Below are 230,686 nucleotides of genomic sequence, written 5' to 3' on the forward strand. Positions count from 1 at the left end.
TATGTGGTCGATAAATTGGAGAAGAAAGAACTTCTCAGTCGCAAGGCTTGTGCAGAAGACCGCAGAGTGACATTTGCGCATATTACCAAGCAGGGACGAGCTTTGCTTGATGACATCTTCCCAGATCATGCGAAAGAAATTCATGAGATGATCAGTGTCCTGAGCGAAGAAGAGAAAGATGTCTGCATTGATATGCTCAAACATGTAGGGCTGCGTGCAAAGCATTTATATGATCATCAAGACTAAATAAAAAGGAAGCCGCTGGCTTCCTTTTCAGCGTGCACGCAATCCCTCGCATTCGGCGTTAGTCCTGCGTTCCGGTACTCGTTCCTAGACTGCAAAGGTATTCTATCACGCTGAAAAGAAGACAAAGGGCTAAAATAGAGATCATTTTAGCCCTTTGTCAACAATCTGTAAAGAAGCCCCTGGCTTCTTTTTTTATTTCGCTTTTTTCTCAATCGGTAAAATGAGTACTTCTACACGCCGGTTTTTACTTCTGCCTTCTGCTGTATCGTTTGAGGCAATCGGTTTGAATTCGCCGTATCCTTTTGTACTAAAGTTCTCTTGGTTTAGATTGCTGTTTTCAAGAAGAATATTTAAAAAGTTCACAGCGCGAATGGCGCTTAAATACCAGTTTGATTCAAATTCTGAATTTCTGATTGGTACATTATCTGTATGTCCGCTAATGACAATGTCACGTGCGGGATTAATGACGAGCAGTTTTGAGATTTCTTTTGCTAACGGGACATCTTGAGGGCGAATAACTGCCCGCCCAGAATCAAAGAAGATGCTGTCTTCAATCGTAATGAGAAGTCCTTCATCCGTAAGCTTTGTTTCGAGCTTGGCACCAAGTTTTTTATTTGCAATGAATGAATCGACCTGCTTTTTGACCTTTGTGAGAACCGCTTGGTCCCTAGCCTTTGCTTTGGCTTCTTCATCTTTCTCTTCCTCGGCTGCTTTCTTGACCTGGTTGCTGTTTTCAGTTTCTTCCGTGCTTTGCATGCTGGATTGATCCATAACACCGGTACCGCCAGTAAAAACTACATTAAAAGACTTAGCCATCTGTTCATATTTTGCCGCATCAATTGAACTAGATGCAAAAAGCACAATGAAGAGGGCGAGAAGAAGCGTCAGAAGATCGGCATAAGGGATAAGCCAAGATTCATCTACATGGTCTTCATGATCATGGTTTTTACGTTTCCTAGCCATTTTGATTTTCTCCTTCTTCAATGACAAGATTTGCACGTTCTTTTGCTGGTAAGTACATAAGAAGTTTTTGTTCAATGACTTTTGGAGACTGACCTTCAAGAACAGACAGAATACCTTCGATCATAATCAGACGAAGCTTTACTTCTTCCTTTGATTTACGCTTCAGCTTGTTGGCAAATGGATGCCATAATACATACCCGGTAAAAATCCCAAGCAGTGTGGCGACGAAGGCAGCACTGATGGCATGTCCAAGTGCCTCAATATCTCCCATGTTGGCAAGTGCGGCAATAAGTCCTACAACGGCGCCAAGTACCCCTAGCGTCGGAGCGTATGTACCAGCTTGTGTAAAGATTAATGCACCTGACTGGTGTCTTTCAGACATGGCGTCAACTTCTTCTGTTAAGACGTCTCGAATAAATTCAGCACTTTGGCCGTCAACTGCCATGCTTAACCCGTTCTTTAGAAAATCATCATCGACTTCCTCAAGACTTGCTTCTAATGCCAAAAGACCTTCACGACGCGCAATTTGTGCCCAGTTTGAAAATAGAGGGATCATTTCTTGAATCGTTGGAAGCTGGCTGTCTTTGAAAATTTTGCCGAACAATTTTGGTGTTTTCTTAATTTCACTAGAAGGGAATGCGATGACAACAGCTGCAACGGTTCCAACAATGATGATTAATATAGCCGCCGGGTTGAGAAGAGCAGTTAGACTCACACCTTTCAAAACCATACCGACACCTAGTGCAATAAATGCTAAAATAATACCAATTAACGATGTTTTGTCCATTATCTCACCAAATCCTTTAACTATCTTTTTCTATAGTTAATATCGGTGTGTTCTAGAAGGGTTTTAGTCAGAATATAAAATTAAGACAGTTTCTGTGAAGAATTTTTGACGAAAGCGCTTTCTTAATATGTAAAAAGAAGATACTCCCTTTCATATAAAGGGAGTCTCCATTTAATCGTTTTGAGCTGGTTCATCTAAATGAAGCAGCTCTTTTAATTTTTCTTCATACATGATTTTGACAAGATCGTAACTCCAATTCATCATGTGATTCACCTCTTTTTCTTTTATCGTAAAGGAAAAGAGGCGGGGGAACGTCGGCGTTCAGATGGAACTTAGACGCCGCAACATGACGGAGGTGCATATCATCCTGAAGATGTAGTTATCCTTTTTTTACGACGATTTCGTCATGTTCAACATCCACAGTAAATCCAGAAAGCTGCTCCTCTTCAAGCAGGATCTCCGTCATTTGGTCTTCAACGTGCTCTTGGATGGTTCTTCGAAGTGGACGAGCACCAAATGCAGGGTGATATCCAAGCTCTGCGATTTTTTCTTTCGCTTCATTTGTGACATGGACTGTTAAATTTTGCTCTTTTAATTGCTCTGACAGCTCATTGAGCAGAAGATCAACAATCTTCACTAAATCATCTCTGTCTAATGATTCAAACTGAATGATGCTGTCAAAACGGTTCAAAAATTCTGGTTTGAAGTAGCTGCTCAGTGAATCAATGAGTGATTGTTCCTCAATCGCTTCTTCCTGATCAGATTGGAAGCCCACTTTGACTGTTTTATCTGCGGTGCCTGCGTTACTTGTCATGATGATGACTGTATCTTTAAAGCTGACCGTTCTGCCTTGGCTGTCTGTTAAGCGGCCATCTTCCATAATTTGCAGGAAGATGTGCTGTACATCTGGGTGTGCTTTTTCGATTTCATCCAGCAAAATGATGCTGTATGGTTTTCTGCGCACTTTTTCAGTCAGTTGGCCAGCTTCATCATGTCCAACGTAACCAGGAGGAGAACCGATGAGTTTGGACACAGAGTGTTTTTCCATGTACTCACTCATATCTAAACGAATGATCGCATCTCTTGAACCGAATAATTCTTCAGCTAACGTTTTAGACAATTCGGTTTTCCCGACACCTGTTGGTCCAACGAAAAGGAAGGAGCCTGTTGGTCTATGTTTCGATTTTAAACCAGCTCTGCTTCTTTTCACGGCTTTCGCCACTTTATCAACCGCATGCTCCTGTCCAATCACTCGTGCTTTTAGACGGACGTCAATTTCTTTCATTTTGGTTTGTTCGTCTGCTTGCAGTTTACCGACAGGAATGCCTGTTTTTTGTTCCACAATGGCCTGAATGTCCTCTGCTGTAACGATATGCTCTTTTTCAGTTGTTTTGTTTTGAAGTCTTGCTTCAATGGCTTCTTCTTCATCGCGAAGCTTCGCTGCTTTTTCATATTGTTCTTCTTTTAGCGCAGCTTGTTTTTCTGCGGCAATTTGCGCTAGTCGGTTTGTCAGTTCATCTTCACCTGCTGCATCAATGGAGAGGTTCGCTTTTGAACCAGCTTCGTCCATTAAATCAATGGCTTTATCCGGCAAATGACGGTCTTGAATATACCGCGAAGATAGTTGAACGCACGCTTTAATTGCTTCATCTGAATAGGTGACACCATGATAGGCCTCGTACTTATCTTGGATGCCTTTTAAGATGTCGATCGCTTCATCTTGTGTTGGCTCATCTACGATGACGGGCTGGAAGCGCCGTTCGAGTGCAGCATCTTTTTCAATTTGGCGATATTCTTTTAATGTCGTCGCACCTACTAGCTGCAGTTCGCCTCTTGCAAGGGCTGGTTTTAAAATGTTTCCAGCATCCATTGATCCTTCTGCAGATCCTGCGCCCACAAGAAGGTGGATTTCATCTACAAATAAGATGATATTTTTACGGCTTTGTAGTTCTTTGATTAACTGCTTCATTCTTTCCTCAAATTGACCGCGTACACCTGTGTTTGCGACAAGTGAGGAGACATCTAATAAATAGATTTGTTTGTTCTTTAATTTATTTGGCACATCGCCACTCGCAATTTTGAGCGCGAGTCCTTCTGCGATCGCTGTTTTCCCAACACCTGGTTCACCAATAAGAACAGGGTTATTTTTATTTCTTCTATTTAAAATCTCAATGACTCTTGCGACTTCTTCATCACGGCCAATGACTGGATCAATTAAACCAGCATTTGCTCCATCTGTTAAGTTACGGCCAAGCTCATCGAGTAAGCCTTTTTGCTTTGGCTGCTCCATGTTTGGGGCATGACCTGCTGCCTGAGAGAAGAATGAACTTCCTCCAAAAAGCTGAGGTCCCATTTTCATTTTTGACTGCTCCATCAAAGAGGTATAGCAGTCTTCACATAAAACCATTTGGCTCCGGGACGAATTTACTTGCATATTCAGGCGAATAGTTGCTTCATTTACTTGACAATGTTGACAACGCATTTGCCATGACCTCCTTAAAATAAAGTTTGACTTTATTTGACCAATGAATGTTAAAGAAAATGGTCTATTGTTTGACCATCTTTGACTATAGTATACTCTGACCTATTTTGACTTTCAACTGTTTTGCTCAAAGGGGAATAAAAATCCTTTTTTGCATTTAATCATGGTTTGTCCTTCTTTTCAAGGAACTTGTCTCATAGGATAAAAAAGGAACAATCGAAAGTGATGGGTGCGGAGGGGTCACATGAAACGTTCAAATGAATCCGCTTTTCAGCTTGCCTTTGTTTATGTAGGAACAGTGGTTGGAGCTGGGTTTGCGACAGGGAAAGAAATCGTAGAATTTTTTGTTCGTTTTGGCTGGATTGGACTATTCGGAATCCTGATTAGCGGTGTTATTTTTACTGGCCTTGGGGCAAAAATGATGCTGATTTCGAAACGAATCGAAGCAGAATCTTATCAAGATATGAACCGTTTTTTATTTGGCGCAGCTGCGAGTCGATATATTAATATTGTCATGTTTTTTATTTTACTTGGTGTCACCTCAGTCATGATTTCAGGCGCAGGGGCTATTTTTGAAGAACAGCTTGGTATATCGAAGGAGTATGGGATCTTTTTGACGATCATTCTGAGCGTCATTGTACTTTTTAAAGGTTCAAAAGGGCTATTTGGAGTCAACGTCCTTGTCGTTCCAATGCTGATTTTCTTTTCAATGATCGTGTTTCTTGATTCATTTGTGTTTAGCAGCAGTGAAAGTTATGTTCTTGCGCTGCAAATGGGTGAGGGCGAGTGGATATTATCAGCAGTGTCATATGGTGCCTTTAATTTAGCACTGTCACAGGCAGTGTTAGTACCCGTCGCAAATGAAATGACCTCTGAAGCAGTCATTAAAAAGGGAGCCGTGCTTGGGGGCGTCATGCTGACACTCATTTTGCTTGCTTGTTTCTTATCTCTTTCTTCATTAGATATGCTGGAGGCGTTTGATATTCCAATGGCCCAGGTGGTGTATCAAGTTGCAAACTCCATTCATCTCATTTATCTATTTGTCATCTTCGGTGAAGTTTTTACATCCGTCATAGGCAATTTATACGGGCTAGAGAGACAAGTGAGGGCATATATCCGAATGAACAGCATCTTTACGATATCCCTTATTCTCATATGCTGCTATGTGATTAGTAAAATTGGTTACGGTACACTGATTTCAACGGTTTATCCGGTTTTTGGCTATGTCAGCATCTTTTTTATCCTCTTTCTTTGTCTAAAAAAAGTGCCTGCACCGCTAGATAAGTAAAGAAAGGATAGCCTGTATGAAAAATATGTGGTACACTATCCTCTGTGAAAATTGAACAAAAATCCGTGAAGACGGGAGAGGTTCTAGCAAAACCCTCTATAAAAAACTAAGGACTTGCCGTATCCTTGGATGTGGCATTTTTTATTTTTTATGGCTGGGACACCTCATACACATGTAAAGGTGTCTTTTCTTTTGAGAAAAATAGGGGTTTTCAGGAGCCTTTCAGATGCAGTGCTGTACGGTTGTACCATCTGCAAAAGGAGGAGAACAGAAAATGAAATATGAAAAAGCAGTCGTTGTCTTTAGCGGGGGACAGGACAGTACGACCTGTTTATTATGGGCACTTCAACAATTTGAAGAGGTAGAAACAGTGACCTTTCATTATAATCAGCGTCATCAAGAAGAAATTGATGTCGCCAAAAGAATCGCTGACAAATTAGGTGTGAAGAATCATCTATTAGATATGTCACTTTTAAATCAACTGGCACCTAATGCTTTAACAAGAGATGACATTGACATTGAGGAAAAAGAAGGAGAGCTTCCTTCCACATTTGTACCAGGAAGAAACTTAGTGTTCTTATCCTTCGCCTCTATATTAGCGTATCAAATTGGAGCAAGACATATTATCACAGGTGTTTGTGAGACAGACTTTAGCGGCTATCCAGATTGCCGTGACGAGTTTGTGAAATCTTGCAACGTCACAGTGAATTTAGCAATGGAAAAACCATTTGTGATTCATACACCACTGATGTGGCTGAATAAAGCAGAAACATGGAAGCTGGCAGACGAGCTTAATGCGCTGGATTTTGTGAAAAATGAAACGCTCACTTGCTATAACGGCATCATCTCTGATGGCTGCGGGGAATGTCCTGCGTGTAAGCTGCGGAAAAATGGCTATGACACTTATATGGAAATGAAGGAGGCAAAATAAATGCTTTCTCAAATCTATCCACAAACCGATCATCCATTTTCATTTGAATTAAATAAAGACATGCATGTATCTGCTGCCCATTTCATCCCGCGGGAAGATGCGGGCGCATGCAGCCGTGTTCATGGTCATACGTACACCATCAATATCACGATTGCGGGAGACGAGCTAGATGAATCGGGTTTCCTTGTCAATTTCAGTACATTGAAGAAGCTCATTCATGGGCAGTACGATCACACGCTGCTCAATGATCATGAGGCATTCTCATCAAACGATCGATACGCGATGCCAACCACTGAGGTGGTGGCAAAGACCATACATGACAAAGTCGCAGCGTATTTATCAACTTTAGCGAACAAGCCGACATGTGTTCAGGTCTTTGTCAGAGAGACACCAACAAGCTATTGCATTTACCGTCCGAAACGAGTTGAGATCAATGGCTAAAGCGATTCCAGTATTAGAAATCTTTGGTCCAACCATTCAAGGAGAGGGAATGGTCATTGGACAAAAAACCATGTTTGTCAGAACGGCTGGCTGTGACTACTCGTGCAGCTGGTGTGATTCCTCTTTTACATGGGATGGCTCAGCGAAGCATGACATTCAGTGGCTTGAGGCAGAAGACATTGTCAAAGAATTAAAAAGAATAGGCGGACAGGCTTTTTCTCATGTCACCATTTCAGGGGGAAACCCGGCGCTTTTAAAACAAATGGAATCCCTCATTGATTTGCTGCATGAAGAAGGAATTGATACAGCGCTTGAAACACAAGGAACGATGTATCAGGAATGGTTTTTGAAAATTGATGATTTAACCATTTCTCCTAAGCCACCAAGCTCGAATATGAAAACAGATTTTACGAAACTAACACGTATCATAGATGAGCTGAAAAGCGGGAATAGATTGCAGCATGCTAGCTTGAAAGTCGTGATTTTTGACGATCGTGATCTGGCGTATGCGAAGGATGTTCATGCGAAATATCCTGAGCTTCCTTTTTATTTGCAGGTAGGAAATGATGACACAACGACAGGTGATGATGCGTACTTATTAACGCATTTATTAAAGAAATATGAAGCGCTTGTCGATCAAGTCGCGCAAGATCCAGACTTAAACCGCGTAAGAGTGCTGCCGCAGCTGCACACGTTATTGTGGGGAAATAAACGAGGCGTATAGAAAGGAAGAGATGACATGACGACAAGAAAACCAGAAGAATTAGAAGGTGTCACGTTACTAGGAAACCAAGGAACCAATTATTTGTTTGATTATGCACCACAAGTGCTTGAAACGTTTCCGAATAAACATACAAATAGAGATTACTTTGTGAAATTCAATTGCCCAGAATTTACATCACTTTGTCCACAAACAGGTCAGCCAGATTTTGCGACAGTTTATATCAGCTATATCCCAAATGAAATCATGGTCGAAAGTAAATCGTTAAAATTATATTTGTTCAGCTTCCGTAACCATGGTGACTTCCATGAGGACTGTATGAACATTATTATGAACGACCTGATTGAATTGATGGACCCAAGGTATATTGAAGTTTGGGGCAAATTTACGCCAAGAGGCGGTATTTCCATTGACCCGTATACGAACTACGGGAAACCTGGGACGAAATATGAGGAAATGGCAGAATACCGTATGATGAACCATGATATGTATCCGGAGACGATTGATAATCGGTAATTATTCCGCTGTGTGAAACGAATTGGTGTCACATTAAAGTAGAAAAAGTACACCTGAAAATACTCATGGGAATTGTATGAAAAAGTGTGACCTGAGGTGCAACCTGAACTGTGGCTTTTATGCAGTGAACAATTGATAGTACAGAGGCAGATGAAGGCGTACAATTTGTACGTCTTTTCTTTTTTATCCGAAAGAAAAAATGCCTATTATGAGATCATAGGCATTATTGTTTGGTTAAGTTTCTGAACCTTCTCTTTAACATTTGAAACAGCTCATTTTTGAATTTCATCAAAGCTCTCCTGAATATAGTCCATGACACTTCTGATTAGAACTTCACTTTAAAAGTTGACAATCTCATTTATTTCATGACTGTTCCTCATCTGTTAGGTGAGGCTATTGAAGTTGTTTAGCATTTACTTCAGCAGCTACATTTATCCTAACTTTAGTTGTTCTGGTTGTACAATTTCATATTCACCTTCTGCATACTCTTGCTCCGCATAATGGCTCCCCCATTGACAGAGCTCCTGCAAGATAGGTTTAAGAGATTTTCCAAGTTCAGTGGATGAATATTCAACCTTCGGCGGTACTTGATTATACATCTTTCTTGTCACAAGTCCACTGGCTTCAAGCTCTCTAAGAGTTTGAATCAGCATTTTCTGAGTTATATTTGGGATAATGCGCTTTAATTCACTCGTTCTCTTTGGTCCATTCATTAAAAAGTATAATACAAGTCCTTTCCATTTTCCGCCAATCACTTCCTTTGTCACTTCAAACCCACAGCTAAATTTTTTCATGTCTAAAGCTCTCCATTCCACATTTGTTACTTTTTAGTTACTATATCACAAAAAAGTGGGTACTTCCGATAATGTGCTTACTGAAGGATACTATTACTTGTAAGTTGTTCTTCAAGTACTTAAAGGTACTAGACATAAAATAATATGAATTCTAAAGGAGTGTTAAGTATGAGGAAATTTGAAGGTAAAGTAGCGCTTGTAACGGGTGGAACAAGTGGGATTGGTCTTGCTACAGTACAAAAATTTGTAAACGAAGGTGCATATGTTTATATCACGGGACGTAGACAAAACGAACTTGATAAAGCTGTTAACCAAATTGGCAAGAACGTAACCGGTGTTCAAGGTGATATTTCTAAGCTTGAAGACTTAGACAAACTATATGACATGATAAAGCAGGAAAAAGGTAAGTTGGACATTCTTTTTGCTAATGCAGGCATCGGCAACTTCCTTCCATTAGGTGAAATTACTGAAGAGCAGGTTGATAGAACGTTCGACATTAACGTGAAAGGAACCATTTTTACTGTTCAAAAAGCGCTATCACTATTCCCGGACAAAGTAGGTTCTATTATTGTAACGGGCTCTACTGCTGGATCAATTGGCAACCCAGCATTTAGTGTATATGGAGCATCTAAAGCAGCATTAAGAGCACTAGTTCGCAACTGGATTCTTGACCTAAAAGGTACTGAAATTCGTGTAAATGTAGTAAGTCCAGGAGTGATTCTTACACCTGCATACGATGAGCTTTTTGGTGATGCACTTGAAGGAGCGATGGAAAATGCCAGAAATACTGTTCCAGCTGGAAAAGTTGGGACACCTGAAGAAGTAGCAAACGCTGTATCTTTCCTTGCATCAGACGAAAGCAGTTACTTGACGGGTGTTGAATTGTTCGTAGATGGCGGGCTAGCACAGGTATAATTTCACTGCGAAGGGATTACAAATCGTCCTTAATGGGGATTTCCTTGAGTCGTATTAAAAAAGTCGTTTTCCTTATGTCCTGAGTAACCATAAATGCTGCAAACTAAGTTTGATGATGGATATGTAAAATGAGAAAAAAGGAAAAGACATGCCGGATGCATGTCTTTTTTTGCGAATCAACCATAAAAAAAGAGAAGAGTCATGTCACTCTTCTCATACGAATGGGAATAGAACTTGCTAGGACGGCTGGGGGCTACCAGCTCGTAAACATATTATACATGACAGAACATATGTTTGTAAAGAGGGATCATGCTTTTTTTGCTTATCTCATTTGATGTAAGATAAAATAGAGGCAATGAATGAGAAACGGAGGCGTTTGAGTTGGCAAACAAAGAAGAGCGGGCAGAGCAGCTGCTAATGGAACTAAAGGAAGAGCTTCAAATGCTTGAACATCAAAACAAAGAACGGTATAAATGGAGTGCCTCCACATTGCTTGGAGTGATTGCCCTCTTGATTGATAAAGGAGTGATCACACCCGAGGAAGTCGAGATGTACAAGACGAAGGCGGAAATGCAAACCTTTCATACGCAAAAAGACTGACCCCTCTTTAAGTGGTATCAGTCTTTTTCATATGTGATTGTTCAAATAGAGCAAAGTTGTCAAACGAGCCAAATTTGCTTTATATATACGTATGTACCGATCGTCTGAATTGAGGATTGCAAATTAATGTACGGAGTCTTTGATGATTTTATAGTTTTTATGATTAACGACTGTTAGTGAATCCAGTTCTAAATCTCTATAGTTGTCCATAATGGTGACATCCACAATGACAGAGTTTTCATTCACTTTTTCAACTACACCTGTTAAACCATTTCTAAATTCGATCACATTTCCAATTTTTGCAATCTTCAACCGATCCCTCTCCTTTAAAAACAGATTTCATTCCCTATTAAAAAGTATTTTGCAATATTTTCATACCAATGTAAAGGATAAAGACGTTTTTGTTTTGTTTTCGTTGTATGCTCTTCTAACGAATGGTATATTTAATAATTGATCATGGCTGAAAAGGAGCGGTTTTTTTGACTGAAGAACAAATCCTCACCATCCTCGAATCTTTACGGAATGGGACGGAAAAACAGGTGACCATCCAAAAAGATGACTTTTTAACGTTTCGTTCTGTTTTGGTGAATCAAGATGATTTTAAACATTTTCGCGGGATCGCCAAACATGGTGGAGATGTTATTTTTGAATATCTTACAGAAGCAAGAAGCTAAAGCTTTTTCTCATTGATGAGAGAAAGCTTTTTTATTTTCGTTCTTTTGTCACACTTCAAACCACTCTGATACATATGAAAAGAAAATGTAATAACCCATAATCAGGAGCATAAGGATGATGATAGGTGAAAAAGGGACCTTTTTAAGCGCTAACAATTCCATTTTATGTGCGCTCAACTAGGACATGCCATTTAATGACGGAATTTGGACAGGCATGTAAATCTTTGTGCGTGAAAATAGAATGAGCTCTTGTTAGAGTGGACAAGTATCTTACAGCCTACTTTTGATTAAAGGAGGAAAAAGGCGAATGATTAAAATTCATACAGCTCTTTTTGTCATCCTTATGCTCGTTGCAGCAATGAAGATGGACAATATACAAGAGCAGCAAGGCACATTAAGTCACGAACTTTCACAAGCAGCTGTTAAACATCAGCTTTCATATATAGATCAAGACCACGATCAAGTCATCCCAGCATTTTCTGAAGAAAAGCGTCAGCCAAAAGTGAAATTGCTAAGTACGTCAACAGAAGAAAAGTCTTCAAAACCGAAGCAAAAGAAAAAAGTAAAATCTGAAACGACGAATAAGGCAAGCGGCAAACAGTATTCTAATGAAGAAATGGATTTGCTTTCTCGATTGGTACATGCTGAAGCGAAAGGTGAATCTTACGAAGGGAAAAAAGCGGTGGCAAGCGTTGTTTTAAACAGGGTGGAGCATCGTTCTTTTCCTGACAGCGTTAAAGGTGTAATTTATCAGCGAAACGCCTTCCAGCCAGTATCAAATGGAAGCATTCATGATAAGGCAGATCAAGATTCCATTAAAGCGGTGAAGCAGGTAGTAAAAGAGCATGACAGAACAACAAAGGCTATCTATTTTTATAATCCAAAAACGGCAACAGATCATTGGATTCGTTCCCGCAAAATTGTAGAACGCATCGGACGTCACGTGTTTGCCGTATAAAGAAAAAGAGCGATCAATGAGATTGCTCTTTTTTTTGTCTTCAATTATTAAAATATTTTTTGGACTTGTCTCATAGAATGTGAAAAGAATTTGCTTTAGACAAGGGGAGGCTACATGAATCGATTTGTAAAAGGGGTCATTCTGCTATCTGTCGCAGCTTTTATTGCGGAGTGTATAGAGTTTTTAGTCAATATGATTTTAGCGAGAGAGCTTGGAGAACATGGAATGGGTTTATATATGAGTATCCTTCCAATCATCATGCTTGTCCTTGTGATCGCCAGTTTAGAGCTGCCAGTCTCCATTTCTAAATTCATTGCAGAATCACATGAGCGTCTCCACAAAAGCATGCTCCGTCATGCTTTTAAAATGACACTTGTGGTGACAAGTACAACAACAGCTATAGCAGCCATTGTACTGCCTTTCATTCCAGTGTTTCAGTCGTATCATCCGCTGATGAAGGGCCTAGTGCTGTCACTTATCCCGATTATTGCGTTTACCTCCATTGCCCGCGGCTATTTTATGGGAAAGCAGCAAATGGGCAGAATTGCTTTAGCCAATATGCTGAAGAAAACGATCCAGCTTATCTGCTTGTTTTTGTTTTTTCATTGGTATTCGTTTGATATTGAAACAGCAGTACTCATCGCCATTGGTGTCATTGTTGCGAGTGATCTTGTTGTCTTTATTTATTTATACTCCCAATACGTCATGGCAAGAAATGCTGTGAATGTCAGGTCTGTTGAATTAAGAGGAAGTGATGTGCGAAAGCGCCTATTAGCCGTTTCCATTCCGACAACGGGCATGCGCATCTTTCATGCGATTGCCAATGCGGTTGAACCATTTTTAATCAAAGGAGCGCTCGTGGCAGCAGGCATTTCTGGAACACTTGCTGTTGATCATTACGGCATGCTGGCTGGTGTCGCAATGTCGATCGGGTTTTTCCCGGCGTTTATCGCTCATTCCATCATGATTGTGATGATTCCGAGTGTCTCTGAAGCCTATGCTTTAGGTCAGTATGATCTTGTGAAAAAACGTGTTAGACAGGCGATTCTCATAACGTTTGGATATGGGGTGCCGGCAGTGATGGTGATGTATTATTTTGCTTACCCGCTCACACAGCTTTTTTTTGATTCACCGCAAGCTGCTGTCTATTTACAGCTGCTTTGGCCATACTTTTTATGCCATCTGTTTGTGATGCCTTTTCAAGCATGTTTAATCGGAATGGGGCTCATCAAAGATGTGTTCCTACATAATATATGGGTGCATGTCGTCTCTTTTTCTATGGTGTATTTCCTTGGTTCAATTGAAAGCTTGAATATGATGGGGGTTATTTTAGGGATGAACACAGGCATGCTGCTGTTGACTGCGCTGCATTATGCGACGATTTGTAAGGAGCTCGGCGTTTCAATGTTTCTTACATTGAAAAAAGCTTGAATGTCATCGTCATCGAGAGGGCAAGCTATAAGAAAACTGGGAAGGAAGATCCTGATGAATCGTAAACATCTACCCGCCAGTCTTCTGATGATGACCCTGCTTCTATTTCTCATGAGCGCAGCAGCAGAAGCAAAAGAGCCTGTGATGGCGCCAAGGATAGAGGCGCCGACATTAAATGGTGACATGCAGATGGTTCCCGAAAAAGGGAAAAAGACCATTTTGCATTTTTGGACAACATGGTGCCCGTCCTGCAAAATGGAGCTGCCCGAATTTGAACAGATTGTGAAAGAAAATCAGAGTGATGTTGACATATTGACCGTGAATTTACTAGGTGCTGAACAAAGTAAACATGCTGTTGCCCAATTTGTGAAAGACAGAAGGTTTACATTCCCGATCATCCTAGATGAACACGGAGAAATGATGAAGAAATATCAAATCATCACCATCCCAACGACCTTTTTGATTAACGAAAAAGGAGAAGTGGTGAAAAATCATGTAGGTCCACTGACGAAAAAACAAATCAAAGAGTGGACAAATTCGTAGAACAAATCCTTTATGTGAAAGAACCAATTCTGTTGGTTCTTTTTTGTGTTCGTTTGCTTTTCATCTGAATACACTGTGCTCAGAAGAAGACGGAACGATCTATATCAATAATGATAATTATTATCAAAAAGAAATTATAATAATTATTAATTGAAAATTGATCAGAACCTGTTATAATGAGTTACAGACCAATAAAAAGCTTGAAATAGCAGAAAATATAGATGGAAAAAGAAACGGGTAACGATTGATAATGTGAAAACGATTATCAATTAGAGAGGAGAAAACAATCATGAATGAGAATACAGCACTTTACCAAACGACAAATCAAAAGGAATCGAAATGGTCCTTACATAAATGGGCACAGCACGGAGAATTAATTGCAGCAGGTATCTCGGGGATTCTCATTTTAATTGGATGGATTCTAAAGGATCAGAGCATGTGGAGCATTCCTCTTTTCATCCTAGCATTTGTTATTGGAGGTTTTGCAAAGGCGAAGGAAGGAATTGAAGAAACGATTTCGTCGAAGACCTTGAATGTGGAACTTTTAATGATTTTCGCAGCAATAGGCTCAGCTCTAATCGGCTATTGGGCAGAAGGCGCTATCTTAATTTTTATTTTCTCACTGAGTGGTGCGCTTGAAACGTATACGTCAAATAAAAGCAAGAAAGATTTAACAGCATTAATGAGCATTGCACCAGATGAAGCAACTTTAATTGAAGAAGACGGTACGACCATTCAAATCGCCGCTTCATCATTAACACCAGGTGACCGGATTATGGTCAAAGCTGGGGAACGTATTGCAGCAGATGGTGTCATTTTAAGCGGGAGAACAAGTGTGGATGAATCTGCCCTCACAGGCGAATCTATTCCACAGGAAAAAGGGCAGGGGGAAGACGTATTTGCAGGAACAGTGAATTTAAATGGTTCCTTAACAGTGGAAGTCACGAAACATAATGAAGAAACGTTATTCCATAAAATTATTAAACTTGTTGAATCCGCTCAAGAAAGTGTTTCGCCAAGCCAGGCATTTATCGAAAAATTTGAGGGGGCCTATGTAAAAGGTGTGCTGATCACCGTTGCGGTATTAATGGTTCTGCCTCATTTTGTACTCGGCTGGAGTATGAGTGAAACCTTCTATCGGGCAATGGTGTTTATGGTCGTTGCTTCACCTTGTGCTCTTGTTGCATCCATTATGCCAGCCGCACTGTCACTGATCTCAAATGGCGCAAGAAATGGGATGCTTGTCAAAGGAAGCGTCTTTTTAGAAAAACTAGGCACAAGCAGTATGATTGCTTTTGATAAAACGGGGACGATTACAAGCGGGAAGCCAGCCGTAGAACAAGTTGTCATGACGGAAGGGCAGGATGAATCTGCTTTTTACCAGGCACTCTATCAAATTGAGAGTCAATCAAACCACCCATTAGCGAAAGCAATTTCTGATATGGCAAAAGAGCACCAAACAGAAAGAACAGTCCATGTCACCATTGAAGAAACCTCTGGATTTGGTGTGAAAGCACAATTAAATGGAGAAACGTGGCGGATTGGGAAGAAAGACTTTGCGGGTAAGGCGTCAATCGACCGCGAGATTGAAGAGACAGGTGATGACCTTTCAGCGCAAGGATACACAGTGGTCTACGTTCAAAAGGATGAAAAAGTTGTTGGCTGTCTTGGCCTTAAGGATCAAATCAGACCTGAAGCCAAAAAAATGATTCAAGAACTAAATGATTTAGGCATCCAGACCGTCATGCTGACAGGAGATCAGCAAAAAACGGCTGAAGCGATTGCGCAGGAAGCCGGCATCCAAACCGTAGTGGCTGAATGTCTTCCAGATGAAAAGGTACATGAGGTCAATCAATTAAAAAAACAAGGTAATTCAATCATCATGGTAGGAGACGGAATCAATGATGCACCAGCGCTTGCCACAGCAGATGTTGGGGTTGCGATGGGCGGAGGCACAGATGTTGCCTTAGAAACAGCGGATCTCATCTTAATGAAGAACAATTTAAATAACCTAACAAAGATGATCCGTCTTTCAAGAAAAATGAATCGAATCATTAAGCAAAACATTATTTTCTCATTAACGGTGATCTGTCTGTTAATTTGTGCGAATTTCTTACAAGTGCTTGATTTGCCTTTTGGCGTCATCGGGCATGAAGGAAGTACGATTTTGGTCATTTTAAATGGTCTGCGTCTGCTTCGTGCATCTTAAATCAATCATCAGGGCGCACTGGATTCATGCCAGTGCGCTTTTGTGCGAAATAAAGCAAAAACTGATACAATAGACCAGTAGTAAAACGTGTGAGGAGGATCATGATGAACCGAATGAAGAGCTTGTCTTCTTGGCTTAAGAAAGAAGACATTCAAGGTGCATTTATACATACAAAGGAAAATGTGTTTTATCTATCTGGATACTTCACAGAGCCGCATGAAAGAGTGATGGGGCTGTTTGTGTTCCAAGAGGCAGAACCATTTTTTATTTTGCCTAAAATGGAAGTTGAGCAGGCAAAAAATGCAGGATGGTCCGGCGATATTATTGGATATGAAGATCATGAGAATCCATTTGATTTCATTCAATCAGCGATAGAAAAACGCGGTATTCAAACGGCGCGTCTTGCGATTGAAAAAGAATCGATTCCACTTCAAAGAGCAGAACAGCTCCAAGCTGTTACCGGGGCAGAAACGTTCGTCCGGGCTGAAGATGCGCTCAATCAGCTCAGATTGATTAAAGATGAATCTGAAATTGCTACACTCAAAAAAGCGGCTCAATTGGCAGATGAAGGTGTAAAAATTGGGGTTAACGCCTTAAAAGAAGGAGTCACAGAAACAGAAGTGCTCGCTGTCATAGAATATGAACTAAAGAAAAAAGGCATTCAAGGTATGTCCTTTTCAACTATGGTTCTCTTTGGTGAAAAATCAGGCGAGCCTCATGGAAATCCGGGACAGGCAGCCTTAAAAAAAGGTGATTTTGTGTTATTTGACCTTGGCGTCATTGTCGATGGATATTGCTCAGATATCACAAGAACATTCATCTATCAGGAAGCTTCTGAAAAGCAAAAGGACATCTATCAAACCGTCTTAAATGCAGAAATGGCAGCACTTGAAATGAGTAAGCCCGGCGTGAGAATCGGTGATCTTGATTTAAAAGCCCGCGGGCTGATCACAGAAGCGGGATATGGTGAATATTTCCCTCATCGCCTTGGACATGGGTTAGGGGTTTCTGTTCATGAGTTTCCTTCTATGAGTCAGGCAAATGACGACCTTCTGCAAGAAGGTATGGTGTATACGATTGAACCAGGAATTTATGTCCCAGGAGTCGGCGGCGTAAGAATTGAAGATGATGTTCTCATTACGGCAGATGGTCCAGTCACCTTAACCAATTATCCGAAAGAGCTGACGATCATCAAGTAATGAAAAAAATCACGATGAACGTCCAGGTCTTGGAAGTGTCATCGTGATTTTTTATCACTCTTCTCGATCCTTATCAACAAAAAAATCATCAATTGATTGAAACGGTTTGATTTTATGTTCTTTTCCTAAAGGATGTAATGCAAAACGAGCAGAAAACAAAACAGTCATACATAATATAATCCATATGATGAAACCCATCTTGAATTCCCCTTTCCATCCAGTGATTTGTTCAGCTCACATACATCTTAAAGTATGAAACGCTTACCATATCAAGAGAAAGTAGGAGAAAAAATGGCAAACATAAGGGAGATTGCGAAAAGAGCGGGCGTATCTGTGACAACCGTATCACGTGTGTTGAATGAGCATCCTTATGTTAAAGAAGAAAAAAGAGAACGTGTTCTACAAGCGATGGAAGATCTCAAGTATACGAGAAACATTCAGGCGGTCCATTTAGCGAAGGGCTATTCGAATATGCTTGGCATTGTCCTTCCAAACATTGAACACTCTTATTTCAGCACACTCGTCACAGGTATTGCAGAGAAAGCACAGGCGCGCGGTATGCATTTTGCTTTATTTCAAACAGGATATGACCCATTAAAAGAAAAAGAAGCGTTAATGAGTTTAAAAGAGCGCCGTGTAGATGGTTTAATATTTTGTTCAAATGCGTTAAGTGATGGTCACATTTTAAAGTGGCAGGAATCAGGGCCGATTATATTTTGTCATCCTGCACCGCACGATCAATGCTCAACCGTGTCGATTGCGCATGATCAAGCATTTAAGGAAGGGCTGCATCATTTGGCGGCATGCGGCCATCAACGAATTGCGATCGTTCTCGCCAGAACAGAAGGAGCGAATAGCGAGTCGCGACTTCAGGCTTATCAAGACATGATGCAATCGCTCGGGCAGACCATTGATGAGGATTGGATCATCGAAGGGAAGTTATCTCTGCTTGATGGGAAGCAATTATTTGCAGAATGGCAGGAAATGAAAAATCGTCCTACAGCTTTATTCATTACAAATGACGAAGTCTCTGCCGGCTTTTTATTAGAGGCGCAGCGTCATGACATAAAAGTAGGAGAATCACCAGCCATACTCAGCTTTCAAAATAACCAATTGAGTGAGGCTTTGGGGATTTCCAGCATTCATATTCCCCTCAAACAAATGGGACAGGAAGCGTTTGACTTGTTTGACCGGGCATTAAAGGGAGAGAAATCAGAAAAAAGAATGCTGCCATTTCGCCTGATTGAGCGAACAACAACCGTTTTGAAAAACAATCGTTGACGCACGTTTCATCTGTTTTGTACGATAAGAGGGATTGAATAAGAAGGAGGTGGGGATGTTCATGGAATCCTTCACCGTTGATAAAGCGTTAAATAATAATGTCATCATCGCAAGACACCCTTCTTTGGGCGAAGTGGTTCTGATTGGGAAAGGGATCGGCTTCGGTAAAAAATCGGGGGATCTTCTCGATCAAGACGTGTTTGAAAAAATGTTTGTGTTAAAAAACACGAAGGAACAAACAGAATATAAACAGCTGCTTCATCATATTGATGAGAACATGATCGAGCTTGCCAATGACGTCATTTATCATATACGAGAAAAAATGGGACAACGATTGAATGAGCATATACATGTTGCACTGACCGACCATATTGCGTTTAGTTTTAAGCGGGTGCAGCAAGGCTATGATATCACGAACCCTTTTATGCTTGAGACGCAATCGCTTTACCCGAAAGAATACGAGGTTGCAAAGGAAGTCGTTGAACTGATTAACGAGCGGCCAGATGTCGAAACGAAGCTGCCAGAAGGAGAAATTGGCTTTATAGCGCTCCATATCCATTCAGCTTTGACGAATCGGCCATTATCTGAAGTGAACCGTCATTCGCAGCTCATTACACAAATGGTCCAAGTCATTGAAGATTCATTTCATATGAAAGTAGACAGAGAAAGTATTCATTATTTACGCTTATTACGCCATATTACGTTTTCAATTGAGCGTATTAAACGGGGAGAATCATTAGAGGAGCCAGAAAAATTGCTTCATCTATTGAAAAATGAATATCCTTTATGCTACAATACTGCTTGGAAAATGATCAAAATTTTGCAGCATGCATTGAAAAAGCCTGTACAGGATGCTGAGGCCGTCTACCTGACACTTCATCTGTACAGATTGACAAATAAAATTTCATAGTTTCCTTGAAACGTGTAACTGATTCGATCAGGCATGAGTGACTTAAGGTAAATACAGGATAAGATCCTGTTATTTGCGCAACCTTATATCACCATGCCTTTTTTTGCGTTTGAAAGTGAAATGTAAACGGTTAATTATGAAATGTACGTCAGGGAGCATCCCAAATGTATGTTGTAAGCGAAAACAAAAGGAGGTTCAACCAGTGTTTAAATCACTTTTTGGTGTGTTGCAAAAAATTGGACGAGCACTCATGCTTCCAGTTGCGATCCTTCCTGCTGCTGGTATTTTACTGGCACTTGGGAATGCGATGCAAAATCCGCAGCTGATTGATGTAGCTCAATTTTTAAGCAATGATACAATTCAGCTTGTTGCAAGTGTCATGGAGAATGCGGGGAACATCGTCTTCTCGAATCTTCCGCTATTATTTGCTGTAGGGGTTGCCATCGGTCTTGCCAATGGAGACGGAGTGGCAGGGATTGCCGCTATCATCGGTTACCTTGTCATGAACGTCACGATGAGTGCCGTATTAATGGCTAACGGATCTATTCCATCCGATTCACTCAAACTGGCCCAGTTCTTCAAGGAAAGCCATCCAGCATATATTAATATGCTCGGCATACCGACCTTGTCTACCGGCGTTTTTGGCGGGATTATCGTTGGGGTATTAGCAGCTTATATGTATAATAAATTTTACAAAATTGAGCTACCGCAATATCTTGGCTTCTTTGCTGGTAAGCGTTTTGTTCCAATCGTTACTTCGATTTCAGCACTTATTTTAGGGCTATTGATGCTAGTCATTTGGCCGCCAATCCAAGGTGCACTGAACTCATTTTCAACAGGACTGCTCGCAGCGAATGAGCCGCTGGCTGCCTTTGTATTCGGTGTCATTGAACGATCATTAATTCCGTTTGGTCTGCACCACATTTTCTACTCACCATTCTGGTATGAGTTCTTTAGCTACAAGAGCTTATCAGGAGAGCTTGTCCGTGGTGACCAGCGTATTTTCATGGCGCAAATCAAAGATGGTGTTCAGCTGACAGCTGGTACATTCATGACAGGGAAATATCCGTTCATGATGTTCGGTCTTCCAGCAGCAGCACTTGCGATTTACCATGAAGCAAAACCAAAGAATAAAAAGCTAGTAGCAGGAATTATGGGATCAGCGGCCCTTACTTCTTTCCTTACAGGGATCACTGAACCGCTTGAATTCTCATTCTTGTTTGTTGCACCAGTATTATTTGCGATTCACTGTGTATTCGCTGGATTATCCTTTATGATAATGGATATTCTAAACGTGAAAATCGGGATGACCTTCTCAGGAGGGTTAATCGACTTCTTCCTATTTGGTATCCTGCCAAATAGAACTGCTTGGTGGCTCGTCATTCCAGTAGGTCTCGTACTTGCTGTCATTTACTACTTCGGATTTAGATTTGCCATTCGCAAATTTAATCTGAAAACACCTGGCCGCGAGGATGAAGCAGCAGACGGAGCAAGTGAGGCGAAGTCTGAAAAAGGGAATGACTTGCCTTATGAAATCCTTGAAGCAATGGGTGATCAAGAAAACATTAAGCACCTGGATGCTTGTATCACGCGTTTACGTGTCACTGTGAATGATCAGAAGAAAGTGGATAAAGACCGTTTGAAAAAGCTTGGCGCTTCTGGTGTTCTCGAAGTAGGGAACAACATCCAGGCCATTTTCGGCCCGCGCTCTGATAACTTAAAAACACAAATGCAGGACATCATTGCAGGCCGCACGCCTCGTCCAGCGAAAGACCCTTCTGCAAAAGAAGAAGTCAGCCAGCAGGTCGAAGAAGTTATTGCAAAGCCGCTTCAAAATGAGCAAGGGGAAGAAATTTTTGCTTCACCAATTACAGGGGAGCTTCATCCAATTACAGATGTACCAGATCAAGTATTCTCAGGGAAAATGATGGGTGACGGTTTCGCCATCTTGCCAACAGATGGAACGGTTGTTTCACCGGTAAGAGGGAAGATCTTAAATGTGTTCCCGACGAAACACGCCATTGGCCTGCAGTCTGATGGTGGACTTGAAATTTTGATCCACTTCGGAATTGATACGGTCGGCCTCAAAGGAGAAGGATTTGAAGCATTTGTACAAGAGGGAGATCAAGTAGAAATCGGTCAAAAACTTTTAGAGGTTGATATTGATAAAATTAAGTCTGAAGTACCATCTTTGATGACTCCAATTGTATTTACCAACTTAAGTGAAGGACAATTTATTGACCTTCAAGCATCCGGTGAAATCAAGGCTGGACAAGAAAACATCATGAAAATTTCAAAATAATTTTCATAACTGCCGTTCTTGTTAGATGACAAGCTCGGCAGTATGATATAATATTGTGGATGTATTAATTGTATAAAAAGGAGATTGATAAAAATGGCTCAACAAACATTCAAAGTAACTGCAGATTCTGGAATTCACGCACGTCCTGCAACAGTTCTTGTACAAACTGCTAGTAAATATGATGCTGATATCAACTTAGAATATAATGGTAAAACAGTGAACCTGAAATCTATTATGGGCGTAATGTCTCTAGGAATTGCGAAAGGTGCTACAATCACAATCTCTGCTTCTGGTTCTGATGAAAACGATGCACTTGCTGCGCTTAAAGACACAATGAAAAGTGAAGGCCTAGGCGAGTAATGCAACAACTGAAAGGAATCGGTGCTTCAGCAGGCGTTGCGATTGCAAAAGCGTATCGTCTGGAAGAACCAGATTTAACAGTTCACCAAAAAGACATCAATGATCCAGAGACAGAAGTGAAGCGTTTTGAAGAAGCAATTCATGTTTCTAAACAAGAACTTGAAGCAATTAAAGAACATGCGCTAAAAGAGCTTGGCCAAGACAAAGCAGATATCTTTTCTGCCCACCTTCTTGTGTTAAGTGATCCTGAACTGCTAAACCCAGTAAAGGATAAAATCAAATCTGATAAAGTAAATGCTGAGTTTGCTTTAAAAGAAACAGCGACAATGTTTGTCACAATGTTCGAAGCAATGGACAATGAATACATGAAGGAACGTGCAGCGGATATTCGCGACGTAACGAAACGTGTGACTGGCCATTTGCTAGGCGTTGACATTCCAAACCCAAGCATGATTTCTGAAGAAGTCATCATCATTGCTGAAGATTTAACACCTTCTGATACTGCTCAGCTGAACAGACAATTTGTCAAAGGCTTTGCAACAGATATCGGCGGTCGTACTTCTCACTCAGCGATCATGGCAAGATCTATGGAGATTCCAGCAGTTGTTGGGACAAAAGAAGCAACAAAAACGGTGAAAAACGATGATCTGATCATTGTGGATGGTATTAGCGGCGACGTCATCATTCAGCCTTCTGAAGATGAAGTGAAAGCGTATCAAAAAAAGCATGAAGACTACTTAGCTCAAAAAGCGGAATGGGCGAAACTTGTTGACCAGCCAACGGTTACAAAAGACGGCGTTCACGTAGAGCTAGCTGCAAATATCGGAACACCTGAAGATGTAAAAGGTGTACTTGAAAATGGCGGCGAAGCAGTCGGATTGTACCGTACTGAATTTTTATACATGGGCAGAGACCAGCTTCCTACAGAAGAAGAGCAGTTCGATGCGTATAAAACAGTTTTAGAGAAGATGGAAGGGAAAGCAGTGGTTGTCCGCACACTAGATATTGGTGGCGATAAAGAACTTCCTTACTTGCAGCTTCCAAAAGAAATGAACCCGTTCCTTGGCTATAGAGCCATTCGCCTTTGCCTGGAAGAGCAGGAGATTTTCAGAACACAACTACGCGCCTTACTTCGTGCAAGTACATATGGAAACTTGAAAATCATGTTCCCTATGATCGCGACGTTATCAGAATTTAGAGAAGCAAAAGCCATTTTACTTGAAGAAAAAGAAGCATTGGTTGCCGCTGGTACAGACGTTTCTGATTCCATTGAAATCGGAATGATGGTAGAAATTCCATCAACAGCTGTCATCGCAGACCAATTTGCAAAAGAAGTAGATTTCTTCAGTATTGGAACGAATGATTTGATTCAATACACAATGGCTGCTGATCGAATGAACGAACGAGTGTCTTACCTTTATCAGCCTTACAACCCAGCGATTTTACGTCTTATTACGCTTGTGATCGAAGCAGCGCATAAAGAGGGTAAATGGGTCGGTATGTGCGGTGAGATGGCAGGAGATGAAATTGCAATCCCGCTTCTACTTGGATTAGGATTAGATGAATTCTCAATGAGTGCAACATCCATTCTTCCAGCTAGAACGCAGCTAAGCAAGCTTTCTAAAGAAGAAGCTGCATCATTTAAAGAGCATATTTTATCACTTAGCACAACAGAAGAAGTGGTTGATTTCGTCAAGAAGACGTTTCAACAGAACTAAGTGAATGAAAACCAGACAGGTGAGACTGTCTGGTTTTTTTGTCGAATTTTATCATATTGAGTCATATTGGGCAGTGAGAAGGGCACCCTATAATTAAAAAATGGAGGTGACCAGATTGCCTTTCTCAGACTACAAACCGGGTGATCAAGTATATGTGATTTATCGAAATCCACATGCTGCAAACGTAGCACAAATTAAAGAAGCAGAAATTGTTTCACATCCATACAACGAAGAAGAGCTTGCCCTCTTTTTACTTGAAACGTATCATCCACTAGCACCTGATGATGCTGTGTTTCCAACATATGAAGAAGCAGAAGCTCTTTATCAAGACTTGTTTGAATAAGGGAGATTTTAGAAAGGATAAAAGCCATCCTGTGCGGTTAAAGTAACGGTATGAAAACCTTAAAGGTAAGGATGTGCTTAATATGATCAAACCTTTCGTTCCCCAGCTTGTTTACATTGAACCCCGGGCGTTAGAGTACCCGTTAGGACGAGAGCTGAAGGAAAAGTTTGAGGGGATGGGAATCGAAATAAGAGAAACGACTTCACACAACCAGGTCAGAAATATTCCGGGAAAAAATGACTTGCAAAAGTATCGTAATGCGAAGTCAACGCTTGTCATTGGTGTGAGGAAGACATTGAAGTTTGACTCGTCTAAACCATCTGCAGAGTATGCGATCCCATTTGCAACAGGGTGTATGGGACATTGTCATTATTGCTATTTGCAAACAACAATGGGAAGTAAGCCGTACATTCGAACGTACGTCAATGTAGAAGAAATATTAGATCAGGCAGAGCAGTACATGAACGAGCGGGCGCCGGATATCACGAGATTTGAAGCATCATGTACTTCAGACATCGTAGGAATTGACCATTTGACACATACACTCAAACGAGCGATTGAATACTTTGGGCAGACCGACTTAGGAAAGCTTCGCTTTGTCACGAAGTTCCATCATGTTGATCATCTGTTAGATGCAAAGCATAATGGCCGGACAAGATTCCGTTTTAGTATCAATGCCGATTATGTCATTAAATACTTCGAGCCTGGAACGTCACCGCTAGATCAGCGGATTGAAGCGGCTGTTAAGGTCGCAAAGGCAGGCTATCCTCTTGGCTTTATTGTTGCTCCAATCTACATCCACGAAGGCTGGCAGGAAGGATATAAAGTTCTTTTTGAAAAGCTTGATGCAGCTCTTCCTGAAGATGTGAGAGACGATATCACCTTTGAGATGATACAGCATCGCTTTACAAAACCAGCAAAGCGTGTGATTCAAAAAAACTACCCAAAATCAAAATTAGAGTTGGACGAAGAAAAAAGAAGATACAAGTGGGGAAGATACGGTATAGGAAAATATATCTATCAAAAAGATGAGGAACAAGAACTAAGAAAGACTTTAGAGTCATATATAGATCAGTACTTTCCTTCTGCAAAAATTGAATATTTTACTTGAAACAAGCCTATACGGCTTGTTTTTTCTATTTAAATTTTCTTACAACTATTGAATGCGGTATCATTTTGCCGATATATAAATTAAGGTGTGAAAGTAGATGTAGGGGTGATGAGATGTTTAAGAAACTTCAAGTGAGAATAGCTGTTTTCATCTCAGTTATTTTAATTTTAACCGTCGTGGCCGTTCAAGTGGGTTCTAACATAGTATTAACACCACTTATTGAACGAGATGCAAAAACCACCACAGCAGCAACGGCAGAGAGCATGAGAGACATCATTGCACAAAAGCTTGATAATTACAGTGATACAATTAATAAACTGGCAACTAGTACACTTACTGAAGATTTTGCGCAAAAACAAACAAAACAAACATTAGTCTTCGAAAACGATGAACTAAAAGGCTTGCAGGAGCAGGATGAACTTATTTCACTTGCCTATATTGGAACAAGTGACGGCAAAATGTTCGCCTTCCCAGAGTCCGATTTTGGTGAAGGGTATGACCCATCTAAACGAGATTGGTTTATCCAATCAGCTGAAAAGCCTGACGAAGTCATTTGGACTGATCCATATATCGATAAAGCAACAAATGAAATGGTCGTCTCAGCCACAAAGGCGATTGTCAGAAACGGAAAGGTCGTTGGGGTCGCTGGACTTGATTTGAAATTATCCTCCATTCAATCTTATATAAAGGAACAAAAGATTCCTTATATGGGTACCGCTTTCTTAGTTGACGGCAAAGGAACCATTTTAGCACATCCAACAGAGCAAGGAAAAAACATATCAAAAGTAGCTTCTGTGAAAAAAGCGATCGACAATTCAGGTATTGATGACAGAAAAGAACTGACGGTCATATCTAAAATCAAAGAAGCTGATTGGACGATTGGTGTCAGCTTTGAGAAAAAGAAACTGCTTTGGATCACAGAACAAATGAATCAGACAAGCATCATTATTTCCGTCATTGCCATTATTCTTGCGATGATCCTCAGCTTCTTATTGGCAAGAAGCATTACAACGCCAATCAAGCGTCTAATAGAGCATGTGCGTAAGGTGTCAGAAGGCGATTTAACAAGTACGCTTGCAGTGAAATCCCAAGATGAAATTGGTTCCCTCACGAAAAGCATTAATCAAATGACCGAGGATATCAGGGAGTTAATTGAAAAAGTGAAAGGGGCTTCAGATCAAGTTGTGAAATCAGCGGATGAAGTGACCCACATTTCAAATGAGACTTTGCTGTCTAGCGAACAGATTGCAACGGCCATTCAAGAGGTGGCAACAGGAGCGACTAAGCAGGCATCAGATGCAGAAACGATTAATGAAAAATCAGAGTATTTGTATGAGAAAGTGCGCCATATGGGTGAGCTCGCTTCACAAATGCAAACCAACTCAAAATCATCTGAAGATGCAAGCTATAAAGGGCTTGACGCACTTGGTTTGCTCGTCCAAAAATCAACACAAGCGAGTGAAGAATCGAAAAAGGTTGAGCAAATGCTGCTAGACCTTGAGCATAAAACGAAAAATATTGAAAATGTCGTGACCGCCATCTCTGAAATCTCGGATCAAACGAATTTACTTGCACTGAATGCAAGCATTGAAGCAGCGAGAGCAGGAGAAAGTGGACGAGGATTTGCTGTAGTTGCAGAAGAAGTGAGAAAGCTTGCTGAACAATCTGCGCAGTCAACAAAACACATTAGTGAAACCGTCAAACTCATTCAAGATGAATCGAAGAAGGCGGCTGAAGCGATGACAACAGCAAGTAAAATGAATGAGGAACAAGGTGCCGCCATCAATGCAACAGGTGAGGCACTCAGCAGCATCACAATGGAAATGCAGGCACTTGTCGGTTCAATCGACAGTATTCATACACAGATTAATGAAATGACAGAAGAACAGCAGAAGATGAGTGACTCCATTCAAAGTATTGCTGCCATTTCAGAAGAATCTGCTGCCTCAGCTGAGGAAGTGCATGCGTCTACAGATGAACAAGTTCAAGTGTTAGAAAGAACGAAAACCTCAACTGAAATGCTGAACGAATCAAGCCAGGCACTGCGTCAGGCGGTTGACCGATTTAAGGTGTAATGAGCGGAAAGGAACCTTGTGATGTGAGCAAGGTTCTTTTTGTATGATAAAATAAACTAGAGGAGGTGTTGACATGGATGTCAATCTAACTGGAAAAAAAGCATTGGTAGCTGCAAGCAGTCAAGGTATCGGAAAAGCGATTGCCTTTGCTCTAGCAAAAGAGGGAGCAGATGTGATGCTCTCGGGAAGACATGAACAGAAGCTGAAAGAAACAGTCAACGAGCTGTCTCCGCTTGTCAAAGGACAGCTGACTTATCAAGTATGTGATGTATCTGACGCCGGGCAAATCAAGGCGCTTGTTCAAGCGGCGGCTGGTGATGAGAAGTGTCTAGACATTCTTGTGAACAATACAGGCGGGCCTAAAACAGGAACGCTCGACACCTTAACAGATGAAGATTGGATCGAATCATTTCAGCTTCATTTACTCAGCTATATTCGATTATTAAAAGAGGCATTGCCTTATTTGAAAAAACGCGGCGCACGTGTGTTAAATATTGCGTCAATGTCAGTGAAAGAACCGATCCCGGGCTTGATGTTGTCGAATACATTTAGACCGGCCATAGCCGGCTGGACAAAAACAGCCGCTCTGGAGTTTGCAAAGGATGGTATTTTGATCAATACGTTAGCACCGGGAAAAATTGAAACAGACCGTGTGAAACAGCTGGAAAAGCACCGCGCACAAAGAGAGAATCGAACGGTTGAAGAAATCAAAGCACAGGCTGAACGAGCGATCCCGCTTGGCCGTTACGGCCAGCCAGAGGAATTTGCAGCATATGCAGTGTTTCTTTTATCAGAAGCCAATACATATATGACAGGTCAAACACTGATCATTGATGGTGGATTGACAAAGTCTCTTTAAGGAGGAACAAGTGATGGCAAAAATCAAAACAGTTGGTTTTATAGGAATCGGTGTAATGGGTCGCAGTATGGCAGGACATTTAATGGATGCAGGCTATGAAGTGATCGTTTATACAAGAACGAAAGCAAAAGCAGACGAATTGATTCAAAAAGGCGCATCATGGAAGCCGGCAGTAAAGGAGATTGCAGAAAGTGCAGATGCCGTCATTACAATGGTGGGATATCCATCTGATGTAGAAGAGATCTATTTAGGTGAAGATGGGCTTGTGGCACATGCTGCGCCAGGTACATATCTCATTGATATGACAACATCGAAGCCTCAGCTTGCAAAAGAAATTGAGTTGAAAGCGAAGGAAAGAGGTATATTTACATTAGATGCACCTGTATCAGGCGGAGACATAGGAGCCCAAAATGGCACGCTGGCCATTATGATCGGCGGAGAAAGGTCAGCCTATGAAGCCTGTCTGCCGCTATTTGAGCAAATGGGTGAAAACATTCAATATCAAGGACCGGCAGGAAGCGGTCAGCATACAAAAATGTGTAACCAAATTGCCATTGCAGCGGGAATGGTCGGTGTCGCAGAGGCAATGGCTTATGCCGAAAAATCAGGGCTTGATCCAGAGCAGGTGCTCAAAAGCATCACAACAGGTGCAGCCGGCAGCTGGTCTTTGTCAAACCTTGCACCAAGAATGCTGAAAGGCGATTTCGAGCCAGGGTTTTATGTGAAGCATTTTATCAAAGATATGGGCATTGCACTTGAAGAAGCAGAACTGATGGGGGAAGAAATGCCAGGGCTCTCACTTGCGAAGTCCCTTTATGAAAAGCTGAGCGAACAGGGCGAAGAAAACAGCGGGACCCAGAGCATCTATAAATTATGGGTCAAATAGTTTGCAGCACTCTCAAAACAAACTAAAAACCTGTCCCAAATAGGGACAGGTTTTTTTGATATTATTTTCCGATGAATTGCTGCGTCCAGTAGTTGCCAGATTTCACATAACCAACACCGATATGTGTGTAGCTTTTGTTTAAAATGTTCGCTCTGTGGCCTTCACTGTTCATCCATGCTGTCACAACTTCTTGAGGAGATTTTTGACCTTGGGCAATGTTTTCACCTGCTGATTTGTAAGTGATACCGAATTGCTTCATTTGATCAAATGGAGATCCATAAGTTGGGCTTGTATGAGAGAAATAGTTTTTATCTTTCATATCTTGAGATTTTGCGCGAGCAGATTTGCTTAATTTAGAATCAACAGAAAGGGCCTTTAAGCCTTGTTTTGCACGCTCTTTATTTGTAAGTTCAACCACTTCTTTTTCAAATGCATTTAAGCTGCTGTCTGCTTTTGATGCGGTTGTGTCTTTTTGGTTAGCTTTTGTGTTGCTGTTGTTGTTTGTATTTTCTTTTGCTGGAGTGCTTGGTTTAGAAGCAGTTGGTTTTTTCACTGATTCTTGTTCTTGTTTTGCTTTGTTTACTTCTTTTACTACTTTTGTTCCTGTAACAGGTTGACCGCTTTTGATCAGTTTGTTTAATAGAGCTTCGATCTCTTTTTGATTCGACTTGCTTAGCTTGTTTACATCTGAAGAGATATGTAATTTTGCTGCTAGTGTATGAAGATCAATGGCTTGATGCTGTACATTTATTACTTGTTTCAGGTTAAGCTCCTTCGCATCAGCTGAATGTCCTCCAGTGAACGTGATGAGTGCAGCAGCTGTCAGCGCTGAAAAAAAGAATGATTTCTTCTTCATATTGTAACTCCTCCTAAAATCTTTGTTTTGTTTTCTCACAAAAAATCATACCATGGACTTTTTGTTATAAACGTACCAGCATCCTCCATTGACAATGCAAGTTTGTCATTTTTGTTAAAGTCATCGTAAGAGGCGCTTCATATCAAAGGATAGGGAATTCTTCCATTTAAAGAAAACGACATAAACATACCAATATTTTAAAGTGTTAGTATATTTTTTTGCAGATTAGGGATTGACAGCTTTTTTTCACTCGTTTCGCTGTAACAACTATTACAAAAGTGTTACAATAATGAGTGGTAATTGTAAAAGATTGAAAAGGATGAGAGGAGCTACATAAGTGGGAGAGAAACAGCATCAAGGTGCTGCCGAGCAAAAAAAAATCAAGCGCCGGAACGCCTGGAGAATTAATCTCTTTTTCTTCGCTGTATTTAGTTTATTTGCTGGACTTGTGATCAAGCTTGGTGTGCTGCAAATCGTCAATGGTGAAGATTATAAAAAGCAAGCCAACCGAACAGAGGTCAAAACAGCATCATACCCGTCTCCAAGAGGAAAAATGTATGACGCGAGAGGAAGAGTCGTCGTTGATAACGAAAGTGTACCTGCCATCGTTTATACATCAGAAAGCGGTGTGAAAGCGGAGGATAAGATTAAGGTAGCAAGAAAACTTGCGACTTATATAAAAATGGATACTGATTTTTTGAGAGAGCGTGACATTCGAGATTTTTGGCTGGCGAGCCATCCGAAAGAAGCGGATAAACTCATTTCAAAAGCGGAGAAAAAAGATATCGATGCAAAGGATGTCTATCCGCTTCAAGTAGAGCGTGTCCCAAAGAAAGAAGTCAAAGCGATCGAAAAGGATGCAGAGGAAAAAGCTGTTGCAGCGATCTACCGTAGATTTACAGGCGGATATGCCTTTGAGCCCCAAATCGTGAAGGCAATGAACCCAAACGAAGAGAAAAAAGGGGACGAAAAAGTGGCTTTACTCGATGAAACGAAAGAATCAAAACAAACTTCATCCGTAAGCCTGACATATGAAGAAATTTCACTTGTCTCAGAGCATCTTGATGAACTGCCTGGTGTGAACGTCATCAACGACTGGACAAGAAAATATCCGTATGAAAAGACCCTTTATAATGTACTTGGCGGTGTGACTACACCAGAGCAAGGAATCATTAAAGAGCGTGAAGATTACTATATGGCAAGAGGCTACTCGCGAAATGACCGGGTAGGGAAGAGCTATTTAGAATATCAATACGAGGATTTTCTAAACCCAGAGAAAGCGACCGTTCAATATACACAGGTTGGCGGGAAGCTGCTCGATGAAATCAAGCGGACAGAAGGACGAAGAGGACTTGATCTTGCGCTGACATTTGATATGGAGCTGCAAAAGGAAGTCGACAAAATCGTTGAATCAGAGCTTAGATCCGCCAGCGCGAGAAACTATATGATGGATCGTGCCTTTGTCGTCATGATGGACCCTCACACAGGGGATGTTCTCGCGATGTCAGGCAAGAAAATGGACGGCAGAGACGTCACAGATTATGCAATCGGAACATTTACGACCCAGTACGAAATGGGCTCTGTTGTCAAAGGAGCCACTGTCCTCTCTGGTTATCAAGACGGAATGTCACACAACCAAGCCTATATGGATACACCGCTCTACTTTGCAGGAAGTAATGGAAAACCGAAGCGGTCTTACAAAGATCTTGGATGGGTTAACGACATTCAAGCACTCCAAAAAAGTTCCAACGTCTACATGTTCCAAGTAGCGATGAGAATGGCGGGCATCACCTATCAAAAGGATGGTCCGTTACCTGCAAGGCCTGAGCACTTACAAAAAATGAGAAACTACTATGCGCAATTCGGTCTTGGCGTGAAAACGGGGATCGATCTGCCGCAGGAATCAAGCGGGATGCAGACGCATCCTAAGACGGTCGGCGGACTCTTGCTTGATGAAGCAATTGGTCAGTATGACACGTATACACCGCTTCAAGTGGCGCAATACATGTCAACGATCGCCAATGGAGGCAGCCGTATTCAGCCAAGAGTGGTGAAAAGTGTTCATCTTCCAACGAAGAAGGATGAAGTAGGCCCAGTCGTAAAAAAATATGAGCCGAAGGTGCTGAATACGATTAACAACTCGAAAGCAGATATTGACCGCGTAAAAACGGGACTGAAAATGGTCACATCAACAGGCGGAACTGCCGCTGGCCGATTTGGTCAGCATGATGTCGCGGGAAAAACAGGTACAGCGCAAACGTTCTACTATGGTGCCAACCGCAGCTGGTGGGGAAATTCAACGTACAACTTAACCTTTGGAGGATATTATCCTTCTTCTAATCCAAAGGTGGCGTTTAGTGTCGTGACACCTTATGTCTCAGATAAGGATCCTGTTATTAAAAACATCCCAAGTAAAATTGTGGATAAGTACGTTGAATTACAAAAGAAATATGAAAAACAATAAACCGCAGGGAGCACAGCAGCAGAAAGTGCTCCCTTTTTGCTGAAAATATGGACGTTTCCCTCGATGACAGAAGGAAAATACGGGTTTTCTAGCGAATCTTTTTTATACATCAATCTAAGGACAACCCTAAAAAATGAAAAGGAGGGTCGGACGACGATGGAACAACAAATGAAAGATTCGAATCAATTGTATTCGAACATCGATTTACATGCCGTTCTTTCTTCTAATGGCCGCTTTCTCTACATTTCTTCCAACTGTAAGCAGCTTTTGCTCTATGAACAAAAGGATTTACTAGGGTGTTTTTTGAAAGACTTTGTTCATACCGAAGATCAATTTCTCGTCGAAAGTTATTTTTACAATCAGCACATGCTAGAGGTTTGCCACTTTAGACTGCTAAGAAGTGATCTGACAGCTGTATGGATCGAAGCAAGCATTGATTTTGTTGCTTGTGATGGGTTAGACAACGAAGTAAGTAGAGAAATGATCCTGAAAATGAGGGTGCTGGATACTGAGCCCCAAAAAGCAGCATTTCAAACAACATCAAAAGTAGCAGAACAGTCGTTAGGCAGTCTGCCGGCTTTCCAAAATGTCGGTGAAGCTGAACAATTGATTGCCATGCTGCCAAACCCGTTATGTATTACGACTTTAGGGAAAATTGTGTATGCGAATGATGCGATGCTGCAATTAATGGGGGTAAGTGCAAGAGATGACATGATCGGCAAGTCCGCGTTTGATTTTATTGCTGAAGAGTACCATGACATTGTCAGAAGCCGAATAACAAGGCTGCAGCAAGGACTTCCAGTCGGAATGATTGAACAGATATGGAAGCGTCAAGATGGGAGCAGTATTCATATTGAGGTAAAGTCATCACCGACGATTTATCAAAATCAGCGGGCAGAGCTTTTACTGCTCGTGGACATCTCATCCCGTAAAAAATTTCAAACCGTTCTTCAAAAAAGCCGGGAGAGGTATCAGCTGCTCATTCAAAATTCCATTGATACGATTGCGGTCATCCATGATCACAAATGGGTGTTTATGAATGAATCTGGCATTAAATTATTTGAAGCAGAGCATTACGATAAATTAATAGGAAAGGATATCTTTCATCAAATTCATTCCTGTGATCAGCAAAAGGTCAAAAAGAGTTTATCACGTATTATTGAAAGAGCATCAGATTCTGAGATTGTCACAATGAGCTGTCATACGTTTAAACATAAGCTGATTTATACAGAAATGGTCTGTATCCCAACTACATTTTTTGGAGAAACAGCGGTTCAAATTATTTTAAGAGATATCTCCGAACGTAAGCAGACAGAAGAGCTCATGCTCCGCTCTGAAAAATTATCGATTGCAGGCCAATTGGCGGCTGGCATTGCACATGAAATCAGAAACCCATTGACCGCCATCAAAGGCTTTTTACAGCTCATTAAACCGAAAACAAAAGATCGCGATCAATACTTCGAGATTGTTTTCTCTGAGCTGAGCCGAATAGAAATTATCTTGAGTGAGCTGCTAATGCTGGCGAAACCGCAGCAAACGTCCTCAATGCAGACGCTGGATTTGAAAAAAATCATCAGCGAAGTCACAGCCTTGTTAGAAACACAAGCGAACTTAAATGGCATTTTAATGAACACAAGTGAGATAGAGGAAGGTCTCCTGATGAACGGGGATCAAAATCAGCTCAAGCAAGTGTTTATCAATTTAATCAAAAATGCCGTAGAATCCATGCCGGACGGAGGAAAGGTAGACATCACGGCCAAAGCAGAAAGTGAAGGAATACTTGTCACCATTCGTGATGAAGGGGTCGGCATTCCAGAAGCGGTAATGAAACGGATTGGAGAGCCCTTTTTAACCACAAAGGAAAAAGGAACTGGACTTGGCCTTATGGTCACATTTAATATTTTAGAAAATCATAATGGGACGATCCGTGTGGATAGTCAGCCTGAAAAGGGCACCGTATTTCACATCATGTTTCCTGCAAAATAAAAACAACGGCAAGAGAGCCGTTGTTTCAATCTAGCGAATGAATGGAACGTTTTTCAAGTACAAATTGTTCTAGCCGGTCAAGTCCTTCTTTCAGCGTTTCAAGTGAATAAGCATAAGACAGGCGCACATACCCTTCGCCGAGTGGAGAGAAAGCAGAGCCTGGGACGACCGCAAGTCTTGTACTTTCTAACAGCTCCATGCAAAAATCAAAGGAACTTATCCCAAACGATTCAATGGATGGAAAAATATAAAAAGCGCCAGAAGGTTTAATCACCGGAAGCCCCATAGAAATGAGCCGATCATATACATAATCGAGTCTTTTCTTATATTGCTCTCTCATGATCAGTGCATCATCCACACCATTTGTCACAGCTTCAAGTGCCGCCTTTTGTGAGACAGCCGAGGCACAAGACACGTTATATTGATGTACTTTTAATACATGTTTAGCAATTGGAGCTGAAGCAAATAAAAAGCCAATTCTCCATCCAGTCATGCTATGAGATTTAGACAGTCCATTGATGACAATGGTCTGTTCTTTTAAGAAAGAGGCAATTGAATGATGCGGCCGGTCAAATGTCAGCTCACTGTAAATTTCATCGGATAAAATAAAGATGTCTTTTCCTTCAAGGAGCTGGGCAATTTCTTTCAATTCTTCTTCTGAAAGCGTGACACCAGTCGGGTTTGAAGGGTAAGGAAGAACCACACACTTTGTCTTTTCCGTTAACGCATCCTCAATCAGCTTGGCATTCAATTTAAAGCCGGCATTCGTTGTGTCAATATGTACGGGCATGGCACCGCACATTCGAATGATCGGTTCATATCCGGGGTATACAGGTCCAGGTAAAATGACCTCATCGCCTTCTGTTAAAATGGTTCGAAACGCAGCATCGATTGCTTGACTTGCACCTGTCGTCACAATGATTTCTGACTCTGCATCATAATCAAGATTCACTTTCTTCTTGATATAATGCTGGATCGCTTGTCTTAGCTCTAGGAAACCAGCATTGTGAGTGTATGAGGTGTAATTCTCGTCAATGGCTGCTTTGGCAGCTGTTTTGACATGATGCGGCGTATAAAAATCGGGCTGGCCTATCGTCAATGAAACGACATCTTCATATGACGATACGAGATTTGAAAATGTTCGAATGCCTGAAATTTCAATATCCTTTACTCTTGGATTCAGCAAATGCTCCATTTCTCATCACCTTAAAAATTTATGTTTTTATCCTATTTTACCATTCACTGCATAAATGTCACCTGCGAAAGGCACTGGATATCGTTATATGTAGTCTATTCTCCTATCCATCACCGCATGAGTGATATATTAAAGAAAGAGCAACATTTATTATAGCGTAACCTCAAGAGAAAATACAGGCTGTGATGAAGATGATTAGAAAACGGCAAAACTGCGTAAACTGAAAGAACGTGAGAATCAGGGTCATGGGAATTGCTTTCATAGACATACGATCTCCTAAAGGAGGACGATAGATGGAACAATCAGCGAAGACATCGAAAATCGCGTTTCTATCCGTGCTGAGCAACACATTTGTTGTCATCTTAAAAATCATTGTGGGTCTATTAACCGGATCTGTCGCGGTTTTATCAGAAGCCATTCATTCGTTTCTCGATTTAATGGCATCGTTTATTGCATTTATTTCTGTTCGTATTTCAAGAAAGCCAGCAGATTCTAAACATCCTTATGGACATGGAAAAGTCGAAAATATTTCTGGAACGATTGAGACACTGCTGATTTTCGTTGCTGGCATTTGGATTATATACGAATGTGTTCACAAATTAATGCATCCAGAGCCAGTTAAGCTGCCTGTGCTTGGCATTGTGGTCATGCTGCTAGGCGCGCTCATCAATTTTGTTGTATCGAGGGTTGTGAACAAAGAGGCTGAGCGAGTACATTCAGTTGCCATGAAATCAAATGCACTGCATCTTTTAACGGATGTGTTTACGTCATTAGGGGTGGCATTTAGTTTATTGCTTGTGGCATTAACCGACTGGTATTTCCTAGATCCGATCATTGGAATGGTTCTGGCTCTCTTTATTATGCGTGAAGCGTTTAAACTCATGAAGGAAGCCTTCCCGCCGCTTGTTGATGCTCGGTTAACACCAGAGGAAGAACAATCAATCGAAGCGATCATTCAAGGATTTAGTCAAGAATTTATTGAATATCATGACTTTCGAACAAGGCGGTCTGGTGCCGAGGAATATATTGATTTTCATTTGATTGTAGATGGAAAGACAACGATTGAAGATGTGCACCAATTATGTGATCGAATTGAAGAGAAGATTCAGCTGGAATTTCCGCATGCACAAATCTTTATTCATGTGGAACCTGAAAGTGAAAGAAGCGCACAAACGTAAAAAAGGCGATCAACCTATTCTCAGGTTGTATCGCCTTTTTTTACGCTTCATCTATGAAATGAAATCAATATCCATAAGCAGTATCGTAGTCTTCATACCAAGAGATATAAGCTGTGTCATCATTTGACAAACCATGCTTCATATCTAAAAAATCAGCCTCGCAAATATCTTCAATTACAGTCATTTCGTTGTTCTTTAATAATACGACAGTTCCCATCATGAACACCTTTCTTTAAAAAATCCTTGACTATTGTACCATTTGAAGAATCATTGTCAACAGAAGAATGGAAACAAGACGAAAATATCACAAAATGTTAAAAAATCAGGAGGTAAAAGAACTAGAAGTGCCATGTTTTTCACAAATTTTCAGTATTTATTCACATAAATCGCTTAGATCAAACTGATCTAAAATGTATGTAAAAGTGTAAAGCTCCATTGATCTTGCTATATTCATAGGATATAATAACGAATGATTATAAGAAATTTATAGAAAACATACATAATAAAGGAGAAATAGGATGGAAACCAACATAACAGAACCACACATTCAAGAAAAGAAGCATCCTGAGCTAGCAGGTGTAGGCTATCGTTTTCTTGCACACCTTTTGGACGGTATCATTATCGGTGTACCAATTGCATTTATCATGTTTATTTTGGCGTCAGTCTTTTTTATCTCAAGCCCAGAGGCAGCAATGATGATGGATGACGACAGTTATTACTATTCTTCAACCGTCATAACGGATGAGGAGTGGGAAGCTATTATGGGACTGATCTTTTTCTATATAGGGGCAATCTTGATGGGTACCGTGGTGACATGGCTTTATTACGCCATCATGGAATCATCAAAATTGCAAGGAACACTTGGAAAGATGGCTCTCGGCATCAAAGTAACAAAAGTCACAGGCGAAAAGGTCACATTTGGCCGTGCAACTGGCCGCTTCTTTGCAAAAGGCTTTTTGTCTCCGATCTTATATATTGGCTATATCATTGCTTTCTTCACAGAAAAAAAACAAGCACTTCACGATTTGATTGCAAGTACCATTGTTGTGAAGAAATAATGAAAAAAGCACCTCTGCTATATGGTAAGAGGTGCTTTTTTTCATAGATCGCTTGTATGGAAGAGGGAAACAGCACATAAAATAGAATGATAGTGAAAAATGAGGCAGGGAAGGGAGACAATCGATTGAGAACAGGAAAAAAGACCGCACAGAAAAAAGGGGCAGGCTTTGGGCTGTTTTTGACAGCACCTGTGCTGGCCTGGGCGTTGTATGATTTTGCAAATACGATCTTTTCATCAAATATGATCACCATTTTCTTCCCATTTTACTTGCAGGAAACGATCGGAGACAGTGCGAGAATGGACCAGATCGCCAGCACCTTTATTTCTTATGCAAACGCACTAGCCAGCTTTTTTCTCGTCATTTTTACACCTTTATACGGAGTGCTGATTGATCGTACAGGGAAAAAGAAACGCTACATTACGGTGTTTACGTTCATATGTATTGCTTGTACGTTGATGATGGGGATTTTTGCTGGGATTGATTTCTCAAGTGAATGGTTTGGGCTGCCTGTTTCTTTATTAGTCGTGGTTACCTTATTTGTGATCGCAAAGTTTTTTTATCATTCTAGTCTGGTTTTCTATGACACCATTTTGCCCGATCTTGGGACAAAGGAAGAAATCCCGCTTATTTCAGGATTTGGTATCGCCGTTGGTTATTTAGGAACACTTGTCGGTCTCTCTGTTTATTTACTTGTCGGCAATGACCAGTTTCATGAAGCATTTATTCCGACAGCTCTTTTATTCCTTCTCTTTTTTCTACCCTTTCTCTTTTTTGTAAAAGATCCTCATCCGCTGCCTCAGCGAGAGAAAAAGGCGTCTTTTTTCAGCGGGTATAAAGAGATTATTCACACGTTTAAAGAGATGAAAAAGTACAAGCCAGCTTTTATCTTTATGATTGCTTTCTTTTTTATGAATGATGCTTTACAAACAGCGATTGCGATGATGGCTGTTTATGCCAAAATCATCATTGGCTTTACCGCTGGGCAATTTATTTTGCTCTATCTTGTGTCGACCATTTCAAGTATCATTGGCTCCTTTCTGTTTGGATATATCACAAAAGCGATAGGGGCAAAGCGATCGATTACAGTCGTGTATGTCATTTTAATTGTGGCGCTCATTCTGGCTGTGACAGCGGCAACCGAATGGGTCTTCTGGATAGCGGGCAGTTTATTCGGGATTTCACTTGGCGCAAGCTGGGGGGCATCACGAATCTTGATTATTGAACTGACACCGAAGGAAAAGCGAGGACAGTTTTTTGGCCTCTTTGCATTCTCAGGGAAGGTATCTTCCATTATCGGGCCGATCATTTATGGCTCAGTTACCCTGCTGTTTGCAGAGCACGGAAATCTCGCAAGCCGCCTTGCACTAGGGTCTTTGCTCATCCTTGCAGCGATAGGACTTGTGATTCATCAATTCGTTCGAGAGAAAGCGTAAAGAAACGTCAACTTTTTACCTATGCTGCCGATATAAAAAGTACAATCTTATATTGAAGAATAGAGGGATTTCCGTGGCTTTAAACAAACAAGAAATTTTACTTGACTCTGGTACCAATGAATTGGAAATTGTGAAGTTTGAAATTGGTGCAAATCAATTCGGCATTAACGTCATGAAAGTAAGAGAAATCATTCAGCCGGTTGAGGTGACGGTTGTACCGCACTCTCACCAAGATGTAGAAGGGATGATTAGTTTACGAGGCGAGATTTTACCAGTCATCAATCTATTTTCCTTTTTTAATGTCGAGTCAGATCAGTCAGAACAAGAGAAATATATTGTGACTGAATTCAACCAACGGAAATTTGTGTTCCATACAGGAACGGTATCACAAATTCACCGCGTCAGCTGGGAAGAGATTGAGAAGCCGACTGCACTCAATCAAGGGATGGACCGTCATTTAACGGGCATCATTAAGCTTGATGAAAAAATGATTTTCCTTCCAGATTACGAAAAAATCATTTATGATATTGAATCCGCTTCTGGTGTTGATACGTATCATATGTTTGACGGTGAGAAAGACGAGAGAAGAACAGGGAAGAAACTGTATGTCGTTGAAGATTCTCCGCTTCTCATGCGTTTATTAACAAATGAATTAACCGAAGCAGGCTATAAAAACATTGTGACCTTTGAAGATGGCAAACAGGCATATGATCATGTCATGGACCTTGTCAGCAAAGGAATCAGTGTCACAGAAGAAATTGATATGATTATTACGGATATTGAAATGCCTAAAATGGATGGCCACCGGCTAACAAAACTGCTGAAGGACAATCCTTTAACAAATTCCATTCCGATTCTTATTTTCTCTTCGTTAATCACTGAAGATTTGCGTCATAAAGGGGAAACGATCGGGGCAGATGATCAAATCAGTAAACCAGAAATTCATCAGCTGATTGAAAAAGTCGATCATTTTATTATCTAAACGAAAAAACCACTCGGTATGAGTGGTTTTTTTCTGTTTAAAAATAACTTTCCCCGAGACGTTTGAAGACGGGCTTTGTGTAATGTGATTTTTGTTTTGTGGCGGCAGGTTTTTCTTTTAAACCGACATACGTTTGAAGTATTTGCTTTGCTCGGTTTAATGACATATTCGCTTTCGGATTGCGATATGATTGATTTAAATTTCCTAAGTGTGGCAAAAATTCGAAGTCTTCTTTCGTTGGTGGCAGGTGAAAATAATAATCTCCAATTTCAATCAGCACGTCGGACTGTTGTTGACTATACTTGGGATTGTTAGAGAAATGTAGGCCCACTTTTCTTCCTTTACCTTCTTGCAATAGTTTTTGCAGCGCGCGTTTTTTCAAAAGATAAAGAAACTTGGGGTTTGGTGCGGTTTTAGCATGGCGGTTAACAGTATAAATGGCTTTTGCGATGTTTTCTGCTGTAGGTTCTATGTCTTTAGTATGAGCATAATCGTCCATTTTTTCTCTCCTTTGTCTTTCGTCTTCCTGTGCTTAGTATAAATTATACGTTTTTATTAGTAAATTGCAAATAGAGTTATTGTAAAAAGCGATGGGATTCTCATCGCTTGTATTTACAATTGCCATTCATAATGGGTCTAAATCACCTTCTACATTTTAGCAAACAAGCTATCTGCCATCAGTTTTCCTCTACCTGTTTTATCTGGAGAAGATCCAGCTGTTTTAATTTTTTATATGCTAAAGGTGTCGTATTTTTTATTCTTTTAAACAAATTGATAAAATAGCTTGTGCTGTTGAAGCCTACTTGGTAAGCGATTTCTGTGATAGTGAGATCCGTTTCTTGAAGCAGGATGAGGCTTTGCTGAATTCTATATTCATTTACATAATGCATAGGTGATTTCTTTAAAATGTCTTTGAAGGATCTGCAGCATTCTGAGCGGCTAAGCTGTCCTGCACGAGCAATATCTTGGAGAAGGATCTTTTCATGATAATGCTGATGAATCCAATTCAGCATGTGTTTCATCCGTTCATTTTTATCGTGTTTACGCGCATCATGTTTCATTTGGAAGCCATTTTGTAATAAGCTTTTCCAAATGGTGATGAGCTGAATATTGAGTTCAAGTTCATAATAGACTGGAGTTTCATCAATTAATTGTTGAATGGTTTGAATACATTGATAAATATGTTTAGGCCAGTGATCTTTTCGGTTGAGTAAAATATAAGGTGTCTGGCTCGCATGCATATAAGGATGGACAAAAGTGGTGAATAATTCATTCGCTGTGATGAAGTAGGGAGAGACATTTAAACAAACATAAGTACATGCCGTCCCATTCGCATCTTTTGCCATGTGCAGGCAGCCACTATTGATGAAAATGCCATCTCCTTGCTTTACATATAATGTCTCTTCATTGATATGAAATTCAGCCTCACCCTCTAAAGTAAAGACAAATTGAAACTCGTCATGCCAGTGAAGAGGAATATAGCCGCTTCTATGATGACGAATTTTCGTATGATAAAGAGCAATAGGCCATGTTGTCGTGGAATGCTCCGTTAATTCTTTCAGGTTGTAGTCAATCAGAAAATGATGGTTGTGCATAATTCTCCTCAATATTCTTTTATTTTTATGTTCAATTAATATATCAATATGTAACAAAGTGAACTACTATCAACTATATTATCATGATTTGTTAAGAATTGAGGAGAATGAAAATGAATAGGAGAAAGGGCATTTTACTTGTACTCATAGGCGCCATCTGCTGGGGTGTAGGAGGAACGATTTCACAAAAATTGTTTCAGCAATATGGGATTGATGTCAATTGGCTTGTGACGGTCCGGCTGCTCATCTCAGGGGGATTGCTTTTATTTGTTCATGTGATGACAAAAGAAAAAACACATCTGATGGGTGTGTGGCAAAAGAAGAGGACAGCGATGCAAATCCTTCTATTTGGACTAATGGGGATGCTGGCTGTTCAATATACTTATATGGCATCCATTCAACATGGAAATGCTGCTGTGGCAACGCTGCTTCAGTATACAGCCCCTGTTATGATTATCGTGTATTTGGTCATTCGCAGGCAATCAACCTTCACTAGAAGAGATCTAGTCACAGTGGTATTGGCTTTAGCAGGCATGTTTTTCTTATTGACGAATGGTTCTATTTCAACATTAACCGTTCCATTTGCGGCAGTGATGTGGGGAATATTATCGGCTGTGGCGCTCTCGTTTTATACGTTATATCCAATCAGCCTGTTAAAACAATTCGATTCTCTAGTGGTTGTCGGCTGGGCGATGCTGATAGGAGGAGGCGTCCTTAGCTTGATCCATCCTCCTTGGAAGGTTAATCTCACTCATTTACCTTTTGAAGCGTATGTCTATTTATTATTTGTGGTCATATTTGGAACGATGATCGCTTTTTGGTTTTACATAGAAAGTTTGCAATACTTATCACCAAAAGAGTCGAGCTTAATTGGAAGTGTTGAGCCCCTTGCAGCAGTCGTTACGACTGTTTTCTGGTTAAAAGAGCCATTCGGACTTTTCCAATGGATAGGGACAGCTTGTATTGTCTATATGATTTTATTCTTGGCATTGTATCAGCCGAAAAAATGAGAGGGATGGGTGTTGAACAATAGAAGGAATGATAAGAAGAATTGACTGAATGAAATATAAATAAAGTGAACTATTAGTTCATGATAACTACCTATTTATTAAAATGGGTAGTTTCTCAAATGATATTTTTTTATATGATGTAAGCAGATGAATTATTTTGTATGAATAGAATAAGCGCAATAAAAACAACCATTAAAGTCCGTTTCATTCGTCATTTGTTTGGCTTCGCCCATGGCGCTTTCCCCATTCATATGCATGCCAATCAATGTACGGCTTGCAGCATCACCTAAAAATGCACAATCTTCTGTATGTACAACAAACTGTCCTTGTTCATTCTTTGTATGAATAAAATAGTAACTTTTTAGCATTTCTTTCACCTCCAACCTGACTATCCTACTATAAAACGTTTAATGATGTAAAGGAATTTTATTGTGAAAAACAAGAAAAAATGGATCAACAAAACAAAACGAGAAGTGCTAAATGGATGGAGGGGGGTAGTAAAGCGAGGTATATGTGATTTATTTATGCATGCTCCAAACAGATTCTATGGGCAGAGGAAATGACATGAAGGACGTTTCAGCCATGCAAAAAGGACTTTCCTGAAAAGAAAGTCCTTTTTGCTATTTACTTATTGAACTCCCTGACCCTTTAGTTCACGCTGCACGTCTAAGTCGGCAGCTTCTCTGCTGAACTTTGGCAGTGTAATGAAGTAAAAAAGGAAGACGAGTAAAATAATAAAGCCCATTCCGTAATAAATATAAGAAACATTTGTGATGAGTTTTGGAAATAATACAGCTATCAGACCTAATGTCATCGATTGAGCAAACATAGTAAGCGGATCAACCCATCCTGACACACGGCCCATCAGGCGAGGGTGGACGATTCTAGGCAGCCAGCCGCCAATGACAATGTTGACTGGGCCAATGCATGTACCAATGACAAATGATGTGACATAAAACAACCATAATGTATGGGTAGAACCAAGGACAAAAATCAAAATACCTGCGACCAGAATTGGTATCGACATGAGATATTGCATCTTTACCTTTTTAGCGAGGACAGAGCCCATTAAGCTTCCAACGAGCAATCCTGCACCAATCGCAATTGTAAAGAAGGAGGTATGCAGCTCAAAATGGTCCGGTGAAAGTCCATATTTCATTGTAAACATCGGAAGAACGGCAAATGCGCCATTGACTAGACCGAAAACAAAAAAGCCAAAAATTAAAGAAGCCAATAATTTGTTTTTTAAAATATACAGAATGCCTTCTTTAAAATCTTTCAGAGACGTTTTGATGGTCATGCCTCTCCAGCCAGCTTGTCCATTTGGCTGACGCGCTTCAATTGGAATGTTACATGAACGAATCAGGATGCCTGAAATAATAAAGCTGACTAAATCAATTGTAATGGCACCGTGAAGTCCAATCGTTTTATACATGATGGCACCAATTCCAACGCCAAATACCATAAATAAACTAAACAGCATTTGATTTAAGCCAGCCGCTTTTGCATATTGATCTTTATTTAAAATGGCCTGAACGAGAGAAGCTTCAGCTGGATAGAAGAACTTCGTAATGGCACTTCGAATGAACAAGATCAAGAAAATAAGTGGCAGTGAATTAAAATAAATAACGATGAATAATACAATCGTCAGCCCAGCTCGTATCCAATCACAATTCTCTGCGACTTTTTTACGATCAAACCGGTCTGCGACCACACCGACCATAAAAAAGACAAAGACGGTAGGAAGAGAATACATAAGCTCAGCCAATGTGGCGTATGCGGGCTGATGACTAAAATGGTCGAGCAAATAAAAGGCAAACGCCATATTGCCTACTGTTGTCCCCATTTGCGAAGCAAGTGCTGCAAAAAAGAGACGAACAAAATTTCTGTTTTTAAAAATATCCATAAATACGCTCCTTAACCTGAAGATCCCACTTTATATCATATAAAATTTTAAGCATTCGTACAATTGATTTCTTCTACTGGCTAATGGTCACAGGTGTTCCGTTTGGAACGAGTGAAGCAAGCTCGATGACATTCTGATTATACATGCGAATGCATCCTCTAGAAACAGCTTTACCAATTGAAGACGGGTTATTCGTACCGTGAATGCCGTAATGAATTTTTGAGAGGCTCAGCCAATAAGCGCCAAAGGGACCTCCTGGGTTTGGCTGTCTGTTGACAATATAATAAGAACCTGTCGGTGTCATATTTAAAATTTTCCCTGTTGCAATCGGATACGAACGAATAAGCTGTGATCCAGAAAACAAAACGAGACGTTTCGTTGAAATCGAAACAAAAATGCGGTAAGGGATCGTATTAGGATCCGGCAAACCAGGAATGATAATGACCTCATTTTGTTCGGGCTCGCGAGCTTGAAGTGACGGATTTGCAGCTTTTAAGGCATCTGTTGTAGTTCGAAAATCAAGTGCTATAGAAGCAAGGGTTTCTCCACTTTTCACCGTGTATCGAAGCACCAAAGCACACTCCTTTTACTCAAATAAAAGAAGCCATGATGCCGTCACTTGACATACTATATGGACGGAATCAGGCCCAGTAAGGTTTCTCCTAACATTTGTCATGAAAAAGAACTTTGATTATACATATGCAGGAGAGGGCGGTTTGGCTTCTATTTATACGCGAGATGTCAAGGTAAAAAAGGTTAACTCGGGTTTGGCTAAAAACCGAAGCGGCAGCCGCGTTGTTCCAAGTCCACGGTTGACATAGATGCGGTGCTGATCGCTTCCGTATAAACCTTCTATATATGTACGGCCGTAAGGTGCTGTGAGAATCGGTCCATAGAAAGGCAGCTGCACTTGACCGCCATGCGTATGCCCGGAAAGCTGCAAGTTAATAGGTGTTGTTTTCAGCTCTAATGCGGCATCAGGCTCATGAACGAGCAGTAACGTAAATAAATCAGATGATACTTCCCGTTTGATCAAATCGTAATCAGGCACGCTCATCATGAGATCATCCAGTGAAGCAATCTGAATATGCGCATGATCTTTTTCTAATAGAAACACATCATTTTTACATAATGTAAATCCACAAGCCTCCATTGTATTCTCATAAAGCTCCACGCCAAATGGTCCGTAGTCATGATTTCCGTAGATGGCAAGCTTACCGAACGGAGCATGAAGCTTATTCAAATAAGCCTTCGCTTTTTCATGCTCTTCAGAGGATGCTTGAAAATCAACGAGATCACCTGTGAACACAATGAGATCTGGAGATGCAGCATTGATTTTCTGGACGATGGCTTCTAGATTCTTCGCAGCGAATGTATCACTCAAATGAACGTCACTAAATTGGGCTATTTTAAACTGGTCAAATGAAGCTGGAAGCTGAGCATCTTGAATGGTCAGTGACACGGTATCGATCATGCGCGGCTCAATGTACCTGGCATATCCATATCCACAACTTGTAGCCAAAAAACCGAGAATACTCGCACCAGCTGCTCCTTTTAAAAATTGTCTGCGGGAAAGCTGCTTCATATAAGACTCCTTTATAAATAAAATTAAGTATAGCATCATATTTGGATAATCTCCCATATGGTGCACCGAGGGTCAATCATGATATGATAGACAATAATGAATGAATAGTCATTCAAATGACACAGAGGGGGAGAACAAATGACGAAACAAACAGTGATTGTCACAGGGGGATCAAGCGGTATGGGGAAGGCGATGGCTGATCATTTGGCAGCTGAAGGCTGGAATGTCGTGATTACTGGTAGAACGGAAGAGACGCTGGAAAAGACGGCAAAAGAAATGAAGCAGAAGGGCGGATCTGTCGCTTATTTCCAAATGGATGTACGAAACCCAGAGGATGCTGACCAAATGGTCAAGTTTGCAGTGGATACATTTGGTGATGTCGATGCCCTCATTAACAACGCAGCAGGAAATTTTTTAGTGCCAGCAGAAAAACTGTCTCCTAACGGCTGGAAGGCTGTCATTGATATTGTGTTAAATGGTACATTTTTTTGCAGCCATGCAGTGGGGAATTACTGGATTCGTCAAAAGAAAAGGGGAAGTATGATTAACATGGTGGCCACCTATGCATGGGGTGCTGGTGTAGGCGTGGCGCATTCGGCGGCAGCAAAGGCCGGTGTGTTGTCTCTCACTCGAACGCTTGCTGTGGAATGGGGGAAGCAATATCGAATTCGCGTCAATGCGATCGCACCAGGTCCTATTGAGAGAACAGGCGGTGCAGATAAACTATGGGAATCTGAAGAGGCAGCGCAAAGAACATTAGATAGTGTTCCTCTTGGCAGACTGGGCACACCTGAGGAAATTGCAGCGCTTGCGAGCTTTTTATTGTCTGAGCATGCGTCTTATATAAATGGAGATTGTATCACGATGGATGGGGGACAATGGCTCAACCAATCACCATTTTGATTGACGATGTAAGACCTGCTTTTGATGTGGTATAATCACACAAAGAGAGAAGCAGGTGATGAAAATGGTCGATCCATTGGATATTTTAACGAATATTGAAGATGTTTTCCCGCACTACCAAGCAATATTCAGTGCGGAAGAGCAAAAAGTGATAGGCTATGAGATTCTAGGAAGAATGAAGCTTGAGTCAGAAACGGTCAGCCTAGGCTCCTTCTTTACGGATTCATCTATTCCTGACGAATATAAATTGGAAGTAGATCACAAAGTATTGACTCAAGCACTTGATCTCTTCACAACAGCAGATGACGATTTGCTCATTTTTATTAATCATGATGCCAATATCCTCATGCTGGATCATGGAGAAAGCTTTTTAGAACTTTTAAAGGAATATGAAGCAAGGGGCATTCAGCTTAACCGATTTGTTATTGAGTTTGCAGAGCATACGTTTAGCGGCGACATTGAACAGCTATACCATACGTTAACGTATTATCGTACATATGGGATTAAAATCGCCGTCTCAAATATAGGAAAAGAAAGCAGTAATCTGGACCGGATTGCCTTGCTTTCACCTGATTTATTAAAAATAGATTTACAGGCATTAAAGGCATCGGCTCCATCTCCTTCCTATGAATATGTTTTGTACAGCATTTCATTGCTTGCAAGAAAAATAGGAGCAGCCTTAATTTATGAGGATATTGAAGCGAATTTCCAGCTGCAGTATGCTTGGAGAAATGGCGGGAGATATTTTCAAGGGTTCTATCTTCATGAGCCTGCAGGAGAATTAATCGACCGAAGCCACCGAAAAGATCAGCTTAGAGAAGAATTTCAGCAATTTATTGCCCATGAGAAAAAGAAGCTGCAAGCGGTCTACGAACATTCTGAAACATTTTATAAACGAATTCATCAAGCTGTTACGACTTTAAAGAAAGCGTGCAGCACAAATGATGAGCTCATTCAAAAACTGGCACTTGAACTAACAGATTGCAGCTTCCGGATTTATATGTGTAATGAAGAAGGCTTTCAAATCACTGGAAATGTGTTCAAAAAAGAAGAAGAATGGCTGTTTCAGCCGGAGTATATCGAAAAAAACTGGAGCTGGCGTCCTTATTTCCTAGCAAATATTCTTCAAATGAGAATTAGCGGAAAAGGATTTTTCAGCGATATTTACAGTGATTTAGAAACCGGTGAGAGGATACGTACGTTTTCTTATCCTTTAGAGGGAGATATGTATTTGTTTATAGACCTTCCGTATGCTTATTTATATGAGCAAGATGGATTAATTTGAAGACGCGGCGTGAAGACAAACCCTCTCATTCGTTGAGTCCTGCGTGGCAGTGCTCACGAATGTAAAATTCGCTCCGGTACTCGTCCTTTCTAGACTTCAAAGGTTTTCTATCACGCTGAAATATAAACAAAAGGAATTTTAGCCTTTTGTCATCAATCTGAGCAGCCTTGCAGGCTGCTTTTTTTGATAGAAAAAAGAAATAAAAAATGGTTGACAATGAAACTGATAATCATTATCATTTAGTTATAGAGAGAAGCTACTCTCTGTTCCCCAACCCCTCTATCAGATCAAGATCCAAAAAACTTGGCGCTACCCCCGCCAAGTTTTTTTTTGTGCTTCAATCTTTCCCTTCATGCATAGGACAGCCCAAACCTTCCATACATCTTAAGTGATGATAGTTAGACGGTAGGAGGGAAACATCATGATCAAACGTGACATGCGGCTGCTCATTGATTTGCCAAGGCCAGATCACCCAGATGCAAATGGTGCCGCTGCTGTGCAAGAATTACTCGGCGGAAAATTCGGTGAAATGTCCACATTAAATAATTACATGTTTCAATCCTTTAACTTTAGAGGAAAACGAAAACTTAAACCGTTTTATGACCTCGTATCCAGTATTACGGCTGAAGAATTTGGTCATGTTGAGCTTGTAACCACAGCCATCAATCTCATGATTACAGGAACCACCCATGGCGGGGACCCAGATACGACGCCGATGAAGGCAGCTGTCGATAAACGAAATACACAGCATTTTATTCAAACAGCCCAAACAGGCTATCCGTTTGATTCAATGGCAAAACCTTGGACCGGAGAGAATGTGTTCTCAAGTGGCAACCTCATTCTTGACCTTCTCCATAATTTCTTTCTTGAATGCGGAGCACGTACGCACAAAATGCGCGTATATGAAATGACAGACCACCCTACAGCAAGAGAGATGATCGGTTATTTACTTGTGAGGGGCGGCGTGCATATTGTGGCATACGCTAAGGCACTTGAAGTCGCTACAGGAGTAGATTTAGGGAAGATGCTGCCAATCCCAAATCTCGACAACAAATACTTTGATTCAGCGAGGAAATTTGAAGACCAGAATGTTCATACAAAGCTGTACACATTTAGTGATACGGATTACAAGGATATCAATAAAATTTGGAAAGGCAGCCACCCGATTGATGGAAAGCCGCTGACAGTCATTGAGGGAACCCCGCAAGGTGCACCTGTGCCAGATTATAGAGAATTGCCAGAAGAGTTTGCTCCGGGGATTTCTAAAGAAGATTTTGATGAAATTGCGAAACGGCTGATGAGATCTGCTGGTTTATAAAATCATGGTGCATGAGATGAGAAAAAAGACTCAAACTAAAAAAACAGATTCTTTTTCTTTTTTTGAATTCAAGAGGAAAAATATCATCTGAGAACACTTTATGGTATGATGCTTTGTAGGACTTGTGTATAATCAATACGGGTTCATCTTGAGTTGTTTTTTTGAAAGGAGTCTTTTTTTAGAATGTCACAATTAATGGGTATCATTACAAGGCTGCAAAGTCTTCAAGAGACAGCAGAAGCTGCAAACGAGCCGGCACAGCGTTATTTCGAAGTGAACGGTGAGAAAATCTGTAGTGTTAAGTATTTCGAAAAGAATCAAACGTTTGAATTGACTGTTTTTCAACAAGGGGATAAGCCAAATACTTTCCCATTTGACAACATTGATATGATTTCGATTGAGATTTTTGAGCTTCTACAATCCTAAGCTGAATCGTATGAAATGTTTTTTCTGAGGATTCCTTCGTTTATTGCGGCAGCATACATGGATCATCATAGATGATATGTACAAATGGAAGATGATCAATCAGCGCATTTTTCGGATAAGAGACCATTAAAAAGGAGTTCCTTTCTGTGAGTGATTCTTTTTTCTACAATCTTTCTGAAGATCATTTAGCGTTTTCTGATGTCGTCATGAGAATGAAAGACTTTATTCGAAAAGACCCTAGATCCGCCTATGTGTTATCAATTGGTACGGACTCTCAGGTTAATCAAAATGTCACAACATTTATGACTGCAATTCATCTCCACCGGATTGGCAAAGGAGCTTGGGGCTGTCTCACACAACAAGTGATCGAGAGACCCGTGCAAAGCCTTAGAGAAAAAATTTCATTAGAGACAGCGTTTAGCCAAAAGGTATGTGCAGACATCCTTGAGGGGCCTTTAACAGAACTGATGGATTTGCTTCTTCCGTTTGCTGAGGAAGGGGCAGACCTTCGTTTTGAAGCCCATCTGGATATTGGCAAAAAAGGAAGTACAAAAGAGCTGATTCAGGAAATGACCGGAATGATCACAGCTATGGGAATTGAAGCGAAAATAAAACCCGACTCATATGCAGCATTTTGCTATGCCAATCGATACACAAAATAAATTCCGTCATTTTTCTCCAAACCTTGTCGAAACGTGCGGTTGACGATTCGATTCTAGTTCCTTATTCTAGCTGTATAGAGAGGAAGCAGACATTCAAAAGCCTGCTAATCAATATAAAAGCATATATGAAACAGGGGGCCTGATGTTGAATGAGCGTCATCGAAAATCGTTTTAATGAAGAAGAGAAAAAGCTATTATTAAACGTATTGCTGAATCAGGAATATGCTGTCGAATTACTAAGCAGTGAGATCAATGATATAGAATGTGGAACAAAAAATGTCGACGACAATACGTATAAGCAATTGATCACATTGTATGACAGAGTAAGGTTTGAGAATTAATATTGATTTAACATTCTATTAGATACTCGGGGGCTGAGTATCTTTTTTATGCAGAAAAAATCTTTCGACAAATTTCGTTTTAGTTTATGCTTAATGGTAAAGGGGAATGTATGATTGATGATTGAGAGAAAAGGGGTCGAAGAAACATGATAGAGATAGAACCGACTCAATTGCTTGAGTCAACAGTAGCCGAGCATATGATTGATGCAGATAAGGTGGCACATGTTCAAATTGGAAATAATCTTGAGCATGCCCTATTGGTTCTAACAAAAACAGGATATACAGCCATACCGGTATTAGACGCTTCTTATCATTTACACGGGTTAATCGGAACGAATATGATTATGGATAAAATCTTCGGTTTAGAACGTATCGAATTCGAGAAGCTCGACCAGTTGAAGGTTGAAGAGGTCATGCTGACGGATATTCCGAGACTTAAAACAACAGATCCTGTACTAAAAGGCGTTCACGCTGTGACGAATAATGGATTTGTTTGTGTAGAAAATGAGGAGCAGGTCTTTGAAGGCATTTTTACTCGACGAGTTGTATTAAAGCGCTTAAATGAGGTCATTCATTCCGCAAAAAAATGAGCTGCAGCCCAGCTTATTTTTTTTGCCTTCATAAGTTAAAATTTATATAATGAGCATATAAAATAAGAAAAACTTATAGAGAGAAAGGGGACACCCATGCAGCTTCAGGAGTTACATATGCTTGTTGTGCTAAGTGAAGAATTGAATATGAGAAAGGCTTCAGAGCGGCTCTTTGTCTCTCAGCCTGCATTATCTCAAAGATTGCAGACGATCGAAAAGGAATGGGGAACCAAAATCTTTTTTCGTTCACAAAAGGGACTGACTGTGACCTCGGCAGGCGAACAGATTATTCAATTTGCAAAAGAGGTGACGGTTGAACAGGATCGAGTGAGAGAGCGAATTGATGAACTTGAGGGTGATATTCACGGTACACTCAAGCTTGCGGTGGCGTCGATTATTGGACAGCACTGGCTGCCAAAGGTGTTAAAACGGTATGTTGAAAAATATCCAAATGCCAAAGTATCACTCGTTACTGGCTGGAGCAGTGAAATGCTCAAAAGCTTATATGAAGACCACGTGCACATAGGAATCATTCGCGGAAACCCTGATTGGAAGGGGACAAAGGAATACTTGATGACAGATCATTTATATTTAGTCGATTCCGTGATCAAGGACGTAGATGAATTAATCAAGACAGAGCGGCCATTTATCCAATTTAAAAGCGACAGCACGTATTATCAGGAAATCCAGCACTGGTGGCACCAAAAGTTTAAAGTGTCTCCAAAGCAGACGATTTTAGTAGACCAAATTGAAACATGTAAACAAATGGCCTACCACGGCATCGGCTACGCCATTTTGCCTTCTGTTACCTTATATGACCACGAAAAAAGTGTTTATAAAACACCGCTTGTTGATGTGAACGGAGAGCAAATCGGTCGTGACACATGGCTGCTAGGCTATGAAGCGTCTTTTCAGTTAAAACAGGTACAAGCTTTTGTTGGTGTGGTTAAAGAAATGCTTGAGAATGATGCCGTGTAAGTACCTTATTGGAAGAAAGAAGGTGCTTTTTTTAAGTCCTTCGACTTCATACACTATTTGAGGAGCAATTTCACCAAATGAGAAACAAACAGTTGATCAAAATCAACAAACCGAAATGGGGACATGATTTACGCGCGAGATGGCGTGAACGTTTTGCTCGTCATCTGTCAATCAAGGAACAAAAAGAGGCGGCAATAGATGACTTTCTATGGCATTTATGCAGCTCAGGAATGGTTACATGCCTTGAAAAAGATGAAGCGATAGACACATTTCTTAAACAACAAAAGTACAAATGTACTGTTTTTTATCAATTTGTGAACGAGGCGTATCTGTTCGAAAATGCCAGCTCACTTTCAATTAATGATTTACCATATCAATCTGATGATATGGATTATAACGATATGTATGTGATGGATTGGAATGAAAAATGGACATTTGTGATGACGCATGAAAAGGACTATGGTCCATATTTTATTCAAATAGATGAAACGAGCGAATGATCAGACCATGATCCTTTCGACATAAAAAACCCGCCTTCCAGTTGGAATGAGCGGGTTTTTTATTTAATTATGCTGATCTTGATCAATGTCTTTCCATAAAACATTTGACAATGAAAATCATTATCATTTAAAGTGTACATATAATAATTGAAAATGATTATCATTTAGATGAGGTGACCGATAGATGAAAGCACTAATTGCATTTGCGAGTATGTCTGGAAATACGGAAGATATGGCAGCGATCTTAAAGCAAACACTTGAAGGAAAAGGGATCGATACAGAGATGATGGAGTTTGATGATACGAATGCTGAAGACCTTTCCTCATACGATTACGTATTCATTGGTTCTTATACATGGGGTGATGGAGATTTGCCATATGAAGCAGAGGATTTTTATGAAGAGGTCTCTACGCTGGAACTTCGTCACATCAAAGCAGCTGTCTTTGGATCGGGTGATTACAGCTATCCGAAGTTTTGCGAGGCTGTCCATACATTCCATGACATGCTGAAATCAACGGGTGCATCTGTTTTTCCTGAAACATTAAAAATGGAGCTTGCACCGGATACAGATGAAGATGTGGCGTGCTGTCAGGAATTTGCTGCGAGCTTTTTAACGTGGGCTGCTTTATCTGAGAAACGAGTTGAAAATCATGTTTCATAAAGGAGCAACAGCCGTTGCAGCATCTAAAAGTGGTGGATACTTTGTTGCTGTAAAACGTGAAGGTATTTTTCACTATAGTGTGGAGAGCGGATGGCAGCAGCTGTTTAAGCTCAAGCATAAAATCCATGCGATCAGCTATATTGGCCCTTATTTATTCGGTGTTGGTGAAAATGGCACAGTAATTAGATCAGGAGATGAAGGCAACACATGGGCGTTATCTTCATTCCCAACAAATGCAGTCGTTTGGTCTATTACAGGACGCAAAGATGGGTTTGTGTGTGCGCATGGAAAACATAGTATCTATGTGTCAAATGATTTCGGAATTTCCTGGGAAATTATGAAGCCATTTGCTCATGTGAATCATCCGCCGGTCATTCGTTCTTTATGTGCTGCAGGTGACCATCTTTATATTGGAACACAGATTCATGAGGTTCACGGAGGAATATGGGTGTATGACTTGCAAAGAGAACATATTTTTCTTCTAAACAGAGAGGAGCACCGCATGACAGCTTCTATGCTGCTCTGTCATGAACATCTTCTTGTTTGTGCGTTAGGTTCAAAAAAAGGCAAAAAAGGATCTGTTCAAATTTTAGATTTACATACAAATATTCTGCATGATATTCAATCACAGGCCTTTGCTAGAGAAGAATCATTTTTGGATGTGTCAGAGGATAATGGCATTGTGTATGTGACCACCTCACAAGACGAACACGGATTTTCTAAAGTGTATCAGCTTGATATTGAGCAAAAAGAGCTCAAATGGTTTGATACGATCAAAGGACATGGTTTTCGTGTAGCCAATCAAAACGAAAACTTTTTCTGTGCGGGTTTATATGAAAGTAAGTTTGTCAGGCCATATGAGGAGCCTGCATTGATTCATTGATAAGGAGGAAGAAAAAGTGACAGAAAAAGTTTTATTGGTATATGCCACGATGTCTGGAAATACAGAAGCGATGGCAGATTTAATTGAAAAAGGTATAACGGAAGCAGGAGCCAGCGTAGACCGGCATGAAGCGATGGATATTGATGCCGAGCTGCTCAATGATTACTCGCACATTATGTTAGGTGCGTATACATGGGGAGATGGCGATCTTCCGGATGATTTTATTGATTTATATGAAGAAATGGAAGAGCTTGATTTAACGGGAAAAGCATTTGCAGTATTTGGTTCTGGCGATACATCTTACGAACATTTTTGCGGAGCTGTTGACCTAATCGAAGAAAAAGTGAAGGAGCTTGGCGGTGACATTGTCCTGCCCTCAGTTAAGATTGAGCTGAATCCAGAAGGGGAGGAAGAAGACGAATTAATATCTTTTGGCAGACAATTTGTTCAGCTTCACCAGCAAGAAGCGGGATAATCGGTCCCGCTTGTTTTATTTTCCATTGCGGAGATGACTCTTTCACTTGTCATTAAAACACTCCTTTGGTACAGTAATGAAGTATAAATTAAGAGGAGGACATACATACATGAAACAAATGGACGCTAATGAAATTATTTCATTTATTCAAAATAGTACAAAATCAACACCTGTCAAAGTCTATATAAAAGGTGACTTAGAAGGTATTGAGTTTGGTGAACATGCAAAAACATTCATCACAGGAAACACTGGAGTTGTTTTCGGTGAGTGGAGCGAAATTCAAGAAGCGCTAGCATCTAACAAAGATAAAATTGAAGATGTTGTCGTGGAAAATGACCGCCGCAACTCTGCAATTCCGATGTTAGATTTGAAAAACATTAAAGCCCGTATTGAGCCAGGGGCAATCATTCGTGACCAAGTTGAAATCGGTGATAATGCAGTCATTATGATGGGTGCTTCTATTAATATCGGTTCTGTGATCGGCGAAGGTACGATGATTGACATGAACGTGGTGCTTGGCGGCCGTGCGACAGTAGGTAAGAACTGTCATATCGGTGCTGGATCTGTTCTTGCAGGAGTTATTGAGCCGCCGTCTGCTAAACCAGTTGTTGTAGAAGATGACGTTGTCATCGGTGCGAACGCTGTTGTTCTAGAAGGCGTGACAATTGGTAAAGGTGCAGTAGTAGCTGCTGGTGCAATCGTTGTAAACGATGTAGAGCCTTACACAGTTGTAGCAGGTACACCTGCTAAGAAAATCAAAGACATTGATGAGAAAACAAAAGGTAAGACTGAAATCAAACAAGAACTGCGTCAGCTTTAATTCATATAATTCGCAGCTGAAGACAAAGACGTGGATGAGATATCCACGTCTTATTCGTATAGAAGAAAGGAAGTGAGTTCACTTGTTAAATCGTGAGCAATTAATATCCATTCGAAGAGATTTACACCAAATCCCTGAGCTTGGTTTCCAAGAATTTAAAACACAAGCGTATCTCATTCAGCACCTTAGTACCTATTCAAAAGATCGAGTTGAGATTGAAACGTGGCGAACTGGGCTTTTTGTGAAAGTGAAGGGAACAAATCCAACGCGCGTATTTGCTTATCGTGCAGACATGGACGGTCTGTCTATTCCTGAGGAAACAGGGTATCCATTTGAATCTGTGCATGAAGGAAAGATGCATGCATGTGGACATGACCTTCATATGACCATTGCACTTGGTATCATTGATCATTTCGTCCATGAACCGATCAAAGAAGACGTATTATTTATCTTCCAGCCGGCAGAAGAAGGTCCAGGCGGAGCTGAACCGATGCTTGCAAGTGATGTATTGAAAAAATGGACGCCAGACTTTATTACAGCGCTGCATATCGCACCTGAATATCCTGTTGGAACAATTGCTACGAAGCCTGGTTTGTTATTTGCCAATACGAGTGAGCTTGTGATTGAGCTTGAAGGAAAAGGCGGACATGCTGCATATCCTCATTTAGCCAATGATATGGTTGTTGCTGCAAGTGCACTTGTAGGTCAGCTGCAATCGGTTATTTCGCGTAATGTCGACCCCCTTGATAGTGCGGTCATTACAGTCGGTACAATTACCGGTGGAACGGCTCAAAATATTATTGCGCAGCATGCAAAGCTTGACGGTACCATTCGCACACTATCCCCAGAGTCTATGGACAAGGTGAGAAAGAGAATTGAAGCATTGGCAAAAGGCATTGAAATTGGCTACGAATGCAAGGCAACCGTTCGATATCCTTCATCTTATTACGAAGTGGACAATTCAAAGGATTTGACTGAGGAATTTATGTCATATGTAGCCGAAGAAGGGCTAGCAAATGTGATTGAATGCAGAGAAGCCATGACAGGAGAAGATTTTGGGTACATGCTGAAAAAGTATCCCGGCTTCATGTTTTGGTTAGGGGTCGATTCAGAATACGGCCTGCACCATGCAAAGCTCCAGCCTGATGAAAACGCGATTGAAACAGCTGTGAATGTCATGACGGCTTATTTTAAAAAGCAAGCTGGCGAATGAATAATCGAGCTGCCTCCTGTACACCTTATGAACAGGAGGTGTTCTTGATTATGACAAGAATTGGTGTAGAACAATCTTTATCCGATGTAGAAGAACTATTGAAGCAAAAAGGGTATGATGTCGTACGTATTCAAAATGAACAGCAAATGGATCAGTGTGACTGTTATGTCGTCACAGGACTAGATTCAAATGTTCTTGGCATTTCAGACACAACAACAAAGGCATCTGTTATTACAGCATCAGGTATGACGGCTGATGAAATTTGTCAAGAAGTAGAACAGCGTGTTCAATAAAACAAGAAAAAGAACCGGTAGATTATGATCCCGGTTCTTTTTGCTCTTTTTCTATATCGAGTACTTCTTTCATTTTTTTGCGCAAGATTCGTTCCACTCGCCATTGCTCCATTGTTTCAGTTTTCGCTATGATGCGCAGCACAAGGGAAGAGGAACCGAACGCCTCTACGCCGACAACTTGAGGACCTTCGATAATTTGCGGAGTTTCCTCCCGCACTTCATCACAGGCAGCTTGGAGGGCTGTGATCATCTGATCCACATTTTCATCCGGTGACAGCTCAATATCAACGAGTGCCTGCATCGTCCCTCTAGAATGATTGCTCACATTCAGTATGCTGCGATTTGGAATGAAATGAAGGGTGCCGTCAAAGCTTCGAAGCTGCGTGGTTCTTAGGCCAATTTGTTCGACAATCCCATCGAAGCCAGCGACCGTTATATATTCTCCTACATCAAATTGTTTTTCCAATAATATAAAGAATCCAGTCACAATATCACTCACTAACCCTTGAGCGCCAAAACCGATCGCAAGTCCCACAACGCCCGCACCTGCCAGCAAAGCGGTTGGGTTATAATGAAATAAGTCGAGGATCATCACAACTAGAATAAAAATCAATAAGTAGGCGAAAATATTTAACGTCAAACTTTGCAGTGTCTGAGCTCTTGATAAAGAGACTTCATGCTTTTCAGCGAATGTTGAATAGGCGCGCTTAATCATCTTGTTTCCTATGGCTCTGATGATAAAGTAAATGGCAAAAATGGCGACTAGTTTTAGCAAAATCATACTGCTATTGAGGATAATGGAAACCCAATCTACTTGTTGAAATGCTCTCATAATCTTCAAAACCTTTCTATGTATGCTCTAAAAGAGAAGCTAATCATTTGTTCCCTTATGCAAGTCATGTTAAACTTTTGATAAGTAGAGCAGGAATTGTGACAAATCGTTAATTAAATTTATTATTAATTAATATTGACTAAAAATCGCATAAGTATTATAATTGTAATTGTGAAGTTATTAACTAAATGAGAATTTTAAGTTTTGATTCTCATTTTATATACAGCTAAGAAGACTGTATAAAGATATTATTTTTTGGAGGGATTTACATATGGCAGAGCGTTTTGTAGGAAAACAAGCTCCACGTTTTGAAATGGAAGCAGTACTTGCTAACAAGGAATTTGGTAAAGTAAGTTTAGAGGAAAACATGAAGAATGACAAATGGACAGTTCTTTTCTTCTATCCAATGGATTTCACATTTGTTTGCCCAACTGAAATTACAGCAATGAGCGATCGTTATGACGAGTTCGAAGATTTAGATGCAGAAATCATTGGTGTATCTACTGATACAATCCACACGCATCTTGCTTGGATTAATACAGACCGTAAAGATAATGGTCTAGGTGAATTAAAATACCCGTTAGCTGCTGATACTAACCACACAGTATCTAGAGAATACGGCGTTTTAATCGAAGAAGAAGGAATTGCTCTTCGCGGTTTATTCATCATTAACCCAGAAGGCGAACTACAATACCAAACAGTATTCCACAACAATATCGGTCGTGATGTAGATGAGACATTACGTGTTCTTCAAGCATTACAAACTGGTGGACTTTGCCCAGCGAACTGGAAACCTGGTCAAAAAACACTTTAATTGATAACTGAAGAAACAGGAGGGTCTAACTGATGTTAGACCTTTTTGTTTCGACACATACAATGGATGGAGGCGCTTCATAATGAAATTACGTCAACCAATGCCAGAACTAACTGGTGCAAAAGAATGGTTAAATGGAGAAGTAACAAAAGAAGATTTGATTGGTGACAAACCAACATTGATTCATTTCTGGTCAGTCAGCTGTCATCTTTGTAAAGAGGCAATGCCTCAAGTCAATCAATTCCGTGATGAATACAAGGATCAACTAAACGTTGTGGCAGTTCATATGCCTCGTTCAGAGGATGACCTAGATCTAGAAAAAATCAAAGAAGTTGCGAAAGAGCATGAAATCACGCAGCCAATCTTTGTGGACAGTGATCATCACTTAACAGAAGCCTTTGAAAACGAATATGTACCGGCATATTATGTATTTGATAAAACAGGTGCTTTACGCCATTTCCAAGCCGGCGGAAGCGGAATGAAAATGCTTGAAAAACGTGTCAATCGAGTGCTTTCTGAGTCTGAAAAGGCTGCAGAATAAGCTTTTCCCCCATAAATGGGGGTTTTTTCATGGACAAAAATAAGAAGCATATGGCTTCGGATGAGTTTTTATGTAGGTGTTATTCCTAAGAAAAGAGAAAATGAGGGAGTTTATTAAAAAATATCCCTGAAACAAAAAGGTATAACGACCTATTTACATTTTTGTTTTGAAATGAAAATGTAAAGATTTTAACTTTTTACTATTCAGAACGTTTTTGCACAAAAGAAATTTCAGTTAGGTAAATAACTATATAAATCAAGTAGTATAAGCGTTTATTCAATTTTTTTACAATATTTTAAGATTTGTCAAAAGCCTATAGTGGCAATGAAATGGGTGCCGATTTTTCCTCTTTGGCAAAATTTTAGTTGAAAATACCTATCTGTTAGTAAACTGTAAAATGATAAAAAAATAGTTGATAAAATTAGTTTTCTAATCTAATATTTACTATAGAATATTTTTTATATGATGAGGGGGAAATCCATTGTTTAATGAGAGGGAAGCGTTACGTTTACGATTGGAACAATTAAACGAGGCAGAAGTAAAGGTCATCCGTGAATATCAAATTGAGCGAGATGCGATTTATGCAAAATTAAGAGAATTAGACCGTCAAGGAACAGGTCTAGTGTCAGATACAAAAAAAGAAGTACGTACAGAGAGAAAGACGGATTCACTGCCTGTATTAGCTGAGCTTGCTGCGCAAGAAATGAGAAGCTACCAGCAGCCGGCACAAACACAATCATCATCTTTAGGAACAGGACAGCTAAACGGTGCACCTGTAGGTATTCCTGAAGGATCGACAAGACGCAGAAGAGGCACAGCTCGTCCTGGCTCTAAGGCAGCGAAGCTTCGTGAAGCTGCGATTAAAACGTTAAAACGTCATAATGCAGCGATTAAAAGCTCAGAGCTTCAAAAAGAGATCGAAAAAGAGAGCGGTCTTGAAATCCCAAATATGACAACGTTTATGCAAAGCTTAATTAAAATGTACCCTGAAGTGAAGAAGCCTTATCGCGGACAGTATATTTTAGAAGGCGACATTCAAACAGAAGACGAATAAATAAAAAACTGCTGAGCGTAAAAGCCAGCAGTTTTTTATTTCGAGAATTACTTCTTTTGATCAACTGTATAGACAATTTTGCGTTCCTTGGGCAGGTGATCACGCTGTTTTTTGAAGCTGTCGATTTTGACTGTCATGACCTCTCCATTACGCTGCACTGCATCAACGTGTTCCTGAAGTGTTTGAACTTGTTCGTTGAGTTTCTTCAAGATCGGTTCGATTTCTTCTGTCGTTTGCAGGATCCGGTCTCGTGAGAATGGCTGTGCATTTGTTTTTTCTGACTGGTCAATATCAGCAAAATGAGATGCGATCCATTCTTCGCTTTCTGCTAACTGTTTTTGATAGCTTGTGAGCGTTTCGTAAAAAATCGCTTCTTTTGCTTTTTCTATTTGCAGCAATTTCTCTTGTGTTTCATAAAAACGCTCTTGAAGGTGTCTGACGCCTTCCTGTAATACATGAAACTCTGCATTTTTATCGCTCAATGTTTGCTGCAGCTTCTCAATCACTGCGGATAAAGTATTTCCTTTTTTCTCCTCTTTTGCAAGCTGTTTATCTTGATCCTCTATCCGCTCATTTAATTGTTGAGAGATTTCCTTATATTTGACAACTTTCAAATGCAGCCTGTGTTTTTCTTCGGTTTCTTTTCTTCTATGATAGGTTTCCTTTTGCAGCATCTCATGGAGAAGGACAATTTTATGTAATAATTCTGATTTGCTGTAGGAGAGTTCCTGTATTTTTGAGGCAGCATCGTGTTGATCATTGGTCATTTCATCCAATTGTTGTTTTAATTGCGTGAAATCCTTTTTCATCTCATGATATTCTTGAGTTAACTTCTTATTTTTAGAATACGTATATGAGGACTGTAAATCAGAGATCATTTGTTGATATTTGGCAGTTTCAGCTTTTAAGTATAAATTCTCTTGAGATAAATCATGGAATAGGGGAGAAGCATGGCGCCTGTTCATCGATAGACCCTCCTTATTCATGTTACCAATAAAGTATGCGAAAGGAGTGCGATTAGAACAACCATATCAAAGGAGGACTTAGAGGATGCACGTAGTGAATGTCATTTTAGCTGGAGGCGCTTCCAGACGCTTTGGAGAGCCAAAGGCAAGTCATATGTATCAAGGGAAACCATTATATGAGCATGTGAAAGAGCAGCTTTTAGAAGGGCAGACGGTTATCATCAGCCATCCGTCGCTTCTTCCTTTTTTCAAAGCAAGAGGTGAACAAAGTGTGTGGTTAGATGATGAAGAGGTGCGCGGATGCGGACCGCTTGCCGGCATATATACGGCGATGCAAAAGCAAGAGGCAGAATGGTATTTAGTAATGGCATGTGACATGCCTTTCATACGGAAGGAAACGGCGGAAGTATTATCGTCCTATTGCAGCGAGCACGCAGATGCCATTATCCCGCTTGTTCAGGGCAGATTACAGCCTTTGTCTGCGCTTTATCACCGCCGCTCTCTGCCGTTTATTCGCGCGTGTTTAAAAGAGAATCAATTTGCCGTCAAGGACTTGCTTCAAAAGCTTCAAGTGCGTATCGTTTCAGAGGAAGAACTGAACGTGACATCAAATGAATTTCGTAATATCAATAAAAGAAGCGATTTACCTGAAAACGGTATGATATGATACATAAAAAACGGTGAGGAGAGAACAGCATTGAATGACCGATATTCAAGACAAATCTTGTTCCCTCCGGTTGGGGAAAAAGGACAGCATGCGCTGGTTGAAAGTCATGTTCTGATCGTTGGAGCCGGTGCTCTTGGTACCGCCTCTGCGGAAGGGCTTGTTCGGTCTGGCATTGGTACGCTTACGATTGTCGATCGTGATTATGTGGAATTTTCAAATTTACAGCGGCAGCAGCTGTACACGGAACATGATGCAAACGCACATGTGCCAAAAGCAGCAGCGGCAAAAAAACGTCTCGAGCAGATCAATCATGAAGTGACGATACACGCCCTGATTGAAGATGCAGGGGCGGAGCTGTTAAGGCCGTTATTCCAGAGAGCAGATATCGTCATTGATGCAACAGATAATTTTGAGACAAGAATGGTGATGAATGATTTATCACTAGAAACGAAGACGCCGTGGATATATGGCGCTTGTGTGAGCAGTCAGGGGATGTATATGACCATATTGCCAGATAAAACGCCATGTTTATCATGTGTGTTCACGGCAATGCCTGTTGGCGGCTTGACGTGTGATACAGCGGGAATTATTTCACCTGCTGTTCAAATGGTTTCTGCTTATCAGCAAACAGAAGCACTCAAATATTTAACAGGGCATGAAGAGCAAATCGAGCGGAAATTTGTCACGTTTGATCTTTGGCAGTCTACATCATTTAAAATGGATTTATCTCGCACTAAAGAGAAGACCTGTCCAACTTGCGGCACGGCAAGAACCTATCCTTATTTACATGATCAGCGTAAAAAATCGACGGTCCTTTGCGGACGTGACACCGTTCAAATTGTATCGAAGGATTTAGCAAAACTATCATTTCAGTATATGAAAGAGCGGCTCTCATCTATATGTGAGGTGGAAGTAAACGACTTCTTAATCCATGTACGCTACGAAAACTACCGAATGGTCTGTTTCAAAGGGGGACGTGCATTAATCCATGGAACAAATGATGAAAAAGAAGCCAATTCATTACTAGCAAGACTGCTAGGGATATAGGAGTGATGTGTGATGGAAAGACGGCAGCCAATACCAGTAGAAGAGGCCATAAAGAAAGTCCACCAATACGAAAAACATGGAGAAATAGAATGGATCCCTTTAAAAGACAGCCTTGGACGGTTTATTGCAGAAGATATTTTGGCAGACCATGATGTTCCGGCATTTGATCGTTCTCCGTATGATGGCTTTGCGCTTCGGGCAGAAGACACAAAAGAAGCGTCAAGTGCGCATCCAGTTGAATTCGAGGTCATTGATCATATTGGTGCAGGAATGGTCTCAGCAAAAACCATCGGTCCCTTTCAGGCCATTCGTATTATGACAGGAGCAAAAATTCCAAATGGCGCAAATGTCGTCATCATGATTGAACTGACGAAGACTTTTGAAAAAGGCGGCAAATCATTCATGTCACTGAAAAGACCGCTGAAAAAGGGAGACAATATTTCTCGTCAAGGAGAAGAAGTACTTAAAGGAAACGTGATGGTCAAAAAAGGAACAGATGTCACTCCTGGCGTCACGGCTCTATTGGCGACATTCGGATATGCGGTAGTGCCAGTTGTCAAAAAACCGGTGATTGGCATTATCTCAACAGGCACAGAGCTTCTTCAAGTAAGTGATGCCATGGTGGACGGCAAAATTAGAAATAGTAATCTTAGTATGGTCTATGCGCAAGTACTTGAGGCCGGAGCTGAGCCGCTTGATTTAGGCGGAGTCTCCGATGATTTTGACAAAAGTTATCATGCAGTAAAAGCAGCCATGAGCAAGGTAGACATTCTGATCACAACAGGCGGTGTGTCAGTGGGCGATTTTGACTTTCTGCCTGCCATTTATGAAAAGCTGGGAGCCAAGGTCCTGTTTAATAAAGTAGCCATGAGACCTGGAAGTGTGACGACTGTGGCTGCAATGCCGAATGGCCAATTGCTGTTTGGGCTGTCCGGAAACCCTGCTGCCTGTTTTGTGGGCTTTGAATTATTTGTGAAACCGATCATTTATAAATGGTATAGGAAAGAAAATCCGTTTCCCGCTTTTGCTGAGGCGAAACTCACACATGATTTTCCAAAAGCCAATCCGTTCACTCGTTTTGTGAGGGCGGCCCTTCAATTCACTGGCAGTCAGATCAGTGTGACTCCAACAGGTCTTGATAAATCAAGTGCAGTGACCTCTATTGCAGAGGCTGACTGTTTCATCGTGCTGCCTGGGGGAACAAGAGGTTTTCAAGCAGGTGATCAAGTTGATGTTCTGCTGTTTCAGCACAAAGGCGGTGGGTCTCCATGCTGGATGACAAATTAAGCATATTACAGGTGGTCGGTTATCAAAATAGCGGCAAGACCACGTTGATCGAAAAGCTCTGTCAGCTGGCTGAATGTGAAGGGCTGAAGCTAGGCTGCTTTAAACACCATGGACATGGCGGGACACCAGATCGTCTTTTCAAAGAAAAGGATACTGATCGATATATTCAGGCAGGTGCATATGCCGCAGGTGTGGAAGGAGAAGGTGAATTTCACTTTTCGATGCAGGGCTTCACGTTAGAGCAGCTGCTCAACATGTGTCAGCATCTTCCGTTAGACGCTGTTCTTATAGAGGGGTACAAACAGGCGCCTTATCGCAAAATCGTTTGTGTCAAGAATGAAGAGGAGCTTAATGACCTTTCAACTCTTTCTAATATACAAGCAGCTATTTATTTTTCTCAAGAGGATCCATTAACCGAAAATTACCCGTTTCCTGTGTTTTCAGCTTTTGATAAGCGCGGGATGACATTTGCTTTTCACTTATTGAAGGGAGGCGGCACGTTTTGAGCGAACTTTTTAAAATAACAAAAACGCCGATTGAGGTAAACGAATTGATTCAGCATGTGACAAGACGAAAGGCAGGAGCGATTACAACGTTTATCGGGACGGTCAGAGAATGGACAAACGGCAAGAAAACATTGCGTTTAACCTACGAAGCATACATACCAATGGCTGAAAACATGCTAAGGCAAATTGGACAAGAAATGAAGAATCGGTGGCCTGACACTGAAGCTGCGATTGTGCACCGAATTGGAACACTTGAGATAACCGATATTGCTGTTGCGATCGCCGTTTCGTCTCCTCATAGGAAGGCTGCCTACGAAGCCAATGAATATGCTATTGAACGAATCAAGGAAATCGTTCCTATTTGGAAAAAAGAATATTGGGAAGATGGAGAGGCCTGGATAGGTGATCAGCTTGAAACGGTTTCATATCCAGAAGGTAAACCTAGCCATCTTCAACTTGCAGAGAAAGAAGGTGATCAGCATGATTAATGTGTTATTGTTCGCCGGCCTTGCTGAGAAGGCCGGTAAACAACAAATCATCATTCAAAAAGATCAAACAACGGTTGATGAGATTAAAATAGAATTACAGGAGGTATATGGTGTTGATGCTGCACAAAATGTAATGGTTGCAGTCAACGAGATATATACGAGGGGAAATGCTGAAGTGCGTAGCGGGGACACTGTTGCACTCATTCCTCCTGTAAGTGGTGGATAATAGATATTAGAGGATTTGGTTATGGCCACCCGGCTGTAACCAATTTTTTATGTGTGAAAAGTTTGTAGAGGTGCTTGGGTGTGATCTTCGTAAATAAAACATCCCCTTCTTGCTTTAGAAATGTGAGGATCGAGCTGCTGAATGAGATCATACAATTCGCTGATTCGTCTCACATTGAAATCTGTTTGAGCTTGAAGCTGTTCCTTTAATTCTTTTGTGCTCACAATGCTTCCCTTTTTCTCTTTAATAATATCTACACATCTTGCAGCGTAGTATATTTTGTCGTTAGAAGGTCTGCTTTCTTTCATATCAAGTAATTTGAGCTCATGATAAATCGATTCTCTTTCCTTTCGAAAGTATTGCCATGCTTCTTGTTCCTTTTCATACAGTAAAATCAATTGCATTTTCAATTTTTCTCTTAACATTCACTTGACTCCATTTCCACTATCATTTAACCTACCTCTATTTTACATTATATGAAAAAATAACTTTTGATCAAGTAAAATCCCTTTATTTTTAATTTTTTAATATGAAAGTATTGATACTAAAGACTTATTTGTTCTGTAAAAGAAACCAATCATAGTCCTATAAAGCCGGGATTTGCCGAAATTACTAGGATTATTTTAACAAAAAATTGTTGTGTCTATGTAAGACCATGCGAATCCAAAAGAAAAGGATATTTATTCCGAAAGACATATTGTTTACTTAATAAAATGTTTTTAAGTCAGTAAAAGCACGATTCTTGATATGAATATGGTCGGATCATGAGGTCATTTGAAGGGTTTCATTCGTGAAAATAGAATAATAGATAAAATTTTTTCTCAACGAAAATAAGAAAATTAAATGATCGATCACTTATTGGCAATCTTTTGATAAAATAGAAAGAAAAAGAGCGTCATTGTGCGTTTGCATACTTGCTTGACATAGAGAGGATGACATTTGATGAAAGAAAACATGCAAAAACCTACGATCATTGGAGTGAGCACAAGACCATCAGAGCACCTGAAAAGAGTATGGGAACATCCAGTTGTTTGGTGGCCTTTATCTTGTGTGCTTATTTTAACAGTCGTTGTGACTTATTTGTCTGAGCTCGTAAATAAGGGAATGTGGGCAGATTTAAGTTTGCCGGTACCTGTTGTTTATGTGGTGACGCTCATTGGTCTGGTATTTGGCATTGTCATCAATGCAGCTATATATAAGTTCATCGTATTTTTAGCGAAAGGTGATGCATCATTTCGGCAGTTGTTTTCAGCGGTCCTGTTCATTACGCCCGTTACGATCATTGGGACGATTATTTCTCATTTGGCAGTCATCCTTTTTCATGTTCCAAAAGACATCACGGTTACCTCGTTAAACGCGCTCATTCGAATTTCTGGTCCATGGCAGGCGGTGTTAGCCAATATCGATCTTTTTGTGATCTGGAATCTTGTTTTAACAGGCTTTTTATTCATTCGAGTTGGGCGTATATCACCGAGAATTTCTTGGGTGATTATAGGCGTTTTTTATATCTTATCGTTAATTTTTAAATATGTAGGAACTGCAATTAACATATCAGTAAGCTGGGGGTAGAAGGTTTTTATGAGAAAGAAAATCATCATCGGATCTATTTTAATTATTGTGATCGGACTATTTATTGGATTTAATATTGCGAAAAACCAAGCAAAGCCTGCTTCTACAGCAGCGATTAAAACAGTCAAACTCACGCCGAAAGAAATCACATCTACGGTGATGACACCCGGGACACTTTCGTTCTCTGAAGAGCAGTTCATCTATGAAGAAGAGGAAAAGGGGAAATTGAAGGGAATTGCTGTGAAAGAAGGGGAAAAGGTAAAGGCTGGAACGCCGCTTCTTACATATGAAAACAAGGAACTGGAGCTTGAGGAGCAGCAGCAAGCACTAGCCGTTGAGTCAAGTACATTAAAACTGGAACAATTGCAAAAAAGGCTGAGTGAATTAGATGAGAAAAAAGCAGACGGATCTGACGCTAATGCCAAAAGCGAGCGAGATCAGCTTCAATTAGAACTGAAAGCGGCTGAATTAGAACAAAAGCAAGCAGTGATCAGCCAAGAAAAAGTAAAGGCGCAAATAGAAGATTTAACCGTACATAGTAAAATTGATGGAACAGTCATTTCCATTGAGCAAGAGGCCGGAGCAGGGGGGCCGGAAGAAAGGCAGCCGATCATCCATATTGGTCATGAGAAAAAAATGATTGTACGGGGTTTGATCTCAGAGTATGATGCCATCAAAATCAAAAAGAAACAAAAAGTGAAGGTAACGTCTGATGTCATTCGCGGGAAGAGCTGGCAAGGAGTCGTGAAAAAAGTGGGCGCTGTTCCTGTCCAGACTGCAGCCGAAACAACTTCGAGCGATCAAACGGTTCAATTTCCTGTTGAAGTTGAAATAAAGGGAAAGAAACCTGAGGCGAAGCCTGGTTTTAAAATGATCATGGAAATTGAAACAGATAAGCGCCAAGCGCAAACGATTCCTGAAACAGCGGTAAAAAAAGAGACTGGTGGACAATACGTTTATGTTGTTCGAAAAAATGTACTGAAAAAAGTAAAAGTGGTCATAGGGGAAACGTCAGGTCATGATCTTGAAGTGACAAAAGGTGTCAAGGCAGAGGATCAAATCATTGCTCATCCAACAGATGATATGTATGACGGAATGGAAGTGGATGCTGAATGATTCAGCTTTCCAACGTAACAAAAAGCTATGAGGTCGCACACGAAACATTTGATGTATTAAGTGACATGAATCTTGTCATTGAAAAAGGCGAGTATATGTCCATTATGGGCCCGTCCGGCTCTGGTAAGTCAACATTAATGAATATTATTGGCTGTTTAGACCGCCCGACGACAGGACAATATCATTTTCAAGGTACAGAGCTGTCAGCAGCAAAGGATCAAGAGCTTGCGGTCATTCGAAATCAATCCATTGGATTTGTTTTTCAGCAATTTCACCTCCTGCCAAGGTTAAATGCGAGGCGCAATGTTGAACTGCCAATGATTTACGCTGGGATCAGCCAAAAGGAAAGAAAAGAACGTGCGGAATTGGCGCTTGAAAAGGTTGGTTTGGCAGATCGAATGAAACATATGCCAAGTGAGTTGTCAGGAGGACAAAAGCAAAGGGTGGCCATTGCACGAGCGATTGTCAATAAGCCTCAGCTTATTTTGGCAGATGAACCGACTGGTGCGCTCGACTCAAAAACAAGCATGTCAATTATGGAACAGTTTACACAGCTGAATGAGGAAGGGACAACGATTGTGCTTGTCACCCATGAAGAAGAAATAGCTGCGTACACAAACCGTACGGTCGTTGTGAGAGATGGACGGCTTGTTGAAGATAGATGGATACAAGGGGACGCTATGAATGAAACTCTTTGAAAATATCAAAATAGCGCTGAATTCGGTTTTAGCTCATAAATTACGTTCTATTTTAACGATGCTTGGGATTATTATTGGTGTTGGATCAGTCATTGCAGTCGTGGCGATCGGTCAAGGCGGTGAGCAAATGTTAAAAGGATCGATTTCAGGTCCAAACAATACCATTGATATGACATATACGCCTTCTGACGAAGAGTTAAATGCAAATCCAAATGCTTTATTTGAAGCCTCATTTACTGAGGAAGACATAAAAAGCATTAGGACAATCAATGGGGTGAAGCAGGTCGCCTCCTCGACTGCACAAGGAATGCAGCTGAGATTTCAAGATACGACAGCTGATGCGACAGTTAACGGCATAAATGAGGGGTATACGGATGTACATTCATTACAAATCGCAGAAGGACAGAATTTAAGAGATATTGACTTTAGAAGCGGCAGAAGAGCTGCCCTCATCTCGGATGGCTTACAAAAAGAACTATTCAATGGACAAAAGGCATTAGGTGAACTGATTTGGATGAACGGACAGCCAGTTGAAGTCATCGGTGTGTTAGCAAAACAGAAAGGGATGTTTTCATTTGATATGAATGAAATATATGTCCCATTTGCGATGCTCACCTCCACATTTGGTATGAATGAATATGATAAGTTGTCTATTCAAGTCGCACATGCGGATCAAATGAAGGAAGTAGGAAAGAGCGCGGCTGCCATACTAAATGAAAATCATCATACAGAAGATGCTTACGAAATGATCAATATGGAAGAAATAGCAGAAGGGATCGGTCAAATAACGTCCGTTATGACAACGATCATTGGCTCAATAGCCGGAATCTCTTTACTTGTCGGCGGCATCGGTGTAATGAATATTATGCTCGTTTCTGTGACAGAGAGGACAAGAGAAATCGGTATTCGAAAGGCGATGGGCGCAACAAGGGCGCAAATACTCGTTCAGTTTTTAATTGAGTCTGTCGTTTTAACACTCATCGGCGGGCTGATGGGAATTGCACTTGGTTTAGGCGGCGCTTCGCTAGTATCACTATTTGCCGGCTGGCCGTCTCTCGTATCTTGGCAAGTGGTTTGTGGAGGCGTACTGTTTAGTATGCTCATTGGTATTGTTTTTGGGTTAATTCCTGCGAATAAAGCAGCGAGACTAGACCCTATTGAATCGCTCAGGTATGAATAATTCGGAGAAGAAAAAAGCATACAAATGGTATACATTCGCCTTCATTCCACACCAAAAGCTTTTATGCAAATCGCATAAAAGCTTTTTTTAGTTCCATTGAATGAAATAAAAAATGATAGAAATGCTAATATCATGACTTTCATCATAATGTCACATATTTTTCAGTTTACAAATGGTACATATAAAGGTAAGATGACCATGGTGAAAGATTTTGATAGTTATTGAATGTATTTGATTGTTTTGTATTGATAATGTTGAAAAAAGCGATTACAATAAAGGTGCGCGCAAAATGAATACGTTTTCAAAAGGGGTGTTCTCATGTTAACACCGGAAAGACATCAACTCATTATCGACAGCTTAGAAGAAAATGATGTCATTAAAATACAGGACTTAACGATGATGACGGATGCGTCTGAATCTACAATTAGAAGAGATTTATCAGCCCTTGAAGAAAAAGGATTTCTTAAAAGGGTTCATGGAGGAGCAGCCAAGATTTCGAGTATTCGGCTTGAACCAGATGTATTTGAGAAATCTGCCAAAAACTTTCAAGAAAAGTCATTGGTAGCAGAGGCAGCGGCATCTCTTTTAAAACAGGGCGACTGTATTTATTTAGATGCAGGTACAACCACACAGCAAATGATTGAATATATCGATCCAGATCAAGATATTGTTGTGGTGACAAACGGTGTGATGCACATTGAAGCACTTATGAGAAAAGGCATTACTTTTTACTTGATAGGCGGATCAGTGAAACATCGAACAGGAGCCATGGTGGGAGCCGCAGCTTTGACAGCGATGGAAAATTATCGTTTTGACAAAAGCTTTGTTGGGACAAACGGCATTCATCCCGAGGCGGGTTTTACAACGCCTGATCCAGAGGAAGCACTCATGAAAAAAAGAGCCATGAAACAGGCGAAAAAAACCTATATCTTATCAGATGCCTCGAAGTTTGGCGAAATATCGTTTTCAGCCTTTGCTAGTTTACAGGAAGCCACCATTATCACAAACGACGCAAAAGAGGATTCATTCGATAATTACCATGAAAAAACGGTTATAAAGGTAGTGAAAACATGATTTATACAGTTACTTTAAACCCATCAGTTGATTACATCGTACACGTGGAGGATTTTGCAGTCGGCGGTTTAAATCGTTCAACCTATGATCAAAAATATCCAGGTGGTAAAGGAATCAATGTCTCAAGGCTATTAAAACGTCACGGTGTTGAATCAAAAGTACTTGGATTCATTGGTGGATTTACAGGCAAATATATTCAAGATTTTTTACAGAACGAACAATTACAAACAGCCTTTCACGAGGTGTCAGAAGATACAAGAATCAATGTGAAACTAAAAACAGGTGAAGAGACAGAAATCAACGGACTCGGCCCATCAATTACTGAAGCGCAATTTGAGTCGTTTCTATCTCAATTTTCTTCATTGACTGAAGGAGATGTCGTGGTTTTAGCTGGCAGTATTCCTTCTTCATTACCTCATAACACATATGAGCGTATTGCTGAAGTTTGCCGAGAGCAAGGTGTAAGAGTTGTTCTTGATATTTCTGGCGAAGCGTTAAAAAAAGCAGCAGACATGAAACCGTTCTTAATGAAGCCAAATCATCATGAACTGGGTGAAATGTTTGAGACGAGTATTTCATCAGCAGAAGAAGCAATTCCTTATGGGAAAAAGCTGTTAGAACAAGGTGCTGAACATGTCATCGTCTCCATGGCTGAAGATGGTGCCCTATTATTCAGTAAAGAAGGAATCTATCAATCCAATGTTCCAAAGGGAACGCTCGTTAATTCAGTTGGAGCAGGAGATTCAGTCGTTGCAGGGTTTTTAGCCGGCGTTTCAAAAGGCCTTTCAATTGAAGATTCATTTAAGCTTGGTGTTACTTCAGGAAGCGCTACAGCCTTTTCTGAGGAGCTTGGCACAAAAGAGCTTGTTGACACACTATTACCACAAGTAAAAGTCACACGCATTTAAAGGAGGAGTCATCATGAAAATTACAGAACTACTCACGAAGCATACCATTAAGCTTCAATTAGACAGCCAGCAGAAAGAAGCAGTCATTGAAGAGCTGGTCACTGTTTTAGATACAGCAGGCAAGTTAAATGATAAAGAGGGCTACAAAGAAGCTGTGATCAATCGTGAAAAACAGAGCTCTACTGGTATTGGCGAAGGAATTGCCATCCCGCACGCTAAAACAGCGAGTGTAAAAGAGCCTGCTATTGCATTTGGCCGCTCAACTGCTGGTGTAGATTATGAATCACTAGACGCACAGCCGAGTCATCTTGTCTTTATGATTGCCGCAACTGAAGGCGCAAACAACACGCACTTAGAGGCACTTTCTCGTTTATCCACACTTCTTATGCGTGAAGAAATTCGAAAGCAGCTCCTTGAAGCGGCGACTGAAGATGAAATCATTGAGATCATCAATACACATGATCAAGATGATGAAGAAGAAGAGGAAGTTCAAGAGGAGCCGGCTGCAGAAGGAAAACCTGCTAAAATTTTAGCGGTAACAGCCTGCCCGACAGGCATTGCCCATACATTTATGGCAGCAGATGCTTTGAAAGAAAAAGCAAAAGAAATGGGCGTTGACATTAAAGTTGAAACAAACGGCTCTGGCGGTATTAAACATGCCCTTACAGCAAAAGAAATTGAAGAAGCACCAGCCATCATTGTGGCAGCGGACAAGCAAGTAGAAATGGAACGCTTTAAAGGCAAGCATGTCATTGAAGTCCCTGTAACAGCTGGTATTCGCCGTCCACAGGAATTAATTGAAAAAGCAATCAATCAAGATGCGCCGATTTATAAAGGTTCAGGCGGCAGTTCTTCTAAAGAGGAAAATGAATCATCTGGCAAAGGAAGAAGCGGATTTTACAAGCACTTAATGAGTGGTGTAAGTAACATGCTTCCATTTGTTGTCGGAGGCGGTATCCTTGTTGCGATTTCATTCTTCTGGGGCATTAACTCAGCAGATCCTAAGGACCCTTCATTTAATTCATTTGCAGCTGTCTTAAAAGGAATTGGCGGCGATAATGCGCTTGCCTTAATCGTTGCGGTATTAGCTGGATTTATTGCCATGAGTATTGCAGATCGTCCAGGTTTTGCGCCAGGTATGGTCGGTGGTTTTATGGCGTCAGCAGCAGGTGCAGGGTTCTTAGGCGGATTGATTGCTGGTTTCCTAGCAGGTTACATTGTTGTGCTGCTCAAAAAAGTATTCACATTCGTACCGCAGACACTCGACGGGATTAAACCGGTTCTGCTGTATCCATTGTTCGGTATTTTCTTCACAGGCATTATCATGCATTATATTGTCAACACACCAGTGAAAATGGTGATGGACGGATTAACACATTGGCTTGAATCATTAGGTACGGGAAACCTTGTCTTAATGGGTATTATTTTAGCTGGTATGATGGCAATTGATATGGGAGGCCCAATTAACAAAGCGGCTTACACATTTGGTCTTGCGATGATTGCTGCTGGCAACTATGCACCGCATGCTGCGATTATGGCAGGCGGAATGGTTCCACCACTAGGTATTGCACTTGCAACAACGATCTTTAGAAATAAGTTCTCAAAACGTGACCGTGAAGCAGGGATTACATGTTACTTCATGGGAGCTGCCTTCATCACGGAAGGAGCGATCCCATTTGCGGCGGCAGATCCTCTTCGTGTGATTCCTTCAGCTGTTATTGGTGCAGCAGTTGCTGGCGGATTAACGGAATTCTTCAGAGTGACGCTTCCTGCACCGCATGGCGGACTATTTGTTTTCTGGGTAACAAATCATCCAGTTCTTTATATCATCAGCATCTTAATCGGTGCCGTTGTGACAGCGATTTTACTGGGTATTTTGAAAAAACCAGTCAGACAAGAAGCGTAATGCAGAAGAGAAGCATCGTGTAAAACGGTGCTTCTTTTTGTTTAATTATCAGTGAATTAGGAAAAAATATCTAATTAGATGGTTGTCTTGTGAATTTTTAAATGACATATGATAAAGTAAAGTTATTCAATTCACGTTTCAAGTCTTTTAGCAGAAAGTCTTAGGAGGAAGCAGTATTTTGAACGAAGAAAACAAACAAAACGAAAATGAAATTCAATCTGATGCGAAGCAAGCCAAAACAGAGAAGAAAAGTTCACTATTTGAATGGATCAAAGCCATTTTAATCGCACTTGCGCTCGTCTTGCTCATCCGTACGTTTATATTTGAACCGTATGTGGTGGAAGGAGAGTCAATGGAACCGACACTTCATGACGGGGAAAAGCTGTTTGTCAACAAAACCATTAACTATCTCGGTGGTGTGAAACGCGGTGACATCGTGATTATTAATGGAAAAGATGGTCAGAAGATTCATTATGTCAAACGGTTAATCGGCCTTCCAGGTGATACGATTGAAATGAAGGATGATACGCTTTACATTAATGGAAAAAAAGTAGATGAGCCTTATTTAAAAGAGAACAAGGCGCATGCGAAAGAGTATGAAGTGCATTTAACTGGAGATTTTGGTCCAGTAAAAGTACCGAAAAACGATTACTTTGTGATGGGGGACAACAGACTCAATTCCATGGACAGCCGAAATGGACTTGGCCTCATTGAAAAGGATCGGGTTGTCGGGACATCAGAATTTGTTTTCTTCCCATTTGGCGATATTCGACAGACAAAATAAAAGCACCTTCTCATGGGCAAGAGAAAGGTACTTGAACGAGCGACCCTTACAGAAGGGTCGTTTTTAATTTGGTGTGAGCACCGTCACAATGATCACAATCGCAAGAACAGAAGCGAACACAGATCCGGTAATGGCTAAAACGGATCGAAACAATCCGATCTTTTGGTTTTCTTTTCCCCGCTTTTGTAAAAAGCGTTTGGAAAAGATGTGAACCAGTGTGTAAATCAGGACAAGCCCAATATAAAGGCCAAAGTCCCTCGCATTAAAGCCTGTTGCAGATAAATAAATGCCCATAAAGAAAATCAATAAACAGTATTCCATCAGTGTGAGTAATCTCAAATCGCCCGAACTCCTTCAATCAATCATTCCCGTTTATTATATCATAATAGACAAAAAGCCTTCGTTCTTAGCGAGAGACGTTTCTATCAAACGTTATTCATGTTATACTTCATAATGATGAATGAGTGATGGAGGATTAATAAATGATTGCAGTAAATAATGTTAGTTTGCGCTTTGCTGATCGTAAACTATTTGAAGAAGTAAATATTAAATTCACTCCTGGCAACTGCTACGGATTAATTGGTGCCAATGGAGCTGGTAAATCAACGTTCCTAAAAATTCTTTCTGGCGAAATTGAGCCTCAAACGGGCGATGTTCATATGAGTCCTGGCGAGCGTTTAGCGATTTTAAAACAGAACCACTTTGAATACGAAGAGTTTGAAGTGCTGAAAGTCGTCATCATGGGTCACAAACGTCTATATGATGTGATGCAGGAGAAAGATGCGATCTATATGAAACCTGATTTCTCAGATGAAGACGGGATTCGTGCAGCAGAACTTGAAGGTGAATTTGCCGAATTAAACGGCTGGGAAGCTGAAAGTGAAGCAGCGATCCTATTAAAGGGTCTTGGCATTCCAGAAAGCCTTCAATCGAAGAAAATGTCTGAGCTTGGCGGTTCGGAAAAGGTAAAAGTACTTTTAGCTCAAGCTTTATTTGGCAAGCCTGACGTTCTTCTTCTCGATGAGCCGACGAACCACTTGGACTTACAAGCAATCCAGTGGCTCGAAGAGTTCCTCATTAACTTTGAAAATACCGTCATCGTCGTTTCGCATGATCGTCATTTCTTAAATAAAGTATGTACTCATATTGCGGATCTTGATTTCGGAAAAATCCAAGTATATGTCGGTAACTATGATTTTTGGTATGAGTCCAGCCAGTTAGCGCTGAAACTAAGCCAAGAAGCAAATAAGAAAAAAGAAGAACAAATTAAGCAGCTTCAAGAATTCGTTGCCAGGTTTAGTGCGAACGCTTCTAAATCGAAGCAAGCGACATCAAGAAAGAAATTGCTTGATAAAATTTCTTTAGATGACATTAAGCCGTCTTCACGTAAATATCCGTATGTTCATTTTGCACCAGAGCGCGAAATCGGAAATGATGTCCTTCAAGTAGAAGGTCTATCAAAAACAATTGACGGTGTAAAAGTACTGGATAATGTCAGCTTTATTATGAACCGCGAAGATAAAATTGCGTTCTTAAGCCGTAATGAGCTTGCTGTGTCCACATTATTTAAAATTCTTGCTGGTGAAATGGAGCCAGACAGCGGATCATTTAAATGGGGCGTCACAACGTCACAAGCCTTTTTCCCGAAAGACAATAGTGAATACTTTGAAGGAAACGATGTTGATCTCGTGGATTGGCTCCGTCAATATTCTCCGAATGATCAAAGCGAAAGCTTCCTGCGTGGTTTCTTGGGACGTATGCTTTTCTCTGGGGAAGAAGTGAAGAAAAAAGCAAGTGTCTTATCAGGAGGAGAAAAGGTTCGTTGTATGTTATCAAAAATGATGCTGTCTGGAGCGAATATATTGCTGCTGGATGAGCCAACGAACCACTTAGACCTAGAATCCATTACAGCGCTGAATAACGGTCTCATGAGCTTTAAAGGAGCCATGCTCTTCTCATCTCATGACCATCAGTTTGTTGAAACAGTCGCAAACCGGATTATCGAAGTGACGCCAAATGGCATCGTCGATAAACAAACAACATATGATGAGTTTTTATCAGATCAAGACATCCAAAAAAGACTTGAAGAGCTTTACGCATAACACAAAAAAGACATCCAAATGTGGATGTCTTTTTTTGATTAAATCGCCCAGTTTCCATTTCGGAAGATCGGTTCGCGTTTCCCGTCTTTTGTGATTCCGTCAATATTCATTTCCTTTGAACCAATCATAAAATCAACGTGTGTAATACTGCTGTTCACACCCGCAGCATCCAATTCCTCTCGTTTCATTTCTTTTCCGCCTTCGATATTAAACGCATATCCGCTGCCGATGGCAAGGTGATTTGATGCATTTTCATCGTAAAGTGTATTGTAATAAAGAATATTTGAGTTAGAAATTGGTGAATCATCTGGTACGAGGGCAACCTCACCTAGATAATGAGAGCCTTCATCTGTTTCAACGAGAGATTTTAAAATATCTTCGCCTTCTTTTGCTTTCACATCCACAATCCGGCCGTTTTCAAAGGTTAATGAAAACTCATCAATGATGTTTCCAGCATAGCTGAGCGGCTTTGTGCTTGAGACTGTCCCGTTTACACCGTCTTTTTTCGGTACGGTAAAGACTTCTTCTGTCGGCATGTTGGCCATGAACGAAACGCCGCGTTCACTTACGCTGCCAGCACCTACCCAAATATGCTGCTCTGGAAGCTCGATCGTTAAGTCTGTGCCAGGTGCTTCATAATGAAGCTTGTGGTAGTGGCGTTCATTGAGTATTTTGACCTTTTCGTTTAATGACGCATCGTGCTTTTTCCAAGCCTCAACTGGATCTGCTTGATCAGCGCGTGCGACTTTAAAGATTTGATCCCACAATAACGTGACAGCTTCTTCATCTGTATGGTCAGGGAAAATCTTTTTCGCCCATTCTTTTGATGCAGCACCTACGACTGTCCAAGCGACTTTGTCAGATTGAACGTATTGACGATATGTATGTAGTGCTGAACCAGCAGCTTTTTGCTGTGCAGCGATTTTTTTCGAATCAATGCCTCGCAAAAGGTCAGGGCTTTCTGACAGGATGGTAATAAAAGCGCCTCCGCGTTTTGCGATGGTTTCCATCATCTGTGCTTCCCATTCAGGGAATTGCTCAAATACATCTTGCGGTGCATGTTCATACTTTAAACGGGTGAGAACACCATCACTCCAGCGGATATGTACGTTTTTCGCCCCGCGCTCATACGCGTGTTTCGCTACAAGACGAACAAGATGTGCAGATTCAGTAAATGCGGATACAACGACTTCCTGTCCCTTTTGTACATTCACACCGACTTCAACGATGGTCTTCGCATATTGATCTAGTTGTTTTTCAAATGAACTCATAAAAACCCCTCCTTTAGTCATGTTCATCATATCAGATTTATGACCGAAAAGGAAAATGGGGAGCCCGTTTAAAGCCAAAATAAAAAAGCCGCTTTCGTGCGGCTTTTTTAGCGGTTCAGTTGTTTCACAGGCTGTGCATTAGAAGGCGGCATATGTGAAAACGACAGGCTCATTCCTCCTAAAATAATACCCGTTAAAATGACTGTGACAACGACCCGTTTACCTAAATCAAGCAACATGTTCTTCCTCCTTCACGTTTATCCATTTCTCACGATATGATCGAAATGACAAAAAAAGAAGTAGAACAAGAAGATTATTTTAAAGTTTTTTGCAATTTGTCGATCACTTCTAATGAACGACCTGTTCCAATTGCAACAGATTCAAGGGGATTGGCTGCAATATGGACTGGAACAACAATCTCTTGAGAAAGCCATTCTTGTATTCCATTTAAAAGAGCGCCTCCGCCAGTTAAAATGACGCCGCGGTCTACAATATCTCCGCTTAGCTCTGGAGGGCTGTCCTCTAATGTGGCACGGATCGCTTCTAAAATATGAAGAAGTGATTCACGCATGGCGCCTTGAATTTCATGAGAGACAAGTGTGATCGTTTTTGGCAGACCTGTCACAAGATCGCGCCCGCGCACTTCTAATGATTCAGGCTCATGCTCAATGAGACCATACCCAATTTCCATTTTCACCTGCTCGGCAGTCCGTTCACCGATTAATAGGTTATATTTCTTTCTGACAAACGTAATGATATCTTCATCCAGCTGATCGCCGCCAATTCGGATCGAATGACAAGAGACAACGCCGCCAAATGAAATGATTGCAACTTCTGTTGTTCCGCCGCCAATATCGACTACGACGTTCGCAACAGGCTCGTCTACCGGAAGATCAGCACCGATGGCAGCTGCAACAGGTTCTTCAATTAAATGCACATGTTTTGCTCCGCAGTTTTTCACAGCATCGCTGATGGCGCGGCGCTCAACTGCTGTTGAACCAGAAGGTGTACATACAACGACAGTTGGCTTTCTGAAGGTAAACCCGATATTTTTTCCTGCTTTTTTCATGATTTGTTTAAGTAAATCTGTTGTCATATCATAATCAGCGATGACACCGTCTTTCATCGGACGGATCGCAACAATTTTCCCAGGTGTTTTCCCGATCATTTCTTTTGCTTCTGATCCGACGGCAAGTACAGTCTTTGTTTCTGTATCAACTGCTACGACGGACGGTTCATTTAAAATAATTCCCTTATTTTTACTATAAACCAATATGTTAGCTGTTCCTAAATCAATTCCAATTTCGGCATTTTGAAACATGTTTTCACCCAATCTCTATTTTTGCTGTTTTAAATAATTTTACATTTAAAAGTTCAGAGGGTTGATGTCATTTGTGGGGGTTTGTGATCACCTTGAAATGAATCTGTAAAATTCAAGTATCATTTTGACAATCACAATAAATTTTCCCTTTGTTTTTTCTTTTATGAAAAAAATTTTTATAGAGGAGAAACCTTTTAAGAATCTCTTACGTCTACGATATATCAATTGGTGAAAAACAGATTGATCTTGAGCTAATGAAAGAAAGAGGGAACGAAATTGAAATCTATCGGAGTCGTAAGAAAAGTAGACGAACTAGGGCGTATTGTGATGCCAATCGAATTGAGAAGAGCACTTGATATCGCTATTAAAGACAGTATGGAATTTTTTATAGATGGAGATAAAATCGTCTTGAAAAAATATCAGCCAGAGGGCGTTTGTCTCATGACTGGTGAGATTACATCAGAGAACCATGAATATGGAAATGGTCAAATTACATTAAGCGCTGAAGGCGCAGAACTGCTGTTAAAAGAGCTGCAAGAAGCTCTTCAGAAGTAATCAAAATAGCCTGCTCTCTTCCTTTGTGCTGAGAACAGGCTATTTTTTCTTTAAAAAAGTTCCTTAAAAATGCCCCATCTCCCTCAAAAAATAAGTGGAAAATGGTACAATTGACAAAGAATCTCAGGGCGGCAGGTGGAATCATTTGAACAAAACATATCAAGTGCGGATTGTGTTATCTGTTCTTGCATTTATCTTAATCATAAGCTGGGATTTCTTTTATTATCTAGGCGGCTATCAAATTAATTGGCCGCTCGATCTAGCCTTTACAGTCGTTGTGTTAGCAGGGATCTGGATTGTCTCAGGATATGTAGACCGCTTGAATTTACTTGTGTCAGATCTAAATAAGAGAGAAAAAGAAGCACACGAACTGACAGAGCGGCTGAATCGAATTACAGATAACTTGCAAGAAATTGTCTTTGAAACAGATGAAAAAGGGCACATCATCTTCTTAAATCAAGCATGGAAACAAATGACCGGCTATGACATAGATGAATGTCTAGGTACGATGTACAATCAGTACTTTGATCAAGAAGAAAGAGTTATTCAGCATTTGTCATCTGTCATCAAAGAGCATAAAGATTCAGGGCGGATCGAGCTGCAGCTTCTTCATAAAGAGGGAAAGAAAGTATGGGGAGACGTTCATTATAAGCTCTACTTTGATGAGCAGCACCAGTTTACTGGAGGTATTGGAACAGTTGCAGATATTACAAAACAAAAGCTGGCAAAGCTTGAACTTGAAAGATCAAATCAACAAGTGCAAATGCAGGCGCAAAAGTTAGCCGTTGCAGGACAAATAGCCGCTGGAATCGCCCATGAAGTCAGAAATCCGCTGACCTCAGTAAACGGCTTTTTGCAGCTGATGAAAACACAATATCCTGAAAGAACCGATTATTTTGACATTATCTTTTCCGAAATTAAACGGATTGATTTTGTTTTAAGTGAGCTGCTTGTGCTGGCAAAGCCGCAGTCGGTCCATTTTCAAGAAGTTCAGCTTCATGGACTGTTAGAGCAGGTCATTACATTGCTGAAAACCAATGCAGTCCTTGCGAATATTGATCTCAAACAGCCATTTAAAAAGCAGGATGCCGGCGCTATATTAGCAGACGCTAATCAAATGAAGCAGCTGTTCATTAATTTAATCAAAAATGCCATTGAGGCAATGCCCGAAGGCGGCACCATATACATATCAACAGAAAAAGTGATGAACGAATGGAAAATTACCATTCAAGATGAAGGAAAAGGGATGTCTGAAGAGGATATTCAGAAAATATATGATCCTTTCTTCTCCACGAAAACAGAAGGGACGGGACTTGGCCTCACCATCTGTGCAGCGATTTTAAAAGATCATCACGGTAGGATGGATGTGGTCAGTGAGCTGGGAAAAGGTACAGCTTTTCATATCTACTTACCTGTGTGGCAAAAATGCAGACAGCAGAAAGGCGAGAGGACGTGATTTCATGAAGGTGAAAGCTTTATTTGTATATGGGACGCTTTTGCAGCATGAAGAGCACCACGAGGCGTATATGAAAGATAGCAGGTCATTAGCTAAATCAGCTTGGATCAGCGGCAGAATCTATGATACAGGTCAAGGATACCCTGCGTGCGTTCTAGAAGAGAAAAGCACAGTATATGGAGAATTGTACGAGGTAACCGCAAGCACGCTGAATAAGATAGATTTTCTTGAGGAAGGGTATGACAAGCAGGTGGTCGATGTCATGACAGACCAAGGGCTGGTGGCGGCTGTTACATACACTTTACCAAAGCAGAAGACATCATCTCTGAAGGAGATCGAGAGCGGCTGCTGGAAGGAATATAGACTGTGGCAGCAGAAGCCGGCATCCTTCTATTATTTTGCCTATGGCTCCTGTATGGATGATGCAAGATTTAAACTGGCAGAAGTTGATCATTATTTTAAACAAATCATCGGCGGCGGTGGTCTGAACGGCTTTACAACTAGATTTACGTTGGTGAGGCCTGATGGATCAAGAGCAGATATGGTAGAAGACGGCGGAGAAACAGAGGGCGTTTTATATGAGGTTCCTTTTGATGCCATTCGATATTTGTACAAACGAGAAGGCGTCTATGAGGGCACATATCGTCCAGCTTTTGTCGATGTCAAAATAGGTGATCAAATATATGCAGACTGTTTAACCTTTCTAGTTCTTCAAAAGAGCGATGAAATTGCTCCGCCAGGTCATTACCGCAGTGAAATTGAAAAAGGAGCAGATCTTTACTTAAGTGAAGCGTTCCGCAAAAAAATTCGCTCGCATATGGATTCGTTAATCAAACCGTAGTAAAATGCATGGTAAGTGAGATAAAAGGAGTCTGAACATGAAAAAGGAATATGCAGTCATTGGTCTTGGACGCTTTGGCGGGAGTATTTGCAAGGCGCTGAGCGAAGAAGGACTTGAAGTCATGGCCATGGATATGAATGAAGATCGAGTGAACGAATACGCGAAAATTGCCTCACATGCGGTGATTGGTGATTCGACGGACGAATCTGTTTTAAAAAATCTCGGCATTCGCAATTTTGATCATGTCATCGTTGCGATTGGTGAAAACATTCAGGCCAGTATTTTAACGACGATCATGCTGAAAGAGCTTGGCGTCAAAATGGTCACAGTAAAGGCGCAAAACGACTATCACGAAAAGGTACTAAATAAAATTGGGGCTGACCGCATCGTTCATCCAGAGCGGGACATGGGCAGACGAATTGCACATAAAATCATCTCCAATAACGTATTAGATTATCTTGAGCTGTCAGATGAGTACAGCCTCATTGAAATCGTTGCCAACAGCAGGCTTGCAGGGCATTCTCTTCTAGATCTCGATATTCGAGCGAGATATGGCATTAATATTGTGGCGATTAAGCGTGGAAAAGAAGTGATTGTTTCACCGCTCGCAGATGAAATGATTCAAAAAGAAGATATTCTGATTGTCATTGGGGCAGTAGCCGATATTGGACGCTTTGAAAAACGAGAAATGCAGAACGATTATTAAACACCCTGGGCGGGGTGTTTTTTTATATGATTGTGTACACATGAGGTGGACAGTGAAGAGGGAAGAAGACATTTAAAAGGGCTGTTTTGTTCTGCATAAACAGCTAAAGTCAATCATCATATTATTCATGCAATTATCACTATTCAGAAATAAAAATCAGTCTTTTTATCTGGATGATTTTCTCTAAATGTCATTGACTGGGCAAACAGATTCGTTTACGATAAGAAACATTATATTGTTTACTTGGAGGAGGCAGTGTCGTTGGATAAGGAGCTTTTCAGACATCAAATTGAGGTAGCTGCAAAGAGAAAAAAAGCAGCCCTAGTGATTAAACATGCGAAGGTTATGGACGTGTTTAACCAGGAATGGCTAAACGCTGATGTCGCTGTTGAAAATGGACAAATAGTAGGGATTGGAGAGTACGAGGGAGAACAGGAGCTGGATGCAGCAGGTCAAATGCTTGTACCCGGTTTTATTGATGGCCACGTTCATATCGAGTCCTCTATGGTGACCCCTGCTGAATTCTCCAAAGCTGTCGTCCCGCGCGGTGTGACAACTGTCGTAACAGACCCGCATGAAATTGCCAATGTGTCAGGGATCACAGGCATCCGTTTTATGCTGGAAGAAGCGAGAAAAGCTGCCTTAAATATTTATTTCATGCTGCCATCCTGCGTACCGGCAGTTAGTTTTGAGCGATCAGGTGCTGTTTTAAAAGCGAAAGATTTAAAGCCTTTGTATCAAGAGAAAGAGGTACTTGGTCTTGCCGAGGTGATGGATTACGTCGGTGTGGAGCAGGCTGAAGAAGATATGCTTCAAAAACTGCTTGATGCTCAAAATGAGAATAAATTGATTGATGGCCATTTAGCAGGCTTAACGGACCGATTAATAAACGTTTACCGCACAGCTAGTGTCCAAACAGATCACGAGGTAACAACAGCCGGCGAAGCCCTTGAACGTGTAAAACGAGGCATGTATGTCATGCTGAGAGAAGGCTCTGTTGCCAAAAACGTGAAAAACGTTTTACCAGCTGTGAATGAAAAGAATGCGAGACGTTTTTTCTTTTGTACCGATGATAAACATTTAGATGATTTAATGGCTGAAGGAAGTATTGATGAACAAGTACGTATGTCTATAAAAGAAGGGTTAGACCCATTTTTAGCGTATCAAATGGGAAGTTTAAACGCAGCGGAGTGCTTTGGCCTCAAAACAAAGGGAGCCATTGCGCCAGGCTTTGATGCTGATTTTATGCTTGTCTCTGATCTTCATCAAGTAGACATCACCAGCGTATTTATTGCAGGAGAATTGGTGGCGCAGCATGGAGAGTACAAGCCAAGTGTCGAAAAAATTGCACCAAGTCCAGCCTTATTACAATCTGTTCATGCTATAGACGTTCAAGAGCAGGATCTGTCTCTGCCTATCACAGCTCATCAAAAAATGAATGTCATCCGCATTATTCCAAATCAGCTAGAAACAAAATTAGAACGCATCTCTCCATCAGAAACGAACGGACAATTCACTAGTGATACAGAAAGAGATGTATTAAAAATGGTGCTTGTTGAACGCCATCAAGGCTTATCTGAAATGGGGATAGGGGTTGTCAGCGGCTTTGGATTAGAAAAGGGCGCAATTGCAACAACGGTTGCGCATGATTCTCACAATTTAATTGCGGTTGGCACAAATGATGCTGATATCGTGAAAGCCATTGACGCATTAAAAGAAGCAGGGGGCGGTTTGACGGTTGTCAAAGAGGGTCAGTCTCTTCATACGCTGCCATTACCGATCTCTGGTTTACTTTCAGATCAGCCGGCACATCTTGTAAATGAAAGCCTTCATGCACTCCATGAAGCGTTGAAAGAAACAGGCTTTACATTAGATTTTAATCCATTTTTGACGCTGTCCTTCTTGGCACTCCCAGTCATTCCTGATGTGAAAATGACGACAAAGGGTTTGTTTGATGTCAGAAGCTTTCAGCATCTCCCAATTCAATAAAAAATGAGAAACCGCATGTGTACCTTGTATATATGCGCTTTTTTCAATGAATAGTGCAAAAAAGAGACACAGCCAAGCGGCTTGTGTCTCTTTTTATGATTACACTTCCATAATAATCGGTAAGATCATTGGACGGCGTCTTGTTTTTTCATAAAGGAAAGGTGCAAGGGTGTCAGTAATTTCGTTCTTAATTTCAGACCACTGAGTTGTCTTACGTTCCATTACCTTTTCAAGATGCTTTGAAATTAAATCCTGTGCATCGTTGATCAGGTCTCCAGATTCTCTCATGTAGACAAAACCTCTTGAGATCAAATCAGGACCAGCAGAGATTTTGAATTCTTTCATGTCCATGCTCACGACGACAATGACAAGACCTTCTTCAGAAAGAATGCGGCGGTCTCTTAAAACGATGTTTCCGATATCGCCAATACCGCTTCCGTCGATATACACGTTGCCTGATGGAATTTTGCCAGCGACACTTGCTTCGTCACCTTTCAGTGCAAGAACTTCACCGTTATCCATGATAAAGCAGTTTTCCTCAGGGATGCCGCAATCATTCGCAAGCTTGATATGCGTTTTTTGCATGCGGTATTCACCGTGAATCGGCATAAAGAATTTTGGTTTAATTAAACGGAGCATGAGTTTTTGTTCTTCTTGTCCGCCGTGACCAGATGTATGAATATTATTAAGTGAGCCATGAATGACCTCAGCACCTGCACGATAAAGCTGGTTAATGGTGCGGCTTACACTAATATTGTTACCTGGAATCGGTGAAGATGAGAAGACAACAGTGTCTCCAGGGTTAATAGAAATCTGGCGGTGAGTACCGTTGGCAATACGAGAAAGAGCTGCCATCGGTTCACCCTGGCTTCCAGTACAAAGAATGGTCACTTTGTTTGCCGGAAGGCGGTTGATTTCATTATGTTCAATAAACGTGTTTTTTGGACATTTAATATAGCCAAGATCTTGACCAATATCAATGGCAGATTCCATACTGCGTCCAAATACAGCGACTTTTCTGCCGTTGGCAACAGCAGACTCAATCACTTGCTGAAGTCTGTGAATGTTGGAAGCAAACGTGGCAAAGATGATGCGTCCATCGACTTTTCTAAAGATGTCATCAATGCTTTCACCTACGCGTCTTTCAGACATCGTAAATTCTGGGATTTCACTGTTTGTACTATCAGATAAAAGACAAAGGACGCCTTCTTTTCCGATCTCAGCCATTTTGGTTAAATTGGCAGGCTCGCCAACAGGAGTAAAGTCAAACTTGAAATCACCTGTATGTACGATGTTACCAGGAGGTGTCTTGACGACAATTCCATAAGAATCTGGAATACTGTGTGTCGTTCTAAAGAAAGACACAGCTGTTTTTCTAAATTTAATGGTATCTTCTTCTTCAAAAATGTGAAGTTTTGTTTGTCTCAAGAGACCGTGCTCTTCCAATTTATTACGAAGTAGGCCGATTGCGAGTTTGCCGCCGTAAACTGGAATATTCACTTGCTTGAGAAGGTAAGGGATACCGCCGATGTGGTCTTCATGTCCGTGAGTGATGAAAAGACCTTTGATTTTATCTTCGTTTTTAACTAAGTACGTATAGTCAGGGATGACGTAGTCAATTCCAAGAAGCTCGTCTTCAGGAAACTTAATACCTGCATCAATTAAAATGATTTCATCTTGAAATTGAACGCCATACGTGTTTTTACCGATCTCGCCTAAACCGCCGAGCGCAAAAACTGCCGCCTGATCGTTTTTAACAAATTTCATTCCTCTCATAGCTCCAATACTTTAAAATTTTCACTTTCTCGTTCATAGTCTAAAAAAGCACCGTCTACAGGCTGAATGAATTCAATGTTGTAGTTATGTTTTTTCAACTTATCGCGTACGTCTCTTTCAGAAACCGCTTCAACGTATAGTGAATCTGTGTGTTCTCTTACAGGTACCTCAGTAGTACTTGCCTGAAAAAATACCTTATATATCATCCAAATCTCTCCTTAAATACCGTATGTTACACTCGCTTATTCTATTATATTAAAAAAACGCGCATAAGAAAAGTCTCTGAGAAAAAAGGATCTTCGGCAAATGTGCGGAAGATCCCTTTAAGCAATCGATTTTTTACGAAGCATGTCCTTCCATTGTCTTCGAATTTTCTTACGCAGACGACGAAGCATCACATGCCGCCTCCTTTCGGGTTGAAGTAAGCTTAACCAGCGTGTTTCGGTCTCTCTATATACTTGTATTATATGATGTTTCTATTGAATGTTACATGGTTATATGTGGGAAATAGGCGCTTTCAAAAGGAATTGGTTTCGAAAGCGGAAATCTTTCTGTATGATGAAAGGGAGTGTGTATACATAACGAAGAGCAGGAGGGCGAGATATGAATAAAAAAGTCATCTTCTTTGATATCGACGGTACTTTATATGACCATGATAAAAATATACCTGAGTCAACGAAGCGAGCGGTTCATTTATTAAAAGAAAAAGGTCATCATCTCTTCATTGCATCTGGGCGTTCTCCTTTTCTGATTCGGCCCATTTTAGAAGAATTAGGGCTTGACTCATTCATTGCTTATAACGGTCAGTATGTCATGTATGAGGGAGACGTTATTTACGGCAATCCGCTGAAGCAGGAGCTGATGGAGCGGATTTATGAGACAGCGGATCGTCATGATCATCCGCTTGTTTTTATGGGAGAAGAAACGATGAAGGCGTCTGTGCCGAATCATCCGTTTATCCATGAAGGAATCGGTACTTTAAAAACCGAGCATCCTGAGCACGATGTATCTTTCTTTAAAGAAAACGACATTTTTCAAATGCTGTTATTTTGTAAGGCAGAAGAGGAAGTGGAGTATAAGGCATTCCGCGAAGAAATTGACCTTGTCAGATGGCATGAGCTGTCAACAGACGTTCTGCCAAAAGGCGGATCAAAAGCTGAAGGAATCAAACGAGTCATCGAAAGACTTCCTTACGATCAAAAGGATACCATTGCCTTTGGAGACGGACTGAACGATAGAGAAATGATTTCGTTTGCTGGAACAGGCGTGGCGATGGGAAATGCTGTGAGTGAACTGAAGGCATTGGCTGATTTTGTGACAAAGCCAGTAGATGAGGACGGCATATTCCATGCAGTGACCCAGCTTGGCCTCATTGAAGAATAAAAAAGAAGACCCTTAGATCGCCGGGTCTTCTTTTTATGTCATGATCTGCCGATCGCAACAGAGTTTTCTGGCTCAGCGAATGGCTGATCCTTTTGAATATGATCATAAAACATAATGCCATTTAAATGGTCAATTTCGTGCTGAAAGACAATGGCAGGGAACCCTTTTAGACGGATATCAATGTCCTCTCCTTCAAGCGTAGTGGCCTTGACCCTGATTTTTTGATATCGAGGAACAAATCCAGGGATGGCTTCATCAACTGATAAGCAGCCTTCACCAGTCGCTAAATAAGCTCTTTTGACTGAATGACTGACAATACGCGGGTTGAACAGAGCATAGCTGTATTCTTCTCCGTCTTCATCCTCACAGTGAACAGCGATCATTCGTTTACTAATATTGATTTGCGGAGCTGCCAATCCAACGCCGGGTCTTAGTCCGTATTTTTCAGCAATGTCAGCATCCTGACTGTTTTTGACGAATTCGATCATGTCAGCTAATTGCTGTTTTTCCTCTTCTGTCGGCGGGAGCTCGACCGCTTCAGCTGTTTGTCTTAAGACGGGATGTCCGTCCCTTACGATATCATCCATGGTAATCACAAAACTTCACTCCTATTTCCTTTGTATGTAAAGTATATAAAATGATACACAACATATGCAATGAAATAAAGAAGACCGGTCCTATGAGACCGGTCAGAGGCTTAAACAGCCTTAGCAGCAGCCACCGCCGCCTAAGAATGCTGCGCCAACGATAATTAATAGGATGAAAAGCACAACGATTAAAGCGAATGTACGTCCGCCGCCGTATCCGCATCCGTATCCACCGCCATAGCTTGGGTAACAACAGCCGCCGCCATATCCACCACCGAATCCATACCCGTAACCGCCGTATCCACCATACATACTTCCATGACTATAATTAGACATACTTTTGACCTCCTTTGGAAATACACTTGGCCTCTCATAAGTGAAGGCGAAGCGTGTAATATAAACTATGTATGAATGCACTATTTGTATAGTCATGCGCCTATTGCTTGAAAAAAATCTTCTCCGCCTCATTTGACTGACCTCTTTCCTTGTCACAAACGTCTATAAAAATTATAGTGGTATGTGGAGATGTAAAGGGGGACCTTGTCATGAGACAGATGAAAAGAAGCATGAAAGCAGGTGCTGCTTTAGCGGGGATATGTACCCTTTTGCTGACAGGGTGCGGAGGTCAAAGTCCGTTCAATGATATGCAGGACGCAATGACGAAAATGAGTGAAAAAGAAGCATCCTTCGAAAAAGAGCAAGGTACACTGCAAAGCTATGAAGAAAAAGAGCAGAAGCTGTATAAAAAAATGATCCAAACAACAAAGGACCATACAAAAACAGTGGCAAGCCTTTCTGATCAGGCGTTAGCATCGGCAGCGAAACGAGAAGAACATTTAAAAACAGAAAAAGACAGTATGGATGAATCGAAAAAAGAATTGAAAACGGTAAAGGAATCTGCCGCACGATTGCAAGATGCGGAGTTAAAAGAGAAAGCAGATCAAACGGTCAAATCGATCGAGAAACGATATGCGTCATATGATCAGCTTTACAAGGAGTATCAAAAGGCGCTGAAACAAGACCAGCATTTGTATCAATCTTTGAAGAAAAAGGATCTCGGATATGACGAACTGAAGTCAAAGCTGAAGACCGTGAATCGTTCATATAGCAAAGTCAGAAAAGAAAGTAAGAAGTTCAATCGATATACAGATCAATTGAATGATCATAAAAAGGCTTTGTATAATGCAGCAGATCAAGAGTCGAAAAAGAGCTGAAAAACAGCTCTTTTTTTATTTTTCGACAAAAACAAACATTTTCTATTGTAGTACAGTAGTACACTCTATACTAGTACAGATTAGGTTGTTTGTTAAACAGATTGATACAGTTCACCATAAAAAGTAAAGCGAATACATTTATTTAAATAAAGCCGTTAAATCAATTGACGGACTATTTTTCTTGTTGTAAACTATTCCTTGTTAACAGAAGTTGTATTAGTTTTTTGTGAACTATCGTTAATACAGTTAGAAGGACTCAAAAACGAGTGGTCAACCAATGTTTCGACAACGATCTTAGTGGCTATTATATACAGGAGTCATATGAGTATTTTGGGTTATCCTATATCTGTATGTATAAATGGATTCACGACAAATGGACTGTTAAAAGAAAGGAAGAGGTGACTTTAGAATGGCTGCAAAAACAAAAAAAGCAATTGTTGATAGCAAAAAGCAATTTGATGCCATCAAAAAGCAGTTTGAAACGTTTCAAATTTTAAACGAAAAAGGCGAAGTCGTAAACGAAGCGGCAATGCCGGATCTTTCAGATGACCAATTAAAAGAATTAATGCGCCGTATGGTGTTTACACGAGTATTAGATCAACGTTCAATTTCATTGAACCGTCAAGGACGTCTTGGCTTCTACGCGCCAACAGCTGGACAAGAGGCTTCTCAGCTTGCAACTCACTTTGCACTTGAGAAAGAAGATTTCATTCTTCCAGGATATCGTGACGTACCACAATTAATCTGGCATGGTCTTCCGCTAACAAAAGCATTCTTGTTCTCTCGCGGACACTTTGTTGGTAACCAAATGCCTGAAGATGTGAATGCACTTTCACCGCAAATCATTATCGGTGCTCAAATCATTCAAGCTGCTGGTGTAGCTCTTGGTTTGAAAAAGCGCGGTAAAAAAGCTGTTGCAATCACTTACACTGGTGACGGTGGAGCTTCACAAGGTGATTTCTACGAAGGTATTAACTTTGCAGGGGCTTACAAAGCGCCAGCGATTTTTGTTGTCCAAAACAACAGATATGCGATCTCTACACCTGTTGAAAAGCAGTCTGCTGCACAAACAATTGCGCAAAAAGCAGCTGCAGCTGGTATCGTAGGCGTACAAGTTGACGGTATGGATGCATTAGCTGTTTATGCAGCAACTGCTGAAGCTCGTGAGCGCGCTGTAAATGGTGAAGGTCCAACATTAATCGAAACTCTTACATTCCGTTACGGCCCACATACAATGGCTGGTGACGATCCAACAAGATATCGTACAAAAGAAGATGAAAACGAGTGGGAGCAAAAAGATCCATTGGTACGCTACCGCAAATTCTTGGAAAACAAAGGCCTATGGTCTGAAGAAGAAGAGAATAAAGTGATTGAAGATGCAAAAGAACAAATCAAACAAGCGATCAAAGAAGCTGACGAACAGCCTAAGCAAAAAGTCACTGACTTGATTGAAAACATGTACGATGTAAAACCATTCAACTTAGTTGAACAGCTTGAAATTTACAAACAGAAGGAGTCGAAGTAAGCCATGGCGCAAATGACAATGATTCAAGCGATCACTGATGCGTTACGCACAGAACTGAAAAATGACGAAAACGTTCTCGTTTTCGGAGAAGACGTTGGTAAAAACGGCGGCGTATTCCGTGCGACTGAAGGATTGCAAAAAGAGTTTGGTGAGGATCGTGTATTCGATACTCCACTTGCTGAATCTGGTATTGGCGGTCTTGCTATTGGCCTTGGACTACAAGAATTCCGCCCGGTAATGGAAATTCAATTCTTCGGATTCGTTTACGAAGTATTAGATTCTGTTTCTGGACAAATGGCTCGTATGCGTTACCGTTCTGGCGGACGCTGGCATTCTCCAGTGACAATCCGTTCTCCATTCGGCGGGGGAGTTCACACACCTGAGCTTCACGCTGACAGCTTAGAAGGTCTTATCGCACAACAGCCTGGTATCAAGGTTGTTATTCCTTCAACACCTTACGATGCAAAAGGACTTTTAATTTCTGCAATTCGTGACAACGATCCTGTAGTGTTCCTTGAGCATATGAAACTTTATCGTTCTTTCCGTCAGGAAGTTCCTGAAGAAGAGTACACAATTGAAATCGGTAAAGCTGACGTGAAACGTGAAGGTTCTGACCTTTCAATCATCACTTACGGTGCAATGGTTCACGAATCACTAAAAGCTGCTGAAGAGCTAGAAAAAGAAGGCGTTTCTGCTGAAGTGATCGACCTTCGCACAGTAAGCCCGCTTGATATTGAAACAATCATCGCTTCTGTTGAAAAAACAGGCCGTGCGATCGTTGTTCAAGAAGCACAAAAACAAGCTGGTATTGCTGCAAACGTAGTAGCTGAAATCAATGACAGAGCGATCCTTAGCTTGGAAGCACCAGTACTTCGTGTAGCTGCACCTGATACTGTATTTGCTTTCTCTCAAGCTGAGAGCGTATGGCTTCCAAACCATAAAGATGTACTTGAAACAGCGAAGAAAGTTCTTGAATTTTAATTAAATGACAGAGGGGAAAAGAATTTATTTCTCTTCCCCTTTATCAATTACATGACCGTGTAAATATACACAACAAGGGTTCAACAAAATCTAGGAGGCGAAAAACAGTGGCATTTGAATTTAAACTTCCGGACATCGGAGAAGGTATCCACGAAGGTGAGATCGTTAAGTGGTTTGTTAAACCAAACGACGAAATCAATGAAGATGACGTTTTAGCAGAGGTACAAAATGATAAAGCAGTTGTAGAAATTCCTTCACCTGTTAAAGGAAAAGTATTAGAATTAAAAGTTGAAGAGGGAACAGTTGCAACTGTAGGACAAACAATCATTACGTTTGATGCACCTGGTTACGAAAATCTTCAATTTAAAGGCAGCGAAGAAGAAGGCGAAGCAAAAACTGAAGCTCAAGTACAAGGTACTGCTGAAGCTGGTAACGAGCCAGAGAAGAAAGAAGTAGCACAAGAAGAAGCGGCAGCAGCAACTGGTGCAGGCGCACAAGAGCAAGTAGACGCTGATCCAAACAAACGCGTAATCGCTATGCCATCTGTACGTAAATATGCTCGCGAAAAAGGCGTTGAAATTTACAAAGTTGCAGGTTCTGGTAAAAACGGCCGTGTGTTAAAAGAAGATATCGACAGCTTCGTTAATGGTGGTTCTGCAGCTCAAGAGGCAGCACCTCAAGCAGCTGAAAGTGCGAAAGAAGAAGCAGCTCCAAAAGCGGCAGCAGCTCCAGTTCTTGAAGGAGAATTCCCAGAAACTCGCGAGAAAATGAGCGGAATCCGCAAAGCAATCGCAAAAGCAATGGTGAACTCTAAGCATACAGCTCCTCACGTAACATTAATGGATGAAGTTGATGTAACAAACCTTGTTGCACATCGTAAACAATTCAAACAAGTTGCAGCTGATCAAGGAATCAAGTTAACTTACTTGCCTTACGTTGTAAAAGCTCTAACTTCTGCTTTGAAAAAGTACCCAGTACTTAACACTTCTATCGATGATAAAACAGATGAAGTTGTTCAAAAGCATTACTACAACATCGGAATTGCAGCTGACACTGAAAAAGGCTTGCTAGTTCCAGTTGTAAAAAATGCAGATCGCAAAGCGATTTTCGAAGTTTCTAACGAAATCAATGAGCTTGCAACAAAAGCACGTGATGGTAAATTGGCTCCAGCTGAAATGAAAGGTGCATCTTGCACAATCACAAACATCGGTTCTGCTGGTGGACAATGGTTTACTCCAGTCATCAACCACCCAGAAGTAGCGATCCTTGGTATTGGCCGTATCGCTGAAAAAGCGGTTGTTCGTGATGGCGAAATCGTTGCAGCTCCAGTCTTAGCTCTTTCCCTAAGCTTTGACCACCGTATGATTGACGGAGCTACTGCGCAAAATGCCCTTAACCACATCAAGCGTTTATTGAATGATCCACAATTAATTTTAATGGAGGCGTAATGTCATGGTAGTAGGAGATTTCCCAATCGAAACAGATACTCTTGTCATCGGTGCAGGTCCTGGTGGATATGTAGCTGCTATTCGTGCTGCACAGCTTGGACAAAAAGTAACAATCGTTGAAAAAGGAACACTTGGCGGTGTATGTCTAAACGTTGGCTGTATCCCTTCAAAAGCATTAATCAATGCTGGCCATCGTTTTGAAAATGCTAAGCATTCTGAAGACATGGGTATCAAAGCTGAAAACGTAACAGTTGATTTCACAAAAGTTCAAGAGTGGAAAGCTTCTGTTGTTAATAAGTTAACAGGTGGAGTTCAAGGTCTTCTTAAAGGAAATAAAGTAGACATCGTCAAAGGTGAAGCTTATTTCGTAGACAGCAACTCTGTACGTGTAATGGATGATAATTCAGCACAGACTTACACGTTCAAAAATGCAATTCTTGCAACTGGATCTCGTCCAATTGAATTGCCTACTTTTAAATACACAGACCGCGTGATCAACTCAACTGGTGCTTTAGCGCTTAAAGAAGTACCTAAAAAGTTAGTTGTCATCGGTGGTGGATACATCGGTACTGAGCTTGGTACTGCTTATGCAAACTTTGGAACAGAAGTTGTGATCCTTGAAGGTGGAGACGAAATCCTTCCAGGTTTCGAAAAGCAAATGAGCTCATTGGTTAAACGTAACCTGAAGAAAAAAGGAAACGTTGAAATCCATACAAACGCTCTTGCAAAAGGCGTTGAAGAAAAATCTGATGGTGTCACTGTTACGTTCGAAGTAAAAGGCGAAGAAAAAACAGTTGATGCTGATTACGTACTTGTGACTGTTGGTCGTCGTCCAAACACTGATGAGCTTGGTCTTGAGCAAGTTGGTGTTGAATTGACTGACCGCGGAGTTGTCAAAACAGACAAACAATGCCGTACAAGCGTATCTAACATCTATGCAATTGGTGACATCGTTGATGGACCACCACTTGCTCACAAAGCTTCTTACGAAGGTAAAATTGCAGCTGAAGCAATCGCTGGAGAGCCAGCTGAAATTGATTACCTTGGTATTCCTGCTGTTGTATTCTCTGAGCCAGAACTTGCAACTGTTGGATACACTGAAGCAGAAGCAAAAGCAGAAGGAATCGAAATCGTTGCAGCGAAATTCCCATTCGCAGCGAACGGACGTGCACTTTCTCTTGATGCAACTGATGGCTTCATGAAAATGATCACTCGTAAAGAGGATGGTCTAGTTATCGGTGCTCAAATCGCAGGTGTTGGCGCTTCTGATATGATTTCAGAGCTTAGCCTTGCAATCGAAGCTGGAGTGACTGCTGAAGATATCGCTATGACAATTCACGCTCACCCAACATTAGGTGAAATTACAATGGAAACGGCTGAAGTAGCAATCGGAAGCCCAATCCACATCGTAAAATAATGAAACCTATGAAACCCTCTCCTTGATGGAGAGGGTTTTTTTGGCGCCCTGAACACCATATGAAAAACCCCTCATGAGGTGAGGGGTTTTTTCATATGGATATATATAAGTGCAAGGTAAATATCATTAGTTTGTATTGACGCGGTCTAAAGCATGACATAAAGGCGATAAGATCTCTTGTTTACTGCGGACATTTCCTTCCACCTTCACGATCACTTTTTCATCATTGACAAGTAAAATAGCCGGTAATTCGTCCACTTCATTTTTCCAGCCTTTACGATCTTCTTTTACAATCATTTTTGACATTTCCTTAGGGTATTCATTTTTTAAATCGAGGACTGCATCATAATATGGGCTTTCTTTATCAAGGTTTTCTGCATCAGTAAAAAAGAGAATTCTCGGTTTTTGAATATGACGGACTTGGTCGGTCTGATTCGGTATGATATACGCAAATGAGCATGAACTAAGTACAAAGAGCATGGGGAATATAATGAGAAGTGTCCTCATAAAATTCAATCTATTCACCTCAAAATCATTTGGGGTTGTCCCAACATTTTTAGGAGCTTGTTCCCTGTTAGTCACTCTAGTGTATCATGTCCCTTTTGACAATTTTCGATTGTTACTCAATTGTTACAGAATTGATATGAAGCAAAATACAATTGAAACGTTCCCTCAATATGATAAGAAAAAAGCACATATTTATAAAAAATGATTAAATGTGTCATACAATTAACCGTTGACAACTTAAATGTGACATCATATTATAGAAATAAGAAATAGATCAAACGCTTTCAAACTATGAATGAAGAAAAGGGGAATGTACGTGGGTACAATTATTTGTCAAGATTGCAATGAAACCATTGATCAATTTGAAAATGAAAAAGTGACAACGCTATACGGAACATGCGGTCACTGTCATTGCTGTGATGAAGCCTCTGAATAAATAAAAAAGCATGCAGCTCCATTTGGGGCTGCATGTTTCTTTTTTATAAAATTGGTTTTTGTTCCTTAATCACACGGATCATTTCAAGCGTTGAATCTTCAGGTCCTTGGACAGGGAGACCAATTTCAATATTTTTAAAGATATACGATATATTTTCTTCTGTGATAATTTCACCTGGTATAAAAATCGGAATACCTGGCGGATACACCATCACAAACTCTGCGATAATGCGGCCGACTGCTTCCTTAAATGGAACGACTTCCGTTGTAGCGTAAAAGGCGTCACGCGGCGTCATAGCAAGCGATGGGATCTCAGGCAGCAGCACTTCCGTTACTGCTTGTTTGCCGCTCTCACGAGTAGAGGCTGCGGCAATTTCCTGCATCGCCGTCACGAGCGTATCAATTGTCTCATCTGAATCGCCAGGGGTAACGATACATAAAATGTTGTAAAGGTCAGAGAGCTCTACTTCAATTCGATAGCTTTCTCTCAGCCATTTTTCGACATCATGTCCGTTTAACCCAAGGTCTTTAATGGAGATAATTAATTTCGTTGGGTCATAATCGTAAGTGGAAGCTGAACCGAGTACTTCCTTGCCAATGCAGGTAATGCCTTCAATTTGATTCAAGCGGTCTCTCGCTGATTCAGCTAAACGAATGGCTTCTTGAGCTAGTGCCTTTCCTTCAGTGGCTAATCGTTTTCGAGCGACATCAAGTGACGCTAAGAGCAAATAAGAAGTGGACGTTGTCGTCAGCATACTCAAAATCGATTGCACTCGGTCTTTTGAAACAAGCCCTTCCTTCATATTTAAAATAGAGCTCTGCGTAAGAGAGCCGCCGAGTTTATGGACACTTGTTGCTGCCATGTCGGCACCTGCCTGCATCGCAGAGAGGGGAAGCTCATCGTGAAAATGTATATGCACACCGTGTGCTTCATCGACAAGGACAGGCACATCAAATGAATGGGCAATGTCTACGATTGATTTTAAGTCAGCTGAAATACCAAAATACGTTGGATTAATGACAAGCAAACCTTTCGCATCTGGATGCTCAGTGAGCGCCTTTTTGGCTGATTCAGGTGTAATACCGTGAGAGATGCCAAGTTCTTTGTCTATTTCTGGGTGAATAAAAACAGGAACTGCGCCAGAAAATACAATCGCGGACATAATTGATTTATGGACATTACGCGGAACGATAATTTTATCTCCAGGCCCGCATACCGTCATCACCATTGTCATGATAGCGCCGCTTGTGCCTTGAATGGAGAAAAACGTATGATCAGCACCGAAGGCTTCAGCAGCAAGCTCCTGTGCTTCTTTTATCATCCCTCGAGGAGAATGTAAATCATCGAGAGGTTCTATATTAATGAGGTCAATGCTTAATGCATTGTCGCCAATGAATGCTCTAAATTCAGGATCCATTCCGGCTCCTTTTTTATGGCCTGGAATGTGAAATTGGACTGGATTGGTTGCTGCGTGTTTTTTTAGTCCAGTATATAAGGGTGTATCATGTTGTGACAATTGCTTTCCCACCTTCATCGAAATACCTGCTATTATTGTGCCAATTACAGCAGATTTCATTGCATAAAACAAAAGAATTATATTATGAACTGATCGGAATGTAAAGCATAAAATCAATCGGTTTCTGATCAAACAGATGCTATAATAAAAGTTCAAATGAGAAATGAGTGTTAAAGTGAGGGACAAGTAAATGGAATATCAATATCCAATGGATGTCGACTGGACGACAGAGGAAAAAATTGCAGTCATTTCATTTTTTCAGGCTGTTGAAAAAGCCTATGAAAAAGGAATTGCGAAGCAGGAGTTATTAGATGCTTATAAACGATTTAAAGAGGTTGTGCCATCAAAAGCAGAGGAAAAAACGCATTGTGCGGCGTTTGAAAAGGGAAGCGGGTATTCCCCTTATCGTGCAGTGAAAACCGCAAGAGAGGCAGAAGAGACTGCTATTATACGTATGTAAAAAACGAGCCTATAAAGGCTCGTTTCAGCGTGCAGACAAACCCTCGCATTCGGTGTCAGGCCTGCGTGCCGGTGCTCACGAATGTCAAATTCGCTCCGCGCCGGTACTCGTCCTTCCTAGACTTCTAAGGTTTTCTATCACGCTGAAAAAGAAGACAAAGGGCTAAAATCAAAATCATTTTAGCCCTTTGTCAACAATTTGAATCGAGCCTATAAGGGCTCGTTTTTTTATACAGATTCTTTCTGTGTGAAGCGGTATAGATACGTCAGCGTGCGGAAAGCATTTTCGATTTTCGATAGGAATTCTTCATTATTCATTTGAACGACTTCCTCTCTAGGCAGCTGAATACCGCACAGAAGCTCGGCTTTCTTCACTGTTTGAACACGTTCAAACAGTGTTTTCAGCTGTTCGGAATCTAGTTCGCTGTGACGCATGACATCTGGTTTCATATGATCTTTAGACCAAACAAAATCTTGCGGTATTTTCTGCTGGATGGTGTCTAGCTCTTTTTCAAATAGCTGGCCGTACTCACCCTTAACTGGAGATTCATAAATGAGCGCAAACCAGACAAAGACATGTGTTTTCCAAAGCCCAATTTGAAAATGAGGGAGCTTTTTATATCCGCGCTTACTGTTTGCAAAAGCAACCCATGTATCATTTGGCGGGTTGACAGATCTTCTAGCATGCTTTGCGACGTGTACAAACATTTCGTCTCCTGTAATAGAAGAAAGAAGTGGTGCAAAATGTTCGCCAAGTGCCTCAAGCTTTGGACGGACTCTTTCTTTTAATACAGTCATTCGTTCATCTAAACCATCAACTGTGAATGTTTCAAAATCTTCATCTCTAAAACGCATTTCACTCATGTTATGCCTCCTGTATCTTTTCGCTGATCATATTTTATCATAGCTTGGGTCAAGCTCAAAAAAAGATGCACCGGCAGATAAAAGGGCGTGGTGCAGCGTTTAAAACCTTTCAATTTGTGGTACATCATTAATAGGTAAAGACACAATTTTCAGAATGTCGTTGCGGTTATGCGATCGCTTCATACGATATAAGCAAGAACCATTTCTCTTATCGATTGAATTTTTATCAATGAAAACTGACAAGGAATGAATCATTCTCTGGAAGGGGCGTTGACCAATGAAGCAAATCGTGAAGCAGGGCTATAGACAGGAGAAGAAAAATCGCATCGCTGTGTGGAGATTAGAGGTTGATTATGAGCTTTCTACGCTTCATGAAGCCATCGAACAAAAAGATGACATCCAAATCGAACGCAGCAAACGAAAGCTTGAGCGCCTAAGAAAAGAATGGGAGCAGCTTCAAGGGTAAAACAGCGTGAGGTAAAAACGAACCAATTCATCGGTTCGTTTTTGTATGAAGCTGCTTTTTTCTTGCTTTTACGTACATAATATCAGTATGCTATTACAAATAGGTCCTACATAGAAAAGAGGTTTACAATCTGATGACAAACTGGGTGGAAATTGACCGTCTTGCAAAGCTCTGGGTAAAAGAAGCAGGAAGCCGTATTAAAGCGTCCATGCAGGAAGGTCTATCAATTGAAACAAAATCAAATCCAAATGATCTAGTCACGAATATCGATAAAGAAACAGAACGTTTTTTTATTGAAAAAATACAGTCGACATTTTCAGATCATCACATTTTAGGAGAAGAGGGACAAGGGGAAGAGGTGACCTCACTCGATGGAATTGTGTGGATCATTGATCCGATCGATGGCACAATGAACTTTGTCCATCAAAAACGCAACTTTGCCATTTCAATCGGGATATTTGAAAATGGTGTGGGGAAAATCGGTCTTATTTATGACGTCATTCATGACGAGCTCTACCATGCCATTAAAGGAGAAGGAGCCTATATGAACGATATCCTGCTCCCTCCATTAAAAGATGTGGAGATTGAAAAAGCCATTGTGGGTATTAATCCGACATGGGCGATTGAAAGCCCTTATTTTGACGCCAAACCATTTGCCCGTCTTGTGCGTGACGTGAGAGGGACACGAACGATTGGATCAGCTGCCCTTGAGCTTGCTTATATTGCAAGCGGCAGAAGTGACGCATATGTCACCTTAAGGCTTGCGCCGTGGGATTATGCAGCGGGCTGCGTACTGCTTGATGAAGTAGGGGCCGTTTACTCAAATATTCACGGAGAACGTCTTACGTTCCTAGACAAAAACAGTATAGTGGCTGGAAATCGATCCATTTGTGAAAAAATCTTGCATGATTACATAAAAGGAAGCGGAAATAAAAAATAAACGACATCACTTCATGAGAATGAAGTGATTTTTTGTTTTTCCTGAAACTTTTTGGTAAGGCAGATGTCTATACGAATGAGGCCTTAATTTCATGTAAAGGATTGTGTTTCAATGTTTGATTTGTTTAGTGATTTATCGCTCCATTTTGAAAGGTATTTTATTTTAAATGAGTACAGTATCCACATCATTCAATGGTGTGTACTTGGACTATTTTTCCTGTTCGTAACACTCCCCATATGGAAAGAAAAGAGGAGTAGTTATGTATTTTATGCTGGAATCGTATTAAGAGTTGTTCTGCTTGGCGGGATGACAGTTGAAATGATCCACCAAGTTCTGTCTAGACAGTATACGATCGAAACATTTGAAGTGCTGACAGATTTTATGCAATTTCTCATTTATGGGTATGTCTTGCTTGCATCACTGTACTATGTGATTACTCTTCCTTATTTAAAAAATAAAGGTATGTTCTTTGTTTTTGATTTATCTGTATTACTTCTGCCTTTATGTCAAACAGTGTTTATTGTGTTTGCTGAAAGCAAAAAGTTCTTTCTTAGCGGTGATACGGGGCTAGTATGGAGAGATATGATCACCATTTTGGTTATGGTTTGCTTTGCCGCTTTGCTGCTGCACCTTTTCTTTCGCTTGTTTTGGCACTGGAAGTGGAAGGAATTGCTGTTGTTCTATGGCCTAATTTTCGCAGCCTTGCTTTATATATTTTATCCTTCTATTTCGAAGTATGAACTTCAATCTACATTTAAATCGATTGTCATTTTAGCGGCAGCAGCAGGAAGCTTTTTGACGATTTATTTGTTATCTGCTTTACTACGGGACAAGCTGAGATTAAGGCAGTGGGGCGCTGGTTGTATAGCTGTCTTTTTTCTGCTGTTACTCAACCCGGTTGTCAATATTCCTCATACCATGTTCCAATTTACCAAAACGGAACTGGTAGATACTTTTTCAGAAGAATATCGCCCTTTATCAGCAGTGAGTGCAAAAGCATTCGCTTCAAAATTTGTACCAGAGGATCAATCGCTTTATTTAAATGCTAGTCATCAGCCTATCCCTTATCATTACGTGTTTGCAGATGATCAGTATGAAGTGAATATTTCTGCGTTTACAGGTGAATTAAGCGGATATTCTTATCGAGGTCGTGTAGAGGGAAAGGAGATGACCGATAAAGAATATAGGAAAAAAACCATTGAATTTTTCGAAAGAAGCGGGCGGTCAATCGATCTACAGCGCATTCAATTAGCTGTAAAAAAAGAGGACGGTGAGACGAATGTTCTTCTTCTGCCAAAAATGTCTCAGAATGAACGTGACAGCTTTGCGTTTGCCACTTGGAAAAAAGGGACCCTTCGACAAGCGCAATACGAAAACGCCATCTTTCAATTAAAGGATATAGACGGCATCCGTTTAACAGAAACTGAGATAAAAAACAGGGTCAACAGTATTTATCAAAATTTAAATCTAAAGCCGCCAGTATATCAAATCACAGGCATTGATGATTTTTATTATGATTGGCAGCATGAAGTGAGGGTCACAACAAAAGATCAATCGGAGTTTCTGTTTAATGGCTCAACAAAAGAAGTTATCAGCTTTAAGCTGTCAAAAGCGATTCTTCAACAGAAAAAAGGGAACGTCAGCGATGAAGATTTGTTAAAAATCATAGGGAAAACGCCAAAAGACGTAAGGAAAGAAACAGGTACTAGTGAAAGCAAACAATATACGTTTAACCGTTCCTCTCATGTCGCCAATCTGTTTAAAGGGGATGATGGAATTGAGTTGAGAGTGCAAGTTGCTTCTTCTATCCCGCACGCAGTATCTAATCAAAATCGTGAGGACGTCTATCAGCAAGTACTTAAAAGGTATAAACCATATACGATCTATAAAAAACAAATAAAACCTGTGAAGATGATCGACAAAGAAGGGAACATCGACATTTCATGGCTTGTCATCATACAAACCTTCGGATCAAATGAGCATAAAATCTATGAAGTGAATGGACGAACAAAAGAGGTGCATCGTTTTGACAGATAAAGAAAAACAAGCCATCTTTCAAGACTTATATGAACTGTATCAAGAAGGGGATCTGGGAGCCGAGGCAGCCAGCTGGATGAAGGCACACGAGCAGCAATTTCAGCATGTAGACACGGGTAAAAAGCAGTCTTCATCGCCGATGAAAGGTCAGAATGACTATGACGAGTTAAAACGTATGAAAGGGTTTATTTACTCGTTATATTTCTTTTTTATCGTTTTATCGATTTGGATGACTGTGTGGTTTTATTTTTGATGTCCAGACCAGCAGACCAAATTGAAAAAATCTATGAAGAATATTTTCAGGAAATCACTAAATATTTATATCGCCGGACGGGAAATATGGAAACGGCCAAGGACCTTGCACAGGACGTATTTATGAAGGCACTGCATGGGTTGTCCTCCTTTAAGGGACATTCAAGTATGAAAACATGGCTTTATACCATTGCGTATCACACATTTGTGAATGATTATCGCCGAAAAATAAGATGGACTTTTACGAACGTAGAGGAAATAGATTTCTTAGAGCAGCAGTCGTTCACGACACCAGAAGATCACATTGAAAAACAAGCTGATATAGAAAGGCTGTGGCATCATATTTATCAGCTGAAGGATTCCTACCGGGAGGTCCTTATTTTAAGAGATATTCAAGAATTGTCATATGAAGAAGTAGCTGAAATTTTGAATTGGAGTTTATCTAAAGTCAAAACAACCCTTCATCGAGCCAGATTAGAGCTGAAGCGAAAGCTACATTGTGAGGAGTTCAATAAATGAGCTGTTATTTGATTGAAGAATTGTTACCACTTTATATAGAGGGGGACACAAGTGCAGAAACAAATAAAATTGTTGCAGAGCACTTACAATCCTGCGAGAGCTGCCAACACCTTTATCACGAAATGAAAGAGCCAATAACCTTTATACAAACCCCTGATCTCATGCCATATATAGATGAAAAGGAAGAAAGAAGAAAATTCGAAAAGCGCTACTATGGCAAGCTGTTATATCGAGCAAGTATCGCGTTTTGTATGGGATATGTCGTGATGATCATTCTTTATTGGCTGAAATAAAAAACCCCCATCTGGATAAACCAGGTGGGGGTTTTTCTAGCTTAGCTTAATTTTTCTTTCGCAATTTGAACTGCATCATAGAACGTTTTCAATTGCTCTTGAGGAATTTTCTTAAGCATTTGGTTGAAAACAAGTAATTCAGTAGAGCTGAATCCAAGACCTTTTGCGATTTTTGAATCAATCACAACGTTTCCTTTTTTGTCTAGAACAAGGGCATCACCAGCAAGATCAGCAATTCTGATCACTGATTTGAAAAGCTTTTCGAATTTAGCCGCTTCTTCTTTTGTAAGACCAAGTTCAACAGCTTTTGCTGCATCAAAAACCAATTTCCCTTTTTCGTTTTTAGTGATGCTTTCACTGAAAACGATTGTAAGAACAGCTGCGCGATCTAAGAATTTCTCAGCAGTCGCCGCTTCTTCTTCAGTTAGTCCGAGCTCAACAGCTTTTTTCACATCAAATGTGTAGTTGTTGTCTTCCTCAACAAATGAATTGATGAGAATGTTGATGACACGCTCGTTTTTCTCCAATAATTCTTTAATGATTTGCTGCTGTTCAAAAGGAATTCCTTTGAAAGTTGCAGCGCTTGCTTGCCCAGGAGCTACTGTTGTGAAAGTAAGAATGATAGCTAAAGCGAAAAATACAACAGAGCTGAGCGATTTGCTCAAAAACTTCTTCATGCTTCTTTTCTCTCCCTTTTCTGTTAAATTTTGTTGCAAGAAAAGCATACCATGAGAAACTTTGTGGAAGAATAGGAAAATTGTAACTTTATGTTTGATTTTGGAGAACTATAAAAGTTCTTGTCGATAAATAGAGGGGTTCAGATTGCTTACTTTTGTCAATTCTTCAAGATACGTTCCGTCTGAAAAATGGAGCTTTCATAGGTGATTTGTCTTGTTTTTACTCAAAATAAAAAGCCTTCTACATATAGAATGTAAAAGGCTTTTAACTAATTTTATGATTGCACGTTTAATTTTCTTTTTAATGTAAATCCTGTACCCATGAAAATCATGGCGAACACGATACTTAAACATATGCCCAGTATGTTTTTTTCTGCAAGAGATACCCCAATAAACGCCATACTGACAACTGCAAGTAATGCACATAATAATAGAAGCCATTTGATTTGTTTCATTTGTCTTCATCCCTTTTTTTAGAGTTAATATAAGTTTACAGAAAAACGATCGGCATTTAAAGGGGATTGTGATATAATATGAAAGTTATCTAATTATTTTAGGAGATGAAAATGTGAAACTTCGAAAAGACCTTCGCAACATCGCAATTATTGCCCACGTTGACCATGGTAAAACGACGCTTGTTGACCAATTGCTCCATCAAGCTGGTACTTTCCGTGCGAATGAAAATATCGCTGAGAGAGCCATGGATTCAAATGATTTAGAGCGAGAGCGCGGTATTACGATTTTAGCTAAAAATACTGCGATCCATTATAAAGATACACGCATTAATATTTTAGATACACCAGGACACGCCGATTTCGGTGGTGAAGTTGAGCGTATCATGAAAATGGTAGATGGTGTACTCCTCGTTGTGGATGCTTATGAAGGCTGTATGCCTCAAACACGCTTTGTGCTGAAAAAAGCACTTGAGCAAAACTTAACACCAATCGTTGTCGTCAATAAAATTGACCGCGACTTTGCTCGTCCGGCTGAAGTAGTCGATGAAGTAATCGACTTGTTTATTGAATTGGATGCAACAGAAGAACAGCTTGAATTCCCAGTTGTCTATGCATCAGCAATCAATGGTACAGCAAGTAATGATGCGAGCAAGCAAGATGAAAACATGGAATCTTTGTTTGAAGCCATTGTGAACCATATTCCTTGCCCAGTTGATAACCATGAAGAGCCGCTTCAATTCCAAGTGGCACTACTTGATTACAATGATTATGTTGGCAGAATTGGAATTGGCCGTGTATTCAGAGGAACAATGCAAGTAGGACAGCAGGTAGCCTTGATGAAAGTCGACGGCACTGTGAAACAATTCCGTGTAACAAAGATCTTTGGTTTCCAAGGGTTAAAACGAGTGGAAATCAACGAAGCGAAAGCGGGAGATCTTGTCGCTGTATCTGGAATGGAAGACATCAACGTAGGTGAAACGGTTTGTCCGGTAGAACACCAAGAAGCACTTCCAATCCTTCGTATTGATGAGCCGACACTTCAAATGACGTTTGTTGTAAACAACAGCCCATTTGCAGGCCGTGAAGGAAAATACGTGACATCACGTAAAATCGAAGAGCGTTTAGAGCAGCAGCTTCAAACAGATGTCAGTCTTCGTGTAGATCCAACTGATTCACCTGATGCTTGGGTTGTTTCTGGACGCGGAGAGCTTCACTTATCCATTCTCATTGAGAATATGAGACGTGAAGGTTTTGAATTACAAGTATCGAAGCCAGAAGTTATTGTAAAAGAAGTTGATGGTGTTCGATGTGAGCCTGTAGAGCGCGTTCAAATTGATGTACCAGAAGAGCATACTGGCTCTGTTATGGAATCAATGGGTGCAAGAAAAGGTGAAATGATTGACATGATCAATAATGGTAACGGTCAAGTTCGCCTGATCTTTACAGTGCCATCACGTGGTTTAATTGGATATACAACTGAATTTCTTTCATTAACTCGTGGTTTTGGTATTTTGAACCATACGTTTGACAGCTACCAGCCAATGCAGTCTGGTCAAGTCGGCGGACGCCGTCAAGGTGTACTTGTTTCAATGGAAACAGGTAAAGCGACTGCTTACGGAATCCAAGGCGTGGAAGAGCGCGGTGTGATCTTTGTTGAGCCGGGTACTGAAGTATACCAAGGCATGATCGTTGGGGAGCATAACCGTGAGAACGACCTTGTTGTAAACGTAAGCCGTATGAAACAACAAACAAACGTACGTTCAGCGACGAAAGATCAAACGGTTAGCATGAAAAAACCTCGTATTATGTCACTTGAGGAATCTCTTGAGTACTTGAATGAAGACGAATACTGTGAGGTTACACCTGAATCAATTCGTCTTAGAAAGAAAATTTTAGACAAAAACGAACGTGAGAAAGCAGCGAAGAAGAAAAAGCTAGCAGGATTATCTTAATTCCATGAAGAATTAAAAAGATAGAACCCTGAAAGATAAGGGGAGGGAATCTTTTTGAATGATCAGGAAGTAAGTGAAAATTTATCCTTTTTCGCGATGCTGTTTCGTGTCGATGAAAATCCGCAAACAGGGATGTGGCTCCTATATGGCACCATCCTTGTTTTAGCGATTATTGTTTTTAAGCTCGGCTTTGCAAGACGTTTACCGATTTTAAAAGCGCTCGTAATTTATTTGTTTTTGATTTTTGGCTGCACGTTTCTCACATTTCTAGGAATCTTCCTGCCGGTAGCGGAAGGACTGGTTGTGGCAGCTGCCATTTTGATTATTTATAAAATACGGTTGCATCGTGCGAAAAAAGAAGGAACAGTCAGTACGTAAAAAAAGACCTGAACATGTGTCAGGTCTTTTTTTATGTCTTTTGTTCTTTCTTTCCTTTTTTCTTCTTTTTCTCTTTCGTCGCAGGATCCTGATAAAGAGAGAATCTGCCAGTTTTGATGCGAGCTTCAGTCTTTATTTTAATGCGTTCTTGGCAGTCATCGCACATATATGTATGAATGGGCCGGTTTCTTAACCGTTTAGCAACAAGTGTATCATCATCAATGGTTTCAAGCTTTTCACATAATGAGCACTTCACTCTCATCATTTTCACCTCACTTTATTGCATTTATTATAGCATGTTTTCCAGCTACTTAAAATCAGCGTAGAAAAAGGCTTATATCACAGGAGATATAAGCCGTTCTCATTAGTTCTTCTGATTCATATGATGGTTTGATTGGTCGTTTTGATTTTTTTCTAACTGCTTTTGATCCTGTTCTTTGAGCTGATTATTCGGATCATTTGTCGGATCCTTTTCGTTACGGTCGATCTCATTTCTCGGCATCTCTGGCATCACGCGGCCGACAATGGCAGCCAGTTCATCCATAATACCGCTTACAGGACGGCCTGCTTGGATTTCTTTGCCCATTTCTTTTAAACGGCTGACTGTATCCGGATCAGCAACCACAACAGCATTTGCACCTTCCGGGTCATTTCTCAGCGCTTTTGCAACTGAATATTTAATGGTTTCTACTTTGCTTCTATCTAAATCATTTTTTACATCAATACCTACAACAGCATAACGGCCGATGACGATTGCCGTTGCATCATTGACATCTGCTACGTGCTCTGTCACATTGACAAGATGCTCCGCAACATCTGTAGATGGGCGGGCTTGATTTGTCTTTTTCTTCGATGAGTCTGACACCCGTACTAAGTGCTGGCGTCCATCTTGCTTGTCCAGCGCCTCTGGCTTTTCCTGCTGCTGGCAAGCGCCTAACAGAATGATCGTTTGAATCATGAATAATGTCAAAAATAGTCGCATTTATATTCCCTCCTTCACAAACTGCATGATTTATTTTATTGTTGAATTAACCTTCTAACTTTATTCATGAAAACATATATTTTAACAATCGTTTTGGGAAAGACAAGGATGAATGAAACCCCGATCAGGAGGCGAAGGACCTGAGTAAAATTTATGTATTAGACACAAATGTGTTATTACAGGATCCGAATTCAATCTTTTCATTTGAAGACAACGAGGTCGTCATTCCGGCCGTTGTGTTAGAAGAAGTAGACTCGAAAAAGAGATACATGGACGAGGTTGGGCAAAACGCCCGGCGCGTCTCACGTTTAATCGACGGTTTGAGATCGAAAGGGAAACTGCATGAAAAAATTACGCTAGAGTCAAAAGGGACGCTGCGCATCGAGCTGAATCACCGCTCTTTCCATGAACTTCAAGAAATTTTTATTGAAAAAACGAACGATAATCGGATTTTGGCTGTCGCGAAAAATTTGAGCTTAGAGGAAGAAACAAAGCCTCACGGCCGGCCTGTCATTTTGGTCAGTAAGGATGTCTTAGTCAGGGTAAAGGCAGATGCTATAGGTCTCCAAGCAGAGGACTTCTTAAGTGACCGTGTGCTGCAAAACGAAGACATTGATAACGGCTATCATGAGCTCTATATTCCGACGGAGCAATTGAATACATTTTATAAGCAAAGTCAATTGCCGATAAAAGAAGTCACAAGTGCACCATTAAACCCTCATCAATTTGTCATTATGAAGGGGAATGAAGGCGGCTCTGCTTTAGGAATGCTTGATCAAAAGGCAGAGCACGTGAAACGGCTTATTTATGATCAAGAGCATGTTTGGGGAATCCGTCCGAAAAATGTTCAGCAGACGATGGCCCTAGAGCTGCTATTGCGCCGTGATATTCCGCTCGTGACATTGATCGGAAAAGCGGGTACTGGTAAAACACTCCTTGCACTGGCTGCTGGATTAATGCAGACAGAGGATCTCGGCATGTTTAAAAAATTGATCGTAGCCCGTTCAATTGTTCCTGTCGGCAAGGACTTAGGCTACTTGCCAGGTGAAAAGGAAGAGAAACTCAGACCATGGATGCAGCCGATCTATGACAACCTAGAATTTTTATTTAATACAAAAAAACCTGGTGAACTTGATGCGATTTTGGCGGGAATTGGTTCTATTCAAGTGGAAGCTTTAACGTATATCCGCGGAAGAAGTATCCCTGATCAATTTATTATCATTGATGAGGCACAGAATTTAACGAAACACGAGGTAAAAACATTATTAACGCGCGTCGGAGAGGGAAGTAAAATTGTGCTGATGGGGGACCCGGAGCAGATTGATCATCCTTATTTAGACAGCTTAAATAATGGGCTTACGTATGTCATTGAGCGGTTCAAAGGACAGCAAATATCTGGACATGTCAAGCTTGTCAAAGGAGAAAGGTCTGGACTTGCACAGCTTGCAGCTGATTTGCTGTAGTCCAGACCCTCTGTCTTATGTAATGATGAGCTCTTTGACACCTTTTATCGGCTGAGTGAAGTTGGACTGATCCGCGAAATAAACGTGGATTGGTCCTTCTTCAGTCATAGGCTTCCCATTTTGGCTGAAGTGTGCAATGCTTTCCATTGCCTGAGAAAGCGGAACAGCAATTGTCTCTGTTTCTGTGACAAATTCACATGTGTCTGCATGTTCAAGCGGTTCTGCATTTTTCAGCATATCACCCAGCTTCATTCCGAAGCTGCCTGTGATGAGTCTTTCCTTTTCGTACTTCTTCTCTGTTTTTAAAGTGGGTGGAAGTGTTTGTCCTTCTCTGATTACCCGCTCTTGGTCAAGCTCCTGATCCAGCTGACTTTCTTCATTTGCTGTCCTTTTTTCAAAAAATGAATCCATTAAAAATTTGCGGTCATCAAAAATCCATACACTTGGATCAATGGTGATCTTGTACTTTACGTTCCCCTTAATTTGAATGATGCTCATGTTCAAGACAACCCCTTTCCACCATAAATTATAGAAGTTTTCGCCTGCTTTGTCACTTTCATAAACATGCTTCCTCTTGTACACACTAATCTTACATGAAAGATAGGGAGGATATTGGGCATGGCATGTCGCGACAATGAAGAGCTTCAGCGATTTGTAGAAGAAGCAAAAAAAGTGGCCAAAGATGGCAAAGTAGCATCCTATATTCCCGCTCTCGCCAAAGCGGAGCAGACGGATTTATCTGTGGCTGTGTACCATGTGAGTAATACTTGTCACTCGGCAGGAGATGTAGATAAACGCTTTACCCTGCAAAGTATTTCTAAAGTATTAGCCCTTGCGCTCGTACTCTCAGAAGAAGGGCCAAAAAAAGTCTTTCAATTTGTTGGACAAGAGCCTACAGGTGACCCGTTTAATTCAATGATTAAGCTGGAAACAGCAAGTCCGAATAAGCCGCTGAATCCAATGATTAATGCAGGAGCGCTTGCAGTCACAAGTTTAATAAGAGGAGCGACTCCGCAAGATCAGCTGAACCGCCTTCTTGGCTTTATTAGGGAGCTCGCAAATGACAAAAGCATTACATACTGCAAGGAAACAGCCGCATCTGAATTTGAGACATCGATGATTAACCGGGCTATGTGCTATTATATGAAGCAATATCATATTATTAGAGGGAACGTAGAAGAGGTCATGGACGTGTATACGAAACAATGTGCCATCATGATGAACAGCTTAGATTTGGCGAAAATTGCTTGTGTTTTTTCATTAGATGGCAGACATCCAGAGACGGGGCAGCAAATTCTTTCAAAAGATGTCGCTAGAATTTGTAAAACCTTTATGGTGACGTGCGGCATGTATAATGCAAGCGGGGAATTTGCCATTAATATCGGCATACCTGCTAAAAGCGGTGTTTCAGGCGGGATTATGGGAGCGGCACCATATGATTTTGGGATCGGAATTTTCGGTCCTGCCCTGGATGAAAAAGGGAATAGTATTGCTGGGATTAAGCTGCTTGAGCTTATGAGTGAAAAATATGAGATGAGTATCTTTTAATGAGAAATGTCTTCTTTTTATTTTCACAAAGCGAACTGTACAAATCTGCTTGCAATTTTGGGCGTTTCGCTTTATGATAAATAGAAGAATTAGGTACTCGCCTGGGGAACGGAGGGATACTTTTGGCGTCAGAAATTTTAGTCGATCATCGGCAAAAAGCACTGGCTTTATTAAAATTGGATGCAGATAAAATTTTAAAATTGATCCAAGTGCAAATGGACAACTTAACGATGCCGCAATGTCCTCTTTATGAAGAGGTTTTAGATACTCAAATGTTCGGATTATCGAGAGAGATTGATTTTGCTGTCCGGCTTGGATTAGTTGATCAACATGAAGGCAAGAAACTACTCGATAAACTTGAGAGAGAGCTTTCCGCACTTCATGATGCGTTCACAAAAAAATAACGATTGAAAACTCAAACTTCCACAACATAAGTTTGAGTTTTTTTGTCCCCTATTTTCTTTTGATGGATTGACGGCAAACGGACTTGATTCTTTCATGAATGACGAACAATATAAAAGAGGTAAAACGGGATCAAACGGAGAAAATGTAGTAGAATAAGAACAGCTAAGAAGATATCAAGCAGTAGAAACAGACGTTAGGAAGAGGATTATATGTTAAAGAGAATGCTAAAATCGTATGACTACTCATTATTGTTCGCCATTATCTTAATCAGCGCATTTGGTTTGGTTATGGTGTATAGCTCAAGTATGATTACATCTGTTATCAGATACGATGCCGCGCCAGATAACTTTTTTAAGAAACAGCTCTTATTTATGATTGTTGGAGCAGTCATCTTGATCTTTACAGCATTAGTTCCATATCAGCTGTTTTCAAATAAGAAATTCCAGATTGGTATGCTGCTGATTTCAGTTTTTTCCCTCATCTATGTGTACTTTGGCGGTCATATTGCAGGGAACGCAAGAAGCTGGATCAAATTAGGCCCTTTTAGTCTTCAGCCAGCTGAATTTGTAAAGATTGTCGTCATCATCTATCTTGCTGCGGTGTATGCCAAAAAGCAGCATTATATTGATCATATTTTAAGAGGTGTCACGCCTCCAATCGTGATTGTCTCTATCCTGTGCGGATTTATCATTTTGCAGCCAGACTATGGGACAGCCTTTATCATTGGCATGATTGCCCTTGCGATGATTTTATGCTCAGGCTTTAGCGGCAAAACGCTTGCGAAGCTGCTGGCGCTATTTAGTGCAGTAATGGTCGTCGTGACCCCGTTTATTATTCTTTTTTGGGATAAAATTTTCACGCAAAATCGTCTCGGACGTTTTGAGAGTTTCCAAGATCCATTTAAAGATGCAGGGGCTACTGGGCATCAATTGATTAATTCATATTATGCGATTGGATCAGGCGGCTTTTTTGGACTCGGTCTAGGAGAAAGCGTTCAAAAGTACGGGTATCTTCCAGAACCGCACACAGACTTTATCATGGCAATTATCTCAGAAGAGCTTGGCTTTTTCGGCGTGTTTTTTGTTCTCGCTCTTCTTGGTTTCATCGTCGTGAAAGGTTTTTATATTGCGAGAAAGTGTGAAGATCCGTTTGGAAGTTTGCTTGCAATAGGAATTTCCTCCATGATTGCGATCCAAACTTGTATCAATTTAGGCGGTGTTTCAGGTCTTATTCCAATTACTGGGGTGACACTTCCGTTTATCAGCTACGGGGGATCGTCTATCATTTTACTTAGCATCTGTATGGGAATGCTGCTGAATATCAGCATGTTTACTGAATATAAAGAGCGTTACAAAAAGAAAAAATCAATGAGCAAACCAGCGGTTGAAAAAAATGGATTGCAGAAAACTTTGAATCTTTAGAAAACAAAAGTGTACAGTTTTCATTTCTTCCTTTATTATAGAGTACATATAAAATTTTAAGGGATATGGAGGAGTGAGAATGTCACAGAGAACAATTCAAAAGGTTCTAGTTGCAAACAGAGGGGAAATCGCTATCAGAGTCTTCAGGGCCTGTACGGAGCTCAATTTACGTACAGTGGCCATTTATTCCAAAGAAGACTCGGGCTCTTATCATCGCTATAAAGCTGATGAAGCATATCTAGTTGGAGAAGGGAAGAAACCGATTGATGCCTACCTCGATATCGAGGGGATCATCGAAATTGCAAAACGAAATGACGTGGATGCGATTCATCCAGGCTACGGATTTTTATCCGAAAATATTCATTTTGCAAGACGATGCGAAGAGGAAGGCATTCAATTTATCGGTCCAACTTCTCAGCATTTAGATATGTTTGGAGATAAAGTAAAGGCGAGAGATGAAGCGAAAAAAGCTGGTATTCCAGTCATTCCAGGAAGTGACGGACCAGTTGATTCGGTCGAAGAAGTCGAAAAATTCGGTGAAGAATACGGTTACCCGTTTATTATTAAAGCTTCACTAGGCGGCGGCGGCCGGGGTATGCGGATTGTCAGATCAAAAGAAGAGCTGAAGGAAGCCTATGACCGTGCGAAGTCAGAGGCCAAAGCTGCTTTTGGAAATGACGAAGTATACGTTGAAAAGCTGATTGAAAATCCAAAACATATTGAAGTGCAGGTGATTGGAGACAATCACGGCAATATCATTCATTTATATGAGCGTGACTGCTCTGTTCAAAGGCGGCATCAAAAGGTCATTGAAGTGGCGCCAAGTGTGTCTCTAACAGATCAATTGCGTGAAGATATTTGCGAAGCGGCTGTCCAGCTGGCCCAGAATGTATCGTACATTAATGCAGGGACTGTAGAATTCCTAGTTGCAAATGGAGAGTTTTACTTTATTGAAGTCAATCCAAGGGTACAGGTAGAACACACGATCACAGAAATGATCACAGGTGTCGATATCGTTCAAACCCAAATTCTTGTTGCAAAGGGGCATAACCTTCACAGCAAAGAAGTTGGTATTCCAAAGCAAGAAGATATCTTTACACACGGCTTTGCCATTCAATCAAGGGTCACAACAGAAGATCCTTTAAATGACTTTATGCCAGACACAGGAAAAATTATGGCCTACCGCTCAGGTGGGGGATTTGGTGTACGTCTTGATACAGGGAACAGCTTCCAAGGTGCGGTCATTACACCTTATTACGACTCACTATTGGTCAAGCTGTCTACATGGGCGCTCACGTTTGATCAAGCGGCTGCTAAAATGGTTCGAAATTTACAAGAATTCAGGATTCGCGGAATTAAAACTAACATCCCATTTCTTGAAAATGTGGCTAAGCATGAGAAGTTCCTAAAAGGGGAATACGATACATCGTTTATCGACTCAACGCCAGAGCTATTTAATTTCCCTAAGCAAAAAGACCGCGGAACGAAGATGTTGACTTATATTGGTAACGTTACCATTAATGGGTTCCCAGGTATTGCGGAGAAAAAGAAGCCTCATTTTGACAAGCCAGACGTACCGAAGCTTCCTCTCAATCAAGAGATTCCGTCTGGGACAAAACAATTGTTAGATACGCATGGACCTGAGGGGCTTGCCAACTGGGTGAAAGAACAAAATAACGTCCTTTTAACTGACACAACCTTTAGAGATGCGCATCAGTCTCTGCTTGCGACACGCTTCAGAACACATGATTTAAAGAAAGTTGCCCAGCCGACAGCAGGTTTATGGCCAGAGCTGTTTAGTATGGAAATGTGGGGCGGGGCTACATTTGATGTTGCGTACCGTTTCTTAAAAGAAGATCCTTGGGAACGATTGAAAGAGCTTCGTCAAGAAGTGCCAAACACGCTGTTCCAAATGCTATTAAGATCATCAAACGCTGTCGGATATACAAACTATCCAGATAATGTGATCAAAGCATTTGTAAAAGAATCAGCCGAGGCAGGCATTGATGTGTTCCGTATTTTCGACAGCTTAAACTGGGTCAAAGGCATGACGCTTGCTATTGATTCTGTTCGGGAATCAGGCAAAGTGGCAGAGGCGGCGATTTGTTATACGGGGGATATTCTTGATCCATCTCGTCCAAAATATGATCTTGGGTACTATGTATCTCTTGCAAAAGAGCTTGAATCTGCCGGCGCACATATTTTAGGTATTAAAGATATGGCGGGGCTATTAAAACCGCAGGCAGCCTACGAGCTAGTCTCTGCTTTAAAAGATGAGCTTACGATCCCAATCCATCTTCATACGCATGACACGAGTGGAAATGGACTGTTCACCTATGCAAGAGCGATTGATGCAGGTGTTGATATTGTGGATGTTGCCGTCAGCTCTATGGCAGGACTCACATCGCAGCCAAGTGCAAGCTCACTTTATTATGCTTTAGATGGACATGAAAGAAAGCCAGACATGAATGTCCAATCTGTCGAACGCCTTTCTCAATACTGGGATTCCGTCAGAAAATACTATCATGAATTTGAAAGCGGCATGAATTCGCCTCATACAGAAATTTATGAGCATGAAATGCCTGGCGGTCAATATAGTAACTTGCAGCAGCAGGCGAAAGGTGTCGGTCTTGGCGAGCGCTGGAATGAAGTAAAGGAAATGTACAGACGTGTGAATGACATGTTTGGTGATATTGTAAAGGTGACACCATCCTCTAAAGTAGTTGGAGATATGGCACTTTATATGGTGCAAAATGATCTAACAGAAGAAGATGTTTATGAAAAAGGCGCAACACTAGACTTCCCGGATTCTGTTGTGGAATTATTTAAAGGCTATTTAGGCCAGCCGCATGGCGGATTCCCAGAAAAGCTACAAAAGCTGATTTTAAAAGGGGAAGAGCCTCTTACTGTCAGACCTGGTGAGAAGCTGAAGCCAGTGGACTTTGAAGACATTAAGAAGCAGTTCAAAGAATCTCATGACCTGACGTTAACAGAGCAAGACGCAATTGCGTATGCCTTATATCCGAAAGTCTTTTCTGAATTTGTCCAAACAGCAGAAAGCTATGGTGACATCTCTGTTCTTGATACACCAACGTTCTTCTACGGGATGAGACTCGGAGAAGAGATTGAGGTAGAAATCGAAAAAGGAAAAACCCTGATTGTCAAACTCGTATCAATTGGTGAACCGAATCCAGATGCCACAAGAGTTCTTTACTTTGAGTTAAATGGCCAGCCGCGTGAAGTGGTGATTAAGGATGAAAGCATCAAATCCTCCGTTCAAGAAAAAATGAAGGCGGACCGTTCAAATCCAAATCACATCGCCGCATCGATGCCAGGCACTGTCATCAAAGTACTCGTCGAAAAAGGGCAGAAAATTTCACAAGGTGAGCATTTGATGATCAATGAAGCCATGAAAATGGAAACGACTGTACAAGCTCCATTTTCTGCGGTCGTAGATGAAATACATGTGACAAATGGAGAACCGATTCAAACCGGTGATCTTTTAATTGTATTAAAGCCTGAATAAGAAGCGAGACACATCCACCGTGATGTGTCTTTTTTTTGAGCGCATTAAAATGTGCAGCAGCAAGTGAGAGTGATTACACTATAGAGTGAGGTGAAGAAGGTTGGACAACATTGTTGTGATTTGGTTTCGCCGGGATATGCGATTAGATGATCATATCGCCTTATCAAAAGCGATCACATATGCAAAAAAACACGAGTGCAAATTATTTGCTCTTTATCATCTAGATCCATTTTTTACTGAAATGGACCTCGATTTAAACAACGAACATTTTTTTCAAAACTTGGCGCATTTCGTCAAGGAAGCAAGAGAATCTCAAATGTATATTCACCTTATCTATGGAGATGTCTTGCGTGCCTTTCAGCAAGTTATCGATGTGTATGACATCAAAGCTGTCTTTTTTAATGAAGATCAAGTGGGAATCGGTCAAAAGCGTGACCATCAAGTAACCGCTTTTTTAGAAAAGAAGGGCATTCATGTATCAAAATGGCAAGATACACACCTTCACGGGGCGCAAGATATTTTAAAAGCGGATGGCACTCATTATCAAGTGTTTACTCCATACTATCAATCATGGCGAAAGCAAGAGAAGCAGCCTGTGATAAAAGTTGACAAATCTTTTCTCAGCAGCGCTCATACGATCTGTGATGAGCCACTTTCGCTCAAAGGAAATGACAAACTGCGCAGCATAATCATGAGATGCTCAAGAAAATTTGATCAAATCGGCTCACACAAAGCGATGAACACGCTGCATGACTTTATCGAAAAAAGACTAACACGTTACCATGAAAAACGAGATACGCCATCTGTTTTTGGAACGAGCAAGCTGTCACGTTTCTTAAAAACAGGGACCATCTCAATTCGAACGATCTTTCATGCGGTTCATGAGGAGGAGCGATTTGAAGACGAGGGCAGAGAAACCTTTATCAAAGAGCTGGCGTGGCGAGATTTTTACCATATGATTTATGCTCATTATCCAGAGATGAAAGAAAAAGAAATCAATTCAGCGTTTCAAGGGATGAAATGGAATGAAGATGAGACGCTGTTTGAAGCATGGTGTAAAGGTGAAACAGGCTTTCCTCTCGTTGATGCAGGGATGAGACAATTAAATGAGGAAGGCTGGATGCATAATCGTTTAAGAATGGTCACCGCCTCATTTTTAACAAAGGATTATTTGATTGATTGGAGAAAGGGAGAAGCGTATTTTGCAAAAAAGCTTGTGGATTATGATGAGGCTTCGAATATCGGAGGATTTCAGTGGGCAGCTTCTGTTGGGACAGATGCCGTGCCGTACTTCCGTATTTTTAACCCAACGACCCAGTCGAAGCGGTTTGATCCAAGCGGGGAATATATTAGAAAATATGTACCAGAGCTAGAGCATGTTGATGAAAAATGGATTCATGAACCAAGTAAAATGCCGACTGATGAACAACTGAAATCGAGCTGTGTACTAGGGGATACATACCCGCTGCCAACAGTTGATCACCAGGAAAGACGCAAAAAAGCCATCTTGCTATTCGAAGAAGCAAAACAACAATAAAAAATCCCCCTCTCCACATGAAAGGGGGATACAATTCTTATCTAAATGGCTCTTTGCTTTCATATTTAAACCGGGCAATGAGTAAGCAGAAGTAGCATAGTACCCCAAACAAACAAGAAATAAAGAATGAATGAGCCAGCGCGTAACCAAGTGCAAGCTGAGAATAAACAGACATCACACCTGAAATGGCTTGAAGTGTAATCAGAATGGCTGAGATAATCCACCCATAATAAAGCTGCTTCTGTTCTTTATAATGTTTCATGGCATGGAACATTGCGACAAATATCCAGACGAATAAAAGAAGTGCTGCTGCTCGGTGAGACATTTGAACCCACTGATTAAAATACGTTGGAAGCGCACCGTCTTTTGAACAAAACGGGAAGACAGAACAAGCAAGGCTTGACTTTGTATGTCTCACATAAGCGCCCGTATATACCACGATATACGTATACGTGATCAACCCATAAATATGGAACTGCATTTTTTTGCCGATATGAAGCGGCTTCACAAGCTTTGTTTCAGATCTGGTTGCTTCAAAGACAAGAAGTGCAAGCAGTAATACTGAAGCAAATGAAATGAGTGAAATACCGAAGTGCAGTGCCATTACAAGTGCGTTAGAACCAAATACGACGGCAAGAGCTCCTAACAGCGCTTGAAGCATTAAGAATATAATGGACATGATGACCAAAAATTTGGTTTCACGGAATACTGGACTAATTTTTTTCCAGCATAAGACCGCCAGTGCCAGAACAAGAATGGTGGAAACCCCTGTTGACATGCGGTGACTCCATTCGATGATGGAAGCGGGGTTCATTTCAGGAAAGAAACGACCGTGGCAAAGGGGCCACTGTCTACCGCAGCCAAGACCCGAACCGGTTTTCGTCACAAGCGCACCGCCAATCAGTACGATCAGCATCACAAACGTTGTGATCACGCTCAATAGCCTTAAAGCAAATTTCATCAAATTATTTCACCTTCTCTAAAAAACTTCTGATGTAAATGAAAACCTCACATGCTCTCAAGTTTAAGCCAAATGCGTGTTCTGTTGCAATTCATAATGACCAAAGTTCACAAAAAAATGATATGTTAGTTCACAAAGTTTACAGATTTAGAGTGCTTGATCTTTCTTTGACAGTCTGATAGAAATAGAGGAGAGAATATTTCATTTTGCACCGCCTTCTGAAACACACATATATCCTAATAAATTCACGAAAAGTTCACAAATAACTTCAAGTTTGTCGTTTATTATTTAATAGGATGTTTTTTTACAGCTGTTTATCTTGTATGATAGAGTTGTAATGATTTTACGTGTCATTCGTTCGTTTGAAGGTTTGGGCAAGGGAGGTTATACACATTGGCAAATTCCAAAACAGCTGCGGAAGCAGCTATTCATGGACAAATAGAAGAAACAACAGCGTGGAAAGATTTTCTTGCTCTGATTAAAATGGGCATCGTCAATTCCAATTTCATTACGACATTTACTGGAATGTGGCTTGCTTTTTATTTTACAGATATGAGTTTTCTTGGAAATCTTGATATTGTGCTGTTAACAATGATTGGTTCTTCTCTTATTATTGCCGGTTCATGCGCAATTAATAATGCGTTTGACCGTGATATTGATATATTAATGGAAAGAACAAAAACAAGACCGACGGTTACAGGTAAAATTCAGCCGGGGCAAGCGTATGCATTTGGCATTCTGCTTGTTGTATTAGGACTCATTATGCTTCTGATGACAACCATTACATCAGCAGTGATTGGATTTATTGGAGTCTTTACTTATGCGGTTCTTTACACCATGTGGTCTAAACGCCATTACACCATCAATACAGTTATCGGAAGTGTATCTGGCGCGGTTCCGCCATTAATCGGCTGGACAGCTGTCACAGGTACAATTGACACAACGGCTTGGGTTTTGTTTATGATTATGTTCATTTGGCAAATCCCGCACTTCCTGTCACTTGCGATTAAGAAAACGGAAGATTACCGTAAGGCGGGCATTCCAATGCTGCCAGTTGTTTACGGCTTTGAAGTCACAAAACGCCAGATCATCATTTGGACAGCATGTCTTCTTCCGCTTCCATTTTTCTTAGGTGGATTAGGATGGCCGATTGTCGCACTTGGTACATTGCTTAATATTGGATGGCTTGTTATTGGCCTTATGGGCTTTAAAATGAAAGACATCATGAAGTGGTCAACGCTCATGTTCGTTTATTCATTAAACTACTTAACCATCTTTTTCGTAGCGATGATTATTATTACACTATTCTAGAGTGAAATACACTTTGATCACATCAAAACAATGGCTATATCTTATAACACAACATTTTCTAACAACTATGAAAGCCGCCTGATATTCAGTTCTATTTAGGCGGCTTTCTGTTTATACATAGATGGTATTTTGAGTAAAAACATCATTTTTTTATGAAAAGAGGAAATGTAAGTGCTTTTATAAGAGGCGGGGGTTATGCATGGGTGAGAAGTGATTTTATAAATAAGAGGTAAAAAGCGAAAGGCAAAGGAGATCAAGCAAAAGGGGTTGGGACAAATTATGATAAGAAAATGGCGTGTTTATTCACTGTTTCTCTTACTGACGCTCGTTTTGGCGGGCTGTGGTGAACCATACTTATCAACACTCAAGCCTGTTGGGGAAGTAGCAGATAAACAGTTTTTCCTAACGGTACTGAGTACACTCATTATGGTTCTTGTCGTCATTGTTGTATCGATCATTTTCTTTTACGTCATCATTAAATTCAAACGTTCTAAAGTGGGAGAAGATACGATTCCAAAGCAGGTGGAAGGGAACCGCAACCTGGAAATCACATGGACAGCGATTCCGATTCTTCTACTCATTATTCTCGTTGTACCTGTTGTGGCATACACGCTTGAACTAGGGGATACAAGCGCTATGGATAAGAAAAAACGAGATCCTGAAAAGACACTTGTTGTCAATGTAAGAGCCAGCTTATATTGGTGGGAATTTGAATACCCTGATTATGGGATTGTCACAAGTCAGGAATTGATCGTACCAACAGATCAGAAGGTATATTTTAAGCTGAAAGCGTCCGATGTCAAACACTCATTCTGGGTTCCATCGGCTGGCGGTAAAATTGATACAAACACAGATAATGAAAACAAATTTTATTTAACCTTTGACTCGAAACGAACGAAAGATGCAGGGGAATATTTCTACGGGAAATGTGCGGAGCTGTGCGGGCCGTCACATGCTTTAATGGACTTTAAAGTTAAAACGCTTTCTCAAGATGAGTTTTTAGGATGGACGAAAAAAATGGCTGATTACAAGAAGCCTGAATCCACAAAGGATCTCGCTTTAGAGGGTGAAAAGCTATTTAAAGAGAAAAATTGCTTAAGCTGTCACGCAGTAGAGCCTGGTGACGAACGGCCGGAAGCAGCAAGAACTGCACCAAACCTTGCGACCTTCGGAGAGCGGACGAAAGTAGCTGGAATTAAAGACATGAACAAAGAAAATGTGAAAGCATGGCTGAAAGATCCAGAAAGCTTTAAACCAGGTAATAAGATGACAGGAACGTACCCTAAATTAAATGACTCAGAAGCAGATGCACTTTACGAGTATTTAAAAGGTCTTAAAATCGAGTAACAACTAGAGCAAATATTCAAGAGGGTATGTGATCGATGTGAAGTTTTTGTTAAGAGCTCCCGAATATGTCTCTACAACCGAGAAGTCGTCATCTGTCAGACATAGTCTGCTTAAAGGATCGTGAAGAAAGACATCTATATGAAAAGGGGCAAATGGGAGATAAGAGGGGGATTTCATGGTGAGTACAATAGCTAAAAAGCGGGGGTTTGGCGCTGTCTTATGGGATTACTTGACAACGGTTGACCACAAAAAAATTGCCATATTATATTTAGTGGCAGGGGGATTTTTCTTTTTGGTTGGCGGCCTAGAAGCGATGTTTATCCGTATTCAGCTAGCCATCCCTGAAAATGATTTTGTCAGTGCAGGGGTTTACAATGAAATCATGACGATGCATGGAACGACAATGATTTTCCTTGCAGCTATGCCGCTGTTATTTGCATTAATGAATGCGGTAGTACCAATTCAAATTGGTGCACGTGACGTAGCATTTCCGTTTGTGAATTCACTTGGTTTTTGGTTATTCTTTTTCGGAGGAATTTTCTTAAACCTTGGATGGTTTATGGGCGGAGCACCTGATGCAGGCTGGACTGCATACGCTTCGCTCACGCTGAATTCAGAAGGTCATGGAATGGATTTCTACATTTTAGGTTTACAGATCGCGGGTATTGGTACGCTGATCGCAGGAATTAACTTTCTTGCAACGATTATTAATATGAGAGCGCCTGGTATGACGTATATGAGAATGCCGCTCTTTACTTGGACGACATTTGTCGCCTCCGCACTTATTTTATTCGCATTCCCTCCGCTGACAGCAGGGCTTGCGATGCTGATGCTTGATAGAATGTTTGACACGAGCTTTTTCAATCCAGAGCTTGGAGGAAATACAATCATCTGGGAGCATTTGTTCTGGATTTTCGGACACCCGGAAGTATATATCTTGATCCTGCCGGCATTCGGAATCTTCTCTGAGATCATTCCGGTGTTTGCAAGAAAAAGATTGTTTGGTTACTCGTCCATGGTGTTCGCTACTGTATTGATTGGTTTCCTTGGATTCATGGTGTGGGCGCATCACATGTTCACTACGGGGCTTGGACCTATCGCCAATGCGATCTTTGCTGTAGCGACCATGGCAATTGCGGTGCCAACAGGAATTAAAGTATTCAACTGGCTGCTCACGATATGGGGCGGTAATGTGAAGTTTACAACGCCGATGCTTTATTCTGTTGCCTTTATTCCGTCGTTCTTACTTGGCGGGGTAACTGGGGTCATGCTTGCGGCAGCTGCAGCGGATTATCAGTTCCATGATACGTATTTTGTTGTGGCGCATTTCCATTACGTCATTATCGGCGGAGTTGTATTCGGTATTCTAGCAGGTGTGCATTACTGGTGGCCGAAGATGTTTGGAAAAATACTGAATGAGAAGCTTGGGAAAATTGGCTTTGTGCTGTTTTTCATCGGTTTCCATTTAACTTTCTTTATCCAGCATTTTCTCGGTCTATGGGGCATGCCGCGCCGGGTCTTTACATTCCTGCCAGGTCAGGGTCTCGAGCTTGGGAACTTAGTCAGTACGATTGGGGCACTGTTTATGTTTGTAGCTGTTGTGATCATGCTGATTAACATCATCTGGACAACAGCCAAAGGGGAGCGTGTATCGAGCGATCCTTGGGGAGATGGAAGAACACTTGAATGGGCAGTGTCTTCGCCTCCGCCAGAATACAACTTTAAACAGCTTCCGCTTGTCAGAGGACTAGATCCATTATGGATTGAAAAAATGGATGGTAAAAAAGGAATGACAGCATCTGAACCGCTCGATGATATTCACATGCCGAATAACTCCATCTTGCCTGTCATTATCTCATTCGGTCTATTTGTGTCAGCGTTTGGTTTCATGTATCGTCAAGAGCACAGCTGGGGGCTTCCGGTGATCTTCATTGGTCTTGGTATTACGTTTGCGACCATGCTCGTTAGGTCTCTGAAAGATGATCATGGATACCATATTCACAAAGAAGATTTGACCGACGACGATGATAAAGGGGTGAAAGCATAATGGAACCACAAAAAATGACGGCGGAAACCTTTCCAGCTTCTCCTGAGAAGGCCACGTTAGAAGGGAAGAATAAGTTTGTCGGGTTCTGGCTGTTTCTTGGAGGAGAAACCGTTCTGTTTGCATCGCTTTTCGCCACTTATTTGGCGCTGAAAAACTCAAATGCAGGCGGAGCAAAAACAACTGATATGTTTGACCTCACACTTGTCTTTATTGCCACAATGCTTCTATTAACGAGCAGTTTAACGAGTGTGTATGCCATGTATCATATGAAAAACTTTGCCTTTAAAAAGATGCAGCTTTGGCTTGGTATCACGGTCCTTTTAGGTGCTGGATTTTTAGGGGTTGAGATTTATGAGTTTTATCACTATGTGCATGCGTATGAATTTACGATTACCAGCTCTGCTCTTGGTTCTTCCTTCTATACACTTGTAGGAACTCACGGAGCTCACGTTGCCTTCGGACTTTGCTGGATTACCGCTCTTATGATTCGAAATATGAGACGCGGACTTGATTTATACAATGCGCCGAAATATTATGTGGCAAGTCTCTATTGGCACTTCATTGATGTTGTGTGGGTCTTCATCTTTACCGTTGTATATTTAATGGGAATGGTGGGATAAGAATGGGAAATAAAAACACAAATCAGTCCAAAGTCGATCTTGTATATCGTAAAAAGAAAAATGCCGAGGAAATGAAGCATCAGCTCATTTCCTTCGGCTTGATGATTGGATTAACATTTGTTGCGTTTTTAACGATCGCCTCAGAAGACGTTGGAAATTGGTTCGCAGTACCATTTATTTTACTGCTTGCAGGCATTCAGGTAGCTTTTCAGCTTTATTATTTTATGCACATGAACCAAAAAGGGCATGAAACACCCGCCTTGTTTCTATACTCAGGTGTGTTTGTTGCGTTTATTACCGTATTAGCCTTTTTGACCATTATATGGTGGTAAACCCGCTTTGCCCTTGAAGGAGGCGCAGCAATGGAGAACTTAGAAATATTCGGATTTCGGGCATTATGGAGCCCTTATTATTTGACTTGTATTGTGATAGCAGCTGCTCTTTATCTGCTTCTTGTGACAAAGGGAAAGCACCGTGCGACGGTGAAAGAGAAGACGTTATTTCTGACGGGGCTTGTTCTGTTATATGCTGTGAAAGGGAGCCCAATTGATTTAATGGGGCATATTATGTTTAGTGCACATATGGCGCAAATGGCGGTGCTATACTTAGTCATCCCGCCTCTCCTTATTACAGGATTGCCTCCAGCCATATGGGAGCGGATCATTCAAACACCAGGTATTCAAGCTGTTTTCCGTTTGTTTTCCAAACCTTTAATTGCACTGCTTGGATTTAACGGATTGTTTTCGCTGTATCACATTCCGCTTGTGTTTGATTTTGTGAAAACAGATCCGTTTTACCACGCATTGATGACGGTGGTTATTTTTATCGCTGCCTTTTTCATGTGGTGGCCGCTTGTCCATAAAGTCCAAAGTCAGCCGCAGATCACAGGCATTTTGAAGCTTGGATATATCATGGCAGACGGGATATTGATGACTCCGGCCTGTGCACTCATCATGTTTAGTGAAGCACCGATCTATGCAACCTATTCTGATGCCGGCGCATGGATACAAGCACTGCATTTATGTGTGCCAAGTGATATGCTTGCAGGCCTTGCTCTCACTGGCCCTGATATGTTCCACACCTTGCCGCTGCTAGAGGATCAGCAGCTAGGTGCGATTTTGATGAAAATTATTCAGGAGATTGTGTACGGCTCTATTCTTGCTGTTGTCTTCTTTGACTGGGCAAGAAAAGAAAGAGCGAAAGATGCCGTACCAGATGCGCTTATTCCGAAATATGAATAAAAAAAGCACAGCCAGATGGCTGTGCTTTCATCGTATGAGGAAAAGGGCTAAAAAATCATTTTAGCCCTTTGTTTTATGCTTCAGCCGTCATGGCTTCTAGTTTTTCCTTCAGCTGTGCAAGTGTTTTTTTGCTTGATTGAATGAGAGACTTAGGGAATTCTTCGCCTTCGCCGTATTCAACGCCATGTGGATAATAGTGTTTTCCAAGTAACGGTGTTAGAAGCTGAATGTGTGCCTTTTTGGAACCGACATCTCCTTCAGTAGCGTAGCCGGAAATCCGTAAATAAAAGGTTCCCTCTACCATGCTGTACTTTCTGTCGTATGTCACACGCTCATAATCCCATTGATCGGCTCGTACAAATCCTTCACTTTCCATAATGAAATCTAATTTATTTAAGTCAGCTGATACCTTTTCAATCCCCGTACCTTCAAACTTCACCCAAAACCCCTCCTTATAAAATTTCCCTTTACTGACAATCATAGTATGAAAGCGTTAAACTTTCAACTGTGAAAGGTATGTTCTTTTATAAGCTGGTTACAGTAATAAAGAAAATAACGGATGGAGGAATCAACGTGAAAACGAAAAAAATCAAAGATATTATGACCAAAAAAGTAGTGACATGTAATCAAGATGACAATACGTATGAAGCAGCAGTCAAAATGAGAGATGCTGATATTGGTGCCATTCCAGTGGTTGACGGAGATCAGCTCGTAGGAATAGTGACAGACCGTGACCTTGTGCTTAGAGGCATTGCAGAAAAAAAGCCAAACTCACAGGAAGTAGGCTCGCTGATGACAAAGGAAGTATTAACAGCTGAAGAAGATGCAACACTTGAAGAAATTGTCCGGCTCATGTCAGAGCATCAGCTCCGCCGCATTCCCGTTGTGAAAAACGGCGCATTAACAGGGATTGTCGCTCTTGGAGATTTATCAGTCGAAGATTTATCAAATGATCGCGCGGGAGAGGCACTGACAGAAATCTCTCAACAGGATCAAGATCATGGACAAGGATTTCTTCATTAAGAGGGGCATATTTTAAATTCGTGTTAAATAGGCTGTATTGTCGTTGATAAATGGAGCAAGTTTTGTTTAAATGACAGTAGAAGGTACTTTTTGTACCTTGCCAATTTAACGGAGGTGTTTATTTGAAAACTGTGCTCAAAACACTCCTCATCCTCCTGATTATATCTGGAACGTACGTTCTGTTTATTCAATATGGATCTTCACCAGAAAAAGAAAACAGCAATGAACCGAAGGTGTCTAATGAAGAAACATCTAGCGATAAGCCGATCAACATCCCCAAAAAAGGGCTCATGTCCTTTATGGGGAAATCTTCAAACGAAGTGCTTAAACAGCTGGGAGAACCAGATCGAATTGATCCTTCCGCATATGATTATGACTGGTGGATTTACAACCAATCGAAGAAGCACTATATTCAAGTAGGGGTAAAGGATAGTAAAGTGGTGACCTTGTTTGCAACAGGAGACGGTCTGAATGTAGAACCGTTTAAAATCGGTCAAGCCACAAGTGAAGTATTTAAGAAAACACAAATTGCACCTTACATTCATGTGGAGGATGAACAAAATTCATACCGCTTTGAATTCTCAGAAGATGATATGAATACAAGACCTACTGTGAAAGTGGGAGATGATGTGTATGTTCAGCTTTACATGGATAAGTTTGAAAGCACCCTTTCAAGTATCAGGGCCTTCAACGCAGATACATTTGTGAAACAAAAGCCGTATGAGGTGGTCTACCGAGGTCAATTGGTAGAACCTGAGGCGATATCAGGCGAAAAGTGGAAAGATATCGAAGCTTCCAGTCAAAAACAAATTTTTGATATGACCAATATTATCCGCCATAAGTACAACCTGCCGATCTTAAAGTGGGATGATGAAACCTCTGAAGTGGCATTCATGCATAGTGAGGACATGAAAGAGAATCATTATTTCTCCCATGAATCTAAAAAATACGGTACGCTGAAAGACCGGTTAGAAAGAGGCGAGGTGGGCTTTCAGCTCGCAGGTGAAAACATTGCCTATAACTATGTCGATGGACCTGCAGCGGTAGAGGGCTGGCTCAATAGTGAAGGTCACAGGAAGGCGTTATTAAATAAAGATTACACGCATCTTGGCGTAGGGGTGAAAGAAAAATATTACACCCAAAATTTCATCAAGAAAACTTCTTAAACGAAAGCAGCTGCATGGTCGCAGCTGTTTTTTTGATGGTTAAAAAGAGGCTCACCAAAACAGATGCTGGTGTATATAGTATAGTAGGCATTTGTATGGGGGGTGAGGATATGACAAACAAGCATAAACAAACATCCATTGATGAATTTAAACAATTCGTCAGACGCCATCCGAAGTTAATTCAAGAAGTGCAAACGCAAGAAAAAAGCTGGCAAAGTGTATACGAGAATTGGGTCATGTTTGGTGAGGAAGATGAGATGTGGTCACCTTACCGGCAATCGAAATCAGAAGATGCGAAAGAAGAAAAAGCCTCTAAGCCAAGTGAAGCAGGAAAAGCAGATTTTATGTCTAAAATGGTTTCTGCTGTGAAAAAAATGGACGCTGATCAAATGAATGAACAGATTAACAAAATGAGCCAGTCTATTTCCTCTTTACAAAGCTTGCTCGGCCAATTTTCATCCAATGGTTCAAAGAAAGGTTCATCTGGAGGCAGTCAGCACCCATTCTCCTTCAGGAAAGATTAAGTGAAAGGGGATGCTTCTGGTGCGAAAAGAAGTACAGGAATTTGTCATGGCCGAAGAGGAGCGAATCAAATTCATAAGGCAGCGTCCTATCTGGTACAGACAGCTGACGCGACATCCTGAAAATCTAACGTCCTTTGAATTAGATAAAATGAACTTTTACGAAAAAACCATTCCTCATCGTGTGAGTCAGTTGAGCAATAGCGTCCAAATGGCTGAAATGATGATTCAAATGTTCCAAGCAATGCGCAATCAAAATGGAGCCGGTTGAGGCTTTTTTTGAGTTGATTAAGATGTCTATTTCCTGAGCATCCTATAAAAGTAGATGAAAGGAGAATCAGATGATGAAATGGATGCTGTCAATAGGCGCATTGCTTTTTCTTGTCACCGGGTGTCAAAGTCAACATGGAGAAAAGCAAGTGATTAAGCAAGACCCAGCAGTACCAGTCATGCAGCAAGCCCAAAGCGAAATGAAGCAGCAAGGCTTTTTGAAATACAAAGTGCAAGGGTCGTCTGTCTATATAGAAAGTACACTTCAAGATTTTCATCTTCAGCCAGAGCGTCTGAAAAAGAACGAGAAGGCGGGATATTTTACAGTGTATGTAGACGGGAAACGTGCAGGGAATGAGTATACCGCGGCATTTGTGGTCAAGCATCTTTCAAAAGGAAAGCATAAAATGACTGTTATGCTGAATTCCCGTCATCCAGAATATAAACAGAAAAGAGAAACATGGGATGTATTTGTCACGTAAAAGCATTTTCTGATCCATAGGTTTCGTGGTAAACTATGAATTGGAGGTGCAACATTTATGTATGCGACAATCGAATCTGTGGAGCTCCAAGAGGAAGCAAATCAATTAGCTGCCATGATTCTTCAGTCGGAGGAGGCTGAACATTACCGCAACTGCTTTAAGCGTCTCCAGCAAGACGAAGAAGCCCAACAAATTATTGCCCATTTTACAAAAGTAAAAGAGCAGTATGAGGATGTGCAGCGGTTCGGCAAATATCATCCGGACTATAGAACGATCTCAAAGGAAATGCGTGAGGTCAAAAGAAAGCTAGATCTTCACGATACAGTGGTTGATTTCAAAAAAGCAGAAACAGCGATTCAATCCATCTTAGATGAGATTAGTATTGAAATCGGTCAAGCTGTATCAGCATATATTAAAGTTCCAACAGGGAACCCATATTTTGATGGTCTATCATCATGCGGCGGTGGCTGTGGATCAGGTGGCAGCTGCGGCTGTAAAGTATCTTGACGAGACTTGAATGTCTCGTCTTTTACATAATGAATGAAAAGAATTGAAAAGCGGCAGGTGAAAAGATGGAAACCAAACGTCAAGGGATGGTCGTCTGGCTGCATTCGTTAAAGCAGTCAAAAGCGCTAAGAAAATTCGGGAATGTTCACTATATTTCAAGGAAAATGAAATATGCTGTGATCTATTGTGATATGGATGATCTTGAGCGCCATATGGCTAAACTCAGCTCGTTACCATTTGTGAAACGTGTTGAGCCTTCATATAAACCTTTTATTAAATTAGAGTACGAATCCAAATTGGACAAAGCAAAAGAGTATGATTATAAGGTGGGCTTTTAAAGACACAAAAAAATCCCCGCGGCATCACCCGCGGGGTCCTTCTATTCTTAATGATACATTAAGGAGAAGGCAAAGGGAGAGGAGAAACCGGAGGAAGAACTTATGGGGAAACGTAAGTCTTCTCCGCGGTTGGCAACAGCACCACATCAGATGCTGTTATAAGTAGTATGACCCCGGATTTCTTGATCTATACATAGAAAATGAATGAATATCCGCGCATTGTTCCTTGAGGAGTGATGTGGTAAGATAATGTTGAATTTTTTGTCATAAACAATGACGAATAGAAGCAAGCAGAAAAAGTGGTGGAAAAATGAGAGTCATCTCTGGAACGAGAAAAGGCCGCACACTTAAAGCGGTTCCAGGTCAATCAACAAGACCGACGACAGATAAAGTAAAAGAATCAATATTTAATATGATCGGCCCGTATTTTGATGGTGGATGGGCTCTTGATTTATTTGCAGGAAGCGGTGGTTTAGGGATTGAAGCGCTTTCTAGAGGATTCGATCATTGCATATTTGTTGATCGAGATATAAAGGCGATTCAGACGATTAAAGGAAACCTGAATCAATTGTCGCTAATGGATCAAAGTGAAGTGTTTCGAAATGAAGCAAAGCGTGCACTCGCAGCTGTTGTGAAACGAGAGGAATCCTTTCAAGCCATTTTCCTTGATCCGCCCTATAAAGATCAACAGCTAAAAGCACTTCTTGAAATGATTGACGAGCACGCCTTGTTAACAGATGACGGCGTGATCGTGTGTGAGCATGATAAAGATGTGAAGCTGCCAGAAGAAGCAGGACAGCTTCAAATCACAAGACAGGAACTGTACGGATTGACTGGTATTACGATCTATAGAAAGCGGGGAAATTAGCATGGGGAACATAGCCGTTTGTCCGGGCAGCTTCGATCCAGTCACATTGGGGCATTTGGATATCATCAAAAGAGGTGCAAAGATTTTTGATGAAGTGTATGTATGTGTACTAAATAATTCATCTAAAAAACCGTTATTTACTGTTGAAGAACGGTGTGAGCTTATTCGCCAAGCAACGAAGGAGCTGCCAAATATCAAAGTTGAATCGTTTCACGGCCTGCTTGTTGATTACGCGAAGCAAAAAGAAGCCAAAGTCATTTTACGCGGACTAAGAGCTGTGACGGACTTTGAGTATGAGATGCAAGGCACCTCAATGAACAAAGTGTTAGACGATGAAATTGAAACGTTTTTTATGATGACCAACAATCAATATTCCTTCTTAAGCTCCAGTATTGTCAAAGAAGTAGCGAAATATCATGGGGCAGTCAAAGATCTTGTACCAAAAGAGGTAGAAGCAGCGCTGAAGGAAAAATTTAATGGATGAGTGCACCCAGCACTCATCCATTTTTTAATTTCCGATAGTATAGCGCGATATACACAATCAAGCTGCAAAGTGTGATCAAAGGACCAGCTGTCACAAGCTGATTCCAAAGCACGCTGCTGAACATGACGACCTGCTGGCCTGCATCAAAGGCACCCGCTGGGAGAGCCATGTCTGATCGAGAGACATAAAGAGGCTTGAATAATAAAAAGGCAAAAACAGCTGCATAAATCCCGTGAAGCAAGCGGGCAAAGAAAAACGGTTTAAAGCGGATATCGGTTGCCGCTAAAATGCCGGCGACTTGGGCTTGAACAGAGAACCCGCTGAATCCTAAAATAAAGCTGACGACAATGGTTTTAGCGAGAAGGGTGACTTCCTGTGACCCCGTCATCTGGCTTCCTAATGTGATTTCAAATAAACCGGCAATCATGGCAAGGTCTAATTCTGGCGGAAGATGCAGCGTTTGCAGCATATATCCGAGCCCTATAGATAAAAGGTCTGTCACATGGACAACTGACAGCATTTTGCTAAACACAGAAAATAAGATGATAAAGCCGCCAATCATAAAGAGTGTTTGGACTGATGACATGACTGCATCACTTAACATTTGGCCGAGCGGTCTTTTCTCTGCGAGTCTTGCTGTATGAAGAGCATTGAATGCCTCTTTAAACGGGGGGAATAAAAACTTCTTACGGCTTCTTAGGTGTGCATCATGGCGCGCTTTATATCCCCGCATCGTCACACCAACAGCGAGATTCCCTAAATAATGAGCGCTGGCCAATACAATGCCTAAAGCTGGATGATGAAAAAAACCAACAGCCACCGCACCGAAAATAAACAATGGATTCGATGAATTTGTAAAGGAAACGAGACGCTCTGCTTCGATCCGCGTCAGCTGCCTTTCCTGCCTCAGTCTTGTCGTTAATTTCGCACCAGAAGGAAACCCTGAAGCCATTCCCATAGCCAGTACAAATCCGCCTACACCCGGCACCCGGAAGATGGGGCGCATAAATGGCTCTAATAATACCCCGACAAATCTGACAATCCCGAAACTAATTAATAGCTCGGACAAAATAAAAAAAGGAAGCAATGATGGAAATACAACCTCCCACCACATTGCAAGTCCATTTTTCGATGCTTGCAAAGAGGCTTGTGGGTGTGTAATCACAGTGGCTGTTAAGAAAATAAAAAAAGCAGCGATGAACAGAGTGTTCCATTTTTTCATGGAGATTTCGCCCCTTGCCGTTATGATCTATTGGCGAGCTCGTGATTATAGAAAAAGAAACTAGCCGAGCCTGTCTTCTATTACTATACGAGCAGTAGGGGCATGTTTAGACCTATAGATTCGTATATATGCATAGAAAGAGGAGGGTGGATTTTCATGAAGCGACCGATCATCGGGCTTGCACTAGGCTCCGGGGGTGCGAGGGGAATGGCGCATATCGGGGTTTTGTCTAGTCTTGAGAAGCAAGGGATACAGGTAGATATGATCGCTGGAAGCAGTATTGGCGCACTTGTTGGGAGCTTTTATGCGGCAGGACAAGACGTAGAAAAAATGAAAAAACTTGCACTTGTCTTCAGAAGAAAGTATTATGCTGACTATACACTGCCAAAAATCGGTCTTTTAAAAGGAAATCGTATTTTGCAGCTGATTCACACGTTTACATATGGGAAAACATTCGAAGAATTAAGAATGCCCCTTGCGGTGGTTGCCTGTGACCTCGAGACAGGGGAAAAGGTTGTGTTTAAAGAAGGGTCTGTCTCACAAGCAGTCAGAGCAAGCATTAGCATTCCAGGCGTGTTTGTTCCTCACGAAATGGGCGGCAGACAGCTAGTGGATGGAGCGGTTGTTGACCGCATTCCTGTGTCCGTTTTAAAAGAAATGGGCGCAGACCTTATTATCGCCTCTGATGTATCAAGGGTGAAAAAAACAGAAAAGGCGACGAGATTATCGGATGTGATTATGCAAAGTTTGGACATCCTTCAAAATGAATTGGTCCGTCATCAAACCATTCATGCAGATCTCATGATCCGGCCGAGGCTTGAAACATTTAGCTCTAGTTCGTTCACACAGGTTCAGGAGATGATTGAAGCTGGTGAGTTCGCCGCAGATCAACTAGCAGGTAAACTGAAAGATGTCATTGATAAATGGGAGTGTTAATCGAATGAAAAAATTGAATATTCGCTGGCTCAGCTTTTTTATCGTTGTTCTTGTCTTATTTGGCTTAACTTTTGTTAAACTGCCATATTACGTGACAAAGCCGGGTGATGCAACAGAGATTGCCCCTCACATTCAAGTGGATGGTGGATACGGCGAGAAGGGCAGCTTCTCTCTTATGACGATAAAAGTAGGTCCAGCCAATCCGTATACGTATTTGCTTGCGAAAATGAATAAATATGACGAAATCGTCCCAGAAGAAAATATTAAAGCGGACGGAGAGTCGGATGAAGATTATATGAAAAGACAGCTTCAGCTGATGAAAAGCTCTCAAGAAAATGCCATGATTGCAGCGTATACAAAAGCAGGCAAAAAAGTAGATTATACGTTTAATGGGGTATATGCGAGCTACGTCATGAAAGGCATGCCTGCTTACGGCAAAATTGAAGTGGGCGACCGGATTAAAAGCGTTGATGGCAAGACGTATGATTCTGCTGATAAAATGGTGTCGTATATCAGCCGTCAAAAAGCTGGTACATCTGTCCGTTTTGTCCTTGAACGCAACGGCAAGGATATCACGCAGAAAGTGAAGTTGAAGCCTTTTAAAGAAGAGCCGAATCGAGTCGGAATTGGCGTATCTTTATTTACAGACCGAGATGTGAAAGTGTCGCCATCTATTAAGGTGGATATTGAAAATATCGGCGGCCCGTCGGCAGGTTTAATGATGTCACTTGAAATTTATAATCAGCTGACAAAAGAAGACGAAACACATGGCTATGCGATTGCAGGGACTGGAACGATAGACGCTGATGGTACGGTCGGGCCAATTGGCGGAATTGATCAAAAGGTTGTTGCAGCAGATAAAGCAGGAAAAGATATCTTCTTTGCACCAAACGATAAAGGTGATCCAAATTCAGACTACAAAAATGCAGTGAAAACAGCGAAAGATATTAAAAGTAATATGAAAATCGTTCCTGTGGACACAATGCAGGACGCACTGAACTATTTAAACAAGTTAAAAGAGAAATCATCTTAAGTGAAAAAAGAGCAGCCTTAGGCTGCTCTCAGCGTGTAGACAAACCCTCGCATTCGGTGTCAGGTCTCTGCGCCGGTACTCACGAATGTCAAATTCGCTCCGTTCCGGTGCTCGCCCTTCCTAGACTTCAAAGGTTTTCTATCACGCTGAAAAGAAGACAAAGGGATAAAATAAAGATCATTTTAGCCCTTTGTCAACAATCAGAGAGCAGCCTTCATCAAAGGCTGCTCTTTTTATCGAGATTGGAAGAGACCAGTCTCTTCATCATAGCGGATCGGTGAGGTTTTAAATTCTGCTTCTGTTAACTTTGTTTGCATTGGTTCGCTGATGGGAAGGCTGAAGACGCGGGAAGCGCGAATGTCAAGATCAAGGGCAGGGTGTGAAAAGGAAGACAGCTTGCTGACAAGCGGTACGTCCAATTCTTTTTTGACAAGTGATAAGTATTGCTGTCCTTTCTTTGACATACCAAGTAAACGAATGTATGGCGTGTGTTTCTTCTTTAGCAGCTCATGCATAACAGTTTTCTTCACCCTCATTAAAAGGTGTGTATTCATCCGCTGCAGCCTTGTCCACGTATATCGTTTTGTTTTCACAAGTGATAGATATTCCTCGTAGGTGGACGCATGTGTGATCGCCTTTTGCATGCGGTGTTCGATGCCTTCTTCAATTTCATAGATGCCTTCTAATTCTGCTGTATCCATGGTGTGAAACATATGTTTTAAGAAGCTGAAATAGTCTTCTTGCGTATGTAAAAGACCATAAGAAGAATAATAGTCATGCAATTGCTTAAGCGAAGCTTCCGGGAGATAAGAGGCGACAGTTTCAAATGACCCGTTCTCTTTTAAGGCTTTTCGGATGCTTGTCGCGCTTGCAATTTTCTGATGTTTAGGAAGCTCTTGATCATGATAACCGGATGCAATTCTTTGAGAGGTAAAGGGCTCTATGTGAGGAGATCTCTCTAAGATGGCTTTGACATAGTGGAAGCCTAAAATGTTATTGGGCTTAGACAGATCCAGTAAGTGTTTAGGATCAATGATCTTTTGAAACGCAGCGGCAGAGGCTGCCGGATAACTAAGCCCTTCTTTGACCTTTGCTTTTGTGAAAAGGTCAATTTCTTCTTTTTTTTCATGCCAAGCGTGCGCTGTTCGCTCAAATGCTTTAATGTCCCCATCCTCGCTTCCGAAAAAAAGGGAGCGGCATTTTAAAGCGTCTAAAATGGACACAGCGCCATTTGCAAAGGTTTCTGCCTTTTGCACTGCATAGATGTATGGAAGCTCACATACGATGTCTACACCGTTTTGCAATGCCATTTTTGTACGTGCCCATTTGGAGACGATAGCAGGTTCTCCGCGCTGGAGGAAAGATCCGCTCATGACGGCAATGGCTACATCTGAGGAGGTATGTGTTTTCGCCTGGCGAACATGATAGGCATGCCCATAATGAAATGGATTGTACTCGACAACGACTCCTGTTGCTTTCAATAGATGTTCCGCCTTTCTTGCTATGGTTAAATGGTCTATGCTACAGTAGCATAAGGGAAAAATGAAGCCCATTTTTTTCAGTGTAGGCATTCCGTGAACTGATGTCAAACAACGCTCTGACATCACAAAGGACTGTAAAGAAAAAATATTGACAAATAGCATGATGAAAGCTATAATCATGTTTGTTGCTCTTAGAGGTGATACAATTGAAATGGACAGTTTATCAGTTACATCAAAAAGCTAAAAACAGCTTCGATTTTCATGAGACGGTTGACTTAAATGAACTTACTAGCCTTCATTCAGATATACGTCGCATTTCACCAGTAGAGGTGAAAGGGACTGGAGTGATCGAATCAAAGCAAGTCGCATTTGATTTAACCATCACAGGTGAAATGACATTGCCTTGTTCAAGAACGCTTGTTGATGTAAATTATCCATTTGCGATTTCAACGAAAGAACTATTTGTACTTCATAAGACAGACGATATAGAAGATGAAGACGTATCTGTTGTAGAAGACGATATCATCGACTTAACGCCTATAGTCAAGGAAGAAATTCTTCTTGAAGTGCCGATGCAAATCTTTTGCGACCAAACAGACGTAAAAGGTGCTGCACCACAGGAAGGGAATGACTGGGCGGTCATTTCGGAAGATGCACATCAAAACCGAATTGATCCGCGTCTGGAAGGCTTGAAGAAGCTCTTAGAAGAAAATAATGAATCTTAACTCTTTAAGGAGGTGGGAATAATGGCTGTACCTTTTAGAAGAACTTCTAAAATGAAAAAAAGATTGCGTCGTACGCATTTCAAACTACAAGTACCTGGTATGGTAGCTTGCCCAGAATGCGGTGAAATGAAAATTTCTCATCGTGTCTGCAAATCTTGCGGAACATACAAAGGCAAAGACGTAAAAAGCAACTAATGCTTGATAAAAAAGCGTAAGGGAATCTTCCCTTGCGTTTTTTTATTTGTCTATTTTTTAGGTTTCTCTCCTGCAAATAGTCTATCTACTCTAGTAAGCGCATATGATGTGGTATTCAGATTCAGGGGGGATGATCAATTGACGATTACAAGGCAGGACGCATGGACGCAAGATGAAGATTTACTTTTAGCAGAAGTCGTCTTAAGACACATTCGAGATGGAGGAACGCAGCTTTCCGCATTTGAAGAAGTCGGAAAAGCGTTGTCAAGAACGGCTGCAGCATGTGGATTCAGGTGGAATTCATACGTCAGAAAACAATATCAGGCAGGCATTGAGCTGGCGAAAAAACAGCGGAAAGAACTGCGTAAAAAGATTGGGATTCATTCCTCGGGTTTACCACAAAATACGTTAACGATAGAAGAAAAGGCAACTTCAGTTCAGGCTGAATTGACCTTGCGAGAAGTGATTCAGTTCTTAGAGCAGCTTGAAAAAGAACCTGCTGGCTCTGCAGATTTACGCGAAGAACTAGCGGACACGCAGCATCAACTGAAGTCGCTCACGGAAGAGAATGAACACTTGAAGCGGCAATTAAAAATGACAGAAGAAGATTACCGGGCACTCATTGGGATTGTTGAAAGAGTCAAACAGAATATCAACTTAAAAGAATATGCTAAATAAGAAAGCGCCCCTCACAGAGAAAGGAGGGGCGTTTTGCCATCAGTATTAAGCAGATTCACCTGTATTTTTTTGAATATGGGCAGGTTCCCAGATGAGTGGATTTTCACCTTTATCGCGTTCCATATCATATTTGACCGCTTCAAAGCCCATTTTATCCCAAAAACCGGCGGATTTGACGCGTGGATTGGTCCGGATTGGCAATCCGAAAGATTTGGCAAAATCAACAAGTGCCTCGCCATACCCTTTACGCTGATACCCAGGAAGCACTTCCAGCTTCCACAGCTCTAAATAATCATGATTGTGGTCAAAGTACGTTGTCGTCGAGCCGTCCACTTGATAAAGGCTCATACGTGCGACCAGCTTATCTCCAAAATAAATCCCGTAAAATGGAGAGTTGCTGTCATTTTCAATCATATTACTTTCAAGGTCTTCAAGCATGGATAGTTCTTGTATGCCATATTCCTTAAATTGTTTAAATTCCTCTAAAGTTTTGTAATTGATTAGAAGTCGTTTTACTTGTGTCATATGATCTTCCCCCTTACACACATAATGTCGACAGTGATGTCATTGAAGGCGTTTTCATCCCATCCGCCTTAAAAAGTTTTTACACTTATTATTATAGTTTTTAAATTAAAAAAATTCAATCGCGGCGCGCTATCTGCTTTTTGCATCGCGGCTTGAAACTGTTAAAATGGTTGATATGATGAAGTAAACAGAAAAAGGGAAGTGCGGCAGTTGAACATTGGAATCATTGGCGGCGGTGCGATTGGTCTGCTTTGTGCCAGTTATTTATCACAGCATCATGACATCACTGTTTTGACAAGAAGAAAAGAACAAGCAGAGGAGATTCGAACATCAGGAATTAAGCGAACGGTAAAAGGAGAGACATTCCGGGCGTCTGCGGAGGCAAGGGCAGGGATTACAGGAGTATTTGATCTGCTGATTGTGACAGTGAAATATCACCATCTGCAAGAGGTGCTTGATGAACTATCAACATTACCTCGTCAGCGAATCTTATTTTTACAAAATGGCATGGCCCACTTATTAGATTTAGAAAACTGGGACACGTCGCATTCGATATATATAGGTGTCGTAGAGCACGGCGCCATGAAGGTATCAGACCATGCAGTGAACCATACAGGGATCGGTGTCATCAAGTGGGGAGCTTTTCATCCTGAGGATACAGCTGATGTGAGAAATGCTTTGTATGAAACGCCGGCCCATTTTCAGATGATTTATACGGATGAATGGAAAAGAGTGCTGGAAGAAAAACTGCTAGTTAATGTTTGCATTAACCCGCTTACGGCTTTATTGCATGTGAAAAATGGAGAATTGATCGCAAATCCTGCATATGAATACATGATGAAATGTGCATTTGAAGAAGCATTGTCCATTCTAGGTCTGGCTGAAGAAGAGCGTCTCTGGTCACACGTCGTTTCAATTTGTAAAAAAACGGCCGCCAATCAATCGTCAATGCTTCAAGATATCGTCAAAGGCCGTGAAACCGAAAGAAAAGCCATCGTTGGCTATCTTTTAAAAAAGGCTCAAGCTCAAGAGATAATGACGCCACATCTTACTTTCTTTAATCGAAGCTTGGAAGTATTGGAAAAAAAGCAAACAAAATCTTTTGAGTGAGCTCATTTACATGCTATACTTTTTTCGGGAAACTAACTATTTATTGAAGAAAGGAAGTTCTAAACATGCAATTGACTGAACTTTCCATCCGAAGTCAGAATTTATTCATACGTGATTATATAGAAGAAAAAAAAGAGATGACTGCTTTTTTTGATTATGATATACATTCTGAAGACACATGGAAAAAAAGATACGACGATCTCATGGAAATGAGCTTCCCGCGCGAGGCTTTAGCGGATTATATGAGCGCATACCACGCAAAGTTTGAATCGGCAGCGATGCGTCAGAACATTGAAAAGATCCGTGACAAGCGGAGTGTCATGGTGGTTGGAGGGCAGCAGGCAGGCCTACTTTCAGGACCGCTTTATACCATACATAAAATCATATCCATTATTCAGTTCGCAAAAGAAAAAGAATCAGCGCTTGGCGTTCCTGTGATTCCAGTCTTTTGGGTAGCAGGTGAGGATCATGACGTAGATGAAATTAATTTTGTCTACACATCCGGCGAAAAAGGTCCAGTCAAGCAAAAGCTGCCATTACATAACGTCAAAAAAACTGCGGCCAAAAGAACACCTCTGCATCAAGAAAAAACAGAAAAATGGCTCCGCGATGTGTTTTCAACGTATGAAGAATCTGCGTATACTAATGACTTGCTTGATCAGCTTCTTCGATGTTTACGCAAATCACAAACGTTTACTGATTTCTTTGAATGGATTGTATGCGACCTTTTTGAAGAAGATGGACTGCTTCTATTTAATTCAGGAGACTTAGGCGTCAAACCACTTGAGCGTACGTTATTCAAGCACATTGTCGAGACAAATGATGCAGTCACAGCTCGTTTGAATGAAACGCAGGCTGCCATGAAACGAGCGGGATATCAGCCGATCATTGAAGCTGGTGACAATCAGGCGAACCTGTTTTACGAATATGATGAAGAGCGCTTCCTTATTGAAAAAGAAAACGGCCAGTTTTCTATATCAGAAGTGGGGCTTACGTGGACAAAAGAAGAGCTTTTGCAGGAAATTGAGGAGCACCCAGAACGGTTCAGCAACAATGTGGTGACGCGTCCCTTAATGCAGGAAACCCTTCTCCCAACACTTGTTTTTATGGCAGGACACGGTGAAGTCAACTATTGGGGAGAGCTGAAAGGAATTTTTGAGCATTTTAAATTAAAGATGGCACCTGTTCTTCCAAGACTGCACGTGACCATCCTCGAAAGACACATCGACAAGAAGCTGCCTGTCAGAGAGCTCACGGTAGAAGAAGTACTCACAAGTGGAGTAAAAGAAAAGAAAGAGGCTCACTTTGAGCAAAGCCTCCCAGACAGCTTTGTTCAAGCCGTGGATCAGGCGAAACGTGAATTAGCGAATGTTCATGGCGTATTGAGGCAAGAAGCACTGAAGGTTGAACCAAACTTCGAGCAGCTGCTAGATAAAAATGCCAAATTTATCGAAGATCAGCTTCAATTTGTTTATCAAAAGGTGGCGCAGCGTGTGGAAGAGAAGGAAGGATATATCCTTCGAGATTTTGAACGGATTGAAAACAGCTTAAAACCATTAGATGCCCCGCAAGAAAGAATTTGGAATATCATGTACTTTTTAAACAAATATGGTCCAGAATTCTTCAAAACGTTCAAAAATCTGCCATTTTCATTTCAAAACAAGCAGCAAATTGTCAAACTTTGAAATAAAGTTTTAATGAACCCTGACTAGTTCAGGGTTTTTTTTTATGTAGAAACAGTGTAAAATAAGTTTTGTGGAGAGAAGTGGTGGATAGTGGAGAGTAAGGGTGAGAAAGTGGGGCTCTGATTATCATGTTCATGGGTGAATACCAACATACGATTGATACAAAAGGGCGCATGATCATCCCTGCTAAATTTAGAGACGGTCTCGGAGAACAGTTTGTGCTGACGAGAGGGCTTGATCAATGTTTATTTGGCTACCCTATGAGTGAGTGGAAACTAATTGAAGAGAAACTCAAAGCACTGCCGCTAACGAAAAAAGATGCACGTGCGTTTACCCGGTTCTTCTTCTCCGGCGCAGTTGAATGTGATCTGGACAAGCAGGGGCGCATTAACATCGCATCAAACCTACTCCAATATGCAAAACTCGAAAAAGAATGTGTGGTCATCGGCGTTTCAAATCGAATTGAGTTGTGGAGTAAGTCGATCTGGGAACAATATACAGAAGAGCAAGAAGATTCTTTTGCTGAAATTGCTGAAAACATGATTGGGTTTGATATATAATAATCCCTTGTGCAGCAAGCTTTCTACACATTCATTTCTATTTGAAAAAGGTGGGACCATAACATCATGTTTCAACATGAGACAGTATTATTAAAAGAAACAGTTGACGGTTTAAACGTCAAAGAAGACGGTACATATGTAGACTGCACGCTGGGCGGAGCAGGTCATAGCTCATATTTACTATCTCAACTATCAGAAAAAGGTACATTGATTGGATTTGACCAAGACGATGCTGCACTGGATCATGCACGAGAGAAGCTCGCAGATTCAAAAGCGAACATTCTTTTCATAAAGAGCAACTTCCGATATTTAAAAGAACGTCTGAATGAACAAGGCATTACAAGCGTAGACGGTGTGATTTTTGACCTTGGGGTTTCATCTCCTCAGCTCGACACACCAGAGAGAGGCTTTAGTTATCACCATGATGCACCTCTTGACATGCGAATGGATCAAACAGCCGCATTGTCGGCAAAACAAGTGGTGAATGAATGGCCATTTGAAGATCTAGTTCGGATTTTCTACAAATATGGGGAAGAAAAATTCAGCAAGCAAATCGCACGCAAAATTGAAGAAGCTAGAAAAAAAGCAACAATTGAAACAACAGGTGAGCTTGTCGACATTATCAAAGAAGGAATTCCCGCACCTGCAAGACGAACTGGCGGACATCCAGCAAAAAGAGTGTTTCAAGCGATCCGAATTGCAGTAAATGATGAATTGAAAGTTTTTGAAGAAGCACTAGAACAAGCAATAGAGTTACTCAATCCGAAGGGGAGAATTTCTGTCATTACATTCCATTCACTTGAAGACCGGATTTGTAAAAGTACATTTAAAGAAATGTCTTCTCTTCCAGAACTTCCGCACGGACTACCAGTGATTCCAGAAGGACTTGAACCAAAGCTGAAGCTGATCACGAGAAAACCAATCATTGCATCAGAACAAGAGCTGGAACATAACAACCGTGCCCGTTCAGCGAAGCTCCGAATTGCAGAAAAAAAGTAAAACGACACCATAGATGATGATAAAAAGGAGGTTTCTTATGAGTAATTTGGCTTACCAAAGAGAAGTAAAACAATATCAAACAGAGCAGCAAGGCCAATCGGTTGTTATTAAAAGAAGAGTTTCTATCACACTTGGTGAAAAAATCTTACTTGTCATGTTTGTCATGGCTCTTATGTGTAGCTCCATTCTCATCATTTCTAAGGCCTTTGCTGTCTATCACGCCAATATCGAAGTCCAGAAATTAGAGCAGCAAGTATCTTTAGAATCGAAGAAGATCACTGAGCTTCAAAAAGAAAAAGACTTGCTGAGTGAACCAGAGAGAGTCATTGATACTGCGAAAAAAGCAGGCTTAAGAATTTCGAAAGATGTTAAGAAGGTCGATTAAGATGGCGATGCCTAAAAAGAATAAAATGATGAACAGAGGCGCGGCAATTGCGAGTATTTGCTTCGCCCTGTTTTTCTTTATCATCCTTGCACGTTTTATCTATATTCAGATTACAGGAACGGTCGATGGCCAAGTGTTAGCCGCAAAGGCAAATGAACAATATCAATCGAAGAAAACACTTGAAGCGAAAAGAGGGTCTATTTTAGACCGAAATGGGAATGTGATTGCCGAGGATACATCTGTCTATAAGCTCATTGCAATCATGAGCAAGAAAATGACGGTCGATCCAAAGCACCCGATGCATGTCGTCGACAAAGAAAAGACAGCAAAAGAGCTGTCAAAAGTCATTGATATGAGCGAAAGCGAAATTTTAAAGCGTCTGAATACTAAAGGTGCGTTCCAAGTGGAGTTTGGTAAAGCTGGGAAAGACATCAGTTTTTCAACAAAGGAAAAAATTGAAAAGCTAAAGCTTCCAGGGATCGCATTTGAAAAAGACACGAAGCGATATTATCCAAACGGCATGTTTGCGTCGAATCTGATCGGTTATGCAAGATTAGATGAGGCAACGAAGGACATGTCAGGCGCGATGGGACTTGAGAAGGCGCTGAACAAATTTTTAAAAGAAAAAGACGGCTATGTGACATATAACAGTGACAGAAGCGGATGGGCTCTTCCAAATAGTAAAGAAGACATTGTCGCTCCGAAGGATGGAAAAAATGTCACGCTGACCATCGATCAAAAAATCCAAGCGTTCCTTGAAGAAAGTATGACGCAGGTTGCCAAAAAATATAAACCGAAGAAAATCATTGCCACAGTCGTTGACCCAAAAACGGGAAAGGTGCTCGCGATGGGACAGCGGCCAAGCTTTAATTTAAATGAATTAGACATTACGAATTATAACAATGATGTCATTTCATATGCGTTTGAACCAGGTTCAACGATGAAAATCTTTACACTTGCTGCGGCAATCCAAGAAGGGGTCTACCAAGGCAATGATAAATATCAATCTGGTACTTATAAAGTAGGAGGCGGCCTTGTAAGAGACCACAACAATGGAAACGGCTGGGGAAAAATTGACTTTCATGAAGGGGTTCTCCGTTCGTCTAACGTAGCTTTTGCAAAGCTGGCAAAAGAAAAATTAGGCTTCACGCGCTACGAACAATATTTGCAGAAGTTCCATTTCTATGACAAAACAGGTATTGACTTACCGAACGAAGCGTCTAGTAAAATCAATTACAGATACGAATATGACAAAGCATCGACGGCTTACGGTCAAGCGTCTGCCATTACACCGATTCAACAAATCGAAGCAGCGACAGCAATAGCAAACGGCGGAACGATGATGAAGCCATATGTCATTGATCATATTACAGACCCGAACACAAACAAAACGATTTTACAGCACGAACCAACAGTAGCTGGAAAACCAATTTCCTCTGATACAGCAAAGCAAGTCCGTGACATTTTAGGTGAGGTGGTTTCCTCGAAGATTGGAACAGGCCAGCCTTACCAAATCAAAGGATTTGACGTTGCTGGGAAAACAGGAACAGGACAAATTGGCGGTGCCGGCGGTTATCTCAAAGGAAGAAACGATTACGTCTTTTCATTTATGGGAATGGCGCCAAAAGATGATCCGAAGCTGCTCGTTTATGTCGCTGTACAGCAGCCGCAGCTGTCTGATACAGAAACTGGCTCTGCCCCAGTTGCACAAATCTTTAACCCAGTGATGAAAAATAGTCTGCTATATTTAAATATTGCACCAACAAAAACAGACGATAAAAAATCAGGCGAACAAAAAGTGAAGCAAGAAACAATGCCTTCATTCTTAGATTTAGAAGTGAAGCAGGCGGAAACAGAAGCCAAAAACAAAAACTTAACGCCTGTTGTTATCGGCGACGGCCTCTCCATTAAACGACAGTGGCCAAGTGCAGGCTCTGAATTCTCTGAAAGCCAGAAAGTTTTCTTGAAAACAGCAGGAAAAACGATAAAAATGCCTGATATGACAGGCTGGTCGAGACGGGAAGTCCTTCAATATGCATCCATTTCCGGTGTGCATATCGAAACAAAAGGACAAGGATATGCTGTCAAACAAAGTGTGAAAAATGGAGCGGAGATTTCAGATAAAGTCGTCACTGTGACATTTAAAAGCCCGAATTAACTGCAAAACCTAGCAAACGACTTGCTAGGTTTTTTCTTTTGCCGAGCGGGATAGACGAGACGTTCTACATAAGGACGGGCCTGCATATGATGGAAACAAGCCATATGTATGTAAGGAGTGAACCGGGCGTGCGAGTATCAAGTGTAACAGTGAGAAAACGATTGCTTTTCGTGCTGCTGTTTGGGGTGATCATTTTTTTCATCATAGATACTAGATTAGGATATGTACAGTTTATTATGGGCGAGAAGCTCACAAGCTTAGCAAAAGATTCATGGAGCCGGAATCTCCCGTTCGAACCAGAAAGGGGAGATATTTTGGACCGAAATGGGGTAGAGCTTGCGACGAACAAAAGTGCCCCATCTATATTGGTCGTCCCGCGGCAAATTAAAGATCCCGCAGAAACAAGCAAAAAACTGGCGGCAGTACTGAATATGTCTGAAGAGAAAGCGTACAAGCACGTCACAAAGAAAACATCCATCGAACGAATTTCTCCAGAAGGCAGAAAAGTATCTCATGAAAAAGCAAAAGAAGTCAGAGAGCTTGATTTAGATGGCGTTTATGTTGCGGAAGACAGCATCAGACACTATCCGTTTGGCAGTTTTCTTTCTCATGTGCTGGGCTTCGCTGGAATTGATAATCAAGGGTTACTTGGACTGGAAGCCTATTATGATGATGACCTAAAAGGTGAAAAAGGCTCTGTCAAGTTCTATTCCGATGCAAAAGGGCAGAAAATGCCAGATGAAGCAGATGATTATACACCGCCTAAAGATGGTCTTGATATGAAGTTAACTGTCGATGCGAAGGTGCAAACCATTATAGAACGGGAATTAGACAATGCGCAGGCAAAATATAACCCAGATGGGATGATTGCAATTGCGATGAACCCGAAGAACGGTGAAGTGCTTGGGATGTCGAGCAGACCGGATTTTGATCCAGCGGATTATCAATCAGTTGACTCGAAAGTGTTTAACCGAAATCTACCGGTGTGGAGCACATATGAGCCAGGTTCGACGTTTAAAATTATTACGCTTGCAGCAGCACTAGAAGAGAAAAAAGTCAATTTAAAACGCGATCATTTTTTTGACAGCGGTTCTGTGACAGTTGATGGTGCAAGACTTAGGTGCTGGAAAAAAGGCGGCCACGGATCACAGTCATTTTTAGAAGTGGTTCAAAACTCCTGTAACCCCGGTTTTGTTGAACTAGGCGATCGTCTAGGAAAGGATAAATTATTTTCCTATATTAAAAATTTCGGATTTGGCCAAAAAACAGGAATCGATCTTCAAGGGGAAGGGCGAGGCATTTTGTTCCCGCTGGACCGAGTTGGCCCTGTAGAGCAGGCGACAACTGCCTTTGGTCAAGGTGTATCTGTTACGCCGATACAGCAAGTAGCTGCCGTAGCAGCTGCGGTAAATGGCGGAACACTTTACACGCCTTACATTGCAAAAGAATGGATAGATCCAATCACAAAAGAGGTAGTGAAAAAGCAATCACCGATTGCCAAAAAGAAAGTGATTTCAGCAGAAACATCAAAAGAAATCAGATATGCGCTTGAAAGTGTAGTCGCTCAAGGAACTGGCCGAAATGCATTTGTTGAAGGATATCGAGTTGGCGGAAAAACAGGGACAGCACAGAAGGTAAAAGACGGCAAGTACATGGAAAATAACCACATTGTGTCATTTATCGGGTTTGCGCCTGCTGATGATCCAAGTATCGTTGTATATGTGGCGGTAGATAACCCGAAAGGCACTATTCAATTTGGCGGGACAGTTGCTGCACCAATTGTGGGTCATATTATGCGGGACAGCCTGCCTGAGATGGGTGTGAAAAAAAGAAAAGGACAAATTGAAAAGAAGTACCAGTGGCTGGACACAAAAACCATTGAAGTACCGAATCTTGTAGGGGGATCTGTTTCAGACCTTGAATCCTTACTGATTAACCTTAAGATCGATGCTTCTGGAACTGGCAGTAAAGTGGTGAAGCAATCGCCTGCTGCCGGGACAAAAGTCAAAGAAGGCTCCACCATCAGATTATACTTAAACGATGAATAATAAAGAATGAACAGAGGGTAGCCGCACTCATTCGGCTGCCTCTTTTTGTTGAAAGAGAAGGTCTGTTTGTAAAAAAGAGCCCAAAGTGTGTTTTTTCCAAGAGAAACTTAAGGAATACGCTGGATGTATCCCTTTTTTTACGATAAAATATAGACTGTGTGTTTTTTTCACAAGACATGCACGTGAACGAATTTGAGAGGTTTGATATGAAATGAAATTACAAGAACTCCTTACATATTTTAAAAGTGAAAACAACGAACTAATAAACGAAAATCCTGATATCACTTCCATTGAAATGGATTCAAGAGAGGTGAAAAAAGGAAGCCTTTTTGTCTGTATAAAAGGCTATACAGTAGATGGACACGATTATGCTGAAAAAGCGGTGAAAAGCGGGGCTGCAGCGATTGTAGCAGAACACCCTCTTAACATATCAGATGTACCAGTCATTATTGTAAAACACTCTCAAAGAGCTCTTGCAAGAATAGCTGATGCGTTTTACGAGCAGCCAACTCATAAGCTGAATCTCATCGGGATCACAGGAACAAACGGAAAAACTTCGACAACACACATGATTGAACAAATGATGAGAAAAGCCGAAAAGAAAACTGGCTTAATCGGTACGATGTATATGAAGGTGAATGATGACATTCTCGATGTGAAAAACACCACACCTGAAAGTGTCACACTTCAGAAAACTTTTAAACAGATGCTTGACCAAGATGTAGACACAGCCATTATGGAAGTATCATCACATGCACTGCATCTTGGCAGGGTACATGGATGTGATTATGATATTGCTGTTTTCACAAACCTTTCTCAGGACCATCTTGATTACCACAACACAATGGAAGAATATAAACATGCGAAAAGCTTGCTATTCTCACAGCTTGGCAGTGCCTTTCATCACGACAAGCCGAAGCATGCGATTTTAAATGCAGATGATGACGCTTCGAGTTATTATGAAAAAGTGACAGCTGCTGAAGTCATGACATATGGCTTAGAGCAAAAAGCAGATGTAATGGCAAAGAATATTCAAATCAAACCGAAGGGGACTCAATTTGATTTGATCACTCCAATTGGCACAAAAAATGTGACAGTTGCCCTCATCGGTAAGTTTAATGTGTACAACATTCTAGCAGCTGTATCAGTAGGGATCGTATCTGGCTTAACATTTGAAACGATTGTAAGTGCTATTGAAGAGCTGGAGGGAGTCAAAGGCCGATTTGAACTTGTGAACTGTGATCAAGATTTCCCTGTTATCGTCGATTACGCCCATACACCTGACAGCTTAGAAAATGTCCTGACAACGTGTAGAGAATTAACAGAGGGCAAAATTTTCTGTGTGATAGGCTGCGGCGGCGACCGTGATAAAACAAAGCGTCCTCAAATGGCCCAAATCGCTGTGAAGTATGCAGATGAACCTGTATTTACTTCAGACAACCCAAGAAGCGAAGATCCTTCAGCTATTTTAAAGGATATGGAAAATGGGGTGCCAGACGCATATTATCATAGTTTTGTGAATCGCAAACAAGCCATCTTTTTTGCAATTGCCAATGCGAAAAAAGGCGATACAGTCTTAATAGCGGGTAAAGGTCATGAGACATATCAAATCGTCGGCGATCAAGTTTACGATTTTGATGATGCAAAGGTTGCTATGGACGCTATTTTAGATCTAAACAAATCTTAAAATGATGAAAAGAGTGTAATGAAATGAAGCATTTTGTACAAAAACAACATACGAAGAACGCGAATGAATACCTTAATAATGAATGTGATTTTCTGATGGAAAACGGCTTTGGAAATTCGGAAGGAGTAAAGAACGATGCTTGAACAGGTGATATTGTTTACAATCATAATGGGATTTTTAATCAGTGTTCTTTTATCCCCGATTTTTATTCCGTTTTTAAGAAGGCTTAAATTTGGTCAAAGTATTAGAGAAGAAGGACCACAGTCTCACCAAAAGAAATCAGGTACTCCGACAATGGGCGGAATTATGATTATCTTTTCTATTACCATTACAACGATTGTGATGATCAACAAATTTTCTGAGATTAGTCCAGAAATGTTTTTATTGTTATTTGTTACGCTTGGCTACGGTCTATTAGGATTTTTAGATGATTATATTAAAGTAGCGATGAAACGAAACCTAGGTTTAACATCGAAACAGAAATTAATTGGTCAAATTGTGATCGCAGTGATTTTTTATGCAGTCTTCCATTATTATCAGTTTGCAACGACGATTCGCATTCCAGGAACAGATGTGAGCTTCGATTTAGGATGGGCTTACTTTATCCTTGTCGTTTTCATGCTTGTCGGAGGTTCTAATGCCGTGAACTTAACGGATGGACTGGATGGTCTATTATCTGGAACCGCGGCTATTGCCTTTGGAGCCTTTGCTATATTGGCTTGGAATCAATCACAGTACGATGTAGCGATCTTTTCAGTAGCTGTTGCTGGAGCCGTTCTTGGGTTTCTTGTGTTTAACGCGCATCCTGCAAAAGTATTTATGGGTGATACAGGGTCGCTTGCTTTAGGCGGAGCGATTGTAGCAATTGCGATTTTAACAAAGCTTGAAATTTTACTTGTCATTATTGGAGGAGTATTTGTTGTCGAAACGTTATCCGTTATTCTTCAAGTGATCTCCTTTAAAACAACTGGAAAAAGAATCTTTAAGATGAGTCCGCTTCACCACCACTATGAGTTAGTTGGCTGGTCTGAGTGGAGAGTAGTTGTCACCTTCTGGACAGCTGGTTTATTACTTGCTGTTTTAGGAATTTACATCGAGGTGTGGTTATAATTGAATAAGATGCAAATGTTAAAAAACGAACATGTACTAGTATTAGGTCTTGCAAAAAGCGGATATGCGGCAGCTTCAATTCTTCATGAGCATGGAGTAAATGTCATAGTAAATGACCAAAAGCCGTTTGAAGAAAATGAACCTGCTCAGCTTCTTTCTGAAAAGGGGATTGATGTCGTTTGCGGCAGCCATCCTCTTCGTATGTTCGATGATAAAGAAATTACGATTTTAATTAAAAATCCAGGAATTCCATATGAAAATGTGATGGTTCAAGAAGCGCTTCGCCGACGAATTCCAGTTTGGACGGAAATAGAATTAGCTTATCATTTAACCTCAGCTCCTTTTATTGGGATTACTGGTTCAAATGGAAAAACCACTACCACGACTTTGATTTATGAAATGTTGAAACAAGACAGTCAAAAAACTTTAGTAGCAGGTAATATTGGCACAGTTGCCAGCGAAGTCGCTGCAAAGGCAGCTGGCGATGAGTGGATCGTAACTGAACTCTCTTCTTTTCAGTTAATGGGAACAGTTGATTTCAGACCTAAAATCAGCTTAATATTAAATATTTTTGATGCACATTTAGACTATCACCACACTCGTGATGAATATGAAAATGCAAAGCAGAAAGTATACGCACATCAACTTGAAGATGACATAGCTGTTATTAACCTCGATGATCCATCAGTCGTAAAACTGGCTGAAGCTTCAAAAGCAAAAAAAGTGTTTTTCTCAGTGAAAGAGCAAGTAGAACATGGTGCGTATATTAAAAATGGTGCGATCTACTACATGAATGAACATATCATCGATTTAAAGGATGTTGTTCTTCCTGGTGAGCATAACCAAGAAAATATTTTGGCAGCTATTTGTGTCGTAAAAAATGCAGGCTGTTCAAATGAAGCAATCGCACACGTTCTCACGACATTTAGTGGAGTGAAGCATCGTCTGCAGTTTGTAGATACAATTCAAAGCAGAAAATTCTATAACGATAGTAAAGCCACCAATATACTGGCAACAAGTAAAGCATTGTCAGCTTTTAATCAGCCGACCATTTTACTAGCTGGCGGGCTTGATCGCGGCAATGAATTTGATGAATTGAAAACTTTTATGAAAAATGTAAAAGGAATTATCACATTTGGTGAGACGGCACCTAAGTTTGTGAAGCTTGGTGAAGAACTGGGAATACATCACGTAAAACATGTCGATAATGTTGAACAAGCAGTACCTGCGGCGTTTAACATTTCTGAAGAAGAAGACGTGATTTTATTATCTCCGGCTTGTGCAAGCTGGGATCAACATAAAACATTTGAAGAACGTGGAGACATGTTTGTAAACGCCGTGCATATGCTTAAATAAGGGCTTGTCTCTCGTATGACTGACAGCCCAAATGAAATTATGCTTGGGGTGTCGGTCTCTTGACGAATAAGAAAACTTCTCCGGACTTTTTGCTTGTTGTCATTACGTTACTTTTATTGACGATTGGTTTAATTATGGTGTACAGCGCTAGTGCTGTGTGGGCATCGTATAAATTTGATGATTCGTTTTATTTTGCAAAAAGACAGCTTTTGTTTGCCGGAATCGGAGTTATCGCGATGTTTTTCATTATGCGAGTCGATTATTGGACGTGGCGGACTTGGTCAAAGATATTGATTGCTGTTTGTTTTCTCCTTTTGCTGCTTGTACTTATTCCTGGTATCGGTATGGAGAGAAATGGATCAAGAAGCTGGATCGGTGTCGGTGCGTTTAGTATTCAGCCCTCTGAATTTATGAAGCTTGCGATGATTGCGTTTCTTGCAAAATTCTTATCTGAAAAACAAAAAAATATCACATCCTTTCGTAAAGGTTTCGCACCAGCATTAGGCATTGTATTTTCTGCATTTGCCATCATCATGCTGCAGCCAGATTTGGGAACAGGGACGGTAATGGTTGGAACCTGTATTATTATGATATTTGTTTCAGGTGCGAGAATTGCTCACTTTATATTTCTCGGTCTTCTAGGGCTCAGCGGATTTGCTGCACTAGTCTTATCAGCGCCCTACCGCATAAAACGAATTACATCGTACTTAAATCCTTGGGAAGATCCACTAGGCAGTGGGTTTCAAATTATTCAATCCTTATACGCTGTTGGTCCAGGCGGTCTGTTCGGAATGGGTCTCGGTCAAAGTAGACAAAAATTCTTTTATTTACCTGAGCCTCAAACAGACTTCATCTTTGCAATATTGTCTGAAGAGCTTGGCTTTATAGGAGGATCACTCATTTTGCTGCTCTTTAGTGTTCTATTATGGAGAGGCATACGAATAGCACTTGGAGCCCCAGACTTATATGGAAGTTTCCTAGCAGTTGGTATTATTTCAATGGTTGCCATTCAAGTGATGATTAATATCGCAGTTGTTACTGGACTTATCCCTGTGACAGGTATCACGCTCCCATTCCTAAGTTATGGCGGCTCATCACTGACATTAATGCTGATGGCAATTGGCGTACTCTTGAATGTAAGCAGGTACGCTAGATATTAGTGCTGCTAGTTCATGAAACCATGATGACATTTATTTTGCAAAAGTACAAAAAAATGATTTGAAGAGTAGAAATGACAGATTTTGTATTGGAAACATGTTTTTTGACTCTTCTTTACAGGTTTTAACGGAGCCCTGTTGTTTAAAACAGGGTTTATACTTTGTTCAGAGCAGAAAAAAATTGAGGGGAAATGGTATAATGCGTATAGTAATCAGTGGAGGCGGAACAGGCGGACATATTTATCCAGCCTTAGCTTTTATTAAAGAAGTGAAAAGACTGCATCCTGATGTAGAATTTTTATATATTGGTACTGAAAATGGACTTGAAAAGAAAATTGTAGAAAGAGAAAATATCCCTTTCAAGTCCATAGAAATTTCAGGTTTTAAAAGAAAGCTTTCCTTTGATAACGTAAAAACGGTGATGAGATTTCTAAAAGGCGTTCAAAAAAGCAAATCTTACTTAAAGGAATTTAAGCCAGATGCGGTCATTGGAACAGGTGGTTATGTGTGCGGCCCTGTCGTTTATGCAGCTTCTAAGCTGAAAATCCCGACCATTATTCACGAACAGAACAGCCTGCCTGGTATCACAAATAAGTTTCTAGCAAGATATGTTGATAAGGTAGCCATCTGCTTTGAAGAAGCAAAGGCACATTTTCCTTCTGAAAAGGTTGTATTTACGGGAAACCCTAGAGCCTCTGAAGTCGTCTCTATAAAAGAGGGGAAATCTCTGAAGGAGTTTGGGCTGGATGAAACGAAAAAAACGGTTCTTATTTTTGGCGGGAGCCGGGGGGCTGCGCCGATTAATAGAGCAGTTATTGACATGCAAGATGCATTAAAGGCTAAGAACTATCAGCTTTTATATATCACGGGTGAGGTTCATTATGAAAAAGTGCTGAACGAACTAAAGGAAAAAGGTGCAGCACCTAATATGATCACAAAGCCTTTCTTGCATCAAATGCCAGAATACTTGAAATCGATTGATGTGATTGTTGCAAGAGCCGGTGCCACAACGATTGCTGAAGTGACAGCCCTTGGAATTCCAACTATTTTTATTCCAAGCCCATACGTGACGGCAAATCACCAGGAAATCAATGCAAGATCACTAGAAAAGCATGACGCTGCAATCGTTTTAAGAGAATCAGAGCTTTCTGGAGAAAGCCTCCTTCATGCCATTGATGAAATTGCTGGTAATGAAGAAAAATTAAACGAAATGAGCCGTTTAACAAAAGAACTTGGAGTACCAGATGCGGCTGGACGTTTATATAATGTATTAAAAGAAATTACGACTACATGATGGAATGATATTAGGTAAGGCGGAGGGTAATATGGAGAACTTGAAGAATGAATTATTAGAAGCGCAAGTCGGTAAAGTGCTTGAAAATGAGCCGCTTGCAAATCATACGACAATGAAAATAGGCGGGCCGGCAGATCTATTGATCGTTCCTAAAGATATCGATTCAGTTAAAACGATCATGGATCAGATAAAAAAACACCACGCGGACTGGACGGTTATTGGAAGAGGGTCAAATTTACTCGTACTTGATAAAGGAATACGTGGCGTCGTCCTGAAGTTAGGCGCTGGACTTGATCACTTAACTGTAAATGATGAAGAAATTACAGTTGGCGGCGGCTACTCTGTTGTAAGGCTTGCAACGTCTCTTAGTAAGCAGGGTCTTTCAGGGCTGGAATTTGCAGCTGGTATCCCAGGGTCTATTGGCGGCGCTGTTTATATGAACGCAGGTGCGCACGGATCTGATATCAGTAAGATTCTTGTGAAAGCGAGAATCTTATTTGAAGATGGAAGCATCGAGTGGCTAACAAATGAGCAGATGAACTTTAGCTATAGAACGTCTGTCCTTCAAAAGGAACGACCAGGCATTGTTCTCGAGGCCGTGTTTAAGCTCAAACAGGATGATCGCGAGAAAATCACAAAGAAAATGCAGCAAAATAAAGACTATCGCAAGGAAACACAGCCTTATAATCGACCATGTGCCGGAAGTATTTTTCGAAATCCGCTGCCTGAATATGCAGGACAGCTTGTAGAAAAAGCGAATTTAAAAGGGTACCAAATTGGCGGAGCAAGAATCTCTGATATGCATGGCAACTTTATTGTGAACGCTGGCGGGGCTACTGCTCAAGACGTGCTGGACTTAATCCAGTACATTCAAAAGAAAATTAAAGATGACTACAATGTAGATATGCATACAGAAGTAGAAATTATCGGTGAAGCAAATTAAAAGCAAGTTTTATGAATGATGGCATCACAGGAAAACAAACGGCATGAAAGAATGCCGTTTGTTTTCTCATCAAAAGATGACCCAAAGGTGTGGACAAGCAGCTTTGAATGGGGTGAAGAATATATATGCGGCCTGATCATGAAAATGAAAAGATCGTCAATATAGAAGAACGAATTCCTAAAATTAAAGAACAAAGGAAGCAGAAAGCGAATCGGAGACTAATCTCTTTTATTCTACTGTTTTTTATCATGGTTTTAATCATTATTTATTTGCAGACACCAATCAGTAAAATTTCTTCTTTAACTATCACGGGTAATGAGCATGTCCCTACAAAACAGCTTGTGAAACTTTCCCAGATTAAAGAAGGCGAAACAGAGTTTTGGAATTTAAATAAAGATTTAACAGCAGATCATATTAAGCAAAACAAACTGATTAAAAGTGTCAGTATCAAAAAACATTTTCCAAATAAGGTTAGTATTGCTGTCAAGGAATATGCCAATATTGCGTATCTTCAAAAGGGAAATTTATACTATGAGCTTCTTGAAAATGGGACAGCATTACCAGAAGAAGTCACACCAAGTCATGCAGGACCTATTTTTGTTGATTGGGACAATAAAGAGAAGCTGAAGCAAACGGTTAGATCTTTAAATCAGCTGCCAGCCTCTATTCAGGAACTCATCTCAGAAATATATTATGTGCCAACAAGCTCAAACCAGTGGCTCGTTAAATTTTATATGAATGACGGGAACACCGTGATTGCATCAATTAAAACATTCGCTGATAAAATGAAAACCTATCCTGCCATTGTAAAAGAACTTTCGCCATCTGAAAAAGGCACAATCCATATGGAAGTCGCGACGTATTTTGAAGCGTTTAAATCTAAGAAAAAGGAAGATGAACGTTGAGAGGCAAAACAGTTATATTCTCAATTGTCATGCTTGTTCTTGGTTTTCTGATTTCTTTTTCATACCAATATACTAAGCAGCATCAGGCAGATGTCATTCGAACAGAGCAATGGAAAAAAGAATACTCCTTGAAAAGTCAGCTGACAAAGCAAGAAAAGGCGAATCAGAAACTTGAAAAAGAATTATATAGTCTTCAATCACAGGTTCAAGCCACTGAGTCCAATTTGAAAAATGAAAAAGAGCAGTATTTTAATGTATTGGAAGATGTTGAGAAATACAGGATGTTTACAGGAGAGATCGGTGTAAAAGGAAAAGGGGTACAAGTATCCCTTGAAGATGCATCTTATATCCCGAGTGGACAAAATGTCAATAATTACATTGTTCATGAGAGCCACATTTTTCATGTGATAAACGAACTGTTTATATCAGGGGCCTCTGCCGTATCTATTAATGGACAGAGAATTACACACCAATCATACATACATTGTAATGGCCCAGTTGTCACAGTTGACGGTGTTCAGCATCCAGCGCCATTTGTTATTTCTGCTATTGGTGATCCGGCTGTGTTAATACCTGCATTAAATATTGCAGGAGGAGTGGTCGATCAGCTGACAAGTGATCACATTTCGATGACGATTGAAAAAAAGGATATTCGTATGAATCCTCTTTTAAAACACAAAGATTAAAAGTGAAAAGGTGAGTGGTGTTGAGGAAAAAGAAGCCTTTACTTAGTTTGACAGCCTTAATGGTGATATTCGGCATCATGGTCTCCATCCAATTTAATTCATTGCAAAAGCCCAAAGTTCGTGATACTCGCGATGTGTGGGAGCTAAGAGAGGATTTATCTGCATCTAAAAGTAAAGAATTGGATTTACTGAAAGAAATTGATAAATACGATGAAATGCTGAAAAAGTATGGTCGTCAAGGAGATCAATCAAAAGAAGCTCAACTAACTAAAACATTAAAAGATTTAAAAGAAAAGGCTGGTTTTACAGAAGTGACAGGGGAGGGAATTGAAGTTGACATCTCTCAGCTCTTCTCCAAGGATCTGACCGGGGAAGAAGTGAAAAATATCCCCCCTGATCTTCTGAAAAAGCTAATCAACGAAGCCAATATGTATGGAGCAAAACATATTTCTATTAATGACCACCGTGTGATTAATACAAGTGTGATTCGAGATATTAATGGTACGACGAAAATGGATGGCTACAGCTTAGATGGTGATGAAGTGACCATCAAGATGATCAGCGACCAGGCCGACAAATTATACAGCCGTTTAAATGTATCAGATATTGGTGATTTGTTTGCTCAGGAAAATTTCGGCTTAAGTATTAGCCAGCCGAAGCAGCAAATTCAATTAAAAGCATATGACGGTGCAATTCAGTTAAACGAGTTGAAGCCTCTTGACGATGTAAAGGAGGGAAAATCTTAATGTGGCTTCCTGTACTTGGCTTAATCATAGGAGTTGCGATCGGTTTCTTAACAAATTTTACGATACCGAATGAGTATTCTAATTATCTTTCCCTCGCTGTACTTGCTGCGCTTGATACATTGATTGGTGGAATCAGGGCACATCTGCAAGGGGCATACGATGAACTAGTGTTTGTATCAGGCTTTTTCTTTAATATTATACTTGCAATAAGTTTAGCTTTTCTGGGCGTCCATCTTGGTGTAGACTTGTATTTAGTCGGAATGTTTGCTTTCGGCGTTAGATTGTTTCAAAATATAGCAGTTATTCGCAGAATTCTACTAACAAAATGGACAATTTCTAGAGAAAAAAAGAAAAAAAGTGAGTCATAAAAAAGGATATACATATGATGTAACGAATATTTTCAGTAATCCTAATAAGAAATGTTGATTTTTTAAGTTTTGTTACACACTTGTAAAAACACATTCATTGTATTGTTGTTCAGCAAATAATAGAATAGAAAGTATTGATATGTGAGGAGGTGCCATAGAATGAACAACAATGAAATTTACGTCAGCCTTGACATCGGTACATCCAATATAAAAGTCATCGTCGGAGAAATGGCGGATGATTCGCTTAACATTATAGGTGTTGGAAATGTCCCTTCAGAAGGGTTAAAAAAAGGATCGATTGTTGATATAGATGAGACAGTTCATTCTATTAGACAAGCATTTGAACAGGCTGAGAGAATGGTAGGTTTTCCTTTACAAAAGGCGATTGTCGGAATTAACGGAAACCACATTCATATTCAGAATACGAGCGGCGTGGTCGCAGTATCTAGTGAAAACAAAGAAATACATGCTGAAGATGTGAGACGTGTCTTAGATGCTGCACAGGTAGTATCTATTCCTCAAGAACATCTCGTCGTAGACGTCATCCCGAGACAATTTATCGTCGACGGAAGAGATGAGATCACTGATCCGAAAAAAATGCTTGGTGTTCGGCTAGAGGTGGATGGATCGTTAATTACAGGTTCTAAAACGATTCTACATAACTGGCTCCGATGTGTAGAAAGAGCTGGAATTGAAATTATGGATATTTGCTTGCAGCCGCTCGCATCGGGCTCAGCAGCATTATCGAAAGATGAAAAAAATCTAGGGGTAGCTCTCGTCGATATTGGCGGCGGATCTACAACGATTTCCGTATTTGAAAACGGGCATCTCTATTCTACTCACAGTATCCCTTTGGGCGGAGAGAACATTACAAAAGATTTGTCTATAGGACTTAGAACTTCTACTGAAGAAGCTGAACGAATCAAAAAACAATTTGGACATGCGTTTTATGATGAGGCATCGTCTGAAGAAACATTTGAAGTTTCTGTCATCGGTACCGATCAGAAACAGACGTATACACAGCTTGAGGCGGCTAATATCATCGAGGCTCGGCTGGAAGAAATCTTGCTCTTTGTGGCAGAGGAATTAAGAAATATGGGTGTCCATGATTTGCCTGGCGGATTCGTTCTAACAGGTGGACAGGCAGCTATACCAGGTATCCTTTCTCTTGCACAAACGGTCTTGCAAAACAATGTTAGAATTGCAAGTCCGAATTATATTGGGGTGAGAGAACCTCAGTATATGACAGGAGTGGGTCTGATCCACTTTGCTTATCGCAATGCAAAGATTCAGGGCAGACAAGTTGGATTCCAAATGCCGGATGAGGCGTTTCATGAAGTAGGCGCATCCATGGAGCCGGTTTCTTCTGCACCACAAGTGAAAGAAGCGCAGCCAAGACCGAAAGTAAAACAAAAAGCACAAGAAGAGACAAATAAAAAACCGGGCAAAATGAAAAAACTATTTAATATGTTCTGGGAATAGAATTAGATTTTCGACGGATTAGGAGGATTCAGCATGTTGGAGTTTGAAACAAATATAGACGGCCTAGCATCAATTAAAGTAATCGGAGTAGGTGGAGGCGGAAATAACGCTGTCAACCGAATGATCGAAAATGACGTACAAGGTGTCGATTTCATTGCAGTCAACACAGATGCACAGGCGTTAAATCTATCAAAAGCAGAAACGAAAATGCAAATCGGTGCTAAGCTGACAAGAGGGCTTGGAGCAGGTGCGAATCCTGAAGTCGGTAAAAAAGCTGCTGAGGAAAGCAAAGAACAGATTGAAGAAGTATTAAAAGGCGCAGACATGGTCTTTGTTACTGCTGGTATGGGCGGTGGAACTGGTACGGGTGCTGCACCTGTCATTGCAAAAATCGCAAAAGATTCTGGTGCATTGACAGTTGGAGTCGTGACTCGTCCTTTCACATTTGAAGGAAGAAAGCGTCAGCTTCAAGCCGTCGAAGGAATTGCTTCTATGAAAGAAGCAGTTGACACATTAATCGTCATTCCAAACGATCGCTTGCTTGAAATTGTTGATAAAAACACGCCAATGCTTGAAGCATTCCGTGCAGCAGATAACGTGCTACGACAAGGTGTTCAAGGGATCTCAGATCTTATTGCTACACCAGGTTTAATTAACCTTGACTTTGCTGACGTGAAAACGATCATGTCCAATAAAGGTTCTGCTCTTATGGGTATTGGTGTCGCAACAGGTGAAAATCGTGCTGCTGAAGCTGCGAAGAAAGCTATTTCTTCACCACTTCTAGAAACGGCGATTGACGGTGCACAAGGTGTCATCATGAATATTACTGGTGGTACGAACCTAAGTCTTTATGAAGTACAAGAAGCAGCGGACATTGTTGCTTCTGCATCTGACGAAGATGTAAACATGATTTTCGGGTCTGTCATTAATGATAACTTGAAGGATGAAATTGTGGTAACCGTCATCGCTACTGGATTTATTGAGCAAGAGCCAGAAGTGACAAAACCACAAAGAAATCCATTAGGACAAGGATTAAAGCACAATCAGTCCATTCCTCAAAAGCGTGAAGTAAAACGTGAGGAACATCAGCAACCATCATCTCAACCGAGACAAAATACACAATCAAGTGATGATACGCTGGATATCCCAACGTTCTTGCGCAACCGTAATAAACGCTAATCGATTATCACTCATCCCCTTCCATTGGAAGGGGATTTTTTCATGTTCAATATATAAAGAAACCCGCATCTCTTCTGATCATAAAGTATTAAATGTGTCTGGATCACTTCATTCAACATATGTATTTTGGATTAGGGTGATTAAGTAAAAAGGATCATTTTTAAATCCTATTACAAAAAGCGACAAAATGATGAACTTTATTTGACTACATTAAATAGAACACCATGAATCTTGTCATGAACAAAGGAAAGAGAGGAGTGAGATCCACACTCTGTTTGACCATTTGAGGAGGAGGGATTTGATTGAAAATGAAGTTTCGCAAAACCGCCGGCTATCGTTTGATGAGTCTTTTGGTGATTGGTACTTTAACGATGACAAGCTTTGGGATGGTTCAAGCAAAATCGACTTCTACCTCATATCAAGAGGACGCTGTTTCCTCCAAGAAAGTAAAAGCAAAGATCTCATCTAGATTAATGAAACAGTTTCAACAAGAAGACAAGGTGACCTTTTTAGTCAAAATGAAGGAACAAACAAATGTGAAAAAAGTGGCGAAGGATGCTGTATCAAAAGCCAAAAGACAGAAGTTAACAGCTGCTAAAACGCAGTACACAAAAAGATCAGCTGTCGTATCAGAACTAAGAGCGACGTCTGAAGAGACGCAGGAAGCGCTGCTTACTTATTTACAAAAGGCACAGAAGAAAAAGCAAGTGAAGGATATTCATTCGTACTATATTGTGAATGGTCTCGCTGTGACAGGCACGAAAGAAGTTATGGAAAAGGTGGCTTCCTTCCCAGAAGTAGATCAAGTGCTGCCAAATGAAATCCGTCAAATCCATCGTCCTGTTGATTTGAAGACTTCAAAGAAGAATAAACAAATCAAAGCAGCAGATGGAATCGAGTGGAACATTTCTCAAGTTCATGCCCCAGAAGCATGGGCGTTAGGCTATGACGGAACTGGTACCGTTGTGGCAAGTATTGATACAGGTGTGGAATGGGATCATCCTGCATTAAAAGAAAAATACCGCGGATTCGATCCTGCACGTCCGAATGAACCTTCTCATGAATTCAATTGGTACGATGCAACGACAGGTTCTGAAGCGCCATACGATGATTTAGAGCATGGTACACATGTAACGGGAACGATGGTTGGCTCTGAGCCAAATGGAGAGAATCAAATTGGGGTCGCACCAGGTGCAAAATGGATCGCGGTGAAAGCTTTCTCAGAAGATGGTGGTTCAGATGCTGATCTGCTTGACGCAGGTGAATGGATTTTAGCTCCAAAAGATGAAAACGGAAACCCACATCCAGAAAAGGCGCCAGATGTGGTCAATAATTCTTGGGGCGGTGGACCCGGTCTTGATGATTGGTATAAAGATGTGGTCAATGCTTGGAGAGCAGCGGACATCTTCCCAGAGTTTTCAGCTGGCAATACGGATTTATTTAACCCTGGCGGTGAGGGATCTATTGCAAATCCTGCGAACTATCAGGAAGCCTTTGCGACGGGTGCAACAGATCAAAACAACAAATTGGGTTCTTTCTCTTTGCAAGGCCCCTCTCCATATGGCGTCATGAAACCAGATATTGCGGCCCCAGGGGTAAACATTCGTTCTTCTATTCCTGGGAAAGGGTATGAAGATGGCTGGAATGGAACCTCGATGGCAGGTCCGCATGTTTCAGCTGTTGTGGCTCTTCTGCGCCAAGTACAGTCAGATCTGTCTGTTGAAGAGATCGAAGACATTCTCACTGATACTGCAAAGCCGCTGACCGATCAGCAATTTCCGGAATCCCCTAACAATGGCTATGGGGCAGGATTAGTTGATGCAAAAGAAGCGATCACAGCATTAACAGATGGAATTGGTACGATTGAAGGACAGGTGACAAAAGAAGGAGAAGATACAGAACCACCCGTTTTTTCTCATAAAGGACCGAATGAAATTTTTGCCTCTACACCAACACCTCTAAGCATCACAGCAGAAGATGAAGTAGCTGTGACCAATGTCTCCTTGACTTATCAAGTGGATCAAGGGAAAAGAGAGACGCTGCAAGCAAAACGTACGGATGGAAATCATTTAAAAGGGACCTATGTTGTCCAGCTCCCAGAACTTGAGGGAGAAAACGTCACGTACCGATGGATTGTGAAAGATTTTGGAGAAAATGAAGCCGCATCAGAACCGTATACGATTCCGATTAAATCATCCATCACGACTGGCTACTCGCAAGATTTTGAAGCATGGCCAAGTGGATGGTTCAGTGGTGGAACAAAAGATCCTTGGCAGTGGGGGAAGCCGACCACAGGTCCGAAACAAGCCTTTACTGGAGATCATGTCTACGCCACAAACCTAGACAGTCCTTATGAAAATCAAACAGATGCTCATTTATCTATGCCGATGATTGCTGTACCTGAGTCAGGCTCCTCCTTTTTACAATATCAATACTGGCATGACCTTGAAGCAAATTATGACTATGTGCATATTCATGTGCAGCCTGAGGGGGAAGATGCTGTCCAAGTGGCAGCCTACACAGGCAAAACAAGTGGATGGACAAAAGGAGAAGTAGATTTATCTGCTTACAAAGGTCAGAACGTGAGAGTTATTTTTCAGCTAAGAACGGATGGCAGTGTGACAAAAGACGGTTTTTATTTAGATGATGTGAAAATAACAGATCAAGCCTTGCCTCAAAAGGCAAAGAAACAGCTTGGCGTCATCAAAAAAGAAAAGTCAGCACAGGAGCAGAAGAAACCCGTCGATCCGAAAAGCGCAAAGCCTGCTAAAATAAAAGAAAAACATGTCCAGATGAAAAAGGAAAAAAGCTTAGATGCCCCATCTATCAAAGCTCTTCCGATGAAGGCAGAAATCAGTGTTCTTGAAAGCGGCAAGTCCACGTACACAGATGAAGCGACAGGGAGATATCAGCTTTCTCATGGTGCAGGGGAATTTACAGTGAAAGCTGAAGCATATGGCTTTGAATCACGCACACAAAAAGTCAATATTCCTGCAAATGATCAGGCAGAGGCAAATTTCTCGTTACAGCCACTAGAAAAACGAACGATATCTGGCACAATTGTCAATGAAACAACGGGTGAAAAAGTAAAGGATGCTACGGTTTATCTTGTAGAGGATGCGAAAATTGAGCCGGTGAAAACAGATGAATCTGGCGAGTTTTCTCTAGAGGCATTGAGCGGTGTATATACAGTCAAAGTATTTGCGAAAGGGTTTAAAGGATATTCGTTTACAGCCGATGTGACAGAAAAGCCGCTTGAAAAAGCAATCAAGCTGGAACCTTTCATCGGTTTTGCTGGCGAAATTGGCTACGATGACGGAACAGCTGAAAATGCACGGGCGTTCTATGATCCTGGTAATGGCTGGGCGGTGAAATTTTCATTAGAAAAAGGGAAGAAACAAGCACAGGTCACAGGGGGGCTTTTCCGTTTCTGGACAACAGAGTGGCCAGCCCCTGGCGGGAATGAATTTGCGGTTGAAGTGTATGATGCTTCTGGGAAGGACGGCGCTCCAGGTGAGAAAATTGCGGGACCTTTTAAAGCGAATGCGCTGCGTAATGGTGAATGGACAAAAGTAGATTTAGAAGATCAAGCCATTACGGTGGATGGAGATTTCTATCTTGTCTATATTCAAACGAAAAAGAATACGGAATCTCCAGGCCTTGCAACAGATGAAGATGGACCAAATGCTGAAAGAAGCTGGCAGCTGACAAGCGGTGCCTTTTCTCCTTCTCCAAAAGAAGAGGGAAATTATATGATTCGTGCGCTTGTCCAATATGAAGCAGATGTGCCAGAAATAACATCTCCAAAGGCTGGAACGATCACGAACAAAGATGAACTGGAGATCGAAGGTAAAGCCTCTCCAGGGCTTGATGTAGCGATCTATCAAAACGATAAAGAGATTGCCAAAGTGAAAGCAGATCAGTCGGGTGCTTTCAAAGAGAAGGTTACAGTGTCAAGCGGAGAGCATGTATTCACGGCTGCTACTGTTACGGATAAAGGCGCAACGAAAAAATCCAAATCAGTCAAGGTGATCATTGATCAAACAGCCCCAGTGTTAACGATAGATACACCAAAAAAAGGGGAAAAGTCTAACAAAGAATCACTCACTGTAGAAGGAAAGGTAACGGATGATCATCTTGATCAAGTCACTGTGAATGGAAAAAAAGCAGCAATAAAAGATGGGAAATATTCTGCAAGAATCCTGCTTGAAAACGGGAAAAATACGATCAAAGTAACAGCAAAAGATGCAGCAGGAAACAAAACGACTAAAAAAGTCGATATCGATGTTCAATACGAAGCGCCTGAGATTTCTAAGCTGACACCAGCAGAGAATGTCAATCTATCATCAGGTGAGTCTGTTAAAATTTCATTTAACAGCAGAGAAAAGCTAGACGCAACGTTTGTCATTCACATGCCGCTGACAAACGCGAGATCAAAGCTGCAAAATACAACAGAGCTGCCGCTTCGTGAGGTAGCCAAGGGAACATATGAAGGTTACTGGACAGCTACTTCTACCGCCAAAGCAAAAGGTGCAGTCATTGAAGTAATTGTGCGGGATGATTATGGAAATGTTACTCGACAAAAGGCCCCAGGCACATTAAATATCAATGTAAAATAACCCTTAAAAAAGGCACGACTCCTTGGAGCGTGTCTTTTTCGTTTCGAATGATTGTTTGTAAGCTTGTCCGGAAGCACACTCTCTTTCTTTGTGCTCTCATTCCTCGACAAAAACAATAACAATCCACCAAAAGTTCTCTATCATCCCCAACAAGAATTGACAGACTTCCATCTCTTGGCTGTTTTATACTGGTACAAACAAGTGCAAGTACTGCTTTTGATTCTTTGTTTCAGATGAAAGGAGCAGAAGGTGGTCATTTATTTAGATGTGATTTGGCTGTTAAACTTTTGTTTTGATCTATTGCTTCTCTTACTCACTGCATTTATTCTCAAACGACAAGTAAAAAAACGGCGATATATGTTAGGAGCTCTGATTGGATCGAGCATTGTTCTCTTGCTCTTTACACCATTTGCAATGTTTGTGTCACACCCTCTAGGCAAACTGCTTTTTTCTGTCTTGATCGTGCTTGCAACTTTTGGATTTCAAAGATTTCGATTCTTTTTTCAAAACCTGTTTGCTTTTTACTTTGTCACATTTTTGATGGGAGGAGGCATGATCGGGGTTCATTCGTTTTTACAAACCAATACTGTTATTCAAGACGGGCTGCTGATTTCACAAAATGATGGCTTTGGTGATCCCATTAGCTGGCTTTTCGTTTTAACCGGCTTTCCTGCGATTTGGCTGTTTTCAAAGAAACGATTAGGAGAGGTCGGTGCGAAAAAAAGACAGTTTGATGAACAAGTCCTTGCGGAGATACACATTCAAGGAGAGACCATCCGCTTAAAGGGACTCGTCGATTCTGGCAATCAGCTGTATGATCCTATGACGAAAACACCTGTGATGATCGTTCAAGCAGATCAACTCATGGCCATTTGCGGAGAGCCATTTATAGAGCTTATGAAGCAGTCTCATCCTGTTGAAGTGATGCAAAAGCTCGATGATCAATTTCCGCTTCTTGACCGTTTAAGACTTGTTCCATATCGAGCGGTCGGTCATGATCACGGGTTTCTTCTATGCTTAAAACCAGATACGGTCATCATTTATTCAAAAACGCATATGATCCAGCCAGCCAAGTGTTTTGTAGGCATGAGTCTGAGCGGTTTATCAGCAGATCAGGAATTTCAATCCATCATTCATCCAGATATGTTAGACGGAAAAATCATCCAAGGGGTGTCTTAAGTTTTGGTGATGTCTTTTATCTTACGAGGTCAACTTGACATTTAGAAGGGAGAAGAAGATGAAAAAATTAAAATTTAAACTCACTTACTACTGGTATAAACTCCTCATGAAGCTAGGTCTTAAGAGTGATGAGATTTATTATATTGGTGGTAGTGAGGCGCTGCCGCCGCCATTATCAAAGGATGAAGAGCAGGAACTGCTTGTCAAATTACCAAAAGGTGATCAAACAGCAAGGGCTATCCTGATTGAAAGAAATTTGCGGTTGGTGGTCTACATCGCAAGAAAATTTGAAAACACAGGGATTAATATTGAGGATTTAATTAGTATTGGAACTATTGGTCTAATTAAGGCAGTCAATACATTTAACCCAGAAAAAAAGATCAAGCTTGCGACATATGCTTCGAGATGTATTGAAAATGAGATTCTGATGTATTTGCGCCGAAATAATAAAATTCGTTCAGAAGTGTCGTTTGATGAGCCGCTCAACATTGATTGGGACGGAAATGAACTTCTTTTATCAGACGTACTTGGAACAGATGATGATATTATCACACGAGATATTGAAGCAAATGTAGATAAAAAACTTTTGAAAAAAGCGCTGGAACAATTAAATGACCGCGAAAAGCAGATCATGGAGCTTAGATTCGGCTTGGTTGGCGGTGAGGAAAAAACCCAAAAAGATGTCGCTGATATGCTAGGCATTTCCCAGTCGTATATTTCAAGACTTGAAAAAAGAATTATTAAACGATTACAAAAAGAATTTAACAAAATGGTCTAAAAAAATTTTTTAAAAAGCTCTGTCCCTTTGCTGTCAAAGGAATCAACTTCTTTTCTCATGATTCTCGTCATCACTCGTGCATATTTTTCCATCCCAAGGAGATACTGAACTTTGTACAACAGCTCCTGTAGGGAGGGAAAAAAGTGTCCAGAAATAAAGTGGAAATCTGCGGAGTCGACACCTCCAAACTGCCTGTTCTGAAAAACGAAGAGATGAGAAAATTGTTCAGACAGCTGCAAGATGAGGGTGACGATACAGCAAGAGAAAAGCTAGTCAATGGCAATTTGCGGTTGGTTTTAAGTGTGATTCAGCGTTTTAACAACAGAGGCGAGTATGTGGATGATCTCTTCCAAGTAGGCTGTATCGGATTAATGAAATCAATTGATAATTTTGATTTAAGCCACAATGTCAGATTTTCAACTTATGCGGTCCCTATGATCATAGGAGAAATCCGTCGATACTTGCGTGATAACAACCCAATTCGGGTGTCTCGTTCACTAAGAGATATTGCCTACAAAGCGCTTCAGGTTCGTGAGAGGCTGATTAGTGAGACAAGCAAGGAGCCAACGGCAGAAGACATTGCCAAAGTGCTGGAAGTGCCTCATGAGGAAATTGTCTTTGCCCTAGATGCGATTCAAGATCCTGTTTCTTTGTTTGAACCGATCTATAATGACGGAGGAGATCCGATTTATGTGATGGATCAAATTAGTGATGATCGGAACAAAGACACACAATGGGTAGAGGAATTGGCCTTAAAAGAGGGAATGCGCAGATTGAATGATCGAGAAAAAATGATTCTCCGCAAACGCTTCTTCCAAGGAAAAACGCAAATGGAAGTCGCTGAAGAGATCGGGATTTCTCAAGCACAAGTCTCAAGACTTGAAAAAGCAGCCATCAAACAAATGAATAAAAACATCTTTTAAAGCCGCCGCTTCATGTGCGGCTTTTTTCATTCTTGGAAAGAGCACGTCTCTAGTATTGACTCTGTTATTTTTTTCATTTAATCTGTTTTTAACAAATGTTATTTTAGATATCATTTGTTAGGGAACACTTAAGCGGAAAGAAGGGTTATTATGACATTCCATGATGAAAGAAGGCTGCTCATTAAGGTTGCGCATATGTATTATGAAGAAGGCGCCACTCAATCTAAAATAGCAGATGCTGTTGGGGTTAGCCGTTCGCTCATATCGAAATATTTGGCAAAAGCACGTGAAGCAGGAATCGTGGAAATCATTATTCATGATGAAATGAATCAACAATATGGATCTTTAGAAAGAAAAATAGAGCGGAAATACGGGCTGCGAGAAGTCGTCTGTGTGGAAACGCTCAGCCAAGAAACAACAAAAAGCCGAATCGGCGCTGCGGCGGCAGGCTTTTTATTAAAAGTCATGAAGGATGGACAAGTCATCGGTTTTTCCTCAGGAACCACTTTGCATGAAATGGCGAAATCGCTTACGTCAATTCAGCACTACCCATCCGTGACATTTGTTCCGCTTGTCGGGGGTGTGGGAAACGAAGATGTTGATATCCATGCCAATTATATTATTGCGAGATGCACAGAGGCACTCAAATCTAAATGTGAGTTTTTACATGTGCCTGTCATGCTTGATACGAAAGAAGCGAAGGATGTACTGATACGGCAGCCGTCAATCAAAAAAGTGATTGAATTAGGAGAATCATCAAATATTGCGGTTGTCGGGATTGGCGGGGTTCCGCAGCATTCAACGATGGTGAAATCTTATATGACAAGCGGTGAGGAGGATATTCTTCAAGCGAAGGATGTAGCGGGTGACATTTGCTATAACTTTATTGATCACCAAGGGGAAGTGTATCCTCACCCATGGAACGACAGGGTAATGGGCATAAGCCCGCAAAAGTTGAAAGAAATCCCGCTAGTCATTGGTGTCGCTGGAGGAGAAGAAAAAGTTGAAGCGATCCGGGCAGCCTTAGAAGGTGGATTAATTCATGTATTAATTACGGATGAACGAACAGGAGATGCCTTATTAAAGTAACTACCTAATATGATTAGGTAGTTTTTTTGAGTCTTTAGACTCAAAAAGATTGAAAATTTTATTGATTTTATCTTGACACAAAGTTGACACATCATATAAACTAAGTTCATAACAAATGATAAATAAAATAACAAATGTTACAAGAAACAGATTTTTGTTAATTTTTATAACATTTGTTAAAAGTTTCAGATTATTTTTCTAGCAATCTACCCGAGAAGCAAGAAAACCTGAAAGGATGATTTAGATGTCAATCTATCAACAGTTGTTAGCTCGAGAACGCAGTGGAGATCCAATCAAAGTAGGAATTATTGGGGCAGGCCAAATGGGCTTTGGACTTATTTCACAAATTTCTAAAATTCCAGGCATGATTGTAGCAGGTGTTTGTGATATTCACCTTAGTGCAGCAGAGAAGGCAGCGAATTTTTACAAGCAGCATGCGAAGCCGCATCAAATGGTCGTCACAAATGATTATAGAGAAGTGATTCAATCAGATTTTGTGGAAGTTGTCGTAGATGCAACAGGAGTGCCAGAGGTCGGAGCAAACATTTCTTTGGAAGCGCTTAATTCAAAGAAACATCTCGTTCTTTTAAATGTAGAAGTTGATATTACCATCGGTTTGGTGATGCATAAATTATTCACAAATGCAGGACTTGTTTATTCTGGATCAGCTGGAGACGAACCGGCAGCAACACTAGAATTATATGAATTTGCAAAAACAATGGGACTTGAAGTGCTCGTTGCTGGGAAAGGCAAGAACAACCCATTCTTCCCAGAAGCAAATCCAGATACGTGTAAAGCAGAAGCAGATAGTAAACATATGAGTGCACATATGCTCGCTGCCTTCCAAGACGGAACAAAAACAATGGCAGAAATGAACTTATTAAGTAACGCGACAGGGCTTTTGCCAGATAAAGTCGGTATGCACGGAGTCGAAGCAAATTTAGAGAATGTAGCAGATAAATTGAATCAAAAACAACAAGGCGGCGTGCTCGATAACTTCGGAGTCGTTGAATATGTAAATGGACTTGCTCCTGGCGTATTCGTTATCGTCAAGAGTGATCTAGAGCCAGTAGATGAAGAGCTTCGTTACTTAAAAGTTGGAAAAGGTCCTCACTACACGCTTTACCGTCCTTTCCACTTAGCGAGTCTTGAAACACCTGTTACCATCGCAAAAGCGGTCTTACAGCATGATTCATCGATCCACCCTATTGGTGTACCAGTGTCAGAAACAGTCGCTGTTGCGAAAAGAGCTATTAAAGCAGGGGAATCACTTGACGGGATTGGCGGATACTCCGTAAGAGGTGTACTTGAAACGCATCAAGACATGAAAACGAACGGTCACATTCCAATTGGTTTAATCAGCGGAAAAGTCGTAGCGAAAAAAGACATCAAATTAGGACAGTTCCTGACTCATGATGATGTAGAGCTTGATTCAAACACAACCGTCTGGAAGCTGCGTTCATTACAAGATCACTTATTTCAATCATAAGGACGTGAAGCTATGGAAAAATTAGCAATCGTACTTTGTATCATTCTCATCGTGCAGTATGGGTTATCTTTTATTCAAATCAAGTATTACCGCAAAAGCATGGACTCACTAATTGATGACTACAGAGGGAAACAAGGCTATCACTTATTTTCAGGAATGGAACGGCGCAAAGTTGGCCCTGGGGCCATTGCGCTCATCATTGTGGATGAATCGTATATCATTCAAAAATGCCATGTGCTTGGCGGCGTGTCGATCTTATCTAAATTTAAAGAAGTCCCTGCATATGAAGGCAAGCATGTAGGGGCTGTGCTGGATGAGCACCACATGATGAAGAAAACGTTGAAAAAGCGTAAAAAGGCGCCAGCTGTCATGCAAGCACTTTCCATGGCGGCTGAGCAGGCACTTGTCTCGATTTCGAAAAAAAATATAACAAATGTGAACTAAAGAAAGGGGAGATGAAACATGGAATGGATTCAATGGTTTGGAGAGCACTTTATCGGAATGTTTGAAGCCGGCGGAAAGCAGTTCATGGGTCTGATTACAGGTATCGTTCCAACGCTTGTTGTGTTACTTACTTTCACTTATGCTGTCATGAAATTTATTGGAGAAGAGCGAGTGAATAGAGCCATTCAGTTTGCAGCGAAATATACCATTTTGCGCTACACGTTAATGCCGATCTTATCTGTTCTTATTTTGACAAACCCAATGGCTTATACGTTTGGCCGCTTCTTACCTGAAAAACAAAAACCAGCATTCTATGATTCAGCTGTTTCATTTGTTCATCCGGTGACATCACTGTTCCCGTATGCCAACGCAGGAGAACTATTTGTCTACTTAGGAATTGCGAACGGGATTAAAGAAGCTGGATATTCAATGTCAGAGCTTGCTGTTCGTTACTTCTTAGTCGGGATCGTCGTCATTTTGCTACGCGGAATCATTACTGAATGGATTACAAAATATTTAGCAGGAAAAATGAAAGCGAATTCACAATAGGGGAGGGTTAGACATGACAAACCACAAAGTATTTGTTGCAAAAGGTGCTGGCGGATGGGGAGAAGGCTTAGAGCTTGAACCAACTGGTAAAAGAAGAAAGGTTGTTTCCATTACAGGGGGAGGCATTCACCCGGTTGCACGTAAAATTGCAGAAATGACAGGGACAGAAGCATGTGATGGCTTTAAAAACTCTATACCAGAAGATGAAATGATGTGTGTTGTCATTGACTGCGGGGGAACAGCGCGAATCGGACTTTATCCAATGAAACGCATTCCAACTGTAGACGTTTTGGCATCCTCTCCTTCTGGGCCGCTTGCTAAACATATTACAGAAGATATCTTCGTATCAGGCGTAACAGAAAAAGATATTTCCTATGCAGAAGCATCTGATGGTGAGGCGAAAGCAGAAGGTCAGGAAAACAGTGAGTCGATTGATAAAGAGAATTTCAAAGAAACGTATGCAAAGCTGAAAGAGGAAAATATTGAGCGGCAGGAAAAAGGCAATTTCCTGATGAGATTCTCACGCGGAATCGGGAAAGTCACCGGTACGTTCTACCAGGCTGGCCGTGATTCTGTTGATATGCTTTTGAAAAACATTATTCCATTCATGGCATTTGTCAGTATGTTAATTGGAATTATCAATTATACAAAAATCGGTGATCTGATTGCCCATTTTCTATCACCTTTGGCAGGATCTCTTTGGGGGCTCTTACTGCTTGTTGTGGTCTGTACACTGCCGTTCCTATCACCTGTCTTAGGACCTGGAGCAGTCATTGCCCAAGTCATCGGTGTTCTGATTGGTAGTCAAATTGCACTAGGAAACATTCCGCCTCAATTTGCACTTCCAGCACTATTTGCCATTAACGGTCAAGTAGGGTGTGATTTTATTCCAGTGGGGCTGTCACTTGGTGAAGCGAAGCCGGAAACGGTACAATATGGGGTACCAGCTGTTTTGTATAGCCGTCTTATTACAGGGGTTCTATCTGTTGTGATCGCATACGTTGCCAGCTTCGGTATGTATTAAACGTATTAAAGGAGGAATCGAGATACATGGTAACACAATCTGTCGTAAAAGAAATTGGGATCTTAGTCCCGCAATTTAAAGAAGATAAGCTGATTGTTTTATTTGGACCCGCAGCGCCGCAGGAATTAAGAGATATGTCTGTCATTCATGAGTTCGAACATCTAGAAGAAGAGCCGCTGAAGCTAGGCGGAACCATTCAAGTGGGCGATCAAACGTACACGATCACAGCCCTAGGCAATAAAGCAAATGACAACTTTAAAGAGCTCGGCCATATTTCGATCTACTTCCAAGAGCCGTTTGATGATGTATTACCAGGAGCTGTATTTGCATCCCCGCACACGTTTCCTGATATAAAAGAAGGCGTACGAATTGAAATTTCGTAACCTTGTAAAAAAAGCTGTTCCTAAATTGGAACAGCTTTTTTATATGAGGTTTACCAGAAAGAGCATTTACGATATGCTGTAAACATTCATTATTTGTATATTCAGAATTTTTACTCAGGAGGAAGTTATGGTGTCACTTGAATTGAAGAATGTTTCATTAAAAAGAAATGGGAAATGGCTGCTGCAGTCTGTTGACTGGCAGGTAAATAAGCAGGAACACTGGGTGCTTTACGGTTTAAATGGTGCGGGAAAAACCGCTTTATTAAATATGCTCTGCTCCTATTATTTCCCCACCTCAGGCGAGATGACAGTGCTGGGGCATGTCTTTGGCAAGGAAGCTCTTGGTGAAAAGCTCAGGAGGAAAATTGGTCTCATCTCAGCGGGACTTGAAAAGAAATTGCACAGAGACGACAATGCTTTTGAAATTGTTTTAAGCGGCGCATTTGCTTCTATCGGGCTTTATGAGACCCCGACAGATGAAATGAGAGAGAAAGCCATTGATCTATTAAAAGCGTTTGGTTCATTCAAATATGCCAACAGAACATATGAAACCCTCTCACAGGGAGAGAAGCAAAAAGTCTTGATTGCGAGGGCTTTAATGAATGATCCGCAGCTCTTGATTTTAGATGAACCTGTGACGGGTCTTGATTTTTTAGCAAGAGAGCAAGTGCTGGAGACCATCTCATTTATTGCAGCTAAGCCTGATGCGCCTACTTTGCTCTATACGACCCATCATGCAGAGGAGATTCTGCCTGTTTTTCAGCATACCTTATTATTAAAAAATGGATCGGTTTTTGATCAAGGAGAAACAAAAGAGATGATGACAAGCGGCCTGCTTTCTTCTTTTTTTGAATGTCCGGTAGATGTCATGTGGAGAAATGGCCGTCCGCATTTAAGCAAATTGTAGATAAAAGAAACTATTGGTCTGCTTCCCTGCTTTTCCATCATACATATTATAGTAGAAAACGAAAGGCGGGGAAGGACAGATGATCAGTATTTCTGAATTCCAAATCAAGGATGTCGTCGATGTATCCAGCGGGAAAAAATTAGGTACCATTGGGGACATTGATATTAATGTCACAAGCGGCAAAATCCAAGCGATTATTATTGGCGGTACAGGTAAAATGATGGGATTTTTCGGAAAAGAAGAGGAAATGATTGTCCCATGGCGAAATATAGTAAAAATTGGCGAAGATGTGATACTTGTCCGCTTGTCTTCTTAATTCGTATAATTCCTCAATGAATCATTCAATTTTTCCTTAAAACAAACTCTTCATTCTTAGCAAACAATGTCTTTTTCGGGTAAAAAGATTACGTTTTCATATCAATTTGTAAAAAAAACTGCAGAAAGGGCACATTTGAGTGTAATATTTAATGAATCCCACTAACTGTCTATGCATGTCTTGTGGTAAAATAGGAGCGAAATAAAGAGAGATGAATGAAAGGTGGGAGGCAGCTTTGACATACAAATATGACCCCTTTCAGCAGAAATCACCATATGCAATGACCATTCATGATTGGACGAACATGACATGTTCTGGTAAAGAGGTATTGGCCGGGTTTACCACAAAAAACGGCGGCTTCAGCCTACCTCCATATCAATCATTGAACACTGGACTCCATGTAGGAGATGATGCTTCTAGTGTTCAAATGAATCGTCAAGTCATAGCAGATGCTGCTGCTGTGCCGCTCTCTGATTGGGTGTTTGCAGACCAAACACACGAGGATCGCATCCTGAAAGTCACCAAGGAGCAAAGAGGAAGAGGAAGTCTTCATTATCATGAGGCACTGCCTGGTACAGACGGTTTATATACGTCTGAGACGAACATGATGCTCGCTCTTTGTTTCGCTGATTGTGTTCCGCTTTATTTTCTAGCTCCGGAAAACGGATTAATTGGAACGGCTCATGCCGGCTGGAAAGGAACCGTCAAGCAAATTGGTGCAAAGATGGTTGATGTATGGGTCAGCCAAGAAGATGCCAAGGCCGATCATATTCAAGTCGTCATTGGACCATCCATTGGCAGCTGCTGCTACATAGTCGATGACGCAGTCATGGATCAAGTGAAACAGCTTCCTTTTTCAACAGAGGATGTGTATTCCGAGATTTCACCAGGACAATATAAAATTGATTTGAAAACATTAAACAAAAACGTATTGCTTCATGCAGGAATAAAGGAAGAAAACATACATGTCAGTTCGATGTGCACAAGCTGCAATGATCAGCTTTTCTTCTCACACCGGCGTGATCAAGGGAAAACAGGACGTATGATGTCTTTTGTCGGGTTTAAGGAGGCATAAGTGCAATTGAATGTACGAGAGAATCTCAGACAAATAAATGAACAAATAAACGAAGCATGTAAAAGAGCCGGTAGACAACCAGCAGATGTATCGGTCGTCGCTGTGACAAAGTATGTCTCAATTGAACGAGCACAAGAAGCTAAAGAAGCAGGAATTATGCACTTTGGTGAAAATCGTGACCAAGGGTTACTTGAAAAGCAGGCGGCCATAACCGATGAAAACATTAGCTGGCACTTCATCGGCAGTTTACAAACACGAAAAGTGAAATCTGTCATTCAGTCAATTGACTACTTACATTCGCTCGACAGGATGTCTCTTGCGAATGAAATTGAAAAAAGAGCGGATCACACAGTTCGCTGTTTTGTACAAGTGAACACATCACTTGAGGAGTCAAAACACGGCTTGAAAAGTGAAGAAGTCATTCCATTTGTAAAGCAGCTGGCAGATTTCAAACACATTGAAGTGGCTGGACTGATGACGATGGCTCCATTTACAGATGATCACACTGTGATTCGCAACTGTTTTAAAACATTAAAAAATCTTCGAGAAGAAGTAAAACATCTTAACCAAGTAAATGCACCTTGTCAGCATTTATCGATGGGCATGTCAAATGATTTTGAAATCGCAATTGAAGAAGGTGCGACATTCGTTCGGATTGGCTCTTCACTTGTTGGAAATGAAACAGGAGGTGCGTGACATGAGCATAAAAAATAAGTTTAAAAGCTTTTTCACTCTCGACGATGAAGAGTATGAGTACGAATATATTGATGAAGAAAGAGAACCCGTTCAAGAAGAAAAAGGAACGAAGGACAAAGCAGCATTTCAAGATCGCCCGCAGACAGGAAAACAAAATGTCGTCAGCTTGCAAAGCGTGCAAAAATCCTCTAAAGTGGTGTTAAGTGAGCCGCGTGTTTATGCAGAGGCGCAGGAGATTGCAGACCATATTAAAAACAGACGTGCAGTCGTCGTGAATTTGCAGCGCATTCAGCATGATCAAGCAAAGCGAATCATTGACTTCTTAAGCGGAACCGTTTATGCAATCGGTGGAGACATCCAGCGTATTGGCTCGAATATATTCCTCTGCACACCTGATAATGTAGATGTATCTGGTACAATATCAGAGCTATTGACAGAGGAAGAACCTCAGAGGTGGTAAATCATAGTGATTCTAAATTTCATTTTTAATATTTTAGGAACGGTATTAACGATTTACTCATTCGCGATTATTATTTACATCTTTATGTCATGGGTGCCATCTGCAAGAGAAACTGTGTTTGGCCGTTTTCTGACAAATATTTGCGAACCGTATTTAGAACCATTTCGTAAAATTATTCCGCCAATCGGCATGATTGACATCTCGCCGATTGTGGCATTGCTTGTGATTCGTTTTGCATCATCATATGGACTAACTGGTCTTTACAATATGATTGTGCGCTTCATGTAAACAGGCTGCCGGGCTTGGCACTGCCAGGCTCTTTTACATAAGAGGGGAACAAAATGAGCGATATCTATCAGCATTTTAGAAAAGACGAACAGCCATTTGTCGACCAAGTGTTAGGCTGGAAAAAAATCGCACTCGACCAATATCGAATGAAATTAACAGATTTCCTTGATCCGCGTGAGCAATTTATTACTGAGTCGGTCATCCAGCATGGCGAAGAACTTGGGATCATGTTTTTTGGCGGGTATGAGGGAGCGGAGCGCAAAAGAGCCCTCATTTATCCTGATTATTTAGAACCTTCTATTCAAGATGTTGAGCTGTCATATTTTCAGGTGAACTATGCGAAAAAGTTTATTTCTTTAGAACACCCGAAGCTTCTCGGCTCATTGATTGGGACAGGCTTGAAGCGTCAAAAATTCGGAGATCTATTATTTTCAGAGGAAGATGTGCAGTTTATTTGTACAAGTGATGTCGCCGATTTTGTGCGGGCGCAGCTGACTCATGTCGGCAGAGCAGCCGTTTCATTAGAGGAAATCACGCAGGCAGAAATAAAGCCAGTGATCATGAAGACTGATATCAAAGAAGATACCATTTCTTCACTTCGGCTTGATGCTGTATGTGCTGCTGTCAGCCGTCAGTCTCGGCAAAAAGCACAGCTTTTAGTCAAAAATGGGCTTGTCAAAGTCAATTGGAAAGTCACAGAGGACCCTTCTTTTACAATCGGTGAAGGCGATCAGCTCTCTGTTCGGGGATTTGGCCGCTTTAGCCTCAAAACGATTGATGGGAAGACCAAAAAAGATAAATTCAAAGTAACATTTGAGCTTCTGACATAACGAACTTGAATCTGGAGGTGGCGAGGTTGCCATTAACACCTAATGATATTCATAATAAAACGTTCACAAAAAGCTTTCGCGGCTATGATGAAGATGAAGTAAACGAGTTTTTAAGCCAAGTACGTAAAGACTATGAGATCGTACTTCGTAAAAAGAATGAGCTTGAAGACAAAGTAAACGAGCTTGACGAAAGACTAGGTCATTTTGCAACAATTGAAGAGACATTAAACAAATCGATTCTTGTGGCGCAGGAAGCAGCAGAAGACGTAAAGCGCCATTCTGATAAAGAAGCAAAATTGATTATTCGTGAAGCAGAGAAAAATGCAGACCGTATTATCAACGAAGCGCTGTCAAAATCAAGAAAAATTGCAATGGAAATCGAAGAGCTGAAGAAACAGTCGAAGGTCTTTAGAACTCGTTTCCAAATGCTCATCGAAGCACAGCTTGATCTTCTGAAAAATGACGATTGGGATCATTTACTGGAATATGAAGTAGACGCTGTCTTTGACGAAAAAGAATAAGCGCATCATCTTGACATGACGTGCTCATGTTGCATATAATACCATCATAAATTAACAAGAGATAAACGTTTGAAAGGGACACTCGCAGCTGTCATATGCGTAATAAAGCGAATCAGGGATGGTGGAAGCCTGACATTACGAGACGCTGCAATGAGATCACCCCTTTAGTTCCTTTTCTGAAAAAAACAGTAAGAAAAGGCGTCTGATCACGTTACGATTTTAGAGTGGATAAGCGGCTCTTTCATATCGCTTGTCTAAAAGGGTGGTACCGCGAGACAAGCCTTCTCGTCCCTTATGGGATGAGAGGGCTTTTTTTATTGTTTTTTAATCAGAATTTGCATGTGGAGGAATGGGTATGAACTACAAAGACACCTTATTAATGCCGAAAACAGAATTCCCGATGAGAGGGAACTTGCCGAACAAAGAGCCTGAAATCCAAGAGGAGTGGGCAGAGAAAGACATCTATCAAATGGTTTTAGAGCGGACTAAAGGACGCCCGACGTTTATTTTGCATGATGGACCTCCATATGCGAATGGTGACATTCATATGGGGCATGCACTTAATAAAATCCTAAAAGATTTTATCGTCCGATTTAAATCAATGAACGGGTATCATGCACCGTATGTTCCGGGCTGGGATACACACGGGCTGCCAATTGAAACAGCTCTTACTAAAAATAAAAAAGTCAAACGCAAAGAAATGTCTACAGCAGAATTCCGCAAACTATGCGAGGAGTATGCTTGGAAGCAAATTGAAGGTCAGCGCAGCCAGTTTAAGCGATTAGGCGTTAGAGCAGACTGGGACAATCCATATGTCACATTAAAGCCTGAATACGAAGCTCAGCAAATCCTTGTCTTTGGTGAAATGGCGAAGAGAGGCTATATCTATAAAGGATTAAAGCCTGTTAACTGGTCTCCTTCAAGTGAATCAGCCCTCGCTGAAGCGGAAATTGAATATAAAGACAAACGTTCACCATCGATTTACGTTTCGTTTAAAGTAAAAGATGGCAAAGGCGTTCTTGAAAACGGCGAACAATTCATTATCTGGACAACAACACCTTGGACGCTTCCTGCAAACCTTGGCATTTGTGTTCATCCAAACTTAGAGTACAGTGTTCTTCAAGTCGGTGCTGAGCGTTATGTCGTTGCATCTGAACTGGTTGAACAAGTAGTAAAAACACTCGGCTTTGAAGAATACGAAGTTGTGAAAACATTAAAAGGTAAAGAATTAGATAAAATCGTTGCAGCACATCCAATTTACGATAGAGATTCTCTTGTGATGCTTGGCGATCACGTGACAACTGATGCGGGAACTGGCTGTGTTCACACAGCACCAGGCCACGGGGAAGATGACTTTATTGTCGGTATGAAATACGGTCTTGATGTGCTCTGTCCAGTAGATGAAAAAGGTGTGATGACAGATGAGGCGCCTGGTTTTGAAGGACTATTCTACGAGGATGCCAATAAAGCCATCACAGAACAGCTTGAAGCAAAAGGTGCGCTGAAAAAGCTCGACTTTATCACGCACTCCTACCCGCATGACTGGAGAACGAAAAAACCAACGATTTATCGTGCGACAGCTCAGTGGTTTGCATCCATTAAAGATTTTAGAGAAGCGTTATTAGACAATATTAAAGAAACGAAATGGGTTCCAGCATGGGGAGAAACACGCCTGTTCAATATGGTGCGTGACAGAGGTGACTGGTGTATTTCAAGACAGCGTGTATGGGGCGTTCCAATTCCGGTCTTTTATGCGGAAAATGGTGAGCCGATCATCACGGACGAAACCATTCAGCATGTATCTCAATTATTTAGAGAGCATGGCTCGAATATTTGGTTTGAAAAAGAAGCAAAAGAGCTATTGCCAGAAGGCTTTACACATCCAGGCAGCCCGAATGGTGAATTCACAAAAGAGCAGGATATCATGGATGTATGGTTTGATTCCGGTTCTTCTCACCAAGCCGTTTTAGAAGAAAGAGACGACCTAGTCCGTCCGGCAGATCTTTACCTTGAAGGCTCTGACCAATATCGCGGCTGGTTTAACTCCTCATTATCAACAGCAGTTGCTGTCACTGGAAAAGCACCTTATAAAGGTGTCCTAAGCCATGGCTTTACGCTTGATAAAGAAGGACGTAAGATGAGTAAATCATTAGGCAATACGATTGATCCAACGAAGGTTGCGAAGCAGCTTGGTGCAGAGATTCTAAGACTTTGGGTATCTTCAGTCAACTATCAAGCCGATCATCCAGTATCTGATGATATTTTGAAACAAGTAGCAGAAGTCTATCGTAAAATCCGTAACACCTTCCGCTTCCTGCATGGAAACCTATTTGACTTTGACCCAGCAGTTAATGCCGTGCCGGTAGAAGAGCTTCGCGAAGTGGATCAATACATCATGATCAAATTAAACAAATTGATTGATAAAGTGAAAAAAGCTTATGATGATTACGAATTTGCGGTCGTGTATCATGCGATTCACAATTTCTGTACGATTGAGCTCAGCTCTTTCTATCTTGATTTTGCAAAGGATGTCGTCTACATTGAGCATGCGGATCATCCAGACCGCCGCAGCATGCAGACGGTCTTCTACGAAACATTAATGGCTTTAGTGAAGCTGACTGCACCAATTCTTCCGCATACCGCAGATGAATTATGGAGCCACTTAAGCTTTGTTGAAGAGCCAAGTGTTCAGTTAACAGATATGCCAGAAGGTGCGCTAGTTCCTCAAGCTGAAGCGACAGAAGCGAAATTTGACCGCTTTATGGAAGTACGTGACGATGTGCTAAAAGCGCTGGAGATTGCGCGTAACGAGAAAGTCATCGGACGTTCACTTGAAGCAAGTGTGACGCTTTATGCGACAGATGAAGTGAAAAACCTTCTTGCATCCATTAAAGAAGATGTGAAGCAGCTCTTTATCATCTCTGAATTAACGGTAGAAGATGAGCAGCTTGCAGATACATCAGCGCCTGAATATGCATCAGGACGAATTGTGGTTCAAAAAGCAGAAGGAGAACTGTGCGAACGTTCCCGCATTATTTCAAAAGACGTTGGTGCAAATCCGAAATACCCAACATTGTCGCTGAAAAATGCTGAAATCGTGGAGAAATATTACCAAAATTAACAATGCGATATCACAAGCTGGCGCCCCGTCATATGCGGGGCGTTTTCTTTTATGAGAAAATGACAGCCTTTAGAACGAAAGGAAAAATCTTATGGCTTTAAAGTGACCAGGCGGGGCAACAATATGATTATCACGACAGGCAGGAGTTGAAATAGCGACATGAATGGCGATCTAGAGACGATTTACACGGAACTCCTTCAAATGAAAGAAGAGCTGCAATCTAAACTGTTTGAATACGCATCATTTCGTTCACCCGCTGAGCATGTCACATTGAATGAGGTCAAAACGACCACACTTCTTTATCACATCAAAGAAGAGCTGCAAGATGTGTCTCTCGCTATTGCAAAAATCGAACAAGGAACCTATGGCATATGTGAGGCGACAGGAGATGTGATTCCGCTTGAACAAATGAGTATTCTTCCTACCGCCCGCACGGCTGACGACTTTTTATATCATAAGCAATACGAGAAAAAAGCATTCACTCCTTATCCTTACGAATCAAATGATTCTCATTTTGAAGCCTTCCACATGTAGGGAGGTTTTTGTCTGTCAACTAAAGTTTCTTTACTCCTTCCTGTTTTCTTGATAAAATGCTTAAAGATCAAAGTATGAAGATGGAGGAACGTGTGTGTTCTATTACATAATCGCATTCGTTATCATTTGTTTAGACCAATTAACAAAATGGCTCATTGTCAAAAATATGATGCTCGGTGATTCTGTTCCAGTCATTGATGGATTCTTTTATATCACGTCTCACCGTAATTCAGGAGCCGCATGGGGAATTCTTCAAGGGCAAATGTGGTTTTTCTATGTGATCACACTCGTTGTTATTGCGGGAATTGTTTATTACTTACAAAAACATGGACAAAAGGACAAGCTGCTGGGAGTAGCGCTGGCCTTAATGCTTGGCGGAGCGATCGGAAACTTTATCGACCGTATTTTCCGTCAGGAAGTGGTTGATTTTGCTCATTTCGTATTTGGGGATTATCACTATCCAATCTTTAATATTGCAGATTCTTCTCTCTGTGTAGGGGTTATTCTGCTCTTCATTCAAATGCTATTAGATGGAAAGAAAAATAAGGAGTCAACTACATGAATCAAGTAAATATTGCCGTTTCAGAAGAACAAACGAGTGAACGGCTAGATAAATTTCTAAGCACGACAGAACCAGAATGGTCAAGAACCCAAGTCCAGCAATGGGTAAAAGATGGGCTGATCGAAGTAAACGGGAAACAAGTAAAGGCCAATTACAAAGTACAAGCTGGAGATCAAATCAAAGTGGAGATTCCAGATCCGGAAGCGCTAGATGTAGAAGCAGAACCAATGGACCTTGATATTTATTATGAGGATGCAGATGTATTAGTCGTAAATAAACCACGGGGAATGGTCGTTCACCCAGCGCCAGGTCATGTGTCAGGAACGCTTGTAAATGGTCTGATGGCACATTGCAAGGACTTATCAGGGATTAACGGTGTGATGCGTCCTGGAATTGTCCACCGAATTGATAAAGATACGTCTGGGCTGTTAATGGTCGCTAAAAACGATATGGCACATGAGTCACTCGTCAATCAGCTGGTGGCTAAAACTGTCACAAGAAAGTATACGGCTGTTGTCCACGGTATTATCCAGCATGATACAGGCACAATTGATGCACCAATTGGCAGAGACAAAAAAGACCGCCAAAGCATGACGGTCACAAAAGAAAATGCAAAACAAGCCGTTACTCACTTTGATGTGATTGAACGCTTTCAAGACTTCACAGTTGTCGAGTGCCGTCTTGAAACAGGAAGAACACACCAAATTCGTGTTCATATGAAATATATCGGCTACCCTCTTGCAGGAGATCCGAAATATGGGCCGAGAAAAACAGTCGATTTTAATGGACAGCTGCTGCATGCAGGTGTTTTAGGATTTGATCATCCTAGAACAGGAGAATATATCGAGTTCACAGCACCAATTCCAGCTGATATGCAGGGCTTTATCGATTCATTAAGAAATAACGATTGACAGGCCGTTCTTTTTTTGAAATAATAAACGAAGAAATTGAGATTCTTTAAAACAGTCCAGAGAGGCTGAGAAGGATAACGGATCAATTTGTGCACGCATATGCACAAATGAACGCCCCTCTCTGCCCTTTGCAGAAGGGGCTTTTTATTTGTCAAAAAGAGGTGTAAAAGATGGAACAAAAAGCAGTCATTCTTGATGAACAAGCGATCAGAAGAGCGCTTACCCGAATTGCACATGAAATGATTGAGCGCAACAAAGGGATGAAGGATATCATCCTTGCCGGGATCAAGACAAGAGGCATACATCTTGCAAAGCGCCTTGCAGAGCGCATCGAGCAAATTGAAGGGAATCCAGTCACTGTAGGTGAACTTGATATTACGCTATACCGTGATGACCTGACAAAAAAGACAGACAACCAAGACCCGCTTGTAAAGGGTGCAGACATACCAGCTGACATTAATGACAAAACACTCATTGTCGTTGACGATGTCCTGTTTACAGGCAGAACCGTCAGAGCAGCTATGGATGCCCTTGTGGATGTAGGAAGACCATCTTCCATTCAGCTGGCTGTGCTCGTCGATCGGGGACACCGGGAGCTGCCGATCCGAGCGGATTATATCGGGAAAAACATCCCGACTTCAAAAGCAGAGACAGTCATGGTTCAGCTCAATGAAGTAGATCAAAACGACCTTGTCGCTATATATGAAAAATAACCTTTTTAAATGCATTCCAGAGAGTTTGCAAAGAGGGCAATAACAGAGAAACCGAGCACACGGCCAACATGACGTGTCCGGCTTATCTAGGCCTCTTTGCATACTCGCAAAGAGGCTTTTTTAATGAAAAAGGACACATCTAGGAGGAAAATCATGAGTCAGCAAAAAGCCAATTTAGGCATTCGAGATATCCCAAAACCATTCACATGGCTGTCACTTAGCCTGCAGCATTTGTTTGCGATGTTTGGTGCGACCATTCTTGTACCAAAAATCATTGATATGAGTCCAGCCGTCGCGCTCATCTCAAGCGGTGTGGGAACGATTGTTTACTTAATCATCACAAGAGGACAAATTCCGGCGTATCTTGGATCGTCCTTTGCCTTCATCGCCCCCATACTGAATGTGAAAGCAACAGGCGGCCCTGGAGCCGCAATGGTTGGCGCCTTCATGGCGGGTGTCGCTTATGCACTCATCGCCCTATTCATTAAATGGCTCGGCACAGGCTGGCTGATGAAGCTTCTGCCGCCGGTGGTCGTAGGACCAGTCATTATGGTCATCGGACTCGGACTCGCTGGAACAGCAGTCAACATGGCGATGTATGTTGATCCGAATGCAACCGAGCTTGTTTACAGCCTCAAGCACTTAATGGTCGCTGGCTTCACACTGGCTGTCACCATTATCAGTATGATTTTCCTAAGAGGATTCCTTAGCTTAATCCCAGTATTAATCGGCATCATCAGCGGCTATCTCTTTGCCTTAACACAAGGCATCGTGAACTTCCAGCCGGTCATTGACGCAAAATGGTTTGCTGTACCAGACTTCGTCGTGCCATTTGTCGACTATACACCTGCTGTGACCTTAAGCATTCTCACAGTGATGGTGCCGGTAGCCTTTGTCACAATGTCTGAGCATATCGGCCACCAAGTGGTGTTAAGTAAGGTCGTAGGACAAGATTTTATTAAAAAACCAGGTCTTCACCGTTCCATTTTAGGAGACAGTGCGGCGACGATCTTCGCTTCACTTATTGGCGGACCACCAACAACAACTTATGGAGAGAACATTGGCGTACTAGCCATCACAAGAGTGTTTAGTATCTTCGTCATCGGCGGAGCAGCCGTGTTTGCGATCTGCTTCGGTTTTGTAGGAAAAATTTCAGCATTAATCAGTACAGTGCCGTCCGCGGTGATGGGAGGCGTTTCGTTCCTGCTCTTTGGAATCATTGCTTCAAGCGGCCTGAGAATTCTGATTGATCATAAAGTGAATTTTGAAGAAAAGCGTAATCTCATTATCGCATCAGTCATCCTAGTCATTGGGATTGGCGGGGCATTCATTGAGGTGAAACAAATCAATCTCACCCTATCTGGAATGGCACTTGCTGCGATTACGGGTGTCCTGTTAAATCTGATCCTGCCGCATCAAAAAGCAGAAGATGACAACTCAAATGAATCAAATACAGAAAACCTTTTAAAAGAAGTCCAGTGAGGCTGACAAGGGTTCTAAATGGAGCAGAATGCACAAAAGTGCCGCTGCTTCTTTTGGAGAACCCTAAGCTGCCGAGGCTTAGGGTTTTTTTGAACCTGAAAGTGATGAAAAACTAGAGGGGGAAGAAAAAATGAATGATTTATCGACAATGAGCAGCTTATCAAAAGAAGAGATTTTACAGCTGATTGAAGAAGCAGCTGCACTCAAAAAGGGGAAACAAGAACATGGATTAGCCGGAGAATTTGTGGCAAACCTTTTCTTTGAACCAAGCACAAGAACACGTTTTAGCTTCGAAGTAGCCGAAAAGAAACTAGGGATGAATGTCCTGAGCTTAGATGCAGCAAGCACCTCCGTTCAAAAAGGCGAAACACTTTACGATACGGTAAAAACACTTGAATCGATCGGAGTAAAGGCTTGTGTGATCAGAGACAGCACCGATGAATATTATAACGAGCTGATTGGGAAGGTTGGAATTCCCATCATCAATGCAGGAGATGGCTGCGGACAGCATCCAACCCAATCACTGCTTGACCTCATGACCATCTTTGAAGAGTTTGGCGGCTTTGAAGGCTTAACGATTTCGATTCATGGAGACATCAAACATAGCAGGGTGGCAAGATCAAATGCTGAGGTTCTCTCAAGGCTGGGAGCGACAGTCCTCTTTTCAGGGCCTGCTTCCTTCCAGGATGAACAAAACCCTCACGGAACGTATGTCCAAGTAGATGAAGCCATCGCACAATCTGATGTGGTGATGCTGCTTAGAATCCAGCATGAACGGCACGCTGAAAAAATGGGCAGCGAAGATTACTTATCAACTTATGGATTAACAGTAGACAGAGCAAACAAAATGAAAGAACGCGCGATTATTATGCATCCAGCACCAGTAAACAGAGGTGTTGAAATAGATGATTCATTAGTAGAGTCCAAGCAGTCAAGAATTTTTAAACAAATGGAAAATGGTGTTTATATCCGAATGGCCGTATTAAAAAGAGCTTTTCAAAATAGCACACTACATCAAAAAGGGAGAGATTCTGTCTATGTCATATCTCATTAAAAACGGTTTTATCTTAACAAGCACAGGTGAAAGAGTGCAGCAGGATATTAGGGTAAAAGGAAAAGTGATTCAAGCGATCGGTCACCTAGAAAGAGAAGACGGAGAAGAGGTTATTGATGCAGCAGGGCTATTTGTGTCACCAGGCTTGATTGATCTGCATGTGCATTTAAGAGAGCCAGGCGGAGAGAAAAAGGAAACGATTGAAACAGGTTCTAAAGCAGCCGCAAGAGGCGGATATACGACGATTGCAGCGATGCCGAATACAAGGCCGGTTCCAGATACAAAAGAGCAAATGGAATGGCTGATGAATCGAATCGAAGAGACCTCATCTGTGAGAGTGCTGCCATACGCATCCATCACAACGAGACAAATTGGGGAAGAGATGACGGATTTTGCAGCACTAAAAGAAGCAGGCGCCTTTGCTTTTACAGATGACGGTGTTGGCATCCAAACAGCAGGCATGATGTACGAAGCGATGAAACAGGCAGCAAGTCTTGATCAAGCGATTGTGGCGCACTGTGAAGATAACTCGCTCATTTACGGCGGGTGCGTTCATGAAGGAGAATTTTCAAAAGCAAATGGGTTAAACGGAATACCGTCCATTTGTGAATCGGTGCATATTGCAAGAGATGTTCTTTTAGCAGAAGCAGCGAACTGTCATTATCATGTATGTCATATCAGTACGAAAGAATCTGTGCGGGTCGTACGCGATGCAAAAAAAGCAGGCATCCGTGTGACGGCTGAGGTGTCACCGCATCACCTGCTGTTGTGTGATACGGACATTCCAGGTCTTGATACAAATTATAAAATGAACCCGCCGCTCAGAGGAAAAGAGGATCGCGAGGCATTGATCGAGGGACTATTAGATGGAACGATTGATTTCATCGCAACAGACCATGCGCCGCATACAGAAGAAGAAAAGAACGAAACCATGCAGCGTGCCCCGTTTGGAATTGTGGGACTTGAAACAGCGTTCCCGCTTCTGTATACACGATTTGTCAAAACAGGCGAATGGACATTAAAAGAACTCGTTGATTATATGACAATTAAACCAGCAGAAGCATTTTCTCTTCCATACGGAAAGCTTGAAGAAGGGCACATAGCTGATATCACACTTATTGATTTAAACAAAGAAATGGCAATCGATAAAACAAGCTTCTTATCTAAAGGGCAAAATACACCGTTTGACAAATTGACTGTATCAGGATGGCCGGTCATGACACTTGCATCTGGGAAAGTCGTTTATGAAGAGGGGAGACTAGTAAAATGAAGAGACGCTTAGTGCTAGAAAACGGAACAGTATTCGAAGGAACAGGCTTTGGCAGCTTAGAACCATCAGTCGGAGAAGTCGTCTTTAATACAGGGATGACGGGCTATCAAGAAATTTTATCTGATCCATCATACTGCGGACAAATTGTCACACTGACTTACCCGCTTATCGGCAACTATGGCATTAACCGTGACGATTTTGAATCGATCACACCGTTTGTGAAAGGGCTGATTGTGAAAGAGCTTTGTGAAAAGCCCTCAAACTGGCGCTCTTCATATTCACTCGATGAATATTTAAAAATGAAAAACATTCCGGGGCTGAGCGGAATCGATACACGGAAGCTGACTAGAATGATTCGAAGTGCAGGGACTTTAAGAGGGGCATTTGCAGGACCTGATGAACAAGTGGAAGACGTTGTCCGCCGCCTTCAAACATTGCAGCTGCCAACAGATCAAGTGAGTCAAGTATCTGTGAAAAATGCGTACCCAAGCCCAGGCAGAGGAAAAAGAATTGTCCTTGTCGATTTCGGCATGAAGCATGGCATTTTGCGCGAGCTCAATAAACGTGACTGCGACGTCATTGTGGTGCCATACAACATCACTGCAGATGAAGTGCTGCAGCTAAAGCCTGATGGCATCATGCTTTCAAACGGACCTGGAGATCCTGTGGATGTACCGGAAGCCGTTGAGATGATTCAGCAATTGATTGGAAAGGTGCCGCTCTTTGGTATATGCCTCGGACATCAATTATTTGCTCTAGCATGCGGTGCAAGCACAGAAAAAATGAAATTTGGCCACAGAGGATCAAACCATCCGGTGAAAGAACTAGCAACTGGCAAGGTGACACTGACGTCTCAAAACCATGGCTACACGGTTAGCAGTATTAACGAAGACGTGCTCGAAGTCACACATATTGCCCTAAACGACAATACGATTGAAGGATTAAAACATAAAGAAGCACCAGCATTCACTGTTCAGTACCACCCAGAAGCATCACCGGGTCCAGAAGATGCAAACTACTTATTTGACCAGTTCATGGAAATGATTCATACGACTGAGAAAGAAGGGGAAGAAGTATGCCAAAACGCGTAGACATCAAAAAGATTTTAGTAATCGGATCAGGTCCTATCATCATCGGTCAGGCAGCGGAGTTTGACTATGCAGGTACACAGGCTTGCTTAGCGCTAAAAGAAGAGGGCTATGAAGTCGTTCTTGTGAACTCTAACCCTGCGACCATCATGACAGATACAGAAATGGCTGATAAGGTATACATCGAACCACTGACACCAGAATTTTTAACACGAATCATTCGAAAAGAACGCCCTGATGCGATCTTGCCAACACTTGGCGGGCAAACTGGATTAAACCTTGCTGTTGAATTGTCAGAGCTTGGCGTATTAGCTGAATGCGGCGTTGAAGTACTCGGTACAAAGCTGTCAGCCATCCAAAAAGCAGAGGATAGAGATTTATTCCGTAATTTAATGAATGAACTAAATGAGCCAGTACCAGAAAGTGAAATCATTCATAACCTGGAAGAAGCGATGGCGTTTACAGATCAAATCGGTTTCCCTGTCATTGTCAGACCAGCCTATACATTAGGCGGAACGGGCGGCGGAATTTGTACAAACGAGCAAGAACTGAAGGAAATCGTTGAAAACGGTCTGAAGCTAAGCCCAGTCACACAATGCTTACTTGAAAAAAGCATTGCAGGCTTTAAAGAAATTGAATATGAAGTCATGCGAGACAGCGGTGACCATGCAATCGTTGTTTGTAACATGGAAAACTTTGACCCTGTCGGCATCCATACTGGTGACAGTATTGTTGTAGCCCCAAGCCAAACGTTAAGTGACCGTGAATATCAGCTGCTTCGAAATGTGTCGCTTAAGCTGATCCGTGCACTTGGCATTGAAGGCGGCTGTAACGTTCAGCTGGCACTTGATCCAAACAGCTTTCAATACTATATCATCGAGGTAAACCCGCGTGTGAGCCGTTCATCTGCGCTTGCGTCGAAAGCGACAGGCTATCCAATAGCCAAATTGGCAGCGAAAATTGCTGTCGGCTTAACGCTTGATGAAATGATGAACCCAGTCACAGGTAAAACCTATGCAGCCTTCGAGCCGGCACTTGACTATATCGTTTCAAAAATACCGCGCTGGCCGTTCGATAAATTTGAATCTGCGAACAGACGTCTTGGTACGCAAATGAAGGCAACTGGTGAAGTCATGGCGATCGGCCGCACATTAGAAGAGTCTCTTCTAAAGGCTGTACGTTCACTTGAAGCCGATGTGCATCACATTGAATTAAAAGATGAAGCAGACATCATAAATGAAGTGCTTGAAAAACGGATTATCAAAGCGGGAGACGAACGATTATTTTATATCGCTGAGGCGCTTAGAAGAGGCTATACAGTCGAACAAATACATGAATTCTCAAAAATTGATTACTTCTTCCTTCATAAGCTGGAAGGCATCATTGCCTTTGAGAAGACATTAAAAGAAAACAAAGGCAATACAGACGTATTAAAAGAAGCAAAAGAAAAAGGCTTCTCAGATATCTACATTAGCCGCGAGTGGAAGATGAACGAAGCGGATGTCTACAAGCTAAGACAAGAAGCAGGCATTGTACCAGTATACAAAATGGTAGATACATGTGCGGCGGAATTTGAATCAGAGACACCTTATTTCTACAGCACGTATGAAGATGAAAATGAATCAGAACGTACAGACAAGAAAAGCGTTATCGTATTAGGTTCAGGTCCTATCCGAATTGGACAAGGGGTTGAATTTGATTATGCGACTGTTCACTCAGTGTGGGCAATTAAACAAGCAGGCTATGAAGCGATCATTATTAACAACAACCCTGAAACAGTCTCAACAGACTTTAGTATTTCAGATAAGCTCTACTTTGAACCACTCACTGTAGAAGATGTCATGCATATCATCGACCTTGAACAGCCTGAAGGAGTCGTCGTTCAGTTCGGCGGACAAACGGCGATCAACCTAGCAGATGAATTATCAAATAGAGGGGTTAAAATTCTTGGAACTTCTCTAGAAGACCTAGACCGCGCAGAAAACCGGGACAAGTTTGAACAAACGTTAGAAACACTCGGCGTGCCGCAGCCTAAAGGGAAAACAGCAACGTCTGTGCCTGAAGCAGTAGCGATTGCCAATCAAATCGGCTACCCAGTCCTTGTCCGTCCTTCCTATGTATTAGGCGGCCGCGCGATGGAAATTGTGTATCAAGAAGCTGAGCTTCTTCACTACATGGAGAATGCGGTGAAGGTTAACCCGCAGCATCCAGTGTTAATTGACAAGTATTTGACAGGAAAAGAAATTGAAGTAGATGCCGTGTCTGATGGAGAAACTGTCGTAATCCCAGGCATTATGGAACACATTGAAAGAGCCGGAGTTCACTCTGGTGACTCGATTGCGGTCTATCCGCCGCAAACATTGTCTGAGGACATCAAAGCAAAGATCGCAGAATACACGATCAAGCTTGCAAAAGGACTCAACATTATTGGGCTTTTGAACATTCAGTTTGTCCTATCAAAAGGTGAAGTGTATGTACTTGAAGTGAACCCGAGATCAAGCCGGACGGTTCCTTTCTTAAGTAAAATTACAGGCATCCCGATGGCAAACCTTGCGACAAAAGTCATCTTAGGAGACAAGCTCAAAAATTATGGCTACGAAGAAGGGCTTCATACAGAGCAAGAAGGAGTGTACGTCAAAGTTCCAGTCTTCTCTTTTGCAAAATTAAGAAGAGTGGATATTACACTCGGGCCTGAAATGAAATCAACAGGTGAGGTCATGGGGAAAGATGTCACGATCGAAAAAGCCCTATATAAAGGATTGATTGCATCAGGCATTCAAATCCCTAATGACGGAACCGTTCTTCTGACAGTGGCTGATAAGGATAAAGAAGAAGGACTTGAGATCGCAAGAAGATTCCATTCGATCGGCTATCATATTTTAGCAACAGAAGGAACGGCGAATTATTTAAAACAAGCCTCCATTCCATCAAGTGTGGTCGGCAAAATTGGAGAGGAAGGCAAAAATCTCCTTGATGTTATTCGAAACGGGGAAGCCCAATTCGTGATCAACACATTAACAAAAGGAAAACAGCCGGCAAGAGACGGCTTTAGAATTAGACGTGAATCTGTTGAAAACGGAGTGGCTTGCTTAACGTCACTAGATACAGCAGAAGCCATTTTAAGAGTGCTTGAGAGCATGACATTTAGAGCGGATGAAATGCCAGAAGTGAAAACGAATGCTGAGGTGACAGTAACGATATGAAAAAAGCATACTTGACGGTCGTCTCGAACCGAGAGATCGCTGATCATATTTACGAAATGACATTACAAGGTGACCTTGTGGACTCCTTTCAAACGGCTGGACAATTTCTTCATCTAAAGGTCAGTGAATCGATGACACCGCTGCTGAGAAGACCGATCAGTATTGCCAACATTCATGCCGAGCAAAAAGAAGCAACCATCATTTACCGCGCAGAGGGAGAGGGCACAAAGCTCCTCTCCCAAAAGCGGGAGGGAGAATCAGTCGATGTATTAGGGCCGCTTGGAAACGGGTATGATCCTTCAGTCGTCAAGCCCGGAGAGACGGCATTACTAGTCGGCGGCGGAATTGGTGTACCGCCTCTATATGAGCTGTCCAAGCGTTTAACGAAAAAAGGCGTCATCGTAAAGCATGTCCTCGGCTTTCAGTCGAAAAAGGATGTATTTTACGAGGAAAAATTTCAAGCACTCGGCGATACGTTTATTGCAACGGTTGATGGCACATACGGTGCTAAAGGCTTTGTAACAGATGTGATAAAAGCGCAAAACTTGAGCTTCGATGTGCTGCTTTCCTGCGGTCCAACACCTATGCTAAAAGCGCTGAAAGACACGTATCCTGATAAGCCTGTCTACATTTCGATGGAAGAACGAATGGGCTGCGGGATTGGTGCCTGCTTTGCATGTGTCTGTCATACCGATCAGCTCGACAAACCTTACGTCAAAGTGTGTCTTGATGGACCTGTTTTTAAAGCAGAGGAGGTGGCATTGTCATGCTAAACGTTGAGTTACCGGGATTATCTTTAAAGAATCCAATTATCCCTGCATCAGGCTGCTTTGGATTCGGGAGAGAATTTGCATCCTTATATGACCTATCATTGCTGGGCGGTATCATGATCAAAGCCACAACTCTTGAACCGAGATTTGGCAATCCGACTCCAAGGGTAGCTGAGACAGGGGCCGGTATGCTCAATGCAATCGGCCTTCAAAATCCAGGTCTAAAAGGCGTGCTTGAAAATGAATTGCCTTGGCTCGAGCAGTTTGATACACCAATTATCGCAAACGTTGCTGGCTCACAGGTTGATGATTATGTGGAAGTAGCCAAGCAAATCAGCCAAGCAAAAAATGTTCATGCCCTTGAACTGAATATTTCTTGCCCAAATGTGAAAACCGGCGGAATTGCCTTTGGTACAGATCCAAATATGGCAGCATCATTGACAAAAGCAGTCAAGAAAGTCTCTTCCGTACCTGTCTATGTCAAGCTGTCACCTAACGTAGCCAATATTGTAGAAATTGCTCAAGCGATTGAAGCTGCTGGAGCGGATGGACTCACCATGATTAACACATTAATAGGGATGCGTTTAGATTTAAAAACGGGGAAACCCATCCTTGCCAATAAAACAGGCGGATTATCAGGACCAGCTGTCAAACCTGTCGCTGTACGTATGGTGCATGAGGTGAGCCAAGCGGTTTCTATTCCGATTATCGGGATGGGCGGAGTGCAAAGTGCTGAAGATGTACTTGAATTTTTACTAGCAGGTGCAAGTGCAGTCGCTGTCGGTACAGCGAATTTTGTGAATCCATTTATTTGCCCGGAAATCATTGAAGAGCTGCCAAATGTGTTAGCAGCATATGGTTATTCATCTGTAGAGGAATGTATCGGAAGGAGCTGGAAACATGAAGCACTTGCCCATCATCGCGCTTGATTTTCCATCAGGGCAGGACGCGCTTGCCTTTTTAGATCCCTTTGAAGGGACACCATTATTTGTGAAGGTCGGCATGGAGCTGTTTTACCAAGAAGGACCTGCCATCCTTGAAGCGCTGAAAGAAAAAAATTGCCGCATTTTTCTCGATCTAAAATTACATGACATTCCAACAACGGTCCAAAAAGCGATGAACCGGCTTGCCGCACTTGGCGTTGATTTGGTCAATGTGCATGCTGCTGGCGGGAAACGAATGATGCAGGCTGCATTAGAGGGACTTGAAAGCGGGACTCCTGCTGGACAAAGCCGTCCGGGCATTATTGCAGTGACCCAGCTGACTAGTACGTCAGAAGACATGATGAGAAGCGAGTTACTCATTGACCGTCCGCTGCAAGAGGCTGTGATCCGGTACGGACAATTAGCATATGAAAGTGGACTGGACGGTGTTGTTTGCTCTGTTCATGAATCTAAAGCACTTCATGAACATATCTCACCCTCTTTTCTCACTGTAACGCCAGGGATTCGCTTACCGAATGATCAAACCGATGACCAAAAGCGTGTGGCGACACCTGCCTATGCAAAAGAGCAAGGTGTTTCACAAATTGTTGTCGGAAGATCAATCACAAAAGCTGATAAACCATTAGAAGCCTATCATCAAATTTTGAAAGAGTGGGAGTGACTGCCAGATGAAATCAAAAATCGCGAAACATCTATTACAAATCAAAGCGGTCTCATTAAAACCAGACGAACCGTTTACATGGGCGAGCGGTATAAAATCACCGATCTATTGTGATAACCGCCTCACATTATCATATCCAGAAGTCAGACACGACATTGCGGAAGGTCTAAAAGATTTGATTCTCACTCATTTCAAGGGAGCAGAGGTTGTCGCGGGTACTGCAACAGCAGGCATTCCGCATGCGGCATTAGCAGCAGACCGCTTGAACATCCCGATGTGTTATGTCAGAAGTAAGCCGAAAGCACACGGCAAAGGAAATCAAATTGAAGGGGCCGTATCGAAAGGCCAAAAGGTTGTCGTCGTCGAAGACCTTATTTCCACAGGAGGCAGTGTGCTGGAAGTGGTTGCTGCTCTTCAAGCTGAGGGCTGCGAGGTACTAGGAGTTGCCGCAATCTTCACATACGGACTGCCAAAAGCAGCGGCCGCTTTTCAAGAAAAAAATATTCCATTTGTCACCCTGACAGACTATGACACATTGACAGACGTGGCACTTGAACTGAAAGCGATTGAGCCGTCTGCGATGAACAAACTAAAACGCTGGAGACAAGACCCTTCCTCTGAATCTTGGATGGAAGAAACGGTCTGAAAAGTCAAAGTCCATCGTTAACAATTTTAAAGCTGTGCCTGCCCGCACGGCTTTTTTATTTGGGTAAAAATAGTAAAATAGACTCAAATTTTAATAAAAACTAATCCTATCAATAAAGTCGGGTTGACTTTTGTTTGAATTGTGTTAATATTTAAGACAAATTGAAACTCTTATCCAGAGAGGTGGAGGGACTGGCCCGATGAAACCCGGCAACCTGCGATTCGCAAGGTGCTACTTCCTGCAAAATGATTCTATTTTGAAAGATAAGGAAATTGTGAGCTTCCTCATCTTTCTTTCGGACTGAAAGAAAGTTTTTTTATTTTAACGGTGAGGAGGAAGAGGAGATGGAAGTGAAACAAAATCAGGATGAGGACTTAGTAAAGCATATGCAAGAACTGATTGGGGATATGAAATTCGGTTCAATTACGTTAATTGTTCAGGACGGTCAAGTGATTCAAGTGGAAAAAAACGAAAAAATTAGATTAAAGTAGTGCGGAAAATAGCAATATGAGCGGTACTCCGGAAGGGGAGAAATCATGTTAACTTATGAAAATTGGCAAGAGCCGTCCATTACATTTCAAGAGGATGATTTGTATAAAGGAGCCCTGTCTGTACTGAAATGGGCGTACGGTCATTATGGTGACCAGCTCGTATATGCGTGCAGCTTTGGGATTGAGGGCATTGTTCTAATTGATCTGATTGCAAAAGTAAAAAAAGATGCGAGAATTGTCTTTTTAGATACAGGTCTGCATTTTAAAGAAACTTACGACACAATTGATGCGGTAAAGGAAAGATATCCGGGCTTAGATATTGTACTGAAAACGCCTGAGCTGACGGTTGAACAGCAAAATGAGCAGCACGGTGATCAATTATGGAAAACAGATCCTCAAAGCTGCTGCCATATGCGTAAGGTCATTCCTTTGCAAGAAGCCTTATCTGGTTATCCAGCATGGCTTTCTGGTTTAAGAAGAGAGCAGTCACCAAAACGAGCAGGGACGAATTTCTTAAATAAGGATGAAAAATTCAAATCAGTGAAAGTATGTCCGCTCATCCATTGGACGTGGAAGGACATATGGAGATATGCATCTAGAGAGGAACTTACTTATAATCCGCTGCATGACCAAGGATATCCAAGTATCGGCTGTGCACCGTGTACACAGCCAGCATTTACTGCAGATGATCTGCGTTCTGGCAGATGGTCAGGCACAGCAAAGACAGAGTGCGGATTACATGAGTAAGGGAGCATAATGTATGGAAATCGCCGCAATTTTATTTAGTCTATTCTTTGCTTTAAACATAGGCGCAAGCGGAGCAGCTGCTTCTATGGGCATTGCGTATGGATCAGGTGCCATTCAAAAGCCCATTTATGCGCTCAGTTTTTGTGCAGTTGGGATTTTAGCAGGTTCAGTGATTGGCGGCGGTGAGGTCGTCAAAACGATCAGCTCTGGTATTATGCCAGAATCAGTCATTACACTTGAAATCGTTTGTATTATCATTGCTTCTGCTGCACTATCACTTTTCATAGCAAATCTGATGGCGATTCCTTTATCAACAAGCGAGGTCACAGTAGGGGCTGTGGTTGGTGTGGCAGTCGCGTATAAAGTATTGTTTGTGAAATCCATTTTAGTGATTGTGACATTTTGGGTCATCATCCCGCTTTTCGCCTTTCTGTTTACCTTTACTGTCGTCAAAATCATCAGAATGTTCCCTAAACGAAAACTGTCTAAAAAAGGCACAGCTATTTTATCTGTCGTATTAATTCTCAGCGGATTTTTAGAGGCATTTTCAGCCGGTATGAACAATGTGGCAAATGCCGTCGGCCCGCTCGTCGCTTCAGGCGTTTTGTCAGTTGGGCAGGGAACACTTTACGGCGGAATCTTCGTCGCAGCAGGGGCCCTCTTGCTAGGCAGAAGAGTACTGGAAACAAACGGAAAGAAAATTACCCGCTATCAAACAGGCGAAGGGATTTTACTTTCGAGTACCGGTGCCGGGCTTGTCATCGTCAGCTCTATTTTTGGGCTGCCCGTTCCACTTACGCAAATCACCTCCTCGTCTATTATCGGGCTTGGAATGGCAAAAGGCGGGCCTAACATTTTTCACAAACATGTTGTGAAAAAAATGCTGAAAGTATGGGTGGTCTCACCTTTCTTATCACTCAGCCTATCGTATTTGCTTGTGAGCCTTTTCTTAAAAGGAGACTATTACTCTATCTTTATCATGATGAGTGTACTGCTTGCCTCACTTGGTGCGCTGAGTCTGATGAAAGCAGTCAAAAATGAAAGCAGCTCTATTCATGAACAGGGCGGCGGGATTTAACCATAAATCCGACTATTAACATCTAATAAATATGAACATTGAGAGGAAGATGAACAAATGAGTTTAACACCACATGGTGGCGTATTAATTAATCGAGTAAATGAAGAATATGATCTCAGCACGGCTGCGAAGGAAATTGAACTAGATGCGATTTCCTTTGCAGACCTTGAACTCATTGCAATTGGCGGATATAGTCCAATTGAAGGGTTTTTAACAAAAGCTGATTATGAAGCAGTTGTAAGCAGTATGCGGCTAGCAAGTGGTGTCGTTTGGTCTCTTCCTATTACACTGCCAGTGACAAAAGAAAAGGCGGCGGAAATCCATCAAGGCGATATCGTGCGCTTATCCTACAATGGAACTGTATATGGGGTCATTGAAGTAGAGGATCAATACACACCAGATAAGGAAAAAGAAGCGGTGAATGTCTATAAAACAGATGACCGCAATCATCCAGGCGTGAAAAAATTATTTGAACGCGGCGATACTTACATTGGCGGAAAAATTACACTGACGAAACGCAGTGAAAAACCATTCCCTCAATTTACGTATGAGCCAGAAGAAACAAGACGTCATTTTAAAGAAAACGGCTGGAAGACCATTGTTGGTTTCCAAACGAGAAACCCGGTTCATCGTGCCCATGAATATATTCAAAAAACAGCATTGGAAACAGTCGATGGTTTATTTTTAAATCCGCTTGTCGGTGAAACAAAATCTGACGACATCCCGGCAGATGTAAGAATGAAAAGCTATCAAGTGTTATTGGACGGTTATTATCCAAAAGACCGCGTCTTTTTAGGTGTTTTTCCTGCTGCAATGCGTTATGCTGGACCAAAGGAAGCCATTTTTCATGCGCTAGTACGGAAAAATTATGGCTGCACCCATTTTATTGTCGGAAGAGATCATGCAGGTGTTGGTGACTATTACGGCACATACGAGGCGCAGGAACTCTTTGATCAATTTACAAGCGAAGAAATCGGCATTACGCCATTAAAATTTGAACACAGCTTCTACTGTAATACATGTGAAGCGATGGCCACACCAAAAACGTGTCCTCACGACAAAAGCGAGCATGTCATTCTTTCAGGTACAAAGGTTCGAACAATGCTGAGAAACGGTGAATTACCACCAAGTACGTTCAGCCGAAAAGAAGTTATTGAAACATTAATTGAAGGATTAAAAACGACGGTATCTTAATGGGAGGGGTATGACATGAGCAACGAACATATCGTGTGGCACGATTCATCTATTACAAAAAAAGAATATCAACAGAAAAACAATCATACGAGCGGCATTATCTGGCTTACAGGTCTAAGCGGGTCAGGCAAATCAACAATCGCAAATGCAGCCGCTAGAGAGCTGTTTGAACAAGGCTACCAAGTCACAGTGCTTGATGGTGATAATGTGCGGCACGGACTCAATAAAGATCTAGGGTTTTCAGATGATGATAGAAAAGAAAACATCCGCCGAATCGGAGAAGTGGCGAAATTATTTGTGGAGCAAGGAACGATTGTCATCACTGCTTTTATTTCTCCATTTCAAGAAGACCGCCACATTGTTAGACAGTTAGTCGAAGATGGAGAATTTCACGAAGTGTTTGTCAAATGTGATTTGAACGTGTGTGAAGAGCGTGATCCAAAAGGGTTATATAAAAAGGCCAGAAACGGTGAAATTCCGTTTTTCACTGGAATCGATTCACCGTATGAAGAGCCCGCTGCGCCTGAGCTCGTATTAGATACAGGGGAATTATCCCGTGAGGAATCTAAACAGCGTCTTGTTGATTATGTAAAAGGAACAACGAAATAATCGCCTGATGGCAGGGGGAGAAAAGCAAGATGGGGAAAGTATACATTGTGGGTGCTGGACCCGGTGACCCAGATTTAATCACATTAAAGGCCCATAAGGCGATACAGCAGGCAGATGTCATCTTATATGATCGTCTTGTCAATCAAGAAATTCTCGCCCATGCCAAACCGGAGGCGGAATTGATTTATTGCGGCAAGCTGCCAAATCATCATACAATGAGGCAGGAAGCCATCAATGAAGCGCTTGTGGCTCATGCAAAGGAAGGGAACGTTGTCGTTCGGCTGAAAGGCGGCGACCCCTTTGTCTTTGGCCGCGGCGGTGAAGAAATCGAATGCTTAGCTGAGCACGGAATTCCGTATGAGGTCGTCCCAGGAATTACTTCTGGGATTGCAGCGGCTGCTTATGCGGGCATCCCTGTGACACATCGTGAATTCAGCTCAAATGTTGCTTTTGTCACGGGCCACTATCAAAAGGATGAACATTTTGAAGAAAAGTGGGAGGCGCTGGCTACAGGGATTGATACTCTTGTGATTTACATGGGTGTCAAAAACGTGGAAAGAGTGCAGCGCCTGCTTTTAAAAAATGGACGGGACCCAGAAACACCCGCTGCATTTATACACTGGGGAACCACATCGAGGCAAAAGACAACTTGCTGCACGGTTGCGACACTGTCTGAAACTGTTGAAAAAGAAGGGATCGAGCATCCAAGTTTAATTGTTGTTGGAGATGTCGTTCATTTTCATCAAAAGCTGAACTGGTTTGAACCCGCATTAATCGAGAAATGAGAATGGTAGAGAAAAGACACGTGCATACATCGTGTCTTTTCGTCTGATGAAAACAAGTGAGAGGGAGGAGCCGCATGAAACAAGCTGTCCTTTATGTTGGGCATGGAAGCAGGGTGAAAGAAGCACAAGATAAGGCCATTTCTTTTATGAAAAGCTGTATGCCGTTAGTGAAAGCAGATATACAAGAAATTTGTTTTTTAGAGCTGACGGATCCTTCTATAGAAGAAGGATTTGAGGCCTGTGTGAAAAAAGGAGCGACACACATTGCAATCGTCCCGCTCCTCCTTTTAACTGCCATGCATGCCAAATCGGATATCCCGGTCGAAATTGAGAAAGTGCGCGCGCGTTTCCCGCAAGTGAAGGTCACATATGGAAAGCCGATCGGGGTGAATCAAGAAGTAACAAAAGCGGTTGCCGCAAGAATTAAAGAAGCAGGATATCAAGGCGAGCGCGCGCGGATTCTTTTAATTGGCCGCGGGAGTTCTGATCCGGAGGTGAAGCGAGATGTGTTTGGCATTGCAGACGATGTCCGAAGCCTGCTTCCGCATGCAGAGGTTCTTCCGTGTTTTATTACAGCATGTGAGCCAAATTATCGAGATGTTCTCGCGCAGTTATCAGAAGATGACGATGGGCCTGTTTATATCGTTCCTTACTTACTGTTTACGGGGATTTTAATGAAAGAAATTGAAAGTGAAGCCGCTCAGGCGAGAAAGCGGCTGAAAGATGTCCGGGTATGCCGGTATATTGGCTTTCATCCGCATGTCAAAGCGGCTTATATTGAACGCGTGCAAGAAACCATTTTAAACAAAGACGATGCGTTTCGTTTCCGAGGAGAAAGCCATGCTTCCAGTCCATCTTGATTTAACCAATAAACAAGTGGTCATCGCCGGCGGCGGATCTGTCGCATTAAGAAGAGCAAAGGCATTGTGTACGGAGTCTTGCCATATAACTGTTGTGAGTCCTGATCTTTCTGAAGAGATGGCGTGCCTCATTGATACATACGCATTGAATTGGAAGGAAAAGAAGGTGGGCGCTGAAGATTTGAAGGATGCGTTTTTCATTGTAGCTGCTACAAACGACCCTTCGGTAAATGAATGGATTGCACAAACAGCGCAGCCTCACCAGCTCGTGAATTGTGTGAGCCAATCTGAGCTCGGTAATGTGATGGTGCCGAAGGTTGTCAAAGCAGGAAAAGTGACGATTTCAGTCTCTACAAGCGGTGCAAGCCCCGCCCGGACAAAACAGCTGGCTGCGGCAATTGAATCCTTGCTTGAACAAGAGGATATTGACGCACTTGATGCCCTTTACATCGAAAGAAAAAAACGACAAAGAAAAAGCCGATAAAATCCTTACAGGAGATTTTCTCGGCTTTTTTATTTATTTTCTCAGCTTGAGCACAAGATCTTCGTCAGGCGTGACAAATAATGTTTGCTGCTGATCATACGTAACAAAGCCAGGCTTTGCTCCGTTTGGTTTTTTCACATGCCGGATTTTTGTATAGTCGACAGGTACGGAGCTGGACTCTTTTGCCTTTGAAAAATAGGCGGCAATTTGAGCCGCTTCAAGCAGGGTTTGTTCATCAGGTGCTTGGTGACGGATGACGACATGTGATCCAGGAATATCCTTTGTATGCAGCCAAATATCATCACGAGCAGCTGCCTTTGTAGTCAAATACTCGTTTTGTTTGTTGTTTTTTCCGACTAAAATTGGTATGCCTTGGGATGATTCATACGTTTCGAGCTGAATGGCCGCCGGTTTTTTCTTTTTGGCGAGACGCTTTTGTTTGGCGCGCAAATATTTTCCTTCAACAAGCTCTTCTCTCATTTCCTCTAAATCCTTCGGTGAAGCAGAGGACAGCTGCTGAATCAGCTCTTCAAAATAAGCAATTTCTTCATGTGTCCGCTTAATTTGTTCATTTACAGCTTCTACAGCATTTTTTGCCTTTTGATATTTTGTAAAATATGCCTGGGCATTTTCAGAAGGGGTTTTGTTTGTTTTGAGCGGAATCGTGATTTCTCCGCCGTCTTCATCGTAATAATTGATGACAGTCGCTTCTTTATCCCCTTTTTTAATCGCATATAAATTGGCTGTTAACAGCTCACCATAGAGCTGATATTTGTGTGCATCTTGAGATTCTTCAAGGGTTCTTTTTAGCTTTTTCAGTTTGTTTTCATTTTTCTTTTTTTCATTTACGACAAACCGTTCAAGGTCCGCTGCCTGCTGTTTGACTCTATCTCTCTCAGCTTTTCCAAAATAAAAGCGGTCAAGCAGCTGGCTGAGTGAGTCGAATGTCTTCATCTCGCCATGGACATGCTGAAGCTCTAATAAATAAAAATACTCTTTTCCGTCTTTTCTTGTGAGCTGCGGTGTAAAAGAATGCATGCGAATGAGCTGAAACATGTCGAGCAGTGTATTTGGAATCGTTTCTTGATTGGCAAGACCGGCCCGGTGTACAACTTCCTTTGCAAACAGCGGGGAAACCCCAGAGAAGGTATCGACAATTTGATTTGCGATCTTTCCTTCTTGAAAGCGTAAATGCTTCAAAATATCATCCTTTGTCACGTCAAAAGGATTCAATTTTTGCTGCGCAGGCGGCAGAAGGTATTCGTGACCAGGAAGCACCGTTCGATAGCTGTTCACAGATGGAGAAAGGTGTTTCAAACCATCAATGATCTGCTGCGTTCCATCCTCTACCAGAATGAAATTACTATGACGTCCCATGATTTCAATGTAAAGCTTACGCGTCTGCTCATCGCCAATTTCATTTCTGCTTCTTACATGAAGCACGATCACCCGGTCAAATCCAATCTGTTCAAAACGTTCAATGAAGCCGCCCTCAAGATGCTTTCTGAGGAGCATACAAAACATTGGCGGCTCGCTTGGATTGTCGTATTGATGCTCAGTGAGCTGCACTCTCGCATAGCTCGGATGAGCCGATAAAAGGAGCTTATGATTTTTCCCGTTTGCCCGAATATGAAATATCAGCTCGTGCTTATATGGCTGATGGATTTTAGAAATCCTCCCGCCAGTTAATGTCTCTTGCAATTCATTTGTCATACCATATGTAAAAATGCCGTCAAATGACATGTTGGATACACCCTCTTCTTTCGCACAAATCTACTGAAAGAACTTCCGTTTTCTCGTTCTTTAGGCAGTCTTATTATTATAGCATGATTTAGGACGAGTCTGAATAAACTGGCTTATAGAACACTGCATATGAGAGAGAACAAAAGAGGAGTGGACGAGGTCAAATGAATTGGCATGAACTGAACCAAACCGATTTATTAAAAACAATGAATACATCGATAGGTGACGGACTGTCAGAAAAAGATGTACAAAAGCGGCTTGAAAAACACGGGCCAAATGAATTGCAGGAAGGAAAAAAGGCGTCGGCTCTGATCATTTTTTTAGCACAGTTTAAAGATTTCATGGTGTTAATCTTGCTTGCAGCAACAATCATTTCTGCCTTTTTAGGAGAATACATTGATGCTGTTGCGATTGTAGCCATTGTTTTGATTAATGGTGTACTCGGCTTTTATCAAGAGCGCCGGGCGGAAAAATCCCTTCAAGCGTTAAAAGAATTATCAACTCCGCATGTATATGCAAGGAGAAATAATGAATGGGTCAAGATCCCGTCTAAACATCTCGTGCCAGGGGATATTGTGAAATTTTCAAGCGGAGACCGGATTGGGGCAGATATTAGATTACTAGAAACAAAGAGCTTAGAAATTGAGGAGTCCGCTCTCACTGGCGAGTCTATCCCAGCGGTCAAACACGCAAGTCCTCTTTCAAGCAGCCATGTCTCACTTGGAGATTTGACGAACATGGCCTTTATGGGGACGCTTGTTACTAGAGGAAGCGGCGTAGGGGTTGTCATTGGTACAGGAATGAATACGGCAATGGGACAAATTGCCGGTATGCTGGATGCAGCAGGTAATATGGAAACGCCGCTGCAAAGGCGTCTCGAGCAGCTCGGGAAAATTCTGATTGTGGCTGCTTTATTTTTAACGGTGCTCGTAGTGGTTCTCGGTGTTGTGCAAGGACATGAATTGTATCATATGTTCCTAGCGGGAGTATCTCTTGCTGTTGCGGCAATTCCAGAAGGACTGCCGGCGATTGTCACTGTCGCACTTTCCCTAGGAGTGCAGCGGATGATCAAACAGAAATCGATTGTCAGAAAGCTCCCGGCTGTGGAAACACTCGGCTGCGCGTCAATCATTTGCTCAGATAAAACAGGAACGATGACGCAAAATAAAATGACCGTGACTCATGTATGGGCAGAGGGGAAAACGTGGAATATTTCTGGCACAGGCTACGAGCCATCCGGTGACTTTACCTTAAACGGAGAAATCGTCCATGCCGACAAGCACCCAAGCCTGCAAAAGGTGTTATTATACGGGGCGCTTTGTAATACATCGACCATCGTTGAAAAAGACGGGGAGATGAGGCTTGATGGCGATCCGACAGAGGGGGCGCTTCTTACCGCAGCACGTAAAGCGGGTTTTACAGAGCAATTCATTGAAGCTGGATTTCATGTCATTGAGGAGTTTCCTTTTGACTCAGAAAGAAAGATGATGTCAGTCGTCGTTGAAACGAATCAAAAAGAGCGGTATGTCATTGCAAAAGGTGCGCCGGATGTACTAATGAACCGTTCAAGTCATATCATGCACGGCGGACGCACAGCTTCTTTTTCAGCGACTCACAGGCAAGAAGCAGAAGCTGCGATTCAAGGGTTGGCAAGACAGGCGCTTAGAACCATTGCCATTGCGTATAAAAAAGTCGGTCTGACAGAAAAAATCACCTCTGTAAAGCAGGCTGAAACCGATTTAACATTTATCGGGTTAGAGGGTATGATCGATCCACCGCGTCCTGAAGTCAGACGAGCGATTAAAGAGTGCCGGGATGCCGGGATTAAAACGGTCATGATTACAGGCGACCACGTAGAAACGGCCAAAGCGATCGCCAAAGACTTGAGTCTTTTACCAAAGCAAGGACAGGTGCTCGATGGGAAAGCGCTTGATCAGATGAGCGACAAAGAGCTTGAGCAAATGGCTGAAAATGTATACGTCTTTGCCCGGGTTTCCCCTGAGCATAAACTGAGAATTGTCAAAGCCTATCAAAAAAATGGGCATGTTGTGGCGATGACAGGTGATGGGGTCAATGATGCGCCTGCCATTAAACAAGCAGATATCGGCATCTCCATGGGCATCACTGGAACAGACGTAGCCAAAGAAGCGTCTTCTCTTATTTTACTTGACGACAACTTTGCGACCATAAAATCCGCCATTAAAGAGGGCCGGAATATTTATGAAAACATTCGTAAGTTTGTCCGTTATTTGCTGGCATCAAATGTCGGAGAAATTTTGGTCATGCTGTTTGCGATGCTGCTCGCGCTGCCGCTGCCGCTCGTTCCTATACAAATCTTATGGGTAAACCTTGTCACAGATGGTCTGCCGGCTATGGCACTTGGCATGGATAAGCCAGAAGGCGATGTCATGAAGAGAAAGCCGCGGAATGTGAAAGAGGGCATTTTTGCTAGAGGGCTTGGCTGGAAGGTCATTTCAAGAGGCTTCCTCATCGGACTTGCGACCCTTTTGGCATTTATATTTGTGTATCACCGCGATCCAAACAACCTGCAATATGCACAGACTGTCGCATTTAGTACGCTTGTTTTGGCGCAGCTCATTCATGTATTTGACTGCCGCAGTGAACGGTCCATTTTTGAACGTAATCCATTTGGGAACCTTTATTTGATCGGTGCGGTTTTGTCATCACTTTTGCTCATGCTTGTGGTCATTTATTACCCGCCGCTTCAGCCGATTTTCAAAACGGTCGCGGTTGCACCGATTGATTGGCTGCTGATCATCGGGATGTCTGCACTGCCAACTTTTTTACTGGCAGGATCACTTTTGACAAGAAAAAAATAATTGATTATGGTATAATTTTGAGGTAATAGTGTCTGCTATTACCTTTTTCATTTTATTAATATGAAAGAATTGGGTGTTTTGACATGATACGCAGTATGACGGGATTCGGCCAAGCGAGTAAAACGGATGGAGAACTGACAGTGTCAGTTGAGCTAAAATCGGTCAATCACCGTTTTAAAGAGGTTCATGCCCGTTTGCCGAGGCCGCTTTTATATTTGGAAGATACATTAAAAAAGATCATTCTTCGTCACGTGCAGCGCGGTAGAATTGAGCTGTTTGTCACGATTGAAGGCGGTAAACTAGCAAGCCGGTCCTTACAGATCGACTGGCCGCTGCTTGATGAATACATGAAAGCCGCAAAAGACCTCGAGGAACGCTATCACATTTCAGGCATTCAGCATGCACATGACTTACTGGGGCTGGAGCTTGCCGTTCAGGTGGAAGAGTCAGCCAGCCGAAATGAACAGTTAGAGCAGCTGCTGATGGAAGCTTGCGAGGCTGCTGTCAAGGAGCTTTGCTTCATGAGAGAGCAAGAGGGAGCATCCCTTCAAAAAGACTGTGAACTGAGGCTTTCTGAACTAGAGGCCTATACAGAAGAAATCAAAGTCTTTGCACCAGAGGTTGTGAGTCAGTACAAAGAACGATTGAATCAGCGATTGCAAGAATGGATCGGAGAGGCGCTTGACGAGAGCAGACTGACTACAGAGGCAGCCATCTTTGCTGACCGGTGTGACATTACAGAAGAGATTACGAGATTAAAAAGTCATTTTCAGCAGTTTCAGCAAATCTTGCTGCAAGGCGGTGCTGCCGGCCGAAAACTTGACTTCCTTGTACAGGAGCTCAACCGTGAAGTGAACACCATTGGATCAAAAGCGAACCATCACCATTTAACAAAGCTGGTGGTTGAAATGAAAAGTGCTATTGAAAAAATAAAAGAACAAGTGCAAAATATAGAATAGTCATTGTGTATGCTGTTTACAGTGCGTCTCTTTCGGCGAGACTAGAGACGTTTATATTACAGGGGGACGAAAGAAGATGACCATAAAGTTGATCAATATCGGATTTGGAAACATCATTTCAGCGAATCGGATGATTTCGATCGTCAGTCCGGAATCAGCACCGATTAAACGAATGATACAAGACGCAAGAGATCGAGGCATGCTCATAGATGCTACATACGGAAGAAGAACCCGTGCTGTTGTCATTATGGACAGTGACCATGTCATCTTATCTGCCGTTCAGCCTGAGACTGTCGCGCAAAGACTTTCTGTAAAAGAAGAAATCATAGATGAAGGGCAGGGGTAATACGCCATTATGAAAGAAAGAGGACTTTTAATCGTTCTCTCTGGACCTTCGGGAGTTGGAAAAGGAACGGTCAGACAAGCCATTTTCTCCCAGGAAGATACGAAATTTGAATACTCTATTTCTGTGACGACACGCAAACCGCGTGAAGGTGAAAGAAATGGTGTCGATTATTTCTTTAAAACCAGGGAAGAATTTGAACATATGATTGAAAACAAAAAGCTGTTAGAATGGGCAGAGTACGTCGGAAATTACTACGGCACGCCTGTTGACTATGTAGAACAGACATTAAGCGAAGGAAAAGATGTTTTCCTTGAAATTGAAGTGCAAGGTGCACTTCAAGTAAGAGAAGCATTCCCGGAAGGTCTTTTTATTTTCCTTGCACCGCCTAGTCTTTCAGAACTTCAAAACCGTATTATTACACGCGGTACAGAGTCTGAGGAGCTCATTCGAAACCGAATGGCCGCTGCGAAAGAAGAAATTGAAATGATGGATGCTTATGACTATGTCGTTGAAAACGATGATGTCGAGCTTGCTTGTGAAAGAATCAAAGCGATCGTCCTTGCAGAACACCTGCGCAGAGACAGAGTCGCACCAAGATATAAAAAAATGCTGGGGGTAGAATAAACCATGTTAGATCCTTCAATTGACTCATTGATGAACAAACTTGATTCAAAATATACACTTGTAACAGTGTCGGCACGCCGTGCACGTGAAATGCAGATCCATCAAGATCAGCAGATTGAAAACACAAAGTCTTACAAATTCGTAGGCAAAGCACTAGAAGAAATCGACGCTGGTCTTTTGACATTTGAAAAAGAGGATCAAGAATAACACATCGCTTCTGCAATGCAGATACGATACGTTCAAAAAAGTCAAAACTATGATTGGTTTTGACTTTTTTGAATTGTAGACGAATTTGTGAAAAAGGCCGTTAAGGGGGACAAACAAATGTTACAGTCAAAAAATATATTGCTTGGTGTCAGCGGAGGAATTGCCGTATATAAAGCAGCAGCACTTACTAGTAAACTCGTACAAGCAGGCGCAAATGTAAGAGTGATTATGACGGAATCTGCTCGTGAGTTTGTGTCTCCGCTTACCTTCCAAGCACTGTCTCGGCATGAGGTATATGTAGATACATTCAAAGAAAACAATCCAAAAGTCATTGCACATATTGACGTAGCTGACTGGGCCGATCTCATTCTTGTTGCCCCTGCAACAGCACATACGATTGGTAAAATGGCCGCTGGACTTGCAGATGATATGCTCACGACGACTTTGCTTGCTTCAACAGCGCCTGTATGGATCGCACCAGCAATGAATGTGCATATGTACGATCACCCGGCTGTGAAACGGAACATTCGCACATTATATGAAGACGGCTACCGGTTTATTGAGCCAAGTGAAGGTTATTTAGCCTGCGGGTACATTGGAAAAGGGCGACTAGAAGAGCCTGAAAAAATTGTGGAACACATCCGTGCCTTTTTTGAAGAGCCAAAAAGCTTACCGCTCTCAGGTAAAAAAGTTGTGGTGACAGCAGGTCCTACTCGTGAAGTCATCGATCCTGTCCGGTTCTTTACAAACCGTTCTAGTGGAAAAATGGGCTATGCGATTGCAGAGGCTGCTCAGCAAATGGGGGCAGATGTGACGCTGATTTCTGGACCTGTTTCTTTAACTGAACCTGACCATGTACATGTAGTGCACGTTGAATCAGCTGAAGAGATGTATCAAGCTGCGCTAGATGTATACGGAGAAGCTGATCTTGTCATTAAATCAGCAGCTGTCGCCGATTACACCCCTGTCACGACATATGCTCATAAAATGAAAAAACAGGACGGCGCTCTGGACATTGAATTCACCCGGACAAAAGATATTTTAAAAGAGCTGGGAAAAAGAAAAGAGCATCAAGTGCTGGTTGGTTTTGCAGCTGAAACGCAGGATGTAGAATATTATGCGAAAAAGAAAATTGAATCCAAGCATCTAGATATGATTGTGGCCAATAACGTCACTAAAGAAGGGGCAGGCTTTGGCACAGATACCAATGTGGCAGCGATCATCAAAGCAGATGGAACGAAAAAAGAGCTGCCGATGATGAGCAAAAAAGACCTCGCCTTTGAAATTTTAAAGGAGGCAATACTGCTGCTTCCAAAAGAGCGTGATCGCGCATGATTGCTGAAGTCATCGTAGATGTCACAACGAAAGCCATTGACCGGCCATTTGATTACCGTGTACCAGATCGATTCAAAGATCTCGTCAAAGCGGGAATGAGGGTGGTCGTTCCCTTTGGCCCGCGGAAGATTCAAGGGTTTGTGACAAAAGTCAAAGAGGAAACAGACATCAAGACAGGAAGCATCAAAGAGATAGTCGATTTATTTGATTTATCACCTGTTCTGACAGATGAGCTATTGGAGCTTTCCCACTGGCTGACGGAAAAAACATTGTCCTATCATATTACGGCACTTCAATCGATGCTGCCCGCAGCCATGAAGGCAAAGTACGAAAAAGAAATACAGGTGCTATCAGAGGAAGAACTTCCGCAGTCATTGAAAGAGCTTTTCGGTCAGCGAGAGAGCATTCTTTATGCTGACATCCCGGCTGAACAATTAAAACAGATTCAAAAGCATGTCCAAAAAGGTCATCTAGAGGTGAGATACCATGTCTCGCAAAAATCTGGAAAGAAAAAGGTCCGCATGCTCCAGCTGGCTGTATCGAAAGAAAAACTTGAAGAAAAGCAGCAGCAGCTAAAGAAAAATGCGGTAAAACAAAAGGCACTGATTTCCTACTTGCTTCATGCGGGAGAGACAACCTTTTTAGCGAAAGACTTGCAGCAGCAAACAGGCGCGAGTTCTCAAACGCTTAAAACCTTTATTCAAGAAGGGCTGTTAACAGAAAGCTATAAAGAGGTCTATCGAGATCCTTACCGTGACCGGGAGTTTACACCATCTGCATCACTTGATCTCACGCCTGAGCAAAGAGAGGCGGCAAAACATATTCATCAAGCAGTCAGTGAGGATCAGCACGAAACCTTTTTGCTGCACGGAGTGACAGGAAGCGGCAAAACGGAGATTTACTTGCAGACAATTGATCATGTTCTTCAAAAAGGGAAAGAAGCGATCGTTTTAGTTCCTGAAATTTCATTAACCCCTCAAATGGTGCAGCGATTTAAAGAACGATTTGGCTCAAATGTGGCTGTTCTTCACAGCGGCTTATCGACAGGAGAAAAATATGATGAATGGCGGAAGATTCATCGCAAGGAAGTCAAGCTTGTCGTTGGCGCAAGATCTGCTGTTTTCGCTCCATTTGAAAATTTAGGCATGATTATTATAGATGAAGAGCACGAATCCTCTTATAAACAAGAAGAAATGCCTCGTTACCATGCCAAGGATGTCGCCATTGAACGAGCAGTGCGGCATCAATGTCCAGTCGTATTAGGCAGTGCAACACCTTCACTTGAAACCTATGCACGTGCGAAAAAAGGCGTCTATACATTGCTGCCGCTCAAGCACCGCGTCAACCAGCAGCAGATGCCGCACGTTTCGTTAATTGATATGAGAGAAGAACTAAGAAATGGCAACCGCTCCATGTTCTCAGAAGAATTAATGATCAGGTTAAAGGAAGTGCTTGAAAGAAAAGAACAAGCCGTTTTATTTCTGAACAAAAGAGGCTATTCATCCTTTGTGATGTGCCGTGATTGCGGATATGTGGAGCAATGTCCTCATTGCGAAATTTCTCTCACCTATCACCGCTATCAAAAACGGCTGAAGTGCCATTATTGTGGTCACGAAGCTCCAGTACCTTCTGAATGTCCAGAATGCCACAGTGAGCATATTCGCTATTTTGGAACTGGCACGCAGCGAGTAGAAGAAGAACTGACAAAGGTATTGCCTGAGGCGCGTGTGATCCGAATGGATGTGGATACAACGTCTCGAAAAGGTGCTCACGAAAAGCTTCTTACGTCTTTTGGCAATAAAGAAGCGGACATTTTGCTCGGGACGCAGATGATTGCAAAGGGGCTGGATTTCCCAGATGTCACACTTGTTGGTGTTCTCAGTGCGGATACATCCCTTCACATCCCTGATTTTCGTTCAAGTGAAAAAACATTTCAGCTTCTCACGCAGGTCAGCGGCAGGGCAGGGCGCCATGAAAAAGCAGGCTCGGTTATTATTCAATCGTATACGCCTTCTCACTATAGTATTGAATTAACGAAGCAGCATGACTACGAAGCCTTTTATGAACAGGAGATGCTGCATCGCCGCCACCAGTCCTATCCGCCTTATTACTTTTTGGCGATGGTGACAGTGTCACACGAAGAAGTGACGAAGGCAGCACATGTCACTGATCAAATTGTCCAGTTCCTAAAAATGAACTGTGCACCGAATACTCGAATCCTTGGTCCGGCTGCATCGCCAATCGCTAAGATCAAAGATAGATATCGCTATCAATGCGTGATAAAATACAAAAGGGAAAATGAACTGGCAAGTTTACTACGGAAAATACAAGACCATTATCAAAAGGAAATGGAACAAAAACAATTGATGATTTCAATAGATATGAATCCATACATGATGATGTAAAACGGAGGGCTGTAAGTGGCAGTAAAACCAATAGTCATACATCCGGCAGAAGTGCTTGAACAAAAGACAGAGCGCGTCGAGACGTTCGATAAAAAGCTTAAAAAACTGCTGGATGATATGTATGATACAATGCTTGAGCTGGATGGAGTTGGACTAGCAGCACCACAAATCGGTATTTCAAAAAGAATCGCTGTTGTAGATATCGGAGAAGAATCTGGCAGAATTGATTTAGTGAACCCCGAGGTGCTTGAAGTAGAAGGAAGCCAGACAGATATTGAAGGCTGCCTGAGCTTTCCATCTTTATACGGCACTGTAGAGAGACCGAACTATGTGAAGGTAAAAGCCTTTGATAAGAAAGGCAAACCATTTACAATAGAAGCAGACGGATTTTTAGCAAGAGCTTTATTGCACGAAATTGATCATTTAGACGGCATTTTATTTATGTCAAAAATCATTGAAACTTATACAGAAAAAGAACTTGCGGAAATGGAAGGGTGAAGAAAATGGCACGTATCGTATTTATGGGAACCCCTGATTTCTCAGTACCTGTGCTGCAAACACTGATAACAGAAGGATACGAAGTGGTAGGGGTCGTCACGCAGCCAGACCGCCCGAAAGGAAGAAAACGAGTGCTCACACCGCCTCCTGTAAAAGTGGAAGCCTTAAAGCACGGCATTCCTGTGTTGCAGCCTGAAAAGGTGCGCCTTGATGAAGAAATTGATAAGGTGCTTGCATTACAGCCGGATTTAATTGTCACAGCGGCATTTGGACAAATCTTACCAAAGCGATTACTCGATGAACCTAAGTTTGGCTGTATCAATGTTCATGCCTCGCTTCTGCCAGAACTAAGAGGCGGCGCGCCGATCCATTATGCGATCCTTCAAGGCAAAAAGAAAACAGGCGTTACGATCATGTACATGGTGGAAAGACTTGATGCAGGTGACATGATCAGTAAAGTAGAAGTAGAAATCGATGAATTAGACAATGTCGGAACATTGCATGATAAATTAAGTGCAGCTGGTGCCGCACTGCTAAAAGATACGGTGCCAAATGTTCTGAGCGGGTCTATTTCTCCGATTCCGCAAAATGAAGAAGCGGCCACATACGCACCAAATATTAAGCGGGAGCAAGAAAGGTTAGACTGGACAAAAACCGGTGAAGAGCTTTACAACCAAGTTCGCGGGCTAAATCCTTGGCCAGTTGCCTATACTGAATGGAACGGCGCTCATCTAAAAGTATGGGAAGCGAAAAAGGTTCCGCTTCAAGTTCAAGAAGAACCAGGGAAAGTGATTGAACTTCAAAAAGAAGGTCCGGTCATTGGAACGGGGAATAAGCAAGGCCTTTTATTAACAGGTGTGCAGCCAGCTGGTAAGAAAAAAATGAGCGGCGAAGACTTCTTAAGAGGCGCAAATATCGAAATTGGACAGAAATTAGGGTTAATGAATGAAGAAAAGTAATGTGAGAGAAGTAGCGCTGGACGCTTTAATCAAACTCGAACAAAATCAAGCTTACAGTAATTTGCTGTTGCAGTCAGTCATGAAAGATAAAGACTTAGCTGATCAGGACAAACCGCTGTTAACAGAGCTTGTATATGGTACACTGCAAAATAAACTGGCATTAGATTATATGCTGACGCCCTTTGTGAAAAAACCGCAAAAGGTCGCTCCATGGGTGATGCAGCTTTTGCGGATGTCTCTTTATCAAATGGTGTACCTTGAAAAAATACCAGATCGTGCAGCCATTCATGAAGCTGTCGAGCTAACGAAAAAGCGCGGGCACAAAGGCATTTCTTCACTTGTGAACGGTGTTCTTCGTTCCGTGCAAAGAGAAGGCGTTCCGTCATTTGATGCGATCAAAGATCCCGTAAAGCGGCTGTCCATTGAGACAAGCCACCCATTATGGCTTGTGCAGGAATGGGTTCAGGCGTACGGGTTTGAAGCGGCAGAAAGCATGTGCCGCATTCATTTAGTCCCGCCAAAGCAAACCCTTCGTGTCAATCGAATGAAAACTGACCGCACGGCACTGCAGCAAAAACTAATGGATGCAGGCATCGAAACGGAGCTTGGCGACTTATCTGAAGATGCACTTAAGCTCATGAAAGGGTCCATCGTCTCAACCCCTTCTTTTCAAGAAGGCTATGTGACGATACAAGATGAAAGCTCGATGCTTGTCGCAAGAGCGCTCGACCCTCAGCCGGGAGAAACGGTGCTTGACGCCTGTGCGGCTCCTGGCGGAAAATCAACACATATTGCAGAACGTATGAACGATGAGGGCAAAATTGTTTCTCTTGATTTACATGAACACAAAGTGAAACTCATCAAACAAGCAGCAAAACGTCTGAACCTTACTCACATTGAGGCAAAAGCACTTGATGCAAGGAAAGCGGCAGACTATTACAGCGAAGCTTCGTTTGACCGTATTCTCATTGATGCACCGTGTTCCGGTTTTGGCGTCATTAGACGAAAACCAGATATGAAATATACAAAGTCACAAGAAGACTCAGCAAGGCTTGCGGCTATCCAGCAGGCCATTTTAAAGGAAGCGGCCCCGCTTTTAAAACCGGGCGGAACCCTTGTATACAGTACGTGTACAATGGACCCAACAGAAAATCAACAAGTGATTCATGCGTTTTTACAAGAACACCAAGACTTCGAACCCGATCTATCTCTTAATGAACGGCTGCCTGAGCAGGTTGCTCCGTTTGTTCAAAACGGAAGTGTACAAATTCTTCCTCATTATTTCGGAACAGATGGTTTCTTTATTTGCAGCATGAGAAAGAAGGGATAAAAAATGACAGAACAAAAAGTAAGAAAAGAACTGAAGACAGAAATGCCGTCGATCTACTCATTTGAGCTTCACGAAATGAAAGAATGGTTAAAAGAACAAGGCGAAAAGCCTTTCCGCGCAGCCCAAATTTTCGAGTGGCTTTATGAGAAACGTGTGACATCCTTTGACGATATGTCTAACCTTTCAAAGGATTTAAGAGAAAAATTAAAAAATCAATTTGCGATCACCACATTAAAAACCGTGATCAAACAAACGTCTCAAGACGGAACGATCAAGTTTTTATTTGAATTACATGATGGCTATACGATTGAAACAGTACTGATGCGCCACGAATACGGCAACTCTGTCTGTGTCACAACTCAGGTTGGCTGCCGAATCGGCTGTACATTCTGTGCATCTACACTTGGCGGGTTAAAACGAAACCTTGAAGCAGGAGAAATCGTTGCTCAAGTATTGAAAGTGCAGCAGGCACTTGACGAAACAGATGAGAGAGTCAGCTCGGTTGTCATCATGGGAATTGGCGAACCGTTTGATAACTTTGACGAAATGCTTGCCTTCCTTAAAATCATCAACCATGACAACGGCTTAAACATTGGCGCGCGTCATATTACAGTGTCGACAAGCGGAATCATTCCAAAGATCTATCAATTCGCTGATGAGCAAATGCAAATCAATTTTGCTGTCTCTCTGCATGCACCGAACACAGAGATCAGAAGCCGTCTGATGCCGATCAATAAGGCATATAAGCTGCCAAAATTAATGGAAGCCATTGAATACTACATTCAAAAAACGGGTAGACGTGTCAGCTTTGAATACGGCCTGTTTGGCGGAGTAAATGATCAAGTGCATCATGCAGAAGAGCTTGCAGACTTATTAAAAGGAATCAAGTGCCACGTGAACCTCATTCCGGTGAACTATGTACCGGAAAGGGATTATGTAAGAACACCGAGAGAACAAATCTTCCTATTTGAAAAAACGCTGAAAGAACGCGGCGTAAACGTAACAATTAGACGAGAGCAAGGCCATGACATTGATGCTGCTTGCGGTCAGCTAAGAGCGAAGGAGCGTCAGGAAGAGACGAGGTGACGAATGTTGATAAGGGCAGCCTTTCAAACCGATACAGGAAAAGTCCGTCAGCATAATGAAGATGATGCAGGTATTTTTGAAGCAAAAGAAGACACCCTTCTAGCTGTTGTAGCAGATGGAATGGGAGGTCATCTTGCTGGTGATGTCGCCAGCAGGATGGCCGTCTCTTCTTTAAAAGAATACTGGGAAGAAACATCTTCAATTCCAGCAAAACCAGCAGAGCAAGAAAGCTGGTTAATCTCAAAAATAAGTGACATTAATGATCAAGTATATGAACATGCGAAAAACAATGAGGAGTGCCAAGGAATGGGGACAACCATTGTTTGTGCGCTCGTTCATTTGCAAACGGTCACAATTGCCCATATTGGCGACAGCCGCTGCTACTTGCTAAGAGAAGGAGCACTGACCCAGCTAACAGATGACCATTCACTTGTAAATGAGCTTGTGAAAACAGGTGAAATTTCTAAAGAGGATGCAGAATATCATCCAAGAAAAAATGTGCTTACGAAAGCATTAGGAACAGATAAACACGTTCAAATCGATGCACATACCTTTGAAGTGGACCCAGGAGATCAAATCCTGCTTTGCTCAGATGGTTTATCAAATAAAGTAGAAGAAGAGAATTTGATTCATATTTTAAACCAAACGACCGCACCAGATGAAAAAGTAACAGCATTAATCCAAACAGCGAATGACAACGGCGGTGAAGATAACATTACAGCAGTATTGTTAGAAATCTCCTCCCAGCCAGAGGAGGGTGACAGCAAGTGTTGATCGGAAAACGGATCAGCGGCCGTTATCAGATTCTTCGCGTCATAGGCGGAGGCGGAATGGCAAACGTTTATTTGGCGGAGGATATGATTTTAGATCGCGAAGTCGCGATTAAAATTTTGCGCTTTGACTTTGCAAGCGATGATGATTTTATTAGACGTTTCCGGCGCGAGGCGCAGTCAGCCGCAAGTTTAGATCATTCAAATATTGTCAGCATCTACGATGTAGGGGAAGAAGATGACATTTATTATATTGTCATGGAATATGTCGAGGGGATGACGCTGAAAGAATACATACATGCCAATGGCCCGCTTCATCCGAAAGAAGCCGTTCGCATTATGGAGCAAGTGGTTGCGGCAATGGAAGAAGCCCATGCAAAGCAGCTCGTCCACCGGGACATTAAGCCTCACAATATATTAATAGACAACATGGGGAATATTAAAGTCACTGATTTTGGGATTGCCATTGCACTCAGCTCAGCGACCATCACCCACACAAATTCGGTTCTAGGATCCGTACACTATTTGTCTCCAGAGCAAGCCCGCGGAGGTCTTGCGACGAAAAAGTCAGACATCTATTCACTTGGAATTGTGCTCTATGAACTCATTTCTGGACGCATGCCATTTGAAGGGGAATCAGCTGTCAGTGTTGCGCTGAAGCATTTGCAATCAGAGCCGCCATCTGTAAGAAGGTGGAATCCTTCTGTTCCACAAAGCGTGGAAAACATCATTTTAAAGGCAATGGCCAAAGATCCATTTTATCGATATGAAGATGCATCTGAAATGCAAAAAGATCTGCAAACTGCTTTCGACCCTTCAAGACTAAAAGAAAAACGCTTTGTCATTGAAGAGGATCATGAAGCAACGAAAGCGATCCCAATCATTCAAGATCATCAAGTCGATCAAGACAATGAAAAAACAGCTGTCCATCCGGTGCAAAAACCGAAGAAAAAAGAGAAACAAAAGCCGAAAAAGAAACGAAAAAAATGGCCTTGGGTTGTGGCATCCATCCTGTTTATTCTAACTGCTGCGACCATTTTAGCCATCACTGTGTTTCCCGGACTGCTCTTTCCAAAAGATGTTGAGGTCTCTGATGTATCTGGCATGACGATTGAAAAAGCAGAGGACACCTTGAAGAAAGCCGGCTTTACCGTTGCCTCTGAACCAATTGAGATCGCTGATGAAAAAATTGAAAAAGGGCTTGTCGTCAAAACAGACCCGAAAATCGGCACAAAGGTAAAAGAAGGAACCGAGATTCAGCTTTACCAAAGTACTGGCAAAGAAAAGACCGAATTACCTGATGTAACAGGTGAAAAGGTCGATAAAGCAAAAGAATTATTAGAGAAAAAAGGGTTTAAGCAAGTTGTTGTGGAGGAAGTAAATGATAATGACACCGAATCTGGAATTGTCATGGAACAGAAACCTTCAGCGAGTACTGAGCTTGTGGCAGCAGATGAAGAAGTGACGTTGACGGTCAGCATAGGTCCTGCCGATATTACTTTGCGGGATTTAACGACATATAGTAAACAGGCTGCATCGAATTATTTAGAGGATAACGGATTAAAGCTTGATGAAAAAGAAGCGTATTCTGATGATGTACCAAAAGGTGAGGTCATGAAGCAGGAGCCAGGAGCAGGTACTGCTGTGAAACCAGGGGATACGGTTAAGATCACCTTCTCACTCGGACCGAAGAAAAAACCGGCTAAAACGGTAACTGAGAAGATTGCCATCCCGTATGAGCCAGTCACTGAAGGGCAAGAGATGACCGTTCAGATTTCCATTGACGATGCTGAGCATAGCATTTCTGATTCATATGAAACCTTTAACATCACTGCACCAACTGAACGGACCATTAAATTTAAGATTGAACCGGGTCAAAAAGGATACTATCAAGTGACGGTTGATGATAAAGTCGTAAGCTCTAAAACAATCGAATACCCTGACGATGAATAAAGGAGGGACTTTATGCCTGAGGGCAAAATTATTAAAGCATTAAGCGGATTTTATTATGTGCTCGATGAGTCTCTAGAAAGTGGAAAAGTGATTCAGTGCAGAGCGAGAGGCATTTTTCGAAAAAACAAAATCACACCTCTAGTTGGAGATTATGTCGTATATCAAGCGGATAACGATAAAGAAGGCTATTTATTAGAAGTAAAAGAGCGGACAAACGAACTTGTTCGTCCGCCTATTAGTAACGTCGATCAAGCGGTGCTCGTTTTCTCTGCGACAGAACCGACCTTTAGCACATCGCTTTTAGACAGATTTCTAGTGCTGGTGGAAGCAAATGATATTAAGCCGATTATCTGTATCACAAAAATGGACTTATTGAAAACAGATGAAGAGCGTGTAAGTATTCAAGGCTATGCAGAGGACTATCGGCAAATTGGATATGATGTTCATGTAACATCCACGATCGAGGGAGACGGAATTGAAAAGCTGACCCCGCATTTTCACAATAAAATCACTGTATTTGCCGGTCAGTCTGGTGTAGGTAAGTCCTCTCTTTTAAATGCGATGAGTCCTGATTTGGCGCTGAAAACCAATGATATTTCCTCTCATCTTGGAAGGGGGAAGCATACGACAAGACATGTCGAACTCATTCGTACAGCAGAAGGGCTCATTGCAGATACACCTGGCTTTAGCTCGCTCGAATTTACCGGCATTGAAGCGGAAGATTTAGGCCTTTACTTTTTAGAAATTAAAGAGCGGAGTGCAGATTGTAAGTTTAGAGGCTGTCTGCACGTGAAAGAGCCTGGCTGTGCGGTAAAAGGCGCGGTCGAACAAGAGCAAATCAGAGCGTATCGCTATCAGCATTATTTAGAGTTTTTAACTGAAATCAAAGACAGAAAGCCGAGGTACTAAATCATGGTTTATATTGCCCCTTCCATTTTATCAGCAGATTTCGCCAATTTGGAGAAAGATATCCGTGATGTGGAACAAGGCGGAGCGGATTACATTCATATCGATGTGATGGACGGCCATTTTGTACCGAATATCACATTTGGACCGAATGTTGTGGAAGCGATCAGACCGCATACAAAGCTGCCGCTCGATGTTCACTTAATGATTGAGCAGCCAGACCGGTATATTCCTGCATTCGCAAAAGCAGGTGCTGACATTATATCTGTCCATGTAGAGGCTTGTCCGCACTTGCACCGCACGATACAGCACATAAAAGAACAAGGCGTAAAAGCAGGTGTCGTCTTGAACCCGCACACACCTGTTTCCCAGATTGAGCATGTATTAGAGGATGTAGACCTTGTCTTATTCATGACGGTGAATCCTGGTTTTGGCGGACAGGCGTTCATTCCATCTGTCCTCGAGAAGGTAAAAGAAGTGAAGACCCTTAGCGAACAAAAGGGCTTATCAGACTTACTCATAGAAATAGACGGCGGTGTCAATGTAGAGACTGCAAAGAGCTGTAAAGAGGCGGGCGCTAACTTACTTGTGGCCGGCTCAGCGGTATACGGTAAAAACAACCGTGCAGCCGCCATTCAGGCCATTCGAGAAGCGTAAAAAAAGGAACCAAAGTCACTCTGATCTTTGGTTCTTTTTACATGGAGAGGAGCGTATATCATGCACATACATATCGTAGCCGGCGGTCCTTTTGAATACATCCCGCCCCTTGAACAGGAAGCATCACAGGACGATATTCTCTGGGTCGGTGTAGACCGGGGGACGCTTTTTTTACTAGAACACGGCATCATGCCTGCCAAGGCTTTTGGTGATTTTGACAGTGTGACAGAAGAAGAGCTTTGTGAGCTGAAAAAGAAATTGCCTGCCTTGAATGTATTTCAGGCTGAAAAGGATGAAACCGATTTAGAGCTTGCGCTGAACTGGGCCATGCGCCAGCACCCAGCGCATATTCACATCTACGGCATTACAGGAGGAAGAGCTGATCACTTTCTAGGAAATATTCACCTTCTATATCAAGGCATTCAGCACAAGCAGAACATCACTCTTATAGATAAGCAAAATATCATTCAAATGTTTGGACCTGGTACATACGAAATAAAAGAAGACCCTGATAAAAAATATGTGTCGTTCCTGCCCTTTGGTACATCGATTGAAAAGCTGACATTAAAAGGTTTCAAATATCCTCTGAAAAATTGTCATATTGAGCCTGGTTCCACACTATGTATTAGTAACGAACTCATCCACTCAAGTGGTACTTTTTCTTTTCATGAAGGCATATTAATAATGGTAAGAAGCAAAGATTGACCAACCTATCAATGTGGATGGCTGATTAAGCTCAATTGTGCTGCAAGCGGTACTTTTAGGAGGGGGACAAAATGAAATTTTATACAATCAAACTGCCTAGATTTCTTGGCGGCATTGTCCGTGCGATGCTTGGTTCATTTAAAAAAGATTAATGAGTAATCTCCTTTATTTCCACATAAAAACGCCTGCTACAGTTTATTGTAGCAGGCGTTTACTCTTGCTTATACACGCTCAACTTTACCAGATTTCAAAGCTCGAGCTGATACATATACTCTTTTAGGCTTACCGTCCACTAGAATACGAACTTTTTGAAGGTTCGCGCCCCATGTACGTTTTGTAGAGTTCATTGCGTGAGAACGGTTGTTCCCAGCTTTTGTTTTTCTGCCTGTAATAACGCATTTACGTGCCATTTGTTTCCCTCCTAACTGCGAAAACATCATCATATTCTTCATATACGTACTTAGAGATGCCTCAAGATACTTTAATAATTTACCACAGCTTCAAGGGGTTTGCAAGGATTGTTTACTCCTCTTTCAAGAAAAATACCTTGACATCTTGATAAAAAATCAAGGCTATAGTATAAGTAGGATTGGGTCGGATTGAATGATTTCTTTTAAAAAGAAGGGTCTTATAGTAAAATAGTGATAACTCAGGGCAATTTCTCAAAAAGGGGGAACCAATGTGTCCATTGAACTTAGAACGAAATACGGACAAATTGATATATCAAATGAAGTCATTGCAATGGTGGCAGGAGGCGCTGCGATCGATTGCTATGGTATTGTTGGCATGGCGTCCAAAAATCAAATCAAGGACGGCTTGACGGATATTCTCCGCAAAGAGAACTTCAGCCGGGGTGTTCTTGTGCGTCAAAAAGAAGACCGCATTCATATTGATATGTACATCATCGTAAGCTACGGTACAAAAATATCAGAAGTCGCACATAATGTTCAAACGAAAGTCAAATACACGATTCATCACACAATTGGACTTTCTGTTGACTCGGTCAACATTTATGTACAAGGAGTAAAAGTTACGAACCCGTAGTAAGGAGGAAATATATTGTCTATTAGAAATCTTGATGGCCGCTCATTTGCAAAAATGATTCTTGCAGGTGCTCACCATCTTTCTCAAAACGCACAAATTGTTGATGCGTTAAATGTTTTTCCAGTGCCAGATGGAGACACGGGGACAAATATGAATTTGTCGATGACTTCAGGGGCAAAAGCAGTTGAAGAAACAAATACCGATCATATTGGGAAGGTCGGCGTGGCCCTCTCGAAAGGGTTATTGATGGGCGCAAGAGGAAACTCTGGCGTGATCCTGTCACAGCTCTTTAGAGGTTTCAGTAAACATATTGAACAAAAAGAAACGATTGATGCAAAAGAATTTGCTCTTGCCTTACAGGCGGGTGTTGATACAGCATATAAAGCCGTGATGAAACCGATTGAAGGAACGATCTTAACAGTTGCAAAGGATGCAGCAAAGAAAGCGGTTGCTGTTTCGGCAGCAGAGGATCAAATTGACCGCGTTCTAGAGTTAACGATTGAGGAAGCAAGAGCATCACTTGATCGAACGCCAGATCTGCTTCCTGTCTTAAAAGAAGTGGGTGTTGTCGATAGTGGAGGTAAAGGACTTCTATGCGTATATGAAGGTTTCCTTGCTTCATTAAGAGGAGAAGAGCTTCCTCCTAAAGCGGCTTCTTTACCTACGCTAAAAGAACTCGTTAGTGCAGAGCATCATAAAAGTGCGCAAAGCCATATGAACACAGAAGATATCGAATTTGGCTACTGTACTGAATTTATGGTGAAATTTGAAGAAGACAAACAGTCCTTTGATGAGAATGCCTTCAGACAAGACTTAAGTGAATTCGGAGATTCACTTCTTGTGGTGTCTGACGATACACTGGCGAAAGTTCATATTCATGCAGAGCAGCCAGGAGATGTCTTATCCTATGCACAGCGCTACGGCAGCTTAATTAATATGAAAATAGAAAACATGAGAGAGCAGCATAGCTCAATCGTGAACGAAGAAAGAGAACACGCACCTGCTGCACCAAAAGCACCTGCTGCTGAAAAACAGCGCTTTGGCGTCGTCAGTGTCGCAATGGGAGAAGGAATTGCTGACTTGTTCAAAAGTATCGGAGCTTCCGTCGTCATTGAAGGCGGACAGACGATGAATCCGAGCACAGAAGACATTGTCACAGCAATAGAAAGCGTACATGCCGAAACCGTCTTTATCTTACCTAATAATTCTAATATTGTCATGGCAGCTAAACAGGCGGCAACTGTCTCAAACCGTGAGGTCGTTGTCATTCCGACGAAGACCGTTCCTCAAGGAATGTCGGCACTTCTTTCTCTCAATGAAGCAGCTTCAAATGAAGACAACGAAAGAGCGATGCTAGAAGCGATTGACCATGTGAAAAGCGGGCAAATTACCTTTGCAGTAAGAGATACTCAAATTGATGGCATCGACATTGCGAAAGGTGATTATATGGGTCTGTTCAACGGGAAAATCACGTTAACAGCGAAAAATCAATTAGATGCAGCAAAAGAACTTCTAACCAAAATGGTGACAGAAAATGATGAGATTGTCACCATCATTAAAGGGGAAGATGCATCATCTGATGAGCTGGATGCACTGCAAGCCTTTATTGAAGAAACATTTGAAGATGTAGAAGTTGAAGTCCACGATGGAAAACAGCCGCTTTATTCATATATTTTGGCGGTTGAATAACGAAAGAAGGGCAAATAAAGCCCTTCTTCTTCTTTTGCAATTTTTTACTAGCCATTCCACGGTGAAATGAGTTGCGGGAAACGAATGAATCCATTAGTCTAAAGAAAGAACCAAACCATACGCGAGTGGTGATGAGAGGGGAAGACCTATGAAATTTAGAAGTGTGTTTGATATTATTGGACCTGTCATGATTGGGCCATCAAGTTCGCACACAGCGGGTGCGGCTCGTATAGGGAGAGTAGCTCGCAGCTTATTTGGAAGAGAACCGAAACGCATTGTCGTTTCATTTTATGGTTCTTTTAAAGATACGTATAAAGGACACGGTACAGATGTCGCCATTATTGGCGGTGTTCTTGACTTTGATACATTTGATGAACGAATCAAAACAGCGATCGATATTGCAAAAAGCAAAGAGATCGACATTGAATTTAAAGAAGAAGAGGCGGTGCCGACGCATCCGAATACAGCAAAAGTAGAGATTTCAGATGCGAACGGAAGCCTTGAACTAATCGGGATTTCCATCGGCGGAGGGAAAATTGAAATCACAGAATTAAATGGTTTTGAGCTCAGGCTTTCAGGGAATCATCCTGCCATTCTTGTGGTTCATAACGATCGCTACGGGACGATTGCGGCAGTTGCCAATGTCTTAGCGAAATTCGCCATCAACATCGGTCATATGGAAGTGGCGCGTAAAGATGTCGGGCAAGAGGCACTGATGACGATTGAAGTGGATCAAAATATTGACCCAGCTGTCCTATCAGAGCTTGAAACGCTGCCAAACATTATTCAAGTCACACAAATTGCAGAGTAACAACAAGGAGGTTATGAATGATGTTTAAAAACGTCAAAGAACTCGTGCAGCTAACAGAAGAACGGAATACCTCCATTTCAGAAATTATGATTGTGCAAGAAATGGAAGTGACAGGGAAGTCACGTGAAGAAATTTTCTCGCAGATGTACCGCAACCTAGAAGTGATGGAGCAGGCCGTTGAAAACGGGCTGAAGGGTGTGAAATCATTATCAGGGCTAACAGGCGGAGATGCGGTCAAACTTCAAGCCTATATCGCATCAGGCAAAACGCTGTCTGGTCATACGATATTAGATGCTGTCAGTAAAGCAGTTGCAACAAATGAAGTCAATGCCGCAATGGGAACCATTTGTGCAACGCCTACAGCAGGCTCAGCAGGTGTTGTACCAGGTACGCTATTTGCAGTAAAAGAAACATTAAAGCCAACAAAGGAACAAATGGTCAGATTCCTATTTACTTCTGGCGCATTTGGTTTTGTTGTGGCGAATAACGCGAGCATTTCCGGTGCAGCAGGCGGCTGTCAGGCAGAGGTAGGTTCTGCATCAGGTATGGCGGCAGCAGCGATTGTCGAGATGGCAGGCGGTACACCGCAGCAATCTGCAGAAGCGATGGCGATTACACTGAAAAATATGCTTGGACTTGTTTGCGATCCAGTAGCGGGACTTGTCGAGGTACCTTGCGTGAAACGAAACGCAATGGGTGCATCTAACGCCATGATCGCAGCAGACATGGCTCTTGCTGGCATCACAAGCCGCATTCCTTGTGATGAAGTCATTGATGCGATGTACAAAATCGGTCAAACGATGCCAACAGCTCTTCGCGAAACTGCACAAGGCGGTCTCGCTGCGACACCGACAGCAAGAGAGCTTGAAAAGAAGATTTTCGGAGGTGTGACCTCATCTCGTGATACAGAAACTGCAAGATAATGTCTCTGTCCTGAAGGGGATTGGAGAGGAAACCGAAAAAACACTCAATGAACTTGGAATCTACACAGTAGCCGATTTACTCGGCTACTTTCCTTATCGATATGACGACTATGAGCTTCGTAACTTAGAAGAAGTCAAACATGACGAACGTGTCACAGTTGAAGGAAAAGTACATAGTGAGCCCGTTCTCACCTATTATGGAAAAAAACGAAGCAGGCTGACATTCAGGCTGCTTGTCGGGCGTTTTCTCATTACAGCGATTTGTTTCAATCGCCCATATTTAAAACGAAGCCTTGTGTTAGGTGATACAGTTTCCGTTACAGGAAAATGGGATAAAAACCGTCAATCTATCATGGTGCAGGAATTTAAAAAAGGGACGCACGAGCAAGATGGCAGTATAGAGCCCGTTTATTCAGTAAAAGAAAATGTGACCGTGAAAATGATGAGGCGCTTTGTAAAGCAGGCCTTGTCACTTTATGCAGACAAAGCGGAAGATCCATTGCCAAAGCAGCTTGTCTCTGCCTATAAACTCATGTCCTATCAGGAAGCATTAAAAGCCATTCATCTTCCAGAAACAAGGGACTCGCTCAAGCAAGCAAGACGCCGTTTTGTGTACGAGGAATTTCTCATTTTTCAGCTGAAGATGCAGGCGATTAGAAAGAAAGAACGAGAGAGAACATCAGGCATCCAGCATCCGTTTTCCAAAGAGGCTGTTTTTGAGTTTGTTAACAGCCTGCCATTTCCGCTGACGAAGGCACAATCAAGAGTACTTGATGAAATCATGTCGGACATGGCGTCTCCATATCGAATGAACCGGCTGCTTCAAGGAGATGTAGGTTCAGGGAAAACAGCTGTTGCAGCCATTGCGCTTTATGCCGCTCATTTATCAGGTTTTCAAGGTGCATTAATGGTCCCAACAGAAATTTTGGCAGAGCAGCATGCCGATTCACTTTACCAGCTGTTTGAAAAATGGGGGCTGAATATCGCCCTTTTGACAAGCTCTGTGAAAGGAAAGAGACGCAGAGAATTGCTTGAACGTTTAAAAGAAGGCGAGATTGACATATTAGTCGGCACGCACGCACTCATTCAAGACGAAGTCGAATTTCAGCAGCTCGGTCTTGTCATTACAGATGAACAGCACCGGTTTGGCGTAGAGCAGCGGAAAAAACTGCGAAGTAAAGGACAGGACCCAGATGTCTTGTTTATGACGGCCACACCTATTCCGCGAACACTTGCGATCACTGTCTTTGGAGAAATGGACGTATCCGTCATTGATGAATTGCCAGCTGGCAGAAAACAAATCGAAACGTATTGGGTGAAGCATGACATGCTTGAGAGAATTCTTGCTTTTGTGGATAAAGAGCTGAGAAAAGGAAGACAGGCATATATCATTTGTCCGCTCATTGAAGAATCAGACAAGCTTGATGTCCAAAATGCGCTTGATGTCCATAGCATGCTCACTGAAGCATACCGCGGCAAGTGGTCGATCGGCTTAATGCATGGGAAGCTGGCGAGTGATGAAAAGGATCAGGTCATGAGAGCCTTTACCGCAAATGAAGTACAAATTCTCGTTTCAACCACAGTTGTTGAAGTCGGGGTCAACGTACCGAATGCAACCATCATGGTCATTTATGATGCAGACCGCTTCGGACTGTCTCAGCTTCATCAGCTAAGAGGCCGGGTCGGACGAGGAGAGCATCAATCATTTTGTATTTTAATGGCTGATCCGAAGTCAGAAACGGGGAAAGAGCGGATGCGGATCATGTCCGAAACAACCGATGGCTTTGAGCTGTCTGAAAAAGACTTAGAACTAAGAGGACCCGGCGATTTCTTCGGTAAAAAACAAAGCGGGATGCCTGAATTTAAGGTAGCAGATATGGTTCATGACTATAGAGCACTGGAAACGGCTAGAAAAGATGCGGCAGACCTTGTCCAATCGGACGCTTTTTGGACTGATCCCGAATACAAAGAACTTCGGCAAACGCTGATAGACAGCGGTGTGCTGGGAGGAGATAAATTAAGCTGATCAAACGCTGGAGGAATTTTCTTGTCTTTTTGAAACAAGGATTGATTTATCATCTATGAGATTATATACTACTATTAGTACCTAGTCATAAATGTACGGATGGTGTCTGCATATGAAACTAAATAAAAAAGAACGTCAAAAGCTTCTCCAGCAAACGATCAGCTCGACTCCATTCATTACTGATGAAGAATTGGCAAGTAAATTCGGTGTCAGCATACAAACGGTTCGTCTTGATCGTTTAGAGCTGTCGATCCCTGAATTACGCGAAAGAATTAAGCATGTGGCCGAAAAGACATTAGAGGATGAAGTAAAGTCACTTCCACTGGATGAAGTAATTGGAGAAATGATTGATGTAGAGCTTGATGATCAAGCCATTTCCATTTTAGAAGTGAGAAAAGAGCATGTATTCAGCCGAAACCAAATTGCCAGGGGACATCATCTCTTCGCCCAGGCAAATTCGCTGGCAGTTGCCGTCATTGACGATGAACTGGCTTTGACAGCAAAAGCGAATATCAGGTTTACAAGGCAGGTGAAACAAGGCGAAAGAGTCGTCTCTAAAGCCAAAGTAGCCTCACATGATAAAGAAAAAGGAAGAACCGTAGTTGAAGTAAACAGCTATGTTGGTGAGGAAGTTGTCTTCTCAGGTGACTTCGTCATGTATCGCTCAAAACAAAAGTAAAAGGTGGCACGTAATATGAGAATTGCAGTCGATGCAATGGGGGGAGATCATGCCCCTAAAGCCATTATTGACGGTGTGCAAAAAAGCTTAACAGCATTTTCAGATATCGAGATTACACTTGTCGGCGATGAAAACAAAATTAAACCATACATAACAAACAACGACCGCATCACAATTTTAGATGCAAAAGAAGTCATTGAACCGACAGATGAACCAGTACGTGCAGTCAGACGTAAAAAGGATTCATCTATGGTGAAAATGGCGCAGGAAGTGTCTGAAGGACGAGCAGATGCCTGCATCTCAGCAGGAAATACTGGCGCCCTCATGACAGCGGGACTGTTTATCGTAGGCAGAATTGACGGTATTGACAGACCAGCCCTTGCCCCAACTTTGCCAACACTGGATGGCAGCGGCTTTTTATTACTAGATGTTGGTGCCAACGTTGATGCTAAACCAGAACATCTCGTGCAATATGCCATGATGGGATCCATCTACGCAGAGCGTGTTTTCCCAAAGAGCAATCCGCGTGTTGGACTGTTAAATGTAGGAACAGAAGATAAAAAAGGCAACGATTTAACGAAAAAAACCTTTGAATTATTAAAAGCTTCCGACTTGAATTTCGTAGGAAATGTAGAGTCCCGTGACTTATTAGAAGGTGTTGCTGACGTTGTTGTCACAGATGGTTTCACAGGAAATATTGCGCTTAAAACAATTGAAGGCACAGCCCTTTCTGTTTTTAAAATGCTGAAAGAAACCTTAACATCAAGCTTCACAGCAAAAATAGCAGCAGGCATGATGAAGCCGAAATTGATGCAGATGAAATCTAAAATGGATTACTCCGAATATGGCGGTGCCGCTTTATTTGGTTTAAAGGCACCTGTTATTAAAGCGCACGGCTCTTCTGATGAAAATGCCATTTTCCATGCAATTCGTCAGGCGCGTGATATCGTAGAAAAAGACGTTTCAGCCATCATTCATCAAGAAGTCCAAAAAGAAACGACGAAAGAGTCTTAATTGGAGGTAAAGCAGCATGACTAAAATTGCATTTTTATTCCCTGGCCAAGGCTCTCAAAAAATTGGCATGGGAAAAGATTTATTTGACCAAGAAGCAGTATCTAAAGCTGTTTTTGAAGAAGCAGACAATACCCTCGGGTTTGACTTATCTTCTATGATTTTTGAAGGGGATGCAGAAGAACTGACGCTCACCTTTAACGCGCAGCCAGCTCTTTTAACGACAAGTATCGCCATCTTAAAGAAATTTGAAGAGAGCGGAATCAAAGCAGATTATGCAGCAGGACACAGTCTTGGTGAATACACTGCCCTCGTTGCAGCAGGCGCACTTTCGTTTAAAGATGCTGTTTATGCAGTCAGAAAGCGCGGAGAATTAATGAATGAAGCTGTTCCAGCAGGAGAAGGCGCCATGGCAGCAATTCTTGGCTTAGACAAAGCGGCACTTGAAGAAGTGACAAAAGAAGTGACAGAGAGCGGTCACCTTGTAGAGCTCGCTAACTTAAACTGTCCTGGTCAAATCGTGATCTCTGGTACAGCAAAAGGAGTAGAACTTGCTTCAGAGAAAGCGAAAGAAAAAGGCGCAAAACGTGCAATTGCCCTTGAAGTAAGCGGACCTTTCCATTCTGCATTAATGAAACCAGCCGCTGAAAAATTTACAGATGTTTTGTCAAAGCTGGATATTGCGGATGCCAAAACTCCGGTCATCTCAAACGTAACAGCAAACATCGTGACTTCTCGTGATGAAATTGAGACAAAGCTCATTGAACAACTGTATTCTCCAGTTCGTTTTGAAGAAAGTGTGGAACGCCTTATTGATTTAGGCGTCACAACATTTATTGAAATTGGTCCTGGCAAAGTGCTTTCAGGTCTTGTGAAAAAAGTGAATCGCCGCCTGACGACGATTTCCGTTTCAGATCAAGAAACAATTGAAGCAGCCATTCAAACACTCAAGGGGGATTCTTGATGCTTACAAATAAAACAGCCGTTGTAACAGGAGCATCACGCGGGATTGGCCGTTCCATCGCGATCGATCTAGCGAAAAGTGGTGCAAATGTTGTCGTGAACTATTCTGGAAACGAAGCAAAAGCAAATGAAGTCGTAGATGAAATCAAAGCACTCGGCCAGCAGGCATTTGCTGTGAAAGCTGATGTCTCAAATGCTGAAGAAGTACAAGCCATGATGAAACAAGCAATTGATACCTTTGGTTCAATTGACATTCTTGTGAATAATGCAGGGATCACAAAGGACAATCTGCTCATGAGAATGAAAGAGAATGAATGGGATGATGTCATTAACATAAACTTAAAAGGTGTCTTTAACTGTACAAAAGCCGTGACACGTCAAATGATGAAGCAAAGAAGCGGAAGAATCATCAATTTGGCTTCAGTCGTTGGTGTGTGTGGAAACCCTGGACAAGCAAACTATGTTGCAGCAAAAGCTGGTGTCATCGGATTAACGAAAACAACAGCAAAAGAGCTGGCAACCCGTCATATTACTGTTAATGCAGTAGCACCAGGCTTTATTTCAACAGATATGACAGACAAGCTTGATGAAA

Annotated in this window: 237 protein-coding genes, 1 pseudogene, 2 riboswitches and 1 other annotated feature (2 of these 241 running past the window's edge); of the genes and pseudogenes, 197 read left to right on the top strand and 41 right to left on the bottom strand. The window is 41.6% G+C overall.

Going from position 1 to position 230,686, the window contains the following annotated elements; all coding sequences use genetic code 11:
* Positions 1 to 246: the 3' portion of a MarR family winged helix-turn-helix transcriptional regulator gene (locus ASE42_RS07475; RefSeq protein ID WP_024424678.1), read on the top strand. Its footprint begins 210 nt before the window's first position; 246 of the gene's 456 nt are visible here — the last part of the coding sequence; its start codon lies off the left edge, out of view; the stop codon is at positions 244 to 246.
* Between the two features lie 192 nt (positions 247 to 438).
* Here ASE42_RS07475 and motB read toward each other — a convergent pair whose 3' ends face one another.
* The 3 genes from motB to ASE42_RS07490 form a co-directional block, all read right to left on the bottom strand.
* Positions 439 to 1,209 carry a flagellar motor protein MotB gene (gene motB / locus ASE42_RS07480; protein WP_024424679.1) on the bottom strand — a complete coding sequence of 257 codons (771 nt, stop codon included), beginning with the start codon at positions 1,207 to 1,209 and terminating at the stop codon, positions 439 to 441.
* Positions 1,202 to 1,996 (bottom strand): flagellar motor stator protein MotA, encoded by a 795-nt coding sequence (gene motA / locus ASE42_RS07485; protein ID WP_024424680.1) that lies wholly within the window; start codon positions 1,994 to 1,996, stop codon positions 1,202 to 1,204. The genes motB and motA overlap by 8 nt, the downstream gene beginning before the upstream one ends.
* 379 nt (positions 1,997 to 2,375) lie before the next feature.
* The gene (locus ASE42_RS07490; protein ID WP_056766291.1) at positions 2,376 to 4,478 is read right to left on the bottom strand and encodes an ATP-dependent Clp protease ATP-binding subunit; all 2,103 of its coding nucleotides are present in this window, start codon (positions 4,476 to 4,478) and stop codon (positions 2,376 to 2,378) included.
* A 244-nt stretch (positions 4,479 to 4,722) separates the two neighbouring features.
* On the opposite strand from ASE42_RS07490, the gene ASE42_RS07495 reads away from it, so the two are divergent.
* From ASE42_RS07495 to queF, 5 genes are all read left to right on the top strand, one after another.
* Positions 4,723 to 5,766, top strand: a complete 1,044-nt coding sequence (locus tag ASE42_RS07495; RefSeq protein WP_056766293.1) for a hypothetical protein — start codon at positions 4,723 to 4,725, stop codon at positions 5,764 to 5,766.
* 71 nt (positions 5,767 to 5,837) lie between these two features.
* A riboswitch (PreQ1 riboswitch) is annotated at positions 5,838 to 5,882 on the top strand.
* Positions 5,883 to 6,040: 158 nt separating this feature from the next.
* Positions 6,041 to 6,697, top strand: coding sequence for a 7-cyano-7-deazaguanine synthase QueC (gene queC, locus ASE42_RS07500; protein ID WP_056766865.1), 657 nt, complete (start codon positions 6,041 to 6,043; stop codon positions 6,695 to 6,697).
* Positions 6,698 to 7,138 (top strand): 6-carboxytetrahydropterin synthase QueD, encoded by a 441-nt coding sequence (queD, locus tag ASE42_RS07505; protein ID WP_056766295.1) that lies wholly within the window; start codon positions 6,698 to 6,700, stop codon positions 7,136 to 7,138.
* Positions 7,131 to 7,862, top strand: coding sequence for a 7-carboxy-7-deazaguanine synthase QueE (queE, locus tag ASE42_RS07510; RefSeq protein ID WP_056766298.1), 732 nt, complete (start codon positions 7,131 to 7,133; stop codon positions 7,860 to 7,862). The genes queD and queE overlap by 8 nt, the downstream gene beginning before the upstream one ends.
* A 15-nt stretch (positions 7,863 to 7,877) precedes the next feature.
* Complete coding sequence (queF, locus tag ASE42_RS07515) at positions 7,878 to 8,375, top strand: preQ(1) synthase (protein WP_024426839.1); 498 nt, start codon at positions 7,878 to 7,880, stop codon at positions 8,373 to 8,375.
* Positions 8,376 to 8,806: 431 nt separating this feature from the next.
* Here queF and ASE42_RS07520 read toward each other — a convergent pair whose 3' ends face one another.
* The gene (locus tag ASE42_RS07520) at positions 8,807 to 9,169 is read right to left on the bottom strand and encodes a winged helix-turn-helix transcriptional regulator (protein ID WP_034667321.1); all 363 of its coding nucleotides are present in this window, start codon (positions 9,167 to 9,169) and stop codon (positions 8,807 to 8,809) included.
* Between the two features lie 168 nt (positions 9,170 to 9,337).
* On the opposite strand from ASE42_RS07520, the gene ASE42_RS07525 reads away from it, so the two are divergent.
* Positions 9,338 to 10,084, top strand: coding sequence for an SDR family NAD(P)-dependent oxidoreductase (locus tag ASE42_RS07525; RefSeq protein ID WP_056766299.1), 747 nt, complete (start codon positions 9,338 to 9,340; stop codon positions 10,082 to 10,084).
* A gap of 381 nt (positions 10,085 to 10,465) precedes the next feature.
* A complete protein-coding gene (locus ASE42_RS07535; RefSeq protein ID WP_024424687.1) occupies positions 10,466 to 10,684 on the top strand; it encodes a hypothetical protein in 219 nt (72 codons plus the stop codon).
* A 123-nt stretch (positions 10,685 to 10,807) separates the two neighbouring features.
* Here the strand turns inward: ASE42_RS07535 and ASE42_RS07540 are convergent, their stop codons facing one another.
* On the bottom strand, positions 10,808 to 10,996 hold the full coding sequence (locus ASE42_RS07540; protein WP_003211747.1) for a YkvS family protein: 189 nt from the start codon (positions 10,994 to 10,996) through the stop codon (positions 10,808 to 10,810).
* A gap of 167 nt (positions 10,997 to 11,163) precedes the next feature.
* On the opposite strand from ASE42_RS07540, the gene ASE42_RS07545 reads away from it, so the two are divergent.
* The 6 genes from ASE42_RS07545 (at position 11,164) to ASE42_RS07570 (ending at position 17,698) form a co-directional block, all read left to right on the top strand.
* The gene (locus ASE42_RS07545) at positions 11,164 to 11,358 is read left to right on the top strand and encodes a hypothetical protein (RefSeq protein ID WP_024424688.1); all 195 of its coding nucleotides are present in this window, start codon (positions 11,164 to 11,166) and stop codon (positions 11,356 to 11,358) included.
* Between the two features lie 307 nt (positions 11,359 to 11,665).
* Positions 11,666 to 12,316 (top strand): cell wall hydrolase, encoded by a 651-nt coding sequence (locus ASE42_RS07550; RefSeq protein ID WP_056766303.1) that lies wholly within the window; start codon positions 11,666 to 11,668, stop codon positions 12,314 to 12,316.
* Between the two features lie 114 nt (positions 12,317 to 12,430).
* Positions 12,431 to 13,747, top strand: coding sequence for a polysaccharide biosynthesis protein (locus ASE42_RS07555; protein WP_041116459.1), 1,317 nt, complete (start codon positions 12,431 to 12,433; stop codon positions 13,745 to 13,747).
* A 54-nt stretch (positions 13,748 to 13,801) separates the two neighbouring features.
* Positions 13,802 to 14,290, top strand: coding sequence for an endospore biogenesis thiol-disulfide oxidoreductase StoA (stoA, locus tag ASE42_RS07560; RefSeq protein WP_044331916.1), 489 nt, complete (start codon positions 13,802 to 13,804; stop codon positions 14,288 to 14,290).
* Positions 14,291 to 14,579: 289 nt separating this feature from the next.
* Positions 14,580 to 16,499 carry a heavy metal translocating P-type ATPase gene (locus tag ASE42_RS07565; RefSeq protein ID WP_056766305.1) on the top strand — a complete coding sequence of 640 codons (1,920 nt, stop codon included), beginning with the start codon at positions 14,580 to 14,582 and terminating at the stop codon, positions 16,497 to 16,499.
* 104 nt (positions 16,500 to 16,603) lie between these two features.
* Positions 16,604 to 17,698 (top strand): M24 family metallopeptidase, encoded by a 1,095-nt coding sequence (locus tag ASE42_RS07570; protein ID WP_041116464.1) that lies wholly within the window; start codon positions 16,604 to 16,606, stop codon positions 17,696 to 17,698.
* Between the two features lie 54 nt (positions 17,699 to 17,752).
* On the opposite strand, the gene ASE42_RS19085 is transcribed toward ASE42_RS07570, so the two are convergent.
* Complete coding sequence (locus ASE42_RS19085) at positions 17,753 to 17,896, bottom strand: hypothetical protein (RefSeq protein WP_162842493.1); 144 nt, start codon at positions 17,894 to 17,896, stop codon at positions 17,753 to 17,755.
* A gap of 93 nt (positions 17,897 to 17,989) precedes the next feature.
* Here ASE42_RS19085 and ASE42_RS07575 point away from each other — a divergent pair, with 93 nt between their 5' ends.
* The 11 genes and pseudogenes from ASE42_RS07575 to ASE42_RS07620 all read left to right on the top strand — a co-directional run bounded on the left by ASE42_RS07575 (position 17,990) and on the right by ASE42_RS07620 (position 29,543).
* Positions 17,990 to 18,979, top strand: a complete 990-nt coding sequence (locus tag ASE42_RS07575) for a LacI family DNA-binding transcriptional regulator (RefSeq protein ID WP_056766307.1) — start codon at positions 17,990 to 17,992, stop codon at positions 18,977 to 18,979.
* Between the two features lie 55 nt (positions 18,980 to 19,034).
* The gene (glcT, locus tag ASE42_RS07580; protein ID WP_024424695.1) at positions 19,035 to 19,889 is read left to right on the top strand and encodes a glucose PTS transporter transcription antiterminator GlcT; all 855 of its coding nucleotides are present in this window, start codon (positions 19,035 to 19,037) and stop codon (positions 19,887 to 19,889) included.
* A 202-nt stretch (positions 19,890 to 20,091) separates the two neighbouring features.
* A complete protein-coding gene (gene ptsG, locus ASE42_RS07585) occupies positions 20,092 to 22,191 on the top strand; it encodes a glucose-specific PTS transporter subunit IIBC (RefSeq protein WP_024424696.1) in 2,100 nt (699 codons plus the stop codon).
* Between the two features lie 93 nt (positions 22,192 to 22,284).
* On the top strand, positions 22,285 to 22,551 hold the full coding sequence (locus ASE42_RS07590) for a phosphocarrier protein HPr (RefSeq protein ID WP_003211078.1): 267 nt from the start codon (positions 22,285 to 22,287) through the stop codon (positions 22,549 to 22,551).
* Positions 22,551 to 24,269 (top strand): phosphoenolpyruvate--protein phosphotransferase, encoded by a 1,719-nt coding sequence (gene ptsP, locus ASE42_RS07595; protein WP_024426847.1) that lies wholly within the window; start codon positions 22,551 to 22,553, stop codon positions 24,267 to 24,269. The genes ASE42_RS07590 and ptsP overlap by 1 nt, the downstream gene beginning before the upstream one ends.
* 100 nt (positions 24,270 to 24,369) lie before the next feature.
* On the top strand, positions 24,370 to 24,612 hold the full coding sequence (locus tag ASE42_RS07600) for a transcriptional regulator SplA domain-containing protein (RefSeq protein WP_044331928.1): 243 nt from the start codon (positions 24,370 to 24,372) through the stop codon (positions 24,610 to 24,612).
* An 82-nt stretch (positions 24,613 to 24,694) separates the two neighbouring features.
* Positions 24,695 to 25,723, top strand: coding sequence for a spore photoproduct lyase (gene splB / locus ASE42_RS07605; protein WP_024424698.1), 1,029 nt, complete (start codon positions 24,695 to 24,697; stop codon positions 25,721 to 25,723).
* Between the two features lie 113 nt (positions 25,724 to 25,836).
* A pseudogene (locus ASE42_RS19490) lies at positions 25,837 to 26,859 on the top strand (cache domain-containing protein); the annotation flags it as partial.
* The gene (locus ASE42_RS19495) at positions 26,851 to 27,798 is read left to right on the top strand and encodes a methyl-accepting chemotaxis protein (RefSeq protein ID WP_376706571.1); all 948 of its coding nucleotides are present in this window, start codon (positions 26,851 to 26,853) and stop codon (positions 27,796 to 27,798) included. The pseudogene ASE42_RS19490 and the gene ASE42_RS19495, both read left to right, overlap by 9 nt.
* Positions 27,799 to 27,871: 73 nt before the next feature.
* The gene (locus tag ASE42_RS07615) at positions 27,872 to 28,657 is read left to right on the top strand and encodes an SDR family oxidoreductase (protein WP_024424700.1); all 786 of its coding nucleotides are present in this window, start codon (positions 27,872 to 27,874) and stop codon (positions 28,655 to 28,657) included.
* Positions 28,658 to 28,670: 13 nt separating this feature from the next.
* Complete coding sequence (locus ASE42_RS07620) at positions 28,671 to 29,543, top strand: NAD(P)-dependent oxidoreductase (RefSeq protein WP_056766309.1); 873 nt, start codon at positions 28,671 to 28,673, stop codon at positions 29,541 to 29,543.
* 61 nt (positions 29,544 to 29,604) lie between these two features.
* On the opposite strand, the gene ASE42_RS07625 is transcribed toward ASE42_RS07620, so the two are convergent.
* Positions 29,605 to 30,399: a CAP domain-containing protein gene (locus ASE42_RS07625; protein ID WP_056766312.1), complete on the bottom strand. Its 795-nt coding sequence runs from the start codon at positions 30,397 to 30,399 to the stop codon at positions 29,605 to 29,607.
* A gap of 337 nt (positions 30,400 to 30,736) precedes the next feature.
* Here ASE42_RS07625 and ASE42_RS07630 point away from each other — a divergent pair, with 337 nt between their 5' ends.
* Positions 30,737 to 32,863, top strand: coding sequence for a peptidoglycan D,D-transpeptidase FtsI family protein (locus ASE42_RS07630; RefSeq protein WP_046310786.1), 2,127 nt, complete (start codon positions 30,737 to 30,739; stop codon positions 32,861 to 32,863).
* Positions 32,864 to 33,019: 156 nt separating this feature from the next.
* Positions 33,020 to 34,849: a PAS domain-containing sensor histidine kinase gene (locus ASE42_RS07635; RefSeq protein WP_056766314.1), complete on the top strand. Its 1,830-nt coding sequence runs from the start codon at positions 33,020 to 33,022 to the stop codon at positions 34,847 to 34,849.
* Between the two features lie 25 nt (positions 34,850 to 34,874).
* Here ASE42_RS07635 and ASE42_RS07640 read toward each other — a convergent pair whose 3' ends face one another.
* Complete coding sequence (locus ASE42_RS07640) at positions 34,875 to 36,044, bottom strand: aminotransferase A (protein WP_056766316.1); 1,170 nt, start codon at positions 36,042 to 36,044, stop codon at positions 34,875 to 34,877.
* A 293-nt stretch (positions 36,045 to 36,337) separates the two neighbouring features.
* Between ASE42_RS07640 and ASE42_RS07645 the strand changes: the two genes are divergently transcribed.
* Positions 36,338 to 37,222 carry a cation diffusion facilitator family transporter gene (locus ASE42_RS07645; protein WP_024424706.1) on the top strand — a complete coding sequence of 295 codons (885 nt, stop codon included), beginning with the start codon at positions 36,338 to 36,340 and terminating at the stop codon, positions 37,220 to 37,222.
* Positions 37,223 to 37,286: 64 nt separating this feature from the next.
* On the opposite strand, the gene ASE42_RS19090 is transcribed toward ASE42_RS07645, so the two are convergent.
* A complete protein-coding gene (locus ASE42_RS19090; protein ID WP_162842519.1) occupies positions 37,287 to 37,439 on the bottom strand; it encodes a hypothetical protein in 153 nt (50 codons plus the stop codon).
* Positions 37,440 to 37,740: 301 nt separating this feature from the next.
* On the opposite strand from ASE42_RS19090, the gene ASE42_RS07650 reads away from it, so the two are divergent.
* The 3 genes from ASE42_RS07650 (at position 37,741) to ASE42_RS07660 (ending at position 40,698) form a co-directional block, all read left to right on the top strand.
* Complete coding sequence (locus tag ASE42_RS07650; protein ID WP_024424707.1) at positions 37,741 to 38,280, top strand: RDD family protein; 540 nt, start codon at positions 37,741 to 37,743, stop codon at positions 38,278 to 38,280.
* A gap of 125 nt (positions 38,281 to 38,405) precedes the next feature.
* Entirely contained in the window at positions 38,406 to 39,716 is a 1,311-nt protein-coding gene (locus tag ASE42_RS07655) for an MFS transporter (protein ID WP_024424708.1), read from the top strand.
* 73 nt (positions 39,717 to 39,789) lie between these two features.
* On the top strand, positions 39,790 to 40,698 hold the full coding sequence (locus ASE42_RS07660) for a chemotaxis protein (protein WP_024424709.1): 909 nt from the start codon (positions 39,790 to 39,792) through the stop codon (positions 40,696 to 40,698).
* Between the two features lie 37 nt (positions 40,699 to 40,735).
* Here ASE42_RS07660 and ASE42_RS07665 read toward each other — a convergent pair whose 3' ends face one another.
* Together ASE42_RS07665 and ASE42_RS07670 are read right to left on the bottom strand one after the other, a co-directional pair.
* A complete protein-coding gene (locus tag ASE42_RS07665) occupies positions 40,736 to 41,197 on the bottom strand; it encodes a YkyB family protein (RefSeq protein WP_008356877.1) in 462 nt (153 codons plus the stop codon).
* Between the two features lie 178 nt (positions 41,198 to 41,375).
* On the bottom strand, positions 41,376 to 42,293 hold the full coding sequence (locus tag ASE42_RS07670) for a helix-turn-helix domain-containing protein (RefSeq protein ID WP_025092346.1): 918 nt from the start codon (positions 42,291 to 42,293) through the stop codon (positions 41,376 to 41,378).
* A gap of 113 nt (positions 42,294 to 42,406) precedes the next feature.
* On the opposite strand from ASE42_RS07670, the gene ASE42_RS07675 reads away from it, so the two are divergent.
* A complete protein-coding gene (locus ASE42_RS07675; protein WP_056766318.1) occupies positions 42,407 to 43,303 on the top strand; it encodes a DMT family transporter in 897 nt (298 codons plus the stop codon).
* A 152-nt stretch (positions 43,304 to 43,455) separates the two neighbouring features.
* On the opposite strand, the gene ASE42_RS07680 is transcribed toward ASE42_RS07675, so the two are convergent.
* The 4 genes from ASE42_RS07680 to ASE42_RS07695 form a co-directional block, all read right to left on the bottom strand.
* Positions 43,456 to 43,671, bottom strand: a complete 216-nt coding sequence (locus tag ASE42_RS07680; protein ID WP_024424712.1) for a hypothetical protein — start codon at positions 43,669 to 43,671, stop codon at positions 43,456 to 43,458.
* A gap of 260 nt (positions 43,672 to 43,931) precedes the next feature.
* The gene (locus tag ASE42_RS07685; RefSeq protein ID WP_034281582.1) at positions 43,932 to 45,209 is read right to left on the bottom strand and encodes an MFS transporter; all 1,278 of its coding nucleotides are present in this window, start codon (positions 45,207 to 45,209) and stop codon (positions 43,932 to 43,934) included.
* A gap of 73 nt (positions 45,210 to 45,282) precedes the next feature.
* The gene (locus ASE42_RS07690; RefSeq protein WP_034623332.1) at positions 45,283 to 45,780 is read right to left on the bottom strand and encodes a L,D-transpeptidase family protein; all 498 of its coding nucleotides are present in this window, start codon (positions 45,778 to 45,780) and stop codon (positions 45,283 to 45,285) included.
* Positions 45,781 to 45,936: 156 nt separating this feature from the next.
* Positions 45,937 to 46,794 (bottom strand): metallophosphoesterase, encoded by an 858-nt coding sequence (locus tag ASE42_RS07695; protein WP_056766321.1) that lies wholly within the window; start codon positions 46,792 to 46,794, stop codon positions 45,937 to 45,939.
* A gap of 138 nt (positions 46,795 to 46,932) precedes the next feature.
* On the opposite strand from ASE42_RS07695, the gene fadH reads away from it, so the two are divergent.
* From fadH to ASE42_RS07770, 15 genes are all read left to right on the top strand, one after another.
* Entirely contained in the window at positions 46,933 to 47,697 is a 765-nt protein-coding gene (gene fadH / locus ASE42_RS07700; RefSeq protein ID WP_056766324.1) for a 2,4-dienoyl-CoA reductase, read from the top strand.
* A 64-nt stretch (positions 47,698 to 47,761) separates the two neighbouring features.
* Positions 47,762 to 48,982 (top strand): EAL-associated domain-containing protein, encoded by a 1,221-nt coding sequence (locus tag ASE42_RS07705; protein WP_056766868.1) that lies wholly within the window; start codon positions 47,762 to 47,764, stop codon positions 48,980 to 48,982.
* A gap of 421 nt (positions 48,983 to 49,403) precedes the next feature.
* Positions 49,404 to 50,300, top strand: a complete 897-nt coding sequence (locus tag ASE42_RS07710; protein WP_034281589.1) for a manganese catalase family protein — start codon at positions 49,404 to 49,406, stop codon at positions 50,298 to 50,300.
* 183 nt (positions 50,301 to 50,483) lie between these two features.
* On the top strand, positions 50,484 to 50,726 hold the full coding sequence (locus tag ASE42_RS07715) for a YkuJ family protein (RefSeq protein ID WP_003212254.1): 243 nt from the start codon (positions 50,484 to 50,486) through the stop codon (positions 50,724 to 50,726).
* Between the two features lie 146 nt (positions 50,727 to 50,872).
* Positions 50,873 to 51,388, top strand: coding sequence for a ribonuclease H-like YkuK family protein (locus ASE42_RS07720; RefSeq protein ID WP_024426864.1), 516 nt, complete (start codon positions 50,873 to 50,875; stop codon positions 51,386 to 51,388).
* Between the two features lie 149 nt (positions 51,389 to 51,537).
* Complete coding sequence (gene abbA, locus ASE42_RS07725; protein WP_003210802.1) at positions 51,538 to 51,729, top strand: antirepressor AbbA; 192 nt, start codon at positions 51,538 to 51,540, stop codon at positions 51,727 to 51,729.
* Positions 51,730 to 51,875: 146 nt separating this feature from the next.
* Positions 51,876 to 52,319: a cyclic-di-AMP-binding protein CbpB gene (gene cbpB, locus ASE42_RS07730; RefSeq protein ID WP_034281593.1), complete on the top strand. Its 444-nt coding sequence runs from the start codon at positions 51,876 to 51,878 to the stop codon at positions 52,317 to 52,319.
* 96 nt (positions 52,320 to 52,415) lie between these two features.
* Entirely contained in the window at positions 52,416 to 53,297 is an 882-nt protein-coding gene (locus ASE42_RS07735) for a LysR family transcriptional regulator (RefSeq protein WP_024424721.1), read from the top strand.
* 77 nt (positions 53,298 to 53,374) lie between these two features.
* Positions 53,375 to 53,797, top strand: a complete 423-nt coding sequence (locus tag ASE42_RS07740) for a DUF4275 family protein (RefSeq protein ID WP_056766326.1) — start codon at positions 53,375 to 53,377, stop codon at positions 53,795 to 53,797.
* A 184-nt stretch (positions 53,798 to 53,981) separates the two neighbouring features.
* Complete coding sequence (locus ASE42_RS07745; protein WP_041108802.1) at positions 53,982 to 54,458, top strand: flavodoxin; 477 nt, start codon at positions 53,982 to 53,984, stop codon at positions 54,456 to 54,458.
* The gene (locus ASE42_RS07750) at positions 54,448 to 55,341 is read left to right on the top strand and encodes a hypothetical protein (RefSeq protein ID WP_024426867.1); all 894 of its coding nucleotides are present in this window, start codon (positions 54,448 to 54,450) and stop codon (positions 55,339 to 55,341) included. The genes ASE42_RS07745 and ASE42_RS07750 overlap by 11 nt, the downstream gene beginning before the upstream one ends.
* Positions 55,342 to 55,357: 16 nt before the next feature.
* Positions 55,358 to 55,816: a flavodoxin gene (locus ASE42_RS07755; protein ID WP_024424724.1), complete on the top strand. Its 459-nt coding sequence runs from the start codon at positions 55,358 to 55,360 to the stop codon at positions 55,814 to 55,816.
* 109 nt (positions 55,817 to 55,925) lie between these two features.
* A complete protein-coding gene (gene dapD, locus ASE42_RS07760) occupies positions 55,926 to 56,636 on the top strand; it encodes a 2,3,4,5-tetrahydropyridine-2,6-dicarboxylate N-acetyltransferase (RefSeq protein ID WP_008347987.1) in 711 nt (236 codons plus the stop codon).
* An 82-nt stretch (positions 56,637 to 56,718) separates the two neighbouring features.
* Complete coding sequence (locus ASE42_RS07765; RefSeq protein ID WP_056766328.1) at positions 56,719 to 57,849, top strand: N-acetyldiaminopimelate deacetylase; 1,131 nt, start codon at positions 56,719 to 56,721, stop codon at positions 57,847 to 57,849.
* Between the two features lie 50 nt (positions 57,850 to 57,899).
* Positions 57,900 to 58,142 carry a YkuS family protein gene (locus tag ASE42_RS07770; RefSeq protein WP_024424725.1) on the top strand — a complete coding sequence of 81 codons (243 nt, stop codon included), beginning with the start codon at positions 57,900 to 57,902 and terminating at the stop codon, positions 58,140 to 58,142.
* 22 nt (positions 58,143 to 58,164) lie between these two features.
* Here the strand turns inward: ASE42_RS07770 and ASE42_RS07775 are convergent, their stop codons facing one another.
* Complete coding sequence (locus ASE42_RS07775; protein ID WP_024424726.1) at positions 58,165 to 58,974, bottom strand: mechanosensitive ion channel family protein; 810 nt, start codon at positions 58,972 to 58,974, stop codon at positions 58,165 to 58,167.
* A 271-nt stretch (positions 58,975 to 59,245) separates the two neighbouring features.
* Between ASE42_RS07775 and ahpA the strand changes: the two genes are divergently transcribed.
* The 3 genes from ahpA (at position 59,246) to rok (ending at position 61,383) form a co-directional block, all read left to right on the top strand.
* Positions 59,246 to 59,788, top strand: coding sequence for a biofilm-specific peroxidase AhpA (gene ahpA, locus ASE42_RS07780; protein WP_003211758.1), 543 nt, complete (start codon positions 59,246 to 59,248; stop codon positions 59,786 to 59,788).
* Positions 59,789 to 59,870: 82 nt separating this feature from the next.
* Positions 59,871 to 60,329: a TlpA family protein disulfide reductase gene (locus ASE42_RS07785; protein ID WP_024424727.1), complete on the top strand. Its 459-nt coding sequence runs from the start codon at positions 59,871 to 59,873 to the stop codon at positions 60,327 to 60,329.
* Positions 60,330 to 60,810: 481 nt separating this feature from the next.
* Entirely contained in the window at positions 60,811 to 61,383 is a 573-nt protein-coding gene (rok, locus tag ASE42_RS07790) for a transcriptional regulator Rok (RefSeq protein ID WP_025092353.1), read from the top strand.
* Between the two features lie 47 nt (positions 61,384 to 61,430).
* On the opposite strand, the gene ASE42_RS07795 is transcribed toward rok, so the two are convergent.
* Positions 61,431 to 62,348, bottom strand: a complete 918-nt coding sequence (locus ASE42_RS07795) for a hypothetical protein (protein ID WP_056766329.1) — start codon at positions 62,346 to 62,348, stop codon at positions 61,431 to 61,433.
* An 85-nt stretch (positions 62,349 to 62,433) separates the two neighbouring features.
* Between ASE42_RS07795 and ASE42_RS07800 the strand changes: the two genes are divergently transcribed.
* Genes ASE42_RS07800 through moaD form a run of 6 tightly spaced genes read left to right on the top strand, consistent with a single transcriptional unit; the run spans position 62,434 to position 66,569 of the window.
* Positions 62,434 to 63,015 carry a molybdenum cofactor guanylyltransferase gene (locus ASE42_RS07800; RefSeq protein WP_041117250.1) on the top strand — a complete coding sequence of 194 codons (582 nt, stop codon included), beginning with the start codon at positions 62,434 to 62,436 and terminating at the stop codon, positions 63,013 to 63,015.
* A gap of 30 nt (positions 63,016 to 63,045) precedes the next feature.
* Complete coding sequence (locus ASE42_RS07805) at positions 63,046 to 64,062, top strand: ThiF family adenylyltransferase (RefSeq protein ID WP_056766332.1); 1,017 nt, start codon at positions 63,046 to 63,048, stop codon at positions 64,060 to 64,062.
* Between the two features lie 9 nt (positions 64,063 to 64,071).
* Entirely contained in the window at positions 64,072 to 65,349 is a 1,278-nt protein-coding gene (gene glp, locus ASE42_RS07810; RefSeq protein WP_056766333.1) for a gephyrin-like molybdotransferase Glp, read from the top strand.
* A complete protein-coding gene (mobB, locus tag ASE42_RS07815; RefSeq protein ID WP_056766870.1) occupies positions 65,331 to 65,855 on the top strand; it encodes a molybdopterin-guanine dinucleotide biosynthesis protein B in 525 nt (174 codons plus the stop codon). The genes glp and mobB overlap by 19 nt, the downstream gene beginning before the upstream one ends.
* Positions 65,852 to 66,343: a molybdenum cofactor biosynthesis protein MoaE gene (locus ASE42_RS07820; RefSeq protein WP_056766335.1), complete on the top strand. Its 492-nt coding sequence runs from the start codon at positions 65,852 to 65,854 to the stop codon at positions 66,341 to 66,343. The genes mobB and ASE42_RS07820 overlap by 4 nt, the downstream gene beginning before the upstream one ends.
* Positions 66,336 to 66,569, top strand: a complete 234-nt coding sequence (moaD, locus tag ASE42_RS07825; RefSeq protein ID WP_024424733.1) for a molybdopterin converting factor subunit 1 — start codon at positions 66,336 to 66,338, stop codon at positions 66,567 to 66,569. Before ASE42_RS07820 ends, moaD begins: the two co-directional genes overlap by 8 nt.
* Before the next feature lie 47 nt (positions 66,570 to 66,616).
* Here moaD and ASE42_RS07830 read toward each other — a convergent pair whose 3' ends face one another.
* Positions 66,617 to 66,994, bottom strand: a complete 378-nt coding sequence (locus tag ASE42_RS07830; protein ID WP_024424734.1) for a hypothetical protein — start codon at positions 66,992 to 66,994, stop codon at positions 66,617 to 66,619.
* Positions 66,995 to 67,511: 517 nt separating this feature from the next.
* On the opposite strand from ASE42_RS07830, the gene ASE42_RS07835 reads away from it, so the two are divergent.
* The 8 genes from ASE42_RS07835 to lepB all read left to right on the top strand — a co-directional run bounded on the left by ASE42_RS07835 (position 67,512) and on the right by lepB (position 75,804).
* On the top strand, positions 67,512 to 68,138 hold the full coding sequence (locus ASE42_RS07835) for a YIP1 family protein (RefSeq protein ID WP_056766338.1): 627 nt from the start codon (positions 67,512 to 67,514) through the stop codon (positions 68,136 to 68,138).
* Between the two features lie 9 nt (positions 68,139 to 68,147).
* Entirely contained in the window at positions 68,148 to 69,254 is a 1,107-nt protein-coding gene (locus ASE42_RS07840; protein WP_056766340.1) for an efflux RND transporter periplasmic adaptor subunit, read from the top strand.
* Positions 69,251 to 69,952, top strand: a complete 702-nt coding sequence (locus ASE42_RS07845) for an ABC transporter ATP-binding protein (protein ID WP_024426879.1) — start codon at positions 69,251 to 69,253, stop codon at positions 69,950 to 69,952. Before ASE42_RS07840 ends, ASE42_RS07845 begins: the two co-directional genes overlap by 4 nt.
* The gene (locus tag ASE42_RS07850) at positions 69,939 to 71,132 is read left to right on the top strand and encodes an ABC transporter permease (protein ID WP_056766341.1); all 1,194 of its coding nucleotides are present in this window, start codon (positions 69,939 to 69,941) and stop codon (positions 71,130 to 71,132) included. The genes ASE42_RS07845 and ASE42_RS07850 overlap by 14 nt, the downstream gene beginning before the upstream one ends.
* Positions 71,133 to 71,450: 318 nt before the next feature.
* A complete protein-coding gene (locus ASE42_RS07855; protein ID WP_056766343.1) occupies positions 71,451 to 72,206 on the top strand; it encodes a DeoR/GlpR family DNA-binding transcription regulator in 756 nt (251 codons plus the stop codon).
* Positions 72,203 to 73,114, top strand: coding sequence for a 1-phosphofructokinase (gene pfkB / locus ASE42_RS07860; RefSeq protein ID WP_056766345.1), 912 nt, complete (start codon positions 72,203 to 72,205; stop codon positions 73,112 to 73,114). Before ASE42_RS07855 ends, pfkB begins: the two co-directional genes overlap by 4 nt.
* 13 nt (positions 73,115 to 73,127) lie before the next feature.
* On the top strand, positions 73,128 to 75,020 hold the full coding sequence (locus tag ASE42_RS07865; protein ID WP_024424741.1) for a PTS fructose transporter subunit IIABC: 1,893 nt from the start codon (positions 73,128 to 73,130) through the stop codon (positions 75,018 to 75,020).
* Between the two features lie 211 nt (positions 75,021 to 75,231).
* Positions 75,232 to 75,804 (top strand): signal peptidase I, encoded by a 573-nt coding sequence (gene lepB, locus ASE42_RS07870; RefSeq protein WP_029706712.1) that lies wholly within the window; start codon positions 75,232 to 75,234, stop codon positions 75,802 to 75,804.
* Positions 75,805 to 75,867: 63 nt separating this feature from the next.
* On the opposite strand, the gene ASE42_RS07875 is transcribed toward lepB, so the two are convergent.
* Positions 75,868 to 76,143, bottom strand: coding sequence for a hypothetical protein (locus ASE42_RS07875; RefSeq protein WP_024424743.1), 276 nt, complete (start codon positions 76,141 to 76,143; stop codon positions 75,868 to 75,870).
* A gap of 143 nt (positions 76,144 to 76,286) precedes the next feature.
* Here ASE42_RS07875 and ASE42_RS07880 point away from each other — a divergent pair, with 143 nt between their 5' ends.
* Positions 76,287 to 77,906, top strand: a complete 1,620-nt coding sequence (locus tag ASE42_RS07880) for an ABC-F family ATP-binding cassette domain-containing protein (RefSeq protein WP_024426884.1) — start codon at positions 76,287 to 76,289, stop codon at positions 77,904 to 77,906.
* A 38-nt stretch (positions 77,907 to 77,944) separates the two neighbouring features.
* On the opposite strand, the gene ASE42_RS07885 is transcribed toward ASE42_RS07880, so the two are convergent.
* The 3 genes from ASE42_RS07885 to mreBH all read right to left on the bottom strand — a co-directional run bounded on the left by ASE42_RS07885 (position 77,945) and on the right by mreBH (position 80,498).
* Complete coding sequence (locus tag ASE42_RS07885) at positions 77,945 to 79,177, bottom strand: aminopeptidase (protein WP_024424744.1); 1,233 nt, start codon at positions 79,175 to 79,177, stop codon at positions 77,945 to 77,947.
* A 107-nt stretch (positions 79,178 to 79,284) separates the two neighbouring features.
* Positions 79,285 to 79,416 carry a protein YkpC gene (locus ASE42_RS18980; protein ID WP_003210922.1) on the bottom strand — a complete coding sequence of 44 codons (132 nt, stop codon included), beginning with the start codon at positions 79,414 to 79,416 and terminating at the stop codon, positions 79,285 to 79,287.
* A gap of 74 nt (positions 79,417 to 79,490) precedes the next feature.
* Positions 79,491 to 80,498, bottom strand: a complete 1,008-nt coding sequence (gene mreBH / locus ASE42_RS07890; RefSeq protein WP_024424745.1) for a rod-share determining protein MreBH — start codon at positions 80,496 to 80,498, stop codon at positions 79,491 to 79,493.
* 276 nt (positions 80,499 to 80,774) lie between these two features.
* Here mreBH and ASE42_RS07895 point away from each other — a divergent pair, with 276 nt between their 5' ends.
* From ASE42_RS07895 to ade, 5 genes are all read left to right on the top strand, one after another.
* Positions 80,775 to 81,053 carry an AbrB/MazE/SpoVT family DNA-binding domain-containing protein gene (locus ASE42_RS07895; RefSeq protein ID WP_024424746.1) on the top strand — a complete coding sequence of 93 codons (279 nt, stop codon included), beginning with the start codon at positions 80,775 to 80,777 and terminating at the stop codon, positions 81,051 to 81,053.
* A 145-nt stretch (positions 81,054 to 81,198) separates the two neighbouring features.
* Positions 81,199 to 82,509, top strand: a complete 1,311-nt coding sequence (locus ASE42_RS07900; RefSeq protein ID WP_056766347.1) for an ATP-binding protein — start codon at positions 81,199 to 81,201, stop codon at positions 82,507 to 82,509.
* Positions 82,510 to 82,513: 4 nt separating this feature from the next.
* Positions 82,514 to 83,350 carry a gamma-glutamylcyclotransferase gene (locus tag ASE42_RS07905; protein ID WP_056766350.1) on the top strand — a complete coding sequence of 279 codons (837 nt, stop codon included), beginning with the start codon at positions 82,514 to 82,516 and terminating at the stop codon, positions 83,348 to 83,350.
* 37 nt (positions 83,351 to 83,387) lie between these two features.
* Positions 83,388 to 84,056 (top strand): potassium channel family protein, encoded by a 669-nt coding sequence (locus tag ASE42_RS07910; protein ID WP_008345123.1) that lies wholly within the window; start codon positions 83,388 to 83,390, stop codon positions 84,054 to 84,056.
* A 261-nt stretch (positions 84,057 to 84,317) separates the two neighbouring features.
* Positions 84,318 to 86,045, top strand: coding sequence for an adenine deaminase (gene ade, locus ASE42_RS07915; protein WP_025092364.1), 1,728 nt, complete (start codon positions 84,318 to 84,320; stop codon positions 86,043 to 86,045).
* 99 nt (positions 86,046 to 86,144) lie between these two features.
* Here ade and rnjA read toward each other — a convergent pair whose 3' ends face one another.
* Together rnjA and ASE42_RS07925 are read right to left on the bottom strand one after the other, a co-directional pair.
* Positions 86,145 to 87,812, bottom strand: a complete 1,668-nt coding sequence (gene rnjA / locus ASE42_RS07920; protein WP_012009818.1) for a ribonuclease J1 — start codon at positions 87,810 to 87,812, stop codon at positions 86,145 to 86,147.
* A 5-nt stretch (positions 87,813 to 87,817) separates the two neighbouring features.
* On the bottom strand, positions 87,818 to 88,027 hold the full coding sequence (locus tag ASE42_RS07925) for a DNA-dependent RNA polymerase subunit epsilon (protein ID WP_008345114.1): 210 nt from the start codon (positions 88,025 to 88,027) through the stop codon (positions 87,818 to 87,820).
* A 397-nt stretch (positions 88,028 to 88,424) separates the two neighbouring features.
* On the opposite strand from ASE42_RS07925, the gene ASE42_RS07930 reads away from it, so the two are divergent.
* Positions 88,425 to 89,204 carry a Cof-type HAD-IIB family hydrolase gene (locus ASE42_RS07930; protein ID WP_024426890.1) on the top strand — a complete coding sequence of 260 codons (780 nt, stop codon included), beginning with the start codon at positions 88,425 to 88,427 and terminating at the stop codon, positions 89,202 to 89,204.
* A 38-nt stretch (positions 89,205 to 89,242) separates the two neighbouring features.
* Here ASE42_RS07930 and def (ASE42_RS07935) read toward each other — a convergent pair whose 3' ends face one another.
* Together def (ASE42_RS07935) and ASE42_RS07940 are read right to left on the bottom strand one after the other, a co-directional pair.
* Complete coding sequence (gene def, locus ASE42_RS07935) at positions 89,243 to 89,800, bottom strand: peptide deformylase (RefSeq protein ID WP_024424751.1); 558 nt, start codon at positions 89,798 to 89,800, stop codon at positions 89,243 to 89,245.
* A gap of 111 nt (positions 89,801 to 89,911) precedes the next feature.
* Positions 89,912 to 90,103 (bottom strand): YjcZ family sporulation protein, encoded by a 192-nt coding sequence (locus ASE42_RS07940; protein WP_029706718.1) that lies wholly within the window; start codon positions 90,101 to 90,103, stop codon positions 89,912 to 89,914.
* 233 nt (positions 90,104 to 90,336) lie between these two features.
* Here ASE42_RS07940 and ASE42_RS07945 point away from each other — a divergent pair, with 233 nt between their 5' ends.
* The 5 genes from ASE42_RS07945 (at position 90,337) to lpdA (ending at position 96,376) form a co-directional block, all read left to right on the top strand.
* Positions 90,337 to 91,005: a YkyA family protein gene (locus ASE42_RS07945; RefSeq protein ID WP_056766352.1), complete on the top strand. Its 669-nt coding sequence runs from the start codon at positions 90,337 to 90,339 to the stop codon at positions 91,003 to 91,005.
* Between the two features lie 409 nt (positions 91,006 to 91,414).
* On the top strand, positions 91,415 to 92,530 hold the full coding sequence (gene pdhA / locus ASE42_RS07950) for a pyruvate dehydrogenase (acetyl-transferring) E1 component subunit alpha (RefSeq protein ID WP_024424754.1): 1,116 nt from the start codon (positions 91,415 to 91,417) through the stop codon (positions 92,528 to 92,530).
* Between the two features lie 3 nt (positions 92,531 to 92,533).
* Positions 92,534 to 93,511: a pyruvate dehydrogenase complex E1 component subunit beta gene (pdhB, locus tag ASE42_RS07955; RefSeq protein ID WP_012009824.1), complete on the top strand. Its 978-nt coding sequence runs from the start codon at positions 92,534 to 92,536 to the stop codon at positions 93,509 to 93,511.
* A 107-nt stretch (positions 93,512 to 93,618) separates the two neighbouring features.
* Complete coding sequence (locus tag ASE42_RS07960) at positions 93,619 to 94,959, top strand: dihydrolipoamide acetyltransferase family protein (protein ID WP_024426891.1); 1,341 nt, start codon at positions 93,619 to 93,621, stop codon at positions 94,957 to 94,959.
* 4 nt (positions 94,960 to 94,963) lie between these two features.
* Complete coding sequence (gene lpdA, locus ASE42_RS07965; protein ID WP_024426892.1) at positions 94,964 to 96,376, top strand: dihydrolipoyl dehydrogenase; 1,413 nt, start codon at positions 94,964 to 94,966, stop codon at positions 96,374 to 96,376.
* A gap of 126 nt (positions 96,377 to 96,502) precedes the next feature.
* Here the strand turns inward: lpdA and ASE42_RS07970 are convergent, their stop codons facing one another.
* On the bottom strand, positions 96,503 to 96,883 hold the full coding sequence (locus ASE42_RS07970; protein WP_223250976.1) for a hypothetical protein: 381 nt from the start codon (positions 96,881 to 96,883) through the stop codon (positions 96,503 to 96,505).
* Between the two features lie 316 nt (positions 96,884 to 97,199).
* Here ASE42_RS07970 and ASE42_RS18555 point away from each other — a divergent pair, with 316 nt between their 5' ends.
* Positions 97,200 to 97,319 (top strand): GapA-binding peptide SR1P, encoded by a 120-nt coding sequence (locus ASE42_RS18555; RefSeq protein ID WP_003212464.1) that lies wholly within the window; start codon positions 97,200 to 97,202, stop codon positions 97,317 to 97,319.
* A 43-nt stretch (positions 97,320 to 97,362) separates the two neighbouring features.
* On the opposite strand, the gene ASE42_RS07980 is transcribed toward ASE42_RS18555, so the two are convergent.
* Complete coding sequence (locus tag ASE42_RS07980; protein ID WP_120207552.1) at positions 97,363 to 98,835, bottom strand: aminotransferase class I/II-fold pyridoxal phosphate-dependent enzyme; 1,473 nt, start codon at positions 98,833 to 98,835, stop codon at positions 97,363 to 97,365.
* A 190-nt stretch (positions 98,836 to 99,025) separates the two neighbouring features.
* On the opposite strand from ASE42_RS07980, the gene ASE42_RS07985 reads away from it, so the two are divergent.
* Positions 99,026 to 99,295 (top strand): UPF0223 family protein, encoded by a 270-nt coding sequence (locus ASE42_RS07985; protein ID WP_024424759.1) that lies wholly within the window; start codon positions 99,026 to 99,028, stop codon positions 99,293 to 99,295.
* Between the two features lie 227 nt (positions 99,296 to 99,522).
* On the opposite strand, the gene ASE42_RS07990 is transcribed toward ASE42_RS07985, so the two are convergent.
* Complete coding sequence (locus tag ASE42_RS07990) at positions 99,523 to 100,158, bottom strand: DUF1054 domain-containing protein (RefSeq protein ID WP_024426894.1); 636 nt, start codon at positions 100,156 to 100,158, stop codon at positions 99,523 to 99,525.
* Positions 100,159 to 100,435: 277 nt separating this feature from the next.
* On the opposite strand from ASE42_RS07990, the gene ASE42_RS07995 reads away from it, so the two are divergent.
* The 6 genes from ASE42_RS07995 (at position 100,436) to ASE42_RS08020 (ending at position 104,665) form a co-directional block, all read left to right on the top strand.
* Positions 100,436 to 100,624, top strand: a complete 189-nt coding sequence (locus tag ASE42_RS07995) for a hypothetical protein (RefSeq protein WP_024424761.1) — start codon at positions 100,436 to 100,438, stop codon at positions 100,622 to 100,624.
* Positions 100,625 to 100,757: 133 nt separating this feature from the next.
* Positions 100,758 to 101,564, top strand: coding sequence for an inositol monophosphatase family protein (locus ASE42_RS08000; protein ID WP_024426895.1), 807 nt, complete (start codon positions 100,758 to 100,760; stop codon positions 101,562 to 101,564).
* Between the two features lie 111 nt (positions 101,565 to 101,675).
* Positions 101,676 to 103,601 carry a hypothetical protein gene (locus ASE42_RS08005; RefSeq protein WP_056766353.1) on the top strand — a complete coding sequence of 642 codons (1,926 nt, stop codon included), beginning with the start codon at positions 101,676 to 101,678 and terminating at the stop codon, positions 103,599 to 103,601.
* Entirely contained in the window at positions 103,591 to 103,854 is a 264-nt protein-coding gene (locus ASE42_RS08010) for a hypothetical protein (protein ID WP_034623302.1), read from the top strand. Before ASE42_RS08005 ends, ASE42_RS08010 begins: the two co-directional genes overlap by 11 nt.
* Positions 103,854 to 104,372, top strand: coding sequence for a sigma-70 family RNA polymerase sigma factor (locus ASE42_RS08015; RefSeq protein ID WP_029707654.1), 519 nt, complete (start codon positions 103,854 to 103,856; stop codon positions 104,370 to 104,372). Before ASE42_RS08010 ends, ASE42_RS08015 begins: the two co-directional genes overlap by 1 nt.
* Entirely contained in the window at positions 104,369 to 104,665 is a 297-nt protein-coding gene (locus tag ASE42_RS08020; RefSeq protein WP_024426899.1) for an anti-sigma factor family protein, read from the top strand. Before ASE42_RS08015 ends, ASE42_RS08020 begins: the two co-directional genes overlap by 4 nt.
* Before the next feature lie 41 nt (positions 104,666 to 104,706).
* Here ASE42_RS08020 and ASE42_RS08025 read toward each other — a convergent pair whose 3' ends face one another.
* Entirely contained in the window at positions 104,707 to 105,342 is a 636-nt protein-coding gene (locus ASE42_RS08025) for a hypothetical protein (protein WP_024424766.1), read from the bottom strand.
* A 275-nt stretch (positions 105,343 to 105,617) separates the two neighbouring features.
* On the bottom strand, positions 105,618 to 105,797 hold the full coding sequence (locus ASE42_RS08030) for a DUF5325 family protein (protein WP_024424767.1): 180 nt from the start codon (positions 105,795 to 105,797) through the stop codon (positions 105,618 to 105,620).
* Positions 105,798 to 105,910: 113 nt separating this feature from the next.
* On the opposite strand from ASE42_RS08030, the gene typA reads away from it, so the two are divergent.
* Together typA and ASE42_RS08040 are read left to right on the top strand one after the other, a co-directional pair.
* On the top strand, positions 105,911 to 107,749 hold the full coding sequence (typA, locus tag ASE42_RS08035) for a translational GTPase TypA (protein ID WP_041084955.1): 1,839 nt from the start codon (positions 105,911 to 105,913) through the stop codon (positions 107,747 to 107,749).
* Positions 107,750 to 107,845: 96 nt separating this feature from the next.
* Positions 107,846 to 108,127, top strand: a complete 282-nt coding sequence (locus ASE42_RS08040; RefSeq protein WP_051009092.1) for a YlaH-like family protein — start codon at positions 107,846 to 107,848, stop codon at positions 108,125 to 108,127.
* A 31-nt stretch (positions 108,128 to 108,158) separates the two neighbouring features.
* On the opposite strand, the gene ASE42_RS08045 is transcribed toward ASE42_RS08040, so the two are convergent.
* Together ASE42_RS08045 and ASE42_RS08050 are read right to left on the bottom strand one after the other, a co-directional pair.
* On the bottom strand, positions 108,159 to 108,389 hold the full coding sequence (locus ASE42_RS08045; RefSeq protein WP_024424769.1) for a YlaI family protein: 231 nt from the start codon (positions 108,387 to 108,389) through the stop codon (positions 108,159 to 108,161).
* Positions 108,390 to 108,491: 102 nt separating this feature from the next.
* The gene (locus ASE42_RS08050) at positions 108,492 to 109,109 is read right to left on the bottom strand and encodes a YhcN/YlaJ family sporulation lipoprotein (RefSeq protein WP_041108870.1); all 618 of its coding nucleotides are present in this window, start codon (positions 109,107 to 109,109) and stop codon (positions 108,492 to 108,494) included.
* Between the two features lie 140 nt (positions 109,110 to 109,249).
* On the opposite strand from ASE42_RS08050, the gene ASE42_RS08055 reads away from it, so the two are divergent.
* Positions 109,250 to 110,572 (top strand): PhoH family protein, encoded by a 1,323-nt coding sequence (locus ASE42_RS08055; protein ID WP_025092370.1) that lies wholly within the window; start codon positions 109,250 to 109,252, stop codon positions 110,570 to 110,572.
* A gap of 15 nt (positions 110,573 to 110,587) precedes the next feature.
* Here ASE42_RS08055 and ASE42_RS08060 read toward each other — a convergent pair whose 3' ends face one another.
* Positions 110,588 to 111,070 (bottom strand): hypothetical protein, encoded by a 483-nt coding sequence (locus tag ASE42_RS08060; protein WP_056766355.1) that lies wholly within the window; start codon positions 111,068 to 111,070, stop codon positions 110,588 to 110,590.
* Positions 111,071 to 111,190: 120 nt separating this feature from the next.
* On the opposite strand from ASE42_RS08060, the gene glsA reads away from it, so the two are divergent.
* The 5 genes from glsA to ASE42_RS08085 all read left to right on the top strand — a co-directional run bounded on the left by glsA (position 111,191) and on the right by ASE42_RS08085 (position 119,009).
* Positions 111,191 to 112,120, top strand: a complete 930-nt coding sequence (gene glsA / locus ASE42_RS08065) for a glutaminase A (RefSeq protein ID WP_056766357.1) — start codon at positions 111,191 to 111,193, stop codon at positions 112,118 to 112,120.
* A 122-nt stretch (positions 112,121 to 112,242) separates the two neighbouring features.
* A complete protein-coding gene (locus ASE42_RS08070; RefSeq protein ID WP_003212509.1) occupies positions 112,243 to 112,524 on the top strand; it encodes a YlaN family protein in 282 nt (93 codons plus the stop codon).
* Positions 112,525 to 112,734: 210 nt separating this feature from the next.
* A complete protein-coding gene (gene ftsW / locus ASE42_RS08075) occupies positions 112,735 to 113,946 on the top strand; it encodes a putative lipid II flippase FtsW (RefSeq protein ID WP_025092373.1) in 1,212 nt (403 codons plus the stop codon).
* Positions 113,947 to 114,025: 79 nt separating this feature from the next.
* Complete coding sequence (pyc, locus tag ASE42_RS08080; protein ID WP_025092374.1) at positions 114,026 to 117,472, top strand: pyruvate carboxylase; 3,447 nt, start codon at positions 114,026 to 114,028, stop codon at positions 117,470 to 117,472.
* Positions 117,473 to 117,572: 100 nt separating this feature from the next.
* Entirely contained in the window at positions 117,573 to 119,009 is a 1,437-nt protein-coding gene (locus ASE42_RS08085) for a cryptochrome/photolyase family protein (RefSeq protein WP_268750496.1), read from the top strand.
* Positions 119,010 to 119,046: 37 nt separating this feature from the next.
* Here the strand turns inward: ASE42_RS08085 and ASE42_RS08090 are convergent, their stop codons facing one another.
* Positions 119,047 to 119,970 (bottom strand): COX15/CtaA family protein, encoded by a 924-nt coding sequence (locus ASE42_RS08090; protein ID WP_024426908.1) that lies wholly within the window; start codon positions 119,968 to 119,970, stop codon positions 119,047 to 119,049.
* Positions 119,971 to 120,363: 393 nt separating this feature from the next.
* Here ASE42_RS08090 and cyoE point away from each other — a divergent pair, with 393 nt between their 5' ends.
* The 6 genes from cyoE (at position 120,364) to ctaG (ending at position 126,536) form a co-directional block, all read left to right on the top strand.
* Positions 120,364 to 121,281, top strand: a complete 918-nt coding sequence (cyoE, locus tag ASE42_RS08095) for a heme o synthase (RefSeq protein WP_024424777.1) — start codon at positions 120,364 to 120,366, stop codon at positions 121,279 to 121,281.
* Between the two features lie 279 nt (positions 121,282 to 121,560).
* On the top strand, positions 121,561 to 122,628 hold the full coding sequence (coxB, locus tag ASE42_RS08100) for a cytochrome c oxidase subunit II (protein ID WP_024426909.1): 1,068 nt from the start codon (positions 121,561 to 121,563) through the stop codon (positions 122,626 to 122,628).
* 175 nt (positions 122,629 to 122,803) lie between these two features.
* Positions 122,804 to 124,675 (top strand): cytochrome c oxidase subunit I, encoded by a 1,872-nt coding sequence (ctaD, locus tag ASE42_RS08105; protein WP_024424779.1) that lies wholly within the window; start codon positions 122,804 to 122,806, stop codon positions 124,673 to 124,675.
* The gene (ctaE, locus tag ASE42_RS08110; RefSeq protein WP_024424780.1) at positions 124,675 to 125,295 is read left to right on the top strand and encodes a cytochrome c oxidase subunit III; all 621 of its coding nucleotides are present in this window, start codon (positions 124,675 to 124,677) and stop codon (positions 125,293 to 125,295) included. The genes ctaD and ctaE overlap by 1 nt, the downstream gene beginning before the upstream one ends.
* 2 nt (positions 125,296 to 125,297) lie before the next feature.
* Positions 125,298 to 125,627, top strand: coding sequence for a cytochrome c oxidase subunit IVB (gene ctaF, locus ASE42_RS08115; RefSeq protein WP_024426910.1), 330 nt, complete (start codon positions 125,298 to 125,300; stop codon positions 125,625 to 125,627).
* Positions 125,628 to 125,657: 30 nt separating this feature from the next.
* Positions 125,658 to 126,536 carry a cytochrome c oxidase assembly factor CtaG gene (gene ctaG, locus ASE42_RS08120; RefSeq protein ID WP_034281665.1) on the top strand — a complete coding sequence of 293 codons (879 nt, stop codon included), beginning with the start codon at positions 125,658 to 125,660 and terminating at the stop codon, positions 126,534 to 126,536.
* 73 nt (positions 126,537 to 126,609) lie between these two features.
* Here the strand turns inward: ctaG and ASE42_RS08125 are convergent, their stop codons facing one another.
* Positions 126,610 to 126,975 carry a YugN family protein gene (locus tag ASE42_RS08125; RefSeq protein WP_024424282.1) on the bottom strand — a complete coding sequence of 122 codons (366 nt, stop codon included), beginning with the start codon at positions 126,973 to 126,975 and terminating at the stop codon, positions 126,610 to 126,612.
* A 161-nt stretch (positions 126,976 to 127,136) separates the two neighbouring features.
* Between ASE42_RS08125 and ASE42_RS08130 the strand changes: the two genes are divergently transcribed.
* The 9 genes from ASE42_RS08130 (at position 127,137) to coaD (ending at position 132,195) form a co-directional block, all read left to right on the top strand.
* Positions 127,137 to 127,559, top strand: a complete 423-nt coding sequence (locus ASE42_RS08130) for a CBS domain-containing protein (protein WP_029706548.1) — start codon at positions 127,137 to 127,139, stop codon at positions 127,557 to 127,559.
* A 122-nt stretch (positions 127,560 to 127,681) separates the two neighbouring features.
* Positions 127,682 to 128,725 (top strand): CAP domain-containing protein, encoded by a 1,044-nt coding sequence (locus tag ASE42_RS08135; RefSeq protein WP_024424280.1) that lies wholly within the window; start codon positions 127,682 to 127,684, stop codon positions 128,723 to 128,725.
* A 110-nt stretch (positions 128,726 to 128,835) separates the two neighbouring features.
* Positions 128,836 to 129,249, top strand: coding sequence for a YlbD family protein (locus ASE42_RS08140; protein WP_034623703.1), 414 nt, complete (start codon positions 128,836 to 128,838; stop codon positions 129,247 to 129,249).
* Between the two features lie 19 nt (positions 129,250 to 129,268).
* Positions 129,269 to 129,517 carry a YlbE-like family protein gene (locus tag ASE42_RS08145; RefSeq protein WP_024424278.1) on the top strand — a complete coding sequence of 83 codons (249 nt, stop codon included), beginning with the start codon at positions 129,269 to 129,271 and terminating at the stop codon, positions 129,515 to 129,517.
* Between the two features lie 70 nt (positions 129,518 to 129,587).
* Positions 129,588 to 129,998 (top strand): hypothetical protein, encoded by a 411-nt coding sequence (locus tag ASE42_RS08150; protein ID WP_235566689.1) that lies wholly within the window; start codon positions 129,588 to 129,590, stop codon positions 129,996 to 129,998.
* Between the two features lie 57 nt (positions 129,999 to 130,055).
* On the top strand, positions 130,056 to 130,505 hold the full coding sequence (locus ASE42_RS08155) for a YlbF family regulator (protein ID WP_007499807.1): 450 nt from the start codon (positions 130,056 to 130,058) through the stop codon (positions 130,503 to 130,505).
* Between the two features lie 65 nt (positions 130,506 to 130,570).
* Positions 130,571 to 130,843, top strand: coding sequence for a YlbG family protein (locus ASE42_RS08160; protein WP_024424276.1), 273 nt, complete (start codon positions 130,571 to 130,573; stop codon positions 130,841 to 130,843).
* A gap of 310 nt (positions 130,844 to 131,153) precedes the next feature.
* Entirely contained in the window at positions 131,154 to 131,711 is a 558-nt protein-coding gene (gene rsmD, locus ASE42_RS08165) for a 16S rRNA (guanine(966)-N(2))-methyltransferase RsmD (protein ID WP_041108883.1), read from the top strand.
* 1 nt (position 131,712) lies between these two features.
* Positions 131,713 to 132,195 (top strand): pantetheine-phosphate adenylyltransferase, encoded by a 483-nt coding sequence (coaD, locus tag ASE42_RS08170; protein ID WP_024426917.1) that lies wholly within the window; start codon positions 131,713 to 131,715, stop codon positions 132,193 to 132,195.
* A 13-nt stretch (positions 132,196 to 132,208) separates the two neighbouring features.
* Here the strand turns inward: coaD and ylbJ are convergent, their stop codons facing one another.
* Positions 132,209 to 133,417 carry a sporulation integral membrane protein YlbJ gene (gene ylbJ, locus ASE42_RS08175; RefSeq protein WP_041108885.1) on the bottom strand — a complete coding sequence of 403 codons (1,209 nt, stop codon included), beginning with the start codon at positions 133,415 to 133,417 and terminating at the stop codon, positions 132,209 to 132,211.
* A 156-nt stretch (positions 133,418 to 133,573) separates the two neighbouring features.
* Between ylbJ and ASE42_RS08180 the strand changes: the two genes are divergently transcribed.
* Together ASE42_RS08180 and ASE42_RS08185 are read left to right on the top strand one after the other, a co-directional pair.
* Positions 133,574 to 134,353 (top strand): patatin-like phospholipase family protein, encoded by a 780-nt coding sequence (locus ASE42_RS08180; RefSeq protein ID WP_041108887.1) that lies wholly within the window; start codon positions 133,574 to 133,576, stop codon positions 134,351 to 134,353.
* Positions 134,354 to 134,357: 4 nt separating this feature from the next.
* Positions 134,358 to 135,386 carry a SepM family pheromone-processing serine protease gene (locus tag ASE42_RS08185; RefSeq protein ID WP_056766360.1) on the top strand — a complete coding sequence of 343 codons (1,029 nt, stop codon included), beginning with the start codon at positions 134,358 to 134,360 and terminating at the stop codon, positions 135,384 to 135,386.
* A gap of 233 nt (positions 135,387 to 135,619) precedes the next feature.
* Here ASE42_RS08185 and ASE42_RS08190 read toward each other — a convergent pair whose 3' ends face one another.
* Entirely contained in the window at positions 135,620 to 136,867 is a 1,248-nt protein-coding gene (locus ASE42_RS08190) for a nucleotidyltransferase (protein ID WP_056766874.1), read from the bottom strand.
* 206 nt (positions 136,868 to 137,073) lie between these two features.
* Between ASE42_RS08190 and ASE42_RS08195 the strand changes: the two genes are divergently transcribed.
* The 3 genes from ASE42_RS08195 to gerR all read left to right on the top strand — a co-directional run bounded on the left by ASE42_RS08195 (position 137,074) and on the right by gerR (position 138,465).
* Positions 137,074 to 137,592 carry a YceD family protein gene (locus tag ASE42_RS08195; RefSeq protein ID WP_019743276.1) on the top strand — a complete coding sequence of 173 codons (519 nt, stop codon included), beginning with the start codon at positions 137,074 to 137,076 and terminating at the stop codon, positions 137,590 to 137,592.
* Positions 137,593 to 137,613: 21 nt separating this feature from the next.
* Entirely contained in the window at positions 137,614 to 137,787 is a 174-nt protein-coding gene (rpmF, locus tag ASE42_RS08200) for a 50S ribosomal protein L32 (protein WP_008354700.1), read from the top strand.
* A 138-nt stretch (positions 137,788 to 137,925) separates the two neighbouring features.
* Positions 137,926 to 138,465 (top strand): sporulation-specific transcriptional regulator GerR, encoded by a 540-nt coding sequence (gerR, locus tag ASE42_RS08205; RefSeq protein WP_024426922.1) that lies wholly within the window; start codon positions 137,926 to 137,928, stop codon positions 138,463 to 138,465.
* Between the two features lie 45 nt (positions 138,466 to 138,510).
* Here the strand turns inward: gerR and ASE42_RS08210 are convergent, their stop codons facing one another.
* Complete coding sequence (locus tag ASE42_RS08210) at positions 138,511 to 138,990, bottom strand: N-acetyltransferase (protein ID WP_007499784.1); 480 nt, start codon at positions 138,988 to 138,990, stop codon at positions 138,511 to 138,513.
* A 210-nt stretch (positions 138,991 to 139,200) separates the two neighbouring features.
* On the opposite strand from ASE42_RS08210, the gene ASE42_RS08215 reads away from it, so the two are divergent.
* The 59 genes from ASE42_RS08215 to ASE42_RS08500 all read left to right on the top strand — a co-directional run bounded on the left by ASE42_RS08215 (position 139,201) and on the right by ASE42_RS08500 (position 201,625).
* Positions 139,201 to 140,100 carry a 2-dehydropantoate 2-reductase gene (locus ASE42_RS08215; RefSeq protein ID WP_056766362.1) on the top strand — a complete coding sequence of 300 codons (900 nt, stop codon included), beginning with the start codon at positions 139,201 to 139,203 and terminating at the stop codon, positions 140,098 to 140,100.
* A 65-nt stretch (positions 140,101 to 140,165) separates the two neighbouring features.
* The gene (gene bshC / locus ASE42_RS08220; RefSeq protein WP_056766364.1) at positions 140,166 to 141,785 is read left to right on the top strand and encodes a bacillithiol biosynthesis cysteine-adding enzyme BshC; all 1,620 of its coding nucleotides are present in this window, start codon (positions 140,166 to 140,168) and stop codon (positions 141,783 to 141,785) included.
* A gap of 128 nt (positions 141,786 to 141,913) precedes the next feature.
* Positions 141,914 to 142,345 (top strand): division/cell wall cluster transcriptional repressor MraZ, encoded by a 432-nt coding sequence (mraZ, locus tag ASE42_RS08225; RefSeq protein WP_003211163.1) that lies wholly within the window; start codon positions 141,914 to 141,916, stop codon positions 142,343 to 142,345.
* Between the two features lie 66 nt (positions 142,346 to 142,411).
* Positions 142,412 to 143,344 carry a 16S rRNA (cytosine(1402)-N(4))-methyltransferase RsmH gene (gene rsmH, locus ASE42_RS08230; RefSeq protein ID WP_056766365.1) on the top strand — a complete coding sequence of 311 codons (933 nt, stop codon included), beginning with the start codon at positions 142,412 to 142,414 and terminating at the stop codon, positions 143,342 to 143,344.
* Between the two features lie 37 nt (positions 143,345 to 143,381).
* Positions 143,382 to 143,729, top strand: coding sequence for a cell division protein FtsL (gene ftsL / locus ASE42_RS08235; protein ID WP_056766367.1), 348 nt, complete (start codon positions 143,382 to 143,384; stop codon positions 143,727 to 143,729).
* Positions 143,730 to 143,736: 7 nt separating this feature from the next.
* The gene (locus ASE42_RS08240; protein ID WP_056766876.1) at positions 143,737 to 145,887 is read left to right on the top strand and encodes a penicillin-binding protein; all 2,151 of its coding nucleotides are present in this window, start codon (positions 143,737 to 143,739) and stop codon (positions 145,885 to 145,887) included.
* A gap of 128 nt (positions 145,888 to 146,015) precedes the next feature.
* Positions 146,016 to 147,935 carry a stage V sporulation protein D gene (locus tag ASE42_RS08245; protein WP_024424263.1) on the top strand — a complete coding sequence of 640 codons (1,920 nt, stop codon included), beginning with the start codon at positions 146,016 to 146,018 and terminating at the stop codon, positions 147,933 to 147,935.
* 211 nt (positions 147,936 to 148,146) lie between these two features.
* The gene (locus ASE42_RS08250; protein ID WP_024424262.1) at positions 148,147 to 149,622 is read left to right on the top strand and encodes a UDP-N-acetylmuramoyl-L-alanyl-D-glutamate--2,6-diaminopimelate ligase; all 1,476 of its coding nucleotides are present in this window, start codon (positions 148,147 to 148,149) and stop codon (positions 149,620 to 149,622) included.
* A 135-nt stretch (positions 149,623 to 149,757) separates the two neighbouring features.
* A complete protein-coding gene (gene mraY / locus ASE42_RS08255; protein WP_003211854.1) occupies positions 149,758 to 150,732 on the top strand; it encodes a phospho-N-acetylmuramoyl-pentapeptide-transferase in 975 nt (324 codons plus the stop codon).
* A 9-nt stretch (positions 150,733 to 150,741) separates the two neighbouring features.
* On the top strand, positions 150,742 to 152,088 hold the full coding sequence (gene murD / locus ASE42_RS08260; protein WP_056766878.1) for a UDP-N-acetylmuramoyl-L-alanine--D-glutamate ligase: 1,347 nt from the start codon (positions 150,742 to 150,744) through the stop codon (positions 152,086 to 152,088).
* Between the two features lie 59 nt (positions 152,089 to 152,147).
* Positions 152,148 to 153,248, top strand: coding sequence for a stage V sporulation protein E (spoVE, locus tag ASE42_RS08265; RefSeq protein ID WP_024424259.1), 1,101 nt, complete (start codon positions 152,148 to 152,150; stop codon positions 153,246 to 153,248).
* 196 nt (positions 153,249 to 153,444) lie between these two features.
* Entirely contained in the window at positions 153,445 to 154,539 is a 1,095-nt protein-coding gene (murG, locus tag ASE42_RS08270; RefSeq protein ID WP_024426929.1) for an undecaprenyldiphospho-muramoylpentapeptide beta-N-acetylglucosaminyltransferase, read from the top strand.
* 31 nt (positions 154,540 to 154,570) lie between these two features.
* On the top strand, positions 154,571 to 155,482 hold the full coding sequence (murB, locus tag ASE42_RS08275) for a UDP-N-acetylmuramate dehydrogenase (RefSeq protein WP_024426930.1): 912 nt from the start codon (positions 154,571 to 154,573) through the stop codon (positions 155,480 to 155,482).
* 125 nt (positions 155,483 to 155,607) lie between these two features.
* Positions 155,608 to 156,387 (top strand): cell division protein FtsQ/DivIB, encoded by a 780-nt coding sequence (locus ASE42_RS08280; protein WP_024424256.1) that lies wholly within the window; start codon positions 155,608 to 155,610, stop codon positions 156,385 to 156,387.
* Positions 156,384 to 157,073 carry a DUF881 domain-containing protein gene (locus ASE42_RS08285; RefSeq protein ID WP_025092542.1) on the top strand — a complete coding sequence of 230 codons (690 nt, stop codon included), beginning with the start codon at positions 156,384 to 156,386 and terminating at the stop codon, positions 157,071 to 157,073. Before ASE42_RS08280 ends, ASE42_RS08285 begins: the two co-directional genes overlap by 4 nt.
* A 20-nt stretch (positions 157,074 to 157,093) precedes the next feature.
* Positions 157,094 to 157,819 (top strand): DUF881 domain-containing protein, encoded by a 726-nt coding sequence (locus ASE42_RS08290; protein ID WP_041117315.1) that lies wholly within the window; start codon positions 157,094 to 157,096, stop codon positions 157,817 to 157,819.
* Positions 157,819 to 158,187 (top strand): small basic family protein, encoded by a 369-nt coding sequence (locus ASE42_RS08295; RefSeq protein WP_003210988.1) that lies wholly within the window; start codon positions 157,819 to 157,821, stop codon positions 158,185 to 158,187. The genes ASE42_RS08290 and ASE42_RS08295 overlap by 1 nt, the downstream gene beginning before the upstream one ends.
* A 159-nt stretch (positions 158,188 to 158,346) precedes the next feature.
* A complete protein-coding gene (gene ftsA, locus ASE42_RS08300; RefSeq protein ID WP_024424253.1) occupies positions 158,347 to 159,669 on the top strand; it encodes a cell division protein FtsA in 1,323 nt (440 codons plus the stop codon).
* A gap of 33 nt (positions 159,670 to 159,702) precedes the next feature.
* Entirely contained in the window at positions 159,703 to 160,848 is a 1,146-nt protein-coding gene (gene ftsZ / locus ASE42_RS08305) for a cell division protein FtsZ (protein WP_056766369.1), read from the top strand.
* A gap of 302 nt (positions 160,849 to 161,150) precedes the next feature.
* Complete coding sequence (locus ASE42_RS08310; protein WP_056766371.1) at positions 161,151 to 165,467, top strand: S8 family peptidase; 4,317 nt, start codon at positions 161,151 to 161,153, stop codon at positions 165,465 to 165,467.
* Between the two features lie 249 nt (positions 165,468 to 165,716).
* Complete coding sequence (gene spoIIGA / locus ASE42_RS08315) at positions 165,717 to 166,646, top strand: sigma-E processing peptidase SpoIIGA (protein ID WP_056766373.1); 930 nt, start codon at positions 165,717 to 165,719, stop codon at positions 166,644 to 166,646.
* Between the two features lie 58 nt (positions 166,647 to 166,704).
* Positions 166,705 to 167,424 (top strand): RNA polymerase sporulation sigma factor SigE, encoded by a 720-nt coding sequence (sigE, locus tag ASE42_RS08320; protein ID WP_007499746.1) that lies wholly within the window; start codon positions 166,705 to 166,707, stop codon positions 167,422 to 167,424.
* Positions 167,425 to 167,567: 143 nt separating this feature from the next.
* On the top strand, positions 167,568 to 168,347 hold the full coding sequence (gene sigG, locus ASE42_RS08325) for an RNA polymerase sporulation sigma factor SigG (RefSeq protein WP_024424250.1): 780 nt from the start codon (positions 167,568 to 167,570) through the stop codon (positions 168,345 to 168,347).
* A 150-nt stretch (positions 168,348 to 168,497) separates the two neighbouring features.
* Entirely contained in the window at positions 168,498 to 169,436 is a 939-nt protein-coding gene (locus ASE42_RS08330) for a sugar-binding transcriptional regulator (RefSeq protein WP_056766375.1), read from the top strand.
* 244 nt (positions 169,437 to 169,680) lie between these two features.
* Positions 169,681 to 170,925: an NAD(P)H-dependent oxidoreductase gene (locus ASE42_RS08335; protein ID WP_056766377.1), complete on the top strand. Its 1,245-nt coding sequence runs from the start codon at positions 169,681 to 169,683 to the stop codon at positions 170,923 to 170,925.
* A gap of 12 nt (positions 170,926 to 170,937) precedes the next feature.
* On the top strand, positions 170,938 to 171,369 hold the full coding sequence (locus tag ASE42_RS08340; RefSeq protein WP_024424247.1) for a transcriptional regulator GutM: 432 nt from the start codon (positions 170,938 to 170,940) through the stop codon (positions 171,367 to 171,369).
* An 18-nt stretch (positions 171,370 to 171,387) separates the two neighbouring features.
* Positions 171,388 to 171,918: a PTS glucitol/sorbitol transporter subunit IIC gene (locus ASE42_RS08345; RefSeq protein ID WP_024424246.1), complete on the top strand. Its 531-nt coding sequence runs from the start codon at positions 171,388 to 171,390 to the stop codon at positions 171,916 to 171,918.
* Between the two features lie 13 nt (positions 171,919 to 171,931).
* Entirely contained in the window at positions 171,932 to 172,942 is a 1,011-nt protein-coding gene (locus ASE42_RS08350) for a PTS glucitol/sorbitol transporter subunit IIB (protein WP_024426936.1), read from the top strand.
* Between the two features lie 26 nt (positions 172,943 to 172,968).
* Complete coding sequence (locus ASE42_RS08355) at positions 172,969 to 173,325, top strand: PTS glucitol/sorbitol transporter subunit IIA (RefSeq protein ID WP_007499733.1); 357 nt, start codon at positions 172,969 to 172,971, stop codon at positions 173,323 to 173,325.
* A 130-nt stretch (positions 173,326 to 173,455) separates the two neighbouring features.
* Positions 173,456 to 174,232: an ABC transporter ATP-binding protein gene (locus ASE42_RS08360; protein WP_024424244.1), complete on the top strand. Its 777-nt coding sequence runs from the start codon at positions 173,456 to 173,458 to the stop codon at positions 174,230 to 174,232.
* Positions 174,233 to 174,311: 79 nt separating this feature from the next.
* Positions 174,312 to 174,548 carry a YlmC/YmxH family sporulation protein gene (locus tag ASE42_RS08365; RefSeq protein ID WP_008344958.1) on the top strand — a complete coding sequence of 79 codons (237 nt, stop codon included), beginning with the start codon at positions 174,312 to 174,314 and terminating at the stop codon, positions 174,546 to 174,548.
* 211 nt (positions 174,549 to 174,759) lie between these two features.
* Positions 174,760 to 175,623 (top strand): peptidoglycan editing factor PgeF, encoded by an 864-nt coding sequence (gene pgeF / locus ASE42_RS08370; protein ID WP_034623682.1) that lies wholly within the window; start codon positions 174,760 to 174,762, stop codon positions 175,621 to 175,623.
* A 6-nt stretch (positions 175,624 to 175,629) separates the two neighbouring features.
* A complete protein-coding gene (locus ASE42_RS08375; protein WP_056766881.1) occupies positions 175,630 to 176,319 on the top strand; it encodes a YggS family pyridoxal phosphate-dependent enzyme in 690 nt (229 codons plus the stop codon).
* A gap of 1 nt (position 176,320) precedes the next feature.
* Complete coding sequence (gene sepF / locus ASE42_RS08380) at positions 176,321 to 176,779, top strand: cell division protein SepF (protein ID WP_024424241.1); 459 nt, start codon at positions 176,321 to 176,323, stop codon at positions 176,777 to 176,779.
* Positions 176,780 to 176,785: 6 nt separating this feature from the next.
* Complete coding sequence (locus ASE42_RS08385) at positions 176,786 to 177,067, top strand: YggT family protein (protein ID WP_024424240.1); 282 nt, start codon at positions 176,786 to 176,788, stop codon at positions 177,065 to 177,067.
* A gap of 53 nt (positions 177,068 to 177,120) precedes the next feature.
* Entirely contained in the window at positions 177,121 to 177,897 is a 777-nt protein-coding gene (locus ASE42_RS08390) for an RNA-binding protein (RefSeq protein ID WP_056766379.1), read from the top strand.
* A gap of 26 nt (positions 177,898 to 177,923) precedes the next feature.
* A complete protein-coding gene (locus ASE42_RS08395) occupies positions 177,924 to 178,418 on the top strand; it encodes a DivIVA domain-containing protein (RefSeq protein ID WP_008344947.1) in 495 nt (164 codons plus the stop codon).
* Positions 178,419 to 178,479: 61 nt separating this feature from the next.
* Positions 178,480 to 178,714: a binding site (T-box leader), on the top strand.
* Between the two features lie 59 nt (positions 178,715 to 178,773).
* Positions 178,774 to 181,539: an isoleucine--tRNA ligase gene (ileS, locus tag ASE42_RS08400; RefSeq protein WP_056766381.1), complete on the top strand. Its 2,766-nt coding sequence runs from the start codon at positions 178,774 to 178,776 to the stop codon at positions 181,537 to 181,539.
* Positions 181,540 to 181,698: 159 nt separating this feature from the next.
* Positions 181,699 to 182,073, top strand: a complete 375-nt coding sequence (locus ASE42_RS08405; protein WP_024424237.1) for a TraR/DksA family transcriptional regulator — start codon at positions 181,699 to 181,701, stop codon at positions 182,071 to 182,073.
* A gap of 94 nt (positions 182,074 to 182,167) precedes the next feature.
* Complete coding sequence (gene lspA, locus ASE42_RS08410) at positions 182,168 to 182,635, top strand: signal peptidase II (protein ID WP_024424236.1); 468 nt, start codon at positions 182,168 to 182,170, stop codon at positions 182,633 to 182,635.
* Complete coding sequence (locus ASE42_RS08415) at positions 182,632 to 183,546, top strand: RluA family pseudouridine synthase (RefSeq protein WP_056766383.1); 915 nt, start codon at positions 182,632 to 182,634, stop codon at positions 183,544 to 183,546. Before lspA ends, ASE42_RS08415 begins: the two co-directional genes overlap by 4 nt.
* A gap of 170 nt (positions 183,547 to 183,716) precedes the next feature.
* On the top strand, positions 183,717 to 184,259 hold the full coding sequence (gene pyrR, locus ASE42_RS08420; protein ID WP_056766385.1) for a bifunctional pyr operon transcriptional regulator/uracil phosphoribosyltransferase PyrR: 543 nt from the start codon (positions 183,717 to 183,719) through the stop codon (positions 184,257 to 184,259).
* 153 nt (positions 184,260 to 184,412) lie between these two features.
* Complete coding sequence (locus ASE42_RS08425) at positions 184,413 to 185,741, top strand: solute carrier family 23 protein (protein WP_025092549.1); 1,329 nt, start codon at positions 184,413 to 184,415, stop codon at positions 185,739 to 185,741.
* A gap of 130 nt (positions 185,742 to 185,871) precedes the next feature.
* Complete coding sequence (locus ASE42_RS08430; protein WP_024424232.1) at positions 185,872 to 186,795, top strand: aspartate carbamoyltransferase catalytic subunit; 924 nt, start codon at positions 185,872 to 185,874, stop codon at positions 186,793 to 186,795.
* Positions 186,779 to 188,065, top strand: coding sequence for a dihydroorotase (locus ASE42_RS08435; RefSeq protein ID WP_024424231.1), 1,287 nt, complete (start codon positions 186,779 to 186,781; stop codon positions 188,063 to 188,065). The genes ASE42_RS08430 and ASE42_RS08435 overlap by 17 nt, the downstream gene beginning before the upstream one ends.
* Positions 188,062 to 189,156 (top strand): carbamoyl phosphate synthase small subunit, encoded by a 1,095-nt coding sequence (locus ASE42_RS08440; protein ID WP_024424230.1) that lies wholly within the window; start codon positions 188,062 to 188,064, stop codon positions 189,154 to 189,156. Before ASE42_RS08435 ends, ASE42_RS08440 begins: the two co-directional genes overlap by 4 nt.
* Positions 189,141 to 192,356 carry a carbamoyl-phosphate synthase (glutamine-hydrolyzing) large subunit gene (gene carB / locus ASE42_RS08445; protein ID WP_056766387.1) on the top strand — a complete coding sequence of 1,072 codons (3,216 nt, stop codon included), beginning with the start codon at positions 189,141 to 189,143 and terminating at the stop codon, positions 192,354 to 192,356. Before ASE42_RS08440 ends, carB begins: the two co-directional genes overlap by 16 nt.
* Positions 192,353 to 193,129, top strand: coding sequence for a dihydroorotate dehydrogenase electron transfer subunit (locus tag ASE42_RS08450; RefSeq protein ID WP_056766389.1), 777 nt, complete (start codon positions 192,353 to 192,355; stop codon positions 193,127 to 193,129). Before carB ends, ASE42_RS08450 begins: the two co-directional genes overlap by 4 nt.
* Positions 193,123 to 194,055: a dihydroorotate dehydrogenase gene (locus ASE42_RS08455; protein WP_024424227.1), complete on the top strand. Its 933-nt coding sequence runs from the start codon at positions 193,123 to 193,125 to the stop codon at positions 194,053 to 194,055. The genes ASE42_RS08450 and ASE42_RS08455 overlap by 7 nt, the downstream gene beginning before the upstream one ends.
* Entirely contained in the window at positions 194,027 to 194,731 is a 705-nt protein-coding gene (pyrF, locus tag ASE42_RS08460) for an orotidine-5'-phosphate decarboxylase (RefSeq protein WP_056766391.1), read from the top strand. Before ASE42_RS08455 ends, pyrF begins: the two co-directional genes overlap by 29 nt.
* Before the next feature lie 7 nt (positions 194,732 to 194,738).
* Positions 194,739 to 195,377, top strand: coding sequence for an orotate phosphoribosyltransferase (gene pyrE, locus ASE42_RS08465; protein WP_041108925.1), 639 nt, complete (start codon positions 194,739 to 194,741; stop codon positions 195,375 to 195,377).
* 167 nt (positions 195,378 to 195,544) lie between these two features.
* Positions 195,545 to 195,647: riboswitch (SAM riboswitch) on the top strand.
* Positions 195,648 to 195,763: 116 nt separating this feature from the next.
* Complete coding sequence (locus ASE42_RS18565; RefSeq protein WP_369810469.1) at positions 195,764 to 195,868, top strand: DUF2292 domain-containing protein; 105 nt, start codon at positions 195,764 to 195,766, stop codon at positions 195,866 to 195,868.
* A 45-nt stretch (positions 195,869 to 195,913) separates the two neighbouring features.
* Positions 195,914 to 196,615: a phosphoadenylyl-sulfate reductase gene (locus ASE42_RS08470; protein ID WP_024424224.1), complete on the top strand. Its 702-nt coding sequence runs from the start codon at positions 195,914 to 195,916 to the stop codon at positions 196,613 to 196,615.
* A 13-nt stretch (positions 196,616 to 196,628) separates the two neighbouring features.
* Positions 196,629 to 197,693 carry an inorganic phosphate transporter gene (locus tag ASE42_RS08475; RefSeq protein ID WP_056766393.1) on the top strand — a complete coding sequence of 355 codons (1,065 nt, stop codon included), beginning with the start codon at positions 196,629 to 196,631 and terminating at the stop codon, positions 197,691 to 197,693.
* Positions 197,694 to 197,750: 57 nt separating this feature from the next.
* Positions 197,751 to 198,887 carry a sulfate adenylyltransferase gene (gene sat, locus ASE42_RS08480; RefSeq protein ID WP_024424222.1) on the top strand — a complete coding sequence of 379 codons (1,137 nt, stop codon included), beginning with the start codon at positions 197,751 to 197,753 and terminating at the stop codon, positions 198,885 to 198,887.
* 15 nt (positions 198,888 to 198,902) lie between these two features.
* The gene (gene cysC, locus ASE42_RS08485; RefSeq protein ID WP_044330722.1) at positions 198,903 to 199,496 is read left to right on the top strand and encodes an adenylyl-sulfate kinase; all 594 of its coding nucleotides are present in this window, start codon (positions 198,903 to 198,905) and stop codon (positions 199,494 to 199,496) included.
* Between the two features lie 29 nt (positions 199,497 to 199,525).
* Positions 199,526 to 200,281: a uroporphyrinogen-III C-methyltransferase gene (cobA, locus tag ASE42_RS08490; RefSeq protein ID WP_025092552.1), complete on the top strand. Its 756-nt coding sequence runs from the start codon at positions 199,526 to 199,528 to the stop codon at positions 200,279 to 200,281.
* A 74-nt stretch (positions 200,282 to 200,355) separates the two neighbouring features.
* Complete coding sequence (locus ASE42_RS08495; RefSeq protein WP_056766396.1) at positions 200,356 to 201,141, top strand: sirohydrochlorin chelatase; 786 nt, start codon at positions 200,356 to 200,358, stop codon at positions 201,139 to 201,141.
* The gene (locus ASE42_RS08500; RefSeq protein WP_056766398.1) at positions 201,122 to 201,625 is read left to right on the top strand and encodes a bifunctional precorrin-2 dehydrogenase/sirohydrochlorin ferrochelatase; all 504 of its coding nucleotides are present in this window, start codon (positions 201,122 to 201,124) and stop codon (positions 201,623 to 201,625) included. The genes ASE42_RS08495 and ASE42_RS08500 overlap by 20 nt, the downstream gene beginning before the upstream one ends.
* Positions 201,626 to 201,658: 33 nt before the next feature.
* On the opposite strand, the gene ASE42_RS08505 is transcribed toward ASE42_RS08500, so the two are convergent.
* Positions 201,659 to 203,368, bottom strand: a complete 1,710-nt coding sequence (locus ASE42_RS08505; RefSeq protein ID WP_024426952.1) for an NFACT family protein — start codon at positions 203,366 to 203,368, stop codon at positions 201,659 to 201,661.
* A 164-nt stretch (positions 203,369 to 203,532) separates the two neighbouring features.
* On the opposite strand from ASE42_RS08505, the gene ASE42_RS08510 reads away from it, so the two are divergent.
* The 17 genes from ASE42_RS08510 to spoVM all read left to right on the top strand — a co-directional run bounded on the left by ASE42_RS08510 (position 203,533) and on the right by spoVM (position 221,100).
* Positions 203,533 to 206,208 carry a calcium-translocating P-type ATPase, SERCA-type gene (locus ASE42_RS08510; RefSeq protein WP_056766399.1) on the top strand — a complete coding sequence of 892 codons (2,676 nt, stop codon included), beginning with the start codon at positions 203,533 to 203,535 and terminating at the stop codon, positions 206,206 to 206,208.
* Positions 206,209 to 206,291: 83 nt separating this feature from the next.
* Positions 206,292 to 207,167, top strand: a complete 876-nt coding sequence (locus ASE42_RS08515; RefSeq protein WP_056766401.1) for a YicC/YloC family endoribonuclease — start codon at positions 206,292 to 206,294, stop codon at positions 207,165 to 207,167.
* 76 nt (positions 207,168 to 207,243) lie between these two features.
* Positions 207,244 to 207,513 (top strand): extracellular matrix/biofilm regulator RemA, encoded by a 270-nt coding sequence (gene remA / locus ASE42_RS08520; RefSeq protein WP_008344898.1) that lies wholly within the window; start codon positions 207,244 to 207,246, stop codon positions 207,511 to 207,513.
* 9 nt (positions 207,514 to 207,522) lie between these two features.
* Entirely contained in the window at positions 207,523 to 208,137 is a 615-nt protein-coding gene (gene gmk / locus ASE42_RS08525; protein ID WP_024424214.1) for a guanylate kinase, read from the top strand.
* Positions 208,138 to 208,140: 3 nt separating this feature from the next.
* Complete coding sequence (rpoZ, locus tag ASE42_RS08530) at positions 208,141 to 208,344, top strand: DNA-directed RNA polymerase subunit omega (protein ID WP_003211647.1); 204 nt, start codon at positions 208,141 to 208,143, stop codon at positions 208,342 to 208,344.
* A 117-nt stretch (positions 208,345 to 208,461) separates the two neighbouring features.
* Positions 208,462 to 209,679, top strand: a complete 1,218-nt coding sequence (gene coaBC / locus ASE42_RS08535; protein WP_041108937.1) for a bifunctional phosphopantothenoylcysteine decarboxylase/phosphopantothenate--cysteine ligase CoaBC — start codon at positions 208,462 to 208,464, stop codon at positions 209,677 to 209,679.
* Positions 209,676 to 212,084 (top strand): primosomal protein N', encoded by a 2,409-nt coding sequence (gene priA / locus ASE42_RS08540; RefSeq protein WP_056766404.1) that lies wholly within the window; start codon positions 209,676 to 209,678, stop codon positions 212,082 to 212,084. Before coaBC ends, priA begins: the two co-directional genes overlap by 4 nt.
* Positions 212,085 to 212,099: 15 nt before the next feature.
* Complete coding sequence (gene def, locus ASE42_RS08545; RefSeq protein WP_056766406.1) at positions 212,100 to 212,582, top strand: peptide deformylase; 483 nt, start codon at positions 212,100 to 212,102, stop codon at positions 212,580 to 212,582.
* 5 nt (positions 212,583 to 212,587) lie between these two features.
* Positions 212,588 to 213,541 carry a methionyl-tRNA formyltransferase gene (gene fmt, locus ASE42_RS08550; protein WP_041108941.1) on the top strand — a complete coding sequence of 318 codons (954 nt, stop codon included), beginning with the start codon at positions 212,588 to 212,590 and terminating at the stop codon, positions 213,539 to 213,541.
* Complete coding sequence (rsmB, locus tag ASE42_RS08555) at positions 213,528 to 214,871, top strand: 16S rRNA (cytosine(967)-C(5))-methyltransferase RsmB (protein WP_024426957.1); 1,344 nt, start codon at positions 213,528 to 213,530, stop codon at positions 214,869 to 214,871. The genes fmt and rsmB overlap by 14 nt, the downstream gene beginning before the upstream one ends.
* A gap of 3 nt (positions 214,872 to 214,874) precedes the next feature.
* Complete coding sequence (rlmN, locus tag ASE42_RS08560; protein WP_024424208.1) at positions 214,875 to 215,957, top strand: 23S rRNA (adenine(2503)-C(2))-methyltransferase RlmN; 1,083 nt, start codon at positions 214,875 to 214,877, stop codon at positions 215,955 to 215,957.
* Positions 215,958 to 215,960: 3 nt separating this feature from the next.
* The gene (locus tag ASE42_RS08565; protein WP_029706534.1) at positions 215,961 to 216,731 is read left to right on the top strand and encodes a Stp1/IreP family PP2C-type Ser/Thr phosphatase; all 771 of its coding nucleotides are present in this window, start codon (positions 215,961 to 215,963) and stop codon (positions 216,729 to 216,731) included.
* Positions 216,725 to 218,680, top strand: coding sequence for a Stk1 family PASTA domain-containing Ser/Thr kinase (pknB, locus tag ASE42_RS08570; RefSeq protein WP_024426959.1), 1,956 nt, complete (start codon positions 216,725 to 216,727; stop codon positions 218,678 to 218,680). The genes ASE42_RS08565 and pknB overlap by 7 nt, the downstream gene beginning before the upstream one ends.
* A gap of 12 nt (positions 218,681 to 218,692) precedes the next feature.
* A complete protein-coding gene (gene rsgA, locus ASE42_RS08575; RefSeq protein WP_056766409.1) occupies positions 218,693 to 219,589 on the top strand; it encodes a ribosome small subunit-dependent GTPase A in 897 nt (298 codons plus the stop codon).
* Between the two features lie 3 nt (positions 219,590 to 219,592).
* On the top strand, positions 219,593 to 220,243 hold the full coding sequence (rpe, locus tag ASE42_RS08580; RefSeq protein ID WP_024426961.1) for a ribulose-phosphate 3-epimerase: 651 nt from the start codon (positions 219,593 to 219,595) through the stop codon (positions 220,241 to 220,243).
* A gap of 60 nt (positions 220,244 to 220,303) precedes the next feature.
* Positions 220,304 to 220,948 carry a thiamine diphosphokinase gene (locus ASE42_RS08585; RefSeq protein WP_056766410.1) on the top strand — a complete coding sequence of 215 codons (645 nt, stop codon included), beginning with the start codon at positions 220,304 to 220,306 and terminating at the stop codon, positions 220,946 to 220,948.
* Between the two features lie 71 nt (positions 220,949 to 221,019).
* Positions 221,020 to 221,100, top strand: coding sequence for a stage V sporulation protein SpoVM (gene spoVM, locus ASE42_RS08590; RefSeq protein ID WP_008354550.1), 81 nt, complete (start codon positions 221,020 to 221,022; stop codon positions 221,098 to 221,100).
* Positions 221,101 to 221,169: 69 nt separating this feature from the next.
* On the opposite strand, the gene rpmB is transcribed toward spoVM, so the two are convergent.
* Positions 221,170 to 221,358: a 50S ribosomal protein L28 gene (gene rpmB / locus ASE42_RS08595; RefSeq protein ID WP_003212514.1), complete on the bottom strand. Its 189-nt coding sequence runs from the start codon at positions 221,356 to 221,358 to the stop codon at positions 221,170 to 221,172.
* Between the two features lie 271 nt (positions 221,359 to 221,629).
* Here rpmB and ASE42_RS08600 point away from each other — a divergent pair, with 271 nt between their 5' ends.
* The 9 genes from ASE42_RS08600 to fabG all read left to right on the top strand — a co-directional run.
* Positions 221,630 to 221,992, top strand: coding sequence for an Asp23/Gls24 family envelope stress response protein (locus tag ASE42_RS08600; protein ID WP_008344871.1), 363 nt, complete (start codon positions 221,630 to 221,632; stop codon positions 221,990 to 221,992).
* Positions 221,993 to 222,007: 15 nt separating this feature from the next.
* Entirely contained in the window at positions 222,008 to 223,681 is a 1,674-nt protein-coding gene (locus ASE42_RS08605) for a DAK2 domain-containing protein (protein WP_056766412.1), read from the top strand.
* Between the two features lie 148 nt (positions 223,682 to 223,829).
* Positions 223,830 to 224,492: an L-serine ammonia-lyase, iron-sulfur-dependent subunit beta gene (gene sdaAB, locus ASE42_RS08610; RefSeq protein ID WP_056766414.1), complete on the top strand. Its 663-nt coding sequence runs from the start codon at positions 223,830 to 223,832 to the stop codon at positions 224,490 to 224,492.
* 20 nt (positions 224,493 to 224,512) lie between these two features.
* Positions 224,513 to 225,415 carry an L-serine ammonia-lyase, iron-sulfur-dependent, subunit alpha gene (gene sdaAA, locus ASE42_RS08615; RefSeq protein ID WP_024424200.1) on the top strand — a complete coding sequence of 301 codons (903 nt, stop codon included), beginning with the start codon at positions 224,513 to 224,515 and terminating at the stop codon, positions 225,413 to 225,415.
* A complete protein-coding gene (recG, locus tag ASE42_RS08620; protein ID WP_024426964.1) occupies positions 225,393 to 227,441 on the top strand; it encodes an ATP-dependent DNA helicase RecG in 2,049 nt (682 codons plus the stop codon). The genes sdaAA and recG overlap by 23 nt, the downstream gene beginning before the upstream one ends.
* 112 nt (positions 227,442 to 227,553) lie before the next feature.
* A complete protein-coding gene (fapR, locus tag ASE42_RS08625; RefSeq protein WP_024424199.1) occupies positions 227,554 to 228,120 on the top strand; it encodes a transcription factor FapR in 567 nt (188 codons plus the stop codon).
* A gap of 15 nt (positions 228,121 to 228,135) precedes the next feature.
* Positions 228,136 to 229,134 carry a phosphate acyltransferase PlsX gene (plsX, locus tag ASE42_RS08630; RefSeq protein ID WP_024426965.1) on the top strand — a complete coding sequence of 333 codons (999 nt, stop codon included), beginning with the start codon at positions 228,136 to 228,138 and terminating at the stop codon, positions 229,132 to 229,134.
* A gap of 16 nt (positions 229,135 to 229,150) precedes the next feature.
* A complete protein-coding gene (fabD, locus tag ASE42_RS08635; protein WP_056766416.1) occupies positions 229,151 to 230,095 on the top strand; it encodes an ACP S-malonyltransferase in 945 nt (314 codons plus the stop codon).
* Positions 230,095 to 230,686: the 5' portion of a 3-oxoacyl-[acyl-carrier-protein] reductase gene (gene fabG / locus ASE42_RS08640; protein ID WP_024424196.1), read on the top strand. It continues 152 nt past the right edge of the window; the window shows 592 of its 744 coding nt (coding positions 1-592); it begins with the start codon at positions 230,095 to 230,097; its stop codon lies off the right edge, out of view. Before fabD ends, fabG begins: the two co-directional genes overlap by 1 nt.

The sequence above is a fragment of the Bacillus sp. Root920 genome (genome assembly GCF_001429445.1).
Lineage (GTDB): Bacteria > Bacillota > Bacilli > Bacillales > Bacillaceae > Bacillus > Bacillus safensis.

Bases quoted from the DNA above. Each gene is read 5' to 3' on its own strand.
- ASE42_RS07495 (WP_056766293.1), top strand. From the start codon at position 4,723: ATGAAACGTTCAAATGAATCCGCTTTTCAGCTTGCCTTTGTTTATGTA.
- ptsP (WP_024426847.1), top strand. From the start codon at position 22,551: ATGCAACAACTGAAAGGAATCGGTGCTTCAGCAGGCGTTGCGATTGCA.
- plsX (WP_024426965.1), top strand. From the start codon at position 228,136: ATGAGAATTGCAGTCGATGCAATGGGGGGAGATCATGCCCCTAAAGCC.
- ASE42_RS07770 (WP_024424725.1), top strand. From the start codon at position 57,900: ATGACAAGAATTGGTGTAGAACAATCTTTATCCGATGTAGAAGAACTA.
- ASE42_RS07490 (WP_056766291.1), bottom strand. From the start codon at position 4,478: ATGCGTTGTCAACATTGTCAAGTAAATGAAGCAACTATTCGCCTGAAT.
- fmt (WP_041108941.1), top strand. From the start codon at position 212,588: ATGGCACGTATCGTATTTATGGGAACCCCTGATTTCTCAGTACCTGTG.
- ftsL (WP_056766367.1), top strand. From the start codon at position 143,382: ATGAGTAATTTGGCTTACCAAAGAGAAGTAAAACAATATCAAACAGAG.
- ASE42_RS08390 (WP_056766379.1), top strand. From the start codon at position 177,121: ATGAGCGATATCTATCAGCATTTTAGAAAAGACGAACAGCCATTTGTC.
- ctaG (WP_034281665.1), top strand. From the start codon at position 125,658: ATGGAGAACTTAGAAATATTCGGATTTCGGGCATTATGGAGCCCTTAT.
- ASE42_RS08415 (WP_056766383.1), top strand. From the start codon at position 182,632: ATGAATCAAGTAAATATTGCCGTTTCAGAAGAACAAACGAGTGAACGG.
- glsA (WP_056766357.1), top strand. From the start codon at position 111,191: ATGGCATGTCGCGACAATGAAGAGCTTCAGCGATTTGTAGAAGAAGCA.
- ftsZ (WP_056766369.1), top strand. From the start codon at position 159,703: ATGTTGGAGTTTGAAACAAATATAGACGGCCTAGCATCAATTAAAGTA.
- ASE42_RS07845 (WP_024426879.1), top strand. From the start codon at position 69,251: ATGATTCAGCTTTCCAACGTAACAAAAAGCTATGAGGTCGCACACGAA.
- ASE42_RS08510 (WP_056766399.1), top strand. From the start codon at position 203,533: ATGAATTGGCATGAACTGAACCAAACCGATTTATTAAAAACAATGAAT.
- ASE42_RS08355 (WP_007499733.1), top strand. From the start codon at position 172,969: ATGGTAACACAATCTGTCGTAAAAGAAATTGGGATCTTAGTCCCGCAA.
- ASE42_RS08185 (WP_056766360.1), top strand. From the start codon at position 134,358: ATGAAAAAATTGAATATTCGCTGGCTCAGCTTTTTTATCGTTGTTCTT.
- ASE42_RS19495 (WP_376706571.1), top strand. From the start codon at position 26,851: ATGACCGAGGATATCAGGGAGTTAATTGAAAAAGTGAAAGGGGCTTCA.
- ASE42_RS07910 (WP_008345123.1), top strand. From the start codon at position 83,388: ATGAAAAAGGAATATGCAGTCATTGGTCTTGGACGCTTTGGCGGGAGT.
- ASE42_RS08495 (WP_056766396.1), top strand. From the start codon at position 200,356: ATGAAACAAGCTGTCCTTTATGTTGGGCATGGAAGCAGGGTGAAAGAA.
- fadH (WP_056766324.1), top strand. From the start codon at position 46,933: ATGACGAAACAAACAGTGATTGTCACAGGGGGATCAAGCGGTATGGGG.
- ASE42_RS08425 (WP_025092549.1), top strand. From the start codon at position 184,413: ATGAGTCAGCAAAAAGCCAATTTAGGCATTCGAGATATCCCAAAACCA.
- ASE42_RS07640 (WP_056766316.1), bottom strand. From the start codon at position 36,044: ATGGAGCATTTGCTGAATCCAAGAGTAAAGGATATTGAAATTTCAGGC.
- gmk (WP_024424214.1), top strand. From the start codon at position 207,523: ATGAAAGAAAGAGGACTTTTAATCGTTCTCTCTGGACCTTCGGGAGTT.
- fapR (WP_024424199.1), top strand. From the start codon at position 227,554: ATGAAACTAAATAAAAAAGAACGTCAAAAGCTTCTCCAGCAAACGATC.
- ASE42_RS08350 (WP_024426936.1), top strand. From the start codon at position 171,932: ATGACAAACCACAAAGTATTTGTTGCAAAAGGTGCTGGCGGATGGGGA.
- ASE42_RS07675 (WP_056766318.1), top strand. From the start codon at position 42,407: ATGAATAGGAGAAAGGGCATTTTACTTGTACTCATAGGCGCCATCTGC.
- ASE42_RS08405 (WP_024424237.1), top strand. From the start codon at position 181,699: ATGAATGGCGATCTAGAGACGATTTACACGGAACTCCTTCAAATGAAA.
- ASE42_RS08130 (WP_029706548.1), top strand. From the start codon at position 127,137: ATGACCAAAAAAGTAGTGACATGTAATCAAGATGACAATACGTATGAA.
- ASE42_RS08005 (WP_056766353.1), top strand. From the start codon at position 101,676: ATGTTTGATTTGTTTAGTGATTTATCGCTCCATTTTGAAAGGTATTTT.
- ASE42_RS07710 (WP_034281589.1), top strand. From the start codon at position 49,404: ATGATCAAACGTGACATGCGGCTGCTCATTGATTTGCCAAGGCCAGAT.
- ASE42_RS08090 (WP_024426908.1), bottom strand. From the start codon at position 119,970: ATGAAATTTGCTTTAAGGCTATTGAGCGTGATCACAACGTTTGTGATG.
- sdaAB (WP_056766414.1), top strand. From the start codon at position 223,830: ATGAAATTTAGAAGTGTGTTTGATATTATTGGACCTGTCATGATTGGG.
- ASE42_RS08440 (WP_024424230.1), top strand. From the start codon at position 188,062: ATGAAGAGACGCTTAGTGCTAGAAAACGGAACAGTATTCGAAGGAACA.
- spoVM (WP_008354550.1), top strand. From the start codon at position 221,020: ATGAAATTTTATACAATCAAACTGCCTAGATTTCTTGGCGGCATTGTC.
- rpmB (WP_003212514.1), bottom strand. From the start codon at position 221,358: ATGGCACGTAAATGCGTTATTACAGGCAGAAAAACAAAAGCTGGGAAC.
- ASE42_RS07645 (WP_024424706.1), top strand. From the start codon at position 36,338: ATGGAACAATCAGCGAAGACATCGAAAATCGCGTTTCTATCCGTGCTG.
- ASE42_RS07865 (WP_024424741.1), top strand. From the start codon at position 73,128: ATGAAAATTACAGAACTACTCACGAAGCATACCATTAAGCTTCAATTA.
- ASE42_RS19090 (WP_162842519.1), bottom strand. From the start codon at position 37,439: ATGGGAACTGTCGTATTATTAAAGAACAACGAAATGACTGTAATTGAA.
- rnjA (WP_012009818.1), bottom strand. From the start codon at position 87,812: ATGAAATTTGTTAAAAACGATCAGGCGGCAGTTTTTGCGCTCGGCGGT.
- ASE42_RS07695 (WP_056766321.1), bottom strand. From the start codon at position 46,794: ATGAAGCAGCTTTCCCGCAGACAATTTTTAAAAGGAGCAGCTGGTGCG.
- ASE42_RS07740 (WP_056766326.1), top strand. From the start codon at position 53,375: ATGAGAAACAAACAGTTGATCAAAATCAACAAACCGAAATGGGGACAT.
- ASE42_RS07650 (WP_024424707.1), top strand. From the start codon at position 37,741: ATGGAAACCAACATAACAGAACCACACATTCAAGAAAAGAAGCATCCT.
- sat (WP_024424222.1), top strand. From the start codon at position 197,751: ATGAGTTTAACACCACATGGTGGCGTATTAATTAATCGAGTAAATGAA.
- pyrR (WP_056766385.1), top strand. From the start codon at position 183,717: ATGGAACAAAAAGCAGTCATTCTTGATGAACAAGCGATCAGAAGAGCG.
- ASE42_RS07520 (WP_034667321.1), bottom strand. From the start codon at position 9,169: ATGAAAAAATTTAGCTGTGGGTTTGAAGTGACAAAGGAAGTGATTGGC.
- ASE42_RS08180 (WP_041108887.1), top strand. From the start codon at position 133,574: ATGAAGCGACCGATCATCGGGCTTGCACTAGGCTCCGGGGGTGCGAGG.
- murD (WP_056766878.1), top strand. From the start codon at position 150,742: ATGCAAATGTTAAAAAACGAACATGTACTAGTATTAGGTCTTGCAAAA.
- ASE42_RS07995 (WP_024424761.1), top strand. From the start codon at position 100,436: ATGAAGCAAATCGTGAAGCAGGGCTATAGACAGGAGAAGAAAAATCGC.
- ASE42_RS19085 (WP_162842493.1), bottom strand. From the start codon at position 17,896: ATGGGTTTCATCATATGGATTATATTATGTATGACTGTTTTGTTTTCT.
- splB (WP_024424698.1), top strand. From the start codon at position 24,695: ATGATCAAACCTTTCGTTCCCCAGCTTGTTTACATTGAACCCCGGGCG.
- cbpB (WP_034281593.1), top strand. From the start codon at position 51,876: ATGATAGAGATAGAACCGACTCAATTGCTTGAGTCAACAGTAGCCGAG.
- ASE42_RS08250 (WP_024424262.1), top strand. From the start codon at position 148,147: ATGAAATTACAAGAACTCCTTACATATTTTAAAAGTGAAAACAACGAA.
- ASE42_RS07635 (WP_056766314.1), top strand. From the start codon at position 33,020: ATGGAACAACAAATGAAAGATTCGAATCAATTGTATTCGAACATCGAT.
- pdhA (WP_024424754.1), top strand. From the start codon at position 91,415: ATGGCTGCAAAAACAAAAAAAGCAATTGTTGATAGCAAAAAGCAATTT.
- ASE42_RS07550 (WP_056766303.1), top strand. From the start codon at position 11,666: ATGATTAAAATTCATACAGCTCTTTTTGTCATCCTTATGCTCGTTGCA.
- ASE42_RS07925 (WP_008345114.1), bottom strand. From the start codon at position 88,027: ATGATATATAAGGTATTTTTTCAGGCAAGTACTACTGAGGTACCTGTA.
- mreBH (WP_024424745.1), bottom strand. From the start codon at position 80,498: ATGTTTCAAAATGCCGAAATTGGAATTGATTTAGGAACAGCTAACATA.
- ASE42_RS08340 (WP_024424247.1), top strand. From the start codon at position 170,938: ATGGAAAAATTAGCAATCGTACTTTGTATCATTCTCATCGTGCAGTAT.
- ASE42_RS07885 (WP_024424744.1), bottom strand. From the start codon at position 79,177: ATGAGTTCATTTGAAAAACAACTAGATCAATATGCGAAGACCATCGTT.
- stoA (WP_044331916.1), top strand. From the start codon at position 13,802: ATGAATCGTAAACATCTACCCGCCAGTCTTCTGATGATGACCCTGCTT.
- ASE42_RS07840 (WP_056766340.1), top strand. From the start codon at position 68,148: ATGAGAAAGAAAATCATCATCGGATCTATTTTAATTATTGTGATCGGA.
- pyrF (WP_056766391.1), top strand. From the start codon at position 194,027: ATGAAGCACTTGCCCATCATCGCGCTTGATTTTCCATCAGGGCAGGAC.
- pyc (WP_025092374.1), top strand. From the start codon at position 114,026: ATGTCACAGAGAACAATTCAAAAGGTTCTAGTTGCAAACAGAGGGGAA.
- ASE42_RS08330 (WP_056766375.1), top strand. From the start codon at position 168,498: ATGACATTCCATGATGAAAGAAGGCTGCTCATTAAGGTTGCGCATATG.
- ASE42_RS08565 (WP_029706534.1), top strand. From the start codon at position 215,961: ATGTTGATAAGGGCAGCCTTTCAAACCGATACAGGAAAAGTCCGTCAG.
- ASE42_RS07795 (WP_056766329.1), bottom strand. From the start codon at position 62,348: ATGAACAGGCGCCATGCTTCTCCCCTATTCCATGATTTATCTCAAGAG.
- ctaF (WP_024426910.1), top strand. From the start codon at position 125,298: ATGGGAAATAAAAACACAAATCAGTCCAAAGTCGATCTTGTATATCGT.
- ASE42_RS07990 (WP_024426894.1), bottom strand. From the start codon at position 100,158: ATGAGTGAAATGCGTTTTAGAGATGAAGATTTTGAAACATTCACAGTT.
- ASE42_RS07685 (WP_034281582.1), bottom strand. From the start codon at position 45,209: ATGGATATTTTTAAAAACAGAAATTTTGTTCGTCTCTTTTTTGCAGCA.
- ASE42_RS08430 (WP_024424232.1), top strand. From the start codon at position 185,872: ATGAATGATTTATCGACAATGAGCAGCTTATCAAAAGAAGAGATTTTA.
- bshC (WP_056766364.1), top strand. From the start codon at position 140,166: ATGCAATTGACTGAACTTTCCATCCGAAGTCAGAATTTATTCATACGT.
- ASE42_RS08365 (WP_008344958.1), top strand. From the start codon at position 174,312: ATGATCAGTATTTCTGAATTCCAAATCAAGGATGTCGTCGATGTATCC.
- ASE42_RS08470 (WP_024424224.1), top strand. From the start codon at position 195,914: ATGTTAACTTATGAAAATTGGCAAGAGCCGTCCATTACATTTCAAGAG.
- ASE42_RS07525 (WP_056766299.1), top strand. From the start codon at position 9,338: ATGAGGAAATTTGAAGGTAAAGTAGCGCTTGTAACGGGTGGAACAAGT.
- murG (WP_024426929.1), top strand. From the start codon at position 153,445: ATGCGTATAGTAATCAGTGGAGGCGGAACAGGCGGACATATTTATCCA.
- ASE42_RS07835 (WP_056766338.1), top strand. From the start codon at position 67,512: ATGAAAGAAAACATGCAAAAACCTACGATCATTGGAGTGAGCACAAGA.
- ASE42_RS07830 (WP_024424734.1), bottom strand. From the start codon at position 66,994: ATGTTAAGAGAAAAATTGAAAATGCAATTGATTTTACTGTATGAAAAG.
- ASE42_RS07880 (WP_024426884.1), top strand. From the start codon at position 76,287: ATGATTGCAGTAAATAATGTTAGTTTGCGCTTTGCTGATCGTAAACTA.
- ASE42_RS07930 (WP_024426890.1), top strand. From the start codon at position 88,425: ATGAATAAAAAAGTCATCTTCTTTGATATCGACGGTACTTTATATGAC.
- sepF (WP_024424241.1), top strand. From the start codon at position 176,321: ATGAGCATAAAAAATAAGTTTAAAAGCTTTTTCACTCTCGACGATGAA.
- fabD (WP_056766416.1), top strand. From the start codon at position 229,151: ATGACTAAAATTGCATTTTTATTCCCTGGCCAAGGCTCTCAAAAAATT.
- ASE42_RS07590 (WP_003211078.1), top strand. From the start codon at position 22,285: ATGGCTCAACAAACATTCAAAGTAACTGCAGATTCTGGAATTCACGCA.
- ASE42_RS08015 (WP_029707654.1), top strand. From the start codon at position 103,854: ATGTCCAGACCAGCAGACCAAATTGAAAAAATCTATGAAGAATATTTT.
- ASE42_RS07570 (WP_041116464.1), top strand. From the start codon at position 16,604: ATGAACCGAATGAAGAGCTTGTCTTCTTGGCTTAAGAAAGAAGACATT.
- ASE42_RS07775 (WP_024424726.1), bottom strand. From the start codon at position 58,974: ATGAGAGCATTTCAACAAGTAGATTGGGTTTCCATTATCCTCAATAGC.
- ASE42_RS07620 (WP_056766309.1), top strand. From the start codon at position 28,671: ATGGCAAAAATCAAAACAGTTGGTTTTATAGGAATCGGTGTAATGGGT.
- ASE42_RS07565 (WP_056766305.1), top strand. From the start codon at position 14,580: ATGAATGAGAATACAGCACTTTACCAAACGACAAATCAAAAGGAATCG.
- ASE42_RS08030 (WP_024424767.1), bottom strand. From the start codon at position 105,797: ATGAAACAAATCAAATGGCTTCTATTATTATGTGCATTACTTGCAGTT.
- motA (WP_024424680.1), bottom strand. From the start codon at position 1,996: ATGGACAAAACATCGTTAATTGGTATTATTTTAGCATTTATTGCACTA.
- ASE42_RS07735 (WP_024424721.1), top strand. From the start codon at position 52,416: ATGCAGCTTCAGGAGTTACATATGCTTGTTGTGCTAAGTGAAGAATTG.
- rsmD (WP_041108883.1), top strand. From the start codon at position 131,154: ATGAGAGTCATCTCTGGAACGAGAAAAGGCCGCACACTTAAAGCGGTT.
- queF (WP_024426839.1), top strand. From the start codon at position 7,878: ATGACGACAAGAAAACCAGAAGAATTAGAAGGTGTCACGTTACTAGGA.
- ASE42_RS08280 (WP_024424256.1), top strand. From the start codon at position 155,608: ATGCGGCCTGATCATGAAAATGAAAAGATCGTCAATATAGAAGAACGA.
- ASE42_RS07680 (WP_024424712.1), bottom strand. From the start codon at position 43,671: ATGCTAAAAAGTTACTATTTTATTCATACAAAGAATGAACAAGGACAG.
- ASE42_RS07705 (WP_056766868.1), top strand. From the start codon at position 47,762: ATGGTCGATCCATTGGATATTTTAACGAATATTGAAGATGTTTTCCCG.
- coxB (WP_024426909.1), top strand. From the start codon at position 121,561: ATGATAAGAAAATGGCGTGTTTATTCACTGTTTCTCTTACTGACGCTC.
- ASE42_RS07745 (WP_041108802.1), top strand. From the start codon at position 53,982: ATGAAAGCACTAATTGCATTTGCGAGTATGTCTGGAAATACGGAAGAT.
- ASE42_RS07555 (WP_041116459.1), top strand. From the start codon at position 12,431: ATGAATCGATTTGTAAAAGGGGTCATTCTGCTATCTGTCGCAGCTTTT.
- ASE42_RS18565 (WP_369810469.1), top strand. From the start codon at position 195,764: ATGCAAGAACTGATTGGGGATATGAAATTCGGTTCAATTACGTTAATT.
- pfkB (WP_056766345.1), top strand. From the start codon at position 72,203: ATGATTTATACAGTTACTTTAAACCCATCAGTTGATTACATCGTACAC.
- ASE42_RS08455 (WP_024424227.1), top strand. From the start codon at position 193,123: ATGCTAAACGTTGAGTTACCGGGATTATCTTTAAAGAATCCAATTATC.
- ASE42_RS07905 (WP_056766350.1), top strand. From the start codon at position 82,514: ATGAAGGTGAAAGCTTTATTTGTATATGGGACGCTTTTGCAGCATGAA.
- lpdA (WP_024426892.1), top strand. From the start codon at position 94,964: ATGGTAGTAGGAGATTTCCCAATCGAAACAGATACTCTTGTCATCGGT.
- ahpA (WP_003211758.1), top strand. From the start codon at position 59,246: ATGGCAGAGCGTTTTGTAGGAAAACAAGCTCCACGTTTTGAAATGGAA.
- ASE42_RS08240 (WP_056766876.1), top strand. From the start codon at position 143,737: ATGCCTAAAAAGAATAAAATGATGAACAGAGGCGCGGCAATTGCGAGT.
- ctaE (WP_024424780.1), top strand. From the start codon at position 124,675: ATGGAACCACAAAAAATGACGGCGGAAACCTTTCCAGCTTCTCCTGAG.
- ASE42_RS08515 (WP_056766401.1), top strand. From the start codon at position 206,292: ATGATACGCAGTATGACGGGATTCGGCCAAGCGAGTAAAACGGATGGA.
- ctaD (WP_024424779.1), top strand. From the start codon at position 122,804: ATGGTGAGTACAATAGCTAAAAAGCGGGGGTTTGGCGCTGTCTTATGG.
- mobB (WP_056766870.1), top strand. From the start codon at position 65,331: ATGCTGGATGACAAATTAAGCATATTACAGGTGGTCGGTTATCAAAAT.
- ASE42_RS07670 (WP_025092346.1), bottom strand. From the start codon at position 42,293: ATGCACAACCATCATTTTCTGATTGACTACAACCTGAAAGAATTAACG.
- rpoZ (WP_003211647.1), top strand. From the start codon at position 208,141: ATGTTAGATCCTTCAATTGACTCATTGATGAACAAACTTGATTCAAAA.
- ASE42_RS07625 (WP_056766312.1), bottom strand. From the start codon at position 30,399: ATGAAGAAGAAATCATTCTTTTTTTCAGCGCTGACAGCTGCTGCACTC.
- ASE42_RS07985 (WP_024424759.1), top strand. From the start codon at position 99,026: ATGGAATATCAATATCCAATGGATGTCGACTGGACGACAGAGGAAAAA.
- murB (WP_024426930.1), top strand. From the start codon at position 154,571: ATGGAGAACTTGAAGAATGAATTATTAGAAGCGCAAGTCGGTAAAGTG.
- ASE42_RS07715 (WP_003212254.1), top strand. From the start codon at position 50,484: ATGTCACAATTAATGGGTATCATTACAAGGCTGCAAAGTCTTCAAGAG.
- ASE42_RS07945 (WP_056766352.1), top strand. From the start codon at position 90,337: ATGAGACAGATGAAAAGAAGCATGAAAGCAGGTGCTGCTTTAGCGGGG.
- pyrE (WP_041108925.1), top strand. From the start codon at position 194,739: ATGAAATCAAAAATCGCGAAACATCTATTACAAATCAAAGCGGTCTCA.
- rsmB (WP_024426957.1), top strand. From the start codon at position 213,528: ATGAAGAAAAGTAATGTGAGAGAAGTAGCGCTGGACGCTTTAATCAAA.
- cysC (WP_044330722.1), top strand. From the start codon at position 198,903: ATGAGCAACGAACATATCGTGTGGCACGATTCATCTATTACAAAAAAA.
- ASE42_RS08140 (WP_034623703.1), top strand. From the start codon at position 128,836: ATGACAAACAAGCATAAACAAACATCCATTGATGAATTTAAACAATTC.
- ASE42_RS08155 (WP_007499807.1), top strand. From the start codon at position 130,056: ATGTATGCGACAATCGAATCTGTGGAGCTCCAAGAGGAAGCAAATCAA.
- ASE42_RS07615 (WP_024424700.1), top strand. From the start codon at position 27,872: ATGGATGTCAATCTAACTGGAAAAAAAGCATTGGTAGCTGCAAGCAGT.
- rlmN (WP_024424208.1), top strand. From the start codon at position 214,875: ATGACAGAACAAAAAGTAAGAAAAGAACTGAAGACAGAAATGCCGTCG.
- ASE42_RS07855 (WP_056766343.1), top strand. From the start codon at position 71,451: ATGTTAACACCGGAAAGACATCAACTCATTATCGACAGCTTAGAAGAA.
- ASE42_RS08045 (WP_024424769.1), bottom strand. From the start codon at position 108,389: ATGAGAGTGAAGTGCTCATTATGTGAAAAGCTTGAAACCATTGATGAT.
- abbA (WP_003210802.1), top strand. From the start codon at position 51,538: ATGAGCGTCATCGAAAATCGTTTTAATGAAGAAGAGAAAAAGCTATTA.
- rsmH (WP_056766365.1), top strand. From the start codon at position 142,412: ATGTTTCAACATGAGACAGTATTATTAAAAGAAACAGTTGACGGTTTA.
- queD (WP_056766295.1), top strand. From the start codon at position 6,698: ATGCTTTCTCAAATCTATCCACAAACCGATCATCCATTTTCATTTGAA.
- priA (WP_056766404.1), top strand. From the start codon at position 209,676: ATGATTGCTGAAGTCATCGTAGATGTCACAACGAAAGCCATTGACCGG.
- rpmF (WP_008354700.1), top strand. From the start codon at position 137,614: ATGGCTGTACCTTTTAGAAGAACTTCTAAAATGAAAAAAAGATTGCGT.
- pdhB (WP_012009824.1), top strand. From the start codon at position 92,534: ATGGCGCAAATGACAATGATTCAAGCGATCACTGATGCGTTACGCACA.
- ASE42_RS08435 (WP_024424231.1), top strand. From the start codon at position 186,779: ATGTCATATCTCATTAAAAACGGTTTTATCTTAACAAGCACAGGTGAA.
- ASE42_RS07940 (WP_029706718.1), bottom strand. From the start codon at position 90,103: ATGTATGGTGGATACGGCGGTTACGGGTATGGATTCGGTGGTGGATAT.
- ftsA (WP_024424253.1), top strand. From the start codon at position 158,347: ATGAACAACAATGAAATTTACGTCAGCCTTGACATCGGTACATCCAAT.
- ASE42_RS08345 (WP_024424246.1), top strand. From the start codon at position 171,388: ATGGAATGGATTCAATGGTTTGGAGAGCACTTTATCGGAATGTTTGAA.
- ASE42_RS08475 (WP_056766393.1), top strand. From the start codon at position 196,629: ATGGAAATCGCCGCAATTTTATTTAGTCTATTCTTTGCTTTAAACATA.
- ASE42_RS07850 (WP_056766341.1), top strand. From the start codon at position 69,939: ATGAAACTCTTTGAAAATATCAAAATAGCGCTGAATTCGGTTTTAGCT.
- sigE (WP_007499746.1), top strand. From the start codon at position 166,705: ATGAAAAAATTAAAATTTAAACTCACTTACTACTGGTATAAACTCCTC.
- queC (WP_056766865.1), top strand. From the start codon at position 6,041: ATGAAATATGAAAAAGCAGTCGTTGTCTTTAGCGGGGGACAGGACAGT.
- ASE42_RS08040 (WP_051009092.1), top strand. From the start codon at position 107,846: ATGCTGTTTCGTGTCGATGAAAATCCGCAAACAGGGATGTGGCTCCTA.
- ASE42_RS08150 (WP_235566689.1), top strand. From the start codon at position 129,588: ATGATGAAATGGATGCTGTCAATAGGCGCATTGCTTTTTCTTGTCACC.
- ASE42_RS08210 (WP_007499784.1), bottom strand. From the start codon at position 138,990: ATGACACAAGTAAAACGACTTCTAATCAATTACAAAACTTTAGAGGAA.
- dapD (WP_008347987.1), top strand. From the start codon at position 55,926: ATGAAACAAATGGACGCTAATGAAATTATTTCATTTATTCAAAATAGT.
- mraZ (WP_003211163.1), top strand. From the start codon at position 141,914: ATGTTCATGGGTGAATACCAACATACGATTGATACAAAAGGGCGCATG.
- moaD (WP_024424733.1), top strand. From the start codon at position 66,336: ATGATTAATGTGTTATTGTTCGCCGGCCTTGCTGAGAAGGCCGGTAAA.
- pgeF (WP_034623682.1), top strand. From the start codon at position 174,760: ATGAATGAAAGGTGGGAGGCAGCTTTGACATACAAATATGACCCCTTT.
- ASE42_RS08025 (WP_024424766.1), bottom strand. From the start codon at position 105,342: ATGAAGAAGTTTTTGAGCAAATCGCTCAGCTCTGTTGTATTTTTCGCT.
- ASE42_RS08020 (WP_024426899.1), top strand. From the start codon at position 104,369: ATGAGCTGTTATTTGATTGAAGAATTGTTACCACTTTATATAGAGGGG.
- remA (WP_008344898.1), top strand. From the start codon at position 207,244: ATGACCATAAAGTTGATCAATATCGGATTTGGAAACATCATTTCAGCG.
- ASE42_RS08335 (WP_056766377.1), top strand. From the start codon at position 169,681: ATGTCAATCTATCAACAGTTGTTAGCTCGAGAACGCAGTGGAGATCCA.
- ftsW (WP_025092373.1), top strand. From the start codon at position 112,735: ATGTTAAAGAGAATGCTAAAATCGTATGACTACTCATTATTGTTCGCC.
- rsgA (WP_056766409.1), top strand. From the start codon at position 218,693: ATGCCTGAGGGCAAAATTATTAAAGCATTAAGCGGATTTTATTATGTG.
- glcT (WP_024424695.1), top strand. From the start codon at position 19,035: ATGTTCATGGAATCCTTCACCGTTGATAAAGCGTTAAATAATAATGTC.
- mraY (WP_003211854.1), top strand. From the start codon at position 149,758: ATGCTTGAACAGGTGATATTGTTTACAATCATAATGGGATTTTTAATC.
- ASE42_RS07970 (WP_223250976.1), bottom strand. From the start codon at position 96,883: ATGAGGACACTTCTCATTATATTCCCCATGCTCTTTGTACTTAGTTCA.
- ASE42_RS08450 (WP_056766389.1), top strand. From the start codon at position 192,353: ATGAAAAAAGCATACTTGACGGTCGTCTCGAACCGAGAGATCGCTGAT.
- rpe (WP_024426961.1), top strand. From the start codon at position 219,593: ATGGTTTATATTGCCCCTTCCATTTTATCAGCAGATTTCGCCAATTTG.
- ASE42_RS08060 (WP_056766355.1), bottom strand. From the start codon at position 111,070: ATGAGCATCATTCAAATTAAGGGGAACGTAAAGTACAAGATCACCATT.
- ASE42_RS07665 (WP_008356877.1), bottom strand. From the start codon at position 41,197: ATGGACGATTATGCTCATACTAAAGACATAGAACCTACAGCAGAAAAC.
- ASE42_RS08585 (WP_056766410.1), top strand. From the start codon at position 220,304: ATGCACATACATATCGTAGCCGGCGGTCCTTTTGAATACATCCCGCCC.
- motB (WP_024424679.1), bottom strand. From the start codon at position 1,209: ATGGCTAGGAAACGTAAAAACCATGATCATGAAGACCATGTAGATGAA.
- ASE42_RS18980 (WP_003210922.1), bottom strand. From the start codon at position 79,416: ATGTTGCTTGATTTAGGTAAACGGGTCGTTGTCACAGTCATTTTAACG.
- coaBC (WP_041108937.1), top strand. From the start codon at position 208,462: ATGTTACAGTCAAAAAATATATTGCTTGGTGTCAGCGGAGGAATTGCC.
- ASE42_RS08505 (WP_024426952.1), bottom strand. From the start codon at position 203,368: ATGTCATTTGACGGCATTTTTACATATGGTATGACAAATGAATTGCAA.
- ASE42_RS07600 (WP_044331928.1), top strand. From the start codon at position 24,370: ATGGAGGTGACCAGATTGCCTTTCTCAGACTACAAACCGGGTGATCAA.
- carB (WP_056766387.1), top strand. From the start codon at position 189,141: ATGCCAAAACGCGTAGACATCAAAAAGATTTTAGTAATCGGATCAGGT.
- ASE42_RS08500 (WP_056766398.1), top strand. From the start codon at position 201,122: ATGCTTCCAGTCCATCTTGATTTAACCAATAAACAAGTGGTCATCGCC.
- queE (WP_056766298.1), top strand. From the start codon at position 7,131: ATGGCTAAAGCGATTCCAGTATTAGAAATCTTTGGTCCAACCATTCAA.
- sdaAA (WP_024424200.1), top strand. From the start codon at position 224,513: ATGTTTAAAAACGTCAAAGAACTCGTGCAGCTAACAGAAGAACGGAAT.
- ileS (WP_056766381.1), top strand. From the start codon at position 178,774: ATGAACTACAAAGACACCTTATTAATGCCGAAAACAGAATTCCCGATG.
- ASE42_RS07575 (WP_056766307.1), top strand. From the start codon at position 17,990: ATGGCAAACATAAGGGAGATTGCGAAAAGAGCGGGCGTATCTGTGACA.
- ASE42_RS08050 (WP_041108870.1), bottom strand. From the start codon at position 109,109: ATGCGACTATTTTTGACATTATTCATGATTCAAACGATCATTCTGTTA.
- ASE42_RS08160 (WP_024424276.1), top strand. From the start codon at position 130,571: ATGGAAACCAAACGTCAAGGGATGGTCGTCTGGCTGCATTCGTTAAAG.
- ASE42_RS08000 (WP_024426895.1), top strand. From the start codon at position 100,758: ATGACAAACTGGGTGGAAATTGACCGTCTTGCAAAGCTCTGGGTAAAA.
- ASE42_RS08295 (WP_003210988.1), top strand. From the start codon at position 157,819: ATGTGGCTTCCTGTACTTGGCTTAATCATAGGAGTTGCGATCGGTTTC.
- ylbJ (WP_041108885.1), bottom strand. From the start codon at position 133,417: ATGAAAAAATGGAACACTCTGTTCATCGCTGCTTTTTTTATTTTCTTA.
- cobA (WP_025092552.1), top strand. From the start codon at position 199,526: ATGGGGAAAGTATACATTGTGGGTGCTGGACCCGGTGACCCAGATTTA.
- coaD (WP_024426917.1), top strand. From the start codon at position 131,713: ATGGGGAACATAGCCGTTTGTCCGGGCAGCTTCGATCCAGTCACATTG.
- ASE42_RS07800 (WP_041117250.1), top strand. From the start codon at position 62,434: ATGCACGTAGTGAATGTCATTTTAGCTGGAGGCGCTTCCAGACGCTTT.
- ASE42_RS07750 (WP_024426867.1), top strand. From the start codon at position 54,448: ATGTTTCATAAAGGAGCAACAGCCGTTGCAGCATCTAAAAGTGGTGGA.
- ASE42_RS07785 (WP_024424727.1), top strand. From the start codon at position 59,871: ATGAAATTACGTCAACCAATGCCAGAACTAACTGGTGCAAAAGAATGG.